This is a genomic window from Curtobacterium sp. LFS079, from assembly GCF_047977865.1.
Classification (GTDB): domain Bacteria; phylum Actinomycetota; class Actinomycetes; order Actinomycetales; family Micrococcaceae; genus Arthrobacter.
Genome location: NZ_JBFPFO010000003.1, coordinates 228,446 through 455,263, shown reverse-complemented (window position 1 = coordinate 455,263; position 226,818 = coordinate 228,446). Strand labels below are relative to the sequence as shown.

General features: G+C 66.1%; 212 protein-coding genes, 5 tRNA genes, 1 other RNA gene and 1 pseudogene (1 of these 219 running past the window's edge). 105 read left to right on the top strand and 114 right to left on the bottom strand.

Annotated elements, in window-relative coordinates:
- Positions 1-874 carry the beginning of a phosphoenolpyruvate carboxylase gene (ppc, locus tag ACNQPB_RS08055; RefSeq protein WP_498750626.1) on the bottom strand. The gene continues 1,925 nt to the left of window position 1, outside the view, so 874 of the gene's 2,799 nt are visible here — the first part of the coding sequence; the start codon lies at positions 872-874; its stop codon lies off the left edge, out of view.
- Positions 875-1,013: 139 nt separating this feature from the next.
- On the bottom strand, positions 1,014-1,328 hold the full coding sequence (locus ACNQPB_RS08050; RefSeq protein WP_498750625.1) for a hypothetical protein: 315 nt from the start codon (positions 1,326-1,328) through the stop codon (positions 1,014-1,016).
- Between the two features lie 118 nt (positions 1,329-1,446).
- Between ACNQPB_RS08050 and ACNQPB_RS08045 the strand changes: the two genes are divergently transcribed.
- Entirely contained in the window at positions 1,447-2,292 is an 846-nt protein-coding gene (locus tag ACNQPB_RS08045; RefSeq protein WP_498750624.1) for a DUF1684 domain-containing protein, read from the top strand.
- A gap of 19 nt (positions 2,293-2,311) precedes the next feature.
- The gene (locus ACNQPB_RS08040; RefSeq protein WP_498750622.1) at positions 2,312-2,968 is read left to right on the top strand and encodes a LysE family translocator; all 657 of its coding nucleotides are present in this window, start codon (positions 2,312-2,314) and stop codon (positions 2,966-2,968) included.
- 11 nt (positions 2,969-2,979) lie between these two features.
- On the opposite strand, the gene ACNQPB_RS08035 is transcribed toward ACNQPB_RS08040, so the two are convergent.
- Together ACNQPB_RS08035 and ACNQPB_RS08030 are read right to left on the bottom strand one after the other, a co-directional pair.
- Positions 2,980-4,245 carry an acyl-CoA dehydrogenase family protein gene (locus ACNQPB_RS08035; RefSeq protein ID WP_498750620.1) on the bottom strand — a complete coding sequence of 422 codons (1,266 nt, stop codon included), beginning with the start codon at positions 4,243-4,245 and terminating at the stop codon, positions 2,980-2,982.
- Complete coding sequence (locus ACNQPB_RS08030) at positions 4,242-5,033, bottom strand: 3-hydroxyacyl-CoA dehydrogenase (protein WP_498750618.1); 792 nt, start codon at positions 5,031-5,033, stop codon at positions 4,242-4,244. Before ACNQPB_RS08030 ends, ACNQPB_RS08035 begins: the two co-directional genes overlap by 4 nt.
- A gap of 81 nt (positions 5,034-5,114) precedes the next feature.
- On the opposite strand from ACNQPB_RS08030, the gene ACNQPB_RS08025 reads away from it, so the two are divergent.
- Positions 5,115-6,227: a glycoside hydrolase family 76 protein gene (locus tag ACNQPB_RS08025; RefSeq protein ID WP_498750617.1), complete on the top strand. Its 1,113-nt coding sequence runs from the start codon at positions 5,115-5,117 to the stop codon at positions 6,225-6,227.
- Here the strand turns inward: ACNQPB_RS08025 and ACNQPB_RS08020 are convergent, their stop codons facing one another.
- Positions 6,228-6,836 (bottom strand): YdeI/OmpD-associated family protein, encoded by a 609-nt coding sequence (locus ACNQPB_RS08020; RefSeq protein ID WP_498750615.1) that lies wholly within the window; start codon positions 6,834-6,836, stop codon positions 6,228-6,230.
- A 58-nt stretch (positions 6,837-6,894) separates the two neighbouring features.
- On the opposite strand from ACNQPB_RS08020, the gene ACNQPB_RS08015 reads away from it, so the two are divergent.
- The 7 genes from ACNQPB_RS08015 (at position 6,895) to tgt (ending at position 13,209) form a co-directional block, all read left to right on the top strand.
- Complete coding sequence (locus ACNQPB_RS08015) at positions 6,895-7,587, top strand: VOC family protein (protein ID WP_498750613.1); 693 nt, start codon at positions 6,895-6,897, stop codon at positions 7,585-7,587.
- A gap of 125 nt (positions 7,588-7,712) precedes the next feature.
- Positions 7,713-8,837, top strand: a complete 1,125-nt coding sequence (locus ACNQPB_RS08010) for a ring-opening amidohydrolase (protein ID WP_498750612.1) — start codon at positions 7,713-7,715, stop codon at positions 8,835-8,837.
- 96 nt (positions 8,838-8,933) lie between these two features.
- Entirely contained in the window at positions 8,934-9,335 is a 402-nt protein-coding gene (locus ACNQPB_RS08005; protein WP_498750610.1) for a hypothetical protein, read from the top strand.
- Positions 9,336-9,405: 70 nt separating this feature from the next.
- Entirely contained in the window at positions 9,406-9,945 is a 540-nt protein-coding gene (locus tag ACNQPB_RS08000; RefSeq protein ID WP_498750608.1) for an NUDIX hydrolase family protein, read from the top strand.
- Between the two features lie 99 nt (positions 9,946-10,044).
- Complete coding sequence (locus tag ACNQPB_RS07995) at positions 10,045-11,064, top strand: DUF6707 family protein (protein WP_498750606.1); 1,020 nt, start codon at positions 10,045-10,047, stop codon at positions 11,062-11,064.
- A 69-nt stretch (positions 11,065-11,133) separates the two neighbouring features.
- A complete protein-coding gene (locus ACNQPB_RS07990) occupies positions 11,134-11,856 on the top strand; it encodes an SRPBCC family protein (RefSeq protein ID WP_498750604.1) in 723 nt (240 codons plus the stop codon).
- Positions 11,857-11,907: 51 nt separating this feature from the next.
- Positions 11,908-13,209: a tRNA guanosine(34) transglycosylase Tgt gene (gene tgt, locus ACNQPB_RS07985; protein ID WP_498750731.1), complete on the top strand. Its 1,302-nt coding sequence runs from the start codon at positions 11,908-11,910 to the stop codon at positions 13,207-13,209.
- An 89-nt stretch (positions 13,210-13,298) separates the two neighbouring features.
- Here tgt and ACNQPB_RS07980 read toward each other — a convergent pair whose 3' ends face one another.
- Positions 13,299-14,666 (bottom strand): MFS transporter, encoded by a 1,368-nt coding sequence (locus tag ACNQPB_RS07980; RefSeq protein WP_498750602.1) that lies wholly within the window; start codon positions 14,664-14,666, stop codon positions 13,299-13,301.
- A gap of 257 nt (positions 14,667-14,923) precedes the next feature.
- Here ACNQPB_RS07980 and ACNQPB_RS07975 point away from each other — a divergent pair, with 257 nt between their 5' ends.
- Genes ACNQPB_RS07975 through ACNQPB_RS07965 form a run of 3 tightly spaced genes read left to right on the top strand, consistent with a single transcriptional unit; the run spans position 14,924 to position 18,019 of the window.
- Positions 14,924-15,592, top strand: a complete 669-nt coding sequence (locus ACNQPB_RS07975; protein WP_498750600.1) for a response regulator transcription factor — start codon at positions 14,924-14,926, stop codon at positions 15,590-15,592.
- A complete protein-coding gene (locus ACNQPB_RS07970; RefSeq protein ID WP_498750598.1) occupies positions 15,589-17,010 on the top strand; it encodes a sensor histidine kinase in 1,422 nt (473 codons plus the stop codon). The genes ACNQPB_RS07975 and ACNQPB_RS07970 overlap by 4 nt, the downstream gene beginning before the upstream one ends.
- Positions 17,003-18,019, top strand: a complete 1,017-nt coding sequence (locus tag ACNQPB_RS07965) for a TAXI family TRAP transporter solute-binding subunit (RefSeq protein ID WP_498750596.1) — start codon at positions 17,003-17,005, stop codon at positions 18,017-18,019. The genes ACNQPB_RS07970 and ACNQPB_RS07965 overlap by 8 nt, the downstream gene beginning before the upstream one ends.
- Before the next feature lie 19 nt (positions 18,020-18,038).
- On the opposite strand, the gene ACNQPB_RS07960 is transcribed toward ACNQPB_RS07965, so the two are convergent.
- From ACNQPB_RS07960 to ACNQPB_RS07945, 4 genes are all read right to left on the bottom strand, one after another.
- A complete protein-coding gene (locus tag ACNQPB_RS07960; RefSeq protein ID WP_498750595.1) occupies positions 18,039-19,328 on the bottom strand; it encodes a serpin family protein in 1,290 nt (429 codons plus the stop codon).
- Between the two features lie 201 nt (positions 19,329-19,529).
- On the bottom strand, positions 19,530-20,972 hold the full coding sequence (locus ACNQPB_RS07955) for an amino acid permease (RefSeq protein WP_498750593.1): 1,443 nt from the start codon (positions 20,970-20,972) through the stop codon (positions 19,530-19,532).
- Positions 20,973-21,151: 179 nt separating this feature from the next.
- Complete coding sequence (locus ACNQPB_RS07950) at positions 21,152-21,865, bottom strand: response regulator (RefSeq protein WP_498750591.1); 714 nt, start codon at positions 21,863-21,865, stop codon at positions 21,152-21,154.
- Positions 21,835-23,445, bottom strand: a complete 1,611-nt coding sequence (locus ACNQPB_RS07945) for an ATP-binding protein (RefSeq protein WP_498750589.1) — start codon at positions 23,443-23,445, stop codon at positions 21,835-21,837. Before ACNQPB_RS07945 ends, ACNQPB_RS07950 begins: the two co-directional genes overlap by 31 nt.
- 261 nt (positions 23,446-23,706) lie before the next feature.
- On the opposite strand from ACNQPB_RS07945, the gene ACNQPB_RS07940 reads away from it, so the two are divergent.
- From ACNQPB_RS07940 to ACNQPB_RS07930, 3 genes are read left to right on the top strand one after another with little or no spacing between them, the layout of a single operon-like run.
- Positions 23,707-24,555 (top strand): ABC transporter ATP-binding protein, encoded by an 849-nt coding sequence (locus ACNQPB_RS07940; RefSeq protein WP_498750587.1) that lies wholly within the window; start codon positions 23,707-23,709, stop codon positions 24,553-24,555.
- Between the two features lie 23 nt (positions 24,556-24,578).
- Positions 24,579-25,433, top strand: a complete 855-nt coding sequence (locus ACNQPB_RS07935; protein ID WP_498750585.1) for an ABC transporter permease — start codon at positions 24,579-24,581, stop codon at positions 25,431-25,433.
- A 52-nt stretch (positions 25,434-25,485) separates the two neighbouring features.
- Positions 25,486-26,604, top strand: a complete 1,119-nt coding sequence (locus tag ACNQPB_RS07930; protein WP_498750584.1) for an ABC transporter substrate-binding protein — start codon at positions 25,486-25,488, stop codon at positions 26,602-26,604.
- A 101-nt stretch (positions 26,605-26,705) separates the two neighbouring features.
- On the opposite strand, the gene ACNQPB_RS07925 is transcribed toward ACNQPB_RS07930, so the two are convergent.
- Positions 26,706-28,220, bottom strand: a complete 1,515-nt coding sequence (locus ACNQPB_RS07925; protein WP_498750582.1) for a helix-turn-helix domain-containing protein — start codon at positions 28,218-28,220, stop codon at positions 26,706-26,708.
- 143 nt (positions 28,221-28,363) lie between these two features.
- Here ACNQPB_RS07925 and aceA point away from each other — a divergent pair, with 143 nt between their 5' ends.
- Together aceA and aceB are read left to right on the top strand one after the other, a co-directional pair.
- Complete coding sequence (aceA, locus tag ACNQPB_RS07920) at positions 28,364-29,695, top strand: isocitrate lyase (protein WP_498750581.1); 1,332 nt, start codon at positions 28,364-28,366, stop codon at positions 29,693-29,695.
- Between the two features lie 401 nt (positions 29,696-30,096).
- The gene (aceB, locus tag ACNQPB_RS07915; RefSeq protein ID WP_498750580.1) at positions 30,097-31,758 is read left to right on the top strand and encodes a malate synthase A; all 1,662 of its coding nucleotides are present in this window, start codon (positions 30,097-30,099) and stop codon (positions 31,756-31,758) included.
- A gap of 184 nt (positions 31,759-31,942) precedes the next feature.
- Here aceB and ACNQPB_RS07910 read toward each other — a convergent pair whose 3' ends face one another.
- Positions 31,943-33,139, bottom strand: coding sequence for an MFS transporter (locus ACNQPB_RS07910; protein ID WP_498750578.1), 1,197 nt, complete (start codon positions 33,137-33,139; stop codon positions 31,943-31,945).
- A gap of 103 nt (positions 33,140-33,242) precedes the next feature.
- Positions 33,243-34,463, bottom strand: coding sequence for an ROK family transcriptional regulator (locus tag ACNQPB_RS07905; RefSeq protein WP_498750577.1), 1,221 nt, complete (start codon positions 34,461-34,463; stop codon positions 33,243-33,245).
- A 191-nt stretch (positions 34,464-34,654) separates the two neighbouring features.
- Here ACNQPB_RS07905 and ACNQPB_RS07900 point away from each other — a divergent pair, with 191 nt between their 5' ends.
- From ACNQPB_RS07900 to ACNQPB_RS07840, 13 genes are all read left to right on the top strand, one after another.
- Positions 34,655-35,746 carry a Gfo/Idh/MocA family oxidoreductase gene (locus tag ACNQPB_RS07900; protein ID WP_498750575.1) on the top strand — a complete coding sequence of 364 codons (1,092 nt, stop codon included), beginning with the start codon at positions 34,655-34,657 and terminating at the stop codon, positions 35,744-35,746.
- Complete coding sequence (locus ACNQPB_RS07895) at positions 35,743-36,543, top strand: hypothetical protein (protein ID WP_498750574.1); 801 nt, start codon at positions 35,743-35,745, stop codon at positions 36,541-36,543. The genes ACNQPB_RS07900 and ACNQPB_RS07895 overlap by 4 nt, the downstream gene beginning before the upstream one ends.
- A 107-nt stretch (positions 36,544-36,650) precedes the next feature.
- Positions 36,651-37,973 (top strand): ABC transporter substrate-binding protein, encoded by a 1,323-nt coding sequence (locus ACNQPB_RS07890; protein ID WP_498750572.1) that lies wholly within the window; start codon positions 36,651-36,653, stop codon positions 37,971-37,973.
- A gap of 13 nt (positions 37,974-37,986) precedes the next feature.
- Positions 37,987-38,949 carry a carbohydrate ABC transporter permease gene (locus ACNQPB_RS07885; protein ID WP_498750571.1) on the top strand — a complete coding sequence of 321 codons (963 nt, stop codon included), beginning with the start codon at positions 37,987-37,989 and terminating at the stop codon, positions 38,947-38,949.
- Positions 38,949-39,842, top strand: coding sequence for a carbohydrate ABC transporter permease (locus ACNQPB_RS07880; protein WP_498750569.1), 894 nt, complete (start codon positions 38,949-38,951; stop codon positions 39,840-39,842). Before ACNQPB_RS07885 ends, ACNQPB_RS07880 begins: the two co-directional genes overlap by 1 nt.
- Positions 39,843-39,891: 49 nt before the next feature.
- The gene (locus tag ACNQPB_RS07875) at positions 39,892-40,656 is read left to right on the top strand and encodes a sugar phosphate isomerase/epimerase family protein (RefSeq protein ID WP_498750568.1); all 765 of its coding nucleotides are present in this window, start codon (positions 39,892-39,894) and stop codon (positions 40,654-40,656) included.
- The gene (locus ACNQPB_RS07870) at positions 40,653-41,774 is read left to right on the top strand and encodes a Gfo/Idh/MocA family protein (RefSeq protein ID WP_498750566.1); all 1,122 of its coding nucleotides are present in this window, start codon (positions 40,653-40,655) and stop codon (positions 41,772-41,774) included. Before ACNQPB_RS07875 ends, ACNQPB_RS07870 begins: the two co-directional genes overlap by 4 nt.
- Positions 41,775-41,805: 31 nt before the next feature.
- Positions 41,806-42,996, top strand: a complete 1,191-nt coding sequence (locus tag ACNQPB_RS07865) for a Gfo/Idh/MocA family protein (RefSeq protein ID WP_498750564.1) — start codon at positions 41,806-41,808, stop codon at positions 42,994-42,996.
- 1 nt (position 42,997) lies between these two features.
- Complete coding sequence (locus ACNQPB_RS07860) at positions 42,998-43,999, top strand: sugar phosphate isomerase/epimerase family protein (protein WP_498750563.1); 1,002 nt, start codon at positions 42,998-43,000, stop codon at positions 43,997-43,999.
- Positions 44,000-44,002: 3 nt separating this feature from the next.
- Positions 44,003-44,881 (top strand): 3-keto-disaccharide hydrolase, encoded by an 879-nt coding sequence (locus ACNQPB_RS07855; protein WP_498750561.1) that lies wholly within the window; start codon positions 44,003-44,005, stop codon positions 44,879-44,881.
- Entirely contained in the window at positions 44,878-45,762 is an 885-nt protein-coding gene (locus ACNQPB_RS07850; RefSeq protein ID WP_498750559.1) for a TolB family protein, read from the top strand. The genes ACNQPB_RS07855 and ACNQPB_RS07850 overlap by 4 nt, the downstream gene beginning before the upstream one ends.
- A 4-nt stretch (positions 45,763-45,766) precedes the next feature.
- The gene (locus tag ACNQPB_RS07845) at positions 45,767-46,777 is read left to right on the top strand and encodes a Gfo/Idh/MocA family protein (protein ID WP_498750557.1); all 1,011 of its coding nucleotides are present in this window, start codon (positions 45,767-45,769) and stop codon (positions 46,775-46,777) included.
- Positions 46,774-47,244 (top strand): heme-degrading domain-containing protein, encoded by a 471-nt coding sequence (locus ACNQPB_RS07840; RefSeq protein WP_498750555.1) that lies wholly within the window; start codon positions 46,774-46,776, stop codon positions 47,242-47,244. Before ACNQPB_RS07845 ends, ACNQPB_RS07840 begins: the two co-directional genes overlap by 4 nt.
- Here the strand turns inward: ACNQPB_RS07840 and ACNQPB_RS07835 are convergent.
- Positions 47,241-48,257 (bottom strand): magnesium and cobalt transport protein CorA, encoded by a 1,017-nt coding sequence (locus tag ACNQPB_RS07835; protein WP_498750553.1) that lies wholly within the window; start codon positions 48,255-48,257, stop codon positions 47,241-47,243. The genes ACNQPB_RS07840 and ACNQPB_RS07835 overlap by 4 nt on opposite strands.
- 174 nt (positions 48,258-48,431) lie before the next feature.
- On the opposite strand from ACNQPB_RS07835, the gene ACNQPB_RS07830 reads away from it, so the two are divergent.
- Both ACNQPB_RS07830 and ACNQPB_RS07825 read left to right on the top strand, forming a co-directional pair.
- On the top strand, positions 48,432-49,130 hold the full coding sequence (locus ACNQPB_RS07830; RefSeq protein ID WP_498750551.1) for a DsbA family oxidoreductase: 699 nt from the start codon (positions 48,432-48,434) through the stop codon (positions 49,128-49,130).
- A 130-nt stretch (positions 49,131-49,260) separates the two neighbouring features.
- Positions 49,261-49,911 (top strand): TetR/AcrR family transcriptional regulator, encoded by a 651-nt coding sequence (locus tag ACNQPB_RS07825; RefSeq protein WP_498750549.1) that lies wholly within the window; start codon positions 49,261-49,263, stop codon positions 49,909-49,911.
- Between the two features lie 20 nt (positions 49,912-49,931).
- Here the strand turns inward: ACNQPB_RS07825 and ACNQPB_RS07820 are convergent, their stop codons facing one another.
- On the bottom strand, positions 49,932-50,600 hold the full coding sequence (locus ACNQPB_RS07820) for a LytR C-terminal domain-containing protein (protein ID WP_498750547.1): 669 nt from the start codon (positions 50,598-50,600) through the stop codon (positions 49,932-49,934).
- Entirely contained in the window at positions 50,593-50,892 is a 300-nt protein-coding gene (locus ACNQPB_RS07815) for a type II toxin-antitoxin system VapB family antitoxin (RefSeq protein ID WP_498750546.1), read from the bottom strand. Before ACNQPB_RS07815 ends, ACNQPB_RS07820 begins: the two co-directional genes overlap by 8 nt.
- Before the next feature lie 140 nt (positions 50,893-51,032).
- Between ACNQPB_RS07815 and ACNQPB_RS07810 the strand changes: the two genes are divergently transcribed.
- Positions 51,033-51,962: a Cof-type HAD-IIB family hydrolase gene (locus ACNQPB_RS07810; RefSeq protein ID WP_498750544.1), complete on the top strand. Its 930-nt coding sequence runs from the start codon at positions 51,033-51,035 to the stop codon at positions 51,960-51,962.
- Positions 51,963-52,045: 83 nt separating this feature from the next.
- A complete protein-coding gene (locus tag ACNQPB_RS07805) occupies positions 52,046-53,575 on the top strand; it encodes a stealth conserved region 3 domain-containing protein (protein ID WP_498750542.1) in 1,530 nt (509 codons plus the stop codon).
- Positions 53,576-53,625: 50 nt separating this feature from the next.
- Here ACNQPB_RS07805 and ACNQPB_RS07800 read toward each other — a convergent pair whose 3' ends face one another.
- The 4 genes from ACNQPB_RS07800 to ACNQPB_RS07785 form a co-directional block, all read right to left on the bottom strand.
- On the bottom strand, positions 53,626-54,561 hold the full coding sequence (locus tag ACNQPB_RS07800; protein WP_498750540.1) for a phosphodiesterase: 936 nt from the start codon (positions 54,559-54,561) through the stop codon (positions 53,626-53,628).
- 129 nt (positions 54,562-54,690) lie between these two features.
- Positions 54,691-55,728, bottom strand: coding sequence for a PDR/VanB family oxidoreductase (locus ACNQPB_RS07795; protein WP_498750538.1), 1,038 nt, complete (start codon positions 55,726-55,728; stop codon positions 54,691-54,693).
- A complete protein-coding gene (locus tag ACNQPB_RS07790; protein ID WP_498750536.1) occupies positions 55,725-57,413 on the bottom strand; it encodes an HAL/PAL/TAL family ammonia-lyase in 1,689 nt (562 codons plus the stop codon). The genes ACNQPB_RS07795 and ACNQPB_RS07790 overlap by 4 nt, the downstream gene beginning before the upstream one ends.
- Positions 57,391-58,197 carry an IclR family transcriptional regulator gene (locus tag ACNQPB_RS07785; protein WP_498750534.1) on the bottom strand — a complete coding sequence of 269 codons (807 nt, stop codon included), beginning with the start codon at positions 58,195-58,197 and terminating at the stop codon, positions 57,391-57,393. Before ACNQPB_RS07785 ends, ACNQPB_RS07790 begins: the two co-directional genes overlap by 23 nt.
- 186 nt (positions 58,198-58,383) lie before the next feature.
- Between ACNQPB_RS07785 and ACNQPB_RS07780 the strand changes: the two genes are divergently transcribed.
- A complete protein-coding gene (locus ACNQPB_RS07780) occupies positions 58,384-59,592 on the top strand; it encodes a cytochrome P450 (RefSeq protein ID WP_498750532.1) in 1,209 nt (402 codons plus the stop codon).
- Between the two features lie 36 nt (positions 59,593-59,628).
- Here the strand turns inward: ACNQPB_RS07780 and ACNQPB_RS07775 are convergent, their stop codons facing one another.
- The 4 genes from ACNQPB_RS07775 to ACNQPB_RS07760 all read right to left on the bottom strand — a co-directional run bounded on the left by ACNQPB_RS07775 (position 59,629) and on the right by ACNQPB_RS07760 (position 62,529).
- Positions 59,629-60,144 carry a nuclear transport factor 2 family protein gene (locus ACNQPB_RS07775; protein ID WP_498750530.1) on the bottom strand — a complete coding sequence of 172 codons (516 nt, stop codon included), beginning with the start codon at positions 60,142-60,144 and terminating at the stop codon, positions 59,629-59,631.
- 105 nt (positions 60,145-60,249) lie between these two features.
- Positions 60,250-60,735, bottom strand: coding sequence for a glutathione peroxidase (locus ACNQPB_RS07770; protein WP_498750527.1), 486 nt, complete (start codon positions 60,733-60,735; stop codon positions 60,250-60,252).
- 67 nt (positions 60,736-60,802) lie between these two features.
- Positions 60,803-62,056, bottom strand: coding sequence for a M23 family metallopeptidase (locus ACNQPB_RS07765; protein ID WP_498750523.1), 1,254 nt, complete (start codon positions 62,054-62,056; stop codon positions 60,803-60,805).
- A 98-nt stretch (positions 62,057-62,154) separates the two neighbouring features.
- A complete protein-coding gene (locus ACNQPB_RS07760) occupies positions 62,155-62,529 on the bottom strand; it encodes a MarR family winged helix-turn-helix transcriptional regulator (protein ID WP_498750521.1) in 375 nt (124 codons plus the stop codon).
- A gap of 96 nt (positions 62,530-62,625) precedes the next feature.
- Between ACNQPB_RS07760 and ACNQPB_RS07755 the strand changes: the two genes are divergently transcribed.
- Together ACNQPB_RS07755 and ACNQPB_RS07750 are read left to right on the top strand one after the other, a co-directional pair.
- Positions 62,626-64,083: an MFS transporter gene (locus tag ACNQPB_RS07755; protein ID WP_498750519.1), complete on the top strand. Its 1,458-nt coding sequence runs from the start codon at positions 62,626-62,628 to the stop codon at positions 64,081-64,083.
- A gap of 104 nt (positions 64,084-64,187) precedes the next feature.
- Complete coding sequence (locus ACNQPB_RS07750) at positions 64,188-65,096, top strand: oxygenase MpaB family protein (RefSeq protein WP_498750517.1); 909 nt, start codon at positions 64,188-64,190, stop codon at positions 65,094-65,096.
- A gap of 69 nt (positions 65,097-65,165) precedes the next feature.
- Here ACNQPB_RS07750 and ACNQPB_RS07745 read toward each other — a convergent pair whose 3' ends face one another.
- Positions 65,166-68,630 (bottom strand): bifunctional proline dehydrogenase/L-glutamate gamma-semialdehyde dehydrogenase, encoded by a 3,465-nt coding sequence (locus ACNQPB_RS07745; RefSeq protein WP_498750516.1) that lies wholly within the window; start codon positions 68,628-68,630, stop codon positions 65,166-65,168.
- A 120-nt stretch (positions 68,631-68,750) separates the two neighbouring features.
- Here ACNQPB_RS07745 and ACNQPB_RS07740 point away from each other — a divergent pair, with 120 nt between their 5' ends.
- Complete coding sequence (locus tag ACNQPB_RS07740; protein ID WP_498750514.1) at positions 68,751-69,650, top strand: LysR substrate-binding domain-containing protein; 900 nt, start codon at positions 68,751-68,753, stop codon at positions 69,648-69,650.
- 61 nt (positions 69,651-69,711) lie between these two features.
- Here ACNQPB_RS07740 and ACNQPB_RS07735 read toward each other — a convergent pair.
- Positions 69,712-69,796, bottom strand: a tRNA-Ser gene (locus ACNQPB_RS07735).
- Positions 69,797-70,118: 322 nt separating this feature from the next.
- Here ACNQPB_RS07735 and ACNQPB_RS07730 point away from each other — a divergent pair.
- Complete coding sequence (locus ACNQPB_RS07730) at positions 70,119-70,442, top strand: hypothetical protein (protein WP_498750513.1); 324 nt, start codon at positions 70,119-70,121, stop codon at positions 70,440-70,442.
- Positions 70,443-70,497: 55 nt separating this feature from the next.
- On the opposite strand, the gene ACNQPB_RS07725 is transcribed toward ACNQPB_RS07730, so the two are convergent.
- Positions 70,498-71,958 carry an HNH endonuclease signature motif containing protein gene (locus ACNQPB_RS07725; RefSeq protein ID WP_498750512.1) on the bottom strand — a complete coding sequence of 487 codons (1,461 nt, stop codon included), beginning with the start codon at positions 71,956-71,958 and terminating at the stop codon, positions 70,498-70,500.
- A gap of 390 nt (positions 71,959-72,348) precedes the next feature.
- Between ACNQPB_RS07725 and ffs the strand changes: the two genes are divergently transcribed.
- From ffs to recR, 3 genes are all read left to right on the top strand, one after another.
- Positions 72,349-72,445: signal recognition particle sRNA small type (ffs, locus tag ACNQPB_RS07720), an RNA gene on the top strand.
- A 34-nt stretch (positions 72,446-72,479) separates the two neighbouring features.
- Positions 72,480-75,545, top strand: a complete 3,066-nt coding sequence (locus ACNQPB_RS07715; RefSeq protein ID WP_498750510.1) for a DNA polymerase III subunit gamma and tau — start codon at positions 72,480-72,482, stop codon at positions 75,543-75,545.
- 80 nt (positions 75,546-75,625) lie between these two features.
- Positions 75,626-76,225 (top strand): recombination mediator RecR, encoded by a 600-nt coding sequence (recR, locus tag ACNQPB_RS07710; RefSeq protein ID WP_426302042.1) that lies wholly within the window; start codon positions 75,626-75,628, stop codon positions 76,223-76,225.
- A 301-nt stretch (positions 76,226-76,526) separates the two neighbouring features.
- Here the strand turns inward: recR and ACNQPB_RS07705 are convergent, their stop codons facing one another.
- The 3 genes from ACNQPB_RS07705 to ACNQPB_RS07695 are packed head-to-tail and all read right to left on the bottom strand — an operon-like array spanning position 76,527 to position 79,888.
- Entirely contained in the window at positions 76,527-77,768 is a 1,242-nt protein-coding gene (locus ACNQPB_RS07705; protein ID WP_498750508.1) for a hypothetical protein, read from the bottom strand.
- A gap of 6 nt (positions 77,769-77,774) precedes the next feature.
- On the bottom strand, positions 77,775-78,932 hold the full coding sequence (locus ACNQPB_RS07700; RefSeq protein WP_498750506.1) for an ABC transporter permease: 1,158 nt from the start codon (positions 78,930-78,932) through the stop codon (positions 77,775-77,777).
- Positions 78,929-79,888, bottom strand: coding sequence for an ABC transporter ATP-binding protein (locus tag ACNQPB_RS07695; protein WP_498750504.1), 960 nt, complete (start codon positions 79,886-79,888; stop codon positions 78,929-78,931). The genes ACNQPB_RS07700 and ACNQPB_RS07695 overlap by 4 nt, the downstream gene beginning before the upstream one ends.
- A gap of 241 nt (positions 79,889-80,129) precedes the next feature.
- Between ACNQPB_RS07695 and ACNQPB_RS07690 the strand changes: the two genes are divergently transcribed.
- The 6 genes from ACNQPB_RS07690 (at position 80,130) to arfA (ending at position 87,957) form a co-directional block, all read left to right on the top strand.
- A complete protein-coding gene (locus ACNQPB_RS07690) occupies positions 80,130-81,476 on the top strand; it encodes an aspartate kinase (RefSeq protein WP_498750503.1) in 1,347 nt (448 codons plus the stop codon).
- Between the two features lie 386 nt (positions 81,477-81,862).
- A complete protein-coding gene (locus ACNQPB_RS07685; RefSeq protein ID WP_498750501.1) occupies positions 81,863-82,885 on the top strand; it encodes a LacI family DNA-binding transcriptional regulator in 1,023 nt (340 codons plus the stop codon).
- A 195-nt stretch (positions 82,886-83,080) separates the two neighbouring features.
- The gene (locus ACNQPB_RS07680; RefSeq protein WP_498750499.1) at positions 83,081-84,430 is read left to right on the top strand and encodes an ABC transporter substrate-binding protein; all 1,350 of its coding nucleotides are present in this window, start codon (positions 83,081-83,083) and stop codon (positions 84,428-84,430) included.
- 184 nt (positions 84,431-84,614) lie between these two features.
- The gene (locus ACNQPB_RS07675; RefSeq protein ID WP_498750497.1) at positions 84,615-85,493 is read left to right on the top strand and encodes a carbohydrate ABC transporter permease; all 879 of its coding nucleotides are present in this window, start codon (positions 84,615-84,617) and stop codon (positions 85,491-85,493) included.
- Positions 85,490-86,386, top strand: coding sequence for a carbohydrate ABC transporter permease (locus ACNQPB_RS07670; RefSeq protein ID WP_498750495.1), 897 nt, complete (start codon positions 85,490-85,492; stop codon positions 86,384-86,386). Before ACNQPB_RS07675 ends, ACNQPB_RS07670 begins: the two co-directional genes overlap by 4 nt.
- 59 nt (positions 86,387-86,445) lie before the next feature.
- On the top strand, positions 86,446-87,957 hold the full coding sequence (arfA, locus tag ACNQPB_RS07665; RefSeq protein WP_498750493.1) for an arabinosylfuranosidase ArfA: 1,512 nt from the start codon (positions 86,446-86,448) through the stop codon (positions 87,955-87,957).
- A gap of 100 nt (positions 87,958-88,057) precedes the next feature.
- On the opposite strand, the gene ACNQPB_RS07660 is transcribed toward arfA, so the two are convergent.
- The 4 genes from ACNQPB_RS07660 to ACNQPB_RS07645 form a co-directional block, all read right to left on the bottom strand.
- Positions 88,058-88,459, bottom strand: a complete 402-nt coding sequence (locus ACNQPB_RS07660; RefSeq protein ID WP_498750492.1) for an SDR family NAD(P)-dependent oxidoreductase — start codon at positions 88,457-88,459, stop codon at positions 88,058-88,060.
- A 7-nt stretch (positions 88,460-88,466) separates the two neighbouring features.
- Positions 88,467-88,622, bottom strand: a complete 156-nt coding sequence (locus ACNQPB_RS07655) for a hypothetical protein (RefSeq protein ID WP_498750491.1) — start codon at positions 88,620-88,622, stop codon at positions 88,467-88,469.
- Between the two features lie 39 nt (positions 88,623-88,661).
- Positions 88,662-88,817: a hypothetical protein gene (locus ACNQPB_RS07650; RefSeq protein ID WP_498750490.1), complete on the bottom strand. Its 156-nt coding sequence runs from the start codon at positions 88,815-88,817 to the stop codon at positions 88,662-88,664.
- A 172-nt stretch (positions 88,818-88,989) separates the two neighbouring features.
- A complete protein-coding gene (locus ACNQPB_RS07645; protein WP_498750488.1) occupies positions 88,990-89,304 on the bottom strand; it encodes an FAD-dependent oxidoreductase in 315 nt (104 codons plus the stop codon).
- Here ACNQPB_RS07645 and ACNQPB_RS07640 point away from each other — a divergent pair.
- Positions 89,207-89,974 carry a TetR/AcrR family transcriptional regulator gene (locus tag ACNQPB_RS07640; RefSeq protein WP_498750486.1) on the top strand — a complete coding sequence of 256 codons (768 nt, stop codon included), beginning with the start codon at positions 89,207-89,209 and terminating at the stop codon, positions 89,972-89,974. The genes ACNQPB_RS07645 and ACNQPB_RS07640 overlap by 98 nt on opposite strands.
- Before the next feature lie 209 nt (positions 89,975-90,183).
- Here ACNQPB_RS07640 and ACNQPB_RS07635 read toward each other — a convergent pair whose 3' ends face one another.
- Together ACNQPB_RS07635 and ACNQPB_RS07630 are read right to left on the bottom strand one after the other, a co-directional pair.
- Complete coding sequence (locus ACNQPB_RS07635) at positions 90,184-90,384, bottom strand: hypothetical protein (protein WP_498750729.1); 201 nt, start codon at positions 90,382-90,384, stop codon at positions 90,184-90,186.
- Positions 90,385-90,538: 154 nt separating this feature from the next.
- Positions 90,539-90,763: a hypothetical protein gene (locus ACNQPB_RS07630; protein WP_498750485.1), complete on the bottom strand. Its 225-nt coding sequence runs from the start codon at positions 90,761-90,763 to the stop codon at positions 90,539-90,541.
- A gap of 116 nt (positions 90,764-90,879) precedes the next feature.
- Here ACNQPB_RS07630 and ACNQPB_RS07625 point away from each other — a divergent pair, with 116 nt between their 5' ends.
- From ACNQPB_RS07625 to ACNQPB_RS07610, 4 genes are read left to right on the top strand one after another with little or no spacing between them, the layout of a single operon-like run.
- Complete coding sequence (locus tag ACNQPB_RS07625; RefSeq protein WP_498750484.1) at positions 90,880-91,386, top strand: MarR family winged helix-turn-helix transcriptional regulator; 507 nt, start codon at positions 90,880-90,882, stop codon at positions 91,384-91,386.
- A 41-nt stretch (positions 91,387-91,427) separates the two neighbouring features.
- On the top strand, positions 91,428-92,039 hold the full coding sequence (locus tag ACNQPB_RS07620; protein WP_498750482.1) for a serine protease inhibitor: 612 nt from the start codon (positions 91,428-91,430) through the stop codon (positions 92,037-92,039).
- Entirely contained in the window at positions 91,996-92,976 is a 981-nt protein-coding gene (locus tag ACNQPB_RS07615; protein ID WP_498750480.1) for a 3-methyladenine DNA glycosylase, read from the top strand. Before ACNQPB_RS07620 ends, ACNQPB_RS07615 begins: the two co-directional genes overlap by 44 nt.
- The gene (locus ACNQPB_RS07610) at positions 92,973-93,227 is read left to right on the top strand and encodes a serine protease inhibitor (RefSeq protein WP_498750478.1); all 255 of its coding nucleotides are present in this window, start codon (positions 92,973-92,975) and stop codon (positions 93,225-93,227) included. The genes ACNQPB_RS07615 and ACNQPB_RS07610 overlap by 4 nt, the downstream gene beginning before the upstream one ends.
- On the opposite strand, the gene lasR is transcribed toward ACNQPB_RS07610, so the two are convergent.
- On the bottom strand, positions 93,217-93,936 hold the full coding sequence (lasR, locus tag ACNQPB_RS07605) for a transcriptional regulator LasR (RefSeq protein WP_347032980.1): 720 nt from the start codon (positions 93,934-93,936) through the stop codon (positions 93,217-93,219). The two genes, ACNQPB_RS07610 and lasR, sit on opposite strands and share 11 nt — an antisense overlap.
- On the opposite strand from lasR, the pseudogene ACNQPB_RS07600 reads away from it, so the two are divergent.
- A pseudogene (locus ACNQPB_RS07600) lies at positions 93,936-94,052 on the top strand (serine protease inhibitor); the annotation flags it as partial. The gene lasR and the pseudogene ACNQPB_RS07600 sit on opposite strands and share 1 nt — an antisense overlap.
- A gap of 11 nt (positions 94,053-94,063) precedes the next feature.
- Here ACNQPB_RS07600 and ACNQPB_RS07595 read toward each other — a convergent pair.
- From ACNQPB_RS07595 to ACNQPB_RS07580, 4 genes are all read right to left on the bottom strand, one after another.
- Complete coding sequence (locus tag ACNQPB_RS07595; RefSeq protein ID WP_498750476.1) at positions 94,064-96,205, bottom strand: elongation factor G-like protein EF-G2; 2,142 nt, start codon at positions 96,203-96,205, stop codon at positions 94,064-94,066.
- 187 nt (positions 96,206-96,392) lie between these two features.
- Complete coding sequence (locus tag ACNQPB_RS07590; RefSeq protein WP_498750474.1) at positions 96,393-99,542, bottom strand: S8 family serine peptidase; 3,150 nt, start codon at positions 99,540-99,542, stop codon at positions 96,393-96,395.
- Positions 99,543-99,815: 273 nt separating this feature from the next.
- Positions 99,816-100,106: a DUF1540 domain-containing protein gene (locus ACNQPB_RS07585; RefSeq protein ID WP_498750472.1), complete on the bottom strand. Its 291-nt coding sequence runs from the start codon at positions 100,104-100,106 to the stop codon at positions 99,816-99,818.
- 119 nt (positions 100,107-100,225) lie between these two features.
- Positions 100,226-100,432, bottom strand: coding sequence for a hypothetical protein (locus tag ACNQPB_RS07580; RefSeq protein WP_498750471.1), 207 nt, complete (start codon positions 100,430-100,432; stop codon positions 100,226-100,228).
- A gap of 219 nt (positions 100,433-100,651) precedes the next feature.
- Here ACNQPB_RS07580 and purS point away from each other — a divergent pair, with 219 nt between their 5' ends.
- Genes purS through purL form a run of 3 tightly spaced genes read left to right on the top strand, consistent with a single transcriptional unit; the run spans position 100,652 to position 103,966 of the window.
- Positions 100,652-100,903 (top strand): phosphoribosylformylglycinamidine synthase subunit PurS, encoded by a 252-nt coding sequence (gene purS, locus ACNQPB_RS07575; RefSeq protein ID WP_074590667.1) that lies wholly within the window; start codon positions 100,652-100,654, stop codon positions 100,901-100,903.
- A gap of 1 nt (position 100,904) precedes the next feature.
- Positions 100,905-101,660, top strand: coding sequence for a phosphoribosylformylglycinamidine synthase subunit PurQ (gene purQ / locus ACNQPB_RS07570; RefSeq protein ID WP_498750470.1), 756 nt, complete (start codon positions 100,905-100,907; stop codon positions 101,658-101,660).
- Positions 101,657-103,966 carry a phosphoribosylformylglycinamidine synthase subunit PurL gene (gene purL, locus ACNQPB_RS07565; protein WP_498750468.1) on the top strand — a complete coding sequence of 770 codons (2,310 nt, stop codon included), beginning with the start codon at positions 101,657-101,659 and terminating at the stop codon, positions 103,964-103,966. Before purQ ends, purL begins: the two co-directional genes overlap by 4 nt.
- 80 nt (positions 103,967-104,046) lie before the next feature.
- Here the strand turns inward: purL and ACNQPB_RS07560 are convergent, their stop codons facing one another.
- The 11 genes from ACNQPB_RS07560 to ACNQPB_RS07510 all read right to left on the bottom strand — a co-directional run bounded on the left by ACNQPB_RS07560 (position 104,047) and on the right by ACNQPB_RS07510 (position 113,633).
- On the bottom strand, positions 104,047-104,340 hold the full coding sequence (locus tag ACNQPB_RS07560) for a DUF503 domain-containing protein (RefSeq protein ID WP_498750466.1): 294 nt from the start codon (positions 104,338-104,340) through the stop codon (positions 104,047-104,049).
- A gap of 88 nt (positions 104,341-104,428) precedes the next feature.
- The gene (locus tag ACNQPB_RS07555; protein WP_498750727.1) at positions 104,429-105,277 is read right to left on the bottom strand and encodes a carbohydrate ABC transporter permease; all 849 of its coding nucleotides are present in this window, start codon (positions 105,275-105,277) and stop codon (positions 104,429-104,431) included.
- A gap of 35 nt (positions 105,278-105,312) precedes the next feature.
- On the bottom strand, positions 105,313-106,212 hold the full coding sequence (locus tag ACNQPB_RS07550) for a carbohydrate ABC transporter permease (RefSeq protein WP_498750726.1): 900 nt from the start codon (positions 106,210-106,212) through the stop codon (positions 105,313-105,315).
- A gap of 92 nt (positions 106,213-106,304) precedes the next feature.
- On the bottom strand, positions 106,305-107,708 hold the full coding sequence (gene ngcE, locus ACNQPB_RS07545; RefSeq protein WP_498750464.1) for an N-acetylglucosamine/diacetylchitobiose ABC transporter substrate-binding protein: 1,404 nt from the start codon (positions 107,706-107,708) through the stop codon (positions 106,305-106,307).
- A gap of 231 nt (positions 107,709-107,939) precedes the next feature.
- On the bottom strand, positions 107,940-108,569 hold the full coding sequence (locus tag ACNQPB_RS07540) for a hypothetical protein (protein ID WP_498750462.1): 630 nt from the start codon (positions 108,567-108,569) through the stop codon (positions 107,940-107,942).
- 81 nt (positions 108,570-108,650) lie between these two features.
- Entirely contained in the window at positions 108,651-109,052 is a 402-nt protein-coding gene (locus tag ACNQPB_RS07535; RefSeq protein WP_498750460.1) for an MmcQ/YjbR family DNA-binding protein, read from the bottom strand.
- A 19-nt stretch (positions 109,053-109,071) separates the two neighbouring features.
- Positions 109,072-109,497 carry a CoA-binding protein gene (locus tag ACNQPB_RS07530; protein WP_498750458.1) on the bottom strand — a complete coding sequence of 142 codons (426 nt, stop codon included), beginning with the start codon at positions 109,495-109,497 and terminating at the stop codon, positions 109,072-109,074.
- 9 nt (positions 109,498-109,506) lie between these two features.
- Positions 109,507-110,232, bottom strand: a complete 726-nt coding sequence (locus tag ACNQPB_RS07525; RefSeq protein ID WP_498750457.1) for a hypothetical protein — start codon at positions 110,230-110,232, stop codon at positions 109,507-109,509.
- On the bottom strand, positions 110,229-110,783 hold the full coding sequence (locus tag ACNQPB_RS07520) for an RNA polymerase sigma factor (protein ID WP_498750456.1): 555 nt from the start codon (positions 110,781-110,783) through the stop codon (positions 110,229-110,231). The genes ACNQPB_RS07525 and ACNQPB_RS07520 overlap by 4 nt, the downstream gene beginning before the upstream one ends.
- Positions 110,784-111,186: 403 nt before the next feature.
- Complete coding sequence (locus tag ACNQPB_RS07515) at positions 111,187-111,885, bottom strand: endonuclease domain-containing protein (RefSeq protein ID WP_498750454.1); 699 nt, start codon at positions 111,883-111,885, stop codon at positions 111,187-111,189.
- 458 nt (positions 111,886-112,343) lie between these two features.
- The gene (locus ACNQPB_RS07510) at positions 112,344-113,633 is read right to left on the bottom strand and encodes an adenylosuccinate synthase (protein ID WP_498750452.1); all 1,290 of its coding nucleotides are present in this window, start codon (positions 113,631-113,633) and stop codon (positions 112,344-112,346) included.
- 368 nt (positions 113,634-114,001) lie between these two features.
- On the opposite strand from ACNQPB_RS07510, the gene ACNQPB_RS07505 reads away from it, so the two are divergent.
- Positions 114,002-115,444 carry a purine-cytosine permease family protein gene (locus ACNQPB_RS07505; protein ID WP_498750451.1) on the top strand — a complete coding sequence of 481 codons (1,443 nt, stop codon included), beginning with the start codon at positions 114,002-114,004 and terminating at the stop codon, positions 115,442-115,444.
- A gap of 12 nt (positions 115,445-115,456) precedes the next feature.
- On the opposite strand, the gene ACNQPB_RS07500 is transcribed toward ACNQPB_RS07505, so the two are convergent.
- The 3 genes from ACNQPB_RS07500 to ACNQPB_RS07490 all read right to left on the bottom strand — a co-directional run bounded on the left by ACNQPB_RS07500 (position 115,457) and on the right by ACNQPB_RS07490 (position 117,978).
- The gene (locus ACNQPB_RS07500) at positions 115,457-115,792 is read right to left on the bottom strand and encodes a hypothetical protein (protein ID WP_498750449.1); all 336 of its coding nucleotides are present in this window, start codon (positions 115,790-115,792) and stop codon (positions 115,457-115,459) included.
- 83 nt (positions 115,793-115,875) lie between these two features.
- On the bottom strand, positions 115,876-117,282 hold the full coding sequence (locus ACNQPB_RS07495) for a GntP family permease (RefSeq protein WP_498750447.1): 1,407 nt from the start codon (positions 117,280-117,282) through the stop codon (positions 115,876-115,878).
- Between the two features lie 168 nt (positions 117,283-117,450).
- Positions 117,451-117,978: a gluconokinase gene (locus ACNQPB_RS07490; RefSeq protein WP_498750445.1), complete on the bottom strand. Its 528-nt coding sequence runs from the start codon at positions 117,976-117,978 to the stop codon at positions 117,451-117,453.
- 181 nt (positions 117,979-118,159) lie between these two features.
- Here ACNQPB_RS07490 and ACNQPB_RS07485 point away from each other — a divergent pair, with 181 nt between their 5' ends.
- Together ACNQPB_RS07485 and ACNQPB_RS07480 are read left to right on the top strand one after the other, a co-directional pair.
- Positions 118,160-118,864, top strand: a complete 705-nt coding sequence (locus tag ACNQPB_RS07485; RefSeq protein ID WP_426303365.1) for a FadR/GntR family transcriptional regulator — start codon at positions 118,160-118,162, stop codon at positions 118,862-118,864.
- 59 nt (positions 118,865-118,923) lie between these two features.
- Entirely contained in the window at positions 118,924-120,492 is a 1,569-nt protein-coding gene (locus ACNQPB_RS07480; protein ID WP_498750443.1) for an AMP-binding protein, read from the top strand.
- 92 nt (positions 120,493-120,584) lie between these two features.
- On the opposite strand, the gene ACNQPB_RS07475 is transcribed toward ACNQPB_RS07480, so the two are convergent.
- From ACNQPB_RS07475 to ACNQPB_RS07455, 5 genes are all read right to left on the bottom strand, one after another.
- A complete protein-coding gene (locus tag ACNQPB_RS07475; RefSeq protein ID WP_498750441.1) occupies positions 120,585-121,004 on the bottom strand; it encodes a DUF3151 domain-containing protein in 420 nt (139 codons plus the stop codon).
- Between the two features lie 3 nt (positions 121,005-121,007).
- The gene (fbaA, locus tag ACNQPB_RS07470; RefSeq protein ID WP_498750439.1) at positions 121,008-122,027 is read right to left on the bottom strand and encodes a class II fructose-bisphosphate aldolase; all 1,020 of its coding nucleotides are present in this window, start codon (positions 122,025-122,027) and stop codon (positions 121,008-121,010) included.
- A gap of 189 nt (positions 122,028-122,216) precedes the next feature.
- Positions 122,217-123,149, bottom strand: coding sequence for an endonuclease domain-containing protein (locus ACNQPB_RS07465; protein WP_498750437.1), 933 nt, complete (start codon positions 123,147-123,149; stop codon positions 122,217-122,219).
- 134 nt (positions 123,150-123,283) lie between these two features.
- Complete coding sequence (locus ACNQPB_RS07460) at positions 123,284-123,964, bottom strand: TrmH family RNA methyltransferase (protein WP_498750436.1); 681 nt, start codon at positions 123,962-123,964, stop codon at positions 123,284-123,286.
- A 52-nt stretch (positions 123,965-124,016) separates the two neighbouring features.
- On the bottom strand, positions 124,017-125,078 hold the full coding sequence (locus ACNQPB_RS07455; RefSeq protein ID WP_498750434.1) for a hypothetical protein: 1,062 nt from the start codon (positions 125,076-125,078) through the stop codon (positions 124,017-124,019).
- A gap of 227 nt (positions 125,079-125,305) precedes the next feature.
- On the opposite strand from ACNQPB_RS07455, the gene ACNQPB_RS07450 reads away from it, so the two are divergent.
- Complete coding sequence (locus ACNQPB_RS07450) at positions 125,306-126,136, top strand: HAD-IIA family hydrolase (protein WP_498750432.1); 831 nt, start codon at positions 125,306-125,308, stop codon at positions 126,134-126,136.
- A gap of 10 nt (positions 126,137-126,146) precedes the next feature.
- Complete coding sequence (locus tag ACNQPB_RS07445; protein WP_498750431.1) at positions 126,147-126,824, top strand: tyrosine-protein phosphatase; 678 nt, start codon at positions 126,147-126,149, stop codon at positions 126,822-126,824.
- A gap of 24 nt (positions 126,825-126,848) precedes the next feature.
- Here ACNQPB_RS07445 and ACNQPB_RS07440 read toward each other — a convergent pair whose 3' ends face one another.
- Positions 126,849-127,832 (bottom strand): alpha/beta fold hydrolase, encoded by a 984-nt coding sequence (locus ACNQPB_RS07440; protein ID WP_498750724.1) that lies wholly within the window; start codon positions 127,830-127,832, stop codon positions 126,849-126,851.
- Positions 127,833-128,135: 303 nt separating this feature from the next.
- Between ACNQPB_RS07440 and ACNQPB_RS07435 the strand changes: the two genes are divergently transcribed.
- A complete protein-coding gene (locus ACNQPB_RS07435) occupies positions 128,136-130,292 on the top strand; it encodes an amylo-alpha-1,6-glucosidase (protein WP_498750429.1) in 2,157 nt (718 codons plus the stop codon).
- A 35-nt stretch (positions 130,293-130,327) separates the two neighbouring features.
- Here ACNQPB_RS07435 and ACNQPB_RS07430 read toward each other — a convergent pair whose 3' ends face one another.
- The 6 genes from ACNQPB_RS07430 to ACNQPB_RS07405 all read right to left on the bottom strand — a co-directional run bounded on the left by ACNQPB_RS07430 (position 130,328) and on the right by ACNQPB_RS07405 (position 137,072).
- Complete coding sequence (locus ACNQPB_RS07430) at positions 130,328-131,371, bottom strand: NAD(P)-dependent alcohol dehydrogenase (RefSeq protein WP_498750427.1); 1,044 nt, start codon at positions 131,369-131,371, stop codon at positions 130,328-130,330.
- A 9-nt stretch (positions 131,372-131,380) separates the two neighbouring features.
- Positions 131,381-132,385 carry a D-2-hydroxyacid dehydrogenase gene (locus tag ACNQPB_RS07425; RefSeq protein WP_498750425.1) on the bottom strand — a complete coding sequence of 335 codons (1,005 nt, stop codon included), beginning with the start codon at positions 132,383-132,385 and terminating at the stop codon, positions 131,381-131,383.
- A complete protein-coding gene (locus ACNQPB_RS07420) occupies positions 132,382-133,476 on the bottom strand; it encodes a tartrate dehydrogenase (RefSeq protein ID WP_498750424.1) in 1,095 nt (364 codons plus the stop codon). The genes ACNQPB_RS07425 and ACNQPB_RS07420 overlap by 4 nt, the downstream gene beginning before the upstream one ends.
- The gene (locus ACNQPB_RS07415; RefSeq protein WP_498750422.1) at positions 133,473-134,999 is read right to left on the bottom strand and encodes an aldehyde dehydrogenase family protein; all 1,527 of its coding nucleotides are present in this window, start codon (positions 134,997-134,999) and stop codon (positions 133,473-133,475) included. Before ACNQPB_RS07415 ends, ACNQPB_RS07420 begins: the two co-directional genes overlap by 4 nt.
- 93 nt (positions 135,000-135,092) lie before the next feature.
- Positions 135,093-136,370, bottom strand: coding sequence for an NAD(P)/FAD-dependent oxidoreductase (locus tag ACNQPB_RS07410; RefSeq protein ID WP_498750421.1), 1,278 nt, complete (start codon positions 136,368-136,370; stop codon positions 135,093-135,095).
- Positions 136,371-136,397: 27 nt separating this feature from the next.
- On the bottom strand, positions 136,398-137,072 hold the full coding sequence (locus ACNQPB_RS07405) for a haloacid dehalogenase type II (protein WP_498750419.1): 675 nt from the start codon (positions 137,070-137,072) through the stop codon (positions 136,398-136,400).
- Between the two features lie 422 nt (positions 137,073-137,494).
- Between ACNQPB_RS07405 and ACNQPB_RS07400 the strand changes: the two genes are divergently transcribed.
- From ACNQPB_RS07400 to ACNQPB_RS07355, 10 genes are all read left to right on the top strand, one after another.
- Positions 137,495-138,418 (top strand): ABC transporter substrate-binding protein, encoded by a 924-nt coding sequence (locus ACNQPB_RS07400; protein WP_498750418.1) that lies wholly within the window; start codon positions 137,495-137,497, stop codon positions 138,416-138,418.
- Positions 138,419-138,429: 11 nt separating this feature from the next.
- Positions 138,430-139,356 (top strand): amino acid ABC transporter permease, encoded by a 927-nt coding sequence (locus tag ACNQPB_RS07395; RefSeq protein ID WP_498750417.1) that lies wholly within the window; start codon positions 138,430-138,432, stop codon positions 139,354-139,356.
- Positions 139,353-140,120 carry an amino acid ABC transporter ATP-binding protein gene (locus ACNQPB_RS07390; protein ID WP_498750415.1) on the top strand — a complete coding sequence of 256 codons (768 nt, stop codon included), beginning with the start codon at positions 139,353-139,355 and terminating at the stop codon, positions 140,118-140,120. The genes ACNQPB_RS07395 and ACNQPB_RS07390 overlap by 4 nt, the downstream gene beginning before the upstream one ends.
- Positions 140,121-141,257: an FAD-dependent oxidoreductase gene (locus ACNQPB_RS07385; RefSeq protein WP_498750414.1), complete on the top strand. Its 1,137-nt coding sequence runs from the start codon at positions 140,121-140,123 to the stop codon at positions 141,255-141,257. It begins immediately after the preceding gene.
- Positions 141,258-141,337: 80 nt separating this feature from the next.
- Positions 141,338-142,591, top strand: a complete 1,254-nt coding sequence (locus ACNQPB_RS07380) for an aspartate aminotransferase family protein (protein WP_498750413.1) — start codon at positions 141,338-141,340, stop codon at positions 142,589-142,591.
- A gap of 28 nt (positions 142,592-142,619) precedes the next feature.
- Positions 142,620-144,074, top strand: a complete 1,455-nt coding sequence (locus ACNQPB_RS07375; protein ID WP_498750411.1) for an NAD-dependent succinate-semialdehyde dehydrogenase — start codon at positions 142,620-142,622, stop codon at positions 144,072-144,074.
- A 36-nt stretch (positions 144,075-144,110) separates the two neighbouring features.
- Positions 144,111-144,809 carry a GntR family transcriptional regulator gene (locus tag ACNQPB_RS07370; RefSeq protein ID WP_498750410.1) on the top strand — a complete coding sequence of 233 codons (699 nt, stop codon included), beginning with the start codon at positions 144,111-144,113 and terminating at the stop codon, positions 144,807-144,809.
- Between the two features lie 426 nt (positions 144,810-145,235).
- Complete coding sequence (locus ACNQPB_RS07365; RefSeq protein ID WP_498750408.1) at positions 145,236-145,997, top strand: ABC transporter substrate-binding protein; 762 nt, start codon at positions 145,236-145,238, stop codon at positions 145,995-145,997.
- Positions 145,998-146,043: 46 nt separating this feature from the next.
- The gene (locus tag ACNQPB_RS07360; protein ID WP_498750407.1) at positions 146,044-146,940 is read left to right on the top strand and encodes an amino acid ABC transporter permease; all 897 of its coding nucleotides are present in this window, start codon (positions 146,044-146,046) and stop codon (positions 146,938-146,940) included.
- 131 nt (positions 146,941-147,071) lie between these two features.
- On the top strand, positions 147,072-147,767 hold the full coding sequence (locus tag ACNQPB_RS07355; protein WP_498750405.1) for a GntR family transcriptional regulator: 696 nt from the start codon (positions 147,072-147,074) through the stop codon (positions 147,765-147,767).
- A gap of 17 nt (positions 147,768-147,784) precedes the next feature.
- Here the strand turns inward: ACNQPB_RS07355 and ACNQPB_RS07350 are convergent, their stop codons facing one another.
- The 5 genes from ACNQPB_RS07350 to ACNQPB_RS07330 all read right to left on the bottom strand — a co-directional run bounded on the left by ACNQPB_RS07350 (position 147,785) and on the right by ACNQPB_RS07330 (position 153,370).
- Complete coding sequence (locus ACNQPB_RS07350) at positions 147,785-148,936, bottom strand: ROK family protein (protein WP_498750403.1); 1,152 nt, start codon at positions 148,934-148,936, stop codon at positions 147,785-147,787.
- A 67-nt stretch (positions 148,937-149,003) separates the two neighbouring features.
- The gene (locus ACNQPB_RS07345) at positions 149,004-149,930 is read right to left on the bottom strand and encodes an ABC transporter substrate-binding protein (RefSeq protein WP_498750402.1); all 927 of its coding nucleotides are present in this window, start codon (positions 149,928-149,930) and stop codon (positions 149,004-149,006) included.
- Between the two features lie 85 nt (positions 149,931-150,015).
- Entirely contained in the window at positions 150,016-151,377 is a 1,362-nt protein-coding gene (locus tag ACNQPB_RS07340) for an aspartate aminotransferase family protein (protein WP_498750400.1), read from the bottom strand.
- A 26-nt stretch (positions 151,378-151,403) separates the two neighbouring features.
- On the bottom strand, positions 151,404-152,369 hold the full coding sequence (locus ACNQPB_RS07335; protein WP_498750398.1) for a phosphotransferase: 966 nt from the start codon (positions 152,367-152,369) through the stop codon (positions 151,404-151,406).
- 326 nt (positions 152,370-152,695) lie between these two features.
- Positions 152,696-153,370: a haloacid dehalogenase type II gene (locus ACNQPB_RS07330; protein WP_498750396.1), complete on the bottom strand. Its 675-nt coding sequence runs from the start codon at positions 153,368-153,370 to the stop codon at positions 152,696-152,698.
- Positions 153,371-153,702: 332 nt separating this feature from the next.
- Between ACNQPB_RS07330 and ACNQPB_RS07325 the strand changes: the two genes are divergently transcribed.
- Complete coding sequence (locus tag ACNQPB_RS07325; RefSeq protein WP_498750395.1) at positions 153,703-153,918, top strand: hypothetical protein; 216 nt, start codon at positions 153,703-153,705, stop codon at positions 153,916-153,918.
- Between the two features lie 284 nt (positions 153,919-154,202).
- Here the strand turns inward: ACNQPB_RS07325 and pyrE are convergent, their stop codons facing one another.
- Entirely contained in the window at positions 154,203-154,775 is a 573-nt protein-coding gene (gene pyrE, locus ACNQPB_RS07320; RefSeq protein ID WP_498750394.1) for an orotate phosphoribosyltransferase, read from the bottom strand.
- A 90-nt stretch (positions 154,776-154,865) separates the two neighbouring features.
- Between pyrE and nadE the strand changes: the two genes are divergently transcribed.
- Positions 154,866-155,690, top strand: coding sequence for an NAD(+) synthase (gene nadE / locus ACNQPB_RS07315; RefSeq protein WP_498750393.1), 825 nt, complete (start codon positions 154,866-154,868; stop codon positions 155,688-155,690).
- Between the two features lie 17 nt (positions 155,691-155,707).
- Here nadE and ACNQPB_RS07310 read toward each other — a convergent pair whose 3' ends face one another.
- Complete coding sequence (locus ACNQPB_RS07310; RefSeq protein ID WP_498750392.1) at positions 155,708-156,424, bottom strand: FadR/GntR family transcriptional regulator; 717 nt, start codon at positions 156,422-156,424, stop codon at positions 155,708-155,710.
- Positions 156,425-156,681: 257 nt separating this feature from the next.
- Between ACNQPB_RS07310 and eat the strand changes: the two genes are divergently transcribed.
- From eat to ACNQPB_RS07265, 9 genes are all read left to right on the top strand, one after another.
- Positions 156,682-158,112, top strand: a complete 1,431-nt coding sequence (gene eat / locus ACNQPB_RS07305) for an ethanolamine permease (RefSeq protein WP_498750390.1) — start codon at positions 156,682-156,684, stop codon at positions 158,110-158,112.
- A 48-nt stretch (positions 158,113-158,160) separates the two neighbouring features.
- The gene (locus tag ACNQPB_RS07300; protein WP_498750389.1) at positions 158,161-159,531 is read left to right on the top strand and encodes a glutamine synthetase family protein; all 1,371 of its coding nucleotides are present in this window, start codon (positions 158,161-158,163) and stop codon (positions 159,529-159,531) included.
- Complete coding sequence (locus ACNQPB_RS07295) at positions 159,512-160,282, top strand: gamma-glutamyl-gamma-aminobutyrate hydrolase family protein (protein ID WP_498750387.1); 771 nt, start codon at positions 159,512-159,514, stop codon at positions 160,280-160,282. The genes ACNQPB_RS07300 and ACNQPB_RS07295 overlap by 20 nt, the downstream gene beginning before the upstream one ends.
- Complete coding sequence (locus ACNQPB_RS07290) at positions 160,279-161,649, top strand: aldehyde dehydrogenase family protein (protein ID WP_498750385.1); 1,371 nt, start codon at positions 160,279-160,281, stop codon at positions 161,647-161,649. The genes ACNQPB_RS07295 and ACNQPB_RS07290 overlap by 4 nt, the downstream gene beginning before the upstream one ends.
- Before the next feature lie 54 nt (positions 161,650-161,703).
- On the top strand, positions 161,704-162,486 hold the full coding sequence (locus tag ACNQPB_RS07285) for a 3-oxoacyl-ACP reductase (protein ID WP_498750384.1): 783 nt from the start codon (positions 161,704-161,706) through the stop codon (positions 162,484-162,486).
- Between the two features lie 158 nt (positions 162,487-162,644).
- Complete coding sequence (locus ACNQPB_RS07280) at positions 162,645-164,843, top strand: amylo-alpha-1,6-glucosidase (protein WP_498750382.1); 2,199 nt, start codon at positions 162,645-162,647, stop codon at positions 164,841-164,843.
- A gap of 10 nt (positions 164,844-164,853) precedes the next feature.
- Complete coding sequence (locus tag ACNQPB_RS07275; protein ID WP_498750381.1) at positions 164,854-165,894, top strand: glycosyltransferase family 4 protein; 1,041 nt, start codon at positions 164,854-164,856, stop codon at positions 165,892-165,894.
- A 77-nt stretch (positions 165,895-165,971) separates the two neighbouring features.
- Positions 165,972-167,723, top strand: coding sequence for an AMP-binding protein (locus ACNQPB_RS07270; protein WP_498750379.1), 1,752 nt, complete (start codon positions 165,972-165,974; stop codon positions 167,721-167,723).
- Positions 167,724-167,728: 5 nt separating this feature from the next.
- Positions 167,729-168,235, top strand: a complete 507-nt coding sequence (locus ACNQPB_RS07265) for a MarR family winged helix-turn-helix transcriptional regulator (protein ID WP_498750377.1) — start codon at positions 167,729-167,731, stop codon at positions 168,233-168,235.
- A gap of 27 nt (positions 168,236-168,262) precedes the next feature.
- On the opposite strand, the gene ACNQPB_RS07260 is transcribed toward ACNQPB_RS07265, so the two are convergent.
- Both ACNQPB_RS07260 and ACNQPB_RS07255 read right to left on the bottom strand, forming a co-directional pair.
- Positions 168,263-169,300: a zinc-dependent alcohol dehydrogenase family protein gene (locus tag ACNQPB_RS07260; protein WP_498750375.1), complete on the bottom strand. Its 1,038-nt coding sequence runs from the start codon at positions 169,298-169,300 to the stop codon at positions 168,263-168,265.
- A 39-nt stretch (positions 169,301-169,339) separates the two neighbouring features.
- On the bottom strand, positions 169,340-170,377 hold the full coding sequence (locus ACNQPB_RS07255) for a saccharopine dehydrogenase NADP-binding domain-containing protein (RefSeq protein WP_498750373.1): 1,038 nt from the start codon (positions 170,375-170,377) through the stop codon (positions 169,340-169,342).
- On the opposite strand from ACNQPB_RS07255, the gene ACNQPB_RS07250 reads away from it, so the two are divergent.
- From ACNQPB_RS07250 to ACNQPB_RS07240, 3 genes are all read left to right on the top strand, one after another.
- Positions 170,361-171,044, top strand: coding sequence for a TetR/AcrR family transcriptional regulator (locus ACNQPB_RS07250; protein ID WP_498750371.1), 684 nt, complete (start codon positions 170,361-170,363; stop codon positions 171,042-171,044). The two genes, ACNQPB_RS07255 and ACNQPB_RS07250, sit on opposite strands and share 17 nt — an antisense overlap.
- A 33-nt stretch (positions 171,045-171,077) precedes the next feature.
- A complete protein-coding gene (locus tag ACNQPB_RS07245) occupies positions 171,078-171,920 on the top strand; it encodes an AfsA-related hotdog domain-containing protein (protein ID WP_498750370.1) in 843 nt (280 codons plus the stop codon).
- Positions 171,921-172,387: 467 nt separating this feature from the next.
- Positions 172,388-173,755: a hypothetical protein gene (locus ACNQPB_RS07240; RefSeq protein ID WP_498750368.1), complete on the top strand. Its 1,368-nt coding sequence runs from the start codon at positions 172,388-172,390 to the stop codon at positions 173,753-173,755.
- A gap of 142 nt (positions 173,756-173,897) precedes the next feature.
- Here ACNQPB_RS07240 and ACNQPB_RS07235 read toward each other — a convergent pair whose 3' ends face one another.
- Positions 173,898-174,470, bottom strand: a complete 573-nt coding sequence (locus ACNQPB_RS07235; RefSeq protein WP_498750367.1) for a dihydrofolate reductase family protein — start codon at positions 174,468-174,470, stop codon at positions 173,898-173,900.
- Between the two features lie 131 nt (positions 174,471-174,601).
- Between ACNQPB_RS07235 and ACNQPB_RS07230 the strand changes: the two genes are divergently transcribed.
- Positions 174,602-176,068: an insulinase family protein gene (locus ACNQPB_RS07230; protein ID WP_498750366.1), complete on the top strand. Its 1,467-nt coding sequence runs from the start codon at positions 174,602-174,604 to the stop codon at positions 176,066-176,068.
- 11 nt (positions 176,069-176,079) lie between these two features.
- Here ACNQPB_RS07230 and ACNQPB_RS07225 read toward each other — a convergent pair whose 3' ends face one another.
- The 6 genes from ACNQPB_RS07225 to ACNQPB_RS07200 form a co-directional block, all read right to left on the bottom strand.
- Positions 176,080-176,424, bottom strand: a complete 345-nt coding sequence (locus tag ACNQPB_RS07225) for a hypothetical protein (protein WP_498750364.1) — start codon at positions 176,422-176,424, stop codon at positions 176,080-176,082.
- A 2-nt stretch (positions 176,425-176,426) separates the two neighbouring features.
- The gene (locus ACNQPB_RS07220) at positions 176,427-176,954 is read right to left on the bottom strand and encodes a hypothetical protein (RefSeq protein ID WP_498750362.1); all 528 of its coding nucleotides are present in this window, start codon (positions 176,952-176,954) and stop codon (positions 176,427-176,429) included.
- A 73-nt stretch (positions 176,955-177,027) separates the two neighbouring features.
- Positions 177,028-177,807: an enoyl-CoA hydratase gene (locus ACNQPB_RS07215; RefSeq protein ID WP_498750361.1), complete on the bottom strand. Its 780-nt coding sequence runs from the start codon at positions 177,805-177,807 to the stop codon at positions 177,028-177,030.
- Positions 177,808-177,844: 37 nt separating this feature from the next.
- On the bottom strand, positions 177,845-178,786 hold the full coding sequence (gene mmsB, locus ACNQPB_RS07210; RefSeq protein ID WP_498750359.1) for a 3-hydroxyisobutyrate dehydrogenase: 942 nt from the start codon (positions 178,784-178,786) through the stop codon (positions 177,845-177,847).
- The gene (locus ACNQPB_RS07205) at positions 178,779-179,834 is read right to left on the bottom strand and encodes an enoyl-CoA hydratase/isomerase family protein (RefSeq protein WP_498750357.1); all 1,056 of its coding nucleotides are present in this window, start codon (positions 179,832-179,834) and stop codon (positions 178,779-178,781) included. Before ACNQPB_RS07205 ends, mmsB begins: the two co-directional genes overlap by 8 nt.
- Positions 179,834-181,333, bottom strand: coding sequence for a CoA-acylating methylmalonate-semialdehyde dehydrogenase (locus ACNQPB_RS07200; RefSeq protein WP_498750356.1), 1,500 nt, complete (start codon positions 181,331-181,333; stop codon positions 179,834-179,836). Before ACNQPB_RS07200 ends, ACNQPB_RS07205 begins: the two co-directional genes overlap by 1 nt.
- A gap of 257 nt (positions 181,334-181,590) precedes the next feature.
- Here ACNQPB_RS07200 and ACNQPB_RS07195 point away from each other — a divergent pair, with 257 nt between their 5' ends.
- Together ACNQPB_RS07195 and ACNQPB_RS07190 are read left to right on the top strand one after the other, a co-directional pair.
- The gene (locus ACNQPB_RS07195) at positions 181,591-183,258 is read left to right on the top strand and encodes an amidohydrolase (protein ID WP_498750354.1); all 1,668 of its coding nucleotides are present in this window, start codon (positions 181,591-181,593) and stop codon (positions 183,256-183,258) included.
- Between the two features lie 45 nt (positions 183,259-183,303).
- Positions 183,304-184,482 (top strand): MFS transporter, encoded by a 1,179-nt coding sequence (locus ACNQPB_RS07190; RefSeq protein WP_498750352.1) that lies wholly within the window; start codon positions 183,304-183,306, stop codon positions 184,480-184,482.
- Positions 184,483-184,577: 95 nt separating this feature from the next.
- On the opposite strand, the gene ACNQPB_RS07185 is transcribed toward ACNQPB_RS07190, so the two are convergent.
- The gene (locus ACNQPB_RS07185) at positions 184,578-185,279 is read right to left on the bottom strand and encodes an ankyrin repeat domain-containing protein (RefSeq protein WP_498750350.1); all 702 of its coding nucleotides are present in this window, start codon (positions 185,277-185,279) and stop codon (positions 184,578-184,580) included.
- A 16-nt stretch (positions 185,280-185,295) separates the two neighbouring features.
- A complete protein-coding gene (locus tag ACNQPB_RS07180; protein ID WP_498750348.1) occupies positions 185,296-185,889 on the bottom strand; it encodes a GlcG/HbpS family heme-binding protein in 594 nt (197 codons plus the stop codon).
- 202 nt (positions 185,890-186,091) lie between these two features.
- Here ACNQPB_RS07180 and ACNQPB_RS07175 point away from each other — a divergent pair, with 202 nt between their 5' ends.
- Both ACNQPB_RS07175 and ACNQPB_RS07170 read left to right on the top strand, forming a co-directional pair.
- Positions 186,092-187,246 carry a sensor histidine kinase gene (locus tag ACNQPB_RS07175; protein ID WP_498750346.1) on the top strand — a complete coding sequence of 385 codons (1,155 nt, stop codon included), beginning with the start codon at positions 186,092-186,094 and terminating at the stop codon, positions 187,244-187,246.
- On the top strand, positions 187,243-187,863 hold the full coding sequence (locus ACNQPB_RS07170) for a response regulator (RefSeq protein WP_498750345.1): 621 nt from the start codon (positions 187,243-187,245) through the stop codon (positions 187,861-187,863). Before ACNQPB_RS07175 ends, ACNQPB_RS07170 begins: the two co-directional genes overlap by 4 nt.
- 291 nt (positions 187,864-188,154) lie before the next feature.
- Here the strand turns inward: ACNQPB_RS07170 and ACNQPB_RS07165 are convergent, their stop codons facing one another.
- Positions 188,155-189,303, bottom strand: coding sequence for an NADH:flavin oxidoreductase/NADH oxidase (locus ACNQPB_RS07165; protein ID WP_498750343.1), 1,149 nt, complete (start codon positions 189,301-189,303; stop codon positions 188,155-188,157).
- Between the two features lie 81 nt (positions 189,304-189,384).
- On the opposite strand from ACNQPB_RS07165, the gene ACNQPB_RS07160 reads away from it, so the two are divergent.
- Positions 189,385-190,191: an exodeoxyribonuclease III gene (locus ACNQPB_RS07160; protein ID WP_498750341.1), complete on the top strand. Its 807-nt coding sequence runs from the start codon at positions 189,385-189,387 to the stop codon at positions 190,189-190,191.
- Positions 190,192-190,284: 93 nt separating this feature from the next.
- On the top strand, positions 190,285-191,151 hold the full coding sequence (locus ACNQPB_RS07155) for a DUF8083 family protein (RefSeq protein WP_498750339.1): 867 nt from the start codon (positions 190,285-190,287) through the stop codon (positions 191,149-191,151).
- Positions 191,152-191,187: 36 nt separating this feature from the next.
- Here ACNQPB_RS07155 and ACNQPB_RS07150 read toward each other — a convergent pair whose 3' ends face one another.
- The 5 genes from ACNQPB_RS07150 to ACNQPB_RS07130 form a co-directional block, all read right to left on the bottom strand.
- Positions 191,188-192,240 carry a LacI family DNA-binding transcriptional regulator gene (locus ACNQPB_RS07150; RefSeq protein ID WP_498750337.1) on the bottom strand — a complete coding sequence of 351 codons (1,053 nt, stop codon included), beginning with the start codon at positions 192,238-192,240 and terminating at the stop codon, positions 191,188-191,190.
- 112 nt (positions 192,241-192,352) lie between these two features.
- Positions 192,353-192,649, bottom strand: coding sequence for a hypothetical protein (locus tag ACNQPB_RS07145; RefSeq protein ID WP_498750335.1), 297 nt, complete (start codon positions 192,647-192,649; stop codon positions 192,353-192,355).
- A complete protein-coding gene (locus ACNQPB_RS07140; protein ID WP_498750333.1) occupies positions 192,646-193,530 on the bottom strand; it encodes a carbohydrate ABC transporter permease in 885 nt (294 codons plus the stop codon). The genes ACNQPB_RS07145 and ACNQPB_RS07140 overlap by 4 nt, the downstream gene beginning before the upstream one ends.
- 1 nt (position 193,531) lies before the next feature.
- The gene (locus ACNQPB_RS07135) at positions 193,532-194,551 is read right to left on the bottom strand and encodes a carbohydrate ABC transporter permease (RefSeq protein ID WP_498750331.1); all 1,020 of its coding nucleotides are present in this window, start codon (positions 194,549-194,551) and stop codon (positions 193,532-193,534) included.
- Positions 194,552-194,630: 79 nt separating this feature from the next.
- Positions 194,631-195,911 (bottom strand): ABC transporter substrate-binding protein, encoded by a 1,281-nt coding sequence (locus ACNQPB_RS07130; protein WP_498750329.1) that lies wholly within the window; start codon positions 195,909-195,911, stop codon positions 194,631-194,633.
- Positions 195,912-196,157: 246 nt separating this feature from the next.
- Between ACNQPB_RS07130 and ACNQPB_RS07125 the strand changes: the two genes are divergently transcribed.
- The gene (locus ACNQPB_RS07125) at positions 196,158-197,912 is read left to right on the top strand and encodes a glycoside hydrolase family 13 protein (protein ID WP_498750327.1); all 1,755 of its coding nucleotides are present in this window, start codon (positions 196,158-196,160) and stop codon (positions 197,910-197,912) included.
- A 68-nt stretch (positions 197,913-197,980) separates the two neighbouring features.
- Here the strand turns inward: ACNQPB_RS07125 and ACNQPB_RS07120 are convergent, their stop codons facing one another.
- The 10 genes from ACNQPB_RS07120 to ACNQPB_RS07075 form a co-directional block, all read right to left on the bottom strand.
- Positions 197,981-198,262 carry a hypothetical protein gene (locus ACNQPB_RS07120; protein WP_498750325.1) on the bottom strand — a complete coding sequence of 94 codons (282 nt, stop codon included), beginning with the start codon at positions 198,260-198,262 and terminating at the stop codon, positions 197,981-197,983.
- Positions 198,263-198,511: 249 nt separating this feature from the next.
- Positions 198,512-199,123, bottom strand: coding sequence for an Asp23/Gls24 family envelope stress response protein (locus tag ACNQPB_RS07115; RefSeq protein ID WP_498750323.1), 612 nt, complete (start codon positions 199,121-199,123; stop codon positions 198,512-198,514).
- Entirely contained in the window at positions 199,120-199,773 is a 654-nt protein-coding gene (locus tag ACNQPB_RS07110) for a DUF6286 domain-containing protein (RefSeq protein WP_498750321.1), read from the bottom strand. The genes ACNQPB_RS07115 and ACNQPB_RS07110 overlap by 4 nt, the downstream gene beginning before the upstream one ends.
- Complete coding sequence (locus tag ACNQPB_RS07105) at positions 199,770-200,156, bottom strand: hypothetical protein (protein WP_498750319.1); 387 nt, start codon at positions 200,154-200,156, stop codon at positions 199,770-199,772. The genes ACNQPB_RS07110 and ACNQPB_RS07105 overlap by 4 nt, the downstream gene beginning before the upstream one ends.
- Entirely contained in the window at positions 200,153-200,344 is a 192-nt protein-coding gene (locus ACNQPB_RS07100) for a hypothetical protein (protein WP_115787145.1), read from the bottom strand. The genes ACNQPB_RS07105 and ACNQPB_RS07100 overlap by 4 nt, the downstream gene beginning before the upstream one ends.
- Complete coding sequence (locus ACNQPB_RS07095) at positions 200,341-200,781, bottom strand: Asp23/Gls24 family envelope stress response protein (protein ID WP_498750317.1); 441 nt, start codon at positions 200,779-200,781, stop codon at positions 200,341-200,343. Before ACNQPB_RS07095 ends, ACNQPB_RS07100 begins: the two co-directional genes overlap by 4 nt.
- A gap of 62 nt (positions 200,782-200,843) precedes the next feature.
- A complete protein-coding gene (locus ACNQPB_RS07090) occupies positions 200,844-201,320 on the bottom strand; it encodes a hypothetical protein (protein ID WP_498750315.1) in 477 nt (158 codons plus the stop codon).
- Positions 201,321-201,475: 155 nt separating this feature from the next.
- Positions 201,476-201,551 (bottom strand) — tRNA-Phe (locus tag ACNQPB_RS07085).
- Positions 201,552-201,600: 49 nt separating this feature from the next.
- Positions 201,601-201,674 (bottom strand) — tRNA-Asp (locus tag ACNQPB_RS07080).
- Positions 201,675-201,758: 84 nt separating this feature from the next.
- Positions 201,759-201,831 (bottom strand) — tRNA-Glu (locus ACNQPB_RS07075).
- A gap of 218 nt (positions 201,832-202,049) precedes the next feature.
- Between ACNQPB_RS07075 and ACNQPB_RS07070 the strand changes: the two genes are divergently transcribed.
- A complete protein-coding gene (locus ACNQPB_RS07070) occupies positions 202,050-202,976 on the top strand; it encodes a DMT family transporter (protein ID WP_498750314.1) in 927 nt (308 codons plus the stop codon).
- Here ACNQPB_RS07070 and ACNQPB_RS07065 read toward each other — a convergent pair.
- Together ACNQPB_RS07065 and ACNQPB_RS07060 are read right to left on the bottom strand one after the other, a co-directional pair.
- Positions 202,973-203,896 (bottom strand): carbohydrate kinase family protein, encoded by a 924-nt coding sequence (locus ACNQPB_RS07065; protein WP_498750312.1) that lies wholly within the window; start codon positions 203,894-203,896, stop codon positions 202,973-202,975. The genes ACNQPB_RS07070 and ACNQPB_RS07065 overlap by 4 nt on opposite strands.
- Positions 203,897-203,904: 8 nt before the next feature.
- Complete coding sequence (locus ACNQPB_RS07060) at positions 203,905-204,972, bottom strand: LacI family DNA-binding transcriptional regulator (protein WP_498750310.1); 1,068 nt, start codon at positions 204,970-204,972, stop codon at positions 203,905-203,907.
- A 181-nt stretch (positions 204,973-205,153) separates the two neighbouring features.
- Here ACNQPB_RS07060 and ACNQPB_RS07055 point away from each other — a divergent pair, with 181 nt between their 5' ends.
- On the top strand, positions 205,154-205,570 hold the full coding sequence (locus ACNQPB_RS07055; protein ID WP_498750308.1) for a metallopeptidase family protein: 417 nt from the start codon (positions 205,154-205,156) through the stop codon (positions 205,568-205,570).
- An 83-nt stretch (positions 205,571-205,653) separates the two neighbouring features.
- Positions 205,654-206,574 carry a cation diffusion facilitator family transporter gene (locus ACNQPB_RS07050; RefSeq protein ID WP_498750306.1) on the top strand — a complete coding sequence of 307 codons (921 nt, stop codon included), beginning with the start codon at positions 205,654-205,656 and terminating at the stop codon, positions 206,572-206,574.
- On the opposite strand, the gene ACNQPB_RS07045 is transcribed toward ACNQPB_RS07050, so the two are convergent.
- From ACNQPB_RS07045 to ACNQPB_RS07020, 6 genes are all read right to left on the bottom strand, one after another.
- Positions 206,575-206,919: a DUF6510 family protein gene (locus ACNQPB_RS07045; protein ID WP_498750304.1), complete on the bottom strand. Its 345-nt coding sequence runs from the start codon at positions 206,917-206,919 to the stop codon at positions 206,575-206,577.
- Complete coding sequence (locus ACNQPB_RS07040) at positions 206,916-207,653, bottom strand: FAD-binding oxidoreductase (RefSeq protein WP_498750302.1); 738 nt, start codon at positions 207,651-207,653, stop codon at positions 206,916-206,918. Before ACNQPB_RS07040 ends, ACNQPB_RS07045 begins: the two co-directional genes overlap by 4 nt.
- Positions 207,654-207,663: 10 nt before the next feature.
- Positions 207,664-208,257 carry a sulfite oxidase-like oxidoreductase gene (locus ACNQPB_RS07035; protein ID WP_498750301.1) on the bottom strand — a complete coding sequence of 198 codons (594 nt, stop codon included), beginning with the start codon at positions 208,255-208,257 and terminating at the stop codon, positions 207,664-207,666.
- Between the two features lie 134 nt (positions 208,258-208,391).
- Complete coding sequence (locus ACNQPB_RS07030) at positions 208,392-208,793, bottom strand: carboxypeptidase-like regulatory domain-containing protein (RefSeq protein ID WP_498750300.1); 402 nt, start codon at positions 208,791-208,793, stop codon at positions 208,392-208,394.
- Positions 208,794-209,336: 543 nt separating this feature from the next.
- Positions 209,337-212,063: a PEP/pyruvate-binding domain-containing protein gene (locus ACNQPB_RS07025; protein WP_498750298.1), complete on the bottom strand. Its 2,727-nt coding sequence runs from the start codon at positions 212,061-212,063 to the stop codon at positions 209,337-209,339.
- Positions 212,064-212,108: 45 nt separating this feature from the next.
- Positions 212,109-213,125 carry a universal stress protein gene (locus ACNQPB_RS07020; protein WP_498750296.1) on the bottom strand — a complete coding sequence of 339 codons (1,017 nt, stop codon included), beginning with the start codon at positions 213,123-213,125 and terminating at the stop codon, positions 212,109-212,111.
- A 344-nt stretch (positions 213,126-213,469) separates the two neighbouring features.
- On the opposite strand from ACNQPB_RS07020, the gene ACNQPB_RS07015 reads away from it, so the two are divergent.
- Positions 213,470-214,105 carry an FAD-binding protein gene (locus ACNQPB_RS07015; RefSeq protein ID WP_498750722.1) on the top strand — a complete coding sequence of 212 codons (636 nt, stop codon included), beginning with the start codon at positions 213,470-213,472 and terminating at the stop codon, positions 214,103-214,105.
- Positions 214,106-214,111: 6 nt separating this feature from the next.
- Here ACNQPB_RS07015 and ACNQPB_RS07010 read toward each other — a convergent pair whose 3' ends face one another.
- Positions 214,112-214,732: a copper resistance CopC family protein gene (locus tag ACNQPB_RS07010; protein WP_498750294.1), complete on the bottom strand. Its 621-nt coding sequence runs from the start codon at positions 214,730-214,732 to the stop codon at positions 214,112-214,114.
- Positions 214,733-214,863: 131 nt separating this feature from the next.
- On the opposite strand from ACNQPB_RS07010, the gene ACNQPB_RS07005 reads away from it, so the two are divergent.
- The 5 genes from ACNQPB_RS07005 (at position 214,864) to ACNQPB_RS06985 (ending at position 222,967) form a co-directional block, all read left to right on the top strand.
- Positions 214,864-216,324 carry an NCS2 family permease gene (locus ACNQPB_RS07005; RefSeq protein ID WP_498750720.1) on the top strand — a complete coding sequence of 487 codons (1,461 nt, stop codon included), beginning with the start codon at positions 214,864-214,866 and terminating at the stop codon, positions 216,322-216,324.
- Between the two features lie 150 nt (positions 216,325-216,474).
- Positions 216,475-217,443, top strand: coding sequence for a formimidoylglutamase (hutG, locus tag ACNQPB_RS07000; RefSeq protein ID WP_498750292.1), 969 nt, complete (start codon positions 216,475-216,477; stop codon positions 217,441-217,443).
- Between the two features lie 133 nt (positions 217,444-217,576).
- Positions 217,577-217,647 (top strand) — tRNA-Cys (locus ACNQPB_RS06995).
- A gap of 118 nt (positions 217,648-217,765) precedes the next feature.
- Positions 217,766-222,643: an NAD-glutamate dehydrogenase gene (locus ACNQPB_RS06990; RefSeq protein ID WP_498750290.1), complete on the top strand. Its 4,878-nt coding sequence runs from the start codon at positions 217,766-217,768 to the stop codon at positions 222,641-222,643.
- Between the two features lie 102 nt (positions 222,644-222,745).
- Entirely contained in the window at positions 222,746-222,967 is a 222-nt protein-coding gene (locus ACNQPB_RS06985; RefSeq protein ID WP_498750288.1) for a hypothetical protein, read from the top strand.
- Between the two features lie 102 nt (positions 222,968-223,069).
- Here the strand turns inward: ACNQPB_RS06985 and ACNQPB_RS06980 are convergent, their stop codons facing one another.
- From ACNQPB_RS06980 to ACNQPB_RS06965, 4 genes are all read right to left on the bottom strand, one after another.
- Entirely contained in the window at positions 223,070-224,056 is a 987-nt protein-coding gene (locus ACNQPB_RS06980; RefSeq protein WP_498750286.1) for an aldo/keto reductase, read from the bottom strand.
- 31 nt (positions 224,057-224,087) lie between these two features.
- Positions 224,088-225,329: an MFS transporter gene (locus ACNQPB_RS06975; RefSeq protein WP_498750285.1), complete on the bottom strand. Its 1,242-nt coding sequence runs from the start codon at positions 225,327-225,329 to the stop codon at positions 224,088-224,090.
- Entirely contained in the window at positions 225,326-226,264 is a 939-nt protein-coding gene (locus ACNQPB_RS06970; protein WP_498750284.1) for a helix-turn-helix transcriptional regulator, read from the bottom strand. The genes ACNQPB_RS06975 and ACNQPB_RS06970 overlap by 4 nt, the downstream gene beginning before the upstream one ends.
- Positions 226,265-226,462: 198 nt before the next feature.
- Positions 226,463-226,711: a hypothetical protein gene (locus ACNQPB_RS06965; RefSeq protein WP_498750282.1), complete on the bottom strand. Its 249-nt coding sequence runs from the start codon at positions 226,709-226,711 to the stop codon at positions 226,463-226,465.
- Between the last annotated feature and the right edge of the window lie 107 nt (positions 226,712-226,818).

Genomic DNA, 226,818 nt, shown 5'->3' with positions numbered 1-226,818 from the left:
GGCGCACCGCGTGCTGGTTCTGCAGCTGCAGGATTTCGCGGGTGACGGCGGCGGTGACGTTCGGGTTGCCGTCGCGGTCGCCGCCGATCCAGGAACCGAAGCGCAGCGGGGCACCCTGTGCGGGCAGGCTGACACCGTGCTCGGCCAGCAGTTCGGAGAGGTCCGTGAGCATCTCCGGCATCGCGTCGCTGAGGATGCTGCTGAGGTAGTAGATCGCGTTACGGGCCTCGTCCACCGGGGTGGGGCGGACCTGGCGCAGTTCGTCGGTCTGCCACATCTGGTCGATGATTTCGGAAAGCTGGCGGTCCTGGCGCCGGCGGGCGGAGGTCCCTTCCGCAGTGGGTTCGGCCAGCAGGTCGGAGAGCTTCCGGATCTTGTCCAGCACGGAGCGGCGCGAGGCCTCGGTGGGGTGCGCGGTGAAGATGGGGCGGACATCCAGGCCGTTGACGACGTCCTGGAGCACCCCGGGGCCGGCCTCGCCGGCGATGTCGGCGACGGCCTGGGCCAGCCAGCCGTCCTTTTCCTTGCGGGTGCGCAGCCCGCGGACGCGGTGGACCTGCTCGGCCGCGTTGGCGAGGTGGAAGTAGAAGGCGAAGGCGCGGACCAGTTCGGTGGCTTCGTCCAGCGGCAGGGAGGCGAGCAGTTCGCGGACCTGGGCGACGACGTCGTGCGCGCTCCAGGGACCGGTGGCATCGGCACCGCCGCGGGCGGCTTCCTTGGACTCCTTGGTGAGCAGGCGGACCTGTTCCACGAGGGCCAGCAGCTCCGGGCCGTGCTGGCGGACCAGCGATTCGCCAAGGAGCGTGGAGACCCGGCGGACGTCCGCCCGGAGCTCCGCGGCAAGATCGGCGCTTGAATGTGCAGTGTCAACCATAAGAAAAGTACCTCTGGACATGGGTGGTGGCCCGTACACTGCGCTGGATACTGTGAGCCGGATTACTGGTTCCCGAAAATCCTACCCGCAGGGATCCGGGCCGCCCCAATGTGTCTCGTAAGGTGGTCAGGCCCCGTGGTCAGACCACCGGGTCCGCGGCCCGCCGGGGAACCTGCGGCAGGACAACCTGCCCGCCGGCGAGGTCCACACCGTGCCCGCCCGGGCCTTCCGAATACACCTCGTGCCTCTTCTGTTTCATATCCTCCCGTGCCGCTGCAGCCTCGACCTTCGTCGGCGCACCGGTGGCCGGATCGATCATGCCCAGCACACTCGCGAACGTGCCGGCGGCTCCCTTCGCCAGGCCGCCGCGCGAGACCATCCGCGTCCCGGCCCAGATCGCCGCGAGCACCACGCCCACACAGAGCAGCCCGGTCACCACCGCATCAATCCCCATGCTCCCGAGCGTACGCCCGGGGACGCCGCTTCACCACGGCCGTTTCCGGCGGCTTGGCGGGAATGCCACCATCCGGTGCATGGTTGAAGGCAGCAGACTGATACCAACCGGAGGAACCATGACCGCAACAGCACCCGCCGAGGCCCAGATCGAACGGTGGCAGCGGTTCCGCAGCAGCCGCAACACCGCCCTCGCAAGCCCGCACGGCTGGCTGACGCTCACGTCGTTCCAGTGGCTGGAATCCCAGCCGTCCGCCGTCGAACTCGCCCCGGGGCTCTGGTCCACGGACGGCACGACGGCGACCCTCACCGCCAGCGCCGCCGATGGCCTCACGCTCGTGGAGACCGGCGAGCCGGTGGACGGCACCATCACGGCCGTGCTGCAGGACGAGGAATCCCTCATGTGGGTGCAGTACGGCGGCCCGGACGGCAAGCAGGTGGTGGTGGAACTGGCCATGCGCGCCGACAAGTACGCCATCCGTACCCGGGACGACGCCTCGCCCGTGCTCACGGAGTTCGACGGCGTCCCCACTTTCGACTACAACCCGGACTGGGTGGTCACTGGCCGCTTCGAGGCCTACCCGGAACCCGTGGATGTGCCGATCAGCACGGCGAATCCCCTGGTGGACGGCGTGCACCGCTCGGTGGGCGAGCTCGTGTTCCGGGTGCCCGGCCTTCCGCACGAGGTCCGGCTGCACGCCGAAGAGGAAAAGCTCGGCGCCCTCAACGTCACTTTCCACGACGAGACGAACGGCAACACCACGGACGAATGGCGCAAGGTCTTCGTGCCGCGCCCGCGCGTGGATGCTTCCGGAACAGCGTCCGTGGTGGTCGATTTCAACCGCGCCATCAACTACCCCAGCGCCTTCACGCCGTACGGCACCTGCCCGATGCCCGTCGTCGGAAACTCGATCGACGTGGCAGTGGAGGCAGGCGAAAAGCTGCCGTCCGGGCGGGTGATCTGAGCGCCCTTATTCTTGGAGGGTGAACCTTCAGGAATCCCTCCTCGGCTACGCGGCGATCGCCGCCCTCATCACCGTCATTCCGGGCACGGACACCGCCCTGGTGCTGCGGTATTCGATCGCCCAGGGCCGCCGCCACGCCTACATGGCGTCCTTCGGGATGATCGCCGGGGCCTTCGTGTGGGGCGCCGCCGCGGCCACCGGGGTTTCCGCGCTGCTGACAGTCTCCACCGTGGCCTACGATGTGCTGCGACTGGGCGGCGCCGCATACATGCTGTGGCTGGGGATCGGGCTCTGGCGCGCCTCCCTGAAGAAGTCCGACGCCGAACTCCCGCCAGGTGCCTTGCCGCACCTGAGCCTTGAGCCGCTGCGCCGGACCTGGCTGAAGGGCTTCGTGTCCAACCTGCTCAACCCGAAATACGGCATGTTCTGCATCGCCGTCATCCCGCAGTTCCTGGTGCCCAGCGTGCCAGCCGTCTGGATGGGCCTGCTGCTCTCCGTGGTGAGCAACCTCGAGGCCGTGGTGTGGTTCGCGGTCATCATTTCGGCAGCCCAGTTCTTCCGGAAGTGGCTGCAGGGTGCATCGTTCCGCCGCTGGATCGACCGCGTCACCGGCACCGTGCTGGGGACCTTCGGTGTGGTGGCCATCGTGGAGACCTTCGCTCCGCGCCACGCCTGAGGTTACGGCTTTCACACGATCGCGGACACCCCCGTGATGTTGCGGCCCACGATCAGCGAGTTGATCTCGAAGGATCCTTCGTAGGTGTAGATGGCCTCGGCGTCGGCGAAGATCTTGGCCATCCGGTAGTCCGTGATGATGCCGTTGCCGCCCAGGATGGACCGGCCCATCGCAACCGTTTCCCGCATCCGTGCGCTGCAGTAGGACTTGGCCAACGCCACTTGAGCCATGCTCGCCCCGCCGTGCCGCTCCCCCTTCGCGTCGACATAGGCATCTTCCTGGAGCTGGGCGATCCTGGCCATCATGCCCATGCTCGCCACCGCATTGCCGAGCATGTCCACCAATTGCTGCTGGATCAGCTGGAACTTGGCCAGCGGGCGGCCGAACTGCATACGTTCCAAGGCGTACTGCCGGGCGACGTCGAACGCCGCCAGCTGCTGGCCCACCGCCTGCCAGGCCACCATGAGGCGCGAACCGCGCAGCAGGTAATTCGTGTCGGTGAAGCTGCTGATCCCGGCGAAGCGGTCCGCCTCGGCGATCCGCACGTCCTTGAAGGTGATGTTGGCGTTCTGCACGGTGCGCAGCGCGATCTTGTTCTCGATCTTGCTGCGCATCACGCCGGGGAGATTGCCGTTCACGATGAAGGCCCTGATCACCTTGTTCCCGGCGTCGAGCTCCGCTTCGTCGAGGGCCCAGACCAGCATGTGGTCGCAGAACGTCCCGTTCCCGATCCAGCGCTTGGCGCCGTTGAGCACCCAGTGCCCGCCGCCGTCGTCGGCTGTTCCGGAAGTCCCGTCTCCGGCAACCCGGCGCGCGGTGGTCTGCAGGCCGCCGGCCACATCCGATCCGTGCTCCGGTTCGGTCAGCGCGAAGGCGCCGGTGGTGCGGAGGTTGGAGGCGTCGTCGAGGTAGCGGTCCTGCTGTTCCTTGGACCCGAATTCGAAGAGCGACTCGACGAAGAGGTCGTGGTGAACCATGAAGAAGGTGGCGATCGAGGTGTCCACGCGGGTCATTTCGGCGATGACCAGCCCCGCGAAGAGGTTGCTGTAGCCGCGGTGGGTGGGGGTGCTGAGCCGAAGCCCGCCGAGCTTGGGCAGCAGGTGCGTGGGGAACTCGGCCTTGTTCCACCAGTCGTTGGCGTAGGGCGCGACCTCCGCGGCCAGGAACTCGCGCACTTCCTGGAGCTTGCGCTGTTCCTGGACGCTGAGCAGGGACTCGAAGTCGAAGAAATCTGCCGAAGGCAGAGACCCAGCGAGTTCCGTGTTGTCCGGGCTCATTTCGGGGCCATCCGGATGGCGCCGTCCAGGCGGATGGTTTCGCCGTTGAGCATGGCGTTCTCCACGATGTGTGCCACGAGGTTGGCGTACTCGGCGGGACGGCCGAGACGGGCGGGGTGCGGGACCTGCTGGCCAAGGGAATCCTGGGCGTCCTGCGGGAGCCCGGCCAGCATGGGGGTTTCGAAGATGCCCGGGGCGATGGCCATGACCCGGATCAGCGAGCGCGCCAGTTCCCGGGCCACCGGGAGGGTCATTGCGGCGACGGCGCCCTTGGACGCGGCGTAGGCGGGCTGGCCGATCTGCCCGTCGAACGCGGCCACCGAGGCGGTGTTGATAATGACGCCGCGCTCCGGGCCGCCAAGCTCCGTAGATACGGGCTCGGTGGAGGCCATGGCGGCGGCGGCGAGCCGGATGACGTTGAAGGTGCCCACGAGGTTGATCTGGATGACCTTGTTGAATGCCTCCAGCGGCAGCACGCCGTCGCGGCCCAGCACCTTGCCCGGGGTCGCGACGCCGGCGCAGTTCACCACGATGCGCAGCGGTCCCACTCCCGTGGCGGCGTCGACGGCGGCCTGCACCTGGGTTTCATCGGTCACGTCGGCGGGGACGAACACTGCCTTGGAGCCCGAGCCGGAGCTGTTCAGCTCCGCCGCAACGGCGTCGCCCGCCGAGGACGGAAGGTCGACGAGCACCACGGAGGCTCCGGCGTCGAACAGTCTCTTCGCTGTCGCAGCCCCCAGGCCCGACGCCCCGCCGGTGACCAGTGCCACCGCGCCCTTGATGTCCATCCATCCTCCTCGATGCAAGCCATTGCGTTAATGCATGTTAACTGAATCACATGGATTGCGCAGCGGGATACCCTTGGAACCATGTCCGCCGAGACCAGGCCGCAGGAACGGGCAACCCGCGCCGATCAAGCCGCGCGCTCCGTCACCCGGACGTTCGGCAAGCGGCTGCTCTTCCTCCCCGGCACGCACATCGGCGCCTCCGCCAAGCCGCAGCGGCCCCTCGATGTAGTCCTGAAGCCGTGGAACTACTGGTGGCAGGCCCACTACGTGGACTGCCTGGTCGATACCGGCCGCCGCGAGCTCGCCTCCGGGGTGAAGTTCGACGGCGCCTCCCGTCCGAGTGCCGGGCGCCTGGCCTCGCGGCTGGTCACCACCGTCCGGCTGCGGAACTTCCTGCGCTTCGTCAACAGCTACTTCGACGACATGGCCTGGCTCGCCCTGGCCACCCTGCGCCTTGAGGAGTTGGCGGAAGCCACACGGAAACCAGGCCGCCGCCGCAACGCAAGGGTCCGCGAAAGCCTTACCCTGCAGTTCGATTCCGCCTCCACGGATGACCTGGGTGGCGGCATCTTCTGGAACACCACACGCGACTTCAAGAACACCCCGGCCACCGCGCCCGTCGCCCTCTACTACGCACGCACGGGCCGGCCGGAACAGGCACAGCGGCTCCTGGACTGGCTCAATGCCCGACTCTTCGACACGGAAAAGGGTCTCTACCTGGACGGCCTGCGGATCCACGGCCCGAACGCCGCGCTCGTGGCCGACATCTACAGCTACAACCAGGGCCCCGTGCTCGGCGCCATGCTGGAACTCGGCGGCGAGGAGAACCTGCGCCGCGCCGCAGCGCTCATCGACGCCGTCGCCCGGCAGCTGACATTCCAGGGAACCAGCGTTTTAAGGTGCCACGGCCACGGCGACGGCGGCCTTTTCACCGGGATCCTGCTCCGTTACCTGGCCCTCGCCGCAGCCGACGGGCACCTGCCGCAGGACGCAAAGAAGGCGGCCCGGGCAATGGTGCTCGATACGGCGGAAGCCCTGTGGAACGGCCGAACGGAAAGAGCCCCCGGAACTCCCGTCTTCTCCAGCGACCCCCTGCGCCCGGCGAACGAAACGTACCCGGCGGGCTCCGCCGTCGAGCTTTCCACCCAGCTGCAGGCGTGGATGGCACTCGAGGCGGCGGCGAGCCTGCAATAACTATGGGCGCGGCGGCGTCTCCGGCATCTTCTTCTGCGGATACGGCGCCTCGTGCCGGGCCAGCATCTCCACGAAGCCGGCGATCTTCCGGGCCCGGGTCTCGGCCCGTTTGACGGAGTTGGTCCGGTAAATCAGCGCGTAGCGGTTCACGGAGGTGAGGACGTCGAACATGGCCTGCGCCTCCGGAACGGCGGCGATCGCTTGGGCGAGGTCGGACGGAACTTCCGCGCCCGCCTGCCCTGAATAGGCTTTGTCCCAGCGGCCGTCGGCCTTGGCGGCTTCGACGGCGGCCCGGCCGGCGTCGTGCATCTTTCCGGCGGCTTCCAGGCGGGCGATGTGGCCGGTGTTCCGCTCCGACCAGGGGCTGCGCGGGCCGCGCCGGGTCATGCGCTGGAAGGTACTTTCCGCGTCGCGCCGCCTCGCCTGCCCGTCGATCCAGCCGAAGCAGAGCGCCTCGTCCAGGGCGGCGTCGTAGTCGAGCTCGGTGACGCTGCCGCCCTTCTTGTGCAGGACCAGCCAGACGCCAGGGCTGCTGCTGTGGTTCGCCTCCAGCCAGGCTCGCCATTCCGCGGCGTCCTTGACCAGCAGTTCTTCGAGTTCAACGGCCATGCGCCCATTCTGCCCCGTCGCCTCCTGCACGGAAGCCCGCCGCGCGTAGGCTGAAGCCATGCTTCGTGTCCGACCCATCCATTTCACCGCCCGTCCCGACGCCTGGGAGCCCCTGCTGGCCGCCCTGGGCATGATCAAGACCGTGGACGACGGCGACCGGCGCGAGTTCGACGCCGGCTCCGGCCGTCTCGCCCTGCACCGGGTCTCGGAAGACCGGACCACGGCGGATTCGGGCGGGGGCGGCACCACCGTCTTCAGCGTCGAGGTGGGTGACCTCGCCGAGTTCGCCCGCCGCACCATGGCGGACGGCACCCGGGCCGAGGTCATCGACGCCCCGCACGGGACCACCGTGCAGGTCACGGCGGAGGACGGCTTCACGTTCCTCGCGGACAAAGCCGCACACGGCGCCGTGTGCGCGGACGCGGACCCGGCGCTGGCCGTCGTCGGGATCTGGCTGACGCCCGGCGTCGAAAGGGCCGCGCAGGAACTGCGCAACATCGGCGCCCGGCCCCGCCTGGAAACCCCGGACGGGGCGGACTTCAGCACCAAGAACGGCGGGATCCTGGCCGTCCGCTCCGCTCCGCGGACGCAGAGCGGCGGCCTCGAATTCGAGTACGACGCCGGCCTGGAGGGTTTGCGGGAGCGGCTCGCCGGCGCAGGCGTTCCGGTCCGGGACGAAGGCGGGGCGCTGCTGGTGGCGACGCCGGACGGCGGTGAGCTCGTGGTCCGGCAGGGGCCGGGCGGCCGCTGAGGCTCTGAAGCCAGGCCGACCAGCCCTCAAGCATCTTCCAAATTTCCGCATCTTGGAGTATGTTTTTCACACCCTGATAAGTCCATGCCGAGACGACGCGGGCCCCACGGCGGAAAGGTGTCCCCATGTACGAGGATGGAGCCCCATTGTCGGTTGACGCGTTTCGCGCGCCCATGGGTCATACCCGCGACGTCTCAGGACTGACCGCACTGGTGCGGGAGGGACGCCTGCGAGCTGACGACATCGTGGCCGTCACGGGAAAGACGGCGGGCTGGGGCAGCAATTATGATGCGAGCCGCGTCGATGCCGATCAGGCGGTCCGTCGGTTCTTGCTTGAGCATGGCACCCGCTCAGCGGCGGAAGTCGAGGCCGTACCGATGGCTTTCAGCGCAGGCGTGGGAACGATCATGACCCCCCACATTGTCGTCTTCACCCGGACGACGGCGGCACCCGCCGGCGACGGCTTGCCGCGCCTGGCGTTCGGCAAGGCGGCTTCCGAGACGATCCTGCCGGAGTGGATAGGCACCGCACGGCACGTGAAGGCCAACGCACAGGCGGTTTCGGATGCGGCCGAGGACGCAGGGATGAGCCCTGCCGACGTCGAGTTCGTCATCGGGAAGTCGTACTACCCGGCTCCGGAGGACATGGCGGCCGCACGAGCCTCCGGAAAGCCGATCCCGGAGTTCACTGCCCAGGAGATCTTCCGGCTGTCCAGCGGCAGCATCGCCCACGGAGTGAAGGTGGCCGTCGACGGCGCCCCCTACCCCCACCCCGACGACATCGGCACGAACCCCGCCCTCTGGTCCGACAGGGTCGCGGTGTCATCGAACGCGTGGGAAGGGATTGGCGGCACCGGGCCGAAGTCGCACCTGATGGTGATCGGAAACCGGCAGGGCGCGGGAGGCCGTTTGCGCGTCGGACGCGCCGTGTTCGAGGACCTGCTCGACGTCGGCGCCGTTTCCCGGGCCGTTCGCAACGCCGGCATTCCCGTGGGCGATGGCCCGCTGCCGCCCCACGTTTCGTCCCGAATCGTCGCGACGTACATCAAGTACCAGGAACCGGTCGACGGAAAGCTTCGTGGCCGTCGGCTGGTCACCGAGGACCCGAGCTACGTCAAAAGCCTCAAGACCGTCGTCGCAAGCGCGTTCTCTGCCATGCTCCAGGACAACATGATCTGGATCTCCGCCGGTGGCGTTCAGCAGGGTCCGCCCGGCGGAGGGACCCTGGCAATTGTTCTCGACGTGAGCTGAACCAACGGACCCGAAACCGCCCCTTGACCATCCGGCGCGACGGTGCCGTAATGAAAATGTCCATGGTGCGGCACCTCCGGATGTCTGGGGCGCCCCGTGGCAACCATGGCGCAGGATGCCATGCGGGCAGCAGAGGAGGACACCGTGGGGATACTGGATTCCATTTCCAAGGGGATGCAGGTGGTTGATGGCTCGGGGAAAGTCATCGGCAGGGTGGAGGAAGTCGTTCCGCCCAACGAAAAGGCGGAGATCTTCGAAGAAGCCGTCGTCGGATCCGAGCCGGACTTGCTCACGCTCGGGCTGAACTCCGTCTTCGGCAGGGAACCGAAAGTCCCTGAGCTGATGGCGCGGCGGCTGTTCCACTCCGGCTACATCAAGATCGATTCCCGCGGCTTCCTGGCCGGCGACACCTACGCGGCCGCGGACACCATCAGCCGCGTCGAAGAAGGGAAGCTGTACCTGAGCCTCACCCGGCACGAACTGTCCACCCAGGTCTGAGCCCTGCCGTTTTGGCAGGGCCAGCAGCCAAACACGGCCTGCCGGGCGGCGGATACGGTAGAACTTAACCATGAACCTGCGCACCCCCGATCCCAACCCCGGCTGGCTGTCCCCCGAGGACCTGTTCGAGGCGCGCGGCCGCCTCCCCATGGTCTATGTGGAAGCGGTTCCGGTCCGGCTGGATCCGCTGGGGTTCGTCAACGAGGTGGGAACGCTCCTGCAGGGCGACGCCGACGGCAACATGGTGCGCTACCTCGTTTCCGGCCGCGTTCTGTACCGCGAGACCATCCGGGCCGCGTTGCTGCGCCACATTGAAAAGGACCTCGGCCCGCTGGCCTTCCCGCAGCTGCCCATCAGCCCCGTGCCGTTCACCGTGGCCGAGTACTTCCCCGCACCTTCCCAGACCGGGTTCACGGACGACCGCCAGCACGCGGTGTCCCTGGTCTACGTGATCCCGGTGACCGGCGAGTGCGACCCGCGCCAGGATGCTCTCGAGCTGACCTGGATGACCCCGGATGAAGTGCTCAGCGAGGAAGTCCAGCAGGAGTTCGACGGCGGCCGCGGCAACTTGGTGCGCCAGGCCCTCGCGTTCGCCGGGGTCGGCATCTAGCCGGGACTGCGCCTTTCCACATACCCGGAAAGCCTCCCGCGCCCGGGCCCGCCCGTTCTATAGACTGGTGGGCGGACCCCAAGCAAAGGATTTTTGGCGATGACCCACAGCCCGGCCGATCAGCAATACCGTGAAAAGCAGGCCGGGGCCCTGCAGCCCGGTGATTACGTCTTCCTCCCGGGCAACGGCCCCGCGGAAGAGATCACCGGGATCGAGCTCGAATACGACGACTTCGGCGTGCCCGCCCTCGTCCTCGTGACCACCGCCGACGGCGGCCGCGTCCGCATCGCCTTTTCCTCCGCCGTCCCCGTGGGCGAACCCGGCACTGCAAAACCCGGCACCGAGCAACCCGCCGTTGAGAAACCCGCCGGTGAGGCGCCCGACGCCGGCAGCGGGATTTCCGGGGACCCCGCACCTTCCGGCGAGCTCCCGACGGCGGCCGCACCCGCCGTCGTCGTCCCGCCGCTTCCTGCCACTCCCCCGTCGAACGCGCCGACCGCGGCCCAGCTGGCACTGATCCCCGCACCGTCCGGCACCCCGGAGGCCGTGATCGCCGCCGCAGCCGAGGCACACCCGGGGCGCAACGGCGTCGCGGTGCTGAGCGAACGCCTGGTCAAGGGCGTCAACACCAAGTCCGGCAGCTGCCTGCGCGACATCAGCGACCTCGCGCACGACCTCTTCATCCAGCTCCGCGATCCGGACAACGCCCTCGCCGTCGCCGACCTGCTGAATGTGCTGCCCTTTGACGGCAACCGGGACCGCTGGGCCTCGGTGGAACGTGCCCTGGCGCTGTCCAGCTTCATCTGCCGGGAACTCGGGCAGGAGGAACGTGCCGGCGTCTACGCCCAGCTGCTGCAGGCCCCGGATTCCCTGGAGACCGATCCGTTCCGGGCCAGGATCGCCGCGCGGGTCCGCCAGCGAGCGCTCAACGAACCGAACCTGTACGACAAGGAAATCTTCCGCTCCATCGACAACGGCAACCACGATGCCGAACGCGAATGGCGGCTGCTGCGCTTCGAGTCGCTGCTCTTCCTGCGCGCCCACGGCGGTTCGGAGACCCTGCGGATCAGCGAACTGGACCACCGCCTGGCCAGCGAGCTCGAAGCGGTCCGCGCCTAGTCCCCACCAGCCCGGCAGCTGTGCTGTCAAGGCTGTTGCCGCCACCCGAACGGGAGTAGATTCGGGGCCATGACGAACAATCTGAGCGTTGTGGTTAATGCCGACGCGCAGCAAGTTTGGACCATGCTGCGCGAACCATCGCGGGTAGCCCAGTGGCACGGCTGGGAAGCCGACGATCTCAGTGAAGAAATCAACCAGATCTATTTCAGCTCCAACGTGGTCGAGGGCCCTGACCATACGAGCCTCACCGTGAATGGCGGGGACGTCTTCGAGCTGCACCCGGTCACCGGCGGCACCGAGGTGCGGGTCACCCGGGCCGCGCTGGACCACAATTCGGAGTGGGCCGAGTGGGACGAGGACATCACCCAGGGCTGGCTGACGTTCCTCCAGCAGCTGCGTTTCGCGCTGGAACGGCACCCGCACGGGCACCGGCGCACGCATTTCGTCTCCTTGCCGGGCGGCGGATCGGCCATCGAAAGGCTGGGCCTGAACGAACTGCCGGCACCGGGCGAAGAATACGAACTGACCCTGCCTACCGGCGAGGCGATCTCCGGCAGGGTGTGGTTCCGCAGCAGGCACCAGGTGGGGGTCACCGTGCACAGTTACGCCGAACACGGCGAGGGGCTGCTGATCGTGGCCGAACAGCAGGCCATCCCGGAGAAGAGGCCCGACGGCGGCGCCATGGTGATCGCGTCCACCTACGATCTCGGGGCGCAACAGCTCGAGTCGGTCCGCTCCCACTGGGACGGCTGGAAGGCTGAGAAGTACCCCACAGAGGTACCCGCGCACTGACGTTACACGGCAATCGGCTGGCAGACTGTAACGGTGCCAGCCGATTCCGTCCTGCCTGATACCCACGCCGTTGCCGGTTCCCCCCTGCCCTTCGCGGAGCGCCAGTCCGAGTTCTCGTTCTCGGTGCGGACGCGCCTTGCCGAGAGCTGCGTGCCAACGGCCGGGCAGCGGGACGGCAACGGAGGCGAATTCCTTGGCCGCACCGGAACCATCACCACGCCGCACGGGACCATCCAGACGCCCGCGTTCATCGCCGTCGGGACCAAAGCCACGGTGAAGGCCGTGCTGCCCGAGTCCATCCGTGGCTTCGGTGCACAGGCCGTCCTGTCCAACGCCTACCACCTGTACCTGCAACCGGGCCCGGAAATCCTCGACGCCGCCGGGGGCCTCGGCGCGTTCATGAACTGGGACGGGCCCACCTTCACGGACTCCGGCGGCTTCCAGGTGATGAGCCTGGGCTCGGGCTTCAAGAAGGTCATCGACATGAAATCCGTGGACGCTTCCGGCCCGGACGATGCCGTGGCGCCCGGAAAGGAACGCCTGGCCCACGTGGACGAGGAAGGCGTCTGGTTCAAGTCGCACCTGAACGGGGACAGGCACCGCTTCTCGCCGGAGATCTCCATGCGGGTGCAGCACCAGATCGGCGCGGACATCATGTTCGCCTTCGACGAGCTGACCACCCTGCAGAATTCCCGCGCCTACCAGGAAGAATCCTTGGAGCGCACCCGGCGCTGGGCCGAACGCTGCGTCACCGAGCACCGTCGGCTCACTCTTTCCCGGGCGGGGAAACCGTACCAGGCCCTGTTCGGCGTCATCCAGGGCGCCCAGTACGAGGACCTGCGCCGCAAGGCCTGCCGGGACCTTGGGGCGATGGACTTCGACGGCTTCGGAATCGGCGGCGCGCTGGAGAAGGAAAACCTGGGCACGATTGTGCGCTGGTGCAACGAGGAGCTGCCGGAAAACAAGCCGCGGCACCTGCTGGGCATCTCTGAACCGGACGACATCTTCACGGCAATCGAAAACGGCGCGGACACCTTCGACTGCGTCTCCCCCACCCGGGTGGCCCGCAACTCGGCGTTCTACACGGCGGACGGCCGCTTCAACCTCTCCGGCGCGAAGTACAAGGCCGACTTCGGGCCTCTGCAGGACGGCTGCGACTGCTACACCTGCCTGAACTATTCCAGGGCCTACATCCACCACCTGTACAAGGCCAAGGAAATGCTCTCGGCCACGCTGATCTCCATCCACAACGAACGTTTCGTTGTCAGGATGGTGGACGACGCCCGCCAGGCCATCGAATCCGGGGACTTCTTCGAGTTCAAGGCCGAAACGCTCGCGCGGTACTACTCGTAACACCTAACGTGTGAGGCCCGCTTTACGTCCTTTCGCCGCGGCAAAGGACGTAAAGCGGGCCTCACAACGGGGAGCTCCCATGAAAAGGGCTAGGCGTCGATGAGTTCCTTCTTGTCGAACGCGCCGCCCTGCTCGGCGTCCAGGTGCGTGGCCTTCTTGTTCTTCAGGGCAAAGATGTAGACCAGCAGGGACAGGAAGATCGCCACGGTCACGTAGGTGAAGAAGAGGTCTTCGCGCCCTGCCTTCTGGAACGCGGCCCCGATCAGCGGCACCGTGCCGCCGAAGAGCGAGTTGGCGATCGCGTAGCCCAGGCCTACGCCCAAGGCACGGATCGATGCGGGGAAGAGCTCGGCCTTCACCAGGGCGTTGATGGAGGTGTAGCCGCCGACAATCAGCAGCCCGCCCATCATCAGCAGGAACGCTGTGAAGGGATCCTTGGTGCCGGCCAGGGTGGAGAGCAGCGGCCAAGTGAAGAGGACACCGGTCACACCGAACCAGACGAGCAGCGGCTTGCGGCCGATCTTGTCCGAGATCAGGCCATAGACCGGCTGGAGCAGCATGAAGATGAACAGCGCCCAGAAGTTGATCACCGAGGTGTCCGTCTTGGCGATGCCGGAGGTATCGTTCATGAACTTCAGGATGAAGTTGGTGTAGGTGTAGAACGCCATGGTGCCGCCCATGGTGACGCCGATGCAGATCAGCAGGGGCTTCCAGTACTTGGTGAACAGCAGCTTCATGGTGCCCGGCTGCGCCTCTCCGGGAACCCGGACGTGGGCGGCACGGATCTGGTCCGCCGAGACCGTCTCCTCCATGGAGCGCCGCAGCCACAGCACCACCAGCGCTGCCACGCCGCCGATCGCGAACGGAATGCGCCAGCCCCAGCCGGTCAGGGCCTCCTTGGCCATGGTGTTCTGCAGGATCACCAGCACCAGCAGGGCCAGCATCTGCCCGCCCACCAGGGTGACGTACTGGAAGCTGGAGAAGAAGCCGCGGCGCTTGGCGGTGGCGGCCTCGGACATGTAGGTGGCGCTGGTGCCGTATTCGCCGCCGACCGAGAAGCCCTGCAGCACCCGGATGAAGATCAGCAGGACCAGGGCCCAGATGCCGATTTCCTTTGTGGTGGGCAGGATCGCGATGGCGAAGGAACCGATGGACATCATGGTCACGCTGAGCGTCAGCGCGGCCTTGCGGCCCTTGCGGTCGGCGTAGCGGCCGAAGAACCAGCTGCCGATGGGCCGCATGAGGAACGACGTCGAGAAGACGGCCATCGCTTCGAGCCCGGCCTGCAGCTCGTCCTTGGAGTTGAAGAAGTGCGCCTGGAAGTAGGCGGCGAAGACCGTGTAGACGTACAGGTCGTACCACTCCACCAGGTTGCCCGCGGAGCCTTTGAGGATATTGCCCACGGCCCGGCGGGTCTGGGCCGACTCGCTTGGGGACGCTGATTGCTGAGTGTTCATCGGTGAACCTTCCTTGCGTGTGCGCCACCGTCGGCGCGTTTTACTGCATAAGTCCAACCGCAAAGCTAGTGCGTGATTCCGGGCACATCCACGCCGGGCGGCATTTCCTAACACTTCCTTAGGAATCGGCCGGGATCGCCGAAAGCATCGACCCGGGAGCGAAAAACCCGTGGAGGCGGTAAGGTCCAAACGGACCACCATGCGGCGGAATCCGCGGGACCGAACAGCAGAGGACCGAACAGCAGAGGACCAAGGCAATGCGTGTGCTGATCGTCGAAGACGACGATGCGATGGCATCGGCACTGCTCGCGGCCGTCGTCTCCGCCGGGCACAAACCGCGCCGGGTGGCCCGCGGCGCGGACGCCATCCTGGCCCACCGCGACTACGAAGTGATTCTCATGGACCTCGGCCTCCCCGACATCGACGGGCTGGACCTGCTGCGCAAGCTCCGCCAGGTGACCGACTCCCCCATCCTGATCCTCACGGCCCGGGACGACGAACGCAGCGTAGTCCTGGGACTCCGCTCTGGCGCCGACGACTACCTCGTGAAACCCGTGAAACTCGTCGAACTGCTCGCCCGCATCGAGGCCGTCACCCGGCGGGTCGCCAAAGCGGCCGGCAGCCGTCCGCATTCCCTCGTGGTCGGAGAACTCGACGTCGACCTCGACCGCCGGGTCGCCGTCGTCGGCTCCCGGGAACTGCAGCTGACCGCCACGGAGTTCGACCTGCTGGCGCTGCTCGCCCGGAACGCGGGTTCGGTGGTGACCCGCGAACAGATCCTCGACGCCCTCTGGGGCGACGCGTTCCTCGCGTCCTCCCGCTCGCTGGACGTCCACCTGACCGGGCTGCGTTCCAAACTGGGGCTGCCCGGCTTCATCATCAACGTGCGGGGTGTGGGCTACCGCATCGAGGCGGAACCGGCATGAGGCTGCGGGTCCTGGGCACTCTGGGGGTGCTGGCCGCGCTCCTGGTGGTGGTGGTCGCCGCGGCGATCCTGAGCTCGGCCAGCCGCGAGCTGGCCCAGGAAGTGCAGATCAACCGGGTGTCCGCGCTCAACCGCTTCGCCCAGCTCGCCTACGACGCCGCCCTCGATGGCGATTCCAGCCAGCTCCAAGGCGAAATGGAACGCTACTCCGGGTTGTACGGAGAAGGAGTGCTCATTCGTTTGCCGTCCGGGACGCTGCGGTCCGGCGGGCTCGGCGATGACCGGCCGGAAGTGCGCAGCGCCGTCGCGCAGGCCAGCCTGAACCTCAGCAACACCACTCTGCCGCCCGTGCAGGCGTTCGGCTCAGGCCCGGCGTTCATCTCGCGTTCCTTCGGGCCGGCGAGCCAGGTGCTCGGCGAGGCGGTGCTGGAGGTAAAGCTCGACGCCGCCCGGCAGAAACTGCTCGAACGGTACCTTTTGGTGGGCCTCGGGGCCGTGCTGCTCTGGCTGCTGCTCCTGCTCGGTGCCGCCCGCGTGACCGCCTGGGTGCTGCGTCCGGTGCACCGGCTGAACTCTGCGGCGCAGGAACTCGCTGCCCGCGGGAAGACCGCGCGGCTTCCCGAGGCGGGCCCTCCAGAGCTGAGGGAGTTGAGCCGCAGCTTCAGCAGGATGGCGCAGACCGTGAGCGAGAGCATGGAGTCGCAGCGCCTGCTGATCGCCGATACCTCGCACCAGCTGCGGAACCCCGTCGGCGCCCTCCGGCTGCGGCTGGACCTCCTGCAGCTCAAGCTCCGCTCGGCGGAAGAGCAGGCCGCCGCCACGGACGTCACCGCCGAGCTTGAACGGGTGGAGGAAATCCTCGACGGCGTGCTGCGGCTCGCGTCGGCCGAACACCGCGCGTCGGAGGGCGCTGTTACCGCCGACCCGGACGCGGAGGTCCCGGACATCGATCCCTTCGCGGTGCTCCAGGAGGAGACGGACCGCGCGCGGCCCGCCGCGGAGGCCGCCGGCGTCGTCCTTCTTTTGGAAGGCGGGCCCGGCGTGCGGCTGCATTGCAAGCCCGGCGAGCTGGCGCACATGGTGGACGAGCTCCTCACCAACGCCATCAAGTACGCCCCCGGAACGAAGGTTACGGTGGCCCTCCGCGGGCGGGACGGTGCGATCTCAATCGAAGTGTCCGACGGCGGTCCCGGCCTGCCTGCCGAAGGCCGGGCTGCTGCCACCTCGCGTTTCTGGCGGTCGCCGGAACACCAGGCGATCCGCGGCACGGGGCTGGGCATGACGATCGTGGACCGGCTGGCGAAGGCCAACGGCGGCCGGCTGGTGCTGGAGGAGAACCCGGGCGGCGGGCTGCGGGCACGGCTGGAGTTCCCCGCCGCGGGCACGGCCCGATCAAGTCCGGGGGCAGGCGATGGCTGAGCCGGCAATGGACTTGCCCCGCCGGGCCGTGCTGAAATCCGCGCTGAAGGCAGGCCTCTCCGCAGGGCTCGCCGGGCTGTCGGTGCCCTTGATTGCGGCGTGCACCCCGGGCAGCGGACCGCAAAGCATCACCGTCGCCGGCGGCGAAAGCGGAGGTTTCTACCTCGAGTTCGCCACCCTGCTGGCCGGTGCCCTGCAGCGGGAGGGCGTGGCCGGAAAGGCCGAACCGCTCACCACCGGAGGCAGCCTGGAAAACCTGGAACTGCTCCGCGCCGGCAAAGCGACCTTTGCGATCGCACTGGCGGACGCCGCGTCCGACGCTGCCACAGGCGCTACGGCAAGCGGTGCCGCAGCGCCGATGGCCGCCGTCGGGAAGGTTTACGAAAACTACGTGCACTGCATCGTCCGCAAGGACAGCGGGATCCGAAGCCTCGGCGAGCTCGCGGGCCGGACGGTCGGCACGGGCGAGGCCCGTTCCGGCACCTCCTTGACTGCGCGCAGGATCCTGGAGACGTTCGGGGCCGGCGACGGGCGGGGCGCATTCGCGAAGCACCCGCCCAAGGAAAACAGCCTCGGGCTGAACACGGGCCTCGCCGCGCTGCGGAGCGGAACCGTGGATGCCTTGTTCTGGTCAGGCGGCGTACCTACCGCAGCCATCGCGGCGCTGAACAAGGAACTCGGCCTGGCGTTCCTCGATCTCTCGGCACTGATCCGCCCGATGCGCGCAGGCTTCGGCCCCTTCTACGACCGCGTCCTCATCCCTGGGAACAGCTACGAGGGTGCACCGGCGGTGTGGACGGTGGGCGTGGCCAACCTGCTGCTGTGCCGCCGGGATCTGGACGACCGCACAGTGGAGCGCACCGTGGAACTGCTGGTCACCCGCGCCGGCGAACTTGTTCCGCAGACCAGCGCCGGGGTGCAGTTCCTCAGCCCGGACACCCTGATCAACACCGCCGGCATTCCCCTGCACCCCGCGGCGGAGCGGGCGTACCGCGCCCTGCACGGCTGAGCCCATCCCTGGGTCCCGCTTACCGCGGGTCTGCCACCTCGCCCATGAACAAGGGCAGGCCCGTCTCCGTGTGCACGATCTGGTAGAGGAACGGGTGGTCGAAGCTGATGCTGCGCGCTGGCGCCGCGACGGCTTCCGCGTTGATCTGGGTGACGGCCGCTGCAATTGTGCCCTTCTCGGCCACCGTGATGTTGGCTGCCTGCGCGGCGGCGGTAAGGGTCAAGCCGGGCTGGATGGCGTCGAAGTCAGTAAGCGTCCGGAAGGTCTTCGTCAGTCCCATCCCCTGCAGCATCTTGCTGAGGTCGAAATTGCTCTTGTGGTCCCACTTCGGCAGTTTGATCTCCATTGTCGACGGCGTGGCCTGCCCAAGTGCCTCCGCCACCTGGGCCAGCGTCCCGGCGTCGAGGGCGTCATGCGGCGCGCCTGCCGAGGTGTCCGGAAGCACCAGCCGCATCACGAACCCCTCAGCGTAGGGCAGGTCTACTGCCTGCCAGCCGTTGCCCTTCGCATACGCCACGCTGGAGGAGCTGGACATGGTGGGCACGTTGATGAGTTCTGCGCCGGCCTTGGTGAACGGCCGATCCGCGGTGTTCGCCGTAGCGAACGCGACCTTCCAGGCGCTGGCGAAGTACACCGCGTTCAGCAGGCTGAAGGTGTCGTCCGGGTTGAATTTCACCGGGGCCTTCTTGATGCGGCCGCCGGTGTTCTTGTCCACCCAGGCGTCGATGGCGGGCCCGGTCACCCCGGCATTCCGGAAGTCCACGGGGTACACGCCGGTGCCGTAATGCTTGGCCAGGGTATCCAGGTAGGCCTTGCCGGTGGGCGTGGCCTTGTCGATGAAGAGGCCGTTGGCAACATGCACCACCGGCGTGCGCGGCGGGTTCTTCTCGTCCACCGAGGCGGGATCGCCGTCGAACTTTTGCAGGGAGGCGAGCAATGCGTTCATTGCTTCGTCCCTGTTTTCCGACGGCAGCCCGAGCACCTTGTCCATTTCGGCGGCGGTGGGTCCGGACGCGCCGGCCCGCAGCATCGACAGGGCGATCAGCAGGCTCCCGGGCGAGGAGACGACGTTCCCATTGGGTTCCTCGCCGCCGTCGGCCAGCAGCTTTTCGCCGAGTCTCAGGGCCGCCTGCCGGTAGGCCGCAAGCTCCTTCGGGTATGCCGAACCGCGGACGGCAACCCTTTCGACGTCGGCCTTCAGCAGTGCGGGGGCCGGAGCGGATACCGGCGGCGACGGCGGCGCTGAGCAGGCGGCGAGGGCCACGACGGCGCCGATCGCCGTTGCGCGGACAAGGTACGTGAGATTCATGGCGTCCCCCTTGATTGCCTCCGTCGGCTGATTGCCTCCGTCGGCTGATTGCCTCCGTTGGCACGCCCAGTCAAGCAGGACAGGTACCGGAAGACCATGCCCGGACGGTCACGTTTGGGGTGCGGTTTGCTTGCAATTTCGCCTACAACGCAAGGGGGCCCGCGCCCTCCCTGTGGGTGGCGCGGGCCTGCAGCTCACGGCTCAGGAAGCGGAGACCTCCACTGCCTCGTCGCCCGCTTCTTCGCCCGCCTTCGACGCGGCGCGGCGGGCCTTGAGCTTCTTGTTCACCAGCGGCCAGAACAGGGCCAGCACCGCCACGGACACCAGCGAGGTCCACACCTGGGTGCGGCCGGAGTCGCCGGAGAACAGCATGACCACCACGATGCCCAGCACGGCCGCTATCACCAGGATGCCCAGCCAGGGGTGCAGCCACATGCGCAGCTTCAGGGCCGCGGTTTCCTCCGGAGTCATGCGTGCCCGGCTGCGCAGCTGGGTCAGGGCGATGAAGGCGTAGACGAACAGTGCCACCAGGCCGGCAGAGTTCATGATGAAGTCGAAGATGCCCGAATCCGGTGCGGCGAAGTTGATGATGACGGCGGCGTACCCGCCCAGCGTTGAAGCGATGACGGCGGCAACCGGGATGCCGGTGGACGACTTGCGGGCGATGATCTTCGGCGCGTAGCCCTGCCCGGCGATCGAGGAGAACATGCGGGCGGCCGAGTACAGGCCGGAGTTCAGCACCGAGCACACTGCGGTGAGGATGACGGCGCTCATCACGATGTCGGCGCCGGGCAGTCCGTAGAGGCTGAAGAGGTAGGCAAACGGGGCCTTGTCCTTGGGATCGGGCAGCTGGTTCCACGGGACGACGGTGACGATGAGGAGGACCGCGCCGACGAAGAAGATCAGGATCCGCCAGATCACGGTGCTGGTGGCCTGGCGGACGCCCTTGGCCGGGTCCTCCGATTCAGAGGCGGCCATGACGGCGATTTCCGTGCCGAAGTAGGAGAAGATCACGATCGCCACGCCGCCGATTACCGCACCGAAGCCTTCGGGCATGAAGCCGCCGTGTTCCCACAGGTTCGGGATGGCGAACTGGGCATTGGGCCACAGGCCAAGCGCAAAGAGCACGCCCACCACCAGGAAGACCACGATGGCCGCCACCTTGATGCTGGCCAGCCAGAACTCGGTCTCGCCGAAGGAACGCAAGGACACCAGGTTGGCTCCGGTGAAGACCAGGAGCAGCAGGACGGAGAAGATCCACTGCGGGATCGAGGGCACCCAGCCGTGCAGGATGGACCCGCCCACCACGGCTTCGTAGGCAATTACGCCCACCCAGAAGTACCAATAGAGCCAGCCCACGAAGTAGCCGGCCCAGTCCCCGAGGCTGACACGGGCGTACTCCATGAAGGAGCCGACGGCGGGGCGGGCCGCTGCCATTTCGCCCAGCATGCGCATGGCCAGGAAGACCAGCAGGCCGCCGATCAGGTACGAGATGACGGCGGCGGGACCCACCGCGTGGATCACGTTGGCGGAGCCGACGAAGAGGCTGGAACCGATGATGCCACCAAGGGTGATCATGGTGACGTGCCTGGACCGGAGCTTCTTGGGTCCGTGGCTTTGTGTGCCGGGGGTCTCGGCTGGCATGGGTACTTCTTTCTTTGGGGAGTGCAGCGCCCGGAGGGCACACGGCATCCTATGTGAAAGAAGCAGCCGCCGTACAAATGAGAGTTTCCCTTTGCTTGACTTGCGCGAACGTACAGATAATGCCCCGTCTTCGCGGATTTAAGGGCAGCAACTGTACGTTCGCGCGAATCCTGGCTGGGCTATTTGGACTCCGCCGGCACGTAGGTGTTGACCGGGCGCCCGGTGGTGCCGTACTCGAGGTGCAAGGTCACACGGTTCTTCCGTTCGAGTTCGCTCAGGTAGCGCTGGGCCGTGGGCCGCGAGATGCCGATGAGATCTGACACTTCCTGCGCCCCCAGGGGACGGTTGGCGGTGACGACGGCGTCGAGGACCTTCTGCATGGTCGGCGGGAGGCGCCGGGCGGAGCCGGAGCCGGGACCGGCTGCCGGAGCTGCCCGCCGCGAGGCGAACAGCGCGTCCACGTCCGGCTGCCCTGTGATCCGCCGCGACTCCGCGTCCGTGCGCCACTTTTGGTAGGCCCGCAGCTGCTCGGCGAGCTGCTCGAACCCGAACGGTTTCACGAGGTAGTACACCGCGCCGCCGCGCATCGCCGCGCGCACAGTCTTCACGTCGCGCGCCGCGGTGATGATGATGACATCCACGTCCTCGCCTGCCTCGCGCAGCGACTGCAGCAGCGAGATGCCGTCCTCATCGGGCAAGTAGACGTCCAGGAGCAGCAGGTCCAGCCGCTTCGATGCGACAGCCGCCCGCGCTTCGGCAGCCGTGTGCGCCTCGCCAACGCACTCATAGCCCGGAACCCGGGCCACCTGGGCGGCATGGAGCCGCGCCACGCGGTAGTCGTCGTCGACGACGAGCACCCGGATCATCCTGCCGCCCCGCTCGTTGGAATCCACACTTCGAACCGTCCCCCCGGCCCCGCAAACACGTCCATCGTGCCGCCCGCGCGGCGCACGATCCTCGCCACAAGTGCCAGGCCAATGCCGCGCCGCAGCGCCGGGCCCCCGACGTCACCTGGCCGTTCGGCCTTCGTCGTGTAGCCATCGCGAACGACGTCGTCCACCGCCGACGCGGGCACGCCCGGTCCGCTGTCGGTCACCGAGACGAAAACGCCTTCGGAGTCATCCAGGGTAAGCGTCACTTCGCGCGGCCCCGGCAGCTCGGACACGGCATCGACAGCGTTGTCCAAAAGGTTCCCCACGATCGTCAGGAGGTCCTGCGTCCCCAGGGCCGGTTCACGGAGGTGCGACTCCTCGGAGACGGCTACGTGCACGTCCTGCTCGGCAGCCACGGTGATCTTCGCATAGATCAGCGCCGCGAGTTCGGGCGGCTCGATCCGCGAGCGCAGCCCCTCCCCCAAGGAGCGCGAGGTGTCCGCGATGCCCGAGACGAAGGTGCGCGCCTGCTCGATGTCGCCCAGGTGGAGAAGGGCGCCCACAGTATGCATGCGGTTGGCGTACTCGTGCTCCTGCGCGCGCAAGGCCGCCATGAGCCCCTCCAGCGCACGAAGATCCCGCACCAGCGCCTCCACTTCGGTACGGTCGCGCAGGGTGACGACGGCGCCCACGCTCCGGCCGCCCACGCTCACGGGCATGCGGTTGGCCACGAGCAGGGAGTCGTCGGTGATGACCGTCTGGTCCGCGCCCGGGGCATCACCGGTGAGGACGTCGCGCAGCCGCCCCGCCGGGATTAACTTATCGATCGGACGGTCCAAGGGCGTGTTCTCAAGGCGCAGCAGGCGGCGGGCTTCGCCGTTGATCACGGTGACGCGGCCGCCGTCGTCGATTCCCACCATGCCCTCACGGATGCCGTGCAACAGCGCCTCCCGCTCCTGCAGGAGCGAGGCGATCTCCGCAGGCTCGAGCCCGAACGTCGCGCGCTTGATGGCCCGTGCCAGCACGAAGGAACCGGCACCGCCGATGAGGAGGACTAGGACCGAGGAGCCGCCGACGATCCCGGCGTCCCGTTCCAGTTCCACGCCGACCGTGGTCTCGAGGATGCCCACCGAAACCTGCCCGACGACGTTCCCCGCCGCGTCCAGGATGGGCGCCTTGGCATTGGCGGAGTCACCCAGGCTGCCGTGGTCGGTGCCCAGATGCGCCTGCCCGTCGAGTACGGCCACCGGCTCTTCGAGCCGTTTTCCAATGAGCGACGGTGTGGGGTGGGAGAAACGGACCCCGTCCCGGTCCGTGACCACCACATAGTCCGTCCGGGCCTTCGTTCGCACCCGTTCGGCGATGCCCTGGATCTGGTGGCCCGGATCACCGGAGACCACCCCGGTGGCAACCCCGGGCATCTGCGCCACCGACTCGGCGACGCCCAAGGCACGCAAGCGGAACTGCTCGTCGAGGACCTGGCTGGTGATGCGGTTGGTCACCAGACTGCCAAGGGCCACCGTGAGGACAATCAGCACCAGCGTCCACACCAGGATCTGCGACGCGAGGGGCCGCGCCGCCCACCATGCTTTCGCACTCACTGCCGGCCCTGGCTGGAGTGACGCCTCGAAAGCCCGCCGATCGGCGACCGATCAGAATGCGCAAAACGTGAATGAAGGCTAACAACCCTCACAAGGCACGCAAGCGTGGCTGTGCTGTGGCGGTCCTTCCTACGGTAGGTGCACAGATCATGATCCATGTCACAAACACCAATGGTTGCGAGACATGGCTCAAGGATCCATCAGACAAAGGCGTCGCCGCAAATGAGGGCCGGGCGCCATTCCAACAGAGAGGTTTACGCCATGGGTGTAACCCAACGCATCCGCCCGCCAGCGGACGCCGGCAACGACGCCGGCATTGAAATAGCCGGGCTGACCAAGCGCTACCTCACGCCGAAAGGCGAGACGTTCACCGCGATCCGCGACGTGGCACTTTCCGTCGAGCCCGGACAGTTCTGTTCGATCGTCGGCCCCACAGGCTGCGGCAAATCCACCACGCTGGCCCAGGTCTCCGGCTTGGAGCGTCCCAGCGAGGGTTCCGTGCGGGTCGGCGGCAACCTCGTCGAGGGCATCACCGACGGCGTCAGCTACATGTTCCAGGCAGATGCACTCTTTCCCTGGAAGAGCGTCCTCAACAACGTGATGATGGGTCCGGTCCTGCTGGGAACCCCGAAGCGCGAGGCCACGCTGCTCGCACGGGACTGGATCAGGCGCGTGGGGCTGGCCGGATTCGAGGACCGGTACCCGCACCAGCTCTCCGGCGGAATGCGCAAGCGCGTGGCCATGGCCGCGGCCCTTATCAACAATCCGAGGATCCTGCTTATGGACGAGCCGTTCGGCGCCCTCGACGTGCAGACCAAAGCCATCATGCAGAACGAACTGCTCAAGCTCTGGGAGGAACTGCGGCCTTCGGTCCTGTTTATCACGCACGACCTCGACGAGGCCGTGGCGCTCTCCGACCGGGTAGTGATCATGACCAGCAGCCCTGGAACGGTCAAGGACGTATTCGACATTGACCTGCCGCGGCCGCGCGGAAACGTCCAGGAGATCCGGCACGAGGAGCGCTTCCTGGAACTGCAGGGCCAGATCTGGGAATCGCTCAAGGACGAAGTCACGCGCGCCTACGCCAAGACGGCGGGTGCAGCGGCATGACGACTCTTGTGCAAGGAGAAACCGTGAAACCGAAGCAGCAACAGCAGTCCGGCACGGCCGCACAGTCCGGACGGAGGGCGCACCGCCGCCGGACGACGGCGATCTGGGTGGGCCGCGCGGTCCTCGCCGTGGCAGTGGTCGGCGGATGGCAATGGTTCACCGGTGAGGGCTGGGTCGACAAGTTCTTCTTCGGCCAGCCCAGCGAAATCTGGAACAGCCTCGTGAGGCTCTTCACGGAGGGAACTGCGTTCGGCACCATCTGGGAGAACCTCTGGATCACCATGCAGGAGGCGTGCCTGGGCTTCCTGCTCGGCACGCTGGTGGGCGTGGTGCTCGGCATCCTGCTGGGGTCGAACAAGTATCTTTCGGCCGTCGTCGGCCCCTACATCAGGATCGTGAACTCGATTCCCCGCATCGTGCTCGGATCGATCTTCATTGTGGCCTTCGGCCTGGGCGTCTTCCCGAAGGTGCTGCTGGCCGCGGTGCTGGTCTTCTTCGTGGTCTTCTTCAACGCGTTCCAGGGCGTGCGCGAGGTGGACCAGAACCTCGTCGCGAACGTCCGGGTCCTGGGTGCTTCGCCGGTCCAGGTGGCCATCCACGTGACCATCCCGTCGGCCATGACATGGATCATCGCGAGCCTCCACACGGCTTTCGGTTTCGCCATCATCGGCGCACTCGTCGCGGAGGTGCTTGGCGCCCAACAGGGCATCGGCCTGATCATCAGCCAGGCCCAGGGCACCTTCGACCCCAACACCGTCTTCGCATGCATGGTGATCATCGCCGCGATCACGCTCGCCGCCGAATACCTGATCAGCCTGCTGGAACACACCCTCCTCAAGTGGCGGCCGCCAAACCGCTCCGAGGCCCACGCCATCTGACAACCCCGAACTCCACCCCCAACATCCACGAAGAAAAAGGAAAAGTGCCCCGATGATGAAGCACAAGTTCTACGCCGCCGCCGCTCTGGGAGCGGTTGCGCTCAGCCTCGCTGCCTGTGGCGGCAGCACCTCGGCAGGTTCCGCCGCAAGCAACGCCGGATCGAACAGCAGCGCGTCTGCCGACACGGCGAGCATGCCCACCGTCAAGCTCATGGTGGGCGGCATCGACAAGCAGATCTACCTGCCCTTCCAGCTCGCGGAAAGCCTCGGCTTCTACAAGAAGTACGGCGTGAAGATGGAGCTCTCCACCGAGCAGCACGGCGGCGTCGGCGCAGAGGAAGCAATGGCCTCGGGCCAGGTGGACATGGCCGGCGCCTGGTACATCCACACGGTCGACTTCCAGTCCAAAGGCAAGAAGGTCGTCGACCTCGTGCAGCTCTCCGGTGCTCCGGGTGAGCGCATCATGTGCAGCCCCAACGCAAACGTCCACTCCGCGGCAGACCTCAGGGGCAAGACTGTTGGCGTGACAGACCTTGGCTCCGGGACCGATGAACTCACCCAGTTCATCGCTGCCAAGGCCGGCGTCACCAAGAGCGACTACCACACCATCGCCGTGGGCGCCGGAGCCACTGCGATCGCTGCAATCCAGCGCGGCTCGGCCGACTGCGTCATGACCACGCAGCCCACCGTCGGCGCGCTGGAAAGCAAGAACCTTGCCGTCTCCGCGATCGACCTCGCCACGGCGGACGGCGCCAAAGCGGCACTCGGCGGCGCGTGGCCCGCTGCGAGCGTCCTCGTCCAGGCCGACTGGGTCAAGACCCACGAGGATGCGGCCCAGAAGGTCGTGAACGCCCTCGTGGACACCATGCACTGGATCAGCACGCACTCGGCGGCCGACATCGCGGACAAGCTGCCCTCCTCCTTCGTCCAGAACAGCACCATCTCCAAGGACCAGTACGTCAAGGCCCTGGATACGGACAAGGCGCAGTTCCTGCCCGACGGCCTGATGCCGGCAGGCGGCCCCAAGACGATCTTCGCGATGGAGAAGCAGAACGGCGTGGACGCGTCCAAGATCACCTTCGCCGACACGTTCACCACCAAGTACGCGGAGGCGGCGCTCAAGCTCGAGGGCTACACGCCAACGACGACGCCCGCCGGTTCGGACGGCTAGCCGCCGCCGGCCGCGACTCCCTGCTCCCGAAATCCATCCAGCCGAACCCGGCCACGCCTGTGGCCGGGTTCGGCGTTGGCGTCAGCTGATCGGGGCGGGGTTCAGCCTCCCGAGTGCGCTTGCAGGAAGGCGTACACCTCGGTTTCGTCTACGCCCGGGAAGGCGCCGGGCGGCATCGCGGCGAGCAGGTGCGAGTGCGCGCGGGCCGACGGCCAGGCGTTGCCGGCCCACTCGTTCGCCAACGCCAAAGGCGGCCGCTTGCAGCAGGCCGGGTCCGGGCAGGTCGAGGTGGCGCGCGCCGTCGTCTCCCTCCCCCGGAACCATTTCACGTGCTGGTACGGGACGCCGATCGAAAGCGAGAATTCGCCCGACGCCGACCGCTCAGTGCGCGCGGTGCACCAGTACGTGCCGGACGGCGTGTCGGTGTACTGGGAGTAGGCGCTGAACTTGTCCGGAACGTCGAACACCGCGCGAGAGGTCCACGCCTTGCAGGAAGGCTGGCCCTCGATGGCGCCGGTGTGGTCCTGCGGGAAGGTCACGCCGTCGTTCTCGTAGGCCTTGTAGATGATGCCGCTCTGGTGGGTCTTCTGGAAATGCGTAGTGATGCCCAGGTGCCGCGTGGCCAGGTTCGTGAAACGGTGCGCCGCAGTTTCATAGGACACCGCGAAAGCATCACGGATGTCCTCCACGGCGATTTCCTTGGCCGCTTTGGCTTTTTGCAGAAATTCCACGGTGGCCTGTTCCGGCAGGAGCAGGGCGGCCGCGAAATAGTTGGTGGCCACCCGCTGCGCCAGGAAATCGCCGTAGTTGCGCGGGGTTTCGTGGCCCAGCACGTAGTGGCCCAGGGCCTGCAGCAGCACCGAACGCGGGTCGTGATCCTGGCGCTGGTTCTGCGTCAGGTAAATTCTGCGGTTCTTCAAATCCGTCACGGAGCGCGTGGAATGCGGCAGATCGCCCACGTGGTGGAGGGTGAATCCGAGCTTCTCCGCGATGTCCGCGATGACGTGCTGGCTCAGCGGCCCGCCGCTGTATCCCACCTGCCGGAGGACCTTCTGCGCCTCGGCCTCGTACTCAGGGAAGTAGTTGCCGCGCTCGCGCATCATGGCCCGCAACTCGCCGTTCGCGCGGCGGGCTTCTTCCGGCGTCGCCACCTGCTCGTTCATCTTGCGCTCGAGCTCCTGCAGCAGCCCCACCTGCGCCTCCAGGACATCCAGCGGTAGCCGCGAACTGATGCGGATTTTCGGCAGATTCAGGGACTCGTAGAGCGGCCCGCGCTGGTAGCGCTCCAGCTCGATTTCCAAGGCCGCCCGGCGGCTGGGCGGCTCGGCCCCGAGGAGTTGGTCGATGCTCACGTTGAGGGAGGCGGCGAGCTGCTGCAGCAGCCCCAGTTTTGGTTCGCGCTTGCCGTTCTCGATCAGGCTCAGCTGGCTGGGTGCGGTCCCGACGGCGGCACTCAAGTCATCGAGCGTCAGGCCGGCCTGCTTGCGCAGATGCCGCACGCGGCGGCCAAGGCTGATGACGTCCAGTTCGGGGGACGCAACGGACGACGGCGGTGACGCGACTTCGCGATTCCAGCTCACAGGCGACATTTCTTGAGAATACGCGAAGAACTGCATTTCTTTCCAGAGTTTCCCCCTAGCGGGCTCTTTGAAAGTGCAGAAAAGTAGTTCTCACGAAAAGGAATACAGATCCCGGGCAAGCCGGCCGAAGCAGCAACGACGCTGTGGAGGCCGCCCCGGCACCACCAAGGAGACATGCAATGACCGCATCGTTTGAACCAGCAGAGCAGACCGCAAGCGAGCAGGCCGCAGCGCTGGAACTTGAATGGTCTGCCAACCCGCGTTGGGAAGGCGTCACCCGTGATTACTCGGCCTCCGACGTCGTCCGCCTCCGCGGCCGGGTCTCCGAAGAGCACACCCTGGCCCGCCGCGGTTCGGAGAAGCTGTGGAAGCAGCTCACCGAGGAGGCCCCCGCCGGCGGTTACACCAACGCCCTCGGCGCCCTGACCGGCAACCAGGCCGTGCAGCAGGTCAAGGCCGGCCTGCGCGCCATCTATCTTTCCGGCTGGCAGGTGGCGGCCGACGCGAACCTCTCCGGCCACACCTACCCTGACCAGTCGCTGTACCCGGCGAACTCGGTTCCCCAGGTGGTCCGCCGCATCAACAACGCCCTGCTGCGCGCCGACCAGATCGAATACGCCGAGGGCATCAAGACCGTTGAGGACTGGCTGGTCCCGATCGTCGCCGACGCCGAGGCCGGCTTCGGCGGCCCGCTCAACGCCTACGAACTCATGAAGTCCATGATCACCGCCGGCGCCTCGGGCGTTCACTGGGAAGACCAGCTGGCCTCCGAGAAGAAGTGCGGCCACCTGGGCGGCAAGGTCCTCATTCCCACCCAGCAGCACATCCGGACGCTGAACGCGGCCCGCCTGGCTGCCGACGTCGCCGGCACCCCGACGGTCGTCATCGCCCGCACCGACGCCGAGGCAGCAACCCTGATCACCTCCGACGTCGACGAACGCGACCGCGAGTTCATCCTCCGTGAAGGGGGACAGCCGGTCCGCACCGCCGAGGGCTTCTACAAGGTCCGCAACGGCATCGAACCCTGCATCGCCCGCGCCAAGGCCTACGCTCCCTACTCCGACCTCATCTGGATGGAGACCGGCACCCCGGACCTGGAGCTGGCCCGCAAGTTCGCCGAAGCCGTCAAGGCCGAGTTCCCGGACCAGATGCTCTCCTACAATTGCTCGCCGTCGTTCAACTGGCGCAAGCACCTGGACGACGCCACCACCGCCAAGTTCCAGCGCGAACTCGGCGCCATGGGCTTCACCTTCCAGTTCATCACCCTGGCCGGTTTCCACGCCCTGAACTACTCGATGTTCGACCTCGCCCACGGCTACGCCCGCGAAGGCATGAGCGCCTACGTCGAGCTCCAGGAAAAGGAATTCGCCTCCGAGTCCCGCGGCTACACCGCAACCAAGCACCAACGCGAAGTCGGCACCGGCTACTTCGACGACATCGCCACCGCGCTCAACCCGAACGCGTCCACCCTCGCCCTGGTCGGATCGACCGAAGAGGGCCAGTTCCACTAACCACTTTCCCGACGGCGGGTGCGGTGCTCGCCTCCGGCCTACGGACCGGCATTGCTCTGCCTGCTATTCCCCACGTCCCGGTTGTCGACCTCGCTGAGCGAGGACGGACCGGGACGCAGGGCCCCTTTTACGCAGGCTGCCGCAATACCGGCCTCTCCGGCCTTGTCCGGAAGGCGCCTTTCCGGCAGCCGGGAGAAGTGATCCGGAAGCGTGCGTAAAAGGGGCCCTGTCCCCGTCCTCGGCCGAGCTCAGCGAGGCCTCAGGGCGGGGATGGGGAATAGCACGCGGAGGATCGCTTTTCCCGGCACCCAAGCCAGCCACCTGCACCGCCGGAAACGCAAGCCCGGCACCCTAGCCAACCGCCCGCCGTCGAACATTTGCTTCTCATAGGAGAGATTGACATGAACAGCTTCACCGACAGCTTCACCATCAACGGCATCACCCTGACCGCGCAGCCGATCTGCCGGCAGGCCGAGGTGCTGACTCCGGACGCCCTGGATTTCGTCGCGAAGCTGCACCGGGCGACGTCGGAGCGGCGCCGGGAGCTCATGCAGGCCCGCCACGCGCGCCGGGCACAGATTGCCTCGGGCCAGGATCCGCGGTTCCTCCCGGAAACCGAGGGCGTCCGCAACGACCCGAATTGGCGCGTCGCTCCCCCGGCCCCGGGCCTGGAGGACCGGCGGGTGGAAATCACCGGCCCGGTGGACCGCAAGATGACCATCAACGCGCTGAACTCGGGTGCCAAGGTGTGGCTGGCGGACATGGAAGACTCCTCCACCCCCACCTGGCGCAACGTCATCCAGGGCCAGCTCAACCTGACGGATGCCCTGGAGCGCCGGATCGACTTCACCTTGACCGACGGCCATAACAGCAAGGAGTACCGGCTGCGCGATGACCAGGAACTGCCCACCATCGTGGTCCGGCCGCGCGGCTGGCACCTGCCGGAGAAACACATGCTGATCGACGGCATGCCGATCGCCGGCGGCATCGTGGACTTCGGGCTGTTCTTCTTCCACAACGCCCGCCGCCTGCTGGCCCAGGGCCGCGGACCGTACTTCTACCTGCCGAAGATCGAGAACCACCTCGAGGCCCGGCTGTGGAACGACATCTTCGTCATCGCCCAGGACCTGCTCGGCATCCCGCAGGGCACCATCCGCGCCACGGTGCTGATCGAGACCATCACGGCCGCGTTCGAAATGGAGGAAATCCTGTTCGAGCTGCGCGACCACGCCGCAGGCCTTAACGCCGGCCGTTGGGACTACATCTTCTCCCTGATCAAGAACTTCAGGACCCGCGGCCCGCGCTTCGTGCTCCCGGACCGCGGCCAGGTCAGCATGACCCAGCCCTTCATGCGCTCCTACACCGAGCAGCTGGTGCGGGCCTGCCACCGCCGCGGCGCCATGGCGATCGGCGGCATGGCCGCCGCCGTTCCCAACCGCAAGGACGAGGCCGCCAACGCGGCGTCCTTCGAGAAGGTCCGCGCGGACAAGACCCGCGAGGCCAACGACGGTTTCGACGGTTCCTGGGTTGCCCACCCGGACCTGGTACCGGTCTGCCGCGAGGTGTTCGATTCGGTGCTCGGCGGCAGGGCGAACCAGCTGGACCGCTCACGCGAGGATGTCACACCCGACGACCGCGCGCTGATCGACATTTCCACCACCGAGGGAAACATCACCGAGCAGGGCATCCGCATCAACATCGAGGTGGGGATCCGATACATCGAATCGTGGCTGCGCGGCAACGGCGCCGTGGCCATCCACAACCTGATGGAGGACGCCGCCACGGCCGAGATCTCCCGCTCCCAGCTGTGGCAGTGGATCCACTCCCACGCGATCACCGACCACGGCGACATCATCACCCGCGAATGGGTGGAGGAACTGCTGGATGAGGAGTTCGCCCGGCTGGAACGCTTCGACGACGACCGCTTCACCGATGCCCGCAGCATCTTCGAAGAGGTCACCCTCGCCGAGGACTTCCCCACCTTCCTGACCATCCCGGCGTACGCCCGCTTCCTCACCGAAGCCAAGGAAGCAGCCAGCGAGGAAGAACTGGTCGCCGCCTGACCCAACCGGTTTCCGTTTGCCGGGCTGCCTGCACTCTTCGCAACAAGTGACCCCGAAGGCCGGGGAGGCAGCCCGGCGGCGGACCCACCCCTTAACCCGGCGCGAACGTACAGTTGAGGCCCCGAATCCGCGGGTTTTGGGGCCTCAACTGTACGTTCGCGCTCCTCGTTAAAGGGTGTGAGGCTCAGCGGCGCTTTCCGGCCTGGCGCACCGAGAGCGTGGTGCAGATGCTGAACGCCAGCACCGAGCCGAGAATCACCAGCAGGGGCGGGGTCCAGTTGCCGGCCCGTTCGTGCACGAAGCCGATGGCACTCGGCGCCAAGGCCGCGAAGAGGTAGCCGACACCTTGCACCAGGGCGGACATCCTGCCCGCGGTCGCCATGTCCGGCGCCACCCTGATGAGCGCGCTGAAGATGATCGTGAAGCCGCCGCCCTGGGCGATCCCGGCGCCGACGCACCACAGCCACCACAACGACGGCGCCAGCAACAGGCCCACGGGAATCGTCGCCCACAGGGCACTCACGGTGAGCGCCACCGCCGTCGGGCTCCAGTATTTGGCAAGCAGCGGCACCCCCAGCGATCCGACGATCGCCAGGACCTGGAAGATCGAGGCGCCCGCGCCTGCCTGGGTGGCCGTCATGCCGAGGGTATCGCCGAGGAAGCTCGGCAGCCAGGTGGTGACGCCGTAGTAGGAGAAGGCCTGGCCGGCGAAGCCGGCGGTGAGCCCGGCCGTGATCCAGAAGACGCCGCTCACCGGCGCAGCGGAGGCCGCGGGAGCCGCCGGCAGCGGGACCGGGACGAACGCGCGCCGCGGTCCGAACGCCAGGGCCCATGCAGCCGTCGCCGCCAAAGCGAGGATCCCGACGGCGGCCAGTGCCAGCCGCCAGCCCACCAGCTCCGCAAGCGGCGCAGTGACCACGGAGGTCAGGAATGCGCCCACGTTAAGGAACGCGGAATAGAGTCCCATCGCGGTGCCCTGCCGCCGGGGCGAGACGTCGCGCCGGATGATCAGCGGGATGCAGATGTTCCCCACCGTGATCGCCAGGCCGATCAGCACCGTCCCCAGAAGCACGACGGCGGGCGGTCCGGCCGAGCGCAGCACCACCCCTGCCAGCACACCCAGCAGGGTGAGTGTGACGGCGAACTCCGCGCCGAACCTGCGTCCGGCGACGGCGGCAGCCGGCGAAGCGAGCGAGAAACACAGCACCGGGATGCTGGTCAGCAGGCCAAGCACCACCGGCGGGAAGCCTAGTTCGGCCTGCATGGTGGCAAGCACCGGGGCCACGGAAACGATCGGGCCGCGCATGCACAGCGAGATCAAGGCGATGGACGCCAGGACCACCCAGCTGCGGGGAACACGGGAAAGCAGGCGGGCCATCATGACGCGGCCGGGCGGGCAGGGTTCGCCACGGCGGAGCTGGGAAATGGAGTCATCACTTTCATTGCTATCACGCCCCCACCCCGCGACGAGCCATAAGGCACGATCAGCCGGTTGCTTGGAGCGTGGCTTCGATCACGGCCGGGGACAAGACATGCTGCGTGACCATCTGGCTCGCCCCCAGGATGGCGGCCCTGTCACCGGCCATGGAAATGCCAATGCGCAGGTGGGACGTTGCCAGCGGTAGGGAGCGCCGGTAGACCACTTCGCGGATGCCGGCAACGAGGTGTTCCCCGGCCTCCCCCACGCTGCCGCCGATCACGATCATGGACGGGTTGAGCAGGTTGACCACGGTGGCCAGGACATCGCCGATGTCGCGTCCGGCCTGGCGCAGCGCCTGGATCGCTTGGAGATTCCCTTCGCCCACCAGGCGCAGCACGTCCGCGCCGGACGAGGCTTCCAGCCCCTGCGCCTGCAGTTGACGCGCCACGGCGGGACCGGAGGCGAGGGCTTCGAGGCACCCGTGATTGCCGCAACGGCAGAGGACGTCGTCGCCGCGGGGCACGCGGACGTGGCCGAGGTCGCCGGCCGTCCCGTTGGCTCCGCGCTGCAGTTGGCCGCTGCTGATGATGCCTGCGCCGATGCCGGTGGCCACCTTGATGAACAGGAAGTTCTCGTGTTCAGGCCAGTAGGCGGTGCGTTCGCCCAAGGCCATGATGTTGACGTCGTTGTCCACCAGCACCGGAACGGGCAATGAACGCTGGACGTAAGGGACGACGTCGAACCCGTCCCAACCCGGCATGATGGGCGGCTTCACCGGCCTGCCGGTGTCGTGTTCCACGGGGCCGGGCAGGCCGATGCCCATGCCGGCGAGGTCGCCCACGTCGCGGCCTGCTTCCGCCAGCAGTTCCTTGCCCGCGGCAATGACGCGGCCCAGGACGAGTTCCGGCCCCTCCGCTACTTCCTGTTTCAGGCGGCGTTCGGCGAGGATCTTTCCGCCGAGGTCCGTGACGGCGACAATCACGTGGGTGGCTCCGACGTCGACTGCCAGGACCACTCGCGCTGCGGGGTTGAAGGCAAAGCGCGACGGCGGCCTGCCGCCGCTGGAGCTTGCCTCGCCGGCGGGACCAACCAGTCCAGAGCTGATGAGGGCGTCGATGCGCGAGGCGACGGTGGAGCGGGCCAGACCGGTAGTCAGTGCAAGTTCCGCGCGCGTCCGGGCCCGTCCGTCGCGGAGAAGCTGGAATAGATCACCAGCACGCGAAAGACTGCCGGCGTCCTGCGCAGAGCCGTCTTTGCCGACGTCATTTCCGGGGGCTGATGTCATGCCTCAAGTGATAGCACGGATGGTTATGCGTGTCACGCATCAGAAGTTTGTCGAAGTTTTCTCAACTTTTGCTTGACGCTCGGCAAAAGTCCTCATAGGTTGTGATCAGCAACACATCACGACAACCGATGCCAGATATCGCCGGCGTCGATCTCCTGTTCCTGATTCTGCTTACGAAGAGGTAACTGAACTTGTCCAGCCACACAGACGCCGCCCCGACCCTCGGAGTCGGCATCCTCGGCGCCGGCCCCGTCACCCAGGCAATCCATCTGCCGTCCCTCGCCCGCCTCGGCGATCTCCTGACCGTCCGCCACATCATGGACGTCGACCCCGCGGTGGCGGAATCCGTGGCCGCCCGGGTCGGCGCTACACACAGCACCAGCATCGAAGCCCTTCTTGGCGACCCCGAGGTTGACGTCGTCGCCATCTGCAGCCCGCACCAATTCCACGCAGAACAGGTGATCGCCGCGTGCCGCGCCGGCAAGAAGGCCGTGCTCTGCGAAAAGCCGTTCGCCTGGAACGCCGAAGAAGCCGCCCGGATCTCGGCGGTCAGCCAGGAAACCGGCGTGCCGATCATCGTCGGCGCCATGCACACCTTCGATCCCGGCTGGTTGGCTGCCGTTGCCAACTGGGGCGAACTGCCCGAAACCGCCCACACCATCCGCTCCTCGATCGTCCTTCCGCCCAACGCGCGCTTTGAGGACTTCGCCACCGAGATCATCACCCGGCCGGCCTCCGGCACCCCGGACTACACGGACGTCGAAGTGATCAAGGGCATGCTGCGCGGCGGCATCATGGGCCTGGCCATCCACGACCTGCCGCTGGTCCGCCGCTTCGCCCCGGATTTTGCAGAGGTGGAAGTCCTCGAAGCCCGTATTGTCCGTCCCTTCGGCTACATCATTTCCCTCCGCACGCCTACCCGGACCATCGAGCTGCGTGCGGCCATGAACAACACCTGGAAGCCCGAATGGAGCTTCGAGGCGTTCTCCGACGACGCCTCGGTGCGCGTCGACTTCACCCCTTCCTACGTGCAGGCCGGGTCCGCGGTTGCTACGTTCAGCCGCACCGGAGAAACCGCCGTGCACGGTCCCTTCGACCACAACGGCTATGAAGGCGAGTGGCGCGAACTGGCCGCTCTCGCGGCGGGAACCAAGCAGCCGCCCTCCGCGCAAACCCTGATTGACGACCTCACGTTCGCCCTGGACATCGCCGAAGCCACCGCGGCCCGCGTGGACGCGGACCACAAAGCCCAACGGGCCGTCCGCGAAGGAGCCCACGCATGAGCCCGAAGTACACGGTCCACGCGACCCCGGAGGCCCGGGAAGCCGGGGCTGTTGCCTTGGCCGCCTCGTCCCTTCCCGCGTCGTTCGGCCCTGCAGGGTCCGCCTCTGCCGCTGTCGTGCGCGTCATCGCGGGACAGCCGGGATGGCCCCGGGAAGCCATCGCCGCGATCGACGCCGGCGCCCGCGGCATCGTCGTGGTGAACCCGGCCGCGGAAAGCGTCGAGGAACTCCGGAGTGCAGCGGAAGCCAGCGGCGCCGCCGTCGTCCTCGACCAGCGCTGGGCCGCAAACCCCGCTGTTGCAAGGGCCGAGGACGCCGTCCGCGCGATGGCCGGACGCGCCGCAGTCCTCGACTCCGTGGCCACGGCCCCGGCGGGCAGCGACTCCGGTGCCTTGCTCGCTGACCACCTTGCCGCCGTCCTGCGGTTGACCGGCCGCCTCGAGAACCTCCGCGTCGTCACCACCGGGACACACGGCTACACCGTGACCGCCCGGCTCGCGAACGGTGCACCGGTTGCCCTGCAGGGCATCCTGAGCGGCGCCCGTCCCGCCGGCGTCGACATCAGCCTGTTGACCGACGACGGCGGTGTCAGGGTCGCGCTTCCGGAACCCGTGGCAGCCTGGCCGGCAACGGTCAAGGTCACCGGCCCGCAGGGTGAAGTCCTCCTGCCGACGCTTTACGAATCCGCCCACCGTGCCACGTGGCGCCGGCTCAAGGGACACCTCGACGCCGGCACCGCACCCTCCGACCTGCACCGCTTCGCGGCGCTGACGGAATCCCTGTCCGCCCTCTCCTAGTTCGCTACTCCCAGGCACCACCCGCAGTACCCATTCACAGCATTTGCCCTTCTCAACGTTGAGCTGGACCGGCCACAAGGTAAGTGGCGGTCCCGAAAGGAATCATCATGAATGTTCAGCCCGCAGCCAACAAGGCATTTTCCCGCCGCGGCTTCCTCGGACTGACCGCCGCTGCCGCCTCAGTTCCGCTCCTCGCCGCGTGCGGTGGCGGCTCGGCGTCGCAGGGCGGAGGTGGCGCGGGCGGCACCATCAAGTTCTGGGACATGCCGTGGGGTACTCCGGCCTACAACGATGCCGCAAAGAAGATCACCGAGGGTTTCTCCGGGTCCAGCAGCAAGGCCAGCTACCAGATCATCCAGTGGAACAACTTCTACCAGACCTTCTCCTCAGCCATCGCGTCCAAGACCGGTCCTGCCGTATCCACCGGTGGCGGCTTCCAGGCATTCCAGTTTGAGCAGCAGGGCCAAATCGCCTACGCGGACAAGGTCATCGACGCGTTGAAGAAGAACGGCCAATTCGACGACTTCCTTCCGGGCGTCCTTGACCCGTTCAAGTCGGACAAGGGCTATGTGGCCGTTCCGTGGCAGCTGGACATGCGCCCCCTCTGGTACCGCAAGTCCCTCTTCGACAAGGCTGGCGCCGAGGTTCCCACCGACTGGCCGTCCCTGCTCGAGGCCGGCAAAAAGCTCAAGAGCATCGGCGCGGTCGGCTTCGCAACGGGTTCCGGTGCGGGCAACTTCATCGGCAACCACTTGATGATCATGATGATGATCAACAACGGCGGCGGTGTGTGGACCAAGGACGGCCAACTGGACGTCATGAACGACCGCAACGTCGAGGCCACCGAATTCATGCTTGAGCTCGTCTCCAACGGGGTCGTCGACCCCGCCGCTGTCAGCTACACCACGGACAACCTCGATGCGCAGTGGAAGAAGGGCGGCAAGGCAGGTTTCGGCATGTACGTCACCGGTCTTCCGCAGCGCGTCGGCGACACCTCCGGCGACCTCCTCGTGGCAAGCCCGCTGGCGGGGCCGCACGGCGACAAGGCGGCACTGGCGTTCCCGAACAACATCATGATGTACAAGAACACCCCCTCCCAGGAAGCGTCCGAAGCGTTCCTGGTCTACTACATGGGCCAGCTGAAGTCCCTGTGGCAGCAGAAGCTCATGAACGCGCTGCCGGTGTTCAAGTCCATCACTGAACTCCCCGAGTTCACCAGCGATCCCAACAACGTCAAGATCGTCAAGGAATACCAGCCGATCGCCAAGACCTTCGCAGCCCAAGGGGCAGCCTTGAACGCGAACATGGCAGTGCTCGACGGCGGCCAGGCCCTGAACCAGTTCACCCAGACGATCCTCACCGGCAAGACCGACGCCAAGTCGGCTCTCACGGCCTTCCAGACCGGCCTCCAGTCCGTCATCAAGAAGTAAAGCGGTTCCTCCCATGTCATCAACCACCGCACAATCGGGCCTGGCCCGGGCCCGCCGGGGACTTGCTCCCGGCGGGTCCGGGGGCGGGACCCTGAACCGAAAGAGCAAACTGTCGGGGCAGACCCGGCGGACGTTCTTCTGGCTCCTGCTGCCCTCGATCGTCCTGCTGATCCTGATCAACGGTTACCCGCTGATCTACGCCGGCGTCCAGGCAACCCACGACGGCTCCCTGATCGATACCGGCAACTTTGTCGGCTTCGACAACTTCGCTACCGTCCTGACCGCCCCGGCCTTCTGGAAAGCAGCCCAGTTCACCCTCTGGTTCACCATCGTCGGTGTCTTCGGCTCCTGGCTCGTCGGCCTCGGCCTGGCCTTGCTGCTGCGCACCAAAATCCCCGCCGGCGGAACCTTCAAGGTCCTGCTCCTGCTGCCCTGGGTCGTCCCGATCGTGGTGTCCTCCACCGCGTGGAACTGGCTCGTCGCCACCCCGGACAGCCTCATCCCCTCGATCTTCCGCAACCTGGGCCTGGGCACCCCGTTGTTCCTGGCCGACCCGCACCTTGCCGCGGTCATGGTCATGATCTTCAAAGTCTGGGTGTCCTTCCCCTTCATGATGATGATGATCTCCGCCGCCCTGGCCTCCGTGGACACCACCGTCTACGAAGCCGCCAGCATGGACGGGGCCAGCAAATGGCAGCAATTCACCCAGATCACCCTGCCGATGATCGCCCGCTCCACCTACATCAGCTGGATCCTGATGACGATCTTCTGCGTCAACGACTTCCCCACCATCTACCTGCTCACCGGCGGCGGACCTGTTGACGCCACCACCTCCCTGGTGGTCCTGGCATACCGCAGCGTCTTCCAGGACTTCCAGACCGGAACCGGCGTCGCGATCGCCTTCCTCATGACCCTCACCCTCGTCATCGTGTCGGTCTTCCTGTACCGCCAGATCCGAAAGTCGAGCGTCGAATAATGAGCGCAGTCCTTCACGCCCACCCCGAAACCGGCCCGTCCCTGGGCGTCGCCGGCCCGCAAAAGGCCCGCCGTGTCCTCTCCGAGGCCGGCATGCGCGGACGCTGGTGGCGCTTCACGCTGATTCTGGCCATCACCGCCATCGTCCTCGTCCCGATCATGGTGGTCGTGGTCTTGTCCCTGACCCCCGGCCCGGGCAGCACGGCCACCGGCCTGACCTTCGAAAACATCACCGGTGTCTTCTCCAAGACCCTCGCCGGGACCTGGCTGACCAACAGCCTCATCACCACCCTCTCCACCGTGGTGGTTTCGGTCGCCGTCGCCGCCCCCGCCGGGTACGTCCTCTCCCGCGGCCGCTCCAAAGCCGTCTCGGGCTATTCGCTGCTGCTGTTCGTCATGCAGTCCCTGCCCATCATCACCTCCGTGGTGCCGCTGTTCATCCTGTTCGCCGGGATGGGACTCGTGGACAACCTCCTGGGCTTGACCATCATCTACGTCGGCTCCACCATGACCGTGGCCACCTGGATGATGGCCGCCTACTTCGACTCCATCCCGATCAGCCTCGAGGAAGCCTCTTGGATCGACGGCTGCTCCGTCTTCGGTTCCTTCATGAAGGTCGTGCTGCGCAACTCCCTGCCGGGCGTGCTCTCCACCGCGATCTTCGCCTTCCTCCTGGCCTGGAACGACTACCTCGTCGCGATCGTGTTCCTGCGCTCCAACGAGATCTTCACCCTCCCCGTCGGCGTGCAGTCCTTCTTCCAGCAGAACCTCACCGACTGGTCCGGCGTGATGGCCCTCGCGGTCGTCATGATGCTCCCGCCGATCATCGTCTTCGCCACCCTGAACAAGTACTTCAGCGTCGGCGGCATTGGCGGATCCCTCGCCGGCCGCTAGCCTGACCCGACCTTCCAACTCAACAAAAACACTCCCGCAAAGGAATCCAATGTCGTACTCACTCCAGCTGTATACCCTCCGCAACGCCATCCAGGAAGACCTGCCTGGAACCATCAAGAAGGTTGCAGAGATCGGCTTTACGCAGGTTGAGCCGTACAACTTCGTGGCCACCGCCGCCGAGTTGGGCGCCGCCCTGAAGGAGAACGGCCTCACGGCACCGTCCGGCCACGCACCCCTGCTCTCGGCTGACCAGGATGAGATCTTCGCCGCGGCCAAGGAACTGGGCATCAGCACGGTGATCGACCCCTACCTTCCCGCCGAGCACTGGCAGTCCGCCGAGGACATCCAAAGCACCGCAGCCAAGCTCAACGCGGCAGCGAAGAAGGGCGCCGAATACGGCATCCGCGTCGGCTACCATAACCACGCTTGGGAACTGGAATCCACCATCGAGGGGCAGACCGCCCTGGAATACTTCGAATCCCTCCTGGACCCGGAGCTGGTCCTCGAGGTGGACACGTACTGGGCAGCCGTGGGCGGCCAGGACCCCGTTGAACTGCTGGCCCGCCTGGGTGACCGCGTGAAGCTCATCCACATCAAGGACGGCCCCGCCACCACCGACACCAAGGCCCAGCAGCCGGCCGGCCAGGGCACCATCCCGGTGCTGGACGTCATAGGCGCAGCCAAGTCCCTCGAAGTTGGCGTGGTCGAGTTCGACGACTACTCCGGCGATATCTTCGAAGGCATCACCGAAAGCCTGAACTACCTGAACGCCGCCGGCGCAGGCGCAGCTGCACCCGAAGGAGCACAGGCATGAGCTTCGCACCTTCCACCAAAAAGGGCCCGGTTGGCGTTGCAGTCATCGGCGCGGGCAACATCAGCAAGCAGTACCTGGACAACCTCACCACGTTCCCGGACCTGAAAGTCCACGTGATCGCGGACCTGTTCGTCGAGGCCGCCGAGGCGCGGGCCAAGGAATACGGCATCGCCGAGTTCGGTGCGCCGGAGCTGGCACTGAACCATCCCGACGTCGAAATCATCGTGAACCTCACCATTCCGGCCGCGCACGTCGAGGTCGCCACGGCCGCGGTCAACGCGGGCAAGCACGTGTGGACGGAGAAGCCGTTCTCCCTGGACCGCGAATCCGGGCTTGGCCTGCTCAAGGCAGCCGACGCCGCGGGCATCCGCCTCGGCACGGCGCCGGACACGTTCCTCGGTGCGGGCCTGCAGACCGCCCGGCGGATCATCGAACGTGGGGACATCGGCACGCCTTTGACGGGCATGACCACGTTCCAGACCCCCGGCCCGGAGGCCTGGCACCCGAACCCGGCCTTCCTGTTCCAGCACGGTGCGGGCCCCCTGTTCGACATGGGCCCGTACTACCTCACGGCTCTGGTCCAGACTTTCGGCTCGGTCCGCAAGGTGGCCGCCGTCGGCTCCGCCGCCAAAGCCACCCGCGTCATCGGTTCCGGCCCCAAGGCCGGGGAGGAATTCGCCGTCGAGGTCCCCACGCACGTGTCCGCGATGGCGCAGTTCGAAGGCGGGCAGTCTTCGCACAGCGTGTTCTCCTTCGAGTCCCCGCGCTTGCGCATGGGCTTCGTGGAGATCACCGGCACCGAGGCCACGCTGTCGCTGCCGGATCCGAACTACTTCGACGGCGACCTCAAGCTCTGGCGCCCCGGCGCGGAAGAACCGGAGATCATCCCCGCCACCGGTCCGGCCCACGGCCGCGGCATGGGCGTGCTGGACATGGCCCGTGCACTGCGCGCCGGCACCGCCCACCGCGCCACCGGCGATCTTGCCTACCACGTGCTGGACACCATGGTCTCGATCTCCGAGTCCGTGGAGTCGGGCTCGTTCGTGGACGTCACCAGCAACGCACCCGTTTCGGCCGCCGTCCCCGAGGACTGGGCGCCCGAAACCGCAACCCTCTAGCAGCCTCCAGGCGAGAGAAAGAGAACAACACATGACCACGCCCGCCCACACTGACCAGAGCCCGGGTACCCGGCAACGCCCCCTGGGCGTAGCCGCCATCGGATACGCCTTCATGGGTAAGGCCCACTCGAATGCGTGGCGGAATGTGGCCAGTTTCTTCGACGTCCCGGCCTTCGAGCAGAAAGTGCTCGTGGGCCGGGACGCCACCCAGGTTGCCGAGGCCGCCGCCAAGTACGGCTGGGCCGAATCAGCCACCGACTGGCGTTCCGTCATTGACCGGGACGACATCGACATCATCGACATCTGCGCCCCGGGCTGGATGCACGCCGAAATCGCCATCGCGGCGCTGGCGGCCGGCAAGCACGTCCTGGTGGAAAAGCCGCTCGCGAACACGCTCGCCGAAGCCGAACTCATGACCGCCGCAGCAGCCAAGGCCCGTGCCCGGGGCGTGCAGTCCATGATCGGCTTCAACTACCGCCGCGTCCCCGCCCTCGCCCTCGCCCGGGAACTGATCGCCGAAGGCCGCCTCGGCACCGTCCGCCACATCCGGGCGGCCTACCTGCAGGACTGGCTCAGTGACGCCGAATCCCCCATGACCTGGCGCCTGCGCAAGGAAACTGCAGGCTCCGGGGCCCTCGGCGACATCGCCTCCCACGCGATCGACCAGATCGTCTTCCTCCTGGGCGATTCCGTCACCGAAGTCACCGGGCGGCTGCACACCTTCGTGGACAGCCGCCCCGGCCCTGACGGTCCGGAAGACGTCACGGTCGACGACGCCGCCTGGGCCACGCTGACGCTCGCCTCCGGAGCAATCGCCTCGGTGGAGGTCTCCCGCGTGGCCACCGGGCGGAAGAACTCCCTCAAACTCGAAATCTACGGGGACAAGGGCACCTTGTTGTTCGACCTGGAAGCCCTGAACGAGCTCGGATTCCTCGACGCCACCGCGCCGGTCCGGGAACAGGGTTTCCGGCGGATCCTGGTCAACGAGCCCGAACACCCCTACCTCGAAGCCTGGTGGCCGCAGGGCCACATCATCGGCTGGGAACACACCTTCACCCACCAGATCCGCGACTTCCTCGCCGCCATCGCTTCAGGGGAGGCGCCCTCGCCCTCGTTCGACGACGGCCTGCAGATCCAGCGCGTCCTCGCCGCCGTGGAAGAGTCCGCGGCCGCAAAAAGCTCCCTGATCCAACTTTCCGCAAACGCTACCGAAGGAGTCTGACATGCCCCGCCCGTACACCCTGTTCACCGGCCAGTGGGCCGACCTCCCCCTCGAGGAAGTCGCCAAGCTCGCCTCGGGCTGGGGTTACGACGGCCTGGAAATCGCCGTCTCCGGAGACCACCTGGACGCCTGGCGCTGGGACGAACCCGGCTACGTCGAGTCCAAGCTGGAGCTGCTGGACAAGTACAACCTCAAGGTCTGGGCCATCTCCAACCACCTCAAGGGCCAAGCCGTCTGCGATGACCCCATCGACTTCCGCCACCAGGCGATCGTCGGGTCCAAGGTCTGGGGCGACGGCGACCCTGAGGGCGTGCGCCAGCGCGCCGCCGAGGAACTCAAGCACACCGCCCGCCTCGCCAAGGCACTCGGCGTGGACACCGTCGTCGGCTTCACCGGCTCCTCGATCTGGCAGTACGTGGCCATGTTCCCGCCCGTCCCCGAAAAGGTGATCGACGCGGGCTACCAGGACTTCGCCGACCGCTGGAACCCCATACTCGACGTCTTCGACGAGAACGGGATCCGCTTCGCCCACGAAGTCCACCCTTCCGAGATCGCCTACGACTACTGGACCACCGTGCGCACCCTGGAAGCGATCGGCCACCGCGAGGCGTTCGGCCTGAACTGGGACCCCTCCCACATGATGTGGCAGGGCATCGATCCCGTGTCCTTCATCTGGGACTTCAAGGACCGCATCTACCACGTGGACTGCAAGGACACCAAGCTGCGCCCCACCGGCCGCAACACCGTGATGGGCTCGCACCTGGCCTGGGGCGACCCGCGCCGCGGCTGGGACTTCGTCTCCGCAGGACGCGGCGACGTGCCCTGGGAAGCATCCTTCCGCGCACTCACCGCGATCGGCTACGACGGGCCGATCTCGATCGAATGGGAGGACGCCGGCATGGACCGACTGCACGGCGCCCCCGAAGCCCTCGCCGCGCTGAAGAGGTTCGACTTCCCCGCCTCACAAACGTCCTTCGACGCCGCGTTCAGCAGCAAGGACTAGCGTGTGGCTGAGGCAGAAACGCCCGACGGCGGCGACGGTTTCGTCCCGCTGTTCGACGGCACCACCTTGGCCGGCTGGTACTCCGTGCCCCGTGTTTATGGCACGGAGTACCCCGGCGGCCCGGCACTCCTGGAGCGCTTCGAAGCCCTGGGCCTGACTCCTCCGGTCGAACCTGAAAAGCACCCTGCCCGCTGGTTCGTGGAGGACGGCGTCCTCATCGGCGAACAGGATGCTCCCGGCAGCGGCTACGGCGGCTACCTCGTGAGCGAGCAGGCCTTCGGCGACTTCGAACTCGTGTTGGAGATGCGCCCGGACTGGCCGGCGGACACCGGCGTGATGTTGCGTCGGCGGCCGGACAGTTGGGAGGGTTTCCAGGTCCTGGTGGACCACCGTCCTTCCGGCGGCATCGGCGGCTTCTTCGGCAACGGCCTGGCCAGTTTCTCCGCGGTACCTTTCGCCGTTGACGTCGAGCTCGACGCCGACAGCCGGCCGGTCGGGCTGGTCGCCGACAACCCGGCCACCTCCGTGGAACCCGTCACGGAAGAGAAGCGTTCCCGTCTGCGCTACGCGGCCGACGTCGACGATTTCCTCAAGGTGTGGCGCTGGGACGAATGGAACGAGCTGTGGATCCGTTGCGTGGGCGCCCTGCCGGTCATCACCACGTGGGTCAACGGCCTGAAGATCGGGGAACTGGACACCGCCACCCTGGATTCGCCGAATTATGATCCCGCAGCAGTCCTGGGCGTGCTCGGCGAGCGCGGACACATCGCGCTCGAAGTGCACGACAACGACTCGATGTTCGGCGAGGCCCGTTGGGGCAAGGGTGCGCAATGCCGGTGGCGGAACATCCGCATCAGGAACATCGAGAAGGACACGGAATGAACCGAACCCTGCAGTCCGGACAGCACAGCGAGGTGTGGATCGCGCGGGTCGACGGTGAAGCCGAGCTGCTCTACAGCACCGGCGACATCCTGCTTGAGGCACCTAACTGGACCCTGGACGGTTCGGCGCTGGTGCTCAACGGGGACGGGAAGCTGTGGTGGCTGGACGTTTCCACGCGGGAGCTCACTGAAATCCCGCTCACCGGCATCCCGGACCTGAACAACGACCACGTCCTGGCACCCGACGGCCAGAACATCTTCCTCTCCGCGAACGACGGCCATATCTACCGTGCCCCGCTCGCAGGCGGCAGCGCGCAGCGCATCACCGCGGACGACGGCTCCTTCCACTTCCTCCACGGCGTCAGCCCGGACGGCAAGGAACTCGCGTACGTGGGGATCGAGGGCGGGGACTTCACGCAGCCCGGCCGGCTGATGACCCTGGCGTCCGACGGCGGAGCTGCCGCCCGCGTTGATGTCGGAGCCGGCCATTGCGACGGGCCGGAGTATTCCCCCGACGGGAAATGGTTGTACCTGAACACGGAATCCTTCAGCACGGCCAAAGGACATGCCCAACTGGCCCGGATCCGCGTTGACGGGACGGGCTTCGAGCAGCTGCTGGAGTCAGAGACCGTGGACTGGTTCCCGCACCTTTCCCACGATGCCCGGTACGCCTCCTACATCCGGTTCCCGCGCGGAACCGAAGGCCACCCCGCGGACTTGCCGGTCGCCGTCGTACTCGTCGCTACGGGTGATTGGACCACTCCGTTGCACATCTGGCCGCTGTTCGGTGGCCAAGGTACCCTCAACGTCAACAGCTGGGCTCCGGATTCCATGCGGATTGCCTTCGTCGCGTACCCGCTCACTGACCCTTCAAAGGACTAAGAACGTGACCCTCAACAACGGCACCTCCGGCGGAACAATCCGCTGGGGCATCCTCGGCACCGGCTTCATCGCCGGGCTGCAGACACAGGACCTGAAAGACAACGGCTTCACCGTGCAGGCCGTGGGCTCCCGGTCCCTGGAATCCAGCAAGGGGTTCGCCGAACAGCACGGCATTCCCACCGCGCATGGCAGCTACGAGGAACTGGCCGCGGACCCGGATGTCGACGTCATCTACGTCGCCACGCCGCACCCGATGCACCACTCGAATGCCTTGCTGGCGGTGAATGCGGGCAAGCACGTGCTCGTGGAAAAGTCGTTCACGATGAACGCCCGTGAGGCCCAGGAGATCGTCGACCTGGCTGCGTCCAGGGGACTGGTGGCGCTCGAAGCCATGTGGACCCGCTTCCTGCCGCACATGGTCCGGCTGCGCGAAATCATCGCGGCCGGGACCATCGGCGAGGTCCGCAAGGTCGTGGCCAGCCACAACCAGAGCCTCCCCAAGGACCCTGCCCACCGGCTGAACGACCCCGCACTCGGTGGCGGCGCGCTGTTGGACCTGGGCATCTACCCCGTCTCCTTCGCGATCGACATCCTTGGCGCACCCTCGCGCGTCACCGCAACCGCCTCGATGACCGCCACCGGCGTGGACCGCCAGACCGCGGCGATTTTCGATTACGACGGCGGCGCGCAGGCGATTGTCGACTGCGAACTGGACGCTGCAAGCGCCAACCGGGCACTGGTGATCGGGACGGACGGCTGGATCGACATCGAGCACACCTGGTACAACCCCGTGCCGTTCACTGTCCATGCGGTGGACGGATCCGTGGTGGAGCGCTTCGAGCAGCCCGTGGCCAGCCGCGGCATGCAGTTCCAGGCAGCCGAGCTGGAACGCCTGGTTGCGGCCGGCGAAACGGCGGGCACCATCCTGCCGCCGGAGGAAACGGTCGCGATCATGGCCGCCATGGATGAGATCCGCCGCCAGATCGGGCTCTCTTACGAGGCTGACCGCGCGTGAGCGACTCGCCGCGCCTCGTTGAACTCCGGGCCGAGGAAGAGGAACTGGTCTTCGAAAGCTTCGACAACCACGACGCGTGGCGGCTCGGCTCACTCATCGCCGACCACGCGGTGTCTTCGGGGTTTGGGGTGGCGATCGACATCCGCCGGCCCAACCTCGTGCTTTTCCGCTGCGTTCTCCCTGGAGCCACGGCCGACCAGGAAAAGTGGATCAGCCGGAAGGCCGCCTCGGTGCTGCGCTTTGAACACAGCACCGCATTCCTGACGGAACAGTTCAGCGCCTACGACCCCACCCAGGGCGGCTGGCTCGCACCCGAGGACTACACCCTGGCCGGCGGTTCGTTCCCCCTCCGTGTCCGCGGTGCCGGCGTGATTGGCGCGATCACCGCGTCCGGGCTCGCTTCCGACGAGGACCACCAACTGGTGGTTGACGGCATCCGGCGCTACCTCGAGGCTGTGGGCCCCTAAATCCACTTGTTGTGTTTGAACGTCCAGTACAGGACAATCCCCATCCCCACCATGAGGCCCAAAGCCATGGGGTATCCGAAGAACCAGTCGAGTTCGGGCATGACGCGGAAATTCATGCCATAGATAGTGCCCACCAGGGTCGGCGCGAAGAGGATCGCCGCCCAGGAAGAGATGCGCTTGACCTGTTCGTTCTGGGCGAAGCTGGATTCGGTCAGGCGGCGCATCTCGTCGTTTTGCCTCTGTGCCACGACGGTGGCGCTGACCATCAGGGCATTCTGCAGCAGGGCCCGGAAGGAGTTGATCCGCTCGGCCAGGCGCAGGGCGTGGTCCAGGACGTCCCGGAGGGGATCCACGAGCTCCGGCGCGAGCGAGTGGTCCGGGGTGCCCGCGGCGAGGGTCTGCAGTATCCCGGTGAGCGGCCCCGTGGCGCGCTGGAACATGATCACCTGGCGGGACAGCTCGTAGATCCGCCGGGACACTTCGGGATCGCCGCCGAACAAGCCGTCCTCGATTTCATCGATGTCGTTTTCCAGCCCTGCCGCGACCGGTTCGTATTCATCGACCACCTGGTCCAGGATGGCGTAAAGCACCGCATCCGGCCCCAGCGCCAGGAACTCCGGCTGGGATTCCATCCGCTGGCGCACCTTGTGGAGGTCCGGCGATTCCGCGTGGCGCACCGTGATCAAGAAGTCCGGGCCAATGCAGATGTGGATTTCGCCGAAGTCCACCTTCTCTTCGGCGTCGAGGTATCGGGCGGGCCGCAGGACAACGAAAAGGATCTCGCCGTAGTAGTCCAGCTTCGCCCGCTGGTGGCCGGTGAGGGCGTCCTCGACGGCGAGCGCGCTGAGGCCGAATTCCCCGGCCACCGAACGGAGTTCCTCGGCATCCGGCCGGTACAGGCCGATCCATGCCATGCCTTCGCGCTGGCGCAGCAGGAAGTACGTCTCCTCGAGTCCTTCCGGATCCGCCGTCCGGCGGCCGTCCACGTAGACGGCGTTGTCGACAATCGTCATGGCCGGGCCTCCTTCATTGGGCGGGCGTCCCTTGGCTGAGACGCTATCCCCTCCCGGTCCCGCTGCCAACACACCGCGCTGGCCAACACACCGCGCTGTGTGAGCAAAGGGCGGTGTGAGCAAAGCAACTGGCCCGGACGGAATGCCGTGCCGGCCGGGGCGGTTGTCGCTTTCATGAAGATTGAGATCTGGTCCGATGTGGCGTGCCCGTGGTGCTACATCGGCAAGCGCCGCTTTGAGTCCGCCCTGGCCGGGTTCCCGCACCGGGATTCCGTGGAGGTGCAGTGGCGCAGCTACCAGCTGGACCCCGGCATTCCGGAGCACTACGACGGCACGGAACTGGACTACCTCAGCGAGCGCAAGGGCATGGCTCCGGAGCAGGTCAGCCGGATGTTCGAGCAGGTGGCGGAACAGGCCAAGGGCGAGGGCCTGAACTACCGTTTCGACGCCGTCGTGGTTGCCAACAGCTTCACCGCCCACCGCCTCATCCACCTCGCCGCCGCCCACGGCCTGCAGGACGCTGCCAAGGAACGCCTGCTCAGCGACCACTTCGAGCACGGCAAGGACATCGGCAACAAGGAGTACCTGAGCGGCCTCGGCCAGGAACTGGGCCTGCCTGCGGATGAAATCGCCGGGCTCTTCGACAGCGACAAGTACGCCGAGGACGTACGCCGCGACATCGCAGAAGCCCGGGCCATCGGTGTGACGGGCGTGCCGTTCTTCGTGATCGACCGGAAGTACGGCCTCTCCGGCGCCCAGCCGGCCGAAGTCTTCAGCCAGGCCCTGAACCAGGCGTGGCAGGAAGCCAACCCGCTGGTCGCCGTCGGCAGCTCCGACGCCGAGGCGTGCGGCCCGGACGGCTGCGCGATCTAAGGCCCCTCGCAGCGCGAACGTACACTTAGCGCCCCGAATCCGCCGATTTCAGGGCCTCAACTGTACGTTCGCGCCTCACCGGGAGGGCAGATGCAGCTGGTTTGCTGACAGATCACTGTAAAGTGTCTGTATGCCCAGGATCACCGCCGCGAACAACGCGGCACAGCGCGCCGAGACCCAACGCCGGATCCTGACCGCCTTTGGAGAACTCCTCTTCACGCACGGCCTGCCCGGGCTGACCATGACCGATGTCGCCCGGCATGCCGGGGTGGGCCGCACCGCCGTCTACAACTATTACGCGGACATGGAGCAGCTCCTGATCGCGTACGCCCTGGACGAGACCGAGCGATTCCTCGGTGACCTGCGCTCCTCGCTCGCGGAACTGGACAATCCCGTGGACCGGCTCGCGCTTTACGTGCGCGCCCAGGTGGAGGACCTCAGCCGCCGGCACCTGCCGCCCGGCCCGGCCATGGCCGCCGTGCTTTCCCCGGCGTCGTTCGCCAAGCTCGCGGACCATGTCAGTGAGCTGAACCTGCTGCTCGAGGACATCCTGCGCGACGGCGTCGCGGCCGGCTACCTGCCCGAGACGGACGTTCCGCAGCTCGCCCGGCTCATCCATGGCACGCTCTCCTCCAGCGCGGCGCGGTCTTCCGGCACACGGGGCGCGGCGGGCGACGGTCAGCACGCATTTGAGGATCGGCTCGGGCAAACGGTCCGGTTCATCCAGCTCGGCGCCGGGGCCCGGTTCGGCGATGGCGGCACGCCGCTGCGCTTCAAATAGCACCTCGCCTGACGAGGCCGTCAGGGAGCGGCGGACGGCAGCACGGGCCACCTGGAATCGTCGGCGATCCGGCGGGTCTCCCGCGGGCAGCTGAGCTTGCCCGGCGTCTGGTCCACCAGGCCGGGCTTGACCAGTTCCTTGAACCCCGGGGCGAGCACCAGGTCCACGGACGCGTCCGAGCGGTCGTCCTGGTAGTAGTCGGTTCCCGCGACATTCCGCTGGATGTTGAAAGCAGCAGCCTGGCCGGCGGATCCCGAGATGACCTGCGCCGCGCCGCTGTAGCGGGTCTGTGCGTTGTCCACCTTGCCCACCTTGTACCCGCGGGCCTTCAGCTGATCGGCGATGCTCTTGGCCAGCCCGGTACGGCCGGTGGCGTTGTAGACGTGTACTGTCACCTTGCCGTTCGGAAGGTAGTGGAACGCCGTGGTGGGGCACGATTGTTCGGACGCCTTGCTGCTGGCCGCCGTGTCCGGGAACCTCACCACTCCGCTCATCACCGCCCACGCGCCCACTATGCCGGCGATGATCAGTCCAAGCAGCAAGGCCAGCACAACACCGTGGAACAGCCGCCGGCCGAAGCGCCCGGAATGTGCAGGGCCCTGCTCTTCGTCGAAGGTGGCGCGCAGTTCCGGACCAGTGACCACGCGGTGCCCGTGCAACCGGGTGAGGTCCTTCGCCTTCCTAGCCATCAATGACCAGGACCCGGGCGTGAATTGCGGTGCGCTGGTGCAGGGCAGTGCGGACTGCCCGGTGCAGGCCGTCCTCGAGGTACATGACCCCCTGGTACTGCACGACGTGCGGGAAGAGGTCGCCGAAGAACGTGGAATCCTCGGCCAGCAGGGCTTCGAGATCCAGGGTGCGCTTGGTGGTGACAAGTTCGTCGAGGCGCACCGGACGCGGGGGCAGCGTGGCCCATTCCTTGGGCGTGGAAAAACCATGGTCGGGGTACGGGCGTCCCTCGCCCACAGCTTTGAAGATCACGGTGCAAGCCTAAGTAACGACGGCAGCCAAGGAAACTTTCACGGCTCGCGGCCCGCCGCTTTGTGGCCAAACAGTGACCATCGCCGCCTCCGTCCGTCACACCTCCGTCACATGCCGGGCACCTGCGACAAAATGGTGTCATGACTGTTCCGCACTCCGGCACCGAACACCGCTCCGGCACCGAACACCGCTCAACCCCGGCCCTCGCGCTGCTTCTCGACGTCGATGGCCCGGTGGCCAGCCCCGTCACCCGTGAGGTGAAGCCGGACATCATCGCCGACCTCGTGGCGCTGGCCGCGGCCGGCATCCCGGTCATCTTCAACACCGGCCGTTCCGATGCCTTCATCCGCGAGCAGGTCATGGAGCCGATGATCGCCGCCGGGATGCCCTCCGGCACGGTGGTCCATGCGATCTGCGAAAAGGGCGCAGTGTGGTTCAGCTACACGGCAGAAGGCGCCGGCCCCGTGCACGTGGACCACGAGCTTGCAGTGCCGAAGGCCTACGGCGACGACATCCGCCGCATGGTGGCCGAGGACTATGCGGCCCACATGTTCTTCGACGAGACCAAGCGGGCCATGGTGTCCGTGGAACAGCACGTCGACGTCCCCAGCGAGGACTACCTGGCCGAGCAGAAACTGTTCGACGCGGACGCCCTGGAGCTCATGGGCCGGCACGGGCTGTCCGCGGCCATCCTGGACCACCACGCACCGCAGTCCGATGACACCGGGGACTACCGACTGGACCCCACGATCATCTCCACGGACATCGAATCCGTCCGCCTCGGCAAGGACCTCGGTGCCAGCCGCGCCGTGGAACTGCTGGCGGCCCAGGGCATCACCCCGCAGGCCTGGCGCACCGTAGGCGATTCCCGCACCGACTACGCCATGGCCGACTGGCTCCACCACAACGACCACGAGGTCCGCCACCTGGACGTCCGCCCCGCGGACGGCGTGCCGGTGAAGCCTTACCAGATCCTCACCGCGGCTGACCTTAGCCTTGGCGAGGACATCATCCACGACGACGCCGGCGGCGCCTTCCTGCGCAGCTGGCGTGAGGCCTTAGGCGTCTGAACCCGACAGACCGGAGTACGACCATCACCCAAAGCGCGCTTGACCCCATCTATCACGGCAGCCCTTCCACCAATGAGGACGAGGTGGCGGAGGCGGTCTCGCCTGCCGTCGTCGCCCGCCTCAAGCACCGGCCCGACGTCGTCCGCCGGCACGGGCGCTACGCCCTGATCAACAAGGAACGGACGCCTCAGCAGGCGATGGTCGAGGATCTGCTGGCGGTCCGCGCGGCCTTGGACGCCGCCGGTGTGGAGTTCATCCTGGTCCGTGGCAATGACGAGCGGCCCGTGATCGCCGTGGACTGGCAGGACCGCAAGAAGCTGCGGGACGCGCTGGTGGCGGCGTTCCGGAACGAGCCGTTCTACTCCATGACGGTGGACGCCCGCAAAAAGTCCTCCGTGCTGGTGGCGGACGGGCAGCTGTCCACGAACCGCAAGGCCCGCATTTTCCGGCTGTACCGCCCGCGGGTGGAACCCGTGGGCGGCTTGGAATACGGGCCCGGGATCGGTGTGCAGCTGGAGCTGTGGCGTTTCGAAGGTAACCGGCTGGTCCTGCCGGTGGAAAATTCACTGACGCGGCGGACGGTACTGCGCCAGGACGCGGTCCGTGGCACGGTGGAGCGGCACGGCTTGTCCTGGCCGACCATGGAGAACATGTTTGCGGACCATGCAAGCGACATCGGGTTCGACATCGACATCGTCTTTTCCTGGGTGGACGGCAGTTCCCCGGAATACATTGCTGCGCGGCGGGCCCGGATGGCCGGCGCACAACTGGGCGAAGGCGACGACCATGAGGCGCGGTTCCGGCAGATCGACGAGCTCAAGTACGCGCTGCGTTCGGTCCACATGTTTGCGCCGTGGATCCGCCGCATCTTCATCGCCACCGATTCGCAGGCGCCCTCATGGCTGGCCGAGCACCCCGCCGTGACCATTGTGCGCAGCGAGGAATTCTTCGCGGATCCCTCGGTGCTGCCCACCCACAATTCGCAGGCGGTGGAGTGCCAGCTTCACCACATCGAGGAATTGTCGGAGCACTTCCTCTATTCCAATGACGACATGTTCTTCGGCCGGCCGGTAGGCCCGGACACGTTCTTCACGCCCGGCGGCATCACCAAGTTCATCGAAGCCGAAACCAGGATCGGCCTCGGTGAGAACGACGCCGAACGCAGCGGCTTTGAAAACGCCGCCAGGGTGAACCGCAAGCTGCTGTGGGACCGCTTCGGCCGGATTACCACCCGCCACCTGGAGCACGCGGCCGCGCCGCTGCGGCGCAGTGTCATGGCCACCATGGAGCAGGAATTCCCCGGCGAATTCGCCCGCACGGCCGCCAGCACATTCCGCGCAGCAGACAACATCTCGGTGACGAATTCCTTCTATCACTACTACGCCCTGCTCACCGGCCGGGCCGTGACGCAGACAGCTGCCAAGGTCAAGTACGTGGATACTACGCTGTGGTCGGGACTGCACTACCTGCCCAAGCTCCTGGCCAAGCGCAACATGGACTTCTTCTGCCTCAATGACGGCAGTTTCCCCGAAGTTTCTGCAAAGGAACGCGCCCGCCTCGTGGTCGACTTCCTGGAGATGTATTTCCCGATCAAGGCACCCTGGGAAAAGTAGGCCCGCCGGCCCTTACCGCTGCTTCCTGACCGCTGCTTCTTGACCGCTGGTCAGCGGCCGGTCATCTGCGCGAGCCTCGCGCCTGCGGGCCTTTCGTGTGTGGGCCGCGTGGGTATGCGGATGCCCGCCTCGGCGAGCCTGCGCCGGGTGGCCTCAGGGCTGACATACTCCCCCACGGTGGCGGACCTGCCCAGCGGCACCACGGAATGCACGATCGTGTTCTCGTAGACATGGACCAGATTGAATGCCTGGGCGCCGTCCCGGCCCCGGGTGCCGCCCTGCGGGACGTTCAGGTCCTGCGTGTAGCAGCTCGCAGATGCCACCGAGACGGGGATGCCCGCGAACATGGCTGTGCTCGAATAGTGCAGATGACCGCCCAGGATGGCCCGCACATCGCTTCCGCGCACGACGTCGGCCAGGCTGGCCTGACCGCGCAGCTCCACCAGGATTGCCAGGTCCAGGACGCTGGGGACGGGCGGGTGGTGCAGGGCCAGGATTGTGCCGTCCGGGGCGGGGGTGGCAAGTTCGGCGGCGAGCCAGTCCAGCTGGGACTTGCTGAGCTCGCCGTGGTGCCGCCCGGGAACCGAGGTATCCACGGTGATGATCCGCAGCCCATTGACGAAGTAGCTGCGGTCCACCGGGGCATCATTGGCGTCCTGGTCAAAGAGAGCTGCCCGGAAATTTGCACGGTCATCGTGGTTCCCCATGGCCCAGATGATGCGCGCACCCATGTCACGGCAGGCAGGCTCCACTATCGCGCGGAGTTTTGCGTAGGCTTCCGGTTCGCCCTGGTCCGCAAGGTCCCCGGTGAAAATCACGGCTTCGGGCCGGAGCCTGGACGCGTGGACCTCCGAGAAAAGCTGCCTGAGACGGGCTTCGCTGTCTACGCCCCCGTAGAGGAGTTCATCGCCCCCCAACAGGTGGGGATCACTGAGGTGCATCAGGATGTGTCCTGGCCGGGGATGTTCGGCCTCGATGAGCTCCATTGCTGCCTTAGGGGTCAGTAGGAGACGGCGCCTCCAGTGTCAGTCCCAATAGGCACCATCAAATCAGACGGAAAACCAACATGGGGTAACTCCTGGCTGGAATGTCGGAAAATTCCAGGCAGCGGCCCGCTAAAGGTCCAGCACGAGCCGTTCGCCGCGGCAGCGCGAAACGCAGATCATCATGGTCTCGTTCGCCGCACGTTCTTCGTCGCTGAGGATTTCATCCCGGTGGTCCGGGGTTCCGCCAAGCACCGCGGTTTCGCAGGTGCCGCACGTGCCCTTCCGGCACGAATTCAATGCCGGGACGCCGGCCCGGTGCAGGGCATCGAGGATGCTTTCGGATGCCGCGACCTCAACCTCGGTGCCGTCCGCGGTTTCCACGATGAACGGGGCGTCGTCCGCTTCCCCGGTGCTCCCGCCGGCGGGAGCACCGGCGTCGGGCGCATCAGGAGAACCGGCCCCGAAATCCTCGAACGCCAGCCCCGCCAGCGCACCCGAGGAATGGGCCGCCCGCAGCTCGCCGAGGAGGCGTGCCGGGCCGCAGGCAAACACGGCGGCGCCGGGGGCGTCCGCGATGTGCGCCGCCAGGTCCAGCGGGCCGGCCTCGTCCTTGGCGTGGATCCGGATCCGGTTGCCGTCCGGGTCGAGCGCGGCAAGCTCGGCGAGGAAGGCCATGGAGCGCAGGCTCCGGCCCAGGTAGAGGAGCCGCCACGGCTCGCCGGCGGCCGCTGCGGCGCGGATCATCGGCAGCAGCGGGGTGATCCCGATCCCGCCGGCAATGAACAGCTTCTCCCCCGCGGCAGGCGAGCTGCCGCGGAAGTTGAGCCCCTTGAAGTTGTGCCGTGGCCCCCGGACCTCGACGGCGTCTCCCGGGCGGAGGGTCCCGTGGATGAAGTCCGAGCCGCCGCGGCCGGCGGGTTCGCGGAGCACGGCAACCCGCCACTGGCTGCTGTCCGCCGGATCGGAGCACAGCGAATACTGCCGGAGCAGCCCGTTCGGCAGCAGCACGTCGATGTGGGCGCCGGGCTCCCAGGCCGGCAGTGCACCGCCGTCGGGGTCCTCCAGCAGGACGGAGACGACGGCGTCCGCTTCCTCGCGGATGCCACGCACCGTCAGGCGGGTGAAGCCTTTCGTTGCCGCCAAGGCCTCGGCCGCCTGCAGCGTCACCGTCCCGCTCCGATCGCGGTGTTCACCGCGTTGACGACGGCGCCGCTGTGGACCAGCTCGGTGGCCTTGCGCAGCCGGGGGTAAAGGACCACGTCCCGGGTGATGTGGTCGATGGGGCGGCCGTCGTCCGAGGCCGTGGAACGCAGGAAGGCCAGGGCCGCGAGGCTTGCGGCGCCGGGCTGGGCGCCCGCCGTGGCCGGGAGGCCCATGCGCAGTTCCAGGGCCTGGGCCGCCATGAGCAGTTCAACCGCCACCACGGTTTCGATGTTCGTCACGATCTGCCGGGTGTGCCGGCCGGCGTTGTTGGCCATGGAAACGTGGTCCTCCTGGTTGGCGCAGGTGGGGATGGAGTCCACGCTGTCCGGGTGGGCCAGGGTCTTGCAGTCCGAGACGAGGGCCGCGGCCAGGTATTGGGGCAGCATGTAGCCGCAGTCCATGCCGATCTGCTCGCTGGCCACCAGCATGTCCGGCAGGCCGCGGTTCAGGGTGCCGTCGTCCAGCCGGAAGAGCCTGCGTTCGGTGATGTTGCCGATCTCGGTGACCACGATCGAGATGAAGTCGGCCGCGAAGGCCACGTATTCGGCGTGGAAGTTGCCGCCGGACACCGCCTTCAGGCTGCGGCTGGCCGGTAGGGACGGGAAGATCAGCGGGTTGTCCGTGGCGGCGTTGATTTCGTTGTCGATGATGCCTGCGGCGAACTCCAGGGTGTCCTTGACCGGGCCGAAAACTTGGGGAATGCAGCGCAGGGAGTAGGCGTCCTGCGGAGGCTGGCGCACGGGGTCGCGTCCGGCGTCGCCGTCCACCAGGCCGCTGCCGGCAAGCAGTTCGCGCAGGCGTGCCGCCACCTCGATCTGTCCGCGCTGGCCGCGGGCCTGGTGGAGTTCGTCGATGAAGGCATCGCCGAATCCCATGAGGGCTTCGATGCTCATGGCCGCCGTGATCTGCGCCGTTTCCAGGAGGTTCTGAGCGTCGTAGAGGGCGAGGGCCGCCTGGGCGCAGGAGAAGGAGGTGCCGTTGAGCAGGGCGAGGCCGTCCTTGGCGCCCAGCGGAAGCCGTTCCAGGCCGGCGTGCTCCATGGCGGCGAGGCCCGAAACCACGGCACCGTCCACGAAGGCCTCGCCCGAATCCAGCTCCAGGTCATCGCCCTGGTGGGAGCGGGACATCACGATGGCGATATGGGCCAGCGGGATCAGGTCACCGGAGGCGCCGAGCGATCCGAACTCCGGGATGGCCGGGTGGACGCCGCGGTTGAGCATGTCAGCCAGGGTCTTCACGATGTCGCCGCGCACCCCGGAGTAGCCCTGGGTAAGGCTGACGATCCGGATGAACATGGTTGCCCGGACCACTTCCTCGTCCACGTAGCGGCCCACGCCCGAGGCGTTGGAGATGACCAGGCGGCGGGACAGCTCGGCGGCGTCGGAGGGTTCGGCGAAGGCCTGGCGTCCGGCGAGGGAGCCGAAGCCGGTGTTGATGCTGTAGATCGGGGCGGTGTCTTCGCCGGCTTCCATGCGTTCCATCACGCCGCCAAGCCATTCCTCGCTGGGCTTCATCCGGGCGAGCGCGGCCTCGTCCACCACCACGGGCCGGCGGTGGCGGGCCACCTGTACCAGTTCCTCCAGGGTGGCGCGGGCGGCCCCCACGACCACCGGTCCGGTTTCCGTTTCAAGAAGAGTGTGCAGCGTCATCGCCTGCCTCCAGTGTTGTGTATCGGCGTGTTGTTCCTTGGCCCGCGAAGGTCCCCAGCGACGCCGCCAGGTTCTCCGCTGCCTCGTTCATGGTCTTCAGGGTGGTGTTCAGCCAGCTCCTCGTGCCGCAGCGGTTTTCCGGTCCGGCCACGTTGAGCGCGCAGACCGCCTCGCCGTCGAACATCACCGGCACCGCCACTGACACGGCGCCCGGATCGAGCTCGCCGCGGGAAACCACCCAGCCGGACGCACGGACCTGCGCGAGGCTGGACCGGAGCTGCTCGGCGGTGGGCGTGTTGTCCGTGAAGCGCGGCAGGCCGCCGTCGAGCACCTGGCGGACGACGTCGGCAGGCGCCCAGGCGAGCAGCGCGCGCGGGCCTGCTCCCGCACTGAGTGGCAGGAGTTCGTTGACGGCGAAGGTGTATTTGATGGCCTTGTCCGGTTCGACGCGGCGCAGGCACATGGCCCGGGTTCCCACCCGGATCACCATGACGGCGGTTTCGCCCACCGCGTCCACGATGTCCTTGAGCACGGCCGTGCCCACTTCTGCCAGGTGGCTTTGCGTCAGGTGCCTTCCGGAGAGCGCCAGCAGCGCCGAGCCCGGCCGGTACAGCCCGGCGTCCTCCTGGACGAAGCCGAGCTCGCGCAGTTGGCGGAAGTAGCGGTAGGTGCTGCTGACCGGGATGCCCAACTTGGCGGCCACTGCCTCGACGGTGGTGTCCCCGGCGTCGGCCACGGCGGACAGGATCCTGAGGCCCCGCTCGAATGATGCCTGTCCTGCCACTGCCCGTCCTTTCTGTTCAGCCGTGAGCTGCTCCGCAGTAGATCGTGCGGGGCATTCCGGCGCTTCGACAAACAGTATTCCCACAGGATGAGAATCCTGTTTACTCGCCGCTCTTTCCAAGCGATAGCTTGGGCCCCACCAATCCGCCGCCCCCGGAACCGACAACGAGCTCAAACGAGGACAGAGATGTCAGTGACCATGCCGCAGCAGGCACTTCCCGTCTTCACGGACGACCCCTACACCGACGAAAACCTCACCGACCCATACCCGTTGTTCGAGCGCATGCGTGCGGCCGGACCCGCCGTGTGGCTCGAGAAATACGGAGTCCCCGCCTTCGCCGGCTTCGGGGAATGCCGGGAAATCCTGGAGGACTACCGGACTTTCATCTCGGGCGCCGGGGTGGGCCCGAAGAACCTGCACAAGGAACCCGCGTGGCGGCCCCAAGGCATCCTGGAGTCCGACCCGCCCCTGCACGGCCCCATGCGGGCCGCCATGGCCGGGGTCATTTCGCCGCGCGGCGTGCGCTCGCTGCGCGCCGGGTTCGAGGCCTTCGCCAAGGAACTGGTGGAGCGCCTGATCGCCCGGGAAACCTTCGACGGCGTCACGGAATTGGCCGAAATCTTCCCCATCCGGGTGTTCGGCGACGCCGTCGGGATTCCCCGGGAGGGACGCGAAAGGAACCTGCTGCCGCACGGCGCCATGAACTTCAGCGCCTTCGGGCCCGACGACGAACGCTCCCGCTCATTCTTCGGGAAGGGCGCCGGCACCCACGAATGGGTCATGGCCAACTGCGCCCGGGAGAACCTTTCGAAGGATGGCATGGGTGCACAGATCTGGGCGGCGGCGGACCGCGGCGAGATCAGCGCGGACCAGGCCGCCCTGCTGGTGCGTGCGATGCTTTCGGCCGGCCTGGACACCACGGTGTTTTCGATCGGGAACACCCTGCAGGCGCTCGCCGCCCACCCCGGACAGTGGGCCGCGCTGCACGCCAATCCCCGGCTGGCCAAGTTCGCCATCGACGAAGCGCTGCGCTTCGAATCGCCGTTCCAGTCGTTTTTCCGGACCGCCTCCGCCGGCACTGTCTTCCACGGCGTGCCGCTGGCCGCCGGGTCCAAGGTGCTGTTGTTCGTCGGTTCCGCCAACCGGGACGCTCGCCAGTGGGGAGACACCGCGGACGAATTCCGGATCGACCGCAACGCAGGAGGGCACCTGGCCTTCGGAATGGGCATCCATCAATGCGTCGGGCAGCCGATCTCCCGCCTCGAGATGGAGGTGCTGTTCACCGAGATGGCCACCCGGATCAAGGACATCGAGCCAATCGGGGAACCGGTGCCATACCTGCACAACACCCTGCGCGGTTGGAGCTCGATCCCCTTGAAGATCACCGCGGCGTAACGCCGCACTGCCTAAAACCCACCTAAAAGAGGCCGTCTAAAAGAGGCCGTTGCCGTGCGGAAGTGACTCCGGGATCTCCGCCACGACGTCCCAGTGCTCCACGATCTTCCCGCCTTTGAGCACAGCCTCAACAAAACCCAGGACGACGGCGCGGCTCGCCTCGGTCTGTTCCGGCGCGGTGACCTCCGCCGGGCCATCGACCTGGCTCCGGCCGCTCGCTGTCTCCGCCACTACGGGCTGGAGCGCGTCCCAATGCTCGGCAAGCTTTCCGTCGGCCACCCGGAAAACATCAAAGGCGACCAACGGCAGCGGACCGAAGCCGTAATAGGTGCCGTGCATCGCGACCAGGTCGCCGTCGGCGAGCAGACGGACCGGCTCAAAACGGAAATCCGGAGGCAGCTTCTCAACCATTCCGCGCAGGAACCCAGGACCGTCGCCGGCCATGGCACTGTGCTGGCGGTAGTCTGCCGCCCACCAGCGGTCGATCGCGCTTGGGTCCCGGTCAATGAAAAGTTCCGTACCGGCCGTCTGCACCAGATCCTTGTTGTTCATCGCGGCGTCCTCCATGGCTTCCGAGCGCGGGGTGCCCGCGCAGTCACGCCCAGTGTGTTCCGGCGAGGGGCCGGTGTCGAGACCGTGTGATGGAACGGGCAGGGATCAGGCGAGCGCCTCTTCGAGCGCGCCGATCAGCTCCGCGGAATCAGGCTCGACGGCGGAACGGAAGCGGGTGAGCAACTCGCCGTCGCGGCTGACCAGGAACTTCTCGAAGTTCCACTTCACCTTCTGCAGTTCCTCGCCCTCGGCGGGACGGGTGAGCTCGGCGTACAGCGGGTGCTGCTGCTTGCCCAGCACGTTGCTCTTGCTCATCAGCGGGAACGTGACACCGAAGTTGCGCTGGCAGAATTCGGCGATCTCGGCGTCGCTGCCCTGTTCCTGCCCGCCGAACTGGTTGCACGGCACGCCCAGGATCTCGAATCCCTGGTCACGGTACTTCGCGTACAGTTCCTCCAGGCCGGCGTATTGCTTCGTGTAGCCGCAGGCGGAGGCCACGTTCACCACCAGGACGGTTTTCCCGGCGAAACGCCCGAAGTCGCCCTCCGATCCGTCATTGAAAGTGAGCGGGATGGAGTGGAGCGTGGACATGGGACTTCCTTAACAACGACGTCGGCGGGCGGCAAAGTGCCGCAGTCGAGTCTAGTCCCCCGCGGTATTAAGGGCTCGGCAGGGGGCTCGCTGTTTCCGTATTCAGTGTGGTCGCGAGCGGGGTGGGCACCAAGGGATCACTCGGGACGGGCGACGGCGGTGTTGATGTTTGCGTCGGCACCGGCACCGGAGCCGAGGTGGTCACGGGGGTCGGCAGCGGCGACGTTGTTTGCGTCGGCACCGGAGCCGGCGGAGGAGGCGTAGTCGCGGGAGGCGGCGTGGTTGTTTGCGTCGGCGTGGCCGTCGGAGTTGTTTGCGTCGGCGTCGCGGTACTGCTCGGCGTCGGCGTCGCGGTACTGCTCGGCGTCGGCGTCGGCGTCGCGGTACCGCTCGGCGTGGGCGTCGCAGTCGGCGTGGGCGTTGCCGTCGCCGCAGCACTCGGCGTCGGCGTCGGCACCACGCGGGTTTCCTGCTCGCCGCCTGTGACTTCCCGCTCGGGGGCCGCGGCCACCGGGACCGCCCAGGCCGGAGCCTCGGCTTCCGTGGTTCCCGATCCCGGGGCGAAGCTGATCATCGTGATGTTGTCGAGCGGGTCCGCCTGCCGGATCGGAATGAAGGTCCACGCCGCGGGATCGGTGTGCATACCGTTGACGATGGTCTCGAAGTGCAGGTGGCAACCCGTGGAGGAACCCGTGGTGCCCACCTTGGCGATAACCTGGCCCACCCGGACCGATTGGCCCTTCTTTACCCCGATGCCCTGCAGGTGGTTGTAGGTGGTGATGAGGCCGTTTCCATGGTCGATTTCCACCCGGTTTCCGCCACCCCATAGGTGCCAGCCGACGGCGCGGACCACGCCGGCGTCGGCGGCGTAGACACGCGTGCCACAGGGCGCTGCGAAGTCCTGGCCCCAGTGGAACTCGCCGGGCTTGCCGGTGAGCGGGTCAATGCGAAGGCCGAAGGGGGAACTGGGAACCAGATGCTCAAGGGGTGCATAGAGCTTGCCTTTGCCAGGCCTGTCCAGTTCCCGGGAAGCAACGTTGAGCAGGCGCTTGCCGCTTTTCGCGACGGTCTGGACAGTGGAACGCTCGAAGGACACGATGGCGTCCGGGCCCAGGGAGACCGGCGGTGCGTCATCCAGCAGGTACGGCCCCACGGTGCCGCTCGCGGCCGGACCGGCGTGAAACGAGGTCAGGGGCAGCGGGCCCTGCGCTCCAAAAACCAGCAACATCAGGACTCCGAAGAAGCTCCAGGACAACGATCGCCTGAAAGCCTTGGACCGCACCAAGGCCAAGCCCAGGCCGGCCTCGTGGTGTTTGCCCACTAGCACTCCCCATAAAGCTGCGTCCTCCTAGCCCGGACGCACACGCCTATTGTGACGTCACGGGGAGTGAAAAGGAACCCCTGCGGGGAGCGCTGCGATCAGCTGAGGTTTTCCTTCAGCAGCGCCCGGTGCTCGACGGCGGCCTGCTCGTGGAGCTTGCGGCCAGCAACAGTCAGTTCGAGGTAAAGGGAGCGGCGGTCGTCCGCGCAGGAATGGCGGGCCAGCAGCCCGGCTTTTTCGAGCCGGTCCACCACCTTGGAAACGGCGCTTTGCGTCATGGGGGTGCGCTCCCCCAGCGCCTTCATGCGGCAGGCGGTGTCCGAACTTTCCGCCACGAGGTCCAGGATTTCAAACTCGTTAAGGCCGATGTCGAACTTGGTCTCAAGCGCCCGGTCGATCGCACATGACGTGCGGAAATACGCGTCCTGGATGTTGCGCCATTGCTCAACCAACTGGCGGTCTGTCGTTGCCATGCCCCGATTCTAGTTCATTCCGCATTTAAATGCCACGTCATAATATTCCTCGTCATATTCCTTGTCATTGAATGACGCGTCATATAGATTGCTTCCATGACTTCGACGAACACCCTCGAAAGATCTGCCGACAAGCTCCGGAACGCCGTCAGCTGGACCCGCGCCCAGTGGCTCCTGCTGATGGTGCTCTGCACCGTCCTGGCCCTGGACGGCCTGGACGTTTCCATGGTGGGCGTCGCCCTGCCGTCCATCGGCCATGAACTGGGCCTGGGCACCGACTCGCTGCAGTGGATCGTGTCCGCCTACGTCCTCGGATACGGAAGCCTCCTGCTTCTGGGCGGCCGGCTCGCGGACCTCCTGGGCCGGCGCCGGATCTTCCTGGTCGCCCTGAGCGTCTTCGCCGCCGCCTCCCTGGTGGGCGGCCTGGTGAACGATCCCACCATCCTGATCGCCACCCGCTTCGTCAAGGGACTGGCCGCAGCCTTCACCGCACCCACAGGTTTTTCCATCATCACCACCAACTTCGCGGAAGGCCGCGAACGCAACAAGGCACTGTCCATCTTCACCACCTTCGGCGCCAGCGGCTTCTCCCTCGGCCTGGTGGTCGGCGGCCTCATGACCAGCCTCAGCTGGCGCTGGACGTTCCTCGTCTCGGTGCCGGTCGCCGTCGCCGTCGTCCTCCTCGGCCTGCGGTACATCCCCCGGGACAAGCCGACGGCGGAAAACAGCGGACACGATATCTGGGGTGCAGTGACGCTGGCCCTGGGCATGCTCGGACTGGTCTATACGCTCGTATCGGCTCCGGAAAAGGGCTGGGGATCTGTGGCAACAATCGCCGGGTTCGCAGTTTCAGCCGCGGTGCTGGCGGCGTTCGCCGTGATCGAGAACAAGGTCAAGCACCCGCTGATCCGCTTCGGCATCCTGCGTGAAGGCTGGGTGGCCAAGGCCAACCTGAGCGCGGTCGGCCTGTTCGGCTCCTACCTGAGCTTCCAGTTCATCGTCACCTTGTTCCTGCAGTCGGTGCTCGGATGGTCGCCGCTGGGCATGGCCCTGGCCCTGCTCCCCGCGGGCCTGATCGTGGCCACCAGCGCCCCGTTCGCCGACCGGCTGATCGACAGGTTCGGCGCCACCACGCTGATTCTCACCGGTCTGGTGTCACTGGGCCTGGGCTACGTGCTGTTCCTGCGGGTGGGAACCACGCCCAACTATGTCCTGGATATCCTGCCCTCGATCATCCTGCTGGGCATCGGCTTCGCGCTGGCCTTCCCGTCCATCAACGTCCAGGCGACTGCCGGGATCCGCGATTCCGAACAGGGCCTGGCCGCCGGCCTGATCCAGACCAGCACCCAGGTTGGCGCGGCCCTGGTGCTTGCCGTCACCACCGCGATCGTCAGCGGGCACGGCCACGCGGCAGGCACCGCGAGCGCGGCCGCCATGTTGGACCAGTACCGTCCGGGACTGATCCTGAGTGCCGCCGTCGCGATCGCGGCCCTGCTGGTGGCAGCCTCTCCGGGCCGCCGACGCCGGACGCTCACCGAACTGCCGGCGGCTTAGTTACGGTTTCAATTGCGGAAGGCGGTCACGGCTTGGGTGCCGTGGCCGCCTTTTGTGCCCCGTCCGCCCTTACGGAACGCCCGCAGTCTGGCACAGAATGGATGATGGTCAGCTTCATCCGGAAATGGCGGGGCGAACTGCGGACGACCTTCACCGGTCATCCGCAGGCCATCCCTGGCTGGGTGCTGGAGCTCGCCGACGGAAACGACCCGGGCTACCACCGCCCCGGCTCGGCGGTCTGGGCTGTGCACGGCTCCACGGCGACGATCATCTCGGGTATCCGGGTGCTGTTGACCCAGTCCCTGCATCCCGGGGCGCTGGCGGGGGTCTACGACCACTCCGCGTTCCAGGAAGACCCACTCGGCCGCCTGGCCGGCACCATCCGGTGGATCTTCACGGTGAGCTACGGCTCCCGGGCTGCGGCGCGGGAGGCCACGGCGCAGGTGCGGAAGGTCCACCGCTACGTGCATGGCACCTACACCGACAATGAGGGCAAGCCCCGCAGCTACTCCGCGCTCGATCCCGAACTGCTCGGCTGGGTGCACGCCACCTACGCCGATTCCTTCGTTTCGGTCCATCGCATCTGGGGCGGTCCCATCCCCGGCGGCCCCGACGAGTACGTGCGGGAATGGGCACAAGCCGGGCGGATGATGGGTGTGGTCGGCCCGCCGCAGACGCTCGCGGAGGTCAAAGAAGAAATGGACCGCTGGTACGCCTCGGGCGAACTGCGTTCGGACGCCCGGCTCCGGGAAACCGTGGAATTCATCCGCAACCCTCCCCTGGCGCCCTCCCTGCGCTCCGGGTACCGCATCCTCTTCAACGCCGCCGTGGGAAGCCTGGACCCGCGGTACCGGGAGCTGCTCGGCCTGCGGACGCCGCACCTGGGACCTGTTCCCCTGCCAACCGTGCTACCCGCCCGGCTGGTGCTCGCCGTCGTCCGCCTGGGCCTGGGACGGCAGAGTTCCAGCGAGAAGGCGGCCAGGGCGCGGCTGCGGCGGCTGGGCATGGCATAAGCCTTTAAGCGCGCGAAGCCCGGCGCCACGGCTTGCGGCGGTGGCGCCGGGCTTCTTCCTGCCGGAACGCTAGATCAGCGCATCCGAAAGGTGGTTCGGGGTTCCGAAACGGTGTGCCGTGATGCTGACGGCCTGCTCGTGCAGGAACGGCAGCATCTCGATCCGGCCGGCCGGGGTGACCTGGCCGTGGTAGACGGCGACGTCGGGCCGGCCACCCGTGGCGGCGGCCAGGGCGCTGTAGTCCCCGCCGATGAGGCGAATGCGTCCGCCGTTGATCCGGGACGCCGAGGCCAGCCAGTCGGCGTCGCTCTCGATCCGGGAGTTCACGCCAGCTCCGGCGAAGGCGGCCACGACGGCGTCGGGCAGCTCGACGGCGGAGGACACCGTGATGGCGGAGCCAGCCACCGCGCCGGCTGCGACAACGCGCAGCAGCTCGGCCAGCGGAGCGCCTTCGGACAGGCGGACGGTCACCGGGAAAGCGCGGTAGCGGAAGATGTTCCGCTCAGCGGTCAGGCCGGAGACGTCCTTGGCGGTGCCGAACTCCTGGGCCCAGGCCGCGGCGTCGCTGTGGAGGGCCTTCTGCAGGGTTTCGGCCTCCTCGGTGCTGACCGTGGTCTTGGCGGCGGCGAGGATGGCGGCGGCCGGGCCGCTAAGGGTAGCCCCGGGCTTGGTTGCGGGGTCGGCGGGAACCCAGCTGCCGAGGCCGACGAGGTAGTTCGGGCCGCCGGCCTTGGTGCCGGCGCCGACTGCGGACTTCTTCCAGCCGCCGAAGGGCTGGCGCTGCACAATTGCGCCGGTGATGCCACGGTTGACGTAGAGGTTTCCGGCCTGGATGGTCTCCAGCCAGGTGCCCATTTCCTCGGAGTCCAGCGAGTGCAGGCCGGCGGTGAGGCCGTACTCGATCTCGTTCTGGATGGCGATGGCTTCCTCGAGGGTGGCGGCGGTCATCACGCCGAGCACCGGTCCGAAGAATTCGGTGAGGTGGAAGTAGGAGCCGCGCTTGACGCCGTAACTGATGCCCGGGGACCACAGCCGGCCGGTTTCATCCAGCTTCTCCGGCTTCACGGCCCAGCTTTCGCCTTCACCGAGGGTGGTCAATGCGTGCAGCAGCTTGCCCTTGGCGGGTTCGATGATCGGGCCCATCTGGGTGATGGCCTGGTCAGGGTAGCCAACCTGCAGGGAGCGGGCGGCATCCAGGAGCTGGTTGCGGAAGCGGGTGGAGGTGGCCACGGAGCCCACCAGGATCACCAGCGAAGCGGCCGAGCACTTCTGGCCGGCGTGGCCGAAGGCGGACTGCACGACGTCCTTGGCCGCGAGGTCCAGGTCTGCGTGCGGGGTGACGATGATCGCGTTCTTGCCGGAGGTTTCGGCCAGCAGCGGCAGGTCCTTGCGGAAGGATCGGAACAGTTCGGCGGTTTCGTAGCCGCCGGTCAGGATCACGCGGTCCACATCCGGGTGGGACACCAGCTGGGTGCCGAGCTCACGTTCTTCGAGCTGCACGAGCGCCAGCACTTCGCGCGGCACACCGGCTTCCCACAGGGCGTCCACCATGACGGAGCCGGAGCGGCGGGCCTGCTTTGCGGGCTTGATGATGACGGCGGAGCCCGCGGCGAGTGCCGCAAGGGTGGAGCCGGCGGGGATGGCGACCGGGAAGTTCCACGGCGGAGTCACGACGGTGAGCTTCGCGGGGACGAACGTGGCGCCGTCGACCGTTTCCAGGTCCTTGGCACGCTCGGCGTAGTAGTGCGCGAAGTCGACCGCTTCGCTGACTTCCGGATCCCCCTGTTCGATGGTCTTGCCGGTTTCGGAGGCCATGACCTCCAGCAGTTCGGCGCGGCGGGCGTCCAGGATGTCGCCGGCGCGGTGCAGGATCGCGGCACGCTCCGCGGCAGGCAGGGCTCCCCACGTTTCTGCTGCGGAGACGGCGGTGGCGATGATGCGGTCCAGCTCTTCTGCCGTGGCGACCTTGGTGGACTCGACAACGTCGTTGCCGGCGGTGGAACCCGGGATGCGCTCGAGGATGGCGCGACCCCAGGCGCGGTTGGCCGGGAGGGCGGGGTCGGTGTCCGGGGTGTTGACGAAGCCTTCGCGCGGCGCCGGGACAGGCGCCTGGTTGCGGTCCTGGGTGCGGTTCGGCGCAGGTACGGAGTCGTCCAGCTCCGCGAGGGAGGCGAAGAAGCGCTGCTTTTCGCGCTCGAACAGGGCTTCGTTTTCGCTGAGTTCGAAGACCGCGGACATGAAGTTGTCCTGGCTGGCGCCTTCTTCGAGGCGGCGGATCAGGTAGGCAATGGCGACGTCGAACTCACCCGGGTGCACCACCGGGGTGTACAGCAGGAGGCTGCCCACGTCCTTGCGCACCGCGGTCGCCTGGCCGGTGGCCATGCCGAGGAGCATTTCGAATTCGATGCCTCCGGTGACGCCGCGTTCCTTGGCCAGCAGCCAGGAGAAGGCGATGTCAAAGAGGTTGTGGCCGGCGACGCCGATGCGGACGGCGTCGATGTGCTCCGGGGTGAATGCGTAGTTCAGGACGCTCTTGTAGCTGGTGTCCGAGTCCTGCTTGGAGCCCCAGGTGGCCAGCGGCCAGCCCTGGATGGAGGCCTGGACCTGTTCCATGGGCAGGTTGGCGCCCTTGACCACACGGACCTTGATGGGGGCGCCGCCGTTGGCGCGGCGTGCAGCGGCCCATTCCTGCAGGTCCTGCATGGCGGCCAGGGCGTCCGGCAGGTAGGCCTGCAGCACAATGCCGGCTTCGAGGTCCTTGAACTCGGGCTTGTCCAGGATCTTCTTGAACACAGCCATGGTGAGGCTGAGGTCCTTGTATTCCTCCATGTCAAGGTTGATGAACTTGGACTTGGACTCGGCCAGGCGGTACAGCGGGGTGAGCTTCTCCACCACGTGGTCCACGGCTTCGTCGAAGGCCCAGAGCGGGTGCGGGGCCACGGTGGAGGATTCCTTGATGGAGACGTAGTCGACGTCGTCACGCGCCAGCAGCTTGAGGGTTCCCTCGAGGCGGCGGTCAGCTTCGTGCTCGCCCAGCACGGCTTCGCCGAGCAGGTTGATGTTGAGGTGGACGCCGTCCTTCTTGATCTTGGCGATGGCGGGGCCGAGCTTGGCGTCCGTGGCGTCCACGATCAGGTGGCCGACCATCTCGCGCAGGACCTTGCGGGCGATAGGGATGACCACCTGCGGCAGGACCGGGGCCATGATGCCGCCGGTGCGCACGGCGGCGCGCATGTACCAGGGGAGGAACGCCGGAACCTTCGGGGCGAGCTTGGCCAAGTTGCGGCCGGCGACGGAGAGGTCCTCGGGGCGGATGACGCCGTCGACGAATCCGACAGTGAAGTCCAGGCCGTTGGGGTCCTTCAGGACGCCGGCAAGGCGCTGGGCGGAGACGTCGACGGGAACTTTCGAGGCTTCGGTGAGCCAGTGGCGGACCAAGGCGGTGGCTTCATTGCCGAGTTCCTGGAAGTGTCCGGCGTCCGGAAGACCGTGGTTTCCGGCGGCGGCGCGGGATTCCCGGGTTGGTGTGCTCATGCGCGTATTTCCTTAGGGATGGTGCTTCGTTTCCACCAGTATGGATCTACAATCAGATTAGGAAAAGCGAACTTTTCCGAACGATATTCATTAAAGTTTCCGAGCATTTTTGGAGGGTCCATGCTGGACGTCCGGCGGCTTCGATTGCTGCATGAACTGAAGATCCGAGGGACCTTGGCCGAGGTGGCGGACGCCATGAAGTACAGCCCGTCGTCGGTTTCCCAGCAGCTGACTTTGCTGGAGAAGGAGGCCGGCGTGGAGCTGCTGCGCAAATCCGGCCGCCGGGTGCAGCTCACCCCGCAGGCGGAGATCCTGGTGGAGCACGCGGCGTCCGTGCTGGCCACCTTGGAGCGGGCGGAGACGGATCTCGCTGCCTCACTGTCTTCGGTTACCGGCACGGTGCGGCTGGCGGTGTTCCAATCGGCGGCACTGGCCCTCATGCCGGACTTCCTCACGTCCATGCGCGCGGAGTATCCCGAGGTCCGGGTCGAGATGACCCAGCGCGAGCCCGAAACCGCGCTCTACGAAACCTGGGCGCGGGACTTCGACATCGTCGTGGCGGAGCAGTACCCCGGCCATGCCGCGCCGCACCATCCGGGCCTTGACCGCGCCACCCTGACCAGCGACGCCATCCGGCTGGCCACCCCTCCCGTGGGGCTGGGCGGGGAAACCATCACGTCCCTGGCGGACACCGCTGCACTCCCATGGGTCATGGAGCCGCACGGCGCGGCATCCCGGCACTGGGCCGAGCAGGCCTGCCGTTCCGCGGGCTTCGAACCGGACGTGCGCTACGAAACCGCGGACCTCCAGGCCCAGATCCGGCTGATCGAGTCCGGAAACGCCGTCGCGCTCATGCCGGACCTCGTCTGGACGGGGCGCGAGAAATCGGTGCAGCTGCTGGAGCTGCCCGAGCTACCGCACCGCACCATCTTCACGTCGACGCGCAAGGCCGGACGCATCCACCCCGCCATCCTGGCCTGCCGTGAGGTGCTGGAGCGGGTGGCGGCCGCGCGGAGCTGAGTGGATTCGCACCGTTAACGCAAAGGGCCCCGGCTCCCTCGAAAGGGACCGGGGCCAAACGCGGAGAATGGGGGATTTGAACCCCCGAGGGCGTTAACCCAACACGCGTTCCAGGCGTGCGCCATAGGCCGCTAGGCGAATTCTCCATTGCTTCTGAATCAAAAGCAGGTCTTACTGTACCTGAGATTTCCGGCATCTCCCAATCGGGCTGCCCGGCCTGCTCCTGCGGGGCCGCTTCGCGCATTAACGAAAAAATGGACGCCCCCAATGCGCCCATTCCTGCGGTACTCCGTTGAGACGCCGGGTCCGGTCTCCCCAACAGGCCCTACGCCTCACAACCTTGAGATTGCCCCAATCGGTGTACATACCAATGTTCCGCTGAGACCCTCTGGTTTGGCAATGGAAATTAGAAACCATCCTTTGACCTGTTTCCCCGCGTGTTTGCGCGGCCGCTGGCAGGATGGTGGCATGAGCCAACTCCACGCACTGGTGGTCTACGTTCCGCTCCCACACAGCGAGAAGCTGTTGGCTGCCATCGGGGACGCCGGCGCCGGCCGCATCGGCGACTACAGCCACTGCGCGTTCACCACCCCGGGCACCGGCCACTTCACTCCCCTGGCCGGGGCACAACCGTTCATCGGAGCTGTGAACGAACCCGAGCAGGTGCCCGAACTCCGGATCGAGTGCGTCGTAGAGGAGGAAGTGCTCGACGGCGTGGTCCGGGCCTTGCGCGCGGCGCACCCCTACGAGGAGCCCGCTTTCATGACCTGGCCGGTGAAGGGGTGGCGGTAGGCGCCGGCCCGGATAAGCGCGGGCATGGATCAACCACCTGTTGCCCCATTGACGATCAGAAGGGCGGTGGGTCGGTTGCATGACCCGGCTCGCCGGCATCTCCACGGGCCCGTCTTGAGCTGTGCGCGCCGGCTGTGGACGTCGGGGGTATGGGTGGGTGGTCGGTGTGTTTTCGGCCGGTGGGGCTGGTCCACTCCAAGTCCCCGGCTCCGGTCTGCCGGGTTGTCCAGCGCGAGTGATGCTTGAGCGTGTGGTGGCGGCGGCAGAGTCCGGCGAGGTTGGCAGCTTCGGTGGTCCCCCCGAGCGCGGCGTCGTATGTGTGGTCGAGGTCCAGTTCGCGGGCTTTGATCCCGCAACCGGGGAAACGGCAGCGTGAATCCCGGGCCGTGAGGAGGCGTTTGAGGTCTTCGCCGGGTCTGTATCTGTCCACGGCCAGGACCGCGCCGGTGACCGGGTCAGTCAGGACCCTGTTCCAGCCCGTGGCTTGCCCGGCGAGGATCCTCGCCGTGGCGGGGTCGATGGGGTGGCGTCCGTCGAGTTCGGCCGGAACTTGGGTGGATGCAGCTTCGCGCACAATGGCTTGGGCCTCAGCGGCTTGGGTGGAGTCGTCCACGGCGGAGGGTTCGCGCTCGATCAGGGTCAGCACGGGGACGGTGACATCCACGCGGGCGGTGATGCCTGCCAGGAGTCCGTCCGGGGTGTCGTGCCCGGTGGGGGCGCCGCGGAGCAACAGGTCTGCGAGCAGATCGGCGCGGAGTTGATCGGTGTTCCGAGGCAGGACAGCGGTCCCGGTCCGATGGGTGGCCCGGGTTTGGCTGTCTTCGGCCAATTCAGCATGTACACGCGCCATCTGCGTGAGCCTGTCGTGGATGCCGTAGGCCACCGCTGCGGGCAGGACGGCGGCGAGTTCGGCCATGCCGTCGGGCAAAGGCGTGACCCGGACACGCCGTTCCCCGGCCGCCCGTTCATGCCGGGTGGCCAACGGTTCGGGCTGGGCTTTCTCGGCTTCCCGGACGGCCAGGCGCCGGACACGGGCCGGCGCCTCCCGTTCCGCGCACGGCACCACCACGGCCTCGTACCGGGCCAACGCGGCGGGATCGTCCAAGGGCGTGCCGGCGTCCTGGATGATCCGGGCGTGGGCCAGGCCGATCCGGCCCTGCGCCAAGGCCCCGAACGTTGCCGGGAAGCGGTCCAGCAGCTCGACCGCCTGGCACATCTGCCGCTGTATGGTGCGGTCGTTGGCGCGGGTCGCCGTCCCGATCTCGGCCGCCACCGCACGCTGCGCCAGCTCCACCGAATCCCACCGGGCGGTGTTGAATCCTGGCGGCCGGGCGCCGCTCATCACGTCCGCTACCCGCGACGCCAGGCCGAGGGTGTACTCCCGCAGGCCCTGCAAGCTGGCGATCGCTGATTCCAGGGACACCAATGTGGAGACCAGACCATCCAGCACCTGCAAAGGGTCGGGCCCCGCATCGGGGTGCGGTGCCCTCGCGCTCAGGTTGCTGGTGATCTCCATGGATCCATCCCATCACCGACCGCTGACATTATTGGCAGTCACCAAACTTGCCCGCCTCCGGTCAGGCGAAAATCACCGCATACACGTCAGTGGTGTCGAAGCCCCGGAAGACACCGACATCGACCTAAAGCTGACGACGGCGAAGCAGGACCCGTGTAAGGCAGCCGCCGGGGTCCCCGCCGGGGTCCCCGCCGAGATCGAATCGGCTGACGTGGCCATCTACCCCCCTGCTGGTGGAGGACATTGAAGCGCGGACCTGGGAGGTCACCGTGACCTCCGGGATCGGCACGACCATGTCCTTCGGAATCGCGGCGGAGACCATCGCTTCGCTCTAGTTTCTGTTGCCCGACGCCGGATTCGAGTGCCGCTGAAAGTTCGGGTAAGCTGGTCTGCGGCCCCTCATGTGGCGTCATCCTGTTGAACTCCCCCAGGACCGGAAGGTAGCAAGGGTAGATGGGCTCTGGCGGGTGCATGAGGGGTCACTTACTTTAAATGTCAGTCCCTACCGCTAGGTTTTCCCTGTGACTGTTACTACTGCCCTTTACCGCAGGTACCGCCCGGATTCGTTCGCGGACGTTATCGGGCAGGAACATGTCACGGAGCCGCTCATGACGGCGCTGCGCAAGAACCGCGTCAACCACGCCTACCTTTTTTCCGGCCCGCGCGGCTGCGGCAAAACCACCTCAGCCCGTATCCTGGCCCGTTGCCTCAACTGCGCCGAGGGGCCCACGGACACCCCGTGCGGCAAGTGCAACAGCTGCGTCGAACTCGCCCGCGGCGGTTCCGGTTCCCTTGACGTCATCGAGATCGACGCCGCCAGCCACGGCGGTGTGGACGACGCCCGCGATCTCCGCGAACGTGCCACCTTCGCCCCGGTGCGGGACCGCTACAAAATCTTCATCATCGACGAAGCCCACATGGTCACCTCGGCCGGCTTCAACGCGCTCCTGAAAATCGTCGAGGAGCCGCCGGAACACATCAAGTTCATCTTCGCCACCACGGAGCCGGACAAGGTGATCGGCACCATCCGCTCCCGCACGCACCACTACCCCTTCCGCCTGGTGCCGCCGGAACCGCTCATGGCCTACCTTGAGCAGCTCTGCGCCGCGGAGAACGTGCCCGTGGCCCCGGGTGTCCTGTCGCTCGTGATCCGTGCCGGCGGCGGTTCCGTCCGCGACTCCTTGTCCGTGCTGGACCAGCTCATGGCCGGCGCCGGAAGCAACGGGCTGGACTACGAGCTCGCCGTCGCGCTGCTGGGTTACACGCACGCTTCGCTGCTGGACGACGTCGTCGAGGCAGTTGCCGCGGGCGACTCCGCCACAGTCTTCCGCGCGGTGGACCGGGTCATCCAGACCGGGCACGATCCCCGCCGCTTCGTCGAGGACCTGCTGGAGCGCTTCCGCGACCTCATCATCGTCCAGGCCATGCCGGAGAGCGCCCGCGCCATCCTGCGCGGCATGCCGGAGGACCAGATCGCCCGCATGCAGGGTCAGGCCAGCGCCCTCGGTGCCGCTGAGCTCTCCCGCGCGGCGGACGTCACCAACACCGCGCTCACCGAAATGACCGGCGCCACCTCGCCGCGGCTGCAGCTTGAGCTGTTGTGCGCACGCATTCTGCTGCCCAGCGCCGACCAGACCGAGCGGGGAATCGCCGCCCGGATCGACCGTGTGGAGCGGCGCCTCAGCTACGGCGGCGCGCTTCCCGCTCCCGGCGGCGCCCCGGTTCCAGCCGGCGCCCCGGCGGAGGCGCTTGCGCCCGCTATTCCGGTCCAAACTATTCCCGTTCAGGCAGCCGCACAAGCGCCGGCAGTTCCGATTCAGGGCCCGACGCCGGAGCCCGCGCAGGTACCGCCCGCAGCTGCGGTTCCGGCCGCCTCAGTCCCGGAGACCGCCCGGGCGGCCGCCGCCGAGATGCCGGCCGCCGAGGCTCCGGCCGCTCCAAGCCGGGTCTCCGCCCCCCGGGTCACCACCAGCGACTGGCCCAGCGAGGAGAGCAACCCGCAGCCTTCGGCCGCACGCGAACCGCAGCAAGCTGCGGCTGCTCCGGCAGCGGCTGCACCCGCGGCCCCGCAGGCTCCGGCCGCGCCGATTGCCCAGCCGCCCGCTGCCCCTGCCCCTGCCCCCACCGGAAGTGCCGACGTCGAGGTGGTCCGCCGCGCCTGGCAGGACATCCTCCAGACACTCAGCAAGATCAAGCGAAGCAGCTGGGCTTTGGTCGGCGCCAACGCACAGGTGGCACGATTCGATGGTCAGACGCTGGTCCTGTCGTTCAGCACGGACGGCCTGGCCACCGCGTTCAGCCGGGCCGACCATGCGGAGAACCTTCGCCAGGCGATCCACAAGACCATCGGCATCGACTGCCAGATCACCGCCATCGCAGGCAGCAACAGTTCAGGGAGCTCTGCGCCAAACCCAAAAGCACCGGCTAACCCGGAAGCCCCGGCACAGGTGCCGGCGGCCGCGCCCGCCATGCCCGCTGCTTCCGCTGTGCCCGCGCCGTCCGAGGTGGACACCGCCTGGGGTCTCGCGCCCGCGGGTAGTTCTGTGCCCCCGGGTAGTTCTGTGCCCGGTTCCGGTCCCCTTTCCAACGCCGGTGCGGTTTCCGCGCCCGATTCTGCACCCGATCCTGCACCGCGGCAGGAGCCCTCTGCTGCGAGCTCAGCCGTGCCTGTGTCCAGCCCATCATTCGACCGGTCCGACGCGCCCGACACCAAACCAAATGACACCCAGCCTTCGCAGCAGGCTGCCGATCAGCCGCCGTCCGGGGACTACTCCTATTCCGACGACGACTGGGGTCCCCCGCTCGACGAAGATGCCCCGCCGCTGGACGAAGAACCGCCCATGGACTGGGTTCCGCCGTCGGACTCCGGCTGGGGGTCCGTGTCCGCAGCAGCGACCACGCAGCCTGCCGTCGCCGCTCCTTCGGCTGCCGCCGTTCCTTCTTCAGCTGCCGCCGCCGCTCCTGCTGAGACCGCCGACGTCACACGGGAGGCCGCACCCGGGTCTGACACCTCGAATGACCCTTGGTCCCGCGCGGTGGAGCAGTCCCCGGGCTCGTGGGTGGTGGGCACCGCCAGCAATGTCGGGACCCAAGTCCCGGCTGATTCAACACCGGACAGCACAACACCAGACCAGACGCAGCCCTCACAGGCCGGCATCAATTCCGGCACGCCGGTGTACGAGCCTGCCGCGGCGCAGGTGCCTGCCCGGCCCCAGGTCCAGCAGGCTCCCGCATCGGCCCCTCCCGCGCCGGCCGCCCCCGCATCGGTCTCCCCCGCTCATGCCCAGCCCCAGGCGAACAGTTGGGCGATGGTTCCGGCGTCCGCAGCCGAGGTCGGTGGCAACGTTGCCGGCAAGCAGAGCCTCTATCAGCGGCTTTCGAACAGCCCGGAAGCCCTTGCCGGACGCATCCAGGTGCCCGCCAGGGCGGCAAGCGCGACGGCCACGATGGTCGAGGACGTCCCGAGCGCAGATGACGAGACCATCGAGGAATCGGGCGTGTTTGGCCGGGCCGCCGTCGAGCGTATTCTGGGCGGGAGACTCTTGGAAGAGCGTTCCCTCGACGGCACTCCCCTGATGCGCCGCTGACCGCCGCCGGTCACCGTCCGCCAACAAAAACCCTACTGAACGCCGCCACTGAACACGGCCATTGAACAAGCGAGGACATTGTGTACGAAGGTGCAGTTCAAGAGCTGATCGACGAGCTCGGCCGGCTCCCCGGCGTCGGCCCGAAGTCGGCCCAGCGCCTTGCCTTCCACATCCTTGAGGCCGACCCCGAGGACATGAAACGCCTGGTCGCTGCCATCACCACCGTCAAGGAACGCGTGAAGTTCTGCACCATCTGCGGAAACGTCACCGAGCAGGAAACCTGCAACATCTGCCGCGACCCGCGGCGGGACCCGTCGGTGATCTGCGTCGTCGAAGAATCCAAGGACGTGCTCGCCGTCGAACGGACCCGCTCCTTCCGCGGCCGATACCACGTGCTGGGCGGGGCCATCAATCCGATCGCCGGCATCGGCCCGGAACAGCTGCGGATCCGCGAACTCCTGACGCGACTCAACGACGGCGCCGTCCAGGAAATCATCATCGCCACAGACCCCAACCTCGAAGGCGAAGCGACGGCCACCTACCTTGCCCGCATGCTGAAGACGATCGGTATCACCGTCACCCGGCTCGCCTCAGGCCTGCCGGTGGGCGGGGATCTCGAATACGCCGACGAAGTCACCCTGGGCCGCGCCTTCGAGGGCCGCCGCAACGCCCTGTCCTGATTCAGGCGGCCGGGTTGGCCGTGGCATTGCTTACCGTCTGCCCCCATTTAGCCCGGCCCTAATCCAAGGACGTTCCCTCCCGGTTGCCCAGCGATGGGGCCATCCCGGGCGTCGAAACCCCTGGAGTTCCGGGCCGCTTTTTGACTGGAAGCCAAAGCAAGTGGGAGGGAACGTCACGCCCGGCCCCTATGCCCGTGACGTTCCCTCCCGGTTGCCCAGCGATGGGGCCATCCCGGGCGTCGGAAACCCCGGAGTTCCGGGCCGCTTTTTGGCTGGAAGCAAAAGCAAGTGGGAGGGAACGTCACGCCCGGGCCCGACGGCGGCCCGCCAGCACTCCCCCGGCGGACACCAATCCGGCGGTCCCCAGCTGCCCGGCGATCCCGATGACGGAGAGCGGAAAAGCAGACTGGAGTTCGTCGCTGGGCACCCCGTTGATGCAGGGGACATCGTAGGCAGGACCCTCCATTGAGCGCTGCAAGGAAACCAGGAACCACCCCGGATCACGGTCCGGCGGCACCAGGTCGGAGGCAAGCGTCCAGTAAAGGACGGCCGGATTCCCTGCGGTGAGCCACACGACCCGCTCGCTGTGCAGTATGGTTTCGTTCCGCACCGGACCTCCGATGCACTCGTAGGAAACGTAGCGACCGGCACTGTCCCGCTCGACGTTCACTGCAACGGAGACCGGTTCGGCGGCCAGCGTACCCGGCAGCAGGAGAAAAGCGGTCGCAAGATTCCCGACCGCAAACAAACTCGTCGCAAACACGGTCAGCACGGCTCCCGGAAGCCGCGCCGCGAAGCAGGCCCGGAACCCCATGCCGATCATGGCGAAAACACCTGCTTCGAAGAGAACCAACAGCAGTGCCAGAAGCTCCAGGCCAGGCAGCGGCGGCATGCTCCCTTCCGGGACCTCCGGCAGGCCGGAAGCAGGATCCACGGAGAGCACGCCACTGGCCGGTACAGGCTGCAGCACGCGGATCCCCAAGAGAAGCCCGACACCGAGCAGGCCAAGCACAAGCCCGCGCAGCAGGCACGCCAGCAGGCGGGGAGGCACGGTCGGCGCTGTTGTCCTGCCGCGGGTGAATCCCCACACGGCACCGAGGACGGCCGCCGCCACGGAGAGCGTGCCTCCGCTCAGGAGATAGGTAATAAGGGGCGGCACCGGCCCCCAGCCGATAAGGACGAGCCAGGCAAGAATGGAGTAAGTAGTCGCACCCGCCCCTGCCAATACCGCGACGATCACAATCCAGAACGACGGCCTGCCGAACGCGGCCACAGCGTCCACCCAGGCGTCACGGGCCGTCTCGGCCGCCGCCACCCGGAACGGCACCCGAACCGGGGCCGGACCGCCGCCGTCCGGTCCACGACCGCCGTCGTCATCCTCCGGTCCGCCGCCGTCCGGTCCACGACCGCCGTCGTCATCCTCCGGTCCGCCGCCGTCCGGTCCACGACCGCCGTCGTCATCCTCCGGTCCGCCGTCGTCGTACAGGTCCCGGCCGATCTGCTCGTAGCGGGGCTCGTCCTCAGGCGGCTGGCCGGAGACCATGGCGCCTCAGGCGATCCGGGTGCCCAGAGCCAGGCGCCGGGCAGGCGTGTGGAGGGAACGCCAGCCAAGCCGTAGCAACAGCCCGGCCAGTCCGAGTTGCAGCGCCAGGCCGAGCGGCCACAGCGGAGTGCTCTGCTTGAGGTACTGCGGCTGGACCTTGCCGTTGGCGCAGGGATACGTCCCGTCCGGCCCGGCGAGCGCCCCCCGGGCGCCCTGGCTGATGTTCTCGATCATGCCGCCGGAATAGTAGTAGGGAGATCCCTGCCGTTCCGGGTACGGAATGGCGTCGGCCACCACCACGTAGGGGTTCATCGCCAGCAGCCAGGCCACCCGCTCGGTACGCAACACATCCTGCTCCACAAGCGGGCCTTCGCAGGTGTATTCCGGAGAAGCCGGATAGGCACCGGGGCCGTACTCCATCCCCTTGTACTGCGGCTGGTTGGCCATGACGGTTCCCTGGGTCAGCTGCACGCCCAGGCCGAAAGCAATCAGCGAGCCGACCACCAGCGCTGCCACCGTCAAGTACGTGACCACAATCGAGAACAGGGGCCGGCCGGCGAGGGCCGAAATGCCCACGCCGATCCCGCAGACTACGGCCACTTCGACGGCCAGCATCAGCAAGGACACCAACACGTGCCCGGGTGTCAGCCCGCCAAGCAGCACCGCAAAGATGAGGAACGGCGCGCTGGCCGCCAGGAAGGCGATCGCCGCCAGCCAAGCGGCACAGAACTTACCCCAGAGGATCTGCCCGGGCGTGAGCAGGGTGATCTGGAGGATCGCCAGCGTGCCGCCCGCCCGGTCGCCGTTGACGGCGTTGGCGGACAAGGCGGGCGCCACCAGGAGGGCGAAAAGCAGCACGAAGGCCAGTACCACTTCGAAGATCGCGGACCCCGGCCCGGCCGGCTCAGGCGCGCCGTCCGGAACGGGCATCGAGTTCCGAACCTCCATGGAGGCGTTCCAACCGGCCCAGGTGAGTGCCGTGACGAAGCCGATCACCACGAACCAGATACCCAGCATGATGTACCAGCCGCGCGAGCGCAGCCGCTGCTTCATCTCCAGCACCACCACGTCGCCGATCCCGCCGAAGTAAGCGGCGACGGCGCCCCGGGCGACAGCCGGGTCCGGAACCGGTGCGGGTCCCGGGAGAGTCTTTTCCGTGCTCATTTCCGCTCCGTTTCCAGGCTCATGTACGTCTCTTCCAGGGCCCCGCTTGCCGGTCCGAAGGACACGACGCCGATCCCCGCGGTGACGAGGTCCCGCAGCAGGGCGGCAGCGCCGTCGTCGTGGCTCAACATCAGCGATACCGAGGGACGGCGGCCGCTTCCGGCCTGGAACTCAAGACCCAGTTCGGTGAGCTTCGCGGCGAGTGCCGCCGGGTCCAGGGCGGTGATGGCGTAGCGCCGGCCCTGTTGCGCTGCTTCCTCGATGGTCTGGTGCTTGACGGTGCGGCCCTGGTTGACGAACACGGCACCGTCGGCGATTTCATCGAGTTCGCTCAGCACATGCGAGGACACCACCACGGACTTCCCGGCTGCGGCCAGGTTCCGCAAGAGCGTCCGCAGCTCCACGCGGGAGCCGGGATCCAGGCCGGCCGCGGGTTCGTCCAGGAGCAGCACGGAAGGGTCGTGGACCAGCGCCCGGGCCAGGCTGAGCCGCTGCTGCTGGCCCTTGGAAAGCACGCGGGCGGGCTGGTCGGCGAGATCCTCCAGCCGGACCAGGGCGAGCAGTTCCGCCACCCGGCCGCCGATCCCGGCTTTCGGCAGGCGATAGAAGCGCGCCATCTGCACCAGGATCTCCCGGGCCGTGAGGGATTCCCATACGCCAAGGGTGTCCGGCATCCAGCCGAGCCGGCGCCGAACGGCCGCGCTGTCCCGCGCCGGATCCAGGCCGTCTACCGTAATGGTGCCGCCATCCGGCTGCAGCAGCGAGGCAAGCATCAGCAGCAGCGTGGTCTTGCCCGCCCCGTTGGGGCCGATCAGTGCGGTGACCCGCCCGCCGGGGGCCTCGAAGTCCATGTGCTCGACGGCGTGGACGGAACCGAAGCGGCGGGAGACACCCACCGCGGAAACCCCGGAAGCCAGCGGCGCCCGGGTGGTTTCAGGAATTTCTGCAACGGACATACTCCACCTCTGTTTCCCCCTACAGAGCTTGAACCTGCGCGGCGGACATGCCCGCAGGCCGCATCGTTCCTCGATCGTACGCCGTGGCGAAAGTCACCCACATCCACCCTGGGCCGAGATTTGGTCACAATTCCCGGGCCCGGGACACACGGCGATAAACTGGCCGAATAAGCCACGCTGGCATGCCGTAAATTGGCCGTGCGGTGTTTCGATTCCCAAGTGATGCAGTGAGGGTGCGCGCATGAGTATGCCCACTACCGAAGTGAAAAGCGACGAGCTGGCCGCGCAGCCTGCCAAGACCAAACAGCTGATCGTCCAGAAGTTCGGCGGCTCCTCCGTGGCCGACGCCGCGGGCATCCAGCGCGTTGCCCGCCGGGTCGTCGACGCGCAGAAGGCTGGCAACGAGGTCGTCGTCGTCGTTTCCGCCATGGGCGACACCACCGACGAGCTCCTGGACCTCGCCGCCCAGGTCACGGATTCCGCGCCGGCCCGCGAGATGGACATGCTCCTCTCCGCCGGCGAGCGCATTTCCATGGCCCTGCTCGCCATGGCCATCAACAAGTTCGGCGCGTCCGCCCAGTCCTTCACCGGGTCCCAGGCGGGCATGATCACCGACGGCATCCACGGCAAGGCGCGCATCATCGACGTCGACCCGCACCGCATCCGCACCGCCCTGGACAAGCAGCACATCGCGATCGTGGCCGGCTTCCAGGGCATGACCCGGGCCACCAACGAAATCACCACGCTGGGCCGTGGCGGCTCGGACACCACCGCCGTCGCACTGGCCGCGGCCCTGGAAGCGGACGTCTGCGAGATCTACACCGACGTGGACGGCGTGTACACGGCGGACCCGCGCGTGGTCGCTTCCGCGCAGAAGATCGACACCATCTCCAGCGAGGAAATGCTGGAACTGGCCGCCTCCGGCGCGAAGATCCTGCACCTGCGCTGCGTGGAGTACGCCCGCCGTTTCGGCGTGCCGCTGCACGTGCGTTCCTCATTCAGCCAGAACGAAGGCACCTGGGTCCTGCCCGGTGCCGATGACAAGATCACGACTCAAGAGGGAGTTGCCTTGGAGCAGCCAATCATCTCCGGCGTGGCCCACGACCGGTCCGAAGCCAAGGTCACTGTGGTCGGCGTCCCGGACATCCCCGGCAAGGCCGCGGCGATCTTCCAGGTCATCGCCGATGCGCACTCGAACATCGACATGATCGTCCAGAACGTGTCCACCCACGGCACCGGCCACACGGACATCTCCTTCACCCTGCCCATCGTTGAGGGGGCCGACGCCCTCGCCGCCCTCCGCGCCGCCCAGGGCGAGATCGGCTTCGAGAGCATCGAGTACGACGAGAACGTCGGCAAGCTCTCCCTGATCGGCGCCGGCATGCGTTCGCACCCCGGCGTTTCGGCCACCTTCTTCAAGGCCCTGTCCGACGCCGGCATCAACATCAACATGATCTCCACCTCGGAGATCCGCATCTCGGTGGTCACCAGCGCCGACAAGCTGGACGACGCCGTGCGCGCCATCCACGCGGCTTTCGAGCTCGACGGCGATGCCGAAGCCACCGTCTACGGCGGCACCGGCCGCTGAGGCAGGCTGATACACGGCTTAAACGAAGGACCGGGGCTTGTGAGGTCTCCCCTTTAGCGGCCAGCAACCGGTCTGAGAAGGCTCCGTCCCCACTTGGGACGGAGCCTTCTTCGCGTAGCAGTATGCCCGTCGTCAACAGGTCCTGGTCGAGCGAGACCACCGTTCCTGGAGCAGGGCATCGACACCACCACCGCCGAAGGCCGGATGGTCTACCGGCTGCTGGCCGCCGTCGCCGAGTTCACTCATCACGCGAACCGCCCATAAGTTCGCACCACACCTTTGCGGTGTTTGAGGAGGCTTTCGGCCCAAATTCGTTCCAACGATGTAATCTGCTGTGGAGGCGGAAACTGACCTGCGCGCGGAAAAGGGAAAAGTTGGCAATAACCATGCGGGACGTGGCCCGGGCAGCCGACGTGTCGATCAAGACCGTGTCCAACGTCATCAATGAACATCCAAACATCAAACCCGGGACCCGCGAGCGGGTATTGCTGGCCATCGAGAATCTTGGCTACCAGCCCAATCTCTCTGCCCGCGGGCTAAGGTCGGGACGAACAGACGTCATTAGCCTCATCATTCCGGATCTAAAAAACGCGTACTTTGCCGAGCTGGCTGACGCCGTCATGACTGCCGCGTCGAAGCGGGGGAAAGTCGTGATCATCGAGCAAAGCGGCGGCCTGCGGGAACGTGAACTGGAGATCCTGCACGGCCCCCGGATGCGCATGGTCGATGGCGTCCTGTACAGCGTGCTGGGCCTTAGCCAGCAGGACGCGGATCTTATTGACATTCCGACACCGATCGTCCTTCTCGGTGAGCGGATCTTCAACGGTCCTGCGGATCACGTGACAATGCAAAACATTGAAGCTTCGCAAGCTGCCACGGAACATCTTTTGGAACGCGGGCGAACCAGGCTACTCGCCTTCGGGGCCCACCGGAATGAAGTCATCGGCTCAGCCGGACTTCGCTTGGAAGGCTACCGCCGCGCCCTGCAGAAGGCCGGATTGGAATATCTGGATGAGCTGGCCATCGACGTCCAGTCGTGGCACCGCGCCGACGGTGCCCAGGCTATGCGCAAGGTTCTCGAGTCCGGCTTAACGTTCAACGGCGTCGTGGCCTTCAACGACTCCATCGCCCTGGGGGCTATGCGCGTCATGCAGGACGCGGGTTTGAAAATCCCGGAGGACGTGGCAATCATCGGCTTTGACGACATCGACGAGACCCGGTACTCGCTCCCAACCTTGTCAACGATCGATCCCGGCCGGCGGGAGATAGCCGAAACCGCCGTCTCAATGCTCCTTGAACGCATCGACGGCCCGGACGTGGCAACGCCGGCCCGGGAGTTCGAGGCCGGATTCAAGGTTATCTGCCGGGGGTCCACGGCTATCCCGACAGCATCCGCAGCTCTCACTTAACTTCTGCTTGACATGTAAGCCGCGTCACATCACTATTGTTTTACAACGATTACTTACATCGATGTAAAAGCTTCCGATCCTTCTGTTGTCCCATTTCAGCATCCGGCTCCTTCCAGCCAGCACCGGCGGTAGGACCGCCAGACCCTCACTGCTCTGCGTCCAGGGGACGCTCATGCACCACCGAAGGGAATCTACGTGAACAAGAAAGCAATCGCAGCGGCTATGTCAGCCGCGGCCCTGGCTGCCACGCTGGCGGCTTGCAGCGGCGGCGGGGATACCGCCGCGGCCGGCTCCGCCAGCACCTGCACCAACAAGATCATCCATGCCGATGCACCGAAGGTCTCCGTGTGGGCTTGGTACCCCAACATGGCCACGGTTGTTGACAACTTCAACAACTCCCACACAGACGTCCAAGTCTGCTGGACGATTGCCGGCCAAGGCGCGCCGGAGTACGCGAAGTTCCAAACCGCCATCCAGGCCGGCAAGGGCGCCCCTGACGTCATCATGCTTGAGGCTGACCAGCTGACGGGTTTCGAACTGCAGAACGCACTTGTCGACCTGAGCAAGTATGGTGCCGCCGACGTGAAGAAGAACTTCAGTGCGGGCTCCTGGAAGGACGTCTCCCAAGGCGATTCGGTTTACGCGATTCCGGTCGACGGCGGCCCGATGGCCATGATCTACCGCAAGGACGTGCTCGACAAATACGGCATCAAGCCGCCGGCAACATGGGCGGAGTACGAGGCAGCAGCGCAAAAGGTCAAGGACGCCGGGGGCCCGGCTTTTGGGGATTTGGGAAGCAATGTCCCTGCCGCCCTGACCGCACTCATGGCACAAAAGGGCGCCGTTCCCTTTACCTATGACCTGGCGGACCAGAAGAATATCTCCATTCACCTGGACAGCCAGCCTGCCAAGGATGTGCTGAATTATTGGGCAGGTCTGGTGAAGAAAGGCCTCGTCGGCACCCAGGACCAGTTCACCACTGACTACATCTCAGGAATGGTCGGCGGCAAATACGCCACATACATTTCTGCGGCTTGGGCCCCGGGCTACCTCACCGGTTCCGGCGTAGGCAAGGGAAAGGAAAAAGGAACGTTCGCTGTGGCACCGCTTCCCCAATGGAACCCCAGCAATCCCGTCTCCGTGAACTGGGGAGGATCTACCTTCGCCGTCACCTCACAAGCCAGCGACCAGAAGCTGGCCGCCGAAGTCGCCAAGGGACTCTACGCCGACGACGCCTCGCTCACGGATGGCTGGAAGACCCAAACGATCTTCCCGCTCAACCAAAACGTGCTGAAGTCGGACGCGTTCACCAATAACGCCGTCGACTTCTTTGGCGGACAGACCGCCAATAAGGACATCTACATCCCGGCCGAAAACGCCTACAAAGGCTTCAACTACAGCCCGTTCAGCGTGTACTACTACGCCCAGCTGCAGGCCGAGACCGTCAAGATCAATTCAGGCAAGATCAGCGGAGACGAAGCAGCCACCGAGCTGCAGGGGATCATGGTGAACTACGCCAAGAGCCAAGGCTTCACGGTCAACTAACAGCCCGTCCCGTTCCGCGGCCGCAAGGGCTGGGGAACGGGACGGATCCTATCGATAGAAAGCAATAGGACAGATCATGGCAGTTCACGGGTCAACGGTGACATCGTTGCCGCACGGTTCCTCAACCGACCAAGCGACACCCCCGGTACCACCTGAGCGCACGGTTCGTTCCCGAAGCGAAAGGATGAATGCACGACGTGCCCGGACCGGGTGGCTGTTCATTGCACCCTTCGGCATCGTTTTCGTCGCGTTCCTGCTGGCGCCGCTGGCCTACGCCCTGTACCTCAGCCTGTTTACGAAAGGCCTTGCCACGGGCACGCGCTTCAGCGGCTTGGAGAATTACCTCCATGCGTTCTCAGACCCACAGTTCCTCAAAGGCGTGTGGTTCGTTGTCCGATTCTCTATGGTCCTCATACCGGTCCAAATGGCTGTGTCCCTGGCTGCGGCACTCGTGCTGGACCACCTTACGACCCGGCTGGCCAGGTTCTCCCGGCTCATGATCTTCCTGCCATATGCGGTCCCCGCGGTCATCGGGGCCCTCATGTGGGGGTTTCTCTACAGTCCTACGTTTGGGCCGATGCAGCAGGTATTTTCGCTGTTCCACGCCTCGGCACCCTTCCTGCTCAGTCAGGACAACGTCTTCTATGGCCTACTCAACGTCGTGACATGGCAGTGGGCGGGCTACTACATGATCATCATCTATGCCGCGCTCCAGGGAATTGACCCTTCGCTTTATGAAGCCGCCAGGATTGACGGAGCTTCCGCATGGCAGGTCGCTTTTCGCATCAAAGTGCCCTTGGTTTCTTCGGCGCTGGTCCTGATCCTCATCTTTGCGTTGATCGGAACCCTTCAGTTCTTCTCCGAACCCCAGATCCTTGGGCCGGTAGCCAATGGAAGCATCACCCCGGATTTCACGCCGAACATCTACGCCTTCAACCTCGCTTTCGGCTACGCCCAGTTCAACTACGCCTCTGCAAAATCGTTCTCCCTCGGCATCATCGTCTTCATCGCCGTATACGTCTTCATGTTCGCCACCCGTAAGAAAGGGAGCACCCTCTCATGAGCGCCGTTACAACCGTTGTCCCGGCCGGCACCCGGATGCCCCGGCCCCGCCGCAACCTGGTTGCTCATGTCTTTCTGGGCGTCCTGGTCCTGTACTTCCTTGCTCCGATCTGGTGGCTCTTCGTTGCCAGCACGAAAGACGCCCAAGGGCTTTTCGCCGGTTCGGCCGGCGCAATGTGGTTCGACAAGAATTTCAACTTGTTCGCAAACATCCAGGACCTCTTCACCTATAACCGCGGGGAATATGTGCAGTGGCTGGGCAATTCCCTGCTTTACGCGCTCAGCGGCGGATTGGGCGCCACCGCAATCTCTGTCCTGGCCGGTTACGGGTTCGCCAAGTACAAGTTCCGGGGCCGGAACCTGACGTTCGCATTGCTGCTGGGCGCCGTGATGGTCCCCATGACCGCGCTCGTGATCCCGACATTTATCCTGATGTCCAACCTCAAACTTACCGACACGGTATGGGCGGTCATCCTGCCCTCGTTGCTTAGCCCCTTCGGGGTCTACCTGATGCGCGTCTACACGGCAGAAGCCGTCCCCGACGAATTGCTCGACGCCGCCAGGGTCGACGGGGCCGGGGAGCTGCGGACCTTCTTCCAAGTCTCCTTGCCCCTGCTTCGTCCAGCCTTGGTGACTGTCCTCTTACTCTCCGTCGTCGGGACCTGGAACAACTACTTCCTGCCCCTGGCCATGTTGTCCACGGAGAAGCTCTATCCCCTCACTGTCGGGATCGGGCTCTGGGAGCAACTGGCCTCTTCCAACAACGGCGGCGGCCATTCGCTCTGGAGCCTGATCATCGTCGGCTCCTTCATCTCCATCATTCCCCTCGTGGTGGCATTCCTCACCCTGCAAAAGTACTGGCAAGGCGGACTGTCCCTCGGCAGCCTCAAATAAAGCTTCCGCCGCACATCACGTAGACAAACCCCTGCCACCCCTTTACCCGAAAGCAGACCATGGTTTCCGCACGCCTTACCATCGACCCGCAATTCGCCGTCGGCGATGTCAATCCCCGCCTCTTCGGTTCGTTCGTTGAACACCTCGGACGATGCGTCTACGACGGCATCTACGAGCCCGGCCACCCCAGCGCAGATTCCGACGGTTTCCGCGCCGACGTCATCGAGCTCGTCAAGGAACTGGGAGTCTCCACGATCCGCTACCCCGGCGGCAACTTCGTGTCAGGGTTCCGATGGGAGGACAGCGTCGGACCTAAGGAACAGCGGCCCCGCCGCCTCGACCTTGCCTGGCACTCCATCGAAACCAATGAAGTCGGCATGCATGAGTTCAGCACTTGGTTGGAGAAGGTGGGAAGTGAACTGATGCTTGCCGTCAACCTCGGCACCCGCGGCACCCTGGAGGCCCTGGACTTGTTGGAGTACTCGAACATCCGCTCCGGAACAGAACTCTCCGATCGCCGCGCCTTGCATGGGCGCGTGGAGCCCTACGGCGTGAAGATGTGGTGCCTCGGAAACGAAATGGACGGACCGTGGCAGCTGGGACACCGGTCCGCAGCCGACTACGGCAAACTCGCCTCGCAGACGGCCAAGGCCATGCGTCAGCTGGATCCTTCCATCGAACTCGTGGTCTGTGGCTCGTCCAGCGCCCATATGCCGACGTTCGGAGAATGGGAACGGGTTGTCCTTAGCCATACCTACGACGACGTCGACTACATTTCCTGCCACGCCTACTACGAAGAGAAGAACGGAGACTTGGATTCGTTCCTTGCCTCCGCCTCCGACATGGATCACTTCATCGAATCCGTGGTCGCGACTGCGGATCACGTCAAAGCGGTAAACGGCAGCACGAAAACCATCAACATTTCCTTTGATGAATGGAACGTCTGGTACCTCGAGCGGTTCCAGAACGTAGACAAACTCGAAGGATTAGACAACTGGCCCACGGCGCCACGGCTTCTTGAAGACGCATACTCCGTGGCCGACGCAGTCGTCTTCGGCAACCTGCTGATCTCCCTGCTCAAGCACGCCGACCGTGTCACCTCCGCTTCGCTGGCCCAACTCGTCAACGTCATCGCCCCGATCATGACCGAACCAGGGGGGCCTGCGTGGAAACAGACCACCTTCTACCCCTTCGCGCTGACCTCCAGGCTGGCCAAGGGAATCGCCCTGGACGTGAGGCTGGATGCGGACACCTACAGCACTGACGCCTACGGAACCGTGCCGCTCATCGACGCCGTCGCCACATTCGACCCGGATGCGGCAACAACCTCGGTCTTCCTCGTCAACCGCTCACAGACCGAGGAGGCAACCGTAACCATCGACCTGACAGCCCTCGAAAGCGTCATCGTTCTGGATGCACAAACCCTCTCCGACACGGATGTCTACGCCAAGAACACCCTAGACGAGCCGGACCGCGTCAGCCTGCACCCGAATAAGAGTGCGGTGGTGCGTAACGGCGTTGTGGAAATCACCCTGCCTCCGGTCTCCTGGACAGCGCTCAACCTAGGTTGAAATGGCCGCACAGGGTCCGCCCGCGCGGCCAGGACGATCTCAAGCTCCCCGAGCGCCGAAGGACATGTGCGTCTGTTCAGGCGCCGGGTGTACTGTCGGGTCAGCCGGCCAGCCGGTTGAGCTTGCGGACTTGGTTGGCAGGCTCGATCAGCAGCACCCGGACGCCGTGCTCGCGAAGCTCGTGACCGACGAACTCGGCGTAGCCCTCGACCGCATGCTTGGTAGCGGCGTAGACGGCCTTGAAGGGCGCTGGGATCAGAGCGAGTACCGAGGAGACGTTGACCACGTCGAGATCGAGGAACGTCACCCCGGCGAGCGGCTCGGCGTTCGCCGCGTTGCGGCTCGTGCCGACCACCGCGAAGCCGGCGTCCACGAGGGTGAGCGCTGCTGCCCGCCCGATCCCGGAGGAGGCGCCCGTTGTCGTGCGCTGTGCGGGGTCGCCTGTGCTCAGGTCGACACCGTCCGCACCGGGTTCGTCCGCGTCCGGAAGGACGAAGGCCATCCGACGATCAATTGGCTGGTACTGGCTCGGTGTGGCCGTTGAGAGCCTTCTCGACGTCGTCGGCGACCAGATAGTTGCTGATCGCGATGGCGGCGGCGGACCCGGCGGCCGCGGCGTTGATCAGCTGGGCGGTGGGGTCCACGACGTTGCCGGGCGCCCACACGCCGTCGATGCTGCTGCGACCGGTGCGATCGGTGGCGACTCAGCCGTCGTCATTGACTTCGCAGCCCAGGGCGCTCAGCAGCTCGTCTGACGGTACGAAGCGTGGGCCGACGAACAGCGCCGTACGTCTGACCATCGGCCCCACGGCGAGCTCGACACCGCGGACGCCGGTCTCGTCGGACACGATCCGTGTCACTTCGCCATCGACGATCCGCACGCCGCGAGCGACCAACCGCTCCCGCTCGGTGGGGAAAGAAAACCACATCGTCGGACCACTGCCGGATCAGCATCGCCTGGCGCAGGCTGAACGGACGGTCCTCCCCTCCGATCACTCCCAGCGCGCTGTCGCGTACCTCGTAGCCGTGGCACTACGGGCAAAAATGCACATCCTGGCCCCACCGCGGGCGCAGGCCCGGGATCTCGGGGAGCTCATCGCGAAGCCCCGTCGCTACCACCACCGCGCGTGCGCCCAGCCGCCCGCCCTCGGCCAGGCGCACGGCGAACCGCGCCCCGTCGAGGCGGTCGATGCCGACCGCTCGGCCCGCCAGTAGCTCCCCGCCGTAGCTGGCGACCTCTCGCCTGGCCGTGGACAGCAGCTCGGCCGGGTCCATGCCGTCGCGGGACAAGAAGCCGTGCAGATGCGCCGACGGGGCGTTGCGCGGTTCGCCGGCATCGACGACCACCACCCGCCGTCGGGACCGCCCCAACATCATCGCCGCCGACAATCCAGCCACCCCGCCACCGGCCGCAGCGATCGAGCTGTTCCTCGACCGGGGTGTCGCCGGGACCCGGGTGGAAGATATCCTGGCCGCGACCGGCGTGAGCGTGGGCAGCTTCTACCACCACTTCCGCGACAAGCTCAGCCTGGCCGCCACGGTCTATCTGGAACACTTGCAGCGCTTCCAGGGCGACCTGCTCGTCGAGCTTGACCGCCACGAGCGCACCGAGGACGCCGTCCGCGGGCTGGTGGTGGCCTACCTACGGTGGGCCGGGGCTGATCCGCGCGCTATCGGCTACCTGCATCAGTGCCGCGAGCCCAACGTCGTCGAGATCTCCGAAGGGGAAGAAGCTCGGCTCAAGCAAGGCCTTTACGGTCGGCTCGCCGGCTGGCTCGGCGAACGCGCCGCGACCGGGGAGCTACGAGAGCTGCCGCACGAGCACAGCCTTGCGCTATGGCTCGGGCCGGCCGAACAGCTCGTTCGGGCCGCCATCGAACCCTCCGGGCATTCCACCACACCGGAACCCGACGTCCTGGCCGCGCACTTCGCCCAGGCCGAACGAGTCCTCGCCGACGCCGCCTGGGAAGCCCTTCGACGCCCCGCCCCGGGCGACACTGCCGATCAAGCGCGCTAGGAGCGGCCAGCGGCGGCGCGGCAGCAACCACAATCCCCGCCGATCTGGGACGACGCCCACGAGGACAAGAAATGCCTCTGCGCGAAGGCGTTCGTTCTCTTGGGCATAAAACTGCTCCCCGAAAGTCAGAACTGGTTTCTCAGTCCAAGCTTCGGGGAGCAGTTCAGCTTGCGCTCCGGTCCCTTTGTTTCCTGCGGCAGCCTGCCGGCCTAACCGTAGTCGGTAGTGGTCGGCCCCGGGTCATCACGCACTGCGTAATGGTGGCCCTCTGCGTCTGTTTCGACCACAAAATGTGTCAGGTCTTCTGCCGAAGCCTGCTCGAAGTCATCGTGCTTGTGAACCACGGGCGCATCGGTATCGCCCTGGGTAGCGGGCCCGAACACAGCCTGCAGACGCGCCGTCACATGCATGAAACTGTCCAGCACACGTCCCACAACATCCCACCTCCTTCCCCTCAGCGGGGTCCGGCGATCGAGCCGTTCCCGAGTGGTTCCAGTGGTTCAATGATACGCCCGGCGCCCCGGAATAAGGCGGGCTGGGCCCGGTTCCACGGGAGCTGCACGGTCAGCGGAGGGACTTGTCCGCGGGGTTCTTCGGCACCACGTAACTGCTGCCGTCGGCCCTGTGCTTGGTTTCCCACTGCAGGGTTTCGGCCTGGCGCTGGCGCAGCAGGATCCGGTTGGCTTCCGTCATTTCGTGGTCCAGCGAACTGCTGTGGGCCGGGCCGAAAACAACGCGCAGCCGCCCGGTTACGCGCATGAACCTCTGGGCAAATGATTCCTTGGCCACTCCTGCTCCCTCCGTGGGGTTCCTCGTAGCACCAGAGTACACTAATTGTTAGTGCACTAATAATTAGTGCGACGAGATAAGCTTGCACAGTAAGTCCGGCCGAGCCAAGGAGGAACATGTCCACGCCTGCCGAGGACGATCTCCTCCTCGAACGCCAACTCTGCTTCGCCCTCACGGTCGCCTCGCGCAGCGTGGTGGGCATCTACAAACCAGTCCTGGAACGCATGGGCCTGACCCATCCGCAGTACCTGGTGATGCTTGCCCTCTGGGAGCGCAGTCCGCGGACCCTCAAGGACATCAGCGACGCCCTGCTCCACGAGCCCGCCACCCTCTCGCCCATCCTGCGCCGGCTCGAAGAAGCAGGCCTGCTCACCCGCGAACGGGTCCCCGGCAACGAACGGGCCCTCGCAGTGACCCTGACGGAGGCCGGGGCGGCGCTGCGGGAGCAGGCGACGGCGGTACCGGGCACCATCATGGAGCGGCTCGGTCTCAGCCGGGAGGAAGTCGCCGAACTCCACGCGGCCATGACAGGCCTGATCGCCGCCACCCAGCGCCCCGCGCCGGTCCCGGCCGAGGTACCGGTCCAAGCCGCAGTGCCGGTCCCGGCCGCGCAGCCGGGATAATGCGCACGCGGGATAAAATGGCAGAAAGCAAGGAGCCCCGCATGCGACCGCGAATCTTCCGCACCGCCCTGGCCCGGACCGCTCTGGCCCTCGCCGTCGTAGGCGGAGCCGTCCTCGGGCTGGCCGCCTGTTCGCCCGGGTCCGGGGGCGGCACCCCGACCACCTCAGGAAGCACCGCACCGTCAAGCACGCCACCTGATGCGAGCCCCACCACTTCAAACTCCGGCGGGCTGCTCCCGGACGAGACCGAGTCGCCCGGCACCAAGCCGCTCCCCGCACCGCCGTCGGCCGTTCCCGCAAGCCCCGGCAAGGGCGACGCCGAACTCTCGATCCTCATCACCCCCTCCCCGGGCACCACCGCCACCAGCTACACCTTGGTCTGCCAGGGCGGCGTGCCTGCCGCAGAAAGCAAGCACCCGGATGCGGCAGCGGCCTGCGCGGCCCTGAAGGCGAACCCGGCGATGCTTACGCGGGTCCCGCGGCCCAAGGACCAGGCCTGCGACCTGCAGTACGGCGGCCCCAAAACCGCACTGATCTCCGGCGCCGTGGACGGCGTCGGCGTCGAATCCTCCTACAAGCTCACGGACGGCTGCGAAATCGCGGCCTGGAATGCCGTCAAGGCGGTGCTCGGTTCCAGTGGCGTTGGCGAGTAAGCTGCGGCTGCTTCCGGAGGAACAGTGGCTCCCCCTGGAAGCGGCTCATCACGAACGCGTCCGGCGTTACGCGGACCCCTACCTGGAACGCCGCTCCGCCGGCAAGAAGCACCCGGTGGAGGACTTCCTCTTCACCTACTACACGCAGAAACCCGGCCAGTTGTTGCGCTGGCACCCCGGCGACGGCACGGTGCTGTGCGGCCCGCGTGCCGCCGAACGCGCCGGCTGGAAGTACTACACGCTGCTCGACGACGCCGGGTTGGCGGCCGCAGGCCTGCCGGCGGGAAGCACGGCGGTCGCCTTGGACCGCCACCGCTTTGTTGCCGACCGCGCCGAAACCCTCCGCTTCGCCGGAATCATCCTGTCCGGAACCGCGGCCCGTCCCGCCCAGTTCGCCTGCTTCGGGCTCCACGAGTGGGCCATGGTGTACCGGCAGGACAAGTTCGACCTCCGCCACGAGTACCTCACCCTGCGGCTGGGTTCGGAGGGCACGGATGCCGTGGTGGAAGAGAACCGGATCCGCTGTTCCCATTTCGACGCCTTCCGCTTCTACACCCCGGATGCCGTGCCGCTGAACGAAATCACGCCCACCCGCGAAAACCAGCGCTTCATGGAACAGCCCGGCTGCCTCCACGCCAACATGGACCTCTACAAGTGGGCGTACAAGCTGGCGCCCGCGCTGCCGAGTGAGCTGGTGATGGACTGCTTCGAGCTGTCCTGGCGGGTCCGGGCAATGGACATGCAGGCCTCGCCGTACGAACTCAGCGAATGGGGCTACCCGGCCATCCGGATCGAAACGCCCGAGGGCAAGAACGAGTACGTTGGAATGCAACGGGGTTTCGCCACCGAGGCCCAGGAGCTGCGGGCCCGTCTGCTGGCGGAAATCCGGCCGCCGCTGGAGCTGCTCGAAGCCGGACCCGAGGAAGGCGTGCGATGAGCCAGTACGACGTCGACTTGACCGTGACGCTATTGGATGCGCCGGGCGCCGCGGAACAGGAGTTCGTGCTGCTTGCCGCTGACGGCGAACCGGCCGCCGGATCCACGGTGCCGGATCCGCGGGCGGCGCTTGCCGCCGTCGAGCAGTACGGCGAGGAGATCTTCTTCCCGGTGCCCCGACTGGACCGCCGCTGCACCCAGCAGTACGGCGGACCGCAGACCGCCAGGGTGACCGGCACATTCAGAGAGTAATAAGACCCAAATTAACGGCCATAATGGCCGCTACGCGGCGGGAGGTCACACCGAACTTCCGCCGAATATTTCCCATATGGAAGTTCACATTGGCTTCCGAGCAGTTGCAGATAACCGATATCTCCCAACTGGTCTTGCCGATGGCGCACCACTGCAACACTTCCTTCTCCCGGCTGGTCAGAACCACCGGTTTGCTGACCGGATGTTCGAAGGCCAGTCCGGCACCGCTCTGCAGTGCGTAGTCCTTGAGCATCCACAGGGTCGGCAGGACCGACTCTATGAAACGGTTGGCCTCGGCCCGGTTTTCCGCTTCCACGCTGAGGCTCAGCGCGCCGAGTTCGCCGCGAGCACCATGCAGCGGCATGGTCAGCCCATACACCAGGCCGGCGGCCGAGGCTTCCTCGAAGAACTCGTGCTGCTTTCGCGTCTGGTAGATGGACGGTTCCCAGAAAATCGGCAGTACGCTCTGGGTACAGTGACTGACCGTCGGGTCGACCCGCGCGTAGCCAGCCCGGTCGTAATGCTCGCGCCAGGCGGCCGGGTAGTTGCCGACGATGAAGGCGTTCTCGTAGTCCTGGCTGTCCTTAGGCAACAGGCCGAACAGGATCTTCGAGAATCCAAGGTCGCTCGCCATCTTCTGCAGGATGGCGCTCCACTCCAATTTTCCACTTGAGCGTTCCAGCTCAAGAAAACCGTCAACCAAGGCCATTCCGGGGCCGGCAGGTGGACTGCCGCTTCAGCCGCACGGACGGCTGCGAGATCGCGAAATGGCGCAGCATGGCGCCGCTGCTGGGCGGCGTCCAGGGCTCCACGGGCGAGATTTGAAGCCTGACAGCTCAGGACGGCACGGGCTCGTGCCGCAGATAGCTGCGCCGGAAGCTGCCGCCGCCCGCTGTCAGGGCCCGGAGCTCAAGGGCGTAGCGCAGCAATTCCTGGTCCGGGACCTCGGCCGTGATTTCGGTGTTCCCCTCTTCGGACGCGGTCCCCGTCAGCCGGGCACGGCGCGCTGACAGGTCGCTCATCACGGAGCCGACGTAGTCGTCGGGCACACGGATGACCACGGACGAGACCGGCTCGAGGAGCTGGATGCGCCCGGCCGCGGCGGCTTCCCGCAGGGCGAGGGCGCCGGCCGCCTGGAATGCGGCGTCGGAGGAGTCCACGCTGTGGGTCTTGCCGCCGTGCAGGGTGACGCGGATGTCCACGACGGGAAAGCCTTCGGCCACGCCCCTCTGCATCTGGGTCCGCACGCCCTTCTCGACGGAGGTGATGAACGGCCCGGGGATCACGCCGCCCACCACTTTGTCCACGAATTCGAATCCGGCACCGCGTTCCAGCGGTTCGACGTCGATGTCGCAAATGGCGAACTGGCCGTGCCCGCCGGACTGCTTCACGTACCGCCCGTGGCCGCTTGCCGGGACGGCAAAGGTTTCGCGCAGCGGGGTGACGACGTCCACGGTCTGCAGCTTCACGCCCTGCTCGCGGAGCCGGTCCAGGACGACGTCGGCGTGCGCCTGCCCGGTGCACCACAGCACCAGCTGGTGGGTCTCGGAGTTGCGCTCCACCCGCAACGCAGGGTCCCCGGCGGCCACCTTCGCCAGTCCCTTGGCGAGCGCATCCTCGTCGCTGCGGGCGGCGGCTTCGACGGCCAGCGGCAGCAGGGGCTCGGGCATGTCCCAGACCTTGATCAGCAGCGGTTCGTCCTTGGCGGACACGGTGTCCCCCGTTTCCGCCGTGGCCACTTTGCTGAGCGCGCAGATGTCCCCGGCCACGCTGAACGGCACGGCCCTCAGCGCGGCACCCCACGGGGAATACAGGTGGCTGGCGCGCTCATCGGCGTCGTGGTCCGGGTGGCCGCGCTCGGACAATCCCCTGCCGCCCACATGCACGGCGGTGTCCTCCCGCAGGGTCCCCGAAAAGACCCGCACCAGGCAGACTTTGCCCAGGAACGAATCGACACTGGTCCGCACCACTTCGGCGAGTAGCGGGCCGTCGGGGTCGCAGCCCAGCCGTTTGCGGGGCGTGCCGTCCAGTCCCGTGGCCTCCGGCACCTCGCGTTCCAGGGGTGAAGGAAAGGCCTTTTGCAGCAGGTCCAGCAGTTCCGCCAGTCCGAGCCCGGTGCCGGCGGACACGGCGAGCACCGGGAAGAAGGAGCCCCTGGCGACGGCGGTTTCCAGGTCCGCCAACAGGGTATCGAGGGCGATTTCCTCACCGCCGAGGTAGCGGTCCATGAGGGTTTCGTCCTCGCTTTCGGCGATGACGCCTTCGATCAGTTCCGCCCGTGGGCCGTCGACGGCGGCGAGTTCCGCCGCGTCCGCCGGCCTCCTGGGTGGCTGCCCGCCGTCGTCGGTGGCTCCCGAAACTGTTCCGCTCAGCAGGTCCAGCAGCCCCGCGATTTCGCCGCCTTCCCGGAGCGGCACCTGCAGCGGGAGGACCGACTCGCCGAACGCTTCACGGCAGGCCGCGACGGCGGCGTCATAGTCCGCGCGCGGGTGGTCCAGGCGGCTGATCGCCACCGCACGGGGCGTCCCGGTCCGCTCGCATTCCTGCCACAGCGCCACGGTGGACGCGTCGACGCGGTCGACCGCGGAAACCACGAACAGTGCCGAATCCGCGGCGCGCAGGCCCGCCCGCAGGTCTCCTGTGAAATCGGCGTAGCCGGGGGTGTCGATCAGGTTCACCTTCACGCCGTCCAGGAGGAGCGGCACCACGGCAAGGCCCACGGACCGCTGCTGGTGGACGGCGGCCGGGTCCGAGTCGCCCACCGTGGTGCCATCAACGATCGACCCCATCCGCGAAATCACGCCCGTCGCCGCCAGCAGTGCCTCGACGAGCATCGTCTTTCCCGCGCCGGAGTGCCCCACCAGGGCGATGTTGCGGATCATGCCGGGTTGTTCGACGGCGAGCCCGGCCACCGCGTCGCTGCGCTCCTTGCCCTGGACGCTTCCTTTGCTCTGTCCGCTTCCACTCTTTACCGACATGGGTGCCTCCTGGAAAAGCTGCCGCCGGGCGTTTACACCGATTCGACACCCGGCGGGCACCCTGCGGCAAGAGCATGTGGCCAGGGATGCGCATGAGGTTTCTGCGGGCACAAAAAAGGAAGCTGCGGCCGGCGGGTTCTCCGCCGGCCGCAGCCATCCTGGTTTTGCCTACCGATAAGGTCCGGCGCTACCCGGCGTTGTCCGGCAGCTCGCGGTCTTCCTGCTGCAGCTTCTGCTGGGCGGGGACGCCGCCGCTCAGCTGCTGTTCGGGGGCAACCGCTACCGCACCGTCGGCCGAGATGATCACGGAGACGAATGTCGGTGCGCTGGTACCCACGAAGGTCAGCCGGCCGATGTAGGAGCCCGGTTCCAGGCCAGTCCAGGCCAGGGTGAGCTCGCCCTTTGTGCCGTTCCTGAGCTTGATCGGGTTTGGCGTCACCGTGGCATTGCCTTCGTTGCTGCCCAGGATGGCGGCATCGACGCTTGCCTTGGTGGGCCGGTTGTCCGGGCTCGCGAACAGGTTGGCCAGGATCGTGTAGGTTCCGGCCTCCGGGGCTTCGATCGAGAGGGACTCACTGGCGCTTGCGGTGGCGGCCGTCAGCAGCTCACCGGAAGGCGTGAACACGTACAGGTCGAAGTCCGCGGTGTCGTCGGCGGAAATCACGGAGAACTTGGCGAGCGCAGCGCCCTCGGCAACCGTTGCTTCCTTGACGAAGTTGGAATCGTTGTTCGCGAGCGCCGCCGGTCCGGGCACCAGTTCCGTGGCCGAGGAATCGGCCTTGGACAGGCCGTCCAGGGTGACCGCCGTCGGCGAATCGGTGCCGGAGAGGATGCTGATCTTGGCCGATCCGTTGGCCTGGCCCGAGGTGAACGTGAGGTCCTTGCCGGCGATCACCGACTGGGGACGGACCGCAACCGGGGAAACCACCGACTTTCCGGCGCCCTCCCACTTCAGCGAACCCATGGCGAACTTGGCGAGCGCGGCATTCCGGTTCTCGAACGTGACCTTGAAGGACTTCTTCTGTCCCACGGCCGTGAAGTTGAGCACGGACGGGGTGACCTTCACGTCGACGCCCGGGACGTTGGCGCTGGCCCGGTACAGGCCCGGGGTGAGCGCGGTCAGGGTCCGGGTGACCTCGACCTTGCCGGCCAGGTTGCCCAGGGCGAAGGACGGAAGGTTCATGTTCCGCGCCGGAGTGCTTCCAAGGCCCGGAATGCCCAGGTCCACGCCGGTGCCCTGGATGAACTTCAGGTAGTCCTCGGTTCCGGCGTCGTACACCAGGCCCGGATCCAGGACCCTGGCCGCGTTGATGTGGCCGGCACCCGTGGCGAAGACGTCCGTGTTCTTGCTGCCGTCGGCGTTGACCACGTCCGAGGCGGTGGTCATCATGGCCGATTTCACGGTGGCCGGGGACCACGTGGGATTCTTGCCCAGGATGAGGGCACCGAAGCCTGCGATGTGCGGGGACGCCATCGAGGTGCCGGAGAGGAACCCGAAGGTGTCACCGCCGGTGCCGATCGGCGAAACACCGGCCAGGACAGCGACGCCCGGGGCCGCAACGTCCGGCTTGAGCAGGTCCGAGTCGCTTGCAGCGAGCGGGCCGCGCGAGGAGAAGCCGGCAATCTGCGGCTGTGCCTCGAGGGGCAGGCCGGTGGTGTCGTGGTCGATCAAGGAGACGGTGATGGCGGGGTTGGCGCCCATCTTCTGCTTGATTTCGCCGGTGGCCGGCGGGTTCACGTGGACCGTGGGGACGGAGTGCTTGTCAGTGTCCAGTGAGGAGTTGGCGAGGTTCACCAGGATCATGCCCACGCCGCCGCCGCGCTTCACCTCCGCGCTCTTGGCCACGCGGTCAACCACGCCGCGGTCGCAGACGACCACCTTTCCGGCGATCTTGGCCGGGTCCAGCGAACCGGGTGCGCAGACGGCTGCGTTGCCCGTGCCGGAGGCAGCATTGGCGGAAAGGACCACGCCGGCGTTGTGCACTTCTGAGTTCATGATGCTGGCGCCGCGGTACTTGCTGCCGTCGGAGAATTCGACCGTGCCCTGCAGTTCCTGGGAGAAGCTGCTGGCGGCCACGGTGGTCAGCCAGGGTGCGCCGTGGTTGACGGTTCCGGCAGTGGGGCCGGAGTTGCCTGCCGAGACCGAGACGAAGATGCCGGCAGACGCTGCGGACAGGAAGGCCAGGGACACGGGATCCGTGGTGGTGTCCGTGGAGCCGGAGATGGAGTAGTTCAGGACGTCGACGCCGTCAGCGATGGCTTGGTCGATCGCGTCAACGGAGGCGGAGCCGTAGCAACCGCCCGTGTTGGGGTCGTCATCCTCCCAGCAGACCTTGTAGATGGAGAGCTTGGCCGCCGGGGCCACGCCGCTGGTGATGCCGAAGCTGCGGCCGTCCACGGTGGCTTCGACATCGGAATTGCCGGCAGCGGTGCTGGCCGTGTGGGTGCCGTGGCTGGCCACGTCCACCGGTGAGATGCGTTCCTGCGGCGCACGGTGCCCTGCCGGAACGGTCTCCAGGAAAGCGTCGGCGAAGTAGTGCGTGCTGAGGACCTTGGAATTGCAGGCGGTGCCGTCAAAGTCCTGGCCGGCCTGGCAATCGCCAACGAAGGTATCGCCGTCGGCCTTCAGCATGGCGATCTTGCCGTCGTCGGTGCGGTACGGGACACCCACCTGCGGGTTGCCGGTGAGCGGCTGAACGGGCTCGCCGGCAAAGAAAGCGCTCGACGGCGTGTAGCCCGTGTCGATCACACCCACCACGGTGCCCGCGCCGGCTTTGTCCTTGCCGCCGAAGCGGGTCTGCCACAGGCCGCCGGAGCCGCTGAGTTTAAGGAAATCGGTGGTGGAGTAGTCCGGCGAATGCTGTGTGTCCGGGGCAACCAGCAGGACCTTGGGGTTCTTCGCAAGGTTGACGGCCTGATCCGCCGTGAGGCTGGCGCTGAAGCCGTTGAGTGCCGTGGTGAAGTCACGCTTGATGCTGACTTTTTCCTGGGCGGCCACGTCGCGCTGCTGCTGCTGCAGGTGGGCCTGGTAGCGCTGGACCTCGTTCCTGCGCACCTCCAGCTTCTTGCCGGTTTGCGGTTTGGTTGCCGTATAGCCCGGGGTGCCGCCGTCGTAGGTAGCTGCGGGTTTCTCCGCGAGCACCACGATGTAGCGTCCGGCCTTATATGCCTGGGGATCAAGGGTCTTTTTGACTGCGGCGGTCTTGCTTCCCTGCGCCGGGGCGGCCTGTGCCGGTGCCAGCGCCATGGACGACAGCACTACCGGAACGCCCACGGCCAGTGCCGCAGCTCTTCGAAGGACCCCGCTTCCCACGAAGCTCTTTCCTCTTGATTTCACGAGTGATTGCACCTTTCTAAAGGCGATCCGGGCTAACGTGCCGGGATCAATCAACTTTGAATGCTGCCATTGGAATGCTGCCCGGTTGACAGTTTTTGACAACCGCTCGGAAGCAATCGCTTCATACAGTACAGAGCGATAGCTGAATATGACATAGGGCACAAAGTTGGATTTCATCCTTGTCACACGTCGGCTTCAAGAGGCTCCCGGACATGGAAAAGGGCACGCTCCGTGTGGAACGTGCCCTTTTCGGTTCAGTTTCAGTTCAGTGCGTCAGGCGTGCTCGTAGGTGAGGCAGTCCGCAGACTCGGCGCCGGGGCCAACCCTGACGTCGTGCGCCTCGCACATGAGGTGGTTGTTGTGGATGCACTCGCTGCGCTGGCAGGCACCAACGTGGGCGAGGACCTTGGGAAGCCCGCCCATGGCCGTGGTGTCGATGAATGTGGCGCAGGACGCGTGGTCCGTGGAGCCGCCGATGGTGATGCCAAATGCGGTACAGCCATCATGGTTGAATCCACAGCTGCCAACGCTGCAGGCGGAGACTTCGGCAACATGTTCGGTCATGGTTCCTCCAGGCTCGGTAACTGGCTTTGTCGGTTCAGCGGGAAATGACCCGGCATGGAACCCAAGCTACGCCCGTTTTCCGGACTTTCACCCGCAGGATTAGCGCATTTGTACGTTCACTATTCCGCCACCGGGGCGGGCGGCTGGGCGGCTCCGCGCAGGGCCGCGCTGATCCTCGCCCGGGCGGCCGCGTCGAGCAGGGCAACGCTGCGGTTTTCGCGCGCCGCCCGGTCCAGTTTGATCTTCCGGGCCACCATCCTGCCTAGGCCGGCGAACACCGCAGCAGCCACCACCGGCAACACCATGGACCTCACGTTCCCTGCCATGCCGCCATCCTATTAGCACAAATAGGGTATGGGCCGGTTTGGCCGGTAGAATGGGCGTGCAAGCTCGCGGAGCGCCCCTTATCCGTAAGACACTGCACCAAACACCACTGCCGGACACCCCTGTTGAATGCTGTTTGGATGCGGTACGGCGTGAGACGGCACCACTCCGCGGAAGCCTTTGACAAGGTTCAACCAACGCTCACGCACAGGAGTTACCGGATGCCCCGGATCGTCGTCGACGTCATGCCCAAGCCCGAGATTCTGGACCCGCAGGGGAAGGCGATCGTGGGAGCACTGCCCCGCCTCGGCTTCACCGGCTTCAGCGCAGTCCGCCAGGGAAAGCGCTTCGAACTGACCGTCGACGGCGAGGTGACCGACGCCATCCTCGCCCAGGCGCGCGAGGCCGCAGAAACCCTGCTTTCCAACCCGGTCATCGAAGACGTTGTCAACGTCGAGGTCGTCGAGGCCTGAAATGACTGAACTTCCCCTGATCGGCGAAGCCCCGGTGGCCGCCGAATCCCGGTTGAACGGCGCCAGGATCGGCGTCGTCACCTTCCCGGGCACCCTTGACGACCGCGACGCCGCCCGTGCCGTCCGCCTCGCAGGCGGCACCGCCGTCGCGCTCTGGCACGCCGACACGGAACTGGCCGACGTCGACGCCGTGGTGATCCCCGGCGGCTTCTCCTACGGCGACTACCTGCGCGCCGGCGCCATTTCGCGTTTCGCGCCGCTGATGTCCAAGATCATCGACGCCGCCAACTCGGACGCCAAGCTGCCTGTACTGGGCATCTGCAACGGCTTCCAGATCCTCACCGAATCGCACCTGCTGCCCGGTTCGATGATCAAGAACGACCACCTGAAGTTCCTTTGCCGGGACCAGGTGCTGCGCGTGGAGAACAACACCACCGCCTGGACCGGCGACTACGAGGCCGGCCAGGAGATCCTGGTTCCGCTGAAGAACCAGGACGGCCAGTACATCGCCGACGAAAAGACCCTGGACGCCCTTGAGGCCGAGGGCCGCGTCGCATTCCGTTACGTGGACTTCAACCCGAACGGTTCCCGCCGTGACATCGCCGGCATCAGCAACGCCGCCGGCAACGTGGTGGGCCTCATGCCGCACCCCGAGCACGCCGTGGAACCCGGCTTCGGCCCGGAGTCCAACGCCGGCACGGACGGCCTGGGCTTCTTCACCTCCGTTTTGAACAAGATTGTGGGAGGCGCCAAGTGACCACGGAGACCAACAAGAAGTTCAACATCGACACCGTCGAGAACGCAGCGAACACCCCGGACACCGAACTCCCCTGGGCCGAGCTGGGCCTGAAGGAGAACGAGTTCGAGGAGATCGTCAAGGTCCTGGGCCGCCGCCCGACCGGCGCCGAGCTGGCCATGTACTCCGTGATGTGGAGCGAGCACTGCTCCTACAAGTCCTCCAAGAACCACCTGCGCCAGTTCGGCCAGAAGGTCACCGAGGAGATGAAGAAGGACATGCTGGTGGGCATCGGCGAAAACGCCGGCGTCACCAACCTGGGGGACGGCTGGGCCGTGACCTTCAAGATCGAGTCCCACAACTCGCCGTCGTTCGTTGAGCCCTACCAGGGCGCGGCGACCGGCATCGGCGGCATCGTCCGCGACATCATCTCCATGGGCGCCCGCCCCGTGGCCGTCATGGACCCGCTGCGCTTCGGCGAGATCGACCACCCGGACACCGCCCGCGTCATGCACGGCGCCGTGGCCGGCATCGGCGGCTACGGCAACTCCCTGGGCCTGCCGAACATCGGCGGCGAGATGGTGTTCGACGCCGTCTACCAGGGCAACCCGCTGGTCAACGCCCTGGCCGTGGGCGTCATGCGCCACGAGGACATCCGCCTGGCCAACGCCTCCGGCAAGGGCAACCGCGTTGTGCTCTTCGGCGCCCGCACCGGCGGCGACGGCATCGGCGGCGCCTCCGTGCTGGCCTCCGAGTCCTTCGACGACACCAAGCCGTCCAAGCGCCCCGCCGTCCAGGTGGGCGACCCCTTCGCCGAAAAGGTCCTCATCGAGTGCTGCCTCGAGCTCTTCAAGGGCTCCCTGGTTGAAGGCATCCAGGACCTCGGCGCGGCCGGCATCTCCTGCGCCACGTCCGAGCTCGCCTCCAACGGCGACGGCGGCATGCAGGTCGAGCTGACCAGCGTGCTGCTCCGCGACCCCACGCTGACCCCGGGCGAAATCCTGATGTCCGAGTCCCAGGAACGGATGATGGCCGTGGTCACCCCGGAGAACGTCGAGGCGTTCGAAGCAGTGATGGACAAGTGGGCCGTGGAATACGCCTGGCTGGGCGAGGTGACCGACACCGGCCGCCTCATCATCACCTGGGAAGGCGAGGTCATCGTCGACGTCGACCCGCGCACCGTCGCCCACGACGGTCCGGTCTACGACCGCCCGTACGCCCGCCCGTCCTGGCAGGACGCCCTGCAGGCGGACACCTTCACCGGTTCCGTGCAGGACGCCGGCCGCCCCGCCGCTCCCGCGGAGCTGGCTGCCGCCGTCACCGAGCTGGTCGCATCGCCGAACATGTGCGACAAGTCCTGGATCACCAAGCAGTACGACCGCTACGTGGGCGGCAACACCGCCATGGCGTTCCCGGACGACGCCGGCGTGGTGCGCGTGGACGAGGAGACCGGGCTGGGCGTTGCCCTGGCCACGGACGCCAACGGCCGCTACACCTACCTGGACCCGTACAACGGCGCACAGCTGGCACTGGCAGAGGCCTACCGCAACGTGGCCACCTCCGGCGCCGTGCCGATGGCCGTCTCCGACTGCCTGAACTTCGGCTCCCCCGAGGACCCGGATGTCATGTGGCAGCTGGCCGAGTCCATCCGCGGCCTGTCCGACGCCTGCATGGAGCTGGGCGTCCCGGTCACCGGCGGCAACGTCTCGCTGTACAACCAGACCGGCACCACGCCGATCCACCCCTCCCCCGTGGTCGCAGTTCTCGGCAAGCTCGACGACGTCGCGCGCCGCACGCCGTCGGGCTGGAAGGAAGACGGCCAGGCCATCTACCTGCTGGGTACGACGGCGGCAGAACTGGACGGTTCTGAATGGGCCAAGCTGCGCGGCCACCTCGGCGGCCTGCCGCCCCGCGTGGATCTTGCCGCCGAGCGCCAGCTGGGTGAGATCCTGATCAACGCCAGCCGCGACGGCATGGTCGATTCCGCGCACGACCTCTCGGAAGGCGGCCTCGCGGCAGCCCTGGTGGAGTCCTCGCTGCGTTACGGCGTCGGCGCCCGGATCGCCCTGGAGGAACTGCTCGAGCGCGACGGCGTGGACCTGTTCACGGCACTGTTCTCCGAGTCCCAGGCCCGGGCCATCGTGTCCGTGCCGCGCTCCGAGGAAGTCCGTTTCAAGGACATGTGCACCGCCCGCGGCTTCGCCCACCTGCGCATCGGCGTGGTGGACGCGGCTTCCGGCGCCCTGGAGATCAACGGGGTCGACACCATGTCCCTCGACGCCCTCCGCGAAGCGCACGAAGGCACCCTGCCGAAGTACTTCGGCTAGGCGTCCGGCAAACCCCAACACGGGGTCACTTACAGCCCAAATATCCCCTCGGGATGGGCGGTAAGTGACCCCGCGTTTGGTCAATCCTCGCTGTGGACGTCGCGGCGGCGGGCGCTGAGCAGTTCGAGTTCCGGACGGCCGGCGACCAGGCGTTCGACGGCGTCGAGCACCTCCACGAGGTGCGCACGGTCCGGCGTCACCACCGCCGCCCCGATCAGCGCCCGCCTGTGCTGGTCCAAGAAGCCGGTCTCCGCCGCGGACACCTCGAAACGGCGTTTGAGCTCGGCCACCAATGGCCGCACCAGCGAGCGTTTCTCCTTGAGGCTGTGCACTTCGCCGAGGAGGATGTCGAACTCGATCCAGCCGATCCACATGCCTCATTATCAATCGGCTGGAAGATAGACGGCGACGGCGGCCCCACCGGAAGGTGGAACCGCCGTCGGGCGCTTGGGTGCTTGAGAATCAGCGCGAGGTGCCTTGCGACACCGAGCCCTGCAGCTGGCGCTGGAACAGGATGTACGCGATGAGCACCGGAATCACGGTGACGGTGACGGCGGCGAACAGTGAGCCGAAGTCCACCGCGTAGCCCATCTGCTGGGCGAACGCAGCGAGTTCCTGGGAGAGCACCTTGGGACCGCCGGCGTTGATGGTCACCGGGATGAGGAACTGGTTCCACAGGCCCAGGAAGTTGAAGATCGCCACGGAGGCGAGACCCGGCCTGGCCATGGGCAGCATGATCTGGAAGAACGTCCGCCACTCCCCGGCGCCGTCGATCGCCGCGGCCTCGGCGATTTCCCCCGGCAGGTTCTTGAAGAACGCGAACAGGAAGAACACTGTGAACGGCAGCGCGAAGGCCACGTACGTGATGATCAGGCCGGGCAGCTGGTTGAGCAGACCCATGCCCTTGAGGACGCCGAACAGCGGAACCATGGCCAGGAAGACGGGGAAAGTCAGGCCGGCCAGCATCAGGATGTAGATGACCCTGCTGCCTGGGAAGGTGAAGCGGGCCAGGACGTAGGCGCACATCGCCCCGAGCAGCATGACAACCACCAGGGAGACGCCAACCACGATCACCGAGTTGATGAATGCCGCACCGATGCCGGCTTCGGACCACGCCCTGATGTAGTTGTCGAGCTTCCAGGCCCCCGGCAGCGCGAACGGGGAAGAGAAGATCTCGCTGGAGGTCTTGAAGGAGGACATGAAGGTCCACAGCAGGGGCAGGATCACGATGGCCGACCAAATGGCCAGGACGACGTGCGATGTGGCCGCTACCGCCCGGTCACCCGGGCTGCTCTTGGCCTCACGCTCCACATGGCCCACAGGAGCTGTCTTTTGTTTAAGAAGGGTCACAACCGGCCTCCCTCGGAACCGCCGGTCAGCTTATTCACCAGGAACACGAGGCCGGAGAAAATCAGGGTTGCAAGGGCAAGGACAACGCCCATGGCGGTCGCCATGCCGAACTGGCCGCGCTGGAAAGCCGTGAAGAACAGCTGCTGGGACATGACCAGCGTGGAGTTTTCGGGGCCGCCGGCGTTGGGGAACAACGAAGCCATGTAGACAAAGGCATCAAGGGCGAAGATGCCCAGGTAGACGTAGGCAGTCTGGACGTTGTCACGGATCATCGGGATGGTGAGGCTGACGGCCGTGCGGAAACGCCCTGCACCATCGATGCGGGCAGCCTCGAAGAGCTCGGACGGGATGCCTTTGATTGCGGCGATGAAGAGCACCATGTAGAAGCCCACGAAGCCCCAGATGATGACGAAAATGGAGCATGCCATGGCTGTGTTGGTGTTGCCCAGCCAGGCATAGCTCTTGAAATTCAGTCCAAGGGCGTTCAGGGCGCCGTTCAGCAAACCGCCGCTGGGGTCGTAGATCTGGCCCCACATGATGCCGATGGCGACGGCTGGAATGGTGTACGGGAAGAAGGAGACGACCCGGTAGAAACTGGAGTTCTTCAGGCCCTTGACCTGGCCCTTGCTGCTTCCGCCTACCGTCACCAGCGAGGCCAGGACCAGGCTGAGCCCGACGGTGACGATCGGCACGACGATCAACAGGATCACGTTGTTGCTGAGGGCCTTCAGGAAGAGGTCATCCGTGAAGATCCGCGCGTAGTTCTCCAGACCGACGAACTTGAAGTTGGGGCTGAAGCCGGACCAGTCGGTCAGGGAGTAGAAGAATGCCTGGACGAACGGCCAGATAACAAAGATCAAGTAGATCGCCAGCGGTATCCCGAGGAACACCGCCATGAAGGAAATCTTGTCAAACGTCAGGTTCTTGCGGCGGCTCTGGATGGCGGCCTTGCGGCCGCCTTCCAGAACCGCAGTTGGTGGAGGCAGGCTCACTTGATTTCAACCTTCTTGATGGAACTGTCGTTGCGGATCTTGTCCGACATCTTCTGCATGTCGTTAGCCAGGTTTGCCGCGTTCGACTTGCCGTCGAGGAAGGCATTCCAGACCACCAAGACGTCCTTGTTCATGCCGTACAGGTCGAGGAACTGCCAGTTGAAGACATTCTTGCCGGCCGCATCGAGCATTTTGGTCTGGGAGACAAGGGCGGTGGAGCCGAAGCCGTCCGCAGGAACGGTACCTTTGACGACGGTGGGAGCCAGCTTGGTCTTGGCGAAGTTGGCTGCCGCGTCCTTGGACAGCATGATGCGCAGGATTTCCTTGCCGCCGGCCTTGTTCTTGGCTTGGGACGGCACGATGAACGGCTCGCCGCCACCGGAGTGCAGGGCCTCGTAGCCCAGCTTCGGGCTACTGGACGGCGTGGGCACCGGAGCGCCCGTCATCTTGAAATCGGCCTTGGTCTGGTCCTTCATTTCGTTTTCGATCCACGAACCCGAGGGGTAGAGCAGGGCCTCCTGGCCGTTGCTCCACTGTGCCTGCGCCGCCGTGAAGGCGGTACCCGAGCCGCCCGGCTTGAAGTGGCCGGCCTTGACGTGCTTGTCCAGGGCTTCGAAGACCTTGGTGAGCGCGGGGTGCTTCCAGCTGTCTTCCTTGAGGTTCTCAAGGGCGACGCGGACTTCGTCCCCGCCTTCCTTGATCGCCGAGCTGAGCGCGAGCTCAAGGTAGTAGCTTGCGGCTTCCTTGCCCCAGAGGAAGAGGTACTTGCCCTTGGCCTTGGCCTTCTCACCGAGCGCGAAGGCTTCGTCCCAGGTCTTGGGAGGCGCCCAGCCATTGGCCTCGAAGAGTGAGGAGGAATACCAAACGCCGAAGAGGGTCAGCACGTAGTTGATGGCCACCAGCTTGCCGTTGAAGGTACCGGGAGCCAGCACACCTTCGTACAGGGTGTCCTTGATGGGGGTACCTTCAAGGTTCTTTGCATCCACCACCGGCTGCAGGTCTTCGAGCTGGTCCAGGATGGTGCTGATGCCGATGGACTGCGCACCGGAGTTGTCCACGAGGTCCGGGGGGTTGCCGCCGGCGAAGCGGGGCTGCAGTTCGGTGGAGATCGCCGTCGACGGGCTGATCTTGGCGGTGGAACCCTGGTGGTTCTTGTTGAAGATGTTGCCGGCGAAGTCGACGTAGTCGATTCCGTACCCGCCCTTGAAGATCACGGCGTCAATGGTGGAGTTATCCGGCACGCCGAACGGGTTGGCATCGGAGACCGTGCCGGTGGGACCGGTGCCGCCGCCGCCGCCCGACGCGCAGGAGGCCAGGGCTCCGCCCATCGGGGCCAGCACTGCGGTGGCAAGCGCACCGCGAAGGAAACCACGGCGTGCGAAGGACTGCTGAACGTTCATCCTAAAACCCTCCAGGGACTCGTAGGACCGATCCGGACGGCGCCCGTGCCTTGATTTTCGGATCGGCTGGAAGGCGCCAAAGCAGCGCCACCCTCGTGTGACATAATTCACCACTAGTGATCGGAAATCAATATTTCTGGCTAGTTTCAATCAACTTTTGTCAAAACGTGATCTAGCCACGAAGCGCCTCCGGGACCCCCGGGGAGGCTTCAAAATCAAAGAAACCGCAGCTCAGGACCGTCCGCTAAGCGACCTTTCGCACTCATCGATGGCTTCTCGTGCCCAACGCTGCTGCTGCGGAGTACCGACCCGTTCCGCCCATTGCTCAGCGAGCTGGAACTCGACCAGCGCTTCGGTGCGCCGGCCGTCGTCGTGCAGCGCCCAGCCGAGGTTGTTATGCAACGAAACCATCCAGCGCTTGGTGCGCGGATCGTCGACGGCGGAGGCGTACTCGAGCGCGCTGCGGGTCCATGATTCCTGGTGACCGGAGTCGGCGATCGCGAGCATGTGCAGCGCATCCACCGTGAGGAACTCTTCGCCGAGGTGGTCGCCGAGCTCCGCGGCCTGTTCGAGCAGCGGCACAGCCATGGCAGGATGCCCGGAGGAATTCAGCAGCCGCCCGCGCTCCAGCAGAACCCGGACCGCCAGAGTGGGTTCCTCCTGGGTGTCGATCGAGTCCAGCAGGGCATCGGCTTCTTCGTAGCGGCCCTGCAACCCGATGGCGCGCCCTAGCTGGGTGGCCAGTTCCAATCGCTCGAAATCGTCAAAGCGGGAGTCCTGCATGGCTTCCCGGAAGCGGGCCTCCGACAAAGCCGGATCTTCGAAGATCCACAACTCGTCGAGTGTTCTTTGCTCCAGCATCTGGCCGCTCCCGATTGCGTCGAAGGCATCGAATGGTGTTGCGCACTCTCAATCTATCCGACAGGCCCACGCCGCGGCAGATCACTTGCCGGCGAGACGCGCCCACCCGAGCTGCTCCTGCTGCTTCCTGCTGAGACCGGCCACCACGAGGTCGTAGGAGTCCTCCACCATGTCCCGGATCATGGTGTCCGGCAGGCTCCCGTCCAGCCGCACACCGTTCCAGTGGGTCTTGTTCATGTGCCAGGCACCGGTGATCTCAGGGTGCGCCGCGCGCAGTTGCGCGGCCAGCGATGGTTCGCATTTCAGGTTCACCGTCAGCGGCTCCGCGTCCAGCGCGGAGAGCGCGAACAACTTCGCACCCTGGGCCGCACCGCCGGATACAGCGGAACGGACTTTGAACACCGAGGTTTCCGGGCCGAAGGGGAAGTCCTCGAAGGCTCCCGGGAATTCCAGGCAGATCCGGCGGAGGGTGGCTGCATCCATGGTCCGAGCCTAGTGCAGGCTACAGACCGTAATGCCAGCCTTCGCGGGCGGGACAGGTATTGACCACCACGTCCAGTCCTGCAGCCTCCGCCCGTTCGACGGCGGCGTCGTCGTTGACCCCGAGCTGCAGCCATACCGCCTTGGCGCCGGCCGCGATCGCCTGGTCGATCACCGCACCCACACGGTTGGAGTTCACAAAGCAGTCCACGACGTCGACCGGTTGCCTTTCGGCGGGAATGTCCGCCAAGGTCTTGTAGCCGGTTTCGCCGTGGACGTCTTCGCCGCGCAGGTTCACCGGAATGATTTCCATGCCCATGCGGTCGCGGACATAGAGGGCAACGTCGTAAGCGGAGCGCCACTCATTGTTGCTCAGACCGACGATCGCCCAGCGTCCCTTGGTGCGCATGAGGCGTTCAACGACAGCCGGATCATTTAGGTGGGTCATGCCTCCAGCCTACGCCGGGCGCTGTTTGGCGGATTTCCAGCCTCGGCCGCCCGGCCGGTCTTCACCTCGGGCACCGGAAGCTTCCTTTTTCCCCGCGCGGGCCTTCCCTGCTTTGTCATGGGCCGCTTTGCCATGGGCCGCTTGCTCACGCGTTTTCTTACCGTCCGCGGCCTTCCCGGCCGGCGCCGCAGAAGAAGCCGCGGCGGGCACGGTGGCCGGGGGGATGGCTTCCGGCTGTGCGGCGGTCCGTGGAGGCTCCACCGCAGGAGGAATGGAAGGCGTGGGGACGAAAGTCACCGTCGGGGCGTCGGGACCCGGCGCAGCCGGGACGAGGGATGGCGGTGCAGAGTTCCACTGCGGCGCCCAAGCTGCGATCAGCCCTTCAACGAACTCCGGGGAGTTACCGCTGAGGCTGCCGGAGGCGGCAACGCCTCCAATCCCCAGGCCCATGGCGGTGACTACCGCACCGGCGACGACGGCGGGCCGCCACTTCCTGCGACGGCGCCTGGCGAGCTCGTCGTCGGGGTCCGTGCCGCCGTCGGGGGCCGAACCGCCGTCGGGGGCTGCGGACGGAGCGAGCAGAGCGGCAAGGTCGCCGCGGGGAGCCGGGGCGGGCAGCGCCGAGAGACCGGCGATGGATTCGAGGGCGGCCTTGAGCGGCGCATCACCGGGCAACCCGGCGTCGAGCATGAGCTCAGAGAGGAGGTCTTCACGATCCGTACTGGAACGCGTCATGGCGCCACATATTCCTTTACTGCCGAGTGTTCGCGGAGCGTGTTCAACGCCCTCCGCTGCAACTGCTTCACTGCACCTTGGCTTTTCCCCATGATTTCGGCAACTTGCTCGACCGTCAGGCCCGCAATGATCCGTAACGACAGGACTTCCCGCTGCTCTTCCGGGAGGAACCCGAGCAGTGCCAACACTTCCCCCGGAGCTACCCGGCCCATCGCTTCGGCTTCGGCCGACAGGACCTCCCTGGTATCCCGTTCGACTTCGAACTCCTGGTGCTCCGGGGACCTGCCCTGCCTGCGGTGGTCATCGACCATCCGGGCATGGGCCACGGAGAACACGAACGTTCGGAGACCTTTGACGCCGCCCGAAATGGTTTCAATCCGGGACAACACCGCAAGGAAAACGTCCTGCGTGACGGCCTCGGGATCATTCACGCCCTTGGCGCTGAGATAACCCAAAACTTGCCCCGCAAATGCCTGATACACGGCACTGAACAGCTCTGCGTCATTGCCCTGAAGGGCCTGCAACGCTTCGTCGGTCAGGGCGTCGGTCACGGTTCAGGTGCTTTCGGTGGGTGCAAGGTTCTCTGCCGTTGTCCGCGCTTGTCCCGTCGGACAGACTGTGGGCACTCACCCCAGCCTAACCGCCCCGCGTAAACAGCCCAAGACACACCTCCGGACCGGCCGGCATCCTGTTTGCAGGCAAAACGAAGGGCCGAGCTGGAACATGATGGGGGACAGATTCCAGCTCGGCCCGTTCACTGAAGTAATCGTCCCGGCCCCCCAAAGGGTTACGCGGATTCCAAAGTTTTTTCGGAGCGGATGTTTTCCCAGTTCAGGGGCTGTTTTGTAGGGGAGCGCTGGGGCTGGGGCACCGCTCGTTTGTCCCCTGCGCCGTTCATACTGCAGTTCCGGCGGGGTTGAAGCCGTGCAGCCCTCCTGATCTGCAGGATGAATCTCACGACGGCGGCCGCCATCCTCCCCGACGGAGTGCGGCTTCCACTTGGGGAACCACCCATTCGGCGCCCAGCTCCAGGTCCCTGGCGTAGATCTTCACCTGGTTCCAGCCGCAGTCGACCATGAAACTGTCCCGGCCTTTGTCGGCCACCTGCCGCAAGGGAGTGAGGTGATGGGCGCCCTCGTATTCGATGCATGTCCGGAATTCGGGACAAGCAAGATCCACCCATCTCGGAAACGCATGGTCGTCCGAGGACACGGGGTAGTCGACCCGGAAGGGTGGCAGGTGTTGCGCGGTCTGCAGCATCAAGCGCAGCCGGGTCTCCTGTGGGAAGTCCACGCCCACCCGCAAATACGGAAGCGCCTTTCGCGCTTTGACGAGGCCGGGAACCCGGCGCTTCCTGGAAATGTAGAGGTTCAGTCCTTCCAACGAAATCAATGGAGGGCCGGATCTGCCGAAGCCGCGGTCTTCGTGGGTGCACACCAGGAAATCTCCGGCAACTATGAGGTCATCCAGGCAGAGCACCGACGCGAGGTCCAGCCAGGTCCTCGCCGGTGACGTCACGGGAATGCCGTCCAACAGTGTTACTTCCTCCGGTTCGAAGGTCCGGCTGTGCCCCACGACGTGCTTGCGCCGCGGCCCGGTTTTCGAGGATGAGCTCAAATGCAGCCGGGCTTCTTCCTCCAGTTCCTTCGGCAACGGGGCTCCTAGCAGCCTGGCAGCGGTGCTGTCACTGGCGACAGCGCCGGTGGAAAGCAGCAAGTACGGCCTGACCCTTTCCGCGAGGCGCTGTGCCGTTCCGACGGGAACCCTGATTCCCCGGCTGGGCGTCCTTAGGTCCTTGGCTTTCAGCCGATTCTGCGTTTGTCCCGCTGCGAGCCCCTCGCTCAAGGTAAAGGAGCGCAACGCCAAAGTTTCAGGAAGGGGACTGGCCTTGCTCACAGAACGAGTCTCACGGATGCGGGCTCGGGCACTTGCGTTATCCACAGGCTGGCATGCCGTCGTGAGATTGATCCTGCAGATCAGGCGGGGTTGAAGCCGTACAGCCCGCCTGATCTGCAGGGTCAACGCGAGGCGCCACACAACAGCGGCGGGCCACCGCGGGGTTCCATCGAAACCCCGGGTGGCCCGCCGCCGTCGAACGTGGCTAAAAGCCCTTAGTCCTCGATCAGATCGTGCAGCACGATCGTCTGGTCGCGGTCCGGGCCGACGCCGATCGCGGAGAACCGGGTGCCGGAGAGCTTTTCGAGCGCCAGCACGTAGTTGCGGGCGTTCTCCGGGAGGTCCTCCAGGGTCTTGGCGGCAGTGATGTCTTCGGTCCAGCCGTCGAAGTACTCGAAGATCGGCACTGCGTGGTGGAACTCGGTCTGGGTCATGGGCATTTCGTCGTGGCGGACGCCGTCGACGTCGTAGGCGACGCAGACCGGGATCTGCTCAATGCCGGTGAGTACGTCCAGCTTGGTGACGAAGTAGTCCGTGAAGCCGTTCACGCGGGAAGCGTGGCGGGCCAGGACGGCGTCGTACCAGCCGCAGCGGCGCGGGCGGCCGGTGTTCACGCCGAACTCGCCGCCTGTCTTCTGCAGGTACATGCCCATCTCGTCGAAGAGTTCCGTGGGGAACGGGCCGGCGCCGACGCGCGTGGTGTACGCCTTGATGATGCCGATGGAGCGCGAGATGCGGGTGGGGCCGATGCCCGAACCGACGGACGCGCCGCCGGCGGTCGGGTTGGAGGAGGTCACGAAGGGGTAGGTGCCGTGGTCGACGTCCAGGAACGTGGCCTGGCCGCCCTCCATGAGCACCACCTTGCCTTCGTCCAGGGCGTTGTTCAGCTCCAGGGTGGAGTCGATGACCAGCGGGCGCAGGCGCTCGGCGAAGGAGAGGAAGTACTCCACGATTTCTTCGACGATCACGCTGCGCCGGTTGTAGACCTTGACCAGGAGTTCGTTCTTCTGGCGCAGGGAGCCTTCCACCTTCTGGCGCAGGATCGACTCGTCAAAGACATCCTGGACGCGGATGCCCAGGCGGGCCACCTTGTCCATGTAGGCCGGGCCGATGCCGCGGCCGGTGGTGCCGATGGCGCGGCTGCCCAGGAAGCGTTCGGTGACCTTGTCCAGGACCTGGTGGTACGGGGCCACCAAATGGGCGTTGGCGGAAACGCGCAGGCGGGAGGTGTCCGCGCCGCGGGCTTCGAGGCCGTCGATTTCCTGGAAGAGGGCCTCGAGGTTCACCACGCAGCCGTTGCCGATGATCGGAATGGCGTTGGGGCTCAGGATGCCGGCGGGAAGGAGCTTGAGCTCATACTTCTCGCCGCCGACGACGACGGTGTGCCCGGCGTTGTTGCCGCCGTTGGGCTTGACCACGTAGTCAACGCGGCCACCGAGCAGGTCGGTCGCTTTGCCTTTGCCTTCGTCGCCCCACTGGGCTCCGACGATCACGATAGCGGGCATGGGATCCTCCCCCATTCTTTCGGGCAAGCGGGTGGGAACCGCGCCTGGCGCCGTACATGAGAACGCCCCGAAGCCTGGCCCTGTCCACGATCTTCAACAAAGATTCATGGGCAGGAAGGGCAAGAGTTCCGGGGCTCTTACCAGCCAAGTTTAGCCGATCCGGCCCCTTTATACCGTGTCATGACCCCGCACCTGGAACCGGCGCCGGTGCCGGCCGCGGGCGGGGCGGACATGGCAGGTTCTTGGAGCCGTCCGGCGACACGCCGAAGATGTCTGGGACCCGAGACACCACGGCTCCGCATTCCATTGTTCCGGGGCCGCGATTGCTGTGACATGGAACATGCCCGTTCAGCATGAGGAGTAAGACCATGGCAGCAGCACCAAGCAGCGCCGTCGAGGCACGGTCGATCGAGATGATCCCGTCCCGCGAGCGCCACGGCCACCCGAAGTCCCAGTTCACCCTGTGGTTCGGCGCCAACGCCCAGATCACCGCGATCGTGGACGGCGCCCTCGCGGTGGTCTTCGGCGCCGACGCGTTCTGGGCCATCATCGGCCTGCTGGCGGGCAACGTGCTCGGCGGCATCGTCATGGCGCTGCACTCGGCGCAGGGCCCCAAGCTCGGCCTCCCGCAAATGATTTCCAGCCGTGCGCAGTTCGGCGTGTACGGCGCAGTCATCCCGCTGGTCCTGGTCATCCTGATGTACGTGGGCTTCGCATCCACCGGAACCGTGCTCTCCGGGCAGGCCATCAACCTGATCCTCGGCGTCAACGTTCCCGCCGTCGGGATCCTGATCTTCGGTGCCGCCACCGCCCTGCTGGCCATCCTGGGCTACAAATACATCCACGCCCTGGGCCGCATCGCCACCGTGCTGGGCCTGGCCGGATTCCTGTACCTGACCTTCGCGGTACTGACCAAGTACGACGTCGGCCAGATCATGTTGCTCAAGGGCTTCGAATGGCCCACCTTCCTGACCGCCATCGCGCTGGGCGCCGGCTGGCAGCTGACCTTCGGCCCCTACGTTGCGGACTACTCCCGGTACCTGCCCCAGGACACCAGCGAGCGCCGGACCTTCTGGTACACCTTCGCCGGTTCCGTGGGCGGCGCCCAGTGGGCCATGACCATCGGCGCCCTGGCCGGCGGCCTGTCCGCTGCGCACCTGGGCGGGGACTTCCTGAAGAACCAGGTGGGCTACATGGGCGACCTCGCCGGCGGCGGGCTGATCGCGGTCTTCATTTACCTGATGATCGTCTGCGGCAAGCTCACGGTGAACTGCCTGAACGCCTACGGTGCCTTCATGTGCTCGGTGACGATCGGCACCGCCATCAACCGCCGGGACACGGTTTCCCGCGCGGCCCGCATCGCCTTCATCCTGGTGGTCATCGGCGCGAGCGTGCTGATCGCCCTTTTCGCCAGCAAGGACTTCCTGAACGTCTTCAAGAACTTCGTGCTGATGCTGCTCATGGTGTTCACGCCGTGGTCCGTCATCAACCTCGTGGACTACTACAAGGTGTCCCGCGACCGCCTGGACATCCCTGCCCTCTACGACCCGAACGGCCGCTACGGGCGCTGGAACGCCGCGGCCCTGGTGTCGTACGGCATCGGCGTCGTCGTCCAGATCCCGTTCCTCGCCCAGGCCCTCTACACGGGCCCCGTCACGGAATTGCTGGGCGGCGCGGACATCTCCTGGATCGTCGGCATCGCGGTGACCATGCTGGTCTACTACCCCTGGGCCAAGGCCACCAACCGCGCCCCGCTGGAGACCATCTACCCCAGCGAGGACGCAGCAGCTGCCCGGGTGCCGGCGTCGTAATCGCCTAGAGCACTACTGGCGGGCGTTCGCGAGCGCGGCGTCCGCCAGTGCCGGCCATTCCCCCGCGGCCGAGATCGGAACCTCGACCCAGTCCTTGAACGGCCTGCCCATGCCCGAAGGATCGAAGAGCACGGCCCCGGGCAGCGCGAGCGCCCGTCCATGCTCCGGGGTGTCGCGGCCGAGCTTGAAGGCCACCGTGTCCCCGTTGAGGCAGGCGATCGCCTTCTTGTCCAGCAGCAGTGAACGGGCACCGAACATCCGGCCCGCCACCACCCCGGCGTCGAGCAGATCGGCGCCCAGGTTCTCGAAAGCGGCAACGGCGGCAGCGGACGACTCGCGTTTCTCCATGGCGGCATCATGCCCGACGGCGGGACATAAGCAAAGCGCGGCCGGCACCTTTGGTGCCGGCCGCTTTTCTCGTTCCAGACGCGTTATCCGGCGGCTCCGGCGACGGTGAACACCACCGCCGCGATGCCAAAGCCCACCACGCCGATCAGGGTTTCCATTACGGTCCAGGTTGCCAGGGTGGTCTTCACGTCCATGCCCATGAAGCGGCCGACCAGCCAGAATCCGGCGTCGTTGACGTGCGAGACCACCACCGAACCGGCGGCCACGGCCACTACGAGCGCGGCCAGCTGGAGGCCGTTGAGTCCCGCCTCGGCGACCGCCGGGGAGATGAGGCCCGCCGCCGTCGTCAGCGCAACGGTGGCAGAGCCCTGGGCGATGCGCAGCACGGCGGAAATGATGAAACCGGCCAGGATCACGGGGATGCCGGCACCGCCGAGCACGTCGGCGAGGGCCTTGCCGATGCCGGAGGTGCGCAGCACGGCCCCGAACATGCCGCCGGCGCCGGTGATGAGGATGACCGAGCAGACCGGGCCAAGGGAGGACTCAAGGAGCTTTTCGAGCACCGTGCCGTGGATGCCGCGGCGCATGCCCAGCACCAGGGCGGCGACGAATACCGAGATCAGCAGGGCCACGGGGGTGTCGCCGAGGGCGCGGAGGATCTGGAACCACTGCTGGTCCTTGACGGTGTCCGGCAGGAGGTGGGAGGTGGCCAGGGTGTTGAGGCCGGTGTTCATGAAGATCAGCACGAGCGGCAGCAGGAGGATGCCGACGACGGTGCGGAAGCGCGGCGGGTGGGCCTCGGCGTCGGCGGAGGCGTGGCCGAGGATTTCCGGTACCGGCAGCACGAGCTTGCGTCCGGTCCACAGGCCGTAGAGGTACGCGGCGAGGTACCAGGTGGGGATCGCGGCGATGAGGCCGACGAAAGTCACGAGGCCGACGTTTGCGTTGAGGATCGCGGAGGCTGATACCGGTCCCGGGTGGGGCGGCAGGAAGACGTGCATCACCGAGAACGCGCCGACGGCGGGCAGGCCGTAGCGCAGGACGCCGCCACCGAGACGGTGCGCCACAGCGAACACCACGGGCAGCATGACCACGAGACCGGCGTCGAAGAAGATCGGGAAACCGAAGATAAGTGAGGCAAGGCCAAGCGCGAAGGGCGCACGCTTCTCACCGAAGAGCTTGATGAGGTAGTCGGCCAGGACCTTGGCTCCGCCGGAGGTCTCGACAATGCGGCCGAGCATGGTGCCCAGGCCGACGAGCAGGGCAACGGTGCCCAGGGTGGTGCCGAAGCCGCCGACCAGGACGCCCACCACCTTGTCGGCGGGGATGCCGGTGGCGAAGGCCGTGGCAAGGCTGACAGTAATCAGCGCAAGCAGGGCGTGCATCTTGAAGCGGATGATCAGGACGAGCAGGACGGCGATGGCGGCAGCCGCGATAAGCAGCAGCGGCCCGGCGCCGAGGGTTTGGGTCCATCCTTCGATGGTGGTCATGGTGCCTCCTCAGGCAGGGTTCATCAGCCCGTGCCGGGGCGCGCCGGACTGCGCCGGTTGCGCCGGCGGGGCGTGCCGCGATGTGCGGGCTGCGGTTGTTGGGGGGAAGGGGTCTGCGGTCAGGCTGCGCTGTCGGTCAGGCGGCCTGCAGCGCAAGCGGCTTGCAGTTCAGGCGGCCTGCAGCGCAAGGACGTCGACGACGGCGCGCACCAGGGTGCCCGGGTCCTGTGCGATGTCCAGTCGGACGCTTCCTGCCGCGCATTCCTCGGCCGTGAGCGGCTCGAGGGTGGCGAGCTGGCTGGGCAGCAGGGTGGTGGGCATGAAGTGCCCTGCCCGGCCGCCCATGCGTTCGGCGAGAAGTTCCGGGCTGCCGTCGAGGTGGACGAAGACCACGCGGCCCTCGGCCTCGGAGAGCAGGCTGCGGTAGCCGCGTTTGAGGGCCGAGCAGGTCAGCACGGTGCTGTTGCCTGCCTTCGCCTTGGACGTCATCCAGTCGCGGATGCTGCCCAGCCAGGGCCAGCGGTCCTCATCCGTGAGCGGAACGCCGCCCTCCATTTTCGAAATGTTGGCCGACGGGTGGAAACGGTCGGCCTCGGCCATGTCCCAGCCAAGGGCCGACGCGAGTGCCTCGGCAATCGTGGACTTGCCTGCGCCGGCAACGCCCATGACGACCACGTGGATTGCAGATGACTCCATTGCCCTACCTCCGCAGGAAGACGTCGTTGGCTTCCGAAGAAGCTCGGGTGGCGCTGATGCGCCGCGTTCCAGAAAAAGATAGCACCATTGATAGTGCACTGGTAGTACCTATTGTGCTTTTGGTCATACTTTTACGCCGAAGGCCCTAGGCTGGGAGTAATCAGCGCGGGAAGGGCGGGACATGTCGACGGTGACAGCGGAAGGCGGCGGCCTCCACCAGCGCATGCTGGACACCCTCGGCGAATCGATCGCCTCCGGCCGTCTTGCCCCCGGATCCCGGCTCACCCTCGAAGACCTGCAACAGGAATTCGGCGTCTCCCGTACCGTCGCTCGGGACACCATGCGCGTCCTGGAATCCATGAACCTCGTGTACTCCCGCCGCCGGGTGGGCATCGTGGTCCAGGACCCGCTGCACTGGAACGTCTTCGACCCCAAGGTCGTCCACTGGCGCCTGGCCTCCACCCGCCGCGAAGCCCAGTACGCCTCCCTCACCGAGCTGCGCATCGCCGTCGAGCCCATTGCCGCCGCGGCCGCCGCCCGCCGGGCCACGCACGCGCAGCGCGGAGAACTGGGAGCGATGGCCGCGGAGCTGCGGCGCCTGGGCGAGGCCGGGGACCTGGAGGGTTTCCTCGCCGTCGACATCGCCTTCCACCGCCTCCTGCTGCACGCAAGCGGCAACGAGATGTTCGCCGCGATCGACCAGATGGTGGCCGAGGTGCTGACCAGCCGCACCCAGCAGGGACTCATGCCGTTCCGGCCGGAGGAGGCCGCGCTCAAGGCGCACGAAGATGTTGCCTCCGCCGTTTCGCGCGGGGATACGAACAAGGCCGAGGAAGCGATGCACCGCGTGGTTGTGGAGGTCCGCCAGGCCATGGGTCTGGACTAGGCGGGGCGCTGCTTCCATACCCCTTGCGCCGGAGTCGCTTCCGGATGTTATCTGGCACCATGTTCAGCAGCCCATACCCCGACGTCGACATCCCGGACGTGAGCGTCCACGAGTATCTGTTCGGCGGGCTCCGCCCGGAGGACCTGGACCGTGTGGCCTTGGTGGACGGCACCACCGGCGCCGAGGGGACCTACCGCAACCTGGTGACCAACATCGGCGCCGTGGCGGGCTATCTGGCCGCCCACGGCGTGCGGCCCAGCGACGTGGTGGGGCTCTTCTCCCCCAACATCCCGGCCTTCGCGCCGGTCTTCCACGGCATCCTGCGCGCCGGCGCCGCAGCCACCACCATCAACGCCCTCTACACCGCCGAGGAAGTGGCCCGCCAGCTCCGGGACGCCGGCGCCACCTGGCTCTTCAGCATCTCCCCCTTCCTGGAACGGGCGGAGGCCGCCGCGGCTGAGGCGGGCATCCCGCCGGAGCAGCTGGTGATCATCGACGGCGCGCCGGGCCATCCGTCGTACGCGGACATCCGGGAGGCGGCCCACCCCGCCCCGGAGCTGAGCATCGACCCCGCCACCCACCTGGCTGTGTTGCCCTTCTCCTCCGGCACCACCAGCTCGCCGAAGGGCGTCATGCTCACGCACCGCAACCTCGTGGCGAACGTCCAGCAGATCCGTGCCCTCCTGGAGGTGACCCCGCAGGACCGGCTGCTGGCGCTGCTCCCCTTCTTCCATATCTACGGAATGACCGTGCTGCTGAACCTGGCCTTGGCGGAGCGGGCCAGCCTGGTGACCATGCCCAAGTTCGAGCTGGCCGAGTTCCTTCGCATCATCCAGGAGCACCGGATCAGCTATCTTTTCATCGCACCACCTGTCGCGGTGGCGCTGGCCAAGCACCCCCTCGTGGCGGAGTACGACCTCTCCAGCGTCCACACTGCCCTCTCCGGCGCGGCACCCTTGGACGAGGAACTGGGCCACGCGGTGGCCGAACGGATCGGTTGCCGGATGCTGCAGGGGTACGGGATGACGGAGATGAGCCCTGTCTCGCACCTGATCCCCCGCTCGGCGGAAGGCGTTCCCCTGGGCAGCTGCGGCTACACGATCCCGAACATGGACATGCGGATCCTGGACCTGATGACGGGCGAGGACATCGACCCGCCGGCCGAGGGCGTCAGCGAGCCCGGGCACCTGCTCTGCCGCGGGCCCAACGTGATGCTGGGCTACCTCAACCTGCCGGAGGCCACCGCGGAGGCCCTGGACGCGGACGGCTTCCTGCACACCGGCGACATCGCCACGGTGTCCGTCACCGGCGTCGTCGGCATCGTGGACCGGCTCAAGGAGCTCATCAAGTACAAGGGGTACCAGATCCCGCCCGCGGAGCTGGAGGCCGTGCTGCTCACGCACCCGGAGATCGCGGACGCGGCAGTGGTGGGCGCCTACGACGAGGACCACCAGGAGGTCCCCAAAGCGTTCGTGGTGCGGCAAGCCGGCTCCGGTCTGGACGACGAGGCGGTCATGGCCTTCGTCGCAGAGCGCGTAGCGCCGCACAAGAAGGTCCGCCAGGTCGATTTCCTGGACGCGATCCCCAAGTCCGCCTCCGGCAAGATCCTGCGGCGCGAACTCCGGTAAGGCTGAGGTACCGCGGACGACGACGGCGTTAAGACGCGACGGCGCCCCGCACCTTCTTGGTGCGGGGCGCCGTCGTTCGTTCTGCTTTTGCCCTAGCCTTCAATCGCTGCCTTCGCAGTGGGATCGGAGTCGTTGAGGAACTTCTCGATCCGCTCGGGCTCATCGGCTTCGCCGATGGCCGCCGAAGCGCGTCCCAGCGCGTACAGCGCCCGCAGGAATCCGCGGTTCGGCTCGTGTTCCCACGGGATGGGGCCGACGCCGCGCCAGCCGTTGCGCCGCAGCGAGTCCAGGCCGCGGTGGTAGCCCACCCGGGCATACGCGTAGGACTCGATGGTGCGGCCCTCGGCCCACGCTTCCTCGGCGAGGATTGCCCAGAGCAGCGAGGACGTGGGGTTCTTGGCCACCAGGTCCACAGCTTCCTGGCCGAGCGCGAGGTGTTGGTACACCTCGGACTCGGCAGGCAGCAGCGTGGGTTCCGGACCGAGCAGATTCTTGCGGAATTCGTCGGACATGACTTAGAAGGTCCTGCCTGCGGAGCCGAGCTGACGTGCGGATTCAATGATGCGGGCGGCCATGCCGGCCTCAGCCGAAGCACCCCAGACGCGCGGGTCGTAGGCCTTCTTGTTGCCGATCTCGCCGTCGACCTTCAGCACGCCGTCGTAGTTGGAGAACATGTGCCCGGCCACCGGACGGGTGAACGCGTACTGGGTGTCCGTGTCGACGTTCATCTTGATCACACCGTAGGACACAGCGTCCGCGATCTCCTGGTCGGAGGAACCCGAACCGCCGTGGAAGACCAGGTCGAAGGGGTTGTCCTTGCCGATCTTGGCGCCGACCTCGGACTGGATCTGCTTGAGCAGTTCCGGGCGCAGCTTCACGCCGCCCGGCTTGTACACGCCGTGTACGTTTCCGAAGGTCAGGGCGGTGATGTAGCGGCCGTTATCACCGGTGCCGAGTGCCTCGATGGTGGCCAGGGCGTCCTCGGTGGTGGTGTAAAGCTTCTCGTTGATCTCGTTCTCCACACCGTCCTCTTCGCCGCCGACCGTGCCGATCTCGACCTCAAGGATGATCTTCGCGGCCGCGGCACGTTCCAGCAGCTCGCGGGCGATGCGCAGGTTCTCACCGAGCGCCTCGTGCGAACCGTCCCACATGTGCGAGTTGAAGATCGGGTTGCGCCCGGCCTTCACCTCGGCCTCGGACGCGGCCAGCAGCGGCAGCACGAAACCGTCCAGCTTGTCCTTCGGGCAGTGGTCCGTGTGCAGGGCGATGTTCACGTTGTAGTTCTTCGCCACCTCGCGGGCGAACGCAGCAAAGCCCAGGGAACCGGCAACCATGTCCTTCACGGAGGCACCGGACCAGTACGCAGCGCCACCGGTGGAGACCTGGATGATGCCATCGGACTCAGCCTCAGCGAAACCACGGATCGCAGCGTTGAGGGTCTGCGACGACGTCACATTCACCGCCGGGAACGCGTAGCCGCCGGCCTTCGCGCGGTCGATCATCTCGGAGTAAATCTCTGGGGTTGCAATGGGCATGGTGACTCCTATGCTGTGTTTTCGTCTATGGGTGTGCTGACCCTGAAACAGACCGCTTACGGCTAGGCACCATCCTAGCCAGATCCCACAACAGGGCGTGCTTCGGGTCACCCCGCGGTAACACTCGCCGCGCTGCCCGCCGAGTTGGCACTTCGCGGCAGTGTTGCCGCTAAACACTGCCGTGACGTGTCAACTCGCTTGCCAGCCTCGGCTTTCCAGCGCCCTCCGGACTTTTCGCACGACGGCGGGCCGCTCGCCGTCGAGCTCGTCCTGCGAAACCCGCACCTCGAGCCAGCCGTATGCCGCCGTCGTTTCCTGGCGTTGAATGTCGCGCCGGTGCTGCCGGCCGTCGGCGTGCGGGCTCCCGTCGTATTGGATCGCAATCCGCCACTCGGGGTAGGCGGCGTCCGGCCAAAGCACAGGGTTGCCATGGACTCCCCACAGAACGTGGTTCAACTCCGGTTCCGGCAGGCCGGCATTCATGAGAGCGAGGCGCATGCGGGTTTCCGGCGGGGAGTCTGCCCCCACTCGGATCAGTTCCAAAGCGGCGCGGGCCGTTCGTATCCCGCGCATGCCCGGGTGCCGGCCGACAATGTCCTGCAACTCTTCCATGGTGCAGACCGCCTCCCTCGGCACGGGAAATTCCGGTCCATGGCAGCACACCAGGAAGTCACCGGCAGCGACGGTTTCCTCGACTGTCAGTACTGCCGCAAGGTCCAGCCACGTCCGGGCAGGCGTGGTGAGGCGAACGCCGTCGTACTCAGTCACTTCGTCCGGCAGCAGCGTCAGCGCGTGACCCACCACGTTGGCCCGGCGGGGAAAGCTGTGCCCCCGCCGGCGCGCGATGTGGATCCGCCAATCTCCGCTGCGACGTGCGGAAAGCGGGTGTCCCCAGATCCTGGCCGCCGAGTACAGGGCGAGGAAAGAGTCGTCGTCCACGTCGGTGTAGCCGCGCAGGGCTGCAGCGCCGCTCGCCTCGGAGTGGATCGGCACCCTGATGCCGCGCGAAACGGTCACGAGATCCTTCGCCGCGGTCCGGGTCCGGGTGATTCCGGCTTTGTCCGAGGATCGCAGCGAAAAGGAACCCGTGACCAGGTAATCAGGAAGGGGAGCCCGTCGCATGCCCCATTGTTGCCGCTTCCCACGGGCCCGGTGACGTTATCCACAGCTCCGCCCCGAAGGCCCCCGCCGAGTTTGCAGTTAACGGCAGTGTTTCCGCGAAACACTGCCGTCAAATGCCAACTCGGTGGGGGTGGCTAGGTCCCCGTGACGCGCTGGCCGAAGTTGTGGCGCCGGATCCAAGCGTGCATGGCGATCGCGGCGGCGGAGGCGGCGTTGATGGATCGCGTGGAGCCGTACTGTTCGATCGACAGGGTGGCGACGGCGGCCTCGTGCACCTCGGGGGTCAGGCCGGGGCCTTCCTGGCCGAACACCAGCACGCAGTTGCGGGGCAGGTCGTAGCTTTCCAGCGGCACCGAGTCCGGGAAGATGTCGATGCCGATGATGGCCAGGCCCTCCCCCTGCGCCCAGGACACGAAATCCTCCACCGTGGGGTGGTGCCGGATGTGCTGGTAGCGGTCGGTGACCATGGCGCCGCGGCGGTTCCAGCGGCGCCGGCCGATGATGTGGACTTCCTTGGCGAGGAAGGCGTTCGCGGTGCGCACCACGGTGCCGATATTGAGGTCGTGCTGCCAGTTCTCAATGGCGATGTGGAAGTCGTGCCGCTTCGAGTCGAGGTCCGCGACGATCGCCTCGTGCTTCCAGTACCGGTACTTGTCGACGACGTTGCGCCGGTCGCCGTCGGCCAGCAGGTCCGGGTCCCAGTGGTCACCCTCAGGCCAAGTACCTTCCCAGGGCCCGACGCCGACCTCCGCCTTTTCGGTCTCTTCCCCGGATGGGGGCGCGGGCGGGGCCGGGTGTTGGGGGTGTTCAGTCACCCGACAAGACTAGCTTGCAGGGTCCCCCTCCACCGGCCCCGGAGCGGGGACCCTATCCCAGCTTCCACTTGTTGACGCGGTAGCTGTTGGCCAGCTTGGTGAAGAGACCCGGGTGCGCATCCCAGTAGCTCTTGTGGCCGCTGACGCCCACCATCTGCGGGGTACCCCAGGGGGTCACCGAGAAAAGGTTCACCGCCTGGATGTCTTCGCCTGCTGCAGTCTTGCAGCTGAATCCGACCACGACGGCTATGCCGCGGCGGAATTCGCGCATTTCGGGCTTGCTGGACTGGAAGTCGGAGGCGCATTTGTGGCCCACCAGATGCTTGGGCAGCTCCGTCGCGGACATGCCCTCGAGCTTGGACTCCGTGGCCGTGATGGCCGCCTTGACCTTTTCCGGATCCTTGCCGTACTTGCCCTCCTGGCTTTCGGCGAAGAAGGCAAAGGCAATCGAGATGCCGTCTGCGTCCTTTTCCTCCGTGCCTTGGGCCACCTGCTGCATTTCTTCGCCGGTTTCGGGATCCTTGGAGATGCCGAAGGTGCCGTCGTAGCTCCAGGACTTCAAATGCTGCAATGACGACTCCCCCGTGACGAACTTCCCGTAGGCGGGGTCGCCGTCGGCGGGAACATCACTGGGGCCCTGCAGTTCCTCCCAGCCCGGCGGCAGCGGGATGGCGTCGGCCGGGGTGGTGGAGGAAGGAGCAGCATCCGACGTCGATGCCTCCGGAGCCGGGGCCGTTTCCGTTGCGACCGTGTCCGGCTTGGGCGCGGGTCCTGGCTTGCTGAGCGAAGGCACGATCCAGGCGAAGACGACCACAAGGGCGACGATCACCAAGGCGGCCACAGAGCCGAGCACGATGGCCAGGGTCTTGCCGCTGGAGGTTTTCTGCGGCGGAACCGGAACCGACTGGTACTGGGCCGGCTGGGCCGACTGGTACTGGCCCGGCTGGGCCGGCTGGGCCGACTGGTACTGGCCCGGCTGGGCCGGCGGAACCGGCTGGTACTGCGCCGGCGGAACCGGATACTCCGGTTGCGGCGGGGTGGGAGGTCCTTGTGGAGACTGCTGGCCGGGCCACTGGGGAGCTCCGTTGTTGCCGCCACCGTAATTGCTGCTCATGGGCCGTCCTTTCGGGGTGATCCATTCGGATCGGGGACGGGGAGTCCGGACCGTGAGCTGGCACGTGCCCCCCTGCACGAAACCGCGCCCTTCGACGGATTCATCGGGACGCCTCCGCCCAGCCTAGAGGAGTCCGCCGGTATGTTTCGCCCGCCGTCATGGGTACCTCTACCCACCCCGGGAATGAAAGACTTGAGCCAGGAAAGAGCCCGAACCCAAGGAGAAGCATGGCGAATGCGAGCGAGGCACCGAAGAAGTCCCATCCGTACCGCAACGGACACGAGATCGAATGCTGGCTGACGGACATGGACGGGGTCCTGGTCCACGAGAACCAGGCCATTCCGGGCGCAGCCGAACTGATCCAACGCTGGGTTGACACGTCCAAGCGCTTCCTGGTGCTGACCAACAACTCCATCTTCACTCCGCGCGACCTCGCCGCCCGGCTGAGCTCTTCCGGTCTGGAAGTTCCCGAGGAGAACATCTGGACTTCGGCCCTGGCCACCGCCCAGTTCCTGAAGGACCAGGTGGAGGGTTCGGACTCCGGTAACCGCGCGTACACGATCGGCGAGGCGGGCCTGACGACGGCGCTCCATGAAGCAGGCTTCATCCTCACCGACCAGAACCCGGACTTCGTGGTGCTCGGCGAGACCCGCACCTATTCGTTCGAGGCGATCACCACGGCCGTGCGCCTGATCCTGGGCGGAGCACGGTTCATCGCCACCAACCCGGACGCCACCGGACCTTCCAAGGACGGCCCGCTTCCGGCCACCGGGGCCATCGCCGCCATGATCTCCAAGGCCACGGGCCGTGAACCGTACATTGTGGGCAAGCCGAACCCGATGATGTTCCGCTCCGCGATGAACCGGATCGACGCCCATTCCGAAACCACGGCGATGATCGGCGACCGCATGGACACCGACATCATCGCGGGAATGGAAGCCGGCCTGCACACCGTCCTGGTGCTCAGCGGCATCACCCAGCGCGAGGAAATCGCGGCTTTCCCGTTCCGGCCCAACCAGGTGCTGAGCTCGGTGGCCGAACTCAAGGATCAGATCTAGGGGCAGGGCCATGGCGGTGCTGAATCTGCGGCCACTGTTGGGCGGCCGGCTCGTGCGGGGCAGCCAGCCCTTCGGGATGGACGCGTCCGCAACCGCGGAGTTTCTGTCGACGCACGGCATCCGCACGGTGGTCGACCTGCGCAGCGGCCGGGAACGCGACCTCCTGCCGTGGCAGCTGGTCCCGGGGAACGGCGTCGACCTGCTGGAAAATCCCTTCGATCCGGCCCCGCAGGGGCTTCCTCGCGTGACCACGGCCGAAGAACTCGGCGAGCTGTACCTGGCTTGGGTCCGCACCGGCCCGGCCTGGGTCGCAGCGTCCCTCCGGCCCGCGGCACACGGCCCCGCTTTCATCCATTGTTCGCTCGGCAAGGACCGGACCGGCGTGATTTCGGCGCTGGCCCTGCTGGCGGTCGGCACGAACCCGGAGGTTGTGGTGGCCGACTACACCGCCACCACCGCCGCCCTGCCCCAGTTGCTGGCCATCATGGCAGAAACCTGGAGAGTCGCGGTCCCCGCCCTTCCACCGCAGGCCTTCAGCCCTGAGCACATGCTGCTGCAATCCCCGGAAGGGGCCATCCGGCATTTCCTGGCGGGCTTCGAGAGGGAATTCGGCGACGCCGCGGGCTACCTGCGCGACGCCGGCCTGACCGCCGTCGAACTCGACGCCCTCCGCGGCACCGGAACCTGAGGCGGGCCCGCCGTCGTCGGAATCTCAGTACGCCGTCACCCGCCCTGCCGCTCCCGGCAGCGGAAACAGCTCGTCCTCCAGCGTCTGGATGATGGGCCGGTACACGAAGGGGCTCCACTGCGGACTGGCGTGGGCCGGGAGCGCGCCGTCGGTCCGGAGGTTGTCGGACGCCATGTTCTTCCAGAACGTCCGGGCCCAACCCGCCCGCGCTGTTTCGTAGTTCACGGTGGTGTCGCGCGCGTTGCCGATGAAGGCCATTTTGGTCTTCCCCAGCCGGTCCACGAAACGCGTTGCGTCGAAATGGTAGATGTAGGCCGACTCGCTCTGGATCAGCACGCTGGATGGAGCGATCGGTGTCAGTTGTTCGAGGGTCTGGTCCCAGATCTGCCGCCAGCTGCGCTCGTTCTTATGGACCACCCGCTCCCCCAGCTCGTAGCCTCCGCGCAGCACCGACGGAACCCGGAAGCCGCTCTCGTACAGGAACACGACACCGTCGAACCAGCTCTGGTCCAGGACGTCGTATTTGCTGTACGGGGAGGAGTCGAGCAGGATGAACTCCACCGCTATCCCGTGCCACTCACGCAGCCGCGTGGCCACTTCCGTGGCGAGCATGCCACCGAAGCTGTGGCCGTAGAAGTAAAGCTTGCGCAGCTTGCGTTCCTGGACATAGGCGACGACGGCGTCCGTCACCTCGTCGACCTCGAGGCCGAGGTTTGAGTACCCGACGGCGGCCAGCTGGCCCCGCTGCCGCAGCGCATTCCGCAGGGAGTTGAGGATCCATTGCGCCTCTTCCCAGCTGGTCTTGTATCCGGGGAAGAGGATCCACGCGGCGTCGGGAAAGTACGCTTTGGCGAAGTCGTCATCCACCGTCAGGATTTTCGTGACGCGCCGCTCGGCCTGGATCTGCCGGGTGATGAACATGTCCGTGGCGAGGACTCCCGCCGCGCCGGCGCCGATCAGGAAGCTGCGCCGGGAGAAATCCTTGAGCCCGGCGGCCTGCCGGAGGATACGGGCTGTGTCGGTGTGGGCCGTGCGGGAGTGGGCAGCGCCGGGTCCGGACCCGGCAGGATCGTCCGGGCCCTGGGCGTTCCGGCGTCCCTTGTGTGAGGTCCCCCTGGCCTGCTGCTCCACGCTGCCAGCTTAGGCACAAGAGTGTTGGTGGCGCATGGCGGTTTACGCCGGGTGGCCGGCAAGGATCGGCCCCTAGTGCCTGCGGTTGCTGAGGCGTACCGTCTTATCCAAGCGAACGGGGCAGGGACGGCACGTCGGAGCAAAGTGATTGCCGCAAGACCACCTCAGCTGGAGGAACCGATGGCCGGATGGAATGCCGACACTGCCGCAGGACCGTTGGGGAGCGGCGCGGTGACGCTGGTGGAAGGATCTTCCTTCTGTATCTCGTTATCCAACGGGGATATGCAGCCGGGACATCCCCACGGCCTTTTCGTTCAGGACACGCGGATACTTTCCTGTTGGAGCCTGACTGTGAACGGCCAGTCCCTGGAACCGTTGGCCGCTGAAACCAAAGAACCCTACCGGGCGTTGTTTGTGGGCAGGATCCCCCGCTCCGACGGGTACGCGGACAGTCCGCTCATTGTGGAACGGCTGCGGGAAGTGGGGGCCGGACTCCTGGAGAACATCACCATCCGAAACTTCTCCCTGAACCCGGTCGAATGCATTGTACGCATTGGAGTGGACGCGGATTTCGCCGATCTGTTCGAGGTGAAGGAAGCGCGGTTGCAGCGCCGTTGGGATGACGTCCGGAAGCCGGCCGGCGTCTCCCTCACTATTCGCGGCCTCTGGGAGGGCATCAGCAAGGAGGTCATCGTCACGGCACCCGGTGCCGACGTCGGACCCGACGCAATTACGTATCGGATGGTGGTGCCCCGGCAGGGCCACTGGACCACCTCGCTGACAGTCGTACCGGCCGCGGAAGGAAAGGACTCGCTGGCCCCCTTCATGCATCCTGAGGCAGGCGGGCTATCACCCCGGGACCTCCGACGGCAGGAATGGGTGGCGAAAATCCCCGTGGTACACATGGGCAACCATGCCATTGAACGAACCCTGCGCCGCAGCTATGACGACCTTGGCGCGCTGAGGATTGAGGATCCGGCACATCCCGAGCATGTTGTCGTGGCAGCAGGCGCACCATGGTTCATGACCCTGTTCGGGCGTGACTCACTATGGGCCTCTGAGATGTCGCTGCCCGTTGACCCTTCCCTCGCCTTGGGCACCCTGCAAACACTGGCGAACCACCAGGGCAAAGTGGTGGACGACATGAGCGAAGAGGAACCCGGCAAAATCCTGCACGAAGTGAGGCTGGATGTCTCCAGCGGCTTGGCCCTCGGAGGCAAATCCGCCTACTACGGCAGCGTGGACGCCACGCCGTTGTTTGTCAGCGTGCTCGGTTCGGTGAGCCGCTGGGGATTCGCTTCGGAGACAATTGCCGGCCTCCTGCCGCATGCCGACCGTGCTTTGGCCTGGATCCGGGACTACGGAGACAAAGACGGCGACGGCTTTGTCGAATACCAGCGCCTCAATGACCACGGGCTGATCAACCAGGGCTGGAAGGACTCCTGGGACGGCATCAACTTTGCCGACGGCACCATGGCAGAGCCGCCGATTGCGCTCTGCGAAGTGCAGGCCTACGTCTATGACGCCTACATGGCACGCGCCTGGATTGCCTTCGACGCCGGCGACGCCGCCCTGGGTACCGAGCTCACCGAACGCGCGGAAAGGCTGAAGAAACAGTTCAACGAGCAGTTCTGGCTGCCAGACAGGGGCTATTACGCCATCGCATTGGACCGTCAAAAGCGCCCTGTGGATGCCTGTGCCTCGAACATGGGGCAGTGCCTGTGGTTCGGAATCGTGGATGCCGACAAGGCCCCGCTGGTGGCTGAACGCCTCATGTCCCCGGAAATGTTCAGCGGCTGGGGCGTCCGAACCCTCGCCAGCGACATGGGGGCCTACAATCCCGCGAGTTACCATAACGGATCTGTTTGGCCGCATGACAACGCGGTCATCGCTGCCGGCCTCATGCGCTATGGCTTTGTGGAGGAGGCGCAGCGGATCGCCACGGCCTTGCTGGAGGCGGCCGAACATACTGACGGCCGGCTACCCGAATTGTTCTGTGGCTTCGACAGGCAACTGTTCGCACAGCCCGTGCCCTACCCCACGGCCTGTTCTCCGCAGGCCTGGGCGGCCACTACCCCGATCATGCTGGTGACCAGCCTGATGCGCTACGACGTGCACGTATCCCGTGGAGGTCTGTGGATGGATCCGGTCCTGCCGGAGTTCTTCGGCGACCTGCACATCTCCAATGCGCCGGTGGGCCGTGGCCGGGTCACGATAGACATCAACAATTCCATGGCATCGGTGAAAGGTTTGCCGGACGATGTGACGTTCCACCGCGGGCACCGCCCCTGGCTTACCGAGCTCGTGGACCCGTTCCGGCCGCACGAGCAGGCATAACCAGGAAGCTCCGCCCGCGGTAACCCAGGGTCGGCTTAGAACGTCCCTGCATCAATGACGAAGCGGTACCTCACGTCACTCGCGAGCACGCGCTCGTAGGCTTCATTGATCTTGCCGGCCGGCACGATCTCCACTTCCGCGCCAAGTTCCCTGGCCGCGCAGAAATCCAGCATTTCCTGGGTCTGCCGGATGCCTCCCATCTTGGAACCGGACAGGTTCCGCCGGAAACTCGCCAACGACCAGGCCCTTTGCGCCAGCGGCTCATTCGGAAGGCCGACGAGCACCAGCGTGCCGTCCAGGGCAAGGAGGGACAAGAAATCGTCGACGTCGATATTGGCCGAGACCGTGTTGATGATCAGGTCGAAGTGTCCCCTCAGGACGTGAAATGTGGCGGGGTCGGAGGTGGCGTAATAGTGCGTGGCACCAAGACGGCGGGCGTCCTCCTCTTTCTTCAGGGACTGACTCAGCACTGTTACTTCGGCGCCCATCGCGGCCGCGATCCTGACGCCCATGTGGCCCAGTCCACCCATCCCCACGATCGCCACGCGCTTCCCCGGCCCGGCGTTCCAATTGCGGAGGGGCGAGTACATGGTGATGCCTGCACACAGCAGGGGCGCTGCGGCGTCCAATGAAATGCCATCAGGAATCTTGAGGACGTAGTTCTCATCGACAACGATGCTGGTGCTGTAGCCTCCGGCCGTCGGCCGGCCATCCCGGCCGACAGAGTTATACGTGCCCACCGACCCGGCCAGGCAGTACTGCTCCTCGCCGGCCAGGCAGTTGACGCAATTGCGGCATGAGTCGATGAAGCAACCCACGCCTACCCGGTCCCCCACAGCGTGCCGCGAGACCTTGGATCCGACGGACTCCACGATTCCGGCGATTTCGTGGCCCACCACTACGGGGTAGCGGACCCCCGCCCAATCGCCACGTGCGGTGTGGATGTCGGAATGGCAGATCCCCGTGAACTTGATGGCAATCCGAACCTCGAAGTCGCCGGGTTCGCGACGTTCGATAGTCCCGGGCTGAAGAGGTTCGGTGGGCGAATGCGCCACATAGGCTTTGGCGGTGGTGGGCATGATCCTTGCCTAACTGGCGGGAAGCCGATGGTTGGAAGTCGGGACAAAACCAAGGGCCTTGTCCACGACGTTTTCCAGCGGTTCGCCGTCGGAGTACCGCTTCAAGTTGTCCACAAAGAGTCTGCCGAGGTCATCCAGATAATCCTCGGCGTCGCCGCTCATGTGCGGGGTGATGATCACGTTCTCCATGTTCCACAAGGGGTGCCCGGCCGGCAGGGGCTCGGGATGCACAACGTCGAGGCCGGCCCCACGGATGGAACCCGACTGCAGTGCCTCGACCAGGGCTTCGGTATTGACCAGTTCGCCACGGCCCACGTTGATCAGGCAGGCGGACGGCTTCATGGCCGCGAGGACGTCCGCGCCAACGAGTCCTTTGGTGTCGTTGGTCAGGGGTACCGCGAGCACCACGTAGTCGTAATCATGGACCACCAGGGAAAGCTCTTGGGAAGAATGGATGCGGTCGAAGTCCGCATCACCTTGGCGGGCTGTCCGGCCGGCACCGCTGACGGTCATCCCGACCGCGCGGAAGAGCTGGGCGGTTTCCCTGCCGATGGAGCCGGTGCCGACGATCAGCGCCGACTGGCCCTGGACCTTCCGGCTGGTCCTGTGCTGCCAGCGCTGTTCCTGCTGCAGGCGGAACGATCCTTGGGCATCCTTGGCCATGTCCAGCACAAATCCAAGGGCGAACTCTGCAATTGCCCTGCTCAGGACGCCTCGTGAGTTGGTGTAGGTAACATCGCTGGCCACCAGCTCATCGAACATCAACTGGCTCACGCCAGCGGCAGAAACATGGATCCACCGGAGCGAGGAGGCACCGCTCCAGTTCTCCTTGAGGGCCGGGGAGAACGAATGCCATTGATAGAGCACCTCGGCACCGTCCAGGGCCTTCGCCAGTCCGTCCGCCTTGGTCAGCCGGACTTCGGCGAGTTCTTCGATCTCGCCAAGCCGCGGCGGCAGGGCCTCCCTGTAAAGCACCGCAACTGTCGGACGCCCGCCCTCCCGGCTGGCCGTCACGACGTCGGCATCCCTGAGACAGCCTGGTGATCAGCGGCGAGTGCCTCGATAGCCGCGACGACGGCGGCCGTGAATTCCGACGTCGACGACGTTCCGCCGACGTCGCGGGTGCCGTGGCCGTCGCGCAGGGCGGACTCGAACGCCGCCTGGAGGTGGCCGGCCGCTTCGGAATAGCCGAGGTGCTCAAGCATCATCGCGCCGGACCAGATCTGGCCCACCGGGTTGGCCAATCCCTTGCCTGCGATGTCCGGAGCCGAGCCATGGACGGGTTCAAAAAGGGACGGGTACCGCATCTCCGGGTTCAGGTTGGCGCTCGGCGCCAGGCCGATGGAGCCGGTCACGGAACTGCCGAGATCGGACAGGATGTCACCGAGCAGGTTGGAGGCGACGATGACATCCAAAGTCCACGGCTTCAGGACCAAGTGTGCGGCCAGTGCATCCACCAACTCGTGGGTGACTGCCACCCCCGGATGCCTGCCGACCGTTTCCTCCACGACTTCGTCCCAGAACGGCATGGTGTGGATGATGCCGTTGCTCTTCGTGGCGGACGTCAGCTTGCCACTGCGGCCCGCTGCCAGGGAGGCCGCGAAGTCGGCAGCCCGTGAAACCCCCAAGCGGGTGAAGATCGTTTCCTGCACGGCGCTTTCGTACGGCAGGCCCCGGTACATCCTTCCGCCGACCTCTGAATACTCGCCCTCGTTGTTTTCACGGACGATGAGGATGTCGATCGGTTCTTTCGACGCCAAAGGCGAGGCCACGCCGTCGAGGGTCTTGACCGGACGGAGGTTGATGTACTGCTGGAACTCCCGGCGGATCGGGATCAGCAGCCCCCACAACGATTCAGTGTCCGGGACCTCCGGGGAACCCACGGCGCCGAGGAAGATGGCATCGTGCCGTGACAATTGCTCCAAGCCGTCAACGGGCATCATTCGCCCATGCCGCTTGTAGTAGTCCGAACCCCAGTCGAAATGGATGAAGTTGAGGGTCAGCGAGTGGAGCTCAGCGATGCGTTCCAGGCAGGTGATGGCAGCCGGGACAACTTCTTTCCCGATGCCGTCGCCGGCGATGACTGCGATGTTGTGGGTGCTCATGGATTCTCCGTCTGCCGTGAGGCCGGCGTGACCGCGGCTTCGCCGAGGTTGATGATGGTGTTTTTGGGTTCGGTCATTTCGCGAAGGGCGTGCCGAACGCCTTCGCGGCCGACGCCGGATTTCTTGAAGCCTCCGAATGGCATGGAATCGATCCGGACGTCGCTGGTTTCGTTGATGACGACGGCGCCGACGTGCAGTTTGTCAGCGATCGCCAAGGCCTGGTCGATGGACCGGGTGAACACTCCGGCCTGGAGGCCATACTCGGTGTTGTTGGCGGCGTAGACGGCGTCCTGGACCTCGATGAACGGCAGGATGCTCACCACGGGTCCGAACACCTCGTCCCGGATGACCCTGCACTTCGAAGGCACATCGGTCAGCACGGTCGGCAAGTAATACGCACCCCGCCGCTTGCCTCCGGCATGCACGGTGGAACCGGCGGATTTCGCTTCTTCGACCCATTCCTCCACGCGGCGGGCTTCAGCTTCGGAAATCAGCGGTCCGATGTTAGTGGCCCGGTCAAGCTTGGGCCCGGTCTTCAGGGCTTTGGTGCCTCGGACCACGTGCTCCAGGAGGCGATCGTAGAGCGAGATATGGACATACACCCGTTGAACGGACAGGCAGTTTTGCCCTGCGACGCCGAACGCACCGGCCACGATCGCCGACGCTGCGGCGTCGGGGTCCGCGTCGGCACAGACAATCGTGGCGTTGTTGCCGCCGAGTTCGGACACGACCTTCTTGGCGCCTGCGGCGGCGGCGATACGGTCGGCGGTTGCGGGGCCGCCGGTAAAGGAGATCAGGTCCACCCGCTCGTCCGTGACCAGTGCCTCGGACACCCCCTGGCCGGTGACGATGGCCGCGATCCGCCCGGACGGAACTCCGGCTTCCAAGAGCAGCTGCACCAGCGCGAGCCCGCTCAACGGGGTCCGCCCTGACGGTTTAAGCACGACGCCGTTGCCGCCGATCAGCGCGGGCCCGAGTTTGTGCGCCACCAGGTTCAGCGGATCATTGAACGGCGTGATCGCCGCGACGATGCCCACCGGCTTACGGCTGTACCAGCCGATCTTGCTCCCCGCGGCCAGGCTGTCCTCAAAAGTCAGGGTCTCTCCTGCCAGCTCGTCCGCCGCGGCTGCCGACAACCGCAGGGTTTCCCTGCATCGGCGGACTTCCCGTTCGGCCTCGGTGATCGTCTTGCTGCTCTCCGCCGCAATGATGGCGGCGAATCGCTCAGACCGCTCCCCCAGCAACTGCGCGGCTTTCTCCAGCGCCTCGCGCCGGGCCCGCAGCGGCCAGTCCGCAAACTTCAGATGGTGGTGGAGATAGCCGATGGCGCGCTTCACATCCCCCGCTGCGGAGGCGCAGACCTTCCCCACCACGAAACCGTCCTGGGGATCCCTGACCTCGAGGGTCATCCCATCGGTCTGCCAGTGTCCTTCGAAGAAGGCACCTCCGGGGAGATTGGCAACGTCTGAGCGGCTGTCCCCTGTTTCCGGGCGCGCGTCATCGAGGATTGTTGTTGGCAACATGTGATCCCTTGGCTAGGTGATGGGTTTGGGTGTTTGGAAGCTGGCCGGCCGGTCCCAGCCGGCCAGCTGGTCCAGGGCGTACTTATCCCGGGCCTACTTGATCCGATCGATGATCTTCGCCGCTGCGCCGATGAAGGGCAGGAACCACGGGGGACCGAAGTGGCCGGGTACGGGCGGATTCTTCAGGTCTCCCCACACATTGGCGCTCTTGTCTCCGCCCATGTAGTGCGCCATCCGCTTGCCCATGTGGGCTGCCATCTGGACGCCGTGCCCGCTGTAGTTGAGCGAGTAGAAGAGCCCGTCATGCACGCCGGCGTGGACCATCTGGTCCATGGACAGGTCCACCAGGCCGCCCCAGGTGTAATCCACCTTGGCGTTTGAAAGGTAGGGGAAGAGCTCGAGCATGGCCTTGCGGAGGATTTCACCGCTCTTGACGTCCGAGTCGGGGCTGGACAATGCAAAGCGTGCGCGGCCGCCGAACAGGAGACGGTTGTCCGGAGTGATGCGGAAGTAGTACGTCAGCATCTTGGAATCCGATGCCATGCGTCGGTTGGGCAGGATGCGGTTGACGACGTCTTCGGGCAGCGGTTCAGTGACGATGATGAAGCTGCCCACCGGGATGACCCGGCGCTGCATCCACGGGGTGACGCCGCCGGTGTAGCCACTGGTGGCGACCAGGACCTGCTTGGCCCGGGTGATGCCGCGGTCCGTGTGCACATCGTGCACGGTGCCGCTGACCCGCTTGAGCTCGGTGACCCCGGCGTTCTCGCAGATCGTTGCTCCTGCGCCGGCGGCCGCCCCGGCGAGCCCGTGGGCGAATTTACCCACGTGCAGCCCCGCCCCGAGCGGGTCCATCATGGCGCCTTGGTAGAAGTCCGTGCCGATCTCGGAGTGGATTTCTGACTTCGGGATTACCGTCACATGGTGGTCCACGAGCCTGGCCAGCAGCTCCTGGGACTTCCTGAAGCCGGCATTGTGCGAGTCGTGGTATGCCAGCGAGAGCTTGCCGAAGCGGTTGAAGTCGCAGTCGATGGCGTGGTCATGGACCAGCTTCTCAATGCTGTCGATCGCGTCGTTGTACTCACGGAAGTACTCCACCGCACGTGCCTCGCCGTAGCGCTTGACGGCGGTGCTGAAGCCGATGGCCAAGCCGGTTGTAGCCATCCCGCCGTTGCGGCCGGACGCGCCCCAGCCCACGGTGTGGCGTTCGAAGACGGCGACGCTTGCGCCCTGCTGGGCAAACTCAAGCGCAGCCGAAAGGCCGGTGAACCCGGCACCGATAATCGCGACGTCGACATTTTCCGGCACCGGGGTGCTGCGGTAGTCGCCGGAAGGCTCGGCTGTGTCCAGCCAGTAAGGGACAAGTTTCACGGAATGGCCTTTCGCCTCGAAGTCGGTCTAGAGACCGAGGTGCTCGTTGATTTCGTCCAGGGACTTGGCAACGTTGAGGTCGTAGCCCGGGCCAATGGGGTCGTAGCCGCGGTCCAACAGCCAGAGGTTGCGGAAGCCCATGTCGTGCATCGGGTGCACGTCGTAGCGGGTGTGCGAGGAGATGTGCAGGAAGTCCTCCGGCCTGGCGTTCAGGGTGTCAAGCATGTACTCAAAGGCCTGGTAGCGGGGCTTGTAGGCCTGGGCCTGCTCTGCAGTGAACACGGCGTGGAAGTCGGCGCCGAGCTTCGGAATGCTGACTTCCAGGAAGCTGTCGTCCGCGTTGGACAGAGCCACCAGCTTGTAGTTGTCGCCCATGAGCTTCAGCGGCGCCGGCACGTCATCGTGGGCCCCAAAGCTGCGCACAGTCTCTGCAAACTCGGCACCGGCGCCAGGCGTCGGCCCAATGCCAAAATACTTGCAGACCCGGTCAAACGAATTCTGCAGGATCTCCTCGTACGGCTTGTAGTCGCCAAGGACCTCGTCGAAGCGGTACCCGCGGAACACCTTCTTGAACGCCGGCCACTGCTCTTCGGGCAGGCGGCCAGCGAGCAGCCGGCGGGTAGTGGAATCGGTATCCCAGTTGATCAGTGTGCCGTAGATGTCAAAGGAGATGTACTTCGGCCGGAAGTTGGTGGTTGCCATGATTTTCGTCCGTTCATAGATGTCTTTGCGGGACGTCCGGAGCTCGCCGTCCGTTTCAGTCCAAAGGGCGGATTCGCAGGGTGCGGAGAAACCCTGAACCCGATGCTTTGACTGTAGGCTTCAAAATTGTAGATTGTCAACAGTTTTACTGCGATTGATTCTCAAGTCACCCCACACCCTCCAGTGCGGACAGGCCAGTGCGGACAATTTATTTATCGTCGATTGTTGACAATCTGCGATTGAGGGGGTTGCATTGGCATTGGATGCAGAACGAGATCCACGTCACAGCTTGATGATTCCAGATTCTCCCCGATCCCGTTGTGGCCGGGCCCCGAGCTTACAAGTACTCCCCTCGGCGATCCGCAAATTGCACCTCGTTCGGCGGAACCAACTTCAACTGAACCCCCTGGAAGGGAAGCACCATGAAGACCAAGAGCAAAATCCAGACCGCCGCTGCGGGCCTTGCAGTGCTGGTGGCCCTGAGCGCTTGCAGCGCAGCCGCAACGGGCGACGTCGATAACAAAGACTCGAAGACCTCCAACACGGCTGACATCTCGGTAGGTGTCCAGCCCGACACCAAGGCGGTCAGCCTCCTGCCGCAGTCCTACAAGGACAAGGGGGAACTGACGGTGGCCATGGATCTGCACTATGCGCCGACAACCTTTCTCGCGGACGACAACAGCACCCCGATCGGCTTGAACCCGGACGTCGCCCGGCTCATTGCGAAGAAGCTCGGCCTGAAGCTGAAGTTCGTGGACACAAAGTTCGACACGATCGTTCCGGGCCTGGACGGTGGCCGATACGACTTCACCGCCACCACAATGTCCAAGACCGAGGAGCGGCTGAAGGTCCTCGACATGATCGACTACTTCAAGGCCGGCACGTCCGTGGCCGTGGCAGCCGGGAACCCGATGAACCTCACCGTGGAGACCCTCTGTGGCAAGAACATCGCCGTCACCGCCGGCTCGACCGGCCAGCTCAAGCGCCTGCCGGCCCTTAGCGAAAAGACCTGCGCCTCCAAGGGACAGCCGGCGATCAACGCCGTCACGCTCCCCAACGTCCAGGAAGCCCTGACCCAGCTGCACTCCAAGCGGGTCGACGGCATCCTCTACGACACCACCGCGCTCGGGTGGGCTGTCAAGCAGCAGCCCGACGCATTCACCCTGCTCGGCCATGTCAACGTCGGTAACAGCGACCTGACCGCCGTTGGCGTGAAGAAGGGCTCCCCGCTGACTCCTGCCTTGCAGGCCGCCATCCAGTCCGTCCTGGAAACCCCTGAGTACAAGAAGTCCCTCGAAACGTGGGGCCTTGAGTCCGGCGCCATCACCGACGCCAAGCTCAACTAGGCGGCGCCTCCATGGTCACCACTATCAGCAAAGGAAGTGAACCTGCGATGGGTGGCATCGACGCAGCCCTCAAACCGCGGCTTCGGCTTCGGACTCCCACGGAGTACGCCGGATGGGCCCTGAGCATTCTCGTCGGCCTCGGGATCCTCGCCTCGGTCCTGACAAACCCCAACTTCAAATGGGGCATCGTCGGAAAGTACTTCTTCGCCGAGTCGATCCTGCGCGGTCTGATGCTCACTGTCTTCCTGACGGTTGCGAGCATGGCCCTGGGAACACTGCTCGGCCTTGCCCTGGCGGTCATGAGGGCCTCGCACGTGAAGCCGGTGTCCATCGCCGCCGGCCTCTACCTCACCTTGTTCCGCGGCACCCCAGTGCTGGTTCAGCTGATCTTTTGGTTCAACATCTCCGCGCTCTACCCGAACCTGAGGATCGGGATCCCGTTCACGGACATCGGCACTGCTGTGGACACGAACGCGCTCATGGGCCCGATCACGGCGGCACTGGTAGGCCTGACCCTCAATCAGGCCGCGTACATGGCCGAGATCATCCGCGGTGGTTTCTCCGCCGTCGGCAAGGGGCAGATTGAGGCCGCCGACTCCCTGGGCATGAGCGCCGGCATGCGGATGCGCAAGGTCATCATTCCGCAGGCGATGCCCTCGATCATCCCGGCCACCGGTAACCAGTTCATCGGCATGTTCAAGGAAACCTCCCTGGTCAGCGTGCTCGGCGTCGCGGAGCTGCTCCAAAGCGCCCAGCTGATCTACGCCCGCACCTACGAAACCATCCCGCTTCTGATTGTCGCCAGCCTCTGGTACCTGGTGATGACCCTGCTGCTGAGCTACCCGCAGGCCCAGCTCGAGAAAAGATACTCGCGCGCAACCTCCACGCTTCCCCGCAAGGCCAAGCGGGTTGCCCAACCGGAAGGCGCTGCACGATGAGCACCGACGGCACCATTCACGCCCGCGGAATCCGCAAATCCTTCGGACATAAGACGGTCCTGCAGAACATCGACCTGGATGTCGCCAGCGGCGAAGTCTGCTGCATCATCGGCCCGTCCGGCTCCGGCAAGTCCACTTTGCTGCGCTGTATCAACGGCCTGGAGACCGTGGACCTGGGAGTCCTGAAGGTCAACGGCGAAACCTTCGGCTACCAGGAAACCGAAACCGCCTACCACGCCCTGAGCAGGAAGAAGCTCGCCCAGCAGCGCACCCGGGTGGGAATGGTCTTCCAGCAGTTCAACCTCTTCCCGAACATGACCGCCCAGGAAAACGTCATGTCCGGTCCCGTCCTGGTCAAAGGCGAGGACAAGAAGAAGGCTGCCGCCCGCGCGGGCGAGCTGCTCGCCAGTGTGGGACTCGACGGCCACGGGTTCAAGTACCCCGCCCAGCTCTCCGGCGGGCAGCAGCAACGCGTGGCCATCGCCCGTTCCCTGGCGATGGACCCGGAGATCATGCTCTTCGACGAACCCACGTCGGCCCTGGATCCCGAAAAGGTCGGCGAAGTCCTTGCCGTCATGAAGGACCTGGCCAAAAAGGGCATGACGATGGTGGTCGTCACTCACGAAATGGGTTTCGCCCGCGAGGTCTCCGACTCCCTGCTCTTCATGGACGAGGGTTTCGTCATCGAACGCGGCGATGCCCGCGAAGTCCTCAGCAATCCCAAGGAAGCCCGCACTCGGGCCTTCCTGGAAAAGGTGCTCTAAATGACCGACGGAAAACTCGCAGTCATCGGACTGGGCAGCATCGGAAGCATGGCCCTGTGGCAGGCATCCCGGCTGTCCGACTCGGTAGTCGGCTTCGAGGCTGCCACCCCCGCCCACGGCCGCAGCGCCGTGGGCGGGGACACCCGCTTGTTCCGAATGGTCTACCGCGGCAACCCCGGCTACTACCCCATCCTGGAACGTTCGCGAGCCCTCTGGGCGGAACTCGAAGCAGAAACCGGCCAGGACATCCTCACCCGCTGCGGTGGCCTGTCCATCGGCACCGCCAATGGTTCCTACCTCAACGCCGTCCTGGAAACCACCCGCGCCACCGGCGCCGATCACCGGATCCTCAGCCACCAGGAAATGGCTGAACGCTATCCCCAGCACAACCTCCGGCCCGATGACATCGCGGTCTATGACCCCAACGCCGGCGCCCTGCGCACTGACCGTGCCGTCACAGCCGCCGTCGCAGCCGCCCAGGCCAACGGCGTCACCATCCACACCAACACCCCGATCGACACTATCCGGGAAACGACAGACGGCGTGGTCATCGCCTCCGGCGGCAGGACCTGGACCTTCGAGAACGTGATCGTCGCCTCGGGCGGCTGGTCCCGCCGGCTCATGCCCGACTACCTGCAGGCCGCAACGGAAACCAAACGGATCTTCCTGACCTGGTTCGTCGCCCGCGACGCCGCCGCATTCACACCGGAGAAATTCCCGATCTTCATCCGCATCCACGAGGACCGCTCCATGTACGGCGCACCCGCCGTGGACGGCGTCACCGTCAAAGCCACCCTCGACGGCCGCGGCATAACCGCTGCCGGAGCCGAATCAGTAGCCAGGGACCTCACCGCAGCCGAAATCGCCGAAACCACCGAAACAGTCACGGAGTTCTTCCCCGGCCTGTTCCCCAACATCGTCCGCTCGGATGCCTTCCCCGACCTTTTCTCCAAGGACGGGAACCCCCTTCTGGGCCCGATCAGCGATGGAAGCAGGATCTACACCGCCACGGGCTTCTCCGGAGGCGGGTTCAAAAACGCCACCGGATTCGGCGAAATCGCCGCCCACGAAGCCCTCGGCAAGCGCACCTTCGACGGCCTCCACTTTGTACGGCCCCAACGGTTCAAGGCCAGCTAACCCAACCCATGCAACAATTCGCGATTCACAGCAGATCGCGAATTGTTGACAATCTACAGTTCATAAGAAAGCATGAAGCCATGGCAACTCTTAGTCCCATCCTCAAGCAAGCGACACCTGTGGTCGTCGACCACGCGCTCGGCAGCTGGATCTATGCAACCGACGGCAAGAAGTATCTCGACTTAACCACGGGAATCGGCGTCACCAGCACGGGCCACTGCCACCCTGACGTGACGGCAGCAGCCCGCGAGCAGGTGGGAAAGATCGTCCATGCCCAGTACACCACCGTGATGCACAAGCCCCTGCTTGAGCTCACGGAACGACTTGGGGACTTCCTGCCCTCGGGGCTGGACAGTGTCTTCTACGCCACGTCCGGCTCCGAGGCGGTAGAGGCTTCGGTCCGCCTGGCCCGCATGGCCACAGGACGGCCCAACATCATCTCGTTCCACGGCGGCTTCCACGGCCGCACCGTCGGGGCTGCGTCCCTCACGACGGCGGGCACAAAGTTCCGCTCCGGCTTCTCCCCCTTGATGAGCGGGGTTCACATCGCCCCTTTCCCGCACGCATACCGCTACGGATGGGATGAGGAAACCGCGGTTGCCTTCGCCCTCAAGGAGCTCGACCAGCTCCTGGCCAGTATCAGCAGCCCGGCTGACACAGCCGGCTTCATTATCGAGCCGGTTCTCGGCGACGGTGGCTACATCCCCACGCCGCCGGCTTTCCTTCAGGGACTGCGGGAGCGGGCCGACCGGCACGGCATCGTGCTCATCGTGGACGAGGTCCAGGCCGGCGTCGGACGCACAGGAAAGTTCTGGGGACACGACTGGGCGGGGATCACCCCGGATGTCATCATCACCGCGAAGGGCCTCGCCAGCGGCTTCCCCATCTCAGCCATCGCAGCCTCCACGGAATTGATGGGCAAGGCCTGGCCGGGCTCGCAGGGCGGCACCTACGGCGGAAACGCCGTCGCCGCTGCCGCCGGCGTCGCGACCCTCGGTGTCATCGAGCGGGAGAACCTGGTCCAGAACGCCCTGGTCCGTGGCGATGAGCTGCGCGCCGGGTTGGACAGCCTCAAGGGCCAGTTCACGACCATCGGGGATGTCCGGGGCCGCGGCCTCATGCAGTCCGTCGAATTCACCGCGGCAGACGGAACGCCGGACACGGCAACCGCCCTCGCCGTCCAGCAGGCAGCTATTGCGGAAGAACTCCTCCTTCTCACCTGCGGCCCCCACGGAAATGTCATCCGCATCATCCCGGCCCTGAACGTCAGCAGCGACGAGATCCAGGCCGGTCTGACCAGGTTCACCCAGGCGCTCAAGACGGCCGCCATCTAATCCCTCCTTCGATCATTGAAAGCGTGACATGAGCACCTCATTCGACCCTTCGGGGCTGCAGACCGAACTGTTCATCGACGGCGTCTGGCGGAGGGCCGCCAGCGGCGCCGCCTTCCCGGTGGAGAATCCGGCCACCCATGAAATCATTGCCCACGTGGCCGACGGCGGTACGGAGGAAGCCCAGGCTGCCATCGAGGCTGCGGGCCGCGCCCAGGCGGAATGGACTAAGTCCACACCCCGGCAACGTGCCGACATTCTGCGACGCGCATTTGAGCTGGTCATTGCCAACACCGACCGGCTGGCCGCGATCATGACTGCAGAGATGGGCAAGCCCCTGGGCGAGGCGAAGGGCGAAGTGGCGTACGGCGCAGAGATGCTTCGCTGGTTCTCGGAAGAGGCCGTGCGCGTGGGCGGGGACCACTCCACCTCCGTGGACGGTACCACCCGGATCATGATCACCAAGGAACCGGTCGGCCCTTGCGTCTTGGTTACCCCTTGGAACTTCCCGCTGGCCATGGGCGCCCGCAAAATCGCCCCGGCTGTAGCGGCCGGCTGCACCATGGTCTTCAAACCGGCCGAGCTAACGCCACTGACGTCCCTTGCCCTGGTGCAGATCTTCAAGGAGGCAGGACTGCCTGACGGCGTGCTGAACGTCGTCACAACGTCCAACGCTTCCAGCGTGGTGGGGACGTGGATGGGCAGCGGCATCGCCCGCAAGGTCAGCTTCACCGGCTCCACCGAAGTGGGCAAGATCCTGCTGCGCCAGGCGGCCGACAACGTGATGCGTTCCTCGATGGAACTGGGCGGGAACGCCCCGTTCATCGTCCTGGCCGACGCGGACATCGAAAAGGCCGTCGATGGTGCCCTCAAGGCCAAGATGCGCAACATGGGCGAGGCCTGCACCGCAGCGAACCGTTTCTTCGTGCACCGCTCCGTGGTCGCGGAATTCGGCGAGAAGTTCGCCAAGAAGATCTCCGAGCTGCGGGTGGGTAACGGCGCTCTGGCGGGAACCGACGTCGGACCCCTCATCGAGCAGAAGGGCCTGGCTAAGGTTGAAAGCCTGGTCTCCGACGCCGTCTCCAAGGGTGCACGCATCCTGACCGGCGGAACGCGTCCGGACGGTCCCGGATACTTCTACGACCCTACGGTCCTGGTAGACGTTTCCCAGGACGCCGAACTGATGAGCACCGAAATCTTCGGACCTGTCGCAGCCATCACCGCGTTCGACAGTGAGGACGAAGTGATCCGCCTGGCCAACGACACTGAGTGGGGGCTGGTTGGCTACGTGTTCACTGAGAACATGGACAAGGCCCTGCGCTTCTCCGCAGAGCTGGAGGTCGGCATGGTGGGACTCAACACCGGCCTCGTTTCCAACCCAGCCGCCCCCTTCGGAGGCGTCAAGCAGTCAGGCCTGGGACGCGAAGGCGGCAAGATAGGAATCGAGGAATTTCTTGAAACCAAGTACACGGCAATAGCTGTGTAACGCGCAGGCAAATAGCAAAAGAATGAGATGAGGGGGATGTCGATGGCGGCACCGGAAGGACTTTTTGTACTGGAAGGAAGGCCAACTGCGCAGTTGATCGCGGATCAGTTGCGGGAACAGATCGTCCAGGGAACTTTCCGCCCCGGGCAGCAGATCAATGAATCCGTGATGGCCGGCCAACTGAATACGTCCAGGGGCCCCCTCCGGGAAGCGCTGCAGCGCTTGTGCCAAGAGGGGATACTCGTCAGCCATCGCAACCGTGGCGTGTTCGTCATGGAACTGGAGACCGACGACATCAAGGAGATCTACGCTGTCCGTGAATCCGTCGAGTCAGCGGCTGCAAACACCCTGCTGGATGGCAGTCCGGAGCGGGTAAAAGACACCTGCGAGGTGCTGAAGGGAATCGTCGGCGACATGGCGAAACAGGTTGCGGCCTCCGACTGGCAGGCAATCGCGCGGCTGGACATGCAGTTCCACACATCCTTCGTTGCCGGCACGGGAAATTCCCGCTTGATCCGGATCTATCAAACCCTGGCAGCCGAATCGAGGATGTGTATCGTCAACCTGGAAGTTTCCTACCCTCGCGCGGACGTCCTGGTAGAGGAACACCAAAACCTGCTTGATCTCCTCGAGGGCGGCGACCGGAAAGGCCTCCTCAAGGCGATCAAACGGCACATGCAAACGGCCGTCGAGGATCTGACCGAGCGGCAACCGGATCAGGAAGTCACGGCCTAGCCAAAGGCCGACTCCGCGCATTTACCAACGGCCGTTGCAATACGCCCTGCCGGGCTTGCAACGGCCGTTTTTGTCTATAACCAGACCCAAGCGCGCCAATTGAATAATTGTCAACAATCGACAATGGCGAAGTCCGCAAATTGTTGACAATTCGTTGAGCGAGGAGTTGCATTGCGGATAGGGTGACTCTGGGTGGCAGTGCCCACCGCACCCTCCTTTTGGCATATCACGGATTCGAAGGGAAGCGCCATGGAGTCCAGGAGAAGGTTCCAGGCAGCCCTTGCTGTGTTGGCTATCTTGCTTGCCCTGATCGCTTGTACAGGCCCGGCACCAGGAGGCCCGGCACCGGGAGGCCCGGCTCCTGGAAGTCCAAGTTCCTCGATCACCGCCGACATTTCAGAGAGCGTCCAACCGGATGCAGCCGCGGTGGCGTTGTTGCCGCAGTCCTACAAGGACAAAGGCGAGCTGACGGTGGCCATGGACCTGCACTATCCGCCGACGACGTTCCTTGCCGAGGACAACACGACCCCGATCGGCCTGAACCCGGACATCGCCCGGCTCGTCGCCAAGAAGCTCGGCCTGAAGCTGAAGTTCGAGAACACGGCATTCGACACCATCATTCCGGGCATCGACGGCGGCCGCTACGACTTCACCGCCACCACCATGTCCAAGACCGACGAGCGGCTCAAGGTCCTGGACATGATCGACTACTTCAAGGCCGGCAGTTCCGTGGCCGTGGCCGCGGGCAACCCGCTGAAGCTGACCGTGGAGACCCTCTGCGGCAAGAACATCGCCGTCACCGCCGGCTCGACCGGCCAGCTCAAGCGCCTCCCGGCACTCTCGGAACAGACCTGCGCCTCCAAGGGCCAGCCCGAAATCAACGCCGTCACCCTGCCCAACGTCCAGGAAGCCCTGACCCAGCTGCACTCCAAGCGCATTGACGGGATCCTCTACGACACCACCGCCCTCGGCTGGGCCGCCAAGCAGCAGCCGGACTCCTTCGAAATCCTTGGGCACGTGAACGTCGGCTCCAGCGACCTGACGGCAATCGGCCTGAAGAAGGGCTCACCCCTGACCCCGGCCCTGCAGAAAGCCATCCAATCCGTCCTCGACAGCCCGGAGTACAAGAAATCCCTGGAGACCTGGGGCCTGGAGTCCGGAGCCATCACCGACGCCAAGCTTAATTAGCGGGGTCATCCAGGCTGCAAAGATCCATCAAGGAGGCGACACGACAATGAGTGGAACGGACCCCGCGCTCAAGCCGAGACTGAAGCGCCGAAGCCTCTTTGAATACGTGGCGTGGGCCGGCTGCACCCTCCTTGCTGCCGGCATCCTGTATTCGGTGTCCACCAACCCGAACTTCAAGTGGCAAGTAGTCGCCAGATATTTCACCCAGGAAACGATCCTCCGCGGACTCATGCTTACGATCTTCCTCACAATCGCCAGCATGGCCCTGGGAACGGCCCTGGGGCTGGGACTTGCCATCATGAGATCCTCCGGCATCAAGCCGATTTCAGCCGCCGCCGCCGTCTACATCACCTTGTTTCGCGGAACCCCGGTCCTGGTCCAACTGATCTTCTGGTTCAACATCTCGGCCCTGTACCCCGACCTGACCATCGGCATCCCCTTCACAAACATCAGCACGGCCGTCGACACCAATGCGCTGATTAGCCCGATCACTGCAGCCCTGATCGGGCTAAGCCTGAATGAGGCCGCCTATATGGCCGAGATCATCCGCGGCGGTTTCGCCGCCGTCGGAAAGGGCCAGATCGAAGCCGCCGACTCCCTTGGCATGAGTACTGCCACAAAAATGCGCAGGGTGATCATCCCGCAGGCGATGCCCTCCATCATCCCGGCCACCGGCAACCAAGTGATCGGCATGTTCAAGGAAACCTCCCTGGTCAGCGTGCTCGGCGTGGCGGAACTGCTCCAGAGTGCCCAGTTGATCTACGCCCGCACCTTCGAGACCATCCCGTTGCTGATCGTCGCCAGCCTCTGGTATCTCGTGATGACCCTGCTGCTGAGCTACCCGCAATCCAAGCTCGAACAAAAATACGCCCGTGCAACTTCAATGCTTCCCCGCAAGGCCAGGCGAGGTAGCCTCACCAAACCGGAAGGTGCAGGCCGTTAAACGCCGGCGGTGTGGGCCCACGCGAGGCTCCCCCTCTGTAAACTGTCTACAATACGTATCCAAGATCGATCCAGGCCACCACAATAACCGTGCGTCCCGACACACAGGATCCAGGCGAGGGAGTTAAGGCAATGTCCGAGGCAACAACGGAAAACCCCTTTGTGCTGGAAGGCCGGCCTACGGCGCAGGTGATTGCCGATCAACTGCGCGAGCAAATCGTGCAAGGAGCGTTCCGCCCGGGCCAACAAATCAACGAGTCCGTCCTGGCAATGCAGCTCAACTCGTCGAGAGGCCCCATCCGCGAGGCACTACAGCGGCTGAGCCAAGAGGGAATCCTCATCAACAAGCGCAACCGCGGCGTCTTCGTTCGGGAACTGACTTCCGAGGACATCCGGGAAATCTACGCAGTCCGCCAAGCCCTGGAGTCGACGGCCGCGGAGGAACTCCTTGTTGCCCCCCACGAACGCGTTGAGGAAACCTGCAAGATCCTCAAGGAGATCCTCGGCGAAATGGCCAAGCAGGTAGAAGCCTCGGACTGGCAGGCGATCGCGCGGCTGGACATGCAATTCCACACAGCCTTCGTGGCCGGCACGGGAAACTCACGCCTGATACGCATCTACAAGACCCTGGCCGCGGAATCAAGAATGTGCATTCTAAACCTAGCGGTTTCGTACCCCAGGGTGGATGCGCTCGTCGAGGAGCATCAACTCCTCCTTGATCTACTTGCAGCAGCCGACAAGAAAGCACTGCTCAAGGCCATCCAGCGGCACATGGAAAAGGCCGTCGAGGACCTGACCGCGCAGCACGACAAGGCTCCCGGCGTCTGAAGGACAGCTGACACCTGCTACAGGCTTTGGCCCTCGCTACGGGCCTCCAGCATCGATTCCCGTAGCCGGGACTGGGCCAGTGCCACTCCGGCATACGCCGCTCCCCGGGCCACCGATAATCCGATCACCTGCGGGGCGACCCTGATCTCCGGGACGACCGGAAGGCTTTGCGCCAGTCGCCTGCGCGCCTCGGGAAGGACTTCGTCCACGAGCGGACTCAAACGGCCCACAAAATACACGGACTCGGGGTCGAGCGTAACTGCAACGGCACCGACGGCGGTCACGATCGCCGTCGTAAACGCCTCCACCACGTCCGCGCGGGACACCGCTTCCTGCGGCTGGGACCAGAGGGCTTCGATGCCTTCCAGGTCCAGTCCACGTCCTTTGGCGAATTGGAGAAGGCCCGTTGTGCTCAACAGCCCATCGAGGGTTTCGTTGCCAACGCCGGAGAAAAGAACGCCACCCAGATCACCGAATGCAGGGGTCCGCCCTTTGGCGATCTCATGATCAGTACAGCTGGCGAAGCTAAGTACCGTACTGAGCATGAACAAAGCAGCATTTCCTATGCTCGGATCGTCCTTCAGGATCCCCCGTAGAGAAGAGGTGGCATCGTTCTCAAGGATCACGGGCGCCTTCAACCGTTCTTCAATGGCACCCTTGAGACGAGAATCCATGAAAATCCTCTTTGATTCCGGCGTCCCGGACCGGTTGGTCCTATTCAGGGCACGACGGGGCAGCGCGGCAACGATTTGGCGCAATGGCCCCTCTGCAGGTTCAGTAGTCTCTAAAATCAAGTCCACCAGCCACTCGGCAGTAGTTCCAACATCGTCACCCTCCGGGCTGGGAACAATTGTGTGCCTGATATCGCGACCTCTCAGGTCAGTTACGAGGACGCCCGTGGTCTGCGTCCCGAAAGAGATACCGACAATGTGCCCTGCCGTTCCGGGCACATCCAGATACGTGGAGGGCCGGCCACGGCGCACAACCGAATCGACTCCCTGCTCAACGAGAAAACCCTCAAAACGAAGCTCATCCACCTTCCGGGACACCGTCGCCTGACTCAAACGCGTCAATTCGATCAGCCTGGTACGCGTCAAGGGCGCCTCTGAAAGGATCGCATCAAGGACAGAAGCCTTGGTGTAGTCACGTGCCGTGGGGATGCTGCTCATTGCTCAACCTTAATGAGAGTTCAGACCAAAACCGGTCAGGTGGGGCGTCGGCACCCCCCCACTGCTACTAGCGGATGGTGGCCTCGGTGATGGCTGATGCGGCCAGGCCCCAGTACTCCAGGGACTTCTTGTATTCGGGGCTGTCGAGGACGGACTGGATGGCCTTCTGCAGGGCCGGTGTCAACGGTGATCCCTTCTTCAGGCCCATGGCGACGTTGGTGTTCGTGTGGGTATCCATCCTCGGCTCCAGGACAGTGAAGTGGCCGGGCTGCTGCTCGTTGGCCCAGGCCAGGGCGCTGGCGTCGTAGAAGACGCCGTCGATCCGTTTGGAGTCCAGCTGCGTGAGGGCTTCCTGGATGTTGGGCAGTGTGATGGCGTTGATGGCGGGCTGGCCCTTCTCCTCATAGGTCCACTTCGAGACGTTCGGAAGGTGCTTCAGTTGCTGTGAGGAGCCCTTGGTCACGCCAATGTTCTTGCCGCAGAGCGTGTCGTTGGTCAGCTTGAGAGGGTTGCCCTTGGCGACCGCCACGGCGGAGCCGCCCTTGAGGTAGTTGATCATGTCCAGGACCTTCAGCCGCTCTTCGGTGGCGGACATGGTGGTGGCAGTGAAGTCGTAGCGGCCGCCGTCGATACCGGGAATGATCGTGTCGAACGCCGTGTTCTCGAACTTCAGCTTCAGCCCCAGCTTCTTGGCCACCAGGCGGGCGAGATCCGGGTTCACGCCGATCGGGGTCGAGTTGTCGTCAGCGAGGAACGTCATCGGCGGGGAGCTCAGGTCCATTGCCACCGTGATTTCACCCTTGGCCTTGAAGGACTCGGGTAGCAGCGCCACCGCGGCCGCATCCGGCTGGACACCCTCTGAGATGTCCCGGGTGTTCTGCGTCTTCGGGAGTTCCGTGGCCTGAGTGCCCGTTGCCGTGCCGCCACAGGCGCTCAGGGCCAGGAGGACAGCGAATCCGGCAGCCGCGATCCGGATCTTGTTTCCAGTGTTCATTGTGCAACCCTTCAATCGGTTTCCGCGGACTTAATCCGCTGAGCCAGTGAGCTTATTTAGTAGGATTCCCCCTGGCCTGTCCGGCCTAGCGCAGTGCCTTGAAGGCGCGGCCCAGTCCTTCGAGCAGGCGGTCTGCATCGTTGCTGGAGAAGGGCATTGGTGGGCGGAATTTCAGGACGTTGCCCTGGGCGCCACATGCGGAGATGAGAATGCGGTCCTGCCGGAGGGCGTTCACGATTCCGGCGGCGGCCTCTCCGTCGGGGGTGAGCGTGGATCGATCAGTGACGAGGTCGACGCCGATAAAGAAGCCGCTGCCGCGGACTTCTGCGACCTGGTCCAGGCCCTGGGCGAGATCATTCAGCCCCGTGATGATCTTTCCGCCGACCTTCAAAGCATTTTCCATGAGTGATTCCTCGCGGATCACGTCCAGCACGGCCTGGGCGGCGGCGATGGCTACTGAATTGCCGCCGAAGGTGTTGAAGTACCGGATGTTCTTGCCGAACTCCACGAGCAGTTCGGGTTTGAAGATGGCTGCCGCGACGGGGATGCCGTTACCCATGGGTTTGCCGATGGTCACGATATCCGGGACGATTCCGTGGCGCTGGAATCCCCAAAATTCCTCGCCGGTGCGGCCGAAACCGGGCTGGACTTCATCGGCGATGTACAGGCCGCCGGCAGCATGAACCTCTTCGATGATCGGGCGAAGGAAACCTGCCGGGCCAGCGAAGACACCGTCGGAGGAGAAGATGCTGTCAGCGATAAAGGCCGCCAGTCCAATGCCATGCCGGTGCAGATCAGCGATGGCTGACCGCACCTGATTCCGCAGGTGATCCTCGAGAGACCCTTGATCCGATGAGTACCGCAGGGCGTCCGGGGCGTCGATGACCCGAACGTTCGCGCCCAGGGGCACCCCGATTCCCAGGGACGGCGAAAAGGACGATACTTCCGCCGTCAGGCCGTGGTAGGCGCCTGCGGTGACGATGATGCCCTGGTTTCCGGTGGCGTATTTTGCCACTCGCATGGCGAGGTCATTGGCCTCGGACCCGGTGCAGGTGAACATGACGTGGCCAAGCTCTGCGGGGAATGTGGAAAGGAGCTCTTCGGAGTAATCCAGGATGGATTCCTGGACGTAACGGGTGTTGGTGTTCAGCGTCTGCATCTGGTCGTGAACAGCGGCTATTACCCTCGGGTGGGCGTGGCCAACCGAGGGAACATTGTTGTAAACGTCGAGATACTCGTTTCCGTCACGGTCAAACAACGTCACGCCCTTGCCGCGGACCACTTCCAGGGGTGTGTCGTAGAAAAGCCTGTAACCCGGTCCCAGGCTCTGGTCCCGTCGTCGGATGTTCTTCTGCATCTGTTCCGTGAGCTCATCCAGGCGGCTGGGATCAAAGCCGTTGACCATGGCCTTGGAGGGCTTCCGGATGGTTTGGGAGGTGTTGCTCATCATTTCTCCTTGAAGCTGGGTCTTGTTCAGGATGCGTAGGGCAGCTTTGGTGCAGGGGCCGCGGCCGTGGAGGCGAGCCGGTTCCAATCCGGCTTTGAATGGGAGAGGAGATACTCGCGCCTTTGGGGCAATTGGCTTGCCCGCCACTGGGTTATCAGGGCTCGCAGGAGGAGGCGGGCCGGCGCCGACACCGTCAGGGCTTCGAACTCCTGTTCGGGCAACCGACGGATGTTCCTGTAGCCATGCATGACCTGAAGTGCGTGCTCCCAGGGACTGGCCGGGTCTGTTCCAAGAAGGTTGGCCATGGTGACGCTGATGTCGAAGATCACAGGAGTCCGCACGACATCACCGAAGTCGATAATCCCGGTCACGTAGTCCGGCCTGTCCGGGTTCACGAGGACGTTGAACGGGCTGAAGTCGCCGTGCACAACCTGAGAGGTAAGGGTGCCCAGAAGCGGAACCACTTTCTCGTCGAACTGGTCGAAAATGTCCTCGGCCAGGGCGCGTTTTTGCTTCTCAGCGACATAGTCAAGAAGCGGCCGCATGCGGTGAAAGTGCTTGAGGTCCCAGAGGAGCAAACGGTCTGCCCGAGGATGATCGAAGTCCCGCAAAGCAAGGCCCAGACGGGCAAGGCTTGAGCCCACCAACTGAAGCTGGCCGGCAGAAGCCTCGGAATTGGCCAGCAAATCGCCAGGCAGGAAGCGCATCACCCGAAGTACCCGATCATAGGGCCCACCAGGCCCCGGGATAAGGACTTGCAGGTCCCCGCCAAGGCTCCTGACAAGACGCTGGACCGGAAGTTCAGGGGCAGTCCGCTCCAAATAATCCAAGCATGCCGTCTGAAGGTCGACGATCACCGGATCCTCATCCGGGGGTGACACCTTCACCAGATAGGTTTCTTCACCGTCCCGGAGGCGGAAAGTCTCATCCTTCTCGGTGGGAATCCGGACGAGCATCCCCCTTAGTCCGTAGGACCCTTCCAGCAGCTCCAAGACAGTTGAGTCAGCGAGCTGGGACTGCTCCGCCAGGAGCCCGCTCTCCGACGCGATGGCGTCGATAAAAGCAAAGGCGCTATTGACGGCCTCGGGTGCGGGGGCGGGGCCGGTGGCCTCTTCGCCGTGGGCCGGGCCTGTGTGAAGCGCGGTGGGATCAAAGGAGGGACTCATCTCGCCCTTTCAATCATTGAAGGAGAAAGTCAGGACCGCCGCATTGCGTGGGGAGGTTCTGGGTGTCCCCGCCCACGGCGTCGCGGCCGTGGGCGGGGGAAGCGGCTTCGAACCCGGTGACGGACCCGGTCGGGCGCGCCTCAGGAACCGGGTCAGAGACCGAGGTGTTTGTTGATCTCGTCCAGGGACTTCACGGTGTTGTAGTCGTAGCCCCCGGTAATGGGGTCATAGCCTCGGTCCAGCACCCAGAGGTTCCGGAAGCCCATGTCGTGCATCGGATGCATGTCGTAGCGTGTGTGCGAAGCGATGTGCAGGAAGTCCTCAGGCTTGGCGTTCAGGGTATCGAGCATGTACTCGAAGGCCTGGTATCGCGGCTTGTAGGCCTGGGCTTGCTCAGCGGTCAAAACGGCGTGGAATTCAGCGCCGAGCTTCGGGATGCTGATCTCCAGGAAGCTGTCGTCGGCGTTGGACAGAGCCACCAGCTTGTAGTTGTCGCCCATGAGCTTCAGCGGAGCCGGCACGTCATCGTGCGCGCCAAAGCTGCGTACAGCGTCAGCGAACTCTGCGCCCGCACCAAGGGTCGGCCCGATGCCGAAAAACTTGCATACCCGGTCAAAGGAATCCTGGAGGATCTGCTCGTAGGGCTTGTAGTCGCCAAGGACCTCGTCGAAGCGGTACCCGCGGAAAACTTTCTTGAACGCAGGCCACTGCTCTTCAGGCAGGCGGTCCGCGAGCAGACGGCGGGTAGTGGAATCAGTGTCCCAATTGATCAGCGTGCCGTAGATGTCAAAGGAGATGTACTTCGGCCGGGAGTTTGTCGGAGCCATGATGCGTCCCTTCAAGGAGGTATTAGGAGAGTAGGGGCCATGGAGTTGCCAGCCATCTGTTGCCAGCTGCCACGGACCGACCATTTTGATTCCCTATGAATCTAAATCCCAGCTTGTCAATTGTCAACAATTTTCTTTTCGTAGTGCATACTCACCTCCTCATCGACCCTTCACCCTGACTAACCAGCCTCCTCTTCAAATTGTCAACAATCGACGATAAGCTGGTGTCTCGCTCTGTCGTTCCGCGGCCCTCTCCAGGTTTCCCCCGCGCCTCGACTCCTTCCGGCGACCCTCACGGAACCACACGCCGAGCATCAGAAAGGTAGATCAAGGTGCGACAAAGCAGTCACACATCTCTCTGGAAAACCCTCGAGCGGGGCGACCTCGTCATCCTGAGCCAGCGGGGAGTTCCTTGCCATCATGGCTCCATCGACGACCGGACTGACGATGGCCAAACCATCTGGGTGATCGACGAGATCGGCCACCGCCGGCTTTTCCATATCGACGACGATTACGATCTGATGATTACCTTCGAAGCGAAGCCATGATCGCTGTGATTGTCCTTGTCGCGGCCGCCATCCTGACAAGTTCCACTTCGGCCGCAAATGCACGGCCGCCACGGCAGGCGAAGAGCCAACACGTACCGATCCGTCGGCGGAAGCCCAGGAACGGACACCTGGCCGAAGCATGCGTCGGAATCCTGGCCTTGGCAGCAGTCACACTGGCCGTCCACGTCCAGCTCGGGGAAACATTTTGACGGCGTGGCCCCTGACAAAGCCCTTAACGCAGCGTGGCCGGCCCCTTCCGGAGCCGGCCACACGGAGACAAGCCCTTAGTTCAGGCCGAGCTCATCCTTGCTGAAGGCATACAGGTACGGAACGCCGGTTTCGGCTTCGATCTTTTCCTTGGCGCCGGTGTTGCGGTCCACGATCACGGCCACTGCCACGACGTTGCCGCCTGCGTTGCGGACACCCTCGACGGCGGTCAGCGCCGAACCGCCGGTGGTCGAGGTGTCTTCGAGCACGACTACGTTGCGGCCTTCCACGGACGGACCCTCCACCTGGCGGCCCATGCCGTAGGACTTCTGCGCCTTACGGACCACGAAGGCGTCCACGGCGCGGCCGGCGTCGGCTGCCGCGTGCATCACCGCGGTACCGACGGGGTCGGCACCCATCGTGAGTCCGCCTGCGCACTCGACCGCCACGCCGGCGTCGTCGATCAGGGACAGCATGACCTGGCCCACCAGCTTGGAGGCTTCGTGGTGGAGGGTGATGCGGCGCAGGTCGATGTAGTAGTCTGCCTCGGCTCCGCTGGAGAGGATCACCTTGCCGCGGACCACCGCGAGCTCCTTGATCAGTTCAAGCAAGCGGGCACGGGCAGCGGAGGCGTCAGCAACGGGAGTCATGGGCCCTATTTTACGGGAGCCGCGAAACGATCCGCGCAAAACAGCCGGCGTTGTTGAGCCGGGCCGACGCGGCTGGCTAGTCTTGGGTGCATGCGCAAACTCCAGGCGAAGATCATCGAAGAAATGGGCGTCCAGCCCCGGATCGATCCTGCCGAGGAGGTGCGCAGGCGCGTCACATTCCTGAAGGAATACCTCAAGGCCACCCACACCAAGGGCTTCGTGCTGGGGATCTCGGGCGGCCTGGATTCCTCGCTGGCCGGGCGCCTCGCCCAGCTGGCCGTCGAGGAACTGGAAAGCGAAGGCGTGGAGGCCAACTTCGTGGCCGTGCGCCTGCCGTACGGCACCCAGCATGACGAAGATGACGCACAGGCCGCGCTGGACTTCATCCAGGCCAAGACCGAGTGGACGTTCAACATCTCGGCCGGCGTGGACGGCGTGGAGGATGAGTTCGAGAAGACCACCGGCGCCGCAATCTCGGACTTCCACAAGGGCAACACCAAGGCCCGCATCCGCATGGTGGCGCAATACGCGCTGGCCGGCGAACACAACTACCTGGTGATCGGCACGGACCACGGCGCAGAGTCCGTCACCGGCTTCTTTACCAAGTTCGGCGACGGCGGCGCGGACATCCTGCCGCTGTTCGGCCTCAACAAGCGCCAGAACCGGGCCCTCCTCGCCGAACTGGGCGCTCCCGCGCGGGTTTGGGAAAAGATCCCGACGGCGGACCTGCTGGACGGACAGCCCGGCCGCACCGACGAGGACGAACTCGGGCTGCGCTACGACCAGATCGACGACTACCTTGAGGGCCGTGAGGTTCCCGAGGATGTTGCGAAAATCATCGAGGACAAGTACCTGCGCACCCGCCACAAGCGCACCGTGCCGGTCACCATCTTCGACAGCTGGTGGAAGAAGTAAGCCAGGACATCCGGGCCTCAGGCCAGGAAGCCCCGCAACAGGGAGGCGGTGCCTTCAAGGTGTTCCATGGTGGCCCGCTCCGCCGTGACCGCGTCGCCCTTGAGAATTGCCTCCGCGATTTCCGCGTGCTGTTCGTTGGCATGTTCGAGGTTTGTGCCGAGGCGCGGGATGCGGTCGAGCAGATCGTTGAGCCGCGCGCGCGTCTCCGCCACGGCACCAACCAGGCTGGCTGATCCGGACAGTTCGGCGATGGCGATGTGGAACCGGGCGTCCCGCGGACGGTAGGTTTCCGGCGTCGCACTCATCAATTCCGAGAGGCACTGCTGCAGATGCTGCCGTGCGGCGGCAGTCAGTGCGGCCTTTGCGGACAGCACCGCGGCCGCAGGCTCGATGATTCCCCGGAACAAGAGCACGTCTTCGACCTCCGCGCGTTCCAGCGGGCGGCTCTCCGAGGGGCGATGAACGGCCGAGCTTGAGACGTAGGTCCCGCCGTAGCGCCCCCGCTGGACTTCCAAATAGCCGGCTTTTTGCAGTTCACCCAGGGCGTCCCGCAGTGTTGCCCGGGAAACCCCGAGCCTCTCCGCCAGTTCGCGCTCCGGCGGGAGCTTCTCCGACGGCGCGAATATCCCCAGCTTGATGGTCTGCAGGAGGTGTTCGATGGTCTCTTCAAAGGCGTTTCCGCCGCGCACCGGGCGCAGCACGGAATACGAAGGGCCGAACGGAGAATCCTGCATGGCGGAGCCTCCCCTTCACTAGGGCCGGAACCGGGCCGTCGATGTTGGAACCATCCTATCCGCGCCTGCCTTAATGGTCACTCAATCGACCATTACCTAGTGCCAATCTGCCAATCCCGGCATCTTTTTCATCGAAATGCTTGACCGTGGCGCGGATCACCCTCAGACTGTGATGCAGCTCTTGGACTAAAAACAGTCCTTTAGAACGTGCGCACTTCAGACTTTCCCAATGCATTCCTCCCCACTTAGGAAGACACATGGAAACAACAGACACAGCACGCAACGACGATGCATATTTGCAGCACCGCAAGCTGAACCGCGGCGCCGCCGGTTGGGTGCTTCTTGCCGGGCTGGGCGTTGCCTACGTTATTTCCGGCGACTTCGCCGGCTGGAACCTCGGCCTTGCCCAAGGCGGCTGGGGCGGGCTGTTGATCGCCTTCATCCTGATGGGCGTCATGTACACGTGCATGGTCTTTGGCCTCGCTGAACTTTCATCCACCCTCCCGACGGCGGGAGCGGGCTATGCTTTCGCCCGCCGGGCCCTGGGTCCACTCGGGGGATTCGCCACCGGCATGGCGGTGCTGATTGAGTACGCGGTGGCGCCAGCTGCCATTGCCACGTTCATTGGCGGCTACATTGAAGCGCTGGGTCTCTTCGGCCTCAGCAACTCCTGGCCCGTCTACCTGGCCACCTACGTCATCTTCATCGGTATCCACATCCGCGGCGTGGGCGAAGCGCTGAAAATCATGTTCGCCATCACCGCGGTGGCAACGGTCGCCCTGGCCGCCGCGGTCGTCGGGCTGCTTCCCAAGTTCGATCCGGCCAGGCTGTTCGACATTGTTCCCGACGGTTCCACCGGATCCAGCGCGTTCCTTCCGATGGGAATCAGTGGCATCCTTGCGGCGCTGGTCTACGGAATCTGGTTCTTCCTCGCCGTCGAAGGCGTTCCCTTGGCAGCCGAAGAGACGTCAAACCCGAAGCGGGACATGCCCCGGGGCATCATTGTCGCCGTACTGATCCTTGTAGTTTTCGGCGCCTTGATGCTCGTCCTGGTTCCGGGGGCCGCCGGGGCCAAGGCCATGAGCGGTTCGGACAATCCGCTGCCGGAAGCACTGCGCATCGCCTACGGCGGCAATACGGTCCTGGCTGACTTCATCAATTACGCAGGCCTCGCCGGGCTTGTGGCCAGCTTCTTCTCCATCATCTTCGCCTACTCGCGCCAGCTGTTCGCGCTCTCCCGCGCCGGCTACCTGCCCCGCTGGATGTCCCTCACCGGAAAGCGCCGCACGCCGTATTGGGCACTGATCGTCCCCGGAACGGTCGGCTTCCTGCTTGCCGCCACCACGCAGGACGGGGCCCTGCTGATCAACATCGCCGTCTTCGGGGCGACCGTCTCGTACGTCCTACTCAACCTCTCGCACATCGTGCTGCGAAAGAAGGAACCGCTCCTGGAACGGGGCTACCGGACTCCCGGCGGAACAGTCACCACTTCGATTGCCCTGGTACTGTCCGCCGTGGCAGTCGTGGCTACATTCGTCGTCGACGTCCTCGCCGCCTCCATCACTGCCGGCATTTTCGCCGCGGCACTCCTCTACTACTGGTTCTACAGCCGGCACAGGATCGTCGCCGGCGCCCCCGAGGAAGAATTCGCCCAGCTGGCACGCGCTGAAGCAGAGCTCAAGGCCTGACGGCACCGAGATTTAAGAACCATCCGAAATCCACATCGCGGAGGCATCATGAATGCTCAAGACAAGAGCCGGCAACTGACGCTGGAGACGCTCAAGGAACTCATCGAAACCGGCGAAATCGACACAGTTGTCGTTGCAATCACGGACGCCCTTGGCCGGCTCCAAGGCAAGCGCTGCGGCGCCCGTTCCTTCCTCGAAGACGTCCTGGACCACGGCGCCGAAGGCTGCAACTACCTGCTTGCCGTGGACGTCGAAATGAACACTGTTGACGGCTACGCCATGTCCTCCTGGGAAACCGGCTACGGCGACATGGTGATGAAACCGGACCTTGCGACCCTGCGCCGCGTTCCCTGGCTCGAAGGCACTGCAATGGTGCAGTGCGACGTGCTCTGGACCGACGGTTCACCCGTGGTGGCATCGCCCCGGCAGGTCCTGAAGGCCCAGCTCGAACGGCTTGAAAAGCTTGGATATCGCGCCCACATCGGCACCGAGCTGGAGTTCATCATGTTCGATGACTCCTATTCCCAGGCCTGGGCGAAGAACTACAGCGGCCTCTCCCCAGCCACGCAATACAACGTCGACTACTCCCTCCTGGCCACGTCCCGCCTGGAGCCGGTGATCCGCTCCATCCGCAACAACATGGAGGCCGCAGGCCTGGTAGTGGAATCCTCCAAGGGCGAATGCAACCTGGGCCAGCAGGAAATCACCTTCCGCTACGACGAGGCACTGGCGGCGTGCGACAAGCACAGCTTTTACAAGAACGGCGCCAAGGAGATCGCCGACCAGCACGGCAAGAGCATCACCTTCATGTCCAAATTCAACGAACGCGAAGGCAACTCCTGCCACATCCACATCAGCCTCACGGACCTCGACGGCAGGCCTGTGCTGGCCGGCGACGGCGAACACGGGTTCAGCGCGGTCATGGAACGCTTCATCGCAGGGCAGCTCGCGGCGCTCCGGGAACTCAGCTATTTCCTCGCTCCCAATATCAACTCCTACAAGAGGTACGTCGAGGGCAGTTTCGCGCCCACGGCCATCGCTTGGGGGCTGGACAACCGGAGTTGCGCGTTGCGGGTGGTGGGACACGGCCCTGGCCTGCGCACCGAAAACCGCGTCGGCGGAGGCGACGTGAATCCTTACCTGGCGGCAGCCGCCCTGGTTGCGGCCGTCATCCACGGGCTGGAAAACGACGCGCCGATGCCGCCGATCACGAAGGGCAACGCCTACGACTCCGATGCCGAACGGCTGCCCACGACGCTCCGCGATGCCCGCGCCCTGCTGGCGGAAAGCAGCATCGCCCGGAAGGCCTTCGGCGACGAGGTGGTGGATCACTACGTCCACGCCGCCGGTGTGGAACTGTCCGCGTTTGAAAGTGCCATCACCGACTGGGAGCGTGTACGTGGTTTCGAACGACTCTAAGGCCTACCGTCCGAAGATCGCCCTGACCAGTTACTACCAGGAAGCATCCTGGGGAGTCTGGAAGGAAACGGCAGCGATCCTGCCCGGCACCTACGTCGAAGCCGTCGTCGCCGCCGGCGGGACGCCGCTCCTGCTGCCGCCGGTCGGCACGGACGAATCAGTCCTGGACATTGTGGACGGACTGATCGTGGTGGGCGGTCCCGACGTCGACCCGTCCCTCTACGGAGCAGCACCGCATCCGCGGACAGCAGCGCAGCCGTTGCGCGATCTCCACGACACCGCACTCACCCGGGCCGCGCTGGCACGGCAGCTGCCCCTGTTCTCCATCTGCCGCGGCGCGCAGCTCCTCAGCGTCACGCTGGGCGGCTCGCTGGTGCAGCACATCCCGGATATCAACCCGGAAGCCAACTACCAGCCCGCCCCCGGGGTATTCGGCGAAGCGGTCTTCGCTACCGAACCCGGCAGCCTCATCGAAGGGCTGCTGGGCACGTCGGGCACGGCTCCCTGCTACCACCACCAAGCAGTCGATGCAGTGCCCGCGGGGCTGCGCGTCACCGCGCGCTCGGCCGACGGCACCATCCAGGCCCTGGAAAGCGACGACGACAGCTGGGTTCTGGGCGTGCAGTTCCATCCGGAGCAGAATCCGGCAGACCTTCGGCTCTTCCACGGCTTCGTGGCGGCCGCCACCGCCTACCGCGCCGAACGCCCGCTGACCATCACCGAGACCACGAAAGCGATGTCCACCCCATGACCGCCACTGTCTTTGACGTCATCAATCCGGCCACCGAAGAAGTCATTGAGTCGGTGCCGCTGGCCGGTACCGCCGAAGTCGACGCAGCGATCGCCCGTGCCGCCGCCGCTTACGAAAGCTGGCGCCTGCTTGCCCCGGCGGATCGGGCCCTGCTGCTGCGCCGCTTCGCCGCCGCCGTCGACGCCGACCTGGAAAACCTGGCGCAGCTGGAAGTCCGCAACGCCGGCCACACCATAGGAAATGCGCGCTGGGAAGCCGGCAACGTCCGGGACGTGCTGCAGTATTTTTCGGCAGCACCGGAACGGAACTTCGGCAAGCAGATCCCGGTAGCGGGCGGCGTCGACGTCACGTTCCAGGAGCCGCTCGGGGTGGTGGGCGTGATCGTCCCGTGGAACTTCCCCATGCCGATTGCCGGCTGGGGATTCGCCCCCGCGCTTGCCGCCGGGAACACGGTGGTGCTCAAGCCCGCCGAAGTGACGCCCCTGACGGCCATCCGGCTTGCTGAACTGGCCTTGGAGGCCGGCATCCCCGAGGGGGTGTTCCAGGTAATCCCCGGCAAGGGCTCGGTCGTGGGCCAGCGTTTCGTTACCCATCCCGCGGTCCGGAAAGTCGTCTTCACCGGTTCGACGGCGGTGGGCAAGCGGATCATGGCAGGTTGTGCCGACCAAGTGAAGCGGGTGACCCTGGAGCTGGGCGGCAAGAGTTCGAACATCATCTTCGAGGATGCCGACCTGGAACTGGCCGCCGCAGCCACGCCCGGCGGCGCGTTCGACAACGCCGGGCAGGATTGCTGCTCGCGCTCCCGGGTCCTGGTGCAACGCAGCGTCTACGAACGCTTCCTGGAACTGCTTGAGCCCTCGGTACTCGGGCTCAAGGTCGGGGACCCCTCCCGTGAATCAACCGACATGGGCCCCCTCATTTCCGCCCAGCAGCTTGCGACCGTCGCCTCGTTTGTTCCCGACGGCGCCCCGGTCGCCTTCCAGGGCAAGGCCCCTGAAGGCGCGGGCTTCTGGTTCCCGCCAACGGTGCTCACGCCGCGGGCCGATGACCCGGCTTTCATGGAGGAGATCTTCGGGCCCGTGCTTTCGGTAGTTCCCTTCGAGGATGAGGCGGAGGCGATCAGGATCGCCAACAACACCGAGTACGGGCTGTCCGGGTCCATCTGGACCTCCAGGGTGGACCGCGCCCTGCGGGTTGCGCGGGGCGTCGAATCCGGGAACCTGTCCGTCAACTCCCATTCCTCGGTGCGCTACTCCACGCCGTTCGGCGGCTTCAAGCAATCGGGGCTTGGCCGTGAACTCGGTCCGGACGCCTTGGCGGCCTTTACCGAGACAAAGAACGTCTTCATCTCCACCAGCCCGGCCTGAGCCGGACTCCTTTCAACCAGCCAACAGTTCACAAGCCAGAACAAGGAGCCAACAATGAGCGCAGTAGTTTCCAACCGTCTCGAAGGACGCAGCGCCGTCATCACCGGCGGCGCAAGCGGCATCGGACTTGCCACCGCACGCCGCATGGCAGCGGAGGGCGCCAACGTCGTCATCGCGGACATCGATCCCACCACCGGCGAAGCCGCCGCTGCAGAGGTCGGCGGCCTGTTCGTCAAGGTGGACGTCACCAGCGAAGAAGAAGTACGTAGCCTCTTCGCCCAGACCAAGGAGACGTACGGCAGCGTGGACATCGCGTTCAACAATGCCGGCATCTCCCCCGCGGACGACGCCTCGATCCTGGATACCGGCATCGATGCCTGGCGCCGCGTCCAGGAAGTCAACCTGACGTCGGTCTACTACTGCTGCAAGTACGCCATCCCGTACATGCAGGAGCAGGGCAAGGGTTCGATCATCAACACGGCGTCCTTCGTTGCCGTCATGGGGGCCGCCACCTCCCAGATCTCCTACAGCGCATCCAAGGGCGGTGTGCTGTCCATGAGCCGGGAACTCGGCGTCGAGTTCGCCCGCCAGGGCATCCGCATCAACGCCCTGTGCCCGGGGCCGGTCAACACTCCCCTGCTCAAGGAGCTTTTCGCGAAGGACCCGGAGAAGGCTGCCCGACGCCTGGTCCATGTCCCCTTGGGCCGGTTTGCCGAACCCGAAGAGCTGGCCGCCGCCGTCGCGTTCCTTGCCAGTGACGACGCTTCCTTCATCACGGCATCAACGTTCCTCGTGGACGGCGGGATTTCCGGGGCCTATGTGACGCCGCTGTCCTAGGAGCGGCGCCCGTCTCCGCCCGCTGTTTCCATCCCGATGGAAACAGCGGGCGGCTGGCTTCTGGCGCCGCCCCGAAGGCAGGCGTAGGGTCGTGCTTGGCTGACAAACGTAGCCGCCGGCCTATCCGAAGCCGGCGGGACCGCCGTGAAGGAGCCGCCGTGGCCGGATGGAACGCCGATACCGCTGCCGGTCCGCTGGGCGCCTCCGTGACCCTTGTGGACGGTGCGAACTTCTGCATCTCCGGGCTGGCCGGGGACATGTACTCGGACCGTCCGCACGGTGTCTTCCACGCCGACACCCGGATCATTTCGCGCTGGCGCCTGACGGTCAACGACGTCACGCTGGAGCCCCTGGCTGCGCGGAACCTCGAACCCTACCGGGGCCTGTTCCTCGGCCGTCCGGGGCGCCTTGCGGGGCGCATGGACAGCCCGCTGATCGTCGAGCGACGGCGGGAGGCCGGCGTCGGGATGGAAGAGCGCATCACGGTGCGCAACCATTCCCGCGAACCCGCGGTGTGCAACCTCGAACTCACCATGGACGCGGACTTCGCGGACCTTTTCGAGGTGAAGAACGCCAGGATCACCCGTTTCTGGGAACAAAAGCGCCGGGTGGTCGGCGATTCCCTGTCCATCGAAGGCTCCTGGCGCGGGGCCCGCAAGGGTGTGGTGGTCCACGCCCCGGACGCCGCCGTCCGCCACGAAGGCCTGGGGTACACGCTGGTGGTCCCGGCCCACGGCAGCTGGAGCGTGACCGTCACCGTTTCTCCGCTGCCCGTTCCGCTGGACTCCGATTCTTCAACGCCCGACGGCGGCGGGCCGGCCGGGCCTTTGCCGCACCAGCCGTTCCACCGCCTGAGTTCGGCGGAGTCCCCCGCGGAACTGCGGCGCCAGGAGTGGATCCGGAAGACCCCTGCCCCGGAAATCGGCAATCCTTCCTTCGCCAGGACCCTGCAGCGCAGCCAGGAGGACATCGGCGCGCTCCAAATCGAGGACCCCGAGCGGCCGGACCGTACCGTGATGGCGGCCGGCGCACCGTGGTTCATGGCGCTCTTCGGCCGGGACGCCCTCCTGTCTTCCTATATGGCCCTGTCCCTGGATCCCACCCTTGTCCTGGACACCTTGTGGAACCTCGCTGAGCGGCAAGGCACCAAGGTGGACCTGCTCACCGAGGAGCAGCCCGGGCGGATCCTGCACGAGGTGCGGCCCGGCATCGGAACTACCCTGGCGCTGGGCGGAAAATCCACCTATTACGGTTCCATCGACGCCACCCCGCTGTTCGTGGGACTCATGGGCGAGGCGAGCCGCTGGGGCTTGGGCCGGGAGCAGATGTCCGCGCTGCTGCCCTATGCCGACCGTGCCTTGGACTGGATCCGGGACTACGGGGACCGCGACGGCGACGGTTTCGTCGAGTACCAGCGGCTCAACGACCAGGGCCTGGTCAACCAGGGCTGGAAGGACTCCTGGGACGGCATCACCTTCGCGGACGGCCGCCTGGCCGAGCCGCCCATCGCGCTGTGCGAAGTCCAGAGCTATGTGTACAGTGCCTACACTGCCCGGGCCTGGCTGGCCTACGACGACGGGGACCAAGCCCTGGCGCGTGAGTACCGCGAGCGGGCCGCGGAACTGAAACGGAAGTTCAACGAACAGTTCTGGCTGCCGGACCGCGGCTACTACGCCATCGCCCTGGATCGGGATAAGCGGCCCGTGGACTCCTGCGCCTCGAACATGGGGCAATGCCTGGTCAGCAGCATCGTCGACGAGGACAAAGCGCCGCGGATGGTGGAGAAGCTGATGTCTCCGGAGATGTTCAGCGGCTGGGGTATCCGCACCCTGGCTTCGGACATGGGGGCCTACAACCCGGCCAGCTACCACAACGGTTCGGTGTGGCCGCATGACAATGCCCTGATTGCCACCGGCCTCATGCGCTACGGCTTCGTGGCCGAGGCGCAGCGGGTGGCGATGGCACTGTTCGAGGCCGCGGAATACACCGACCACCGGCTGCCGGAACTCTTCTGCGGCTTCGACCGTGCCGAGTACCCCGAGCCTGTCCCGTACCCGACGTCGTGCTCGCCGCAGGCCTGGGCCGCCGCCGCTCCGGTGCAGCTCCTGCGCGTCCTGCTGCGGCACGATCCCCACGTGTCGTTGAACCAGCTGTGGCTGGCCCCGGTCCTGCCGCCGGAACTCGGTGACGTCCGCATCAGCAACTGCCCCATTGGCGACGCCCGGATGACAATCACCGTGAAAGACAATGTGGCAACAGTTGAAGGTCTCCCGCCGGAAATCACCCTGCATCACGGAACCAGGCCGGTGCTGGCCGAACTGGTGGAACTTGCGGAGAAGCTGAGTCCCACCAACTAGGAGCACTTCCATGCGGATAGGCCTGATCGCACCGCCTTGGGTTCCGGTACCGCCGACCGCCTACGGCGGGACGGAAGCGGTGGTCCATGCCCTCGCCACCGGCCTCACGGCAGCCGGGCACAGCGTGGTTCTCGCCGCGTCTTCGGACAGCAGTTCCCCGGTGGAGCGGCCCGGCGGCTTCGCCCCGGCGCACCGTTCCGGGATGGGGCAGAGCATCTCCGAGCTGCCCCACGTGATCCGGGCATACGAGGCCCTCGGCGCCGTCGACCTCATCCACGACCACACACTTGCCGGCCCCCTGTACCGGCACCGGCCGCACGGCGTTCCGGTGGTGTGCACGATGCACACTGTCATGACCCCGGAGTTGCGCAGCGTCTACCGGATGATGGCCCGCGACACCGCGCTGGTGGCGATTTCCCGGCACCAGGCCCACTCCGCCCCGGACGTGCCCACCGCCCGGGTCATCCACCATGGCGTCGATCCTGCAACCATCCCGTTTGGCGACGGCCGCGGCGGCTACGCCCTCTTCCTGGGCCGCATGGACCCGACGAAGGGGCTGGTGGAAGCGATCATGGCCGCGCGGGCGGCAGGGATCCCGCTGCGGATCGCGGCCAAGATGAGCGCCCGGGCAGAGGTGGACTACTTCCGGGATGTCGTGGAGCCACTGCTCGGCGGCAACGAGGAGTTCCTGGGCGAGCCGGATGCCCCCGGCAAGTTTGATCTGCTGGGCGGGGCGCTGGCGCTGATCAACCCGCTGCAGTGGGACGAGCCGTTCGGGATGGTGATGATCGAATCGCTTGCCGCCGGGACACCCGTGGTGGCCGTGCCGCGCGGCGCGGCTCCGGAAATCGTCGACGACGGCGTCACGGGCTTCCTCAGGAACGGCACCGAAGAACTGGCCCTGGCGTTGCGCGCGGCGGCCGGGCTGGACCGGCGGGGCTGCCGTGCCGCCGTCGAACGCCGTTTCAGCGCCGAACTGATGGCCAGGCGCCACGCCACGCTGTATGCGGAACTTCTTGCCGGGGAGCTGCGGACCGGCCGGCCTTCCTAACGCTTGGATGTCCTAGTATATTTTGCAAGTGATGCGGGCCTCCGGCTGCGGACGGCCCGTGAAGCGAAAGGCACGCCATGACTGTCACCGAAGACTTCCGTGCGGCCCGCGACCGGCTCCTGGAGCTGCGCACGGACTACGCCCAGGCCCACCGTGAATTCCAGTGGCCGCGCTTTGAACACTTCAACTTCGCGCTCGACTGGTTCGACGCCATCGCCACGGACCCGGCCAAGGGCGGCAATCGCGCACTGGTGATCGTGGAGCAGGACGGCAGCGCCACGCGCCGCAGCTTCGCGGAACTCTCGGAGTCTTCCGCCCGCCTGGCGAACTGGCTGCGCGGCCAGGGCGTGCGGCGCGGGGACCGGATGATCGTCATGCTCGGCAACCAGGTGGAGCTCTGGGAGCTGATGCTGGCCGGCATCAAGCTGGGCCTGGTCATGATCCCCACCACCACGCTGATGGGCCCGCGGGACATCGCGGACCGGGTGGAACGCGGCGGCGCACACTGGGCCGCCGTCGGGAGCGCCAACATCGCAAAGTTCGCCGAGGTACCCGGCGACTACACGCTGATCGAGGTGGGCGACGGCGGTACTGCCTCTGCCGCCCTGACGACTGGCGCGCTGCGGTACTCCGATCATGCCTCGGAACCGGCGGAATTCACCCCGGACGGTCCCACCCGCGCCGACGAGACGATGCTGCTGTATTTCACCTCGGGCACCACTTCGCGGGCCAAACTCGTGGAACACAGCCACACCTCCTACCCGGTGGGCCACCTGTCCACGATGTACTGGATCGGCATCGAACCCGGGGACGTGCACCTGAACGTGGCCTCCCCCGGCTGGGCCAAGCACGCCTGGTCCAATGTGTTCACGCCGTGGATCGCGGAGGCGTGCGTGTTCGTCTACAACTACGAACGCTTCGACGCCAAAGCCCTCATGGAACAGATGGACCGCGAAGGCGTCACCAGCTTCTGCGCCCCGCCCACGGTGTGGCGCATGCTCATCCAGGCGGACCTGACCCTGCTGAAGAATCCGCCCAGCAAGGTGGTGTCCGCCGGCGAACCGCTCAACGCCGAAGTGATCGGGCAGGTGGAACGCGCCTGGGGCCAGACCATCCGCGACGGCTTCGGCCAGACCGAGTCCACCGTGCAGGTGGCCAATACCCCCGGCCAGCCGGTCAAGACCGGCTCCATGGGGCGGCCGCTGCCGGGGTACGACGTGGTGCTGGTGGATCCGGCCACCGGCGAGGAGTCCGACGACGGCGAGCTCTGCCTGCGCCTGGACCCCCGGCCCGTAGGCCTCATGACCGCCTACTACGGCGATCCGGAGAAGACCGCCGAGGCGTTCCGCGATGGCTACTACCACACGGGCGACATGGCCAGCCGGGACGAAAACGGCGTCATCACCTATGTGGGCCGCGGCGACGACGTCTTCAAGTCCTCCGACTACAAACTGTCCCCTTTCGAACTTGAAAGCGTCCTGATCGAACACCCGGCCGTGGCGGAGGCCGCCGTCGTGCCTTCCCCGGATCCGGTGCGGCTTTCGGTGCCGAAAGCCTTCGTGGTCCTGGCCCCGGGCTACACACCTGGGCCCCGGGTCGCCGAGGACATCCTGCGCTACTGCCGGGACCATCTGGCGCCTTTCAAGCGGATCCGCCGCCTCGAGTTCGCCGAGCTGCCCAAGACGATTTCCGGTAAGATCCGCCGGGTGGAGCTGCGCCAGAGCGAGGAGAGGCGCCACGGATCCGATGGACAACCCGGGGCGGGCCCGCTGCCGGCGGGCCTGGGCGTCGAGTATTCCGAGTCCGAATTCCTGGGCCTGAAGGACTGAGGCCCATGGGAACCCCATTGCCGCGCGACCCGATCGCCGACGCCCGCCGGAACTGGGAGCGCCACGGCTGGAGCGAAGTGGCTGCGCCCATGGCCGCAATCACGGCGATCATGCGCACGCAGCAGATCCTCACTGCCCGGATCGAGTCCGTGCTCAAACCCCTGGGCCTGACCTTCGCGCGCTACGAACTGCTGGCCCTGCTCAGCTTCGCCCGCAGCGGCGCGCTGCCCATGAACAAGGCGAGCGCCCTGCTGCAAGTCCATCCCACCTCGGTGACGAACGCCGTCGACCGCTTGGAAAAGGCGGGACTGGTGGTCCGCTCACCGCATCCGACGGACGGCCGCACCACCCTGATCGAGCTCACCTCGGAGGGCCGCACCCTGGCCAAGCGCGCGACGACGGCCCTCAACGCAGAGGTCTTCGGCCAGTCGGGCTTTGAGGATGGCGACGTGGAGCAGCTGATCCAGGTGCTGGGCCGCTTCCGCAAGGCGGCCGGCGACTTCGAGGACTGAGGGCAAGGGCGGTCTTAGCGGGCCGACCTAGCGGGAGGGGTCGATCATGGTCATGCCCGCGGGCGAGCCTTTGTCGAAGCCGGGCAGCATGGCGGCTGCCTCTTCAAGGCCGATGGTGCGTTCGATCAGCCGCTGCGGCTGCAGCGATCCTTGTTCGATGAGCGCCATCATTCCGGGATAGTCGACGGCGGCCATGCCGTGGCTACCCAGCAGATCGAGCTCCCAGGCGATGACCCGGGCCATCGGCACCCTCGGATTGCCGTCGACTGCCGGCAACAGCCCGATCTGGACGTGGCGTCCGCGCCGGCGGAGGCTGAGCACCGCATCCGAGCAGGTCTGTTCGCTGCCGACGGCGTCGACCGCAACGTGGCTGCCACCGTCCGTGAGCGTGCTGACGGCCGCCGGGATGTCCGTGCCGTCCGCAAGCAGTACGTGTTCGGCGCCCACGCGGGAGGCCACCTCCAGCGCACCGGGATTCCGGTCGACCGCGATGACCCTGGCGCCCATCGCCTTGGCGATCATCACCGCGCTGAGCCCGACACCCCCGGCACCGACCACGGTCACCCATTCGCCGTCCTTGACCTGCGCCCGCGCGGCGAGGGCCCGGTAAGCGGTGGCGAAGCGGCAGCCCAGGCTGGCTGCGGTGGCAAAATCGATCTGTTCAGGAACGGCCACCAGGTTGGTGTCGGCGGCGTGCAGCATCACGTACTCGGCGAACGACCCCCAGTGGGTGAAACCGGGCTGCTGTTGCCGCGGGCAGACCTGGGCCTCACCGGCCAGGCACCAATCGCATTCCCCGCAGCCGCACACGAACGGAACCGTCACCCGGTCGCCGGTCTTCCACCGCGTGACGCCGGTACCGGTTTCGACGATGACGCCGGCCAGTTCATGGCCGGGAACGTGGGGCAGGGCGATGTCGTCGTGGCCCGCCCACGCGTGCCAGTCGCTGCGGCACATCCCGGTCGCCATGACCTTGACCACCACACCACCGGCCGGGGCTTCGGGCCGGCCCAATTCCCGTACTTCGGGCTGGGCCCGGACGTCATCAAAGATTACTGCGCGCACGTACAGACCCTAGCAAAGGGGTTGTGAGCCCGGTGTCATTTACCAGGCGGATCCGGCCACTCCCCCGAGCCGGATTCCCGGAATTCCCAGCGGAAAACCGGGGCCGAGCAGTTCGCCTGAGGTCAGGACCCCGGACATGCCGCCTGTTTCCAGGCGCCGCGCGACTTCGACCGCGATCACCGCCGTCGACTCCGTCCCGTCGGCTTCCACCCACCCGACGGCAACCTCACCGCGCCCGTTGGCCGCCTGCAGCCAGGCGCTCGAGGGAGCCTTGGACTCAACTGACGCGGCCGGACCCCGGCTGGCACGGAACGGCAGCCGGAGGCCGGACCCCGCCCAATGCCGCGCGATCGGAACGGCCAGTCGGGAGAGCACGCGGCCTGCCGGGCTCGTGTAGTAGGCAGCCACGTTCGGCACGCCGGTTGAGCGGGCCACGGCGAAGACCTCTCCGCTGCCGATCGGAACCGCAGCTCGGGCGTCCCCGGGCAAATCAAAGACCATGACCCTGTCCGGTATCCGTATCAGCCGCCCTCCCTTGAAGGCCCAGCCGCCCGCTGCCAGCAACGCCGACGACGTCCGCCGCACGCCGTCGCTGCGCGTTCCGCCCGGCGAGGACCGCACGATCGTCACAGTGTCCGCTTCCGGCACGCTGCCCAGCACGCGGCGCGCGAGTGCCTCGACGACGGCGGTGGCGAACCCTGCGCCCGGAACCACGGCCACACCCGCATGGCGGGCGGCCCGGTCATGGGACCACGCCTCAAGGAACACCGTCAGCTCGTTGGACACGTCAACGTAATGGCATCCCTGCCGGAGGCACGCCGCGATCAGGGCGGGCGCGGTCGTGGCCATCGGACCGGCGGTATTGACCAGCACCCGGACACCCCGCAGGAGCCGCACAAGGAGGTCGGGGTCGTCAGCCGGGGCGCTCCGCCACGGAACACCCAGCGTCGCCGCAGCGGCGGCCGTATTCACAGGATCGCGGCCGCCCATCAGGGTTTCGGCACCGGCCACCGCCGCAGCCCGTGCAATCCGCAGGCCGACGGAACCGCAGCCATAGACCATGAGAATCGAAGCCACCCCCCGTAAGTCCCCAGCGGTTGCAGCGGAATCCGCGGCCACACTGCGCTCATTGGCTACACTGTGCTTCATTATGGTGCAAAAGGCGGGACGTCCACGGAACGCGGACCTCGATGCCGCCCTCATGCAAGCAACGGAAGAACTGATCCTCGGGAAGGGTTTCGGCGGCCTCTCCGTCGAGGCCATCACAGCGAAGGCAGGAACCACCCGCCCGGCCTTTTACCGCCGCTTCGCGGGCATCCCCGACCTCGTGCTCGCCCTGATGCTGGAGCGCTTCAGCATCGACTTGGACGTTGACATTGATTCCGGAAACCTGCCATCCGACCTTGAAGCAATCCAACGCGACCAGGTTGCCCTTTTCGAGGATCCGCTGGTCAAATCCAGTTTCGCGGGATTCCTGAATTCCCTGCACGATAACAATCCGCTGAGAATGGCATTCCTCGAGAAATTTTTCGCCCCACGGCGGGCCGGAGTGGCTACAATCATCCGTAGGGCGGAAACCCGGGGAGAAATCCCCGAATGCACCGATGTGGAATGGATTTGCGACCTCATCACGGGCCCGCTTGTTATGCGAATCCTTCTGCCCGGACTCCTGCCATTGGACGAAGAGCTGATTTCACATACTGTTGCCAGCGCCCTTTGCGCGCTGGGCTATCGCTCATCTTAGGGGAGATGCTGCATGGATGGCCGGATAGCGCGAATGCTTGTCCATAAGACGTCCGAAGATGCCGTATTGATCGGCCGGCCCCGCAGTTTGAACGGGCACCACTGGGAATTCGATGCCGAACTCCCCCGGGATGGATCCCTCTCGGATTCCAGCGGGGTTCCTACCCTCCTTGGCATCGAACTCATGCGCCAGACTGCTATCGCCTACGCGCATTTGCAAGGCCATGTGCCACTGGACTGGGCTCTGCTCATGAATGAACTCAGTTTCGGCTGGCTGCACCACATTCCAGGAACATCGGAGGGGCCACTGAAGGGCACTGTCGCCGTCAGCACCCTCGCGGTGCAACGGCGAAACGAATTGGTCAGCAAGCTCGAACTGGAAGCCGGCTTCTTTGTCGCCGGCATTCTGCTGGGCGCGGGACGCGGCAGGCTTACGTGCCTGCCCCGCACAAGCTATCGCGCGATCAGGCGGGACGCACCTGCAGTTGACAGGTTTCCCAGCGCCCCGCGGCTCTCCGGGCTGGCAGACGTCGAGCGGTACGGCGTCGAACTCCGGGCGACGTTGGCCTGGAACTGGGATGACCCGCTGATCTTCGACCACCTTTCAGATCATCTGCCCGGCATGCTTCTCGCCCGCGGCATGCTGGACGCACACCATTTACTCACCGGCTTCGACGCCGCGCATGTGGACATCACGTGCGAAAACTTCGGTGAGTTCAATGCGCCCGCCAAGGTCTCGGCGCTCCGGTTCGCGGACGACGAAACACGCGTTTCGATCACCCAAACCGGACGGACACTTGCCACCGGCATATGCCGCGGCTCGAGGCCAAATACGCCCGTCCCGGCACTATTGACCATGGACTCTCCGGACGCCTAAGATTCCGTTACATAGCCAGTCGTAATTAAAACGGGGCAGGACGTTCCTGCAATTTCGAGGATGGGGGATCCGGTATTCAAAGGCCCGTCGATCTGCATCCTCGAAAACGCCTCACTGGCCATTCACAACCGTTGTCACGGTAACCCGCGGCGGATAAATCCCCGGGTTCATTGCGCCTCTGCGCGCTTCCTCTTCTGCACGTCCTGATTTCCGACCCTGCTTACGGTCGTCATGCGGAATTGCACTGGCGATTTCCGCTGGGCAGGACCTGCGCCGAAATCCACAACTCCGCGCCATTCTTGCGGTGGCACCATGTGGGAATGCCGCCGCCCAAATTTAAGATAGGGGGAAAATACGCTGCGCCGCGCTGACGTCACTTCCGGCGCTGCAGCTCTTTTGAAAGCGATCCGAACGGCACGCCTCCCACGGCGGCCGGACGTGAAGCATCAGTCAAGGAGTGAAATGACATGAGCAACGCAATTGATTCGATCCTCCATCTGGAATGGGATGCACTCGACGTCCCCAACACCGACCACCCGCTGGCCACAACCCGCCGGTACCCGGTCCCGACACCCCAAAATGCCGGGGAGAACGACAAGGCCTGGAACCATCTCTATGGCGCCATGATCGCCGGGCTCGGCCTCAAGCCCGATTCCTTCCAGCTGAATTACCCGTTCCTCACCTGGGACTGGCCCATCACGAGCGTCGGATACACCTCGGCGGCGCAGTACGATTTTTGCGCCACTGCGCCTCAGTTCAGCGCAACCGGCGCCTATGTGTCCTCCGGTGTGAAATTCAACGACGCCTACGGCCAGGTGCTCAACGTTGTCGCCGCAGACACGTCCGATCCTGTCCTCGAACAGAAGATCAGCCAGGCCCGGAACGTCCTGAACATCGCCAGCAACGACTACAACATCACCTACGACCAGGCGAGCCGCGCCTACGTACAGGAGACCGGCGGCACCAACGACCCGCCGTTCCTGAAATGGCTGGGCAGCTTCAGTGGAAAGTCGTGGGCGGTCCAGCTCGATGCAGCGGACAAGACGGTCCAAGCCAAGCAGCGGGTCGTGAACCAGTTGCTGTCCGAAACCAGCACGCCCGGCCTGAACGACGCGATTGCACGCTACGGCACCAAGGACTACTACACATTGCTGCAGGATCCTTCGCTCAGCACCTTCCCTGCAGTGCCGGCCTATTCGATCGGGATGGATGCGACCACCTGGCTGCAGAAAGTCCAGGCAGGAACGGGGGGAAGCAAAGGGCAGATCGGCTTCAGCAACAACCAGGCCGAGTACGACTACAGCAAGACCTGGGCCAAGGGAAGCGCATCGGTGGGCAACTTCTTCTGGAGCGTCAATGTCGGCGGCTCCTGGGAGAGGATCGACGAGTTCAGCACCGACAATTCGCTTGAAGTGAGCGTGAACTTCGAGGCCTGGGACACCATCTCCATCGGAGCGGGCCTCTGGTACAACGGGGCGTTCGTCAAGAGCGTCACGGAAGGCCCGTTCATCCGCGGCTACTCGGCGTACGGAGGCGGCGGCGGGAAGGCGGTGTGGGGTCCAAACGGCATCATGAACGTCCAGAAGGTGGGCATGGTGGTCGGCTACAAGCCTTCCTTCAGCATCAAGGTCAGCAGTTCCGCCTTCACGTCCTTCTCGAAGAAATGGGAGGTTTCCTCCGGCGTGCGGATCGGTCCGTTCGACTTCAGCGGCGGCGGCGGCAGCTCCTCCTCCGGATGGACGGCTGACTCCGCTACAAGCACCTTCTCAGGCACCTCGACGGCGGAAACGGCCCTGATTCTCGGGACGACCATCGCCTTGGTCAACCCGGAATAGCAACGCGCCAGGACCGGCTAAGAACCGGTCTGCGAGGGGTCCTGCCCTGCCGCCCAGCGCGACAGGACAGGACCCTCCCAAAGGTACCGCTCTTTGTACTCCTGCGGCAGCCTTTTTGCAGGCGTGGTACGAGCTCTGAAGCTCAGCTATCCAGGGCGTAGCGCAATTCCACCAGCCCGTGGTCGTAAGGTTCGGCGCCCAGGAAGCGCATGGCCCTGGGGTCCATGTCCGCGGGGAACACGCCACGGCCGGAGCCCTGCGCCACGGGCATCACCACCAGCCGCACACCGTCCACTGCCCCGGCCTTGAAGAACGCCTCGCTAAGGCTCAGGCTTCCCCACAGCACCACATCGCCTTGGCTTTCGGCCTTGATCCGGCGGATCGCTTCGACGGCGTCGCCGGATTCGATCGTCGCCGCCGGGTAATCGCCCCACCGCGCTTCGGTCAGGGTCGTCGAAAATACGTGCCGGCGCAGTCCGTTCAACGCCGGCGCGATCGCATCCTGGGCGGAGGCCGGCGTCGGCCAGTATTCAAGGAACATCCGGTAGGTGTTCGCCCCCAACACCATGGCCTCAACGGTGGCAAGCCATTCCACTTGGCTTTGCTCGAATTCGGCGGTGCCGCCCTCGAGCAATTCATAGGCTTTGAATTCGTTGTTCCTGTCCGCGGCAAATCCGTCCGCGGTAACAAACTGCTGGACTATCAGCTGCCCCATGGTTTCCCCTCCCGCGCGCAGCGTCCGGCTACAGGCAGGTGGACTCTACGCCCGGCACCGGGAGCGGACAAGGGCGAAACATTCCAAGAGGCTTCCAAGGCGTCAGGCTGGGAGACCATACAATCGCTCGCATGACAATTCAGCGAACGGAGATCGATGGCGTCCCCGTCTACTGGTTCCCGGGTCCGGAACCCCTAACCGCCCAGCTCGTTTTCCGCGTCGGCGTCCGGGACGAGACGTTCATGACTACAGGCATTACACACCTAGTGGAGCACCTGACCATGTCGGCCGTTCAGGGCCCTCGGCACGGCAGGAACGCTACGGTGGAGCCAAGCTTCACCTCGTTCATGGTCTCCGGGAAGCCCGACGCCGTGGCGGCGTTCATTGCCGAGGCGTGCACCAAGCTTGCCTCGCCTGAACTGGATCGCCTGCCCGTGGAAAAGAAGATCCTGAGTGCGGAAGGCGGCCTGTCAGCCGGACCCGTGGTCGCGGATCACGTCCGCTACCGTTACGGCCTCAAATCGGTGGGACTGGTCGGGGTGGTTCCGCCAGCCCTCAACGCCATCACAGAGGATCAGGTGCTGGCGCATATCCGGAGCTACTTCACCGCCGGAAACGCAGCGCTCGTGCTGAACGGCCCGCCCCCCGAAGGGCTGCGGCTGCCCCTTCCGCCGGGTCCTCACCGCGCGTTGCCCCACCAGGAACGGGTGGACCTGCCGCTGCCCATGTGGATCGAGCAGGGCGCTCCACTGCTCGGACTGTCGCTTGAGGTTCCAGCAGCATCGGATGAGCAACGCGAAGCGGCCCGGGCGATGGCAATCATTGCCTGCGAGCGGGTCCATGCCGAACTCCGCCAGAAGCGCGGATGGATTTACGATATCGACTTCACACCGATCTTCCACCAGGATGGCACTGGCATTGTGTGCTTCGAAGCGGATCCGCCGCCGGAACATCTTGAAGACACTCGGGTGGGACTGATGGGGATCCTCCGAGAGCTGCGCGACGCCGGCCCCACGCGCGCCGAGCTGGACTCGGTAGCCGAAAGCTGGGAGGACTACGAGGCGGACGCGGCCGGTAAGTTCGATGACGTGATCGCCGCAGCGCAACATCATCTCATCGACGAACCGTTCCTTGACCCCGCCACGAGACTCAATCTGCTCCGAAGCTTGGACCCGTCCAACTGCCAAACGGCCCTCGCCCTTCTCGACCGGTCGCTGCTGCTCGGCGTGCCTGAGGGCGCCTGGCTGCAAGAGGAAGGTATCAACCCGGAACAGGAACAACAGCATGCTGCCCTCAAGGGCCAGGTACACCGCCGGAGCATCCGAGGCAGGTTGGCCGGTCTTCCCAGCAGCGCGCAGCTGGTCATCGGTGAGGAAGGGATCAGCCTCACAGAAGGGAACACCCGCACTGTCCTGTGGGACGACGTCGTCGGTGCGCAGCGGTTCCGGGACGGAACGCTCCTAGTGATCGCAAGCAAGGGTTACCAGTTACCAATTCGCCCGGCGTGGTATTCAAAAGGCAAGGAAGCCGTGCAACAGGTCAGCGCGAAGCTTGGCGAACACATGCTTTTCGACGAGGAGCCTGCCCCGGTGCCCTGAGCGGAACCGGCTCAGGCCCGCGGCCGCCTTGGTGGGTAGCAGCCAACCACTAGGGCGAACGCAGCACCGGCCAGCAGCGGAACCAGCCACGGCGCGGCAGGGGTCCCACGGAAGAGAAAGGCCAACGAAAGGGGCACCAAGGCCGAAACCGCCAGGAAAGGCGAGGCCGCCTTGGTGCCCATGCTTCCGTCGTTGTCATGCTTCCGCGCCCAAAGGTCGAGGGCGCACAGGGCCACAACGAGCACGACGCCGCCACTCCAGAGGGCAGCGCCTCGGGCCAAGCCCGCAAGCAGCACAGCTGCTGCCAGAAACCCGGCAAGGCCGGACCAATACGCAACGGCTCTGGTCAGCTTCATTTTCACGCCACCGGGACGGGACTTACTGGCGGCTCTACCTCACGCAGACCACAGTTGTCCGTGCGTTCCCAGCACACGTCCTGCCCGTCTTTGAAGCTGAAGCCGGTCACCCGCCATTCCGGCTTCTTGGTAATCGGCCTGACTAAGCCGCTAAGCGCCTGGACATGTTCAGGGAACGCCCACCTGTAGCTGTCCCCGGTCTCTGCCGCGAAGTAGTCGCCCGGCGGAAGGACATGGAGCTGAAGCCGCGGCTTGGAACTTCCGGCAAAGTCGTTGCTCTCTACTTTCAGGTCGTAAATCGGCGCTTCCGAACCATTGCGGATGACAAGGCCGTTGCTCCGGGTACCGTCTTCGTCGAAATGCACCGCGCACCAGGCCGCGACCTTGGCGGCTTGTTCCCGGCGTCGGGCATCCTCAGAGCGTTTGTCCCGGCCGCTTTCAATCCCATAAAGCCTGCTTGCCGTGAATCCCGCCCAGCCGGCGGCAATCAGGGCGACGAGTGACGTAAACGCAGAAATCCATTCAGGCATAGTTCCCCCAAGAACTCCGTTGACCTGCAAATAGCCTGCAGTCTTCGGTAGCCCGGCAGCCCGGTCAAGTCAATTACCGCCCCGTGAACTCCGGCGGCCGCTTTTCCGTGAACGCGGCCATGCCTTCCTTCTGGTCCTCGCTGGCGAACAGGGAGTGGAACACCCGGCGCTCGAACACCACTCCCTGCGCCAGCCCCATCTCGAAGGCGGCGTTCACGGCTTCCTTGGCCAGCATGGCGGCGGGCTTGGATTTGGAGGCGATCAGTTCGGCGGCCTTCAGCGCCTCTTCGACCACGACGGCGGCCGGAACCACGCGCGCGACCAGCCCGGAACGCTCGGCTTCTTCGGCGTCGATGAACCTTCCCGTCAGTACCATGTCCATGGCTTTGGCTTTCCCCACGGCACGGGTGAGCCGCTGCGAGCCGCCCATGCCCGGGATGACCCCGAGGTTGATTTCCGGCTGGCCGAACTTGGCGTTGTCCCCGGCGATGATGATGTCGCACATCATGGCCAGTTCGCAGCCGCCCCCCAAGGCGAAGCCGGAGACCGCGGCGATGATCGGGATCCGCAGGCGGGTGAGGTTTTCCCAGCCGCGGAACCAGTCCTCGGCGTACATTTCGAGGTAGCCCTTGGCGGCCATTTCCTTGATGTCGGCGCCGGCGGCGAAGGCCTTCTCGGATCCGGTGATCACCACGGCGCCCACGGCCGGGTCCGAATCCATGGCGGTCACGGCGGCAACGAGTTCCTCCATGGTGGCCTTGTTCAGTGCGTTCAACGCCTGCGGCCGGTTCAGGGTCACCAGCCCCACCCTGCCGCGGACTTCCACCAGGATGTTCCCGTTTTCCTGCGCCAAACCGTTCCCCTTTGCTGTAGGTCCCAATGCCCCAAGGCTACTTGCCGGATTTGTCCCTGATGTCCGTGATGATCCCGGAGAAGTCCCGGGCCGCGCCGCCTTCCGCGGCAAAGGCGTCGTAGATCTTCGAGGCCAGGTGTCCCATTTGGCCGTCGACGCCGGTGCTTTCCAGGGCGTTCACCGCGAGCCTGAGGTCCTTGGCCATGAGCGCCCCGGCGAACCCGGGCTGGTAATCCCGGTTGGCGGGACTGGTGGGAACCGGCCCAGGAACGGGACAGTTGGTGGTCAGTGCCCAGCATTGGCCGGAGGCGTTGGACGCGACGTCGAACAGCGCCTGGTGAGTCAGGCCCAGCTTCTCGCCGAGCACGAAGGCCTCGCTCACCGCGATCATCGAGACCCCCAGGATCATGTTGTTGCACACCTTGGCGGCCTGCCCGGCTCCGTGGTCTCCGCAGTGCACGATCCTCTTGCCCATGTGCTCCAGGATCCCTTTGACCGTTTCGAAGTCCTCGGGCAGCGCCCCCACCATGAAGGTCAGGGTTCCGGCCTCTGCTCCCACCACGCCGCCGGACACTGGCGCGTCCACGGAACGGTGCCCTGCCTCGAGCGCAATCGAGGCGGCCTCGCGGGCTTCGTCAACGTTGATCGTCGAGCAGTCCAGGAACAGGGTGTCCGGTGCGGCGACGGACAGCAGCCCGGGCTCGCCGTCCACGCCACGGTAGGCATCCAGCACATGCTTGCCGCTGGGCAACATGGTCAGCACCACGGCCGCGCCTTTGACTGCTTCGGCGGCGGAATCGACCATCGGCACGCCATGCGCCTTCGCCGCCTCCACCGCGGCCGGCACAGGATCGAAACCTACCACCGTATGGCCCGCCTTGATGAGGTTCACCGCCATCGGCCCGCCCATGTGGCCCAGGCCCAGGAAGGCGATGGTTCCGGTAGTTGCGTTCTCAGACCCTGTTGCGTTCTCAGACATGGTCGGACTCCTTCGGATCGAGTGTGAGTTCCTGCCCGTTCAAACCTTCGAAATAGCGTTCGACGGCGGCCCGCTCCACCGCCGCGAGCGTGGCCGGATTCCACCGGGGGTTGCGGTCCTTGTCCACCACCTGCGCCCGGATTCCCTCCCGGAAATCGGCACCGGCCAGGCAATGCACGCCCACCCGGAACTCCTGGGCCAGTGCCTCTTCCAGGGAACGCCCGCGCACGCGCCGCAAGGATTCCAGGGTGACCTTCACGGACGTGGGCGATTTCTCTTCGATGGTGTCCGCGGCCCCGGCGGCTTCCCCGCCGGCAGCACGGAGGCGCCGCACGATCTCCTCCGCGTCGTCCGAGGAATAGGCGGCATCGATCCACTCCCGCTGCCCCGACAGCCCGGAGAGCGGCACGGGTAAAGCGAAGCGCGCGACGGCGTCATCCGGCGTCGAGCTTTCCAACGCAACAGCGAGGGCGGCCAGTTCGCCGGACGGCACGAAGTAGTCGGCCAGCCCCAGATACAGGGCATCGGCGCCGGAAAGGTGCGCGCCAGTGAGCGCGGCGTGGGTTCCCGCCTCGCCAGGCGACCGTGAGAGCAGCAAGGTCCCGCCGACGTCGGGCACAAAACCGATGGTGGTTTCCGGCATGCCGGTGCGGGTTCGCTCGGTGACGATGCGGTGCGATCCGTGGGCGGACACCCCGACGCCGCCGCCCAGCACAAGACCGTCCATGAAGGCGATATACGGCTTCGGATACCGGGAGATCAGGTCATTGAGCCGGTACTCGTCCCGCCAGAAGTCGGCGGTGGCGTGGCCGCCGTCGAGCATGTCCTGGTAGATCGCCACGATGTCGCCGCCCGCACACAGTCCACGCTCCCCCGCGCCGTCTACCAGGACCGCGGCCACGGAATCGTCCGCAGCCCACGCCGTCAGCTGGTCCAACATGGCCAGGACCATGCCGTGGTTCAGGGCGTTGACGGCCTTGGGCCGGTTCAGGGTGACGACGCCGAGCCGGCCGCGCTGCTCGAAAAGGACCTCCGCTTCGGCCCCCATCAGCTGCCCGCCGGCATCACGAAGCTGGCGCCCTGGCGTACCCCGGAGGGCCAGCGCGTGGTGACCGTCTTGGTCTTGGTGTAGAAGCGGAAGGCGTCCGCGCCGTGCTGGTTGAGGTCGCCGAAGCCGGAGGACTTCCAGCCGCCGAAGGTGTAGTACGCGATCGGCACGGGGATGGGGACGTTGACGCCCACCATGCCCACTTCCACGCGGCTGGCGAAGTCGCGGGCGGCGTCGCCGTCGCGGGTGAAGATCGCGACGCCGTTGCCGTACTGGTGCTCGGAACAGAGCCGGAGCGCTTCGTCGTAGTCCGCCGCGCGCAGCACGCTCAGCACGGGGCCGAAGATCTCCTCCTTGTAGATGGACATGTCCTTGGTGACGTTGTCGAAAAGCGTGGGGCCCACCCAGAAGCCGCCCGGGTAGCCGTCCACGGTGAGGCCGCGGCCGTCCGCGAGGAGTGTGGCACCGGCGTCGACGCCCGCCTGGATGTAGCCTTCGATCCGTTCCTTGGCACTCGCTGCAACGACCGGGCCGAAGTCCACGCCGTCCGCCATGCCGGGGCCGACCTTGAGGTCCTTGACGCGCGCCTGCAGGCGCTCGACCAGCGCGTTGGCGGTGTCCTCGCCCACCGGGACCGCCACGGAAATGGCCATGCACCGCTCGCCGGCGGATCCGTAGCCGGAACCGATCAGGGCGTCCGCGGCCATGTCCAGGTCTGCGTCCGGCATAATCACCATGTGGTTCTTGGCGCCGCCGAAGCACTGGGCGCGCTTTCCGTGGGCGGCGGCGGTGGCGTAGATGTACTGGGCGATCGGGGTGGAGCCGACGAAGCCGATGGCCTTGACGCGGGGGTCTTCGAGGAGGGCGTCCACGGCTTCCTTGTCTCCGTTGATGACGTTGAAGACGCCGTTGGGCACCCCTGCCTCGTTGTAGAGCTCGGCCAGGCGCAGCGGCACGGAGGGATCACGCTCGGACGGCTTGAGGATGAAGGCGTTGCCCGCGGCGAGCGCAGGCCCGGACTTCCACAGCGGGATCATGGCCGGGAAGTTGAACGGGGTGATCCCCGCGACGACGCCGAGGGGCTGGCGCAGCGAGTGCACATCGATGCCCTGCCCGGCGCTGTCCGAGAACTCGCCCTTGAGCAGGTGCGGGGCACCGGCGGCGAACTCCACCACCTCGATGCCGCGCTGGATGTCGCCCTTGGCATCGAGGAAGGTCTTCCCGTGTTCGGAGGAGAGCAGGGCGGCCAGCTCGTCCATGTGCTCGTTGACCAGGTCCACGAACTTCAGCAGGATCCGGCCGCGGCGCTGCGGGTTCATGGCGGCCCACTCGAGCTGGGCCTTCTCGGCGTTGGCGACCGCTTCCTGGACCTCGGCCTTGCTGGCCAGCGGAAGCTGGGCCTGGACCTCGCCGGTGCAGGGATCGTAGACGTCGCCGAAGCGGCCGGATGTGCCGTCCACCCTCTGGCCGTCGATGTAGTGGGAGAGTTCGCGGACCATCAGAATGCTCCTTCGCATTGCCGGAAAAGACTGCCGGAAAGACCGTGCCGCGGCCGTGCCCCGTGGTTGCGAGGGCCGTGGATTTCGGCGCGGCCGGCCATCTGGTCCCGAATATACTCGGACTTCCTACTATTTTCCAGAGTGGCCCAGCTCACTGACGAGCTCTGCCGGACAAGTCCCCTGCGCTGCCGGACAAGAGCCGTGCAAGGCGGCGCATCTAGTCTGAATCGCATCCCCGAACGAAAGGACTGGCCCGCATGTCCGAACACCACGCCGACCCCCTCCCGGCTGAACTGTTGCTGGTCAACGGCGTCATCGACACCCTGGACCCCGCCGGCACGCGGACCTCAGCGCTGGCAGTCAAGGCCGGCAAGGTCCTGGCCACCGGTACGGAAGCCGAGCTGAGCCGCGGACCGGGCACCGCCGTCGTCGACCTGCAGGGCGCCTATGTCATGCCAGGGCTGCTGGACGTCCACAACCACCACATGCTCGCCGGGCAGATGGACCTGTTCGAACTGGACGCCCCGCCATCCCAGACCCTGGAACAGTTCCTCGCCTCGATCAGCGACTACGCCACCACCCTCGGCCCGGACGAATGGATCACCGGCGGCAGCTGGGGCTCCGGGCTGCTGGGCGAACTGAACACCCCCGAATCGCTGCGGCGCCTGGACGAAGCCACGGGCGGGCGGCCCGCCCTCCTCAAGGACGACAGCAAACACAACCGCTGGGCCAACTCCCGCGCGCTGGAACTGGCCGGGATCACCGATTCCACCGCGGATCCCGACGGCGGCCAGATCCTCCGCGACGCCGCCGGCCGCGCCACCGGGGTGCTGATCGAGGCCGGCGGGGTGCTGCTCGAACGGACCCTCGCCCGGCTGCAGCCCATGGCCCCGGAGAAGCTGGCCCGGGCAGCGGAGCGCGGCATCGAGCTCTTGCACTCTTACGGCGTCACCGGTTTCCAGGACGCCGCGGCGTCGCTGCAGCTGCTGCAGGCACTCAAGCAGCTCGATGACGACGGCCGGCTCCACGCCTGGGTGGTCACCTCGATGCAGGCCAACGACTTCATCTTCGGCACCACTCCCTTGGGCGAAGGCATCATCTCCGAACGCGATGCACTGCGCAGCGAGCACCACCGCCCCGACTTCATCAAGATCTTCCTGGACGGCGTGCCGCCGGCGGGCACGGGCTCCTTCCTGGAACCGTACCTGCCGGAGGCAGGGTTCCCGGAATGCCACTGCGGCAGCACGACGATGGGACCGGAAGAACTCGAAGGCTGGCTGCTGCGCACGGCGGAACGGGGCATCTCCGCGAAAATCCACTGCACGGGCGACGCCTCGGTGCGCCTTGCCCTGGACACCATCGCCAAAGTCCGGGCTGCCGGGCACACGGACACGAGGTACCACATCGCCCACGGCCAGTTCGTGCACCCGGACGACTACGGACGCTTCGCCGAGCTGGACGTCACCGCGGACATCTCGCCGTCGCTCTGGTTCCCGGGAGTCATCTCCGAGGCAATCGCCACCGTCCTGCCGCCCGAACGCGCCTCGAAGATGCAGCCCAACCGGATCCTGCTCGACGCCGGGGCGCGGCTGGCCGGCGGATCCGATTGGCCGGTCAGTGTCTCGCCCAACGCCTGGGAAGGGATCTACGGCCTCGTCACCCGGAAGGATCCCAGCGGCACCTTCCCCGGAACCCTATGGCCGGAGCAAGCCATCACACTCGAGGAAGCGATCGCCGTCTACACCACGGCCTGCGCCGAGGCCATGGGGATCGACGACGTCGCCGGCTCCCTGGTCCCCGGCAAATCCGCGGACTTCATCGTCCTGAGCGACAACCCCCACGAGGCCGGCATCGAGAAGATCCCGTCCATCCGCGCCCGGCAGACCTGGTTCGCGGGCCGGAAGGTCTACGACGCCGAATCCTGAGCGGCTCCACCCCCCAACTGATTCACTGCCAACGGAAGGGCAGCCATGACAAACCTCCTCAATACCGCCATGCCCACCAGGGCATCCGACCGCGGCACCTACACCTACGTGGCCGTCTACAGTGCCGTCCTGTACACGGTCCTCCTGATCGCCCCGGTGGTGGCCGGCAAGCTGATCCAGCAGTTCGGGCTCACGCCGGTCCAGCTGGGCGGCCTGTTCTCGCTCGAACTGGGTGCCTTCAGCCTGGCCACTGTCCCGGCGTACTTGTGGCTGCGGCGCATCAACCTGCGCACCGCGTCCTACCTGTTCACCACCGTCGTGATCGCCGGCAACGTGCTCTCCGGCTTCGTGGACAACTTCGCGTTGCTTATGGTGGTCCGTTTCGTGACGTCCCTGGCGGCGGGCTCGATCACCGTGATCCTGCTGACCCTCAGCGGCAAGACCTCCAACCCAAGCCGGGCCTTCGGGATCTTCGTGGTGTTCCAGCTGGCCATGGGTGCCCTGATCCTGGCCGTCTTCCCCGCCCTGTTCGCAGGGGCCGGTGTTTCGGCGATCTACTGGACGCTGGCCGGCCTCGGCGTCGCCTGCCTGGCGGTGGTGAACAGGATCGACGGCGAGGTGCTGCGACGCGAGGTTCCCGCGGCGTCCGCTGTGCGCACCAAGGTGCCGCTGGCGAAGTTCGCGGCCGGGCTCGCCGCCGTCTTCCTCTTCTACGTGGCACTCAGCGGCGTGTGGTCCTTCATGGCCCAGATTTCAGCCGCCGCCGGGACGGAGCTGTCCGCCACGAGCCTGGTGCTGTCCCTCGCCACGGTGGCCGGAATCGCCTCCGCCCTGGTGGCCACGCTCCTGGGCGACACCCCGCGCCGCCGCCTCTACCTGATCGCCGGGTACCTGGCCATGGCCCTCAGCGTCGCCCTGCTTTTCGGCGGGCCCGGGCTCATCCAGTTCGCAGTTGCGGCGGTGATCTTCAAGTTCGCTTGGACGTTCATCCTGCCGTACCTGCTGTCCACCCTGGCCGAGCTGTCCGGCGGCGGCCACGTCATGAACACCACCAACCTGATGATCGGCGGCGGCTTCGCGGTCGGTCCGGTCCTCAGCGGCAGCCTCATCCAGTCCAGCGGCGGCTCGTTCACCGGGATGCTGGCCCTGTCCCTGGCGGGGGTGCTCGCTTCCTTGGCCTGCGTGCTGCTGGTGCAGAAGCGGGTGGTTGGCGCGCCTTCCTGACCTTCTTTGAAAAACGCCGATAGGGGCGGCACGCCTTCTCCAAGGCGTGCCGCCCCTGCTTCGTTGGCAAAAAGGGTCAGGACAGACGCGGGCTGCTACCGCCCCCGGATCAGTTCCGCGATTTCCGTGAAGCCCAGCCGCTCCGCGTTCTGCAGGGCAGTGCGGCCCTGGGGATCCCGGATGTCCGGGTTCGCGCCGGCGTCGAGAAGCAGTTTGACCGTTTCCTGCTGGCGGGGGCCGCCGTTGTTCAGGAGGATGGCTTCCTGCATGGCGGTCCAGCCGAGGTTGTTGACGTGGTTCACCGGGACACCTGCGGCGATGAGGATCTTGATCGTCTCGACGTGACCGTGTTCGCTGGCCGGAATCAGCGCCGTGCCGCCGTAGCGGTTGGTGGACTTGACGTCCGCGCCGGCCTCGATGGTCAGCTTGAGGACCTCGTTGAAGCCTTCCGCGCCGGCATAGAGGAACGCCGAGTCCTGGATGTCGTCCTTGGCGTTGACGTCCCCGCCGGCGGCGATCAGTTTCCTCACCTGGGCGGGATCGTTGGCCTTGGCTGCGTGGATAAGCTGCCGGTTCGTTTCCATCCGGGCCTCCTTGCTGAGGGTCTTGGTCGGGGCCCCGGAAGCAGCCGACGGCGCCGGTGCCGCCGCGGATGGCGACGTCGCCACCGGGGCGCTTGCCGCCGTCGGGCTGCCGGAAACAGACGGCTGTCCGCCGGAGCAGGCGGCCAGGAAAAGTATCAATGCTGCGGCCCGAGCTCCCCGCAGGAACCTCCGGCCGCGCTTCGAAAAAGCCATGGATTATTGGGCAGTATTACTGGGCCAGGATGGCCTCGGCACCGGCCGTTGCGCAGGCTTCGTCGAGGGCGCCGTCCGGGGCGCCGCCGACGCCGATGCCGGCCACGGACACGCCGTTGACCTTCAGCGGGACACCGCCGGCGAGGAAGAGGGTGCCGGGCAGGTCGGCGATGGAGGGCTTGCCGTTGCCGCTGATGCGGCCGTTGAGTTCGCTGGTGTTCGCACCGAAGGCGGCGGCGGTGTAGGCCTTCTGCTTCGACGCTTCGATGGTGTGCTCAGCGGCGTTGTCGCCACGAAGAACAGCCTGAACGGTGCCGAAGCGGTCAACCACGGAGACGGTGACGAAGGGGAGCTTGTCGGCGGCGCACTTGGCAAGGGCGGCCTGGACCGCCTTGGCGGAGGCCGTGGCGGAGATGCGGTTCTGGGCCACGGTGGTGCCTTCGCCGGCGGGGACGTCGACGGCGGGAACAGCGGCGGGAGCCTGGGCTGCGGCCGGTTCGGCGGCCGGGGCGATCTGGCCGGCGTTGGCGGCGACCGTGATGCCGCCGGTGAGGATGAGGGCTGCAGCTGCTGCGGAGAGGGTCTTGATGTTGGTCTTGCTGAGCGCCATGATGACACCTTTCTGAGTGCTTGCCGGCGTTCCTGCCGGGCTCTTGGTATCCATACTGCCGGGGCGGAATCCGCGGCACATCGGCACTTCAGCGCGTGCTGCCTCATGCTTTCGGCCACGCGTCTCAGCCAAAAGTATGAGGGCGCTTGGTCCGCGCGGAATCCGGCCGATCCTGCTCCCTGGACGGTGGAATACTTGCCGCATGACCACAGCAGAAGCACGGCCGGAACGGGAACGGCAGCTGAACTTTGCCGTGCACTGCGGCTTCGCCGTGCTGATCACCGCCTCGCTCATCCGGTACGTCCTCCGGCACGGCCCGGACGAGAACACCCTGGTGCTGGTGCTCGCCGGGCTGCTGTGCGCACTGTACGTCACGGCGGTCCGCTCCCCCGGCCGGGCCCGCGCCGTGGCCACTTGGGTCCTCGTTGCGGTGTGGACGGCGCTGGTCATCCTGGCGCCGAGCTTCGCCTGGTGCGCCTTCGCGGTGTTCTTCGTGTGCCGTTCAGGTGTCCCGGCCCGGCAGGCGGCATTCGCGACGGCGGTCACGGCCCTGGGCACCGCTGCCGGGCTGTTCAAGCTGAGCGATTTCACGGATGTTGCGGCGCTGCTCGGTCCGCTCGCCGCCGCCCTGGTGCTCACCCTCGTGTACGAGCGCCTGGAAGGGGCGCTCGCCCGCCAGGCCGCCCTGAATGACGAACTCCGCGAAGCCCAGGCGCACGCCGTGGCCGCCGAACGCGCCGCCGGGACCATGGCCGAACGCGAGCGCGTGGCCCGCGAAATCCACGACACCGTCACCCAGGGCCTGGCCAGCACCGTGCTCCTGCTCGAGGCCGCCGACCGCAAGGACCGTCTGAGCCCCGAGGTCCGCCAAGCCACCGAACAGCTGCGCCTCAACCTCGCCGAAACCCGTGGCCTGGTCCACGAGCTCGCCACCGCCGATGCCGCCGAAGAGCCGCTCGAGGCAGCCCTGGCCACGGCGGTACGCAAGCATGTCGCGCGGATGCGGGTCGCCGTCGTCGGGCAGCACAGAGACCTTCCGGCAGAGGTGCGGCACGCCTTGCTCCGGATCGCGCAGAGCGCGGCGGCGAACGTGCAGCAGCACGCGCGGGCACAGACGGCGAGCGTCACCCTGGGATTCCTGCCGGACTCCGTGACCCTGGACATCTACGACGACGGCCTCGGCTTCGCGCCGGACGCCACCGCCGCGCACACACCCGAAGGCGGGTACGGCCTGCGCGCGATGCGCCAGCGCGTGGAACAGCTGGGCGGGACGTTCGCCGTCGAGTCCGCGCCCGGTGAGGGTACGGTGATCGGGGTGGAGATCCCGACAACCAGGACAGATGGAGAAACCCTTTGATCACCGTGCTTCTGGTGGACGACCACCTGGTGGTGCGCAGCGGACTGCGGGCCCTGCTCAGCACGCAGCCCGACGTCGACGTGGTGGCGGAGGCGTCCAGCGGCGAGGACGGGGTGGCCGCGGTCCTGGAGCATGGACCCGACGTGGTGATAATGGACCTGTCGATGGGGCCGGGGATCGACGGCATCGAGGCGATCCGGCGGATCCGCGCGGCACGGCCGAAGCAGGCCGTGCTCGTGTTCACCACCTACGACTCGGATGCTGACATCGTGCGCGCCGTCGACGCCGGGGCCATGGGCTACCTGCTCAAGGACGCCGCCCCGGACGAGATCTTCGCCGCCGTGCGCGGGGCCTCACGCGGGCAAAGCCACATGAGCGCGCCCGTCGCCAGCCGGCTGTTCCAGCAGATGCGCAACCCGGACGAGGCACTCACCCCGCGCGAGGCCGAGCTGCTGACCCTGCTCACCGAAGGGCTCTCCAACAAGGAACTGGGCCGCAAGCTCTTCATCTCCGAGGCCACGGTGAAATCGCACCTGGCCCACATCTACGCCAAGCTCGGCGTCGATTCCCGCGCGGCGGCCATCGCCAAGGCCCTGCGGCGCGAGGGGACGCGGTAGGGGGCTGCTCTTTCCGGGGCGACGCCGTCGATCCGCCGTCATGGGGCACTTTGGTGGGCCGCAGCCCTAGGCGGGATCGAACCGAGGGCGTGTCGTGTCGAAGTGCCCCCGCGACGGCTGGACGGGTGTGGGTGCTCGGCCCCGTCACGACGTTCCCTCCCGGTTGCCTCCTCCCGCACCCGGTAGCCAGCAGCATCGCCCCGGCTCATGGGCACATAGCCGCCAGCGCGAGCCGGGAAACCCCAAAGCAACCGGGAAGGAACGTCGCCCCAACGGGCTACCGATTGGGCCTCACCAATGCGCGCGCCAGTACTGCGGTGCGGACGGGGTCTTCTCCAGGCCTTCACCGAGTTCGCGGGCTGCGAGCGCGGCCCAGTTCGGTTCGCGCAGGGCGGCACGGGCGATCGACACCCCGTCGGCCTGGCCGTTCACCAGCACCTGTTCCGCCTGCTGGGCCGTGGTGATCATCCCGACGGCGGTCACGAACGCATCGTTCTCGACGCCCCGGGCAACCGCGTCGGCGGCGAGGGCCTTCTTCACCTCGTCCGCCAGTGCGATCTGGTAGCCAGGACCCACCGGCCCGCGGTAGGCGCCGATCCCGCCGCTCGACAGATCGAACACGGTCACGCCAAGCGAACGAAGCTGCACGGCCAGCCGCGCGGTCTCCTCGATGGTCCAGCCGCCCTCCACCCAGTCCGAGCCGGAGAAGCGCACGCCCAGCGGCTTCTGCGCCGGCCACACCGCGCGCACGGCAGCAACCACCTCGCGCAGGTACCGGGTGCGGCCTTCGTACGAGCCCCCGTACCCGTCAACACGGGTGTTGGTCAACGGGGACAGGAACTGATGGATCAGGTAGCCGTGGGCGGCGTGGATCTGGATGAAGTCAAAGCCAGCATCGTCGGCGCGCCGGGCGGCAGCCGCCCATGCCTCGACGGACTCGGCGATCTCCTCAGCGGAGAGGGCCCGCGACCCCGCCAAGCCGGATGCCGAGCCGAATGCAGCGGTGGCCGACGGCGCCACCGTGACCCAGCCGCCGTCGCCGGCCGGAACGGAGCCGCTGAGTCCCTGCGAGACGAAGCGTGGCACGTTGCCGTAGGTGGATGCCTTAGCGCCGGCATGTGCCAGCTGCACGCCGGAGGCGGCGCCCTGGCTCTTGATGAAGTCGGTGATGGGCTTGAACGCCGCCGCCTGTTCGTCGTTCCACAGGCCCAGGTCCTCGGGCGAGATGCGGCCTTCCGGCACCACGGCGGTTGCTTCCGCGATCACCATGCCGAACCCGCCGGCGGCGCGTGCGCCGAGGTGGACGAGATGCCAGGGAGTCGGGACGCCGTCGCGTGCGTCGACCGAGTACATGCACATGGGGGCGAGGAAGGTCCTGTTGCGCAGCGCGAGCTGGCCGGACGGGGCGGAAAGGACGGCTTCGGAGAAAAGAGTGCTCACGTCCGTGGGCAACGAGGGATGCGGGCGAGGTATTCCGCAACCCGCAGACCCACCCTGCCCAAGTTCGGTAAGTTAGTGCCTGTGAAGATTGCTACCTGGAACGTGAACTCCCTCCGCGCCCGCGCCGACCGTGTCGAGGCCTGGCTGCAGCGCAGCGATTGCGACGTCCTGGCCATCCAGGAAACCAAGTGCAAGGACGACAACTTTCCCTGGGAACTCTTCGAACGCATGGGCTACGAGGTGGCGCACTTCGGGTTGAGCCAGTGGAACGGCGTGGCGATCGCCTCCCGTGTGGGGCTCGACGACGTCGAACGCACCTTCCTCGACCAGCCTTCCTTCGGCAAGGAGGGCAAGGATCCGGTCCAGGAAGCGCGCGCCATCGCGGCGACCTGCAACGGCGTGCGGGTGTGGAGCCTGTACGTGCCCAACGGCCGGTCCCTGGACGATGAGCATATGCCCTACAAGCTCAAATGGCTGGACACCCTGAAGGGCCACGCCGCCGGCTGGGTCACCGGGAACCCGGAAAGCCAGATCGCGCTCATGGGCGACTGGAACATCGCCCCCACCGACGACGACGTCTGGGACATCGACTACTTCGTGGCCAACCGCATGACCCACGTCAGCGAACCGGAGCGCGCCGCGTTCCACGCCTTCGAGGCCGCCGGTTTCACCGACGTCGTCCGCCCGTACACCCCTGGTCCCGGCGTCTACACCTACTGGGACTACACCCAGCTGCGCTTCCCCAAGAAGGAGGGCATGCGGATCGACTTCGTCCTGGCCTCCCCCGCGCTGGCGGCCCGTGTCACCGGTGCACAGATCGACCGTGAAGAACGCAAGGGCAAGGGCGCCTCGGACCACGCCCCGGTGATCGTGGAACTCGCGGACTAACACGCGCCGGGCGGGTTCCCAGAGGCAGGGTTTCCCAGAGACACGGTTTCCAAGGACGCAGGGCAGGCAACAGGTGAAGGAGGCGGGGCTGAAATGAGCGAAGACTTCTACCGCGGCCAGGCAGGGCTCCCCTTTTCGTCTGCGCTGCGCATCTACGAACCCCTTGAGGCGTTCCCCGAGCGCCAGCGCGAGCAGCTCGAGGCCGGCGGCACCCGCCCCGGTTCCCGGGCCGCCGTCGAACACGCCGAACTCCTCGCCTCGCTGGGCAGGGTCACCCGCCCCGGCGGCGACCCCTTCCCGACCGGTCGCACGGACCTGGTCCGGGTGACGCGTGCCCCCGCGGAAGGCGGAAAGCACGACGCCGGCCGCCTCCTTTACTGCCCCAGCCAGCTGGTGATCCGCGCGGGACTGGCGGCGAACGCCCTGATGGAAGGCATCCACGGTTCCCTGGCGGAGCTGCTCATCCCGGTGGACCAGAGGGAGAAGCACCAGCTCCGGATCGACAAGATCAACGCCGGCCACGATTCCAAGCGCGTGCATACCCGTGCGTCCACGTGGGGCATTCCGTTCAGCTGGTTCTCCCTGTTCCAGGAGGCGGACCGCAAAGAGGTGGTTGAGGGCAACGGCCGCATCCTGACCGTCCGGGTCTGGGTTCCGCTGACCGAGGCGCTGGAACGCGCACGGTTCGCCGTGGCCAATCTGGCCCTCGCGGCACCGGACCTGGACATGCTGGACGACCTCACCCAACTGACCGAGTGGCTCGAGATGTTCCATGAGGATTCCATGGTGGAGCTGGACTACGGCGCCGTGGCGGACAAGGTCTACCCGGACGAATCCCCGCTTGATGTGCGGCTGGGTATCGAGTGCCTGGCGGAGGGCGACATGACCGGCGCGGCCGCGGCGTACCGCCGGCTGGCGTCGCGCTGGATCCCGATCCGGCAGCTCGCCAGGGCCTCCTAGCCCGGGCTTCCCGGCCGGGGGCTCAACCGCCCGGGCTCAGGCCGCGGGCGGGGTCGTCGTCTCCCGGGCAATCAGGTGGTGCTCTGCGGTGACCGAGTGGATGGCCCCGGACTTCCCTGCGAGTTCCTGAAGGAGCATGCGGGTGCCCAGCTGCGCCTGTTCGAGGGGGCTTTGGGCAATGGTGGTCAGGCCCATGGCCTCGGAGAATTCGTGATTGTCGATGCCGATGACCGAGAGGTCCTCCGGCACCCGCACGCCACGCCGCCGGGCCTGAAGCATCGCGCCGATCGCCATTTCGTCCGAGGCACAGAACAGGGCGGTCGGCTTCGGACCGGGCTTGGACCAGAGTTCGTCGAAGGCGGCCTGCCCGCTGCTGACGGTGAAGTTGCCGAAGATGTCCCACTCGGGGGGCAGCGAGCAGCCGGCGTCCTTCATGGCCTTCATGAAGCCGTCCACCCGGAGGCGGGGAACGGCGAAGTTCAGGTCGGAATCGTCCTGCCCGTGGAGCAGCGCGATCCGGCGGTGCCCCAGCTTCAACAGGTGTTCCGTGGCTTCCACGGAGGCCGCGAAGTCGTTGATGCCGATGCTGGGGCAGGATTCCACCGGACCGCCGACCACCACCAGGGGGACGTCGATGCGCTGGAGGTCGTCCACCTCGTCCGGAGTGAGTGACATGCACAGCACCAGCAACGCATCGATCTGTTTGTGGACCATGGTCTTGCTGAAAAGGCGTTCCCGGCTGCCGCTTTGCCCGCCCAGGTTGAACAGGGAAAGGTTGTAGCCGTTGGCGTGCAGCTCGCGGTCGACGCCCTCGATGGCTTTGAAGAAGAACCAGCGGTCGACATAGGGGGCCAGGACGCCGACGGTGCGGGTCCTTCCGGTCGCCAGGCCCGACGCCGAAGACGAGGCAACGTAGCCAAGCTCGCCCGCGATCCTCAGGATTTTCTCCCGGGTTGCGGGAGAAACCCGGGGCAACCCCCGCACCGCCCTGGAGACTGTGGCCGTGGAAACCCCGGCCGCCGCGGCGACGTCTTCGATGCTTACCCCGGTATGCCCTCCCCGCTGGGACCGCTCGCTCGTCTTCGCCAATGAAACCCTCTCCTGAGACCGCACGGAGGCCGGATAGTCCCTGCCGAGGGCTGGTATACAGTTTATTCCCGCCGGCAGGTTTCCCTTGATTCCGCGCTTTTGTTACTGCTCCCTAGTGGACGCGGCGACCGGTCCGCGCAGGAAGCCGGCGGCGCAGCCGTACCAGCCCCCACAGGGCCAGCAGCGAGGCGAGGAGCCCCAGCGCCCATCCGAGCGCGGGCTGGGCGGTGACCTCCATCCAGACCGTGGTCGCAAGGAGCACCAGGACCCAGAAGCCGAGGAAACCGATAAGTATGTCCAAGTCCTCGGCCGAGCGGACCTTCCGCCGTGCGTGGATGTCCTTGCCCGCACTTCCCCCGACGGCGGGGCTGCCGCCGTCGGGAGCTGCGGAGCGTCCGGAACGGGTCACTTGACTGCGCCTGCGGTCAGTCCGGCGACGATCTTGCGCTGGAAAATCAGCACGAGGACCACCAGCGGGATTGTCACGATGGTTCCGGCGGCCATGACGGCGGTGTACGGTTCCTGGTGCGGCTGCGCACCGGCGAAGGACGCGATGGCGACGGTGACGGTCTTGGTGGCGTCCACCGACAGCTGGCTCGCGATCAGGAACTCGTTCCAGGCCCCGATGAAGGTCAGGATCGCCGTCGTGAATGTGGCCGGGGCGGCAAGGGGCAGGATGACCTTGCGGAAGGCCTGGCCCTGGGTGCAGCCGTCGATACGTGCCGATTCCTCGAGCTCCCACGGCATCTCCCGGAAGAAGGAGGTCAGTGTGTAGACCGCCAGCGGCAGGGAGAAGGAAATGCTCGGGATGATCAGGGCCTGGTAGGTTCCGAACCAGCCGATGTTGGTAAACAGCTGGAACAGCGGGGTGATGAGGGCGACGCCGGGGAACATGGATGCTCCCAGGATGAAGCCGAGCACCAGGCTCTTGCCGCTGAACCGCAGGCGGGCCAGCGCGTAGGCCGCGAAGACACCGACGATCAGCGAGATGATCGTGGTGGTTCCCGCGACGATCAGGCTGTTGATCAGGTTCTGGGCGAAGTGGTTGCCGCGGGATTCGTCGAACACCGTGGCAAAGTTGTCGAACGTGATGTGTGTGAAGAACGGCGTCGGATCGAAGGTGTAGCCGACGTCGCGGAACGCCGTGACGATCATCCAGTAAAACGGTGCCAGGCACCAGATGAGGATGACCACGGCCTGGATGTACGTGCGGGCCGGAGCCCAGTCGTACGCCCGACGGCGGGAGGGGGCATCGGCATGCCGGGCAGCAGTGGCGGTTGCGGTGCTCATGTCACTTCTTTCCGGTAGTTGCCGCGTCTACGGCGTTGGCGCCGAGGAAGCGGACGAAGATGAACGCGACGAGGAAGATCACGATGAAGGTGATCGTGGACAGGGCCGAGGCATTGTTCAGGCCTTGCCTGATCTGGTCGACCACCAGGATCGAGAGCGTCGTGGTGTTGTTCGCGCCACCGGTCATGATCGCGGGCAGGTCGTACATGCGCAGCACGTCCAGCGTGCGGAACAGGATTGCGACCATCAGCGCGGGCTTCACCAGGGGAAGCGTGATCTGGGTGAAACGCTGCCAGGCCGTGGCGCCGTCGACCTTTGCCGCCTCGTAGACCTCGTCCGGGATCAACTGGAGTCCGGCCAGGATCAGCAGGGCCATGAACGGGGTGGTCTTCCAGACATCCGAGATGATGATGGCCCATTTGGCCGGCCATTCGGAACCGGTCCAGAGGATCTGGGTGCCGAACAGTGTGTTCACGATGCCTTCGAAGGCAAACATGAAGAAGAACAGCTTCGCGGTCACGGCGGTGGGGATAGCCCACGGCACCAGCACGGAGGCCCGGACCAGGGCCCGGCCGCGGAAGGCGCGGGACATGATGACGGCCATCCAGAAACCGAGCACGGTCTCCAAAGCGACCGTCACGATCGTAAAGAAGAACGTGGTGCTCATGGCGTCCCAGAACTGCGCACCAAGGGTGCCCGGGGGGCAGGGGCCAAGCGCCGGGCCGGAACCACACTGCTGCAACAGCCAGTGAGTATAGTTCTCAAAACCCGCGAAGCCGCCCGCGGTGAAGAACCCGGTGGCCGGATCGAGGCCGGAGTCCTTCTGGAAGGACATGATGATGGCATTGATGATGGGGTAGAGAATGACTACCCCAAGCAGGACAAGCGTTGGCAATATCAGCGTGTAGGCCCAGCGGCCCTGGGTGACCTGGCGACGGTCAGCGCTTTCCTTGCCGGGCATGTGGTGAGCGCCGGCCAACGTCTCTTTGGCACTGGTCGGCGTGGGGGCCTCAGTGGACATGATGACTCCTGTTCTCCCCTTCTTTGGGGAAGCCGGGGAACCGCCGCCTCACGGCGGTTCCCCGGCGGGTAAAGGACCGCTACTTGGCAGCCTCGATTGCGGCCTGCATATCCGCGATCGCCTGGTCCACGGACTTCTCACCCTTCAGTGCTGAGTAGGCGTTGTCCTGGACCGCCTTGGTGACACCCGGGTAGAACGGCGACACGGGGCGCGGTACGGCGTTCTGGATGGAGGTCAGCAGGGTCGGCATGTACGGGGCCTTGGCCACGATCGCAGCATCGGTGTAGATGTTGGCCTTCACCGGTGCAAGGGAACCCTGCAGTGCGAAGAACTTCTGCTGTGCGTCTTCCGTGAGGAACTTGGCGAAGTCCAGCGCAGTGGCCTTGTTCTTGGAGTAGACGCTAACGGCTGCGCTGTGGCCACCGAGCGAGGAAGCACCGGGGCCGTCCTTGCCCGGAAGCGGGGCAACGGCGAAGCTGTCCTTGACCTTCGAGGAACCGTCGGTCTTGGCCAGGTTGTATACGTACGGCCAGTTGCGCAGGAAGAGGAGCTTGCCGTCTTCGAATGCCTGGCGGCCCTGTTCCTCCTGGAAGGTGATGCCTTCAGCGGGGATGTTGCCGGCCTTATAGGCTTCAACCAGCTTGCCCAGGCCTTCCTTGGATTCAGGCGAGTTGACCGTGGCCTTGCCCGTGTCATCCACGATCTTGCCGCCGAAGGTGTTGATTGCCTCGGCAGCGTTCACCGTGAGGCCCTCGTACTTCTGGAACTGACCGGCGTAGCAGCCGATCTTGTTCGCCTTGGCGACCGAGCACATGGACATCATTTCGTCCCAGGTCTTGGGCGGGGTGGGGACGAGGTCCTTGCGGTAGTACAGCATGCCGCCGTCGGAGTGGACCGGCACGGCGAAAAGGGTGTTGTTGTAGGTTGCGGCCTTTACCGTGGCCGGCAGGAGTGCGGAAGTGTCAACGGCCATCTTGTCCTTGAGCGGCTGCAGCCAACCCTTTGCTGCGAACTCGGCGGTCCAGACAACGTCCACGGTCACAAGGTCGTAGCCTGCGTCCTTGGACTGGAAGTGCTGGACCAGGTCGTCGTGCTGCTGGTCGGCTTTGTCGGTCTGTTCCTTCAGCGTGACCTTCTGGTCGGGGTGGGCGGCATTCCAACGATCAACCGTGGGCTGCTGGACTGCCGCATTGTCCTTGCCGGTTACGTAAGTGATCGGGCCGCGGCCATCCAGGTTGGCAGCAGCATCGCCGCCGCCGCTCTGGGTTCCACCCCCGCCGCCACCACCGCCACAAGCGGACAAAGAGATGGCGAGCACGCCGGCAACAGCGGCCGGAAGGAGGTACTTGCGAGTTTTCATTTCCGGGACTCCTCGATGAGTGAACCAGGTGAATGCCGCAAAGCGGCGATATGATGTGGTGTTGCTCACACTAGCGAGGTTTGTGGGAAGAATGCAAGCGTTTACACATATTGTCGTAATCGTTAGGAAACATGGGATACGAACCCTTTCCGTGGCCGATCCGAGACCAAAGAATAACAAGCCGGTCCGGTGAGCAGCGGGATTAGTCTGATGGGACACACCCAGCACCGACGGAAGGATGGCCCCATGCTTGAGCCCGTGAACCCGCCGCTGCCCTGGTGGCAGGACGCCGTCATCTACCAGGTCTATCCGCGCTCCTTCGCGGACGGAAACGGCGACGGCATGGGCGACCTGCCCGGTATCTCCTCCCGCCTCGAGCACCTGTCAGGATTGGGGGTCGACGCCGTCTGGCTCTCCCCGTTCTACAAGTCGCCGCAGGCGGACGCCGGATACGACGTCGAGGACTATCGCCGGGTGGACGGCCTTTTCGGAACGCTGGCCGACTTCGACGCGCTGCTGGAGAAGGCGCACGGCCTGGGCCTGAAGGTCATCGTGGACCTCGTCCCCAACCACACCTCGGACCACCACGAATGGTTCAAGGAAGCCCTTGGCTCGGCACCCGGTTCACCGGCCCGGAACCGCTACATCTTCCGCCCGGGGAACGATTCCGTGCCGGGATCGGACGACGGCGCCCTTCCGCCGAACGACTGGAAGTCCGTTTTCGGCGGGCCGGCCTGGACCCGGACCACCGGGGCCGACGGCACGCCGGGCGAGTGGTACCTGCACCTTTTCGCCCCGGCCCAGCCGGACCTGAACTGGCAGAACAGCGAGGTCCGGGCTGAGTTCGAGGACATCATGCGCTTCTGGCTGGACCGTGGCGTGGACGGTTTCCGCATCGATGTGGCGCACGGCCTGATCAAGGCCGAGGGCCTTCCGGGCTGGTCCGAAGCAGTAGTGGCCATGGTGGGAAGCGCGAAGCGCCGCAGGACCCCCGCGGAAAAGGCCAAGTCCGAGGAGCCGGCACGCCCGCCTTATTTCGACCAGGACGGGGTGCACGAGATCTACCGCAGCTGGAACCGGCTCCTGTCCGCATACGACGGCGACCGCGTCCTGGTTGCCGAAGCCTGGGTGGCCCCGGAAGAGCGGCTGGCCCGCTACATCCGTCACGACGAAATGCATCAGGCGTTCAACTTCGGGTTCCTGCTCGCCGGCTGGGATGCCGTCCGCCTCGCCAACAGCATCAAGAACACCCTGACGGCGGTCGGCTCGGTCGGCCGGCCCAGTACCTGGGTGCTCTCGAACCACGACTCCGTCCGGCACCCGTCCCGCTTCGGGCTCGCCGATCCGACCACCTTCCCCAGGGGCATTTCCAGCCGCGAGGAGCAGCCGAACGAGGCCCTCGGCCTTGCCCGCGCACGGGCGGCAACCATGGTGATGATGGCCCTGCCGGGCTCGGCGTACATCTACCAGGGCGAAGAGCTGGGCCTGCCCGAACACACCACCTTGGCCGCCCGCTACCGCCAGGATCCGACGTTCTTCCGCACCGGCGGCAAGGAACCCGGGCGCGACGGCTGCAGGGTCCCCATCCCTTGGGCCAAGGACGAGGCGAACTTCGGCTTCAGCCACGGAAGCGCCGAACCGGCCGAACCATGGCTTCCTCAACCGGGCAAGTTCGGCCGCTACGCCGCGGACCAGCAGGCCGGCGTCGAACATTCCACACTGGAGCTGTACCGCGCGCTGATCGCCGAACGGAAAAAGCGCGCCCTTGGCACCGGCACGCTCCACTGGTCACGGAGCTACAAGGCGAGGGACGGCATTTTGGCGTTTGAAAACCGTGCGGATGGTGGCGGGGGTGTGCTCGTGATCGCCAACATGTCGGCGGAACCCGTGGAACTGCCTAAGGGCTACAGTGTGCTGCTGCGCAGCCAGGCCGCCGCCGTCAGCCATGGCCGGCTCAAGGCGAACCGCGCTGTCTGGCTGGTGAGGTCCGAGCAGCAATAGCTCCAAACGAACTGATGGCAGGTTCCGCCGTTTCCGGCGGGACCTGCCATCAGTTTCAGGGCTTGGCGCTACTTGCCGCCCTTGAAAAGGCCTGCGATCTTGGAGCCGAGGCCTTTGACATTGTCTGCGACGTCGCCGGCGAACTCCTTGGCGTTTTCGACGGCGTCACCGGCGAACTCCTTGACGTTTTCGGCCGCGTCACCGGCGAACTCCTTGACGTTCTCCACCGCGTCGCCAGCGAATTCCTTGGCATTCCCGACGGCGTCACCGGCGAACTCCTTGACGTTCTCCACAACGTCGCCCCCGGGAGCCTGGCCCTCAGTGTTCTCGTTGCCGTTTGCTTCGCTCATGGCTTTCTCCTTCTCCTGGTTCTCTTGTTCCTGGTTCGTCGGCTCCACTCAGACGCGTGTCCCCCGGCGGCCCGGGCAAAGCCCAAGCAAAGGGAAATACGTCTCCCCCTGCCCTCAAACTAGGGCCCGCCGGACAAGCCTTGCAAGGCAAAACCCCTGTTCAGGGCATATTCCGACACATTGCCCGAGGTATTCATTGCCTGTTCAGCCCACGGCCATGCGGGGCCAGCGCAGGGGGAAAGGCGGGGTTCAGCGGACGCGTTCGGCCTTGCTGAACCTGGCGCGGGTGCCTCCTGAAATGTGCAGGAGCACGGGAGTCCGGCTTCCCACCACAACGTCCAGGGCCTCGATCAGTTCGGAAACCTCGGCGGCGAGCAGCTGCGGGGAAACCCCCAGCCTCGGATACACGCGGACCCTCAGCCCAGGCCGGCCCTGGACTTCATACGTTGCCACCGAGACACCCGCAAGGTCGGCCCGGCCGGCCAAAGCCGCCTTCAACGCCTGCTCGGCCACGCCCCCACCGATCTGGACCTCGCCCGGGGTGGTTTCGTCCTCATAGTCCGCCACGATCAGGTTGGCGCGGCCTTTGCCCTGTTGGGCCAGCCAGGCGACCATCAGCACGATGAGGATCACCATGACGGCGGCGGCGGCCACCCAGAGCCAGCTCTCCTGGCGGCCGGGAATCCGGTTCTGCTCGGCCAGGAAGACGGCATGCCGGTAGGCGTCCGAGGACCAACTGCGCCACCACTGGGCCACCACGGGAACGCTGGACAGCAGGATAAGCAAGACGCCGGACGCCATGATGAGCAGGCCGAGGATTCCCACCAGGATCCGGTTGAGGACGCGCGGAGTTCCGTTCACGCGCCGATCACCCCCGTAACGGCTACGTTGACCCGGATGGCCGGCATGGGAGAAGGCGCCATGGCCCGCAGTTCGTCCTCGACGGCGGACTGGACGCGCTGCTCCTGGACCGGGACCCCGGACGTGGGACGGACGTTGACCACTACCATCCGCTGGGACACAACCACCATGACCTGTTCCTGGGTGACATTGGCGGCGGCCCGGGCGCGCCGCGCCAGGGCCGAGGCAATGACCTCGTCGTCGACTACGACGGCCACCCGCGGATCATCGAGGAGGTGCCGTGCCCGGCGGCCTGGAAGTACCGCGTTGAGGAGGAAAACGAGTCCGAACATCGCGAGCACCGCGCCGATCAGGCCGAGCAACAGCGGAGAGATGCCCTCGGGGAGTGCCACCAGCCGCTCGGCGGCGGTCTGTGGATCGATCAGCCAGGGCTGCTGCCCGATGGCGCGCAGCGCGGACTCCAACAGCCCATAGACGCAGACGGCTATCACCAGGACGGCGGCTGCCCCGGCGGCTCCCCCACGGGAGGAACGGGTCTCACGGCTGAGGATGGTGCGGATCCCGGCGTCGTTGCGCGCATCCGGTGCGGATTTCGCGGCCGGTGGCTGTATCCCCTGGCCGGTTGTCCCGTTGCCTCTGCCGTTGCTCATTGGACCCGCCCTTCTTCCGCCACGCGGATCCCGCTGATCCGGATGTCCACCCGGCTCAGCATCGAGCCGCTCAGTTCGGTGACCCGGCGCAGGATGCTCGTCTTCGCAGCCACCGCGCGGTCCCGGACGGAACCGCCGAGCGCAGCGACGCGGCCCGGCTCCCGGAGCACATCCGCCAGCGGTGGAATGCTCACGGGTGCGACGACCGAAAGGGCCAGCAGGCCGCCGTCGTCCGACCATTCGGCGCGGATGTCCTGCGCGTGCACGCCAAGTGCCTCAGCCGCGGCTTCCCTCGCCAAGGAGGTCAATGCCTGGGTGCTGATCCTGTTGTGGCCTGCCAGGCCCGCGGAAGCCTGGCGGACGGCCGCGGGGGTTGCACTCATGACGAGGAGCGCCGTCCGGTGATGGCGTCCAGAACGCTGCGCAGGTCCAGTTTCCCGTCGGCGGCGCGGCCCAGCATGGCCCCGATGCCCATGAACAAGAGGGAAACCAGGAAGCCCCACAGGCCGAATTGGAAGGACATGAAAGCAACGAAGGCACCGATCCCGATGCCGACCACGGTCATGTTCACTGCAATGCCTCCCTCTCGGTGCCCGCCCTGCCGCCCGGTTTCGCCGGCGGTGCGATGTAGACGTCGTTGATTTCGATGTTGACTTCGATGACCTGCAGGCCCACGAGTTTTTCAACCGCAGCGTAGACGGCGGCGCGGACCTGGTTGGCGATGTCGTGGAGCGGGTACCCGTAAACGGCCACGAGGGTGATGTCCACGGCCACCTGGGTTTCGCCGACCTCGGCACGCACCCCCGCGGCATGGTCGGAACTTCCGACGGCGTCCCGGATGGCACCGAGCGCGCGGGAGGGAGCGGAACCGAGGGAATAAACGCCCGGCACGGTCTTAGCCGCGATACCGGCAACCTTGGCGACGGCCGAATCCGAGATGACCGTGCGGCCAGTGCCTGCAGGCTCCTCTGTTGTCAGTTCCGCCGCCGTTGTCTCTTCACGGTCCATGCCGGTGCCCCTCCCCTTCTTCTGGGTACCACCCTAACGCGTGGCTGCGACAGGGTGGGGGGCTACTTGCAGTTCTTGTCCAGCCATTCCTGGATCGGCTTGGAGAGCTCTTCGAACTCGCCCGTCCCGTACTTGCTGAAATCAGAGCCTGCCGAATCGATGAAGGCCTTGAGCTTCTCGAAGTGGGGCTTCAGCTCGTCCGGAACCTTACCCTGCAGCTTGGCAAGCTCGTCCTGGGCCTTCTTCACGTCTTCAGGTTTCCCGCCCATCATGCCGGCGAGCGGCAGGATCGAGATGCTCAGGTAGGTGGCACTGACGGAGAGGCAGGCTTCGTTCATCGAGCCGAAGCCACCGGCCAGCCCGCCTGCACCGTCGGAACTGCCGCTCGACGAGCCTTCCGGCGAGGGCTCAGATTCAGACGGCGACGGCGTTGCGCTTTCCTGCGTTTTGGGGGCCGCCGGAACAGGGAACGAGCAGGCTCCCAGTGCCATGGTCGCGGCCAATGCGGCGGCAAGGAACAGCCTGGACTTGATCTTCATGGTTTCCCCCGTTTTCGATGCTGTCTGAGTGCCAGCGAGGAAAGAATACGCCCGCCGTTCACTGCTGAACAGGGGCCTGAACAGAGGCGTCAAAACGAAAACAACCAGGGGTTAAAGAAGAAAAGCACCAATTCCGAAGAATTGGTGCTTCCCAGTGGTGGCTCCGACCGGCGTCGATCCGGTGACCTTTCGATTTTCAGTCGAACGCTCTACCAACTGAGCTACAGAGCCTGAGGTGTTTTATCACCGTGATAGCCGGAATTTCTTCCGGCCATCAGAGCGACCCTGACGGGACTTGAACCCGCGACCTCCGCCGTGACAGGGCGGCGCGCTAACCAACTGCGCTACAGGGCCTTGCTTGTTTGCGGTATCCCTACCGCGTTTTTCAAGGCTTCCAGCCTAGCAGACTTTTCAGACCGCTTTGACCACTTCCTTGCGTACCCCCAACGGGATTCGAACCCGTGCCGCCGCCGTGAAAGGGCGGTGTCCTAGGCCGCTAGACGATGGGGGCCTGGAACAATCCGGATTTGCGGCAGAAAGGATCCCGGGGGAATCTTTCCTGATGTTCGCTTGTCCGAACTGGACTCTAAAACTTTAGAGCATGGATGCGGATATTCCCAAATCGGGGTCCGGCGGCCGGTCCGAAGCCCCGCAAGCTTGGCAGTTTCTTGCTGCAGGACGTCCGGAAATCGCGAGCCAAATGTCGGTGCCCGGGGATAGTTTGGCTGCATGGCCACAAGCATCCCCACCACCAGCCCAGAGAACACGGCGCCCACCGGCAGCCAGGGCATCAGCAAAGCCGGCGTCGCCGCCGTCGTCATCACCGTCGTCCTCTGGGCTTCGGCCTTCGTCGGGATCCGGGCCGTGGGCCCAAGCTTCTCCCCCGGCTCCCTCACGCTCGGCCGCCTCGCGGTGGCCGCGGTCGTCCTTGGCGCGGTGGTGCTGCCCACCATCAAGGCCTGGCCAAAGGGCCGCGAATGGTGGCCGATCCTGGCCTACGGAGTGATGTGGTTCGGTGGCTACAACGTGGCGCTGAACGCGGCCGAGCACATGCTGGACGCCGGAACCAGCGCCATGCTGATCAACGTTTCGCCGATCCTCATCGCAGTGCTGGCCGGAATCGTCCTGAAGGAAGGCTTTCCGCGCTGGCTGATCATCGGGAGCACCATTGCGTTCGGCGGCGTGGCGATGATCGCCCTGGGTTCCGGTCAGCGCTCGACGGCGGATGTCGCCGGGGTGCTGCTGTGCCTGCTGGCGGCGGTGCTCGCCGCGGTCAGCGTGATCGTCCAGAAGCCTGTGCTGCGGAAGTTCACTGCAGCACAGGCCACTTGGTTCGGGATCATGGTCGGGGCAATCTGCTGCCTGCCGTGGGCTGGCAGGCTGGTGGCCGAAGTCCAGGCCGCCCCGCTCCCGGCCACGCTGGGGCTTGCCTACCTTGGCGTCTTCCCCACGGCCATCGCGTTCACCACGTGGGCGTACGCCCTGTCCTTGATCGAGGCGGGCAAGCTCGCCGCCACCACTTACCTGGTCCCAGGGACAACCATCCTGATTTCGTGGGCGCTGCTCAACGAGGTCCCGAGCATTTGGGGGCTCATCGGCGGCGTGGTGTGCCTGGTGGGTGTCGGGCTGACGAGGCGCCGCTCGAAGCGACGCTAGCGTGCCATCCCGGCGAGCAGTTCGCGGTGCGTCGGCGGATTCGCGCCGGGCCGGCTCACTGTGATGGAGGCGGCCATCGAGGCCGTTTGGCCGATCCGCTCCAGCACCGTCGGGGCAAGCCCTTCGCTGCCGCGCAGCAGCAGCCCCATGATGAGGGCGGACATGTAGGAGTCACCGGCGCCGATGGTGTCGGCCACCGCCGAAGGAACCGCCGGCACAGTCAGCTGGGTGGCCCGGGTGGCCATGAGCGAGCCCTTGCCGCCCTGCGTGACCACGGCCAGGTCCGAGCCCAGGCCAAGGATGCGCTCGGCGGCTTCCTCGAGGGACTTGCCCGGGTAGAGCCAGCCGGCGTCGTCCTCGCTGAGTTTCACGACATCGGACAGCGGAACGAGGCTCTCAAAGATCCCGAGCGCTTCGGCGTGGCTGCCGAGCAGGTCCGTGCGGATATTCGGGTCGAACGTGACCATGCAGCCACCCTGGGCCTGCTCGAGGAGGTTGCGTACCACTGCGGCCCCGGGCTCCAGGAACGCCGCGATCGAGCCGGTGTGCAGGATCTTCGGCGCGTACGGGAGGGTGGCCGGGGGAAGCGCCCATTCGATGTCGAAGGTGTACTCGGCCGAACCGTCGGCCGCGATCTCGGCGGTCGCCGTCGCGGTCTTTGCCAGCGACTGGGAACCGGGCAGCAGCACGACGCCCGCGCTCGCGAGGTGCGCCGCGATGGCCTCGCCACGGGAATCACGCCCGACGGCGGTGAGCAGGCCGGCGCTCACATCGAGCCGGCCGAGGCCGTAAGCGACGTTCGCCGGGGAACCGCCGGGGTATTCGGTCTGGCCCTGGGGCGAATTGACGATGTCGATGAGGGCTTCGCCGACCACGACGACGTCGAGCGGCTCCGGCGAAACGGCTTCGGTGTGATTCATGGTTTCCTTCATTTTTTGTCGGGGTACCGGGCGCGCCGTGTGTTGAGTGACTTGTTGGGCGGCGCGACCGACTGGCGTTCGATCAGGGGGCATTTCAAGAGTTCGGTGCGGCCGGGACCGGAACCGCCGCCGGCGCCGAAAGCAGCACCAGCAAGGACGAGCTCGACGGCGCGCCGGCCCATCTCGACGAAGGGCAGTTCGAGCGTGGTCAAGCCGGGGCGCAGGTTCGGGGCAAGTGTCTCCTGGTTGTCGAACCCGACCACGGAGACGTCTTCCGGGACGCGGAGCCCTAGCGAGTCCAGGGCCTGGTAGGCGCCCCAGGCTGTGCGGTCGTTGGCGCAGAAGATGCCGGTGGGCGGTTCTTCCAAGGCCATGAGCTCCAGCGTGTTCGCATAGCCGCCGGGCACCTCGCCCTCGCCGTTGCACAACAGCCGCGGATCGGGCGCGATTGCCGCTTCGGCGAGCGCACGCAGGAAGCCGGCGCGGCGGCCGGCAGCGGCGGGCAGCCCGACGTCGTCGGGAATCCCGATGTTGATCATCGCGATCCGCCGGTGCCCGGCGTCGAGCAGCCGCCTCGTGGCTGTGTAGCCGCCCAGTTCCTCATCGGGGGCGATGCTGGGAAGCCTGCCGCTGCGGTCACGCGAATTGAGGACGACGGCGGGCACTTCTCCCAGCGCTTCGGGCACTTCAAGCACGCGGTGGTACATCCCGGCGTAGACGACGCCGGCGACCTTGTAGGAAAGCATGGTCTCTAGGGAGGACTTTTCCAGGGCCTTGTCCCCGCCGGTGTTCACCGTCAGGAGGAGCAGTCCGGCCTCCCAGGCCCGTGCCTGTGCCCCTTCGATGATCTTGCCGGCGAAGGGCGCAGTGGCCACGAAGTCGCCCACGAAGCCGATCATTCCGGCGACGCCCTCACGCAGCACCTTGGCGTGGGCGTTCGTGCGGTAGCCCAGTTGCCGCGCCGCATCCTGCACGCGGTGCCTGGTCTCCTCGGAAAACCTGGTTCCGGATGCGTCGTTGAGCACCAGGGAAACAGTCGCCTGGGAAACCCCGGCAGCGGCCGCGACGTCATGCATCGTCGGTCCTGTCCTGTTGCCGGCGCGGCTCATGGGGCTACCTGTCTGCGGAATCCGCGGGGCTGGAAGGGTGGAGTTCGAGGCTCTGGTTATGTGCAGGTTATACGCATAACTCAAGCCCGGAAAACTGTATCTCCCGTCACTCTGCAGCGTCAACGGCCGCAGCGGTTAGAGTCAAAGAATGTCTTCCCAGCTGCCTCCCGGCCTGCCGATCCGCCCCGACGGCGCACCCTTCGACATGTCCGAGGAAGACTTCGATGCGGCGGTGAGCGATGCCCTGCTCCTGATCCCGCGCAGGCTCGCCCGTGCCATGGACAACGTGGCGGTTTTCATCGAAGACGACTATGTCCCCGGGCCGGGAGAAGACCCGGACACCGTGCTGCTCGGGCTGTACGAGGGGGTGCCGCTGACGGAGCGGGACTCGTGGTGGGAGGCAGGGTCCCTGCCGGACCGCATCACGATCTTCCGGCAGCCCATCCTGGACATCTGTTCCTCGCGGCAGGAAGTGATCGACGAGGTGGCGGTCACCGTGGTCCACGAGATCGCGCACCACTTCGGCATCGACGACGAGCGCCTGCACGAACTCGGCTGGGACTAACAGTCCGATGGGCCCACGCCGGCAGGGTTCCCTGGCCGAAGCGAAGCGAGGCTAGGGTGCCGGTGGGGACTAGCCTTATAACCATGGGGCACGACCACAACCACTCGCACGGCATCACGGCAACGGGGAAGCACCGGAAGCGGCTCATCGCCGTCCTGGGCATCACCCTGGCGGTGGTGCTGATCCAGGTGGCGGGCGCCGTCGTCTCCGGCTCCCTGGCGCTGCTCGCCGACGCCGGCCACATGCTCTCGGACGCCGCGGGGGTCTTCATCGCGCTGATGGCGGCGTGGGTGGCAACCCGTCCGCCCAGCGAGCAGCGGACCTACGGCTACCAGCGCGCCGAGGTGCTGGCGGCCCTGGCGAACGCGCTGATCCTGATTGTCATTTCCGTGGTGATCCTGATCGAGGCCATCCGCCGCTTCGGCAACTCTCCCGAGCTGCACACGGACACCATGCTCTACGCGGCCGTCCTGGGCGCGGTGGCGAACCTGGTCTCGCTGCTGATCCTGCGCGGCTCCCAGGACGAGAGCCTCAACCTGCGCGGTGCGTACCTTGAGGTGCTTGGCGACCTGCTGGGATCCATTGCCGTCATCGCTGCGGCCGTGATCATCATTTTCACTGGCTTCCAGGCCGCCGACCCCATCGCATCCATCCTGATCTCCCTGATGATCCTGCCCCGGGCCTGGCACCTGCTCCGCGACGTGGTGGACGTGCTCCTCGAGGCCAGCCCGAAGGGCGTGGAGGTCAGCATGATCCGTGAGCACATCCTCTCCGTGAACGGCGTGGTGGGCGTACACGACATCCACATCTGGACCATCACCTCCGGCGTCCCGGTGTTCTCCGCCCATGTGGTGGTGGAGGACAGCATCCTCAATGCCACCGGCACGGACCGGCTCCTGGACCACCTGACCTCGTGCCTGGGCTCGCATTTCGACACGGACCACTGCACTTTCCAGCTGGAGCCGGCGAGCCATTCGGAGCACGAGACGCACCAGCACGCGTAGCTAACCCTCGCGGTCGATCTCCAGGTAGCTCAGTCCGCTCACATCAAGCCAAAACCGGGTGGGAGTCTCCACCAGGCGCAGCAGGACGCCTTCGCAGGAGCTGCAGCGCACAACGATTCCCGGGCCGTCGGGGTACACCGTTGCCCGGGCCACCACGCTGACCGCGCCGCAGTGCTTGCACCGTCCGATCGCTGCAATGATGTCGAAGCGGAACAGTTCCCACAGCGCTCCCGCGGCCGCGTTTCCGTCGAGATGCGGTATCGGATTCCCAAGGGTTCCGGCTATGTCCTGGTCCTCGAAGCGCGGATCCTCAGCGCCGGGAGCGGAGCCGTTGTTGCTGCTCACCGCGTTCCTCCCGTCCCGCCGAAGCGTTCAGTCTTGATCGTGGCGGCGGGATAGCCGGCCCGCACGAGCCATTCTGCGACCGTTTCGACAAATACCGTCTGGCCACAGACGAAGATGGCCGGAGCGTCGTCCGCCGGCAGGATGTTGGCCAGCAGGGTTTCTGCCGTGAGCCGCGCCGGAGCGCTTGGCCAGCCTGCGGGCACTTGGCGGGTGTAGACGTAGTCCACCATGAACTTGGACGATTCACGTCCCAGGGTGCGCAGCTCCTCCTGATAAAACCCCGTCTCAGGGGACTTGAGGGAGTACAGCAGCCGGAACGGCGAGCTGTTTCCGGACGCCTCATGCGCACGGACCATGGACATGAGCGGGACGACGCCGGATCCCCCAGCGATCAGCTGGACAGGGCTCGGGTCCGACGGGCGCCAGACGAACCAGCCGCCCACCGGGCCCCGGATCTCCAGTTGCTCACCCACCGCCAGGTCCCTGACCAGATACGGTGAGACCTCGCCGTCGGGCAACTCGTCGACCGTTATCTCGAGGATTTCGTCCATGCGCACGGTAGCCACGGAATAGGACCTCACCGCCGTGTAGCCGTCATCCGCGGTGAGCCGGATGTCGATGTGCTGGCCGGCGAGGTAGCCGTCCAGGCCGGCCACCCGCAAGCCGATGGTCCTCGACTTTTCAGTTTCGGGAACACCGCTGACGACGTCGGCGACGCGCCACAGGGTACTCATCGGGCCGGCTTCATGAGTAGCGCTCTTCCCGCCACGGATCGCCGTGGAGGTGGTAACCGTTGGATTCCCAAAAGCCCGGAACATCGTCCTGGGTCAGCTCAATGCCCTTGATCCACTTGGCGCTTTTCCAAAAATAGAGATGCGGCACGAGCAAGCGGGCAGGTCCGCCGTGGGCCCGTTCCAGCGGCTCGCCGTCGAATTCCCAGGCCACCCACGCGCGGCCGCCCAGGAGGTCGTCCAGCGGGACGTTCGTGGTGTATCCGCCATAGGAATGGGCCGTTGCAAACGCGCAGCTTGTCTGCACGTCCTCGAACAAAGTATCGAGTGACACTCCCCGCCACGATGTCCCCAAGCGGGACCAGCTGGTGACGCAATGGATGTCCGTGCGGATCTCGGCCTGCGGGAGCGCCATGAAGGAATCCCAGGACCAAGTGTGGCGCTTCCCCGTTTCCGTCGTGATGAAGAATTCCCAGTCTGCGGTGCGGATATGGGGTGCGGGCCCGGCGGTAAGCACCGGGAAGCCTGCCGTCTCTGATTGCCCGGGCGGCAACGCCGGATTGCCCCTCTGCCGTCTTCCGTGAAAACCAGATGAAATGATCCCCATCTTGTACCTCCGCTGCGGGGGCTCCGGCCGAGTGTGCTCGGTTCCATCACGATAGGGCAACGGCCCGGCCCGGTCCAGACGTTCAGGGGTCCAGACGTCCAACGGTCCAGACATTCAGCGGCGCTTCACCCGGTTCAGCGGATTCCGCTGTCAACAACCAGGGTGATGTGGACAGGATGGTCCGTGACCACCACATCCGCGGACGCCGTCGACGCATAGCCGCCGACGTTTGTTGCCCTGATGACGTAACCGCCGTCGGGCAAGGTGATGCTGAAGGCACCCGCTGTGTCGGTGGTCGTTGACCGGCGGACGGCGTCTCCTTCCAGGGCGACGACGGCGGCTCCCGATACGGGGCGCGGCGCGCACTCCATGCCCGGACGTTCCACGGGACAGACAGGCGCCGTCAGGACGTAGCCGGTGACCACGCCGGAGTGGACCGTCGGCTGCCCGGAGTCTCCGGAGCACCCGGTACACCCGCACAGCATCAGGGCAGCCGCGGCCAACAAGATCGGCTCGATCCGCGCCACATCACCCACCAACAATCCCGGAAATACTGCCGTGAGGAGCATCCGTCCGGCTGCCCAACACCCTCGCTACAACACCGAGTATCCACCGTTCACAAGCCGGAAAACAGGCCGTCCGGACGCGCCTTGCCCGTCGGGCCCACCGTGGCGGTTTCGACCTTGAACCCGCGCTGGGGCGAGCGGATACTTTGACCTACCGGGACTCTGGCAGGAACTCCCGTTCGGTCTCCCAGACGTTCCAGGAACGGAGGAGGAGAACAATGAACCGGAGATGGTACGTCCGCTGTGGGGCGATGACCGCCGTCGCGGCCTGCGCACTCTTGCTGAGCGGGCCCTCGGCTGTTGCAGACGCCTCGGGTAATGCGAGTTGCCTGGGCATAGAGGCTTCGGCGATTTCGCCACCGGGGTCGTTGGAGGAGTTTCCGGGCGGCATGCCGGAACTGGTGCGCTTTGTGATGGATCAGGCGGGTAAGGTCGGCCCGGTCGCCAGCCAGGTAGCAAGAATCCACGCGGGATCGCACGAAGCCTGCGACGAAGCGACGGGAGGTTAGCGGATCAGCCTTCCGGCACCACGGTTCCCGCCGCGCCGTCGACCGTAATGGTCTGCCCGCTGCGGATCCGGTTCGTCGCGTCCGGGACCCCGACGACGGCGGGAATCCCGTATTCGCGCGCCACAACAGCCCCGTGCGAATTGGCTCCGCCCATTTCCATGACCAGTCCCCCGGCGGTCAGGAAGAGCGGAGTCCAGCCGGGGTCCGTGGACGGTGCGACGAGGATTTCCCCGGGCTCCAGCCGGGCGCCCACCGGGTCCAGGATTACGCGGGCCACGGCTGTGACCGTCCCGGCCGAAGCCGGACTCCCGGCCAGGACTCCGTCGGCGGATGCCCCGACGCCACCGCGGGCCGCCACGGCTTCGGGTTCGGTGCCGTCCGACAACAGGACGCGGGGTACGTGGCGGCGCCTGAGCTCGAGTTCGTAAGCCTCGCGCCGCTCGGCCACGAGCCCGCGCAGGTCGGCGCCGCTGAGGGCGCTGTGTGCTTCCGTGAAATCCAGGAAGAACACGTCCTCCGGCGCAGCGATCCTGCCCATCGCAGCTAGTTCCGCGCCCACCAGCAACAGCTGGGCGCGGACGGCGGCAAAGCCCTCCACCAGCCGGTACTTGGGGAGTTCCCGCATGCCGGCGAACGTCCGGGTCCGGGCCAGCGCGCCCTTCACGATCCTGGCGTGGAGCGGGCTAATTGCACGCGCCCGCGCCACCAGGGTGGCCACCTCCGCCTCGGCTTGCCGGGAGGCCTTCGCGAATTGCCGGTCCGGCGCAAGATCCGGGTCTTCCAGGCGGAGGTAGTTCGCCAGGACGCCGATGATGTGGGTGGGGTCATCGGCCCAACGGGGCATCCCGAGGTCGATCTCGGCGATGGCCCGGTGCCCGTACTCGGCCAGGAACGAGGCCAGGCCCGACTGCGCTGCGGCGGGCAGTCCGCCGTCGCGATACTGCTCCGCGAGGTCCTGCGGCGCCATGGACGCGAACGCCTCGGCGGAGGCGGGGTCTTCCTTGATGGCCTCTGCCAGGCGCCACAGGGAAAGGTCCATTTCGGTGGTCACATTGTTCGGCAGGCCGCGGATGACCAGCTGCAGCTCGTCCCAGGGAGCGTCCTTGCCGAGGATCCGGCGGACCAAGCCCAGCATCGCGAAGCCGGCAAAGGCGGGCGGCAGCGTGTTGGGCAGGATGGCGAAGAGTTCACGGCCCAGGATGCGTTCGGCGTGTTCCAGCCGCTCCCTGGGGCTTGCTTCCGCCGGGACGTCGAAGCGGGACTGCAATGTCTCCCCGAAGCGGCGGGCCCGCTCCAGTGCGGCGTCGGGACGGAACACCGCGCGCAGCAGCGTCTCCGGAACCCTGTACTTGGCAATCACCGGGGCCACGTGGCGGATCAGCCTGAACGGGGTCCTGCTGGTGACCGCGAAGCGAGGATCCTCGAACAGGCCACGCATCACCGCCGCGGAGCGCGCCTCCATGACATCGAAGATGCGCGGCACGATCGCCCGGCCGGTGCCGCTGCGGAGTACGGCACTCAGGTCGAAGTAGATCCGCTGGCCGGCCTCGTAGAAGGGCGGGGGCCCGTTCCTCGGATCAGGGACGTCAAAGCCTGCGGCCTTCGCCACCGACGACCCCATGAGCCGGATCCCCGCCAGCCCCATCGGGGTGAGCGGCCGGGTCAGGCCCTGGGCCAGGCTGAAACACAGGTAGGCATGCGCACGCGGCGACGACGGCGGCCGAGTGACCTGCGGGTAAAGCGTGGTGATGGGGCGGGCCTGGGTCAGCCACAGCTTGCCCTCGCCGTCGACGGCCCACTCGGTGTCCTGCGGGGCGCCGTAATGCTCCTCGACCCGGCGGCCGAGGGCCGCGAGCGCCCGGATGCCGGCGTCGTCGAGGCAGGGTTCGCCGTGGCCGTCCGCGCCAGTCACGCCGCCCGAGGTTTCGACCCGCTCCGTCCCGCCGCCCGGAAGCGGCCGGATCACCAGTGTCCGGTCCCCAATGCGCCGCTCGGTAATGCTTCCCGTCACCGAGTCCACCACGAAGTGGTCCGGGTTCACGGCACCCGAAACCACGGCCTCGCCCAGCCCGGGGCTGGCGTCGATGACGGCCTCGCGCCGGCGCCCGGTCACCGGGTTGGCGGTGAACAGCACCCCTGCGGTGGCGGCATCCACCATGACCTGGACGACGACGGCGAGACTCACCGCGGCGTGGTCGATCCGATTGCTGGCGCGGTAACTGACGGCACGGTCGGTCCAGAGCGACGCCCAGCACCTCCGGACCGCATCCAACACGGCATCCGCTCCGACGACATTGAGGTAGGTGTCCTGCTGGCCGGCAAAGCTGGCAAACGGCAGGTCCTCGGCCGTGGCGGACGAGCGGACCGCCACCGCGGCGTCCGGCCCGAGGCTGAGGTACGCGTCCCGCACGGCGGTTTCGACGGCGGCCGGCATTCCGGCGTCGAGCACTGCGGTACGGGCGCGGGCGGCCAGGTCCGCCAGCCTTTCGAGATCATCCGCTGGCGCTGCTGCCAGCTCGGACAAAACGGGGCCGATCGCGCTGTCCGGCGCCTCGGCCCGCAGGGCCTCGCGGTACGCCTCGGTTGTCAGGCAGAAGCCGGGCGGAACAGGCAGGCCCGCTCCGGTCATTTCGCCGAGATTGGCCGCCTTGCCGCCCACCTCGGCGAGCATGCCGACCCGGATACTGTCCAGGCCGATGATGAACCCGGGAGATGTCTTCGATTCAGCCATGGTGCCTGCCTGGGGACTGTCCGGAAGGTCCGTGGTCCGGGAGGCCTACGCGGCCCCGAGCATCGGGCCGAAGGCCGCGCGGTCGGCCAGGCGCGGGTCCTCGCGGTCCGGGACCACCATGACGGGGCCCCTGGCGTGGTGCAGCACGCCGTCCGAGGTGGAGCCCAGGAGCATTCCGGTGAAGCCGCCGCGGCCGCGGGTGCCCAGGACCACCAGTTCCACGTTCCTGCTTGCCTCGACCATGACGTCCACGGGGGAACCGTCCAGGAGCTCCGTCTCGATGGTCAGGCGCGGGAAATGGCTCCGGATCCAGGCCAGGCCCGCGTCCAGCTGGACGCGGATGTCCTTGAAGAGGGCTTCCCGGTCCAACGGTGCCGGGACCCAGGCGAGGGATCCGCTGTATTCGGGAACGGCGCAGATCACCCGCAGTTTGGCGCCCATCCGCGCGGCGGCTTCGGCGGCGTCGAGCACTGCCACCCGGGCCTGTTCGGAACCGTCGACGCCCACAGCCACGACGTTTTCGATGGCGCGCGGCCCGGACTTGGCCCGTTCGGCCTTGACGTGCTTGTCCTCGGTGGGTTCGCCAAGACGGTCCCCGCAGTAGAGCGGCACGGTCACTGTGGGGCACTTGGAGTGGGCGGGCAGTGCGCTGCTCACGGAACCCAGGAGGCGGCCCACGAACCCGCCGCGGCCGCGGGTGCCGAAGACCAGTAGTTCGGCGGACGCGGAGAGCTCAAGGAGCACGCCGGAGGCATCGCCGTTTTCCACCGAGCCGTCCACGTCGATCGGATAGACGGAGACCTTCGCAAGGGCCTGGCGCACGATTTCCTCGGCGCCTTCCCGGATCACGGAGTCGTCCACCGTGGCGTAGCCGCCGTCCAGGCCGGAGGCGGCGAAGATCGGCACCGAGTAAGCGGTCACAACGTGCAGCGGAAGGTTCCTGCGTTCGGCCTCCCGCGCTGCCCACACCAGGGCGCACTGGCCGTGCTCGCTGCCGTCCACGCCCACCACAATGCCGCCCGGGGCAATGGTGGGTTCCTGCTCGCTGTCGTGCTGGTCCATGGGGCCCGCCTCCTCGCACTGCTGGCTTCTTGTTGCCGTTATTCTGCCAGAGGCCGCTGCCCTGGCTTATCTTCCCCTGCAGGCCGCGGGTCGGGGCCTCCAATGCTCACTATTCTCGGTTCCCGGAATCGAATCAAGCAGGCTCCTGCGGGCACAGAACCGGCTATCCTCCGGCCGGAAAATTCTGTAGTGTTCAACGCACGGCAAACGGAAAATGTGTCCTACGGCACATTCCGTTCTGTTCCGTGCGGCCGCTTGGGGATACCGGACGCAACCCCCTGATTGCCTGTTGGCTGGTTGCCAATGGGCGGGCACTATCCAAGGAGGAACCAAGCGTGCAGTTCATGCTTGCCCCGGATGCGGAGCGCACCACCACCGTGGTGATTGGCGCCGGCATGCCGGGCCTGGCCGTCGCGAGCGAGCTCAGTCGCCGCGGCGTGAATGCCATCGTGGTCAGTGGCCTCAACGGGCACTCCTTCCCCTTTGCCGGCGTCTCCACGCATACCGGCAAACTGGGCCGCTGCGACGATCCGCACGCTGCGTCCCTGCAGGAACGCAACGAGATCCTCCGCCACCTGCGCAACTATGCCGCCAGCCACCATCTCGACGTCCGGACCACGACGCCCGCCGTCCGCCTCGACCGCCTGGCCCACCAGCGCCCCACCGAAGAGAAGGTGTGGGCAATCCATACCGAGCACGGAGTGCTGCTCGCGGACAACATCGTGCTGACGCGCTGCGGGCAAAGCCAGCTGCGCCGCATGCTCGCGGAACTGGGTATCGCGATCGGCCAGAACCTCACGGCAGCGCTGCGCGCCATGGGGATGTACCTGGTGGGAGTCGGCGAGCTCGTCAGTCCCACCCCGAAGGAAGTGCTGCGCCAAGCCAAGGTGGTGGGGCAGGCCATTTCTGCGAAGGTGCACCCGGACAATGTGCACGCCGCCCTGACCGGCAGCTTCCCCGCGGTCACGGTACTGGCTTAACTCCTTCTATTCCTCGTCGTTGCCGCCTGCCAGCTTGCGGCGGGCTGTCACGCCCAGGAACACAAGCAGCGCGAGGGCGACCACGGCGAACCCGACGATGCTCCAAGGGAACGGCTGGGACGCGTCGGGCGTCTTTTCCGGCGTCGTGGATGAACCCGGGGCCACGGTCCCGGCGGAAGGAACCGTACCGGCCGAAGCGCCCGACGACGGCGAGGCGGACGCGGTGCCGCCGCCCGGCGTCGTGCTTCCCGCCCGGGCCGTGAAGGTGAAGTTTCCTTCGATCGGATGCGAATCCGAGCTCACGACGCGCCACACTACCGTGTACTTCCCGGCCGGAGCGCCGGGGCGCAGCTTCTGCGAGACCACCGCGTCCACGATCTCCACCGGCCCCTCGGCCCAGTTCTGCCCGGAAGCGTCGTTCACGGCGATGGACGCGCCGAGCGCCAGGGGCTGGTTATTGAAGGTGACTGAAACTGAGTCCGGCACGGTCGCGGCGGTGGAGCCATTGGCGGGCGAGGTGGACTCCGCGACGTCGTGGGCGGAAGCCGGGGCAGCCCCGAAAAGCACCGTGGCGATGAACAGCAGGGCAGCGGCAGCGGTGACCAAGAGCTGGCGGGCGGGGCGCATGGACAGATAACTCCCTTTTGTCGGATTCCTTACGGTGTTGGATTCCTTACACCCTAGGCGAATTTCCTGTAAGGCTTTCCCTGCGGGCTTAGGATTTGAGAGCACACCCCCACCACTTCCCGGAGATCTCCATGCTCAATCAGGGTTCACAGCTCAAACAGGGTTCAGCCATCGACCGCTACTTCAAGATCTCGGAGCGCGGTTCCAACTATTCGCGTGAAATCCGCGGCGGCTTCGCCACGTTCTTCGCCATGAGTTACATCGTGGTCCTGAACCCCCTGATCCTCTCGGGCGCCGATTCCAACGGAAACAGCCTCGGCTTCACCGCCGTCGCTGCAACCACCGCCTTCGTTGCGGGCATCCTGACCATCCTCATGGGCGCCTGGGCCAAGCACCCCTTCGCAGTGGCCACCGGCCTGGGCGTCAACGCCTTCGTGGCCGTCACGATTGCTTCGCACCCCGGCCTGACGTGGCCGGACATGATGGGCCTCGTGATGCTGTCCGGCCTGACCATGCTGATCCTGGTACTCACGGGATTCCGGACCGCGGTCTTCAAAGCGGTGCCTGAAGCGCTGAAGACGGCGATCGTGGTGGGCATCGGCCTTTTCATCGCCCTGATCGGCCTGGTCAACGCCGGCTTCGTGCGCCGTATCCCGGATGCCGCCGGCACCACGGTCCCGCTGGGCCTGGGCGTCGACGGGAAGCTCCTGGGCTGGCCCACCTTGGTTTTCGTGGTGGGCCTGATCCTGACCATCGCCCTGGTGGTCCGCAAAGTGCGCGGCGCCATCCTGATCGGCATCGTCGCATCCACCGCCCTCGCGGCCATCCTGGAATTCACCCTCCACATCGGTCCGAGCTTCGACGGGAAGACCTACAACCCCCGCGGCTGGTCCTTGGTGGCCCCCAAGTTCACCGAATGGGCTGCCCCGGACCTATCAATCATCGGCAAGGCGAACCCCCTCGGCGCGTTCCAGCACCTCGGCATCATCGCCGCCACGCTCCTCGCCTTCGTGATCCTGCTCAGCATCTTCTTCGACGCCATGGGCACCATGGTGGGCCTGGCCAGGGAAGCAGGAAACATAGACGAACACGGAAACATCCCCAACGTGGACCGTGTCCTGCAAGTGGACGCGCTTGGCGCGATCATCGGTGGCGGCTCGTCCGTGTCCTCCAACCAGATCTTCGTGGAATCGGGTGCCGGCATCGGCGAGGGTGCACGGACCGGCCTGGCCTCGATCGTGACCGGCCTGCTGTTCCTGGTGGCCATGTTCTTCACCCCGCTGATCAACCTGGTCCCGTTCGAAGCCGTGGCACCGGCCCTGGTGGTGGTGGGTTTCATGATGGTGTCCCAGGTGGGCAAGATCCATTGGCAGGACTGGGGCGTTGGCATTCCCGCGTTCCTGACCATGGCCCTCATGCCGTTCACCTACTCGATCGCCAACGGCCTGGGCGCCGGATTCATCTCCTTCGCGCTGATCCGCACCTTCCAGGGCCGTGCCCGCGAGGTGCACCCGCTCATGTGGGCCGTCGCCGCGGCGTTCCTGCTCTTCTTCGGCATCGGCCAGGTGGAGGAGATCCTGGGCATCAAATAGCCTCCATACCTCTTCGCCGAGTTGGCACTTCACGGCAATGTTTGGCGGAAACACTGCCGTGAAGTGCCAACTCGCGGACCGTCCGGGATTCCGGACACTGCACCGCGGGCGGCGCTGTTTTCGGGGCGCGGCCTGCGGTGTGCTTTAACCATGGAAACCAGCACCCTCCCCGTTGATATCCGTCCCGAGGCCTGGACGGGCCGTTTCGACGGCGACGGCGCGGAGCACCGCCGCTGGTGGCAGGCGATCACCCCGTACACTCCCGACGGCGACGCCGCCGCCCGCACCCGGCCCGCCGTCGTCGTGGGCTTCTGCAGCGACGAAGGCGTGCGCCGCAACAAGGGACGCGTGGGTGCCGCGGCCGCTCCGGCCGCGATCCGCGCCGCGCTCGGACCGCTCGCCTACCACCTGGACCGCACCGTCTTCGACGCCGGCGATGTCGTGGTGGAGGGCGAGGCCCTGGAGGACGGCCAGCAGCGCGCCGGGACCGTTGTGTCCGCACTGCTCGACGCCGGCAACCTCACCGTGGTGCTGGGCGGCGGCCACGAGACCGCGTTCGCCAGCTACCTGGGCGTGGCCGGCTCCGCCGCGGTACGCGGAACGGAAACAGCCTCGGGCAAGCGCCTGGGCGTGCTGAACCTGGACGCCCACTTCGACCTGCGCGACGAAGCCGTGCCGAGCTCGGGCACGCCGTTCCTGCAGATGGCCCGCGCGGAAGCCGCGGCGGGCCGCGAACTGCGCTACGCCGTCGTCGGAATCTCTGAATCGAACAACACGCGGACGCTCTTCGACACCGCTGACCGGCTGGGCGTGAAGTACCTGTTGGACGAGGACTGCTCGGCTCCTGCGGTGGAGGAGTTCGTAGCGTCCTTCCTCGAAGGCATCGACGTCCTCTACCTGACGATCGACCTCGACGTGCTGCCCGCGGAGACGGCTCCCGGCGTCAGCGCGCCCGCCGCCTATGGCGTGTCCCTGCCGGTGATCAGCGCCGTGTGCCGCCAGGTGGCCGCCAGCGGCAAGCTCCTCCACCTGGACGTTGCCGAACTGAACCCGGAGTTCGACGTCGATTCCCGCACCGCGAAGGTCGCCGCCCGGCTGGTGAACACCCTGCTTGGCTAACGGTCCCTGGCACGGCGTCACATGGCGCAAGCAAAGGCAACGTCGGGACATGCCGGGCAACCCGGCGTCGTGCGGGGAAAGGCTGCGAAAACAAGCTTGGCCACGCGCGCAGAGGCTGCCTAGTCTCGATGCACGTGGTGTACCCAAGAGGCCAGGGAGCTGCCTGCAAAGCAGCGCACGCGGGTTCGAATCCCGCCACCACGTCTCAGGCGCTGCAGAACCTTTACCGCCGCCGCCGGGCCAGCCATCATGAGATGAGGCGCAGGGACTTCGCGGACCGCAGCAGCACGGCCGCTCCTTTGCGCGGCGGAGGCGCAGCGAGATGTCACCCAGGATCGAGCCGGCGGACGGATTCCTGACCGACTACTACGAACACGTTGCCGACGACGACGTCCGCAACTACAGCGCGGAGACGCTGCTGGAACGGGCCCGCTACCACCGCTCGCTGGCCGAACGGCGCGAGCCCGGGCAGACGATCATCGGGGTCCTGAACGAGGCCGACGCCAGCGTCGTCGCCATTGTCACCGACGAGCTGCCTTACCTGCCGCCCTCCGTCACCGCCGAAATCGCGCGCGACGCCGCGTCCATCCGGCTGCTCGTGCATCCGGTCTTCAGCGTGGTCCGTGACCCAGGCACGCACCGCCTGATCGAGGTCCACCGGGGACCGCACCGCAGGGGGCTGCCGGCCGGCGTCGAACTTTCCGTTCCCGGGCCGACGGCCGAGGAAGACGACCACGACGGCGGACGCCTCACCGAAGCATGGGTGGCCATCGAAATCCCCCGGCTCGCAGACGAACAGCGCGCAGACGAACTCACGGAGAGGCTGCAGGCCGTCATCGCTGACGTCCGCGCCGCTGCGGAGGACGCGGCCGCCATCCACGACGAGCTGGCCGGCGAAATCCGCAGGCTGGACAACGTGCCCGACGGCCGGGAAGCCCGTGAGTTGCTGCGCTGGCTGGACGACGGCAACTTCATCTTCCTGGGCTACCGCGGCAAGCACGGCCTGGGACTGCTCCGGAAAGGCCCGGCCGCCGGCCCCGGGACAACCGGCCCCGGGACAACCGGATCCGGGACAACAGCCGGCGAGCGCCGGAGCGCCATTCTGACGCTCGCGAAGTCCACCCTGCGCTCCACGGTGCTGCGCCGCGCCTACCTAGACGAAATCAGCCTGGCCGCAGTTGACGGCCACGGCACACGGACCGGCGAGCGCACGTTCGTCGGGCTCTTCTCGCCGAGTTCGACGGCGCGCTCGGCCCTCGACATCCCAGTCATCAGGGACACGGTGGAAGAAGTGCTGCGGGGCTTCGGGTTCCCGCCCGGATCGCACCTCGGCAAGGAACTGCTGTCCGTCATCGAGGCGTATCCGCGGGACGAGCTCTTCCACATCGATGCCGCACATTTGGCGATGCACGCCAAGGACATCCTGCGCCTCCAGGAACGCCACAGCACCCGCTTGTTCCTTCGCCCGGATTCGTACGGCCGGTTCATGACCGCCCTGGTTTTCCTGCCCCGCGAGCGCTACAGCACCGCGGTACGCCTGAACATCGAGCGCGAATTGCGTGAGGCTTTCGGATCCGAGGCCATCGAGTTCGAGCTTCGCCTTGGGGAGTCCGCGATGGCCCGGGTGTTCTTCCGGATCCTGCTGCCGCCCGCCGGCACTCCCCGAGGCGCCGTGCCGGCCCTCATCGATTCCGCGGTCCTTGAGCAGCGCATCATTGCCGCCACCCGTTCCTGGGCGCAAGGCCTGGACGAGGCGCTGCAGGCCCGGTTTCCCGCCGACGAAGCCGCGCGGCTTTCCGGGCTGTGGGCTGCGGCCTTTCCGGCGAGCTACAAGGCCGACTACGAGGTTGAGGACGCCGTTGAGGACATCTCGAAGTTCGAGAGCTTCGCGCCAGGGCCCGCAGGCAAGGACGAAGAGGACGCACCGGACCCCCTGTTGACCGTATACAGACGCCCGGGAACGGCGGTGCTTTCGGAGGATGCCCGGCTCCGGCTCTACATGACCAGACCGCAAAGCCTCACCGAGATCCTGCCGTTCTTCCACAATCTCGGCCTCAAAGTGCTGGACCAGCGCCCGTTCACCGTGCTGCGTGCCGACGGCCGCCAGTTCTTCCTCTACGACCTCGGCCTCAAGTATCCGCGCGGGGTGGACCCCCTGGCCACGGGTGAACTGCTGGCAGGATCATTCTGCGCTGCGATGCGCGGCGACTCGGAGTCGGATGCCTTCGACGGGCTGGTCCTCCGGGAGGGCCTCGGCTGGCGGCGCACCGCCATCCTGCGTGCGTACGCGAAATATCTCCGGCAGCTGGGCAGCACCAACTCCTACGGCTTCATCGCGGACACACTCCGGGAGAACGCCAAGGCAACACATGCCCTGCTTGATCTGTTCGAGGCGAAGTTCGATCCGGACACCTTCGCCCCGGACCTCTTTGAACCCGAACTCATCCACCCGGGCCCGGCCGATGGCGACGTGTTCGAGGCGGACAGCACTGAATACAGCCACCGGACCCAGGCGGTCCATGCTGCCCGCGGGAACCTGAACAAAGCCATCGATGCCGTGCCGGGCCTGGACGCGGACCGCCTGCTGCGCTCCCTGGCCAGCCTGGTGGACGCCACGCTGCGCACCAACTTCTACCTGGGCAAGCCGTACATCAGCTTCAAGCTCAGCCCCGCCGGCATCCCCGTTGCCCCGGCACCCCGGCCGAAGTTCGAAATCTGGGTCTACTCGCCACGCGTTGAAGGCGTGCACCTGCGGTTCGGCCCGATAGCCCGCGGCGGCCTGCGGTGGTCGGACCGGCGCGAGGACTTCCGCACAGAGGTTCTGGGCCTGGTGAAGGCCCAGACCGTCAAGAACGCGGTCATCGTCCCCACCGGGGCCAAGGGCGGCTTCTTCCCCAAAGGCCTTCCTGATCCGGCCGAGGACCGTGCGGCCTGGCTGGCCGAAGGCCAGGAAAGCTACCGGACGTTCGTCCGTGGCCTGCTGGACCTCACGGACAACCTGGTACCGGATGCCGGCGGCGGCCGTGTGGTGCCGCCGCCCCGGGTGGTGCGGCACGACGGCGACGACTACTACCTCGTGGTGGCGGCGGACAAGGGGACGGCCGCGTTCTCGGACATCGCCAATGCCCTGGCCGCCGAGTACGGATTCTGGCTCGGCGACGCCTTCGCTTCGGGGGGCTCGGTGGGCTACGACCACAAGCAGATGGGCATCACCGCCCGCGGCGCGTGGGAGTCCGTGCGGCACCATTTCAAGGAACTGATGATCGACTCCGGAAGCGAGGACTTCACGGTGGTGGGCATCGGCGACATGAGCGGCGACGTCTTCGGCAACGGCATGCTCCTGTCCCGCCACATCAAGCTGGTGGCAGCGTTTGACCACCGGCACATCTTCCTGGACCCGACGCCGGACCCGGCAGTCTCCTACGCCGAGCGGGAACGGCTCTTCAAACTCCCCCGTTCTTCCTGGGCCGACTACAAGCCCAAGAAGCTCAGCGCCGGCGGCGGCGTGTTTTCACGCGCGGAGAAGTCGATTCCCCTCACCGAACAGGTCCGGCTCGCCCTGGGATTGGAGGAAGGCACGACGGCGATGAGCCCGCCTGATCTTTTGCGGGCGGTCCTCATGGCGCCGGTCGATCTCCTGTACAACGGCGGAATCGGAACCTACATCAAGGCCTCCACCGAGTCCAACACCGACGTCGGGGACAAGTCCAATGACGCCATCCGGATCGACGCCAGGCAACTCCGCAGCCACATCATCGCCGAAGGCGGCAACCTCGGCATCACGCAGCGGGGCCGGGTGGAGGCGGCGCTGGCCGGCATCCTGGTGAACTCGGACGCGATCGACAACTCCGCCGGCGTCGATTGCTCGGATCACGAGGTCAACATCAAAATCTTCCTCGACCGGATGATTTCCGCGGGCAGGATGTCCGCGGCGGAAAGGACAGGATTCCTTCATTCGCTGCAGGACGACGTCGGACGCCTCGTCCTGAGGACCAACGACGACCAGAACACGCTTCTCCTCAATGACAAGCAACTGGCCCTTGAATGGAGCCCGAGCTTCGAGCGGATCATGGACTGGCTGGAGACCGCCACGGACCTGGACAGAGACCTCGAATGCCTCCCCAGCAACGAGCAACTCAGGGAACGCGTCCAGGCAGGCAAGGGACTGACGACGCCGGAACTCGCAGTACTGGCGGCTTATGCCAAGATCGAGCTCGCCCGCGAACTCACCGAGGGCGGCCTCTCCGACGATCCGTGGTTCTGGCAAACCCTCCAGGACTACTTCCCGCGGCAGGTCACCGAACGGTTCGGCGAACACCTGTCGACGCATCCTTTGATCCGCCAGATCGTTGCCACCGTGGTGGCGAACGACATGATCAACATGGGCGGCACCGCGTTCGCCTTCCGGGCCATGGAGGAAACCACGGTCTCGGCGACGGCCGTTGCCCGCGGATTCGTGGTTATGCGGCAGATCTGGGACTTCGACTCGATCACGGAAGCCATCGCCCAGCTGCCGGCCGGCCTGGCGAGCGAGCACGGCGCCGCCATCGCCCTGGACATGCGGCGGCTGCTGGACCGCTCCGTCCGCTGGTACGTGACCCACGACTTCCGCGACAAACCCGTGGCCGACGCCCTGGCCCGCCTGGAAGGGCCGATGTCCCGGATGCGCACCAATTTCACGGGCTTCCTGCACGGCATCAACCTGGCCCATTCGTTGAAACGCCTGGCGCATACGGATTCCGTCGGCGTGCCGCACGAGCTGGGGATCCGGGCCTCGGAAATCCTGGTCAGCTACGGCCTGCTGGACATCTCGGCCATCGCCGAGGAACTGCAGGAACAACCGGAAGCGGTGGCCGAGGTCTACTTCGCAGTATTCGAACGCATCTCAGCCATACCGTTGCTGGAGCACATCACTATGCTTCCACGGGCCACGCATTGGGAGTCCCTGGCCCGGGCCGCCCTGAGGGACGACATGTATCTGGTACTGGCCGACATGACCAAGGCGGTGGTCCGGCACACGTCCCGCTCCACGGCTGCGGCCGCGGACCCGGTGGAGCGGATCACCGATTGGGAACGCGGAAACATCGAACAGCTTTCCCGGATTCAGGAGACCATCCAAGAGGCCATCAAGCCGGGCCCGGTGGACATCGCCGCGCTTTCCGTCGCTGTGAAACTGCTCCGCGCAATGGTCCGGCGCTGAGATCGGGATCACAGGCTGACAGTCATCTTACAAATTCTTGCGGTCACCCTCTATGATTGATAAGCCGCCTTCGCATGCGGCAAGTTATAGGAGGCCCCCAACATGACCCCTGCAATGACAGCAGAGCGCGAAATCCACCTGACCTTTTCGAATGGCCAGGAAATCCACGACGGCCTGGACCAGGCAGTCAAGACCCTGATCGAGGATGCGGCAGAACACGCTGACTGCGGCATCCTCGTTACCCGCCACAAGCCGGGTAGCTACACCGTCGCCTTCGACGAGTCGGTGCCCTTCGGCCAGACCCGCGAAGCGATCGCCGCCTGAGCCCAGCGCGGGGCTCAGCAACAGCAACAAACACAGGGGACGGCCCCTGCAAGCTACCGTTCAAAGCTTGCAGGGGCCGTTTTCCGTTGCGGGGGCCAAGGCTCATCCGTTGACGTATCCCATGTGGGTTTCGTTGTAACGGTCGCCGAAAACACCCATGCGCTGAGCCAGCGTGTCGAGATCGTGCAGTTCGTCCGCGGAGAGCTCCACTTGCGTCGATCCCGCGTTTTCCGCGATCCGGGACGTGCTGCGGGTTCCGGGGATCGGCACGATCCACGGTTGCTGAGCCAACAGCCACGCCAAAGCAATCTGCCCCGGCGTCGCCCCTTTGCTGCGTGCGAGTCCGGCAACGTGATCAACCAGGGCCGCGTTGGCCGCCCGGTTTTCCTCCGAAAACCTCGGGATCGTAGCCCGGACGTCCCCCGCTGCAAATGTCCTGGAGGCATCCACTTTCCCGGTCAGGAAGCCCTTCCCCAGCGGGCTGAACGGGACAAAGCCGATGCCAAGTTCCCCCAGCGTGGGCAGGATCTCCCTTTCCGGGTCCCGCGTCCACAACGAATACTCACTTTGCAAGGCGGCAAGCGGCTGGACAGCATGCGCGCGGCGGATGGTCCCGGCCGATGCCTCGGACAAACCAAAGTGCCGCACCTTGCCCTCCTGGATCAGTTCCCGGACCGTTCCGGCCACATCCTCAATCGGGACGTCGGGGTCGACCCGGTGCTGGTAGAACAAACCGATCACGTCGGTGCCCAGCCGTTTGAGGGATGCGTCGGCTACGCGCCGGATCTGTTCAGGGCTGCTGTCGAGCCCGACGCTCTTACCGTCCTCGATCCGCCAGCCGAACTTGGTGGCAATGACAACCTCATCCCGGACCGGGCGAAGCGCTTCCCCGACGAGTTCCTCATTCACATACGGTCCGTAGACCTCGGCGGTGTCGAAAAACGTGACACCAAGGTCGACCGCCGAACGGATCACCTTGAGCATGTCTTCCCGCGTACCGGGGTTCGGTCCATAGCTCTGGGACATCCCCATGCAGCCAAGGCCGACGGCGGAGACCTTCAGGCCTTGGCCCAGTTCACGTGTATGCATGATTCAAACCTTCCGGTTGCTCAAGAAGTTTTCAGTGGGCCCCTTGGTGCTGGGGGTCTTGTGCAGGAGTTCCATGGTGGTTTCCTTCCGTGGATGGTTGGTGGCGTGGTTCCGGCGCAGCGCGCCGGATGGCCCGGGCCATCAGGTTGAGCAGGAGCAGGGCGAACGCGGTGAGCCCCGCCGAGCAGGCGAAGACGCCGTGGTAGCCGAGCGCCGTCGTCGTACCGATGCTGATGGCCGCACCGGCAACAATCGCGCCGAGGCGCGCGGAGTTGGTCCACAGCCCCGAGGCGAGACCCGGCCGCGCAATGATCTGCTGGAAAAGGGTCATTCCCACGCCCGACACAGTCGCGAAGAACCAGGCGTTGAGAAGCTGTAGCCCGATCAGAATCGCGGGATGGGAGACGAAGGCCATCGAGCCGTAGTAGGCGATCCCCGCGAGGCATCCGCCGGTGAGGAGCGTCCTGCTTGAGAAGCGGCGGCCCAGGCGGGCAACCATGAGCAGGGCGGGGACCTCCAGGGCCGCGCACGTCCCCAACGCGGCGCCTGCCCAGAAGACATCGAGCCGCAGCCCGTGGCTGACGAACAGCCCCATGAAGGACACCGCGGCGGTGTTGCTCGCCTGCAGCGCAATGAACCCAAGCACGACGGCGGCCACGGTCGCCTTGCGGACCGGCGGGCCGCCGTCGTGGGCTGCTTTCGGGACAGCAGCGCCGGCGGCGCGGCGCCGGGCGATCATGGCCGCCGTGGTGCCGATGTTGAGCGCGGCAATCGCAGCGATTGCCAGGAGCACCGAGCGATCGCCGAAGGCTCCCATGATCAAGGTTGCCAGCGGCGGTCCCGCGACCCACGCGAAGGCGATGTAGGCCCTGGTATTCACGACATCCGCCGCGGCCGCACCCGAATGCCGGAGATGGGCAAAAAGCAGGGACGTCCCGACTCCCGCCGGGGCGCCCAGGACGATCAAGGCGACGACGGCGAACGGCAGCGAGGCGGCCGCCCCCAGTGCCGCGGCGAGGGCCAGCGTCAGGGCCCCGCAGGCCAGCATGGGACGCAAGTAGTCCTTCCGGCGGTCGGCATACGCCGGAAGCAGGAGCGAGGCCGCAAAGCCGCTGGCGTTGGAGGCCGCCAGCACCCAGCCGACGTCGGCCGGGCTGGCACCGAACAAACCGGTCAGCAGCAGGGCCAGCACAGGGTTGAGGAAGGCGAACTGCAGTCCCCACAGGAGGGCGGAGGATGGCACCAGCAGGCGCGGCAGCGTCCGGGCCGTCACGGGCGCTTTCCAAGAGGCGATTCAGTGGCCGCCCCCTCGGTTCCTGTATTCAGCACGGCGTCCGCGTTCATCCCAGTGCCGGCGTTCAGCTCCTGCGTCTTCGCCCAGCTGCCGAGCAGCTTCAGGGCATCCGCGGTGGGCGTGCCGGCGGCAGCGGTGTAGACGAGGAGTGTCAGTCCGGGCTCGGAGGGGAACTCCATCGCCTCGAAGTTCATTTCGAGGTCTCCCACCACGGGGTGGTGGAACCTCTTGAAGCCGGTGCGGTGGAAGCGGACGTTGTGCTTGGCCCAGCGCTGCCGGAACACCTCGCTGCGGGTGGAAAGTTCGCCGATCAGCTCGCTGAGGGCCTTGTCGTAGGGGTTCCTGCCGGCTTCGGAGCGGAGCATGGCCGCAACGTCGTCCGCAGCGCGATCCCAGTCCATGAAGAACTCCTGGGCAGCCGGATCGAGGTACAGGAAACGGGCCGAATTGGCGGGTTGTTCGGCACTGTTCATCATGGGCGCGTACAGGGCCCGGGCCATGCTGTTGCTGGCCAAGTGGTCGTACCGGGCGTTGCGGATCCAGGCGGGCGCCTCCGTGATCGCGTCGAGCAATTGCTGCATGGACGCACTCACCTGTTTCGGGGCCTGCCGGCGCTGCCGGGGAGGCGCCGCCGTCGAACGCTTTGCCAGTTCGAACAGGTGCGTATGCTCGGCGTCGTCGAGCTGCAGGGCGCGGGCGACGGCGTTGAGCACGCCCTCGGACACCCCGCCGAGGTTGCCGCGTTCCATGCGCACGTAGTAGTCGATGCTGACCCCGGCCAGCAGCGCCACTTCTTCCCGGCGGAGCCCCTGCACCCGGCGGTTGCTGCCGTACGCGGGCAGCCCGGCCTGCTCCGGGGTGATCCGGGCCCGGCGGCTGCTGAGGAATTCGCGGATTTCGCTGCGGTGGTCCATGTTTCCGACAGTACGCCTGGACCGCGGGGCGGTGGGAGGCACTGTCGTTACCTGTAAAGGCAGCCACTCCCGCGGGCTGCCCGGCTCGCGCGCTGCGGGGGCCAGGCAGCAAAAAACCGGGGCCTGTTCGCCATTCCCGCAAGGTGCTGTGGTGCGGACAAGCCCCGGTTTCGGGAGCCTCAGTCTTTCGAGCCCAGTTTACGCCCGGCGCAGCTCCACGCCGTCGGACTTCATGAAAAGCTGCTTGGCGGCCGCGTCGGCACCGGGACCGGCAGGCTCAAGCCACACGAGGTTTCCGCTCGCAGAAACCTCCTGGACTTCCCCCGCCGCGATCACGTGCGCGTGCTTGACGACCTCGATCCGCTCCCCTGCCTCCAGGCTTGCCCAGTCGGCAACGGTGACGGCATGTGCGATTCGCCTGGACAGGACGGATCCGCGTGACTTCATTGAACTTCTACCCCTTTGTGGATGTTCGTATCTTCAGTTGTGTATGTCATCCGACACGCCCGCGACATCGTCGGCGCGGACATGCCGTACCCCATAAGTTCTACTAC

Coding starts and splice junctions, on each gene's coding strand:
- lasR (WP_347032980.1), bottom strand. CDS start 93,936: ATGGCCTTGGTTGACGGTTTTCTTGAGCTGGAACGCTCAAGTGGAAAA.
- ACNQPB_RS07235 (WP_498750367.1), bottom strand. CDS start 174,470: ATGGGGCAGCTGATAGTCCAGCAGTTTGTTACCGCGGACGGATTTGCC.
- ACNQPB_RS07910 (WP_498750578.1), bottom strand. CDS start 33,139: ATGATGGCCCGCCTGCTTTCCCGTGTTCCCCGCAGCTGGGTGGTCCTG.
- ACNQPB_RS07695 (WP_498750504.1), bottom strand. CDS start 79,888: ATGTCCGTTGCAGAAATTCCTGAAACCACCCGGGCGCCGCTGGCTTCC.
- ACNQPB_RS07110 (WP_498750321.1), bottom strand. CDS start 199,773: ATGAGCAACGGCAGAGGCAACGGGACAACCGGCCAGGGGATACAGCCA.
- aceA (WP_498750581.1), top strand. CDS start 28,364: ATGACCGCATCGTTTGAACCAGCAGAGCAGACCGCAAGCGAGCAGGCC.
- ACNQPB_RS07025 (WP_498750298.1), bottom strand. CDS start 212,063: ATGGCTGAATCGAAGACATCTCCCGGGTTCATCATCGGCCTGGACAGT.
- ACNQPB_RS07885 (WP_498750571.1), top strand. CDS start 37,987: ATGTCATCAACCACCGCACAATCGGGCCTGGCCCGGGCCCGCCGGGGA.
- ACNQPB_RS06965 (WP_498750282.1), bottom strand. CDS start 226,711: ATGAAGTCACGCGGATCCGTCCTGTCCAGGCGAATCGCACATGCCGTC.
- ACNQPB_RS07770 (WP_498750527.1), bottom strand. CDS start 60,735: ATGTCCACGCTCCACTCCATCCCGCTCACTTTCAATGACGGATCGGAG.
- ACNQPB_RS07195 (WP_498750354.1), top strand. CDS start 181,591: ATGTCCGAACACCACGCCGACCCCCTCCCGGCTGAACTGTTGCTGGTC.
- ACNQPB_RS07865 (WP_498750564.1), top strand. CDS start 41,806: ATGACCACGCCCGCCCACACTGACCAGAGCCCGGGTACCCGGCAACGC.
- ACNQPB_RS07265 (WP_498750377.1), top strand. CDS start 167,729: ATGGGAACCCCATTGCCGCGCGACCCGATCGCCGACGCCCGCCGGAAC.
- ACNQPB_RS06970 (WP_498750284.1), bottom strand. CDS start 226,264: ATGGACCACCGCAGCGAAATCCGCGAATTCCTCAGCAGCCGCCGGGCC.
- ACNQPB_RS07995 (WP_498750606.1), top strand. CDS start 10,045: ATGACCCACAGCCCGGCCGATCAGCAATACCGTGAAAAGCAGGCCGGG.
- ACNQPB_RS07405 (WP_498750419.1), bottom strand. CDS start 137,072: ATGGCAACCACCAACTTCCGGCCGAAGTACATCTCCTTTGACATCTAC.
- ACNQPB_RS07540 (WP_498750462.1), bottom strand. CDS start 108,569: ATGCTGGAGCAAAGAACACTCGACGAGTTGTGGATCTTCGAAGATCCG.
- ACNQPB_RS07190 (WP_498750352.1), top strand. CDS start 183,304: ATGACAAACCTCCTCAATACCGCCATGCCCACCAGGGCATCCGACCGC.
- hutG (WP_498750292.1), top strand. CDS start 216,475: ATGGAAACCAGCACCCTCCCCGTTGATATCCGTCCCGAGGCCTGGACG.
- ACNQPB_RS07745 (WP_498750516.1), bottom strand. CDS start 68,630: ATGAGCACACCAACCCGGGAATCCCGCGCCGCCGCCGGAAACCACGGT.
- ACNQPB_RS07550 (WP_498750726.1), bottom strand. CDS start 106,212: ATGGCGGTGTTCCTCGGGATACCGCTGGCGATCTACTTGATCTTTGTT.
- ACNQPB_RS07895 (WP_498750574.1), top strand. CDS start 35,743: ATGAGCCCGAAGTACACGGTCCACGCGACCCCGGAGGCCCGGGAAGCC.
- aceB (WP_498750580.1), top strand. CDS start 30,097: ATGAACAGCTTCACCGACAGCTTCACCATCAACGGCATCACCCTGACC.
- ACNQPB_RS07250 (WP_498750371.1), top strand. CDS start 170,361: ATGAGAATCGAAGCCACCCCCCGTAAGTCCCCAGCGGTTGCAGCGGAA.
- ACNQPB_RS07120 (WP_498750325.1), bottom strand. CDS start 198,262: ATGAGCGAAGCAAACGGCAACGAGAACACTGAGGGCCAGGCTCCCGGG.
- ACNQPB_RS07330 (WP_498750396.1), bottom strand. CDS start 153,370: ATGGCTCCGACAAACTCCCGGCCGAAGTACATCTCCTTTGACATCTAC.
- ACNQPB_RS07310 (WP_498750392.1), bottom strand. CDS start 156,424: ATGCAGGATTCTCCGTTCGGCCCTTCGTATTCCGTGCTGCGCCCGGTG.
- ACNQPB_RS07175 (WP_498750346.1), top strand. CDS start 186,092: ATGACCACAGCAGAAGCACGGCCGGAACGGGAACGGCAGCTGAACTTT.
- ACNQPB_RS07615 (WP_498750480.1), top strand. CDS start 91,996: ATGCCGTCAAGGCGGTGCTCGGTTCCAGTGGCGTTGGCGAGTAAGCTG.
- ACNQPB_RS07495 (WP_498750447.1), bottom strand. CDS start 117,282: ATGACCACCATCGAAGGATGGACCCAAACCCTCGGCGCCGGGCCGCTG.
- ACNQPB_RS07730 (WP_498750513.1), top strand. CDS start 70,119: ATGAGCCAACTCCACGCACTGGTGGTCTACGTTCCGCTCCCACACAGC.
- ACNQPB_RS07135 (WP_498750331.1), bottom strand. CDS start 194,551: ATGTCCACTGAGGCCCCCACGCCGACCAGTGCCAAAGAGACGTTGGCC.
- ACNQPB_RS07940 (WP_498750587.1), top strand. CDS start 23,707: ATGGGTGTAACCCAACGCATCCGCCCGCCAGCGGACGCCGGCAACGAC.
- ACNQPB_RS08050 (WP_498750625.1), bottom strand. CDS start 1,328: ATGGGGATTGATGCGGTGGTGACCGGGCTGCTCTGTGTGGGCGTGGTG.
- ACNQPB_RS07835 (WP_498750553.1), bottom strand. CDS start 48,257: ATGACGATTGTCGACAACGCCGTCTACGTGGACGGCCGCCGGACGGCG.
- ACNQPB_RS07500 (WP_498750449.1), bottom strand. CDS start 115,792: ATGGAGAAACGCGAGTCGTCCGCTGCCGCCGTTGCCGCTTTCGAGAAC.
- ACNQPB_RS07130 (WP_498750329.1), bottom strand. CDS start 195,911: ATGAAAACTCGCAAGTACCTCCTTCCGGCCGCTGTTGCCGGCGTGCTC.
- ACNQPB_RS06990 (WP_498750290.1), top strand. CDS start 217,766: ATGTCACCCAGGATCGAGCCGGCGGACGGATTCCTGACCGACTACTAC.
- ACNQPB_RS07690 (WP_498750503.1), top strand. CDS start 80,130: ATGAGTATGCCCACTACCGAAGTGAAAAGCGACGAGCTGGCCGCGCAG.
- ACNQPB_RS07020 (WP_498750296.1), bottom strand. CDS start 213,125: ATGGACCAGCACGACAGCGAGCAGGAACCCACCATTGCCCCGGGCGGC.
- ACNQPB_RS07955 (WP_498750593.1), bottom strand. CDS start 20,972: ATGCCAGCCGAGACCCCCGGCACACAAAGCCACGGACCCAAGAAGCTC.
- ACNQPB_RS07585 (WP_498750472.1), bottom strand. CDS start 100,106: ATGACCGAACATGTTGCCGAAGTCTCCGCCTGCAGCGTTGGCAGCTGT.
- ACNQPB_RS07760 (WP_498750521.1), bottom strand. CDS start 62,529: ATGGCAACGACAGACCGCCAGTTGGTTGAGCAATGGCGCAACATCCAG.
- ACNQPB_RS07740 (WP_498750514.1), top strand. CDS start 68,751: ATGCTGGACGTCCGGCGGCTTCGATTGCTGCATGAACTGAAGATCCGA.
- ACNQPB_RS07810 (WP_498750544.1), top strand. CDS start 51,033: ATGACTGTTCCGCACTCCGGCACCGAACACCGCTCCGGCACCGAACAC.
- ACNQPB_RS07620 (WP_498750482.1), top strand. CDS start 91,428: ATGCGACCGCGAATCTTCCGCACCGCCCTGGCCCGGACCGCTCTGGCC.
- ACNQPB_RS07965 (WP_498750596.1), top strand. CDS start 17,003: ATGGCTGAGCCGGCAATGGACTTGCCCCGCCGGGCCGTGCTGAAATCC.
- ACNQPB_RS07355 (WP_498750405.1), top strand. CDS start 147,072: ATGTCCGAGGCAACAACGGAAAACCCCTTTGTGCTGGAAGGCCGGCCT.
- ACNQPB_RS07875 (WP_498750568.1), top strand. CDS start 39,892: ATGTCGTACTCACTCCAGCTGTATACCCTCCGCAACGCCATCCAGGAA.
- ACNQPB_RS07275 (WP_498750381.1), top strand. CDS start 164,854: ATGCGGATAGGCCTGATCGCACCGCCTTGGGTTCCGGTACCGCCGACC.
- ACNQPB_RS07980 (WP_498750602.1), bottom strand. CDS start 14,666: ATGAACACTCAGCAATCAGCGTCCCCAAGCGAGTCGGCCCAGACCCGC.
- ACNQPB_RS07050 (WP_498750306.1), top strand. CDS start 205,654: ATGGGGCACGACCACAACCACTCGCACGGCATCACGGCAACGGGGAAG.
- ACNQPB_RS07060 (WP_498750310.1), bottom strand. CDS start 204,972: ATGCATGACGTCGCGGCCGCTGCCGGGGTTTCCCAGGCGACTGTTTCC.
- ACNQPB_RS07625 (WP_498750484.1), top strand. CDS start 90,880: ATGTCCACGCCTGCCGAGGACGATCTCCTCCTCGAACGCCAACTCTGC.
- ACNQPB_RS07180 (WP_498750348.1), bottom strand. CDS start 185,889: ATGGCGCTCAGCAAGACCAACATCAAGACCCTCTCCGCAGCAGCTGCA.
- ACNQPB_RS07340 (WP_498750400.1), bottom strand. CDS start 151,377: ATGAGCAACACCTCCCAAACCATCCGGAAGCCCTCCAAGGCCATGGTC.
- purS (WP_074590667.1), top strand. CDS start 100,652: ATGCCCCGGATCGTCGTCGACGTCATGCCCAAGCCCGAGATTCTGGAC.
- ACNQPB_RS08030 (WP_498750618.1), bottom strand. CDS start 5,033: ATGGACATCAAGGGCGCGGTGGCACTGGTCACCGGCGGGGCGTCGGGC.
- ACNQPB_RS07725 (WP_498750512.1), bottom strand. CDS start 71,958: ATGGAGATCACCAGCAACCTGAGCGCGAGGGCACCGCACCCCGATGCG.
- ACNQPB_RS07375 (WP_498750411.1), top strand. CDS start 142,620: ATGAGCACCTCATTCGACCCTTCGGGGCTGCAGACCGAACTGTTCATC.
- ACNQPB_RS07300 (WP_498750389.1), top strand. CDS start 158,161: ATGAATGCTCAAGACAAGAGCCGGCAACTGACGCTGGAGACGCTCAAG.
- ACNQPB_RS07480 (WP_498750443.1), top strand. CDS start 118,924: ATGTTCAGCAGCCCATACCCCGACGTCGACATCCCGGACGTGAGCGTC.
- ACNQPB_RS07705 (WP_498750508.1), bottom strand. CDS start 77,768: ATGGTCTCCGGCCAGCCGCCTGAGGACGAGCCCCGCTACGAGCAGATC.
- pyrE (WP_498750394.1), bottom strand. CDS start 154,775: ATGACTCCCGTTGCTGACGCCTCCGCTGCCCGTGCCCGCTTGCTTGAA.
- ACNQPB_RS07055 (WP_498750308.1), top strand. CDS start 205,154: ATGTCTTCCCAGCTGCCTCCCGGCCTGCCGATCCGCCCCGACGGCGCA.
- ACNQPB_RS07070 (WP_498750314.1), top strand. CDS start 202,050: ATGGCCACAAGCATCCCCACCACCAGCCCAGAGAACACGGCGCCCACC.
- ACNQPB_RS07125 (WP_498750327.1), top strand. CDS start 196,158: ATGCTTGAGCCCGTGAACCCGCCGCTGCCCTGGTGGCAGGACGCCGTC.
- ACNQPB_RS07860 (WP_498750563.1), top strand. CDS start 42,998: ATGCCCCGCCCGTACACCCTGTTCACCGGCCAGTGGGCCGACCTCCCC.
- ACNQPB_RS07775 (WP_498750530.1), bottom strand. CDS start 60,144: ATGAACAACAAGGATCTGGTGCAGACGGCCGGTACGGAACTTTTCATT.
- ACNQPB_RS07670 (WP_498750495.1), top strand. CDS start 85,490: ATGAGCGCCGTTACAACCGTTGTCCCGGCCGGCACCCGGATGCCCCGG.
- ACNQPB_RS07155 (WP_498750339.1), top strand. CDS start 190,285: ATGAGCGAAGACTTCTACCGCGGCCAGGCAGGGCTCCCCTTTTCGTCT.
- eat (WP_498750390.1), top strand. CDS start 156,682: ATGGAAACAACAGACACAGCACGCAACGACGATGCATATTTGCAGCAC.
- ACNQPB_RS07370 (WP_498750410.1), top strand. CDS start 144,111: ATGTCGATGGCGGCACCGGAAGGACTTTTTGTACTGGAAGGAAGGCCA.
- ACNQPB_RS08020 (WP_498750615.1), bottom strand. CDS start 6,836: ATGGCCGTTGAACTCGAAGAACTGCTGGTCAAGGACGCCGCGGAATGG.
- ACNQPB_RS07490 (WP_498750445.1), bottom strand. CDS start 117,978: ATGGAGTCATCTGCAATCCACGTGGTCGTCATGGGCGTTGCCGGCGCA.
- ACNQPB_RS07385 (WP_498750414.1), top strand. CDS start 140,121: ATGACCGACGGAAAACTCGCAGTCATCGGACTGGGCAGCATCGGAAGC.
- ACNQPB_RS07870 (WP_498750566.1), top strand. CDS start 40,653: ATGAGCTTCGCACCTTCCACCAAAAAGGGCCCGGTTGGCGTTGCAGTC.
- ACNQPB_RS07420 (WP_498750424.1), bottom strand. CDS start 133,476: ATGAGCACCCACAACATCGCAGTCATCGCCGGCGACGGCATCGGGAAA.
- nadE (WP_498750393.1), top strand. CDS start 154,866: ATGCGCAAACTCCAGGCGAAGATCATCGAAGAAATGGGCGTCCAGCCC.
- ACNQPB_RS07465 (WP_498750437.1), bottom strand. CDS start 123,149: ATGCGACGGGCTCCCCTTCCTGATTACCTGGTCACGGGTTCCTTTTCG.
- ACNQPB_RS07290 (WP_498750385.1), top strand. CDS start 160,279: ATGACCGCCACTGTCTTTGACGTCATCAATCCGGCCACCGAAGAAGTC.
- ACNQPB_RS07890 (WP_498750572.1), top strand. CDS start 36,651: ATGAATGTTCAGCCCGCAGCCAACAAGGCATTTTCCCGCCGCGGCTTC.
- ACNQPB_RS07505 (WP_498750451.1), top strand. CDS start 114,002: ATGGCAGCAGCACCAAGCAGCGCCGTCGAGGCACGGTCGATCGAGATG.
- ACNQPB_RS07090 (WP_498750315.1), bottom strand. CDS start 201,320: ATGAAGATCAAGTCCAGGCTGTTCCTTGCCGCCGCATTGGCCGCGACC.
- ACNQPB_RS08015 (WP_498750613.1), top strand. CDS start 6,895: ATGCTTCGTGTCCGACCCATCCATTTCACCGCCCGTCCCGACGCCTGG.
- ACNQPB_RS07390 (WP_498750415.1), top strand. CDS start 139,353: ATGAGCACCGACGGCACCATTCACGCCCGCGGAATCCGCAAATCCTTC.
- ACNQPB_RS07820 (WP_498750547.1), bottom strand. CDS start 50,600: ATGGCTAGGAAGGCGAAGGACCTCACCCGGTTGCACGGGCACCGCGTG.
- ACNQPB_RS07200 (WP_498750356.1), bottom strand. CDS start 181,333: ATGGTCCGCGAACTCTCCCACTACATCGACGGCCAGAGGGTGGACGGC.
- ACNQPB_RS06980 (WP_498750286.1), bottom strand. CDS start 224,056: ATGCATACACGTGAACTGGGCCAAGGCCTGAAGGTCTCCGCCGTCGGC.
- ACNQPB_RS08000 (WP_498750608.1), top strand. CDS start 9,406: ATGAACCTGCGCACCCCCGATCCCAACCCCGGCTGGCTGTCCCCCGAG.
- ACNQPB_RS07535 (WP_498750460.1), bottom strand. CDS start 109,052: ATGGATGCAGCCACCCTCCGCCGGATCTGCCTGGAATTCCCGGGAGCC.
- ACNQPB_RS07435 (WP_498750429.1), top strand. CDS start 128,136: ATGGCCGGATGGAATGCCGACACTGCCGCAGGACCGTTGGGGAGCGGC.
- ACNQPB_RS07595 (WP_498750476.1), bottom strand. CDS start 96,205: ATGTCGGTAAAGAGTGGAAGCGGACAGAGCAAAGGAAGCGTCCAGGGC.
- ACNQPB_RS07990 (WP_498750604.1), top strand. CDS start 11,134: ATGACGAACAATCTGAGCGTTGTGGTTAATGCCGACGCGCAGCAAGTT.
- ACNQPB_RS07455 (WP_498750434.1), bottom strand. CDS start 125,078: ATGAGCAGCAATTACGGTGGCGGCAACAACGGAGCTCCCCAGTGGCCC.
- ACNQPB_RS07925 (WP_498750582.1), bottom strand. CDS start 28,220: ATGCAGTTCTTCGCGTATTCTCAAGAAATGTCGCCTGTGAGCTGGAAT.
- ACNQPB_RS07975 (WP_498750600.1), top strand. CDS start 14,924: ATGCGTGTGCTGATCGTCGAAGACGACGATGCGATGGCATCGGCACTG.
- ACNQPB_RS08045 (WP_498750624.1), top strand. CDS start 1,447: ATGACCGCAACAGCACCCGCCGAGGCCCAGATCGAACGGTGGCAGCGG.
- ACNQPB_RS08010 (WP_498750612.1), top strand. CDS start 7,713: ATGTACGAGGATGGAGCCCCATTGTCGGTTGACGCGTTTCGCGCGCCC.
- mmsB (WP_498750359.1), bottom strand. CDS start 178,786: ATGTCTGAGAACGCAACAGGGTCTGAGAACGCAACTACCGGAACCATC.
- ACNQPB_RS07445 (WP_498750431.1), top strand. CDS start 126,147: ATGGCGGTGCTGAATCTGCGGCCACTGTTGGGCGGCCGGCTCGTGCGG.
- ACNQPB_RS07350 (WP_498750403.1), bottom strand. CDS start 148,936: ATGAGCAGCATCCCCACGGCACGTGACTACACCAAGGCTTCTGTCCTT.
- ACNQPB_RS07240 (WP_498750368.1), top strand. CDS start 172,388: ATGAGCAACGCAATTGATTCGATCCTCCATCTGGAATGGGATGCACTC.
- ACNQPB_RS07475 (WP_498750441.1), bottom strand. CDS start 121,004: ATGTCCGACGAATTCCGCAAGAATCTGCTCGGTCCGGAACCCACGCTG.
- ACNQPB_RS07530 (WP_498750458.1), bottom strand. CDS start 109,497: ATGACCCACCTAAATGATCCGGCTGTCGTTGAACGCCTCATGCGCACC.
- ACNQPB_RS06985 (WP_498750288.1), top strand. CDS start 222,746: ATGACCCCTGCAATGACAGCAGAGCGCGAAATCCACCTGACCTTTTCG.
- ACNQPB_RS07360 (WP_498750407.1), top strand. CDS start 146,044: ATGAGTGGAACGGACCCCGCGCTCAAGCCGAGACTGAAGCGCCGAAGC.
- ACNQPB_RS07400 (WP_498750418.1), top strand. CDS start 137,495: ATGAAGACCAAGAGCAAAATCCAGACCGCCGCTGCGGGCCTTGCAGTG.
- ACNQPB_RS07685 (WP_498750501.1), top strand. CDS start 81,863: ATGCGGGACGTGGCCCGGGCAGCCGACGTGTCGATCAAGACCGTGTCC.
- ACNQPB_RS08025 (WP_498750617.1), top strand. CDS start 5,115: ATGTCCGCCGAGACCAGGCCGCAGGAACGGGCAACCCGCGCCGATCAA.
- ACNQPB_RS07825 (WP_498750549.1), top strand. CDS start 49,261: ATGCCCAGGATCACCGCCGCGAACAACGCGGCACAGCGCGCCGAGACC.
- fbaA (WP_498750439.1), bottom strand. CDS start 122,027: ATGCCCATTGCAACCCCAGAGATTTACTCCGAGATGATCGACCGCGCG.
- ACNQPB_RS07830 (WP_498750551.1), top strand. CDS start 48,432: ATGAAGATTGAGATCTGGTCCGATGTGGCGTGCCCGTGGTGCTACATC.
- ACNQPB_RS07245 (WP_498750370.1), top strand. CDS start 171,078: ATGCTTGTCCATAAGACGTCCGAAGATGCCGTATTGATCGGCCGGCCC.
- ACNQPB_RS07225 (WP_498750364.1), bottom strand. CDS start 176,424: ATGAAGCTGACCAGAGCCGTTGCGTATTGGTCCGGCCTTGCCGGGTTT.
- ACNQPB_RS07755 (WP_498750519.1), top strand. CDS start 62,626: ATGACTTCGACGAACACCCTCGAAAGATCTGCCGACAAGCTCCGGAAC.
- ACNQPB_RS07960 (WP_498750595.1), bottom strand. CDS start 19,328: ATGAATCTCACGTACCTTGTCCGCGCAACGGCGATCGGCGCCGTCGTG.
- ACNQPB_RS07035 (WP_498750301.1), bottom strand. CDS start 208,257: ATGGGGATCATTTCATCTGGTTTTCACGGAAGACGGCAGAGGGGCAAT.
- ACNQPB_RS07010 (WP_498750294.1), bottom strand. CDS start 214,732: ATGCGCCCCGCCCGCCAGCTCTTGGTCACCGCTGCCGCTGCCCTGCTG.
- ACNQPB_RS07185 (WP_498750350.1), bottom strand. CDS start 185,279: ATGGCTTTTTCGAAGCGCGGCCGGAGGTTCCTGCGGGGAGCTCGGGCC.
- ACNQPB_RS07040 (WP_498750302.1), bottom strand. CDS start 207,653: ATGAGTACCCTGTGGCGCGTCGCCGACGTCGTCAGCGGTGTTCCCGAA.
- ACNQPB_RS07660 (WP_498750492.1), bottom strand. CDS start 88,459: ATGGCCTTCGTCCTTCCGGACGCGGACGAACCCGGTGCGGACGGTGTC.
- ACNQPB_RS07450 (WP_498750432.1), top strand. CDS start 125,306: ATGGCGAATGCGAGCGAGGCACCGAAGAAGTCCCATCCGTACCGCAAC.
- ACNQPB_RS07345 (WP_498750402.1), bottom strand. CDS start 149,930: ATGAACACTGGAAACAAGATCCGGATCGCGGCTGCCGGATTCGCTGTC.
- ACNQPB_RS07800 (WP_498750540.1), bottom strand. CDS start 54,561: ATGGAGCTCATCGAGGCCGAACATCCCCGGCCAGGACACATCCTGATG.
- ACNQPB_RS07015 (WP_498750722.1), top strand. CDS start 213,470: ATGCTTGCCCCGGATGCGGAGCGCACCACCACCGTGGTGATTGGCGCC.
- ACNQPB_RS07700 (WP_498750506.1), bottom strand. CDS start 78,932: ATGAGCACGGAAAAGACTCTCCCGGGACCCGCACCGGTTCCGGACCCG.
- ACNQPB_RS07065 (WP_498750312.1), bottom strand. CDS start 203,896: ATGAATCACACCGAAGCCGTTTCGCCGGAGCCGCTCGACGTCGTCGTG.
- ACNQPB_RS07510 (WP_498750452.1), bottom strand. CDS start 113,633: ATGCCCGCTATCGTGATCGTCGGAGCCCAGTGGGGCGACGAAGGCAAA.
- ngcE (WP_498750464.1), bottom strand. CDS start 107,708: ATGAACGTTCAGCAGTCCTTCGCACGCCGTGGTTTCCTTCGCGGTGCG.
- ACNQPB_RS07560 (WP_498750466.1), bottom strand. CDS start 104,340: ATGTGGATCGGCTGGATCGAGTTCGACATCCTCCTCGGCGAAGTGCAC.
- ACNQPB_RS07970 (WP_498750598.1), top strand. CDS start 15,589: ATGAGGCTGCGGGTCCTGGGCACTCTGGGGGTGCTGGCCGCGCTCCTG.
- ACNQPB_RS07485 (WP_426303365.1), top strand. CDS start 118,160: ATGTCGACGGTGACAGCGGAAGGCGGCGGCCTCCACCAGCGCATGCTG.
- ACNQPB_RS07790 (WP_498750536.1), bottom strand. CDS start 57,413: ATGACGCTGCACACTCTTCTTGAAACGGAAACCGGACCGGTGGTCGTG.
- ACNQPB_RS07750 (WP_498750517.1), top strand. CDS start 64,188: ATGGTCAGCTTCATCCGGAAATGGCGGGGCGAACTGCGGACGACCTTC.
- ACNQPB_RS08035 (WP_498750620.1), bottom strand. CDS start 4,245: ATGAGCCCGGACAACACGGAACTCGCTGGGTCTCTGCCTTCGGCAGAT.
- ACNQPB_RS07780 (WP_498750532.1), top strand. CDS start 58,384: ATGTCAGTGACCATGCCGCAGCAGGCACTTCCCGTCTTCACGGACGAC.
- ACNQPB_RS07230 (WP_498750366.1), top strand. CDS start 174,602: ATGACAATTCAGCGAACGGAGATCGATGGCGTCCCCGTCTACTGGTTC.
- ACNQPB_RS07095 (WP_498750317.1), bottom strand. CDS start 200,781: ATGGACCGTGAAGAGACAACGGCGGCGGAACTGACAACAGAGGAGCCT.
- ACNQPB_RS07220 (WP_498750362.1), bottom strand. CDS start 176,954: ATGCCTGAATGGATTTCTGCGTTTACGTCACTCGTCGCCCTGATTGCC.
- ACNQPB_RS07610 (WP_498750478.1), top strand. CDS start 92,973: ATGAGCCAGTACGACGTCGACTTGACCGTGACGCTATTGGATGCGCCG.
- ACNQPB_RS07140 (WP_498750333.1), bottom strand. CDS start 193,530: ATGAGCACCGCAACCGCCACTGCTGCCCGGCATGCCGATGCCCCCTCC.
- arfA (WP_498750493.1), top strand. CDS start 86,446: ATGGTTTCCGCACGCCTTACCATCGACCCGCAATTCGCCGTCGGCGAT.
- ACNQPB_RS07675 (WP_498750497.1), top strand. CDS start 84,615: ATGAATGCACGACGTGCCCGGACCGGGTGGCTGTTCATTGCACCCTTC.
- ACNQPB_RS07905 (WP_498750577.1), bottom strand. CDS start 34,463: ATGACATCAGCCCCCGGAAATGACGTCGGCAAAGACGGCTCTGCGCAG.
- ACNQPB_RS07880 (WP_498750569.1), top strand. CDS start 38,949: ATGAGCGCAGTCCTTCACGCCCACCCCGAAACCGGCCCGTCCCTGGGC.
- ACNQPB_RS07005 (WP_498750720.1), top strand. CDS start 214,864: ATGCTCAATCAGGGTTCACAGCTCAAACAGGGTTCAGCCATCGACCGC.
- ACNQPB_RS07285 (WP_498750384.1), top strand. CDS start 161,704: ATGAGCGCAGTAGTTTCCAACCGTCTCGAAGGACGCAGCGCCGTCATC.
- ACNQPB_RS07635 (WP_498750729.1), bottom strand. CDS start 90,384: ATGCATGTGACGGCGCGTCTGCAGGCTGTGTTCGGGCCCGCTACCCAG.
- purQ (WP_498750470.1), top strand. CDS start 100,905: ATGACTGAACTTCCCCTGATCGGCGAAGCCCCGGTGGCCGCCGAATCC.
- ACNQPB_RS07270 (WP_498750379.1), top strand. CDS start 165,972: ATGACTGTCACCGAAGACTTCCGTGCGGCCCGCGACCGGCTCCTGGAG.
- ACNQPB_RS07430 (WP_498750427.1), bottom strand. CDS start 131,371: ATGCCCACCACCGCCAAAGCCTATGTGGCGCATTCGCCCACCGAACCT.
- ACNQPB_RS07380 (WP_498750413.1), top strand. CDS start 141,338: ATGGCAACTCTTAGTCCCATCCTCAAGCAAGCGACACCTGTGGTCGTC.
- ACNQPB_RS07395 (WP_498750417.1), top strand. CDS start 138,430: ATGGTCACCACTATCAGCAAAGGAAGTGAACCTGCGATGGGTGGCATC.
- ACNQPB_RS07415 (WP_498750422.1), bottom strand. CDS start 134,999: ATGTTGCCAACAACAATCCTCGATGACGCGCGCCCGGAAACAGGGGAC.
- ACNQPB_RS07525 (WP_498750457.1), bottom strand. CDS start 110,232: ATGACGCGTTCCAGTACGGATCGTGAAGACCTCCTCTCTGAGCTCATG.
- ACNQPB_RS07580 (WP_498750471.1), bottom strand. CDS start 100,432: ATGGCAGGGAACGTGAGGTCCATGGTGTTGCCGGTGGTGGCTGCTGCG.
- ACNQPB_RS07205 (WP_498750357.1), bottom strand. CDS start 179,834: ATGGGGGCCGAAGCGGAGGTCCTTTTCGAGCAGCGCGGCCGGCTCGGC.
- ACNQPB_RS07105 (WP_498750319.1), bottom strand. CDS start 200,156: ATGAGTGCAACCCCCGCGGCCGTCCGCCAGGCTTCCGCGGGCCTGGCA.
- ACNQPB_RS07930 (WP_498750584.1), top strand. CDS start 25,486: ATGATGAAGCACAAGTTCTACGCCGCCGCCGCTCTGGGAGCGGTTGCG.
- ACNQPB_RS07850 (WP_498750559.1), top strand. CDS start 44,878: ATGAACCGAACCCTGCAGTCCGGACAGCACAGCGAGGTGTGGATCGCG.